Origin of the sequence: Clostridioides sp. ES-S-0048-02 (genome assembly GCF_020658495.1) — a bacterium.
Taxonomy (GTDB): Bacteria; Bacillota; Clostridia; order Peptostreptococcales; family Peptostreptococcaceae; genus Clostridioides.
Map to the genome: position 1 here is coordinate 115343 of NZ_JACVWH010000002.1, position 230686 is coordinate 346028.

At 28.6% G+C, this 230686-nt stretch carries 198 protein-coding genes, 3 pseudogenes, 1 CRISPR repeat array and 3 riboswitches (2 of these 205 cut by a window edge); of the genes and pseudogenes, 176 read left to right on the forward strand and 25 right to left on the reverse strand.

Annotation, left to right across the window (positions count from 1 at the left end):
* From IC173_RS03410 to IC173_RS03475, 15 genes and pseudogenes are all read left to right on the forward strand, one after another.
* Positions 1-887, forward strand: partial view of a beta-glucoside-specific PTS transporter subunit IIABC gene (locus IC173_RS03410; RefSeq protein WP_227855160.1) — the final stretch only. It extends 1042 nt beyond the left edge of the window; only the last 887 of its 1929 coding nucleotides appear in the window; its start codon lies beyond the left edge, outside the window; it ends in the stop codon at positions 885-887.
* A gap of 79 nt (positions 888-966) precedes the next feature.
* Complete coding sequence (locus IC173_RS03415) at positions 967-2394, forward strand: 6-phospho-beta-glucosidase (protein WP_227855161.1); 1428 nt, start codon at positions 967-969, stop codon at positions 2392-2394.
* A 645-nt stretch (positions 2395-3039) separates the two neighbouring features.
* Positions 3040-3930 (forward strand): ketose-bisphosphate aldolase, encoded by an 891-nt coding sequence (locus tag IC173_RS03420; RefSeq protein WP_227855162.1) that lies wholly within the window; start codon positions 3040-3042, stop codon positions 3928-3930.
* A gap of 24 nt (positions 3931-3954) precedes the next feature.
* A complete protein-coding gene (locus IC173_RS03425) occupies positions 3955-5850 on the forward strand; it encodes a fructose-specific PTS transporter subunit EIIC (RefSeq protein ID WP_227855163.1) in 1896 nt (631 codons plus the stop codon).
* 220 nt (positions 5851-6070) lie between these two features.
* Positions 6071-7978 carry a BglG family transcription antiterminator gene (locus IC173_RS03430; RefSeq protein ID WP_227855164.1) on the forward strand — a complete coding sequence of 636 codons (1908 nt, stop codon included), beginning with the start codon at positions 6071-6073 and terminating at the stop codon, positions 7976-7978.
* Positions 7968-8417, forward strand: coding sequence for a PTS sugar transporter subunit IIA (locus tag IC173_RS03435; protein ID WP_227824411.1), 450 nt, complete (start codon positions 7968-7970; stop codon positions 8415-8417). Before IC173_RS03430 ends, IC173_RS03435 begins: the two co-directional genes overlap by 11 nt.
* A 393-nt stretch (positions 8418-8810) precedes the next feature.
* Positions 8811-9587: a nitroreductase family protein gene (locus IC173_RS03440; protein WP_227433827.1), complete on the forward strand. Its 777-nt coding sequence runs from the start codon at positions 8811-8813 to the stop codon at positions 9585-9587.
* A 15-nt stretch (positions 9588-9602) separates the two neighbouring features.
* Positions 9603-9968, forward strand: a complete 366-nt coding sequence (locus IC173_RS03445; RefSeq protein ID WP_227433828.1) for an ArsR/SmtB family transcription factor — start codon at positions 9603-9605, stop codon at positions 9966-9968.
* Positions 9969-10128: 160 nt separating this feature from the next.
* Positions 10129-10311: pseudogene (locus tag IC173_RS20910) on the forward strand (helix-turn-helix transcriptional regulator); the annotation flags it as partial.
* A 27-nt stretch (positions 10312-10338) separates the two neighbouring features.
* A complete protein-coding gene (locus IC173_RS20915) occupies positions 10339-10554 on the forward strand; it encodes an AbrB/MazE/SpoVT family DNA-binding domain-containing protein (protein WP_413926638.1) in 216 nt (71 codons plus the stop codon).
* Between the two features lie 31 nt (positions 10555-10585).
* Complete coding sequence (locus IC173_RS03455) at positions 10586-11773, forward strand: macrolide family glycosyltransferase (RefSeq protein WP_227855165.1); 1188 nt, start codon at positions 10586-10588, stop codon at positions 11771-11773.
* A 210-nt stretch (positions 11774-11983) separates the two neighbouring features.
* Positions 11984-12388, forward strand: coding sequence for a DUF3139 domain-containing protein (locus IC173_RS03460; protein WP_227824408.1), 405 nt, complete (start codon positions 11984-11986; stop codon positions 12386-12388).
* A 684-nt stretch (positions 12389-13072) separates the two neighbouring features.
* Positions 13073-13588 carry a hypothetical protein gene (locus IC173_RS03465; RefSeq protein WP_227855166.1) on the forward strand — a complete coding sequence of 172 codons (516 nt, stop codon included), beginning with the start codon at positions 13073-13075 and terminating at the stop codon, positions 13586-13588.
* Between the two features lie 77 nt (positions 13589-13665).
* Positions 13666-14280, forward strand: a complete 615-nt coding sequence (locus IC173_RS03470; RefSeq protein WP_227855167.1) for a hypothetical protein — start codon at positions 13666-13668, stop codon at positions 14278-14280.
* 30 nt (positions 14281-14310) lie between these two features.
* Positions 14311-15690, forward strand: a complete 1380-nt coding sequence (locus IC173_RS03475; protein ID WP_227433833.1) for a M20 family metallopeptidase — start codon at positions 14311-14313, stop codon at positions 15688-15690.
* A gap of 261 nt (positions 15691-15951) precedes the next feature.
* Here the strand turns inward: IC173_RS03475 and IC173_RS03480 are convergent, their stop codons facing one another.
* Positions 15952-17277 (reverse strand): hypothetical protein, encoded by a 1326-nt coding sequence (locus IC173_RS03480; protein WP_227855168.1) that lies wholly within the window; start codon positions 17275-17277, stop codon positions 15952-15954.
* Between the two features lie 144 nt (positions 17278-17421).
* On the opposite strand from IC173_RS03480, the gene IC173_RS03485 reads away from it, so the two are divergent.
* From IC173_RS03485 to IC173_RS03585, 22 genes are all read left to right on the forward strand, one after another.
* The gene (locus IC173_RS03485; protein WP_227481944.1) at positions 17422-17559 is read left to right on the forward strand and encodes a hypothetical protein; all 138 of its coding nucleotides are present in this window, start codon (positions 17422-17424) and stop codon (positions 17557-17559) included.
* A 62-nt stretch (positions 17560-17621) separates the two neighbouring features.
* Positions 17622-17753 carry a hypothetical protein gene (locus tag IC173_RS20615; protein WP_255613126.1) on the forward strand — a complete coding sequence of 44 codons (132 nt, stop codon included), beginning with the start codon at positions 17622-17624 and terminating at the stop codon, positions 17751-17753.
* 90 nt (positions 17754-17843) lie between these two features.
* Complete coding sequence (locus IC173_RS03490; protein WP_227855251.1) at positions 17844-18068, forward strand: PTS transporter subunit EIIB; 225 nt, start codon at positions 17844-17846, stop codon at positions 18066-18068.
* A gap of 280 nt (positions 18069-18348) precedes the next feature.
* A complete protein-coding gene (locus IC173_RS03495) occupies positions 18349-19083 on the forward strand; it encodes an enolase N-terminal-like fold-containing protein (RefSeq protein ID WP_227855169.1) in 735 nt (244 codons plus the stop codon).
* Positions 19084-19087: 4 nt separating this feature from the next.
* Positions 19088-20098 (forward strand): FecCD family ABC transporter permease, encoded by a 1011-nt coding sequence (locus tag IC173_RS03500; RefSeq protein WP_413926636.1) that lies wholly within the window; start codon positions 19088-19090, stop codon positions 20096-20098.
* 1 nt (position 20099) lies between these two features.
* Positions 20100-20879 carry an ABC transporter ATP-binding protein gene (locus IC173_RS03505; RefSeq protein ID WP_227433848.1) on the forward strand — a complete coding sequence of 260 codons (780 nt, stop codon included), beginning with the start codon at positions 20100-20102 and terminating at the stop codon, positions 20877-20879.
* A gap of 19 nt (positions 20880-20898) precedes the next feature.
* The gene (locus IC173_RS03510) at positions 20899-21987 is read left to right on the forward strand and encodes an ABC transporter substrate-binding protein (RefSeq protein WP_227433849.1); all 1089 of its coding nucleotides are present in this window, start codon (positions 20899-20901) and stop codon (positions 21985-21987) included.
* A 118-nt stretch (positions 21988-22105) separates the two neighbouring features.
* Positions 22106-22801 (forward strand): GTP-binding protein, encoded by a 696-nt coding sequence (locus tag IC173_RS03515; RefSeq protein WP_227433850.1) that lies wholly within the window; start codon positions 22106-22108, stop codon positions 22799-22801.
* Positions 22791-23846: an ATP-binding cassette domain-containing protein gene (locus IC173_RS03520; protein ID WP_227481947.1), complete on the forward strand. Its 1056-nt coding sequence runs from the start codon at positions 22791-22793 to the stop codon at positions 23844-23846. Before IC173_RS03515 ends, IC173_RS03520 begins: the two co-directional genes overlap by 11 nt.
* Positions 23824-24597, forward strand: coding sequence for a Rossmann-like domain-containing protein (locus tag IC173_RS03525; protein ID WP_227835153.1), 774 nt, complete (start codon positions 23824-23826; stop codon positions 24595-24597). The genes IC173_RS03520 and IC173_RS03525 overlap by 23 nt, the downstream gene beginning before the upstream one ends.
* A 2-nt stretch (positions 24598-24599) precedes the next feature.
* Positions 24600-25298, forward strand: coding sequence for a methyltransferase (locus IC173_RS03530; protein ID WP_227855170.1), 699 nt, complete (start codon positions 24600-24602; stop codon positions 25296-25298).
* Positions 25299-25409: 111 nt separating this feature from the next.
* A riboswitch (cobalamin riboswitch) is annotated at positions 25410-25524 on the forward strand.
* Positions 25525-25685: 161 nt separating this feature from the next.
* On the forward strand, positions 25686-27266 hold the full coding sequence (locus IC173_RS03535; protein ID WP_227855171.1) for an ABC transporter substrate-binding protein: 1581 nt from the start codon (positions 25686-25688) through the stop codon (positions 27264-27266).
* Entirely contained in the window at positions 27266-28213 is a 948-nt protein-coding gene (locus tag IC173_RS20920; protein WP_227824403.1) for an ABC transporter permease, read from the forward strand. The genes IC173_RS03535 and IC173_RS20920 overlap by 1 nt, the downstream gene beginning before the upstream one ends.
* 1 nt (position 28214) lies before the next feature.
* Positions 28215-29051 (forward strand): ABC transporter permease, encoded by an 837-nt coding sequence (locus tag IC173_RS03545; RefSeq protein WP_227433856.1) that lies wholly within the window; start codon positions 28215-28217, stop codon positions 29049-29051.
* 14 nt (positions 29052-29065) lie between these two features.
* Complete coding sequence (locus tag IC173_RS03550) at positions 29066-30025, forward strand: ABC transporter ATP-binding protein (RefSeq protein ID WP_227835157.1); 960 nt, start codon at positions 29066-29068, stop codon at positions 30023-30025.
* Positions 30000-30764 (forward strand): ATP-binding cassette domain-containing protein, encoded by a 765-nt coding sequence (locus IC173_RS03555; RefSeq protein ID WP_227835619.1) that lies wholly within the window; start codon positions 30000-30002, stop codon positions 30762-30764. The genes IC173_RS03550 and IC173_RS03555 overlap by 26 nt, the downstream gene beginning before the upstream one ends.
* 107 nt (positions 30765-30871) lie before the next feature.
* A complete protein-coding gene (locus tag IC173_RS03560) occupies positions 30872-31693 on the forward strand; it encodes a class I SAM-dependent methyltransferase (protein ID WP_227855172.1) in 822 nt (273 codons plus the stop codon).
* Positions 31694-31812: 119 nt separating this feature from the next.
* A riboswitch (Lysine riboswitch) is annotated at positions 31813-31992 on the forward strand.
* A 148-nt stretch (positions 31993-32140) separates the two neighbouring features.
* A complete protein-coding gene (locus IC173_RS03565) occupies positions 32141-33532 on the forward strand; it encodes a YfcC family protein (RefSeq protein ID WP_227855173.1) in 1392 nt (463 codons plus the stop codon).
* Between the two features lie 13 nt (positions 33533-33545).
* Positions 33546-34733 (forward strand): M20 family metallopeptidase, encoded by a 1188-nt coding sequence (locus IC173_RS03570; protein WP_227481955.1) that lies wholly within the window; start codon positions 33546-33548, stop codon positions 34731-34733.
* A 276-nt stretch (positions 34734-35009) separates the two neighbouring features.
* Entirely contained in the window at positions 35010-37019 is a 2010-nt protein-coding gene (locus IC173_RS03575) for a sigma 54-interacting transcriptional regulator (protein ID WP_227855174.1), read from the forward strand.
* Positions 37020-37264: 245 nt separating this feature from the next.
* Complete coding sequence (locus tag IC173_RS03580; protein WP_255606356.1) at positions 37265-38017, forward strand: gamma-glutamyl-gamma-aminobutyrate hydrolase family protein; 753 nt, start codon at positions 37265-37267, stop codon at positions 38015-38017.
* A gap of 38 nt (positions 38018-38055) precedes the next feature.
* The gene (locus IC173_RS03585; protein ID WP_227835160.1) at positions 38056-39375 is read left to right on the forward strand and encodes an APC family permease; all 1320 of its coding nucleotides are present in this window, start codon (positions 38056-38058) and stop codon (positions 39373-39375) included.
* Positions 39376-39791: 416 nt separating this feature from the next.
* Here IC173_RS03585 and IC173_RS03590 read toward each other — a convergent pair whose 3' ends face one another.
* Positions 39792-40349: a class I SAM-dependent methyltransferase gene (locus IC173_RS03590; RefSeq protein WP_413927431.1), complete on the reverse strand. Its 558-nt coding sequence runs from the start codon at positions 40347-40349 to the stop codon at positions 39792-39794.
* Between the two features lie 179 nt (positions 40350-40528).
* Here IC173_RS03590 and IC173_RS03595 point away from each other — a divergent pair, with 179 nt between their 5' ends.
* The 5 genes from IC173_RS03595 (at position 40529) to gatY (ending at position 46601) form a co-directional block, all read left to right on the forward strand.
* On the forward strand, positions 40529-41677 hold the full coding sequence (locus IC173_RS03595; RefSeq protein WP_227855175.1) for a glycerate kinase: 1149 nt from the start codon (positions 40529-40531) through the stop codon (positions 41675-41677).
* A 337-nt stretch (positions 41678-42014) separates the two neighbouring features.
* Positions 42015-42767 (forward strand): MurR/RpiR family transcriptional regulator, encoded by a 753-nt coding sequence (locus tag IC173_RS03600; RefSeq protein WP_227433867.1) that lies wholly within the window; start codon positions 42015-42017, stop codon positions 42765-42767.
* A gap of 102 nt (positions 42768-42869) precedes the next feature.
* On the forward strand, positions 42870-43790 hold the full coding sequence (locus IC173_RS03605; RefSeq protein WP_227855176.1) for a 1-phosphofructokinase: 921 nt from the start codon (positions 42870-42872) through the stop codon (positions 43788-43790).
* Positions 43791-43792: 2 nt separating this feature from the next.
* Positions 43793-45709: a PTS fructose transporter subunit IIABC gene (locus IC173_RS03610; protein WP_227830948.1), complete on the forward strand. Its 1917-nt coding sequence runs from the start codon at positions 43793-43795 to the stop codon at positions 45707-45709.
* A gap of 19 nt (positions 45710-45728) precedes the next feature.
* Positions 45729-46601, forward strand: coding sequence for a tagatose-bisphosphate aldolase subunit GatY (gene gatY, locus IC173_RS03615; RefSeq protein WP_227855177.1), 873 nt, complete (start codon positions 45729-45731; stop codon positions 46599-46601).
* A 324-nt stretch (positions 46602-46925) separates the two neighbouring features.
* Here the strand turns inward: gatY and IC173_RS03620 are convergent, their stop codons facing one another.
* Positions 46926-47138 (reverse strand): hypothetical protein, encoded by a 213-nt coding sequence (locus tag IC173_RS03620; RefSeq protein WP_227855178.1) that lies wholly within the window; start codon positions 47136-47138, stop codon positions 46926-46928.
* 516 nt (positions 47139-47654) lie between these two features.
* On the opposite strand from IC173_RS03620, the gene IC173_RS03625 reads away from it, so the two are divergent.
* From IC173_RS03625 to IC173_RS03645, 5 genes are read left to right on the forward strand one after another with little or no spacing between them, the layout of a single operon-like run.
* Positions 47655-49739, forward strand: coding sequence for a TIM-barrel domain-containing protein (locus IC173_RS03625; RefSeq protein WP_255613276.1), 2085 nt, complete (start codon positions 47655-47657; stop codon positions 49737-49739).
* Positions 49739-50518 (forward strand): PTS sugar transporter subunit IIC, encoded by a 780-nt coding sequence (locus IC173_RS03630; protein WP_227855180.1) that lies wholly within the window; start codon positions 49739-49741, stop codon positions 50516-50518. The genes IC173_RS03625 and IC173_RS03630 overlap by 1 nt, the downstream gene beginning before the upstream one ends.
* Complete coding sequence (locus IC173_RS03635; RefSeq protein WP_227855181.1) at positions 50505-51320, forward strand: PTS system mannose/fructose/sorbose family transporter subunit IID; 816 nt, start codon at positions 50505-50507, stop codon at positions 51318-51320. Before IC173_RS03630 ends, IC173_RS03635 begins: the two co-directional genes overlap by 14 nt.
* Positions 51321-51339: 19 nt before the next feature.
* Positions 51340-51822 (forward strand): PTS sugar transporter subunit IIB, encoded by a 483-nt coding sequence (locus tag IC173_RS03640; RefSeq protein WP_227855182.1) that lies wholly within the window; start codon positions 51340-51342, stop codon positions 51820-51822.
* 20 nt (positions 51823-51842) lie between these two features.
* Positions 51843-52247 carry a PTS sugar transporter subunit IIA gene (locus IC173_RS03645; protein ID WP_227830945.1) on the forward strand — a complete coding sequence of 135 codons (405 nt, stop codon included), beginning with the start codon at positions 51843-51845 and terminating at the stop codon, positions 52245-52247.
* Between the two features lie 475 nt (positions 52248-52722).
* Here IC173_RS03645 and IC173_RS03650 read toward each other — a convergent pair whose 3' ends face one another.
* Positions 52723-53904 carry an ROK family transcriptional regulator gene (locus IC173_RS03650; RefSeq protein WP_227481969.1) on the reverse strand — a complete coding sequence of 394 codons (1182 nt, stop codon included), beginning with the start codon at positions 53902-53904 and terminating at the stop codon, positions 52723-52725.
* A gap of 206 nt (positions 53905-54110) precedes the next feature.
* On the opposite strand from IC173_RS03650, the gene xylB reads away from it, so the two are divergent.
* On the forward strand, positions 54111-55658 hold the full coding sequence (gene xylB / locus IC173_RS03655) for a xylulokinase (protein WP_413927174.1): 1548 nt from the start codon (positions 54111-54113) through the stop codon (positions 55656-55658).
* A 69-nt stretch (positions 55659-55727) separates the two neighbouring features.
* A complete protein-coding gene (gene xylA, locus IC173_RS03660) occupies positions 55728-57065 on the forward strand; it encodes a xylose isomerase (protein WP_227481971.1) in 1338 nt (445 codons plus the stop codon).
* Positions 57066-57241: 176 nt separating this feature from the next.
* Here xylA and IC173_RS03665 read toward each other — a convergent pair whose 3' ends face one another.
* The 3 genes from IC173_RS03665 to IC173_RS03675 all read right to left on the reverse strand — a co-directional run bounded on the left by IC173_RS03665 (position 57242) and on the right by IC173_RS03675 (position 60107).
* Complete coding sequence (locus IC173_RS03665; RefSeq protein ID WP_227481972.1) at positions 57242-58972, reverse strand: alkyl sulfatase dimerization domain-containing protein; 1731 nt, start codon at positions 58970-58972, stop codon at positions 57242-57244.
* Positions 58973-59058: 86 nt separating this feature from the next.
* Positions 59059-59319, reverse strand: a complete 261-nt coding sequence (locus IC173_RS03670) for a DUF1254 domain-containing protein (RefSeq protein ID WP_227433877.1) — start codon at positions 59317-59319, stop codon at positions 59059-59061.
* 14 nt (positions 59320-59333) lie between these two features.
* Positions 59334-60107: a sulfite exporter TauE/SafE family protein gene (locus IC173_RS03675; protein WP_227433878.1), complete on the reverse strand. Its 774-nt coding sequence runs from the start codon at positions 60105-60107 to the stop codon at positions 59334-59336.
* Between the two features lie 534 nt (positions 60108-60641).
* Between IC173_RS03675 and IC173_RS03680 the strand changes: the two genes are divergently transcribed.
* From IC173_RS03680 to IC173_RS03710, 7 genes are all read left to right on the forward strand, one after another.
* Complete coding sequence (locus IC173_RS03680) at positions 60642-61841, forward strand: S41 family peptidase (RefSeq protein ID WP_227433879.1); 1200 nt, start codon at positions 60642-60644, stop codon at positions 61839-61841.
* 330 nt (positions 61842-62171) lie between these two features.
* Positions 62172-62633 (forward strand): helix-turn-helix domain-containing protein, encoded by a 462-nt coding sequence (locus tag IC173_RS03685; protein ID WP_227433880.1) that lies wholly within the window; start codon positions 62172-62174, stop codon positions 62631-62633.
* Between the two features lie 20 nt (positions 62634-62653).
* A complete protein-coding gene (locus IC173_RS03690; protein ID WP_227433881.1) occupies positions 62654-63010 on the forward strand; it encodes a DUF4180 domain-containing protein in 357 nt (118 codons plus the stop codon).
* A 280-nt stretch (positions 63011-63290) separates the two neighbouring features.
* Complete coding sequence (locus IC173_RS03695) at positions 63291-64043, forward strand: ABC transporter ATP-binding protein (RefSeq protein ID WP_227433882.1); 753 nt, start codon at positions 63291-63293, stop codon at positions 64041-64043.
* A complete protein-coding gene (locus tag IC173_RS03700; protein ID WP_227433883.1) occupies positions 64044-65951 on the forward strand; it encodes an FtsX-like permease family protein in 1908 nt (635 codons plus the stop codon).
* A gap of 151 nt (positions 65952-66102) precedes the next feature.
* The gene (locus IC173_RS03705; RefSeq protein WP_227433884.1) at positions 66103-66777 is read left to right on the forward strand and encodes a response regulator transcription factor; all 675 of its coding nucleotides are present in this window, start codon (positions 66103-66105) and stop codon (positions 66775-66777) included.
* A complete protein-coding gene (locus IC173_RS03710; RefSeq protein ID WP_227433885.1) occupies positions 66777-67796 on the forward strand; it encodes a sensor histidine kinase in 1020 nt (339 codons plus the stop codon). Before IC173_RS03705 ends, IC173_RS03710 begins: the two co-directional genes overlap by 1 nt.
* A gap of 128 nt (positions 67797-67924) precedes the next feature.
* On the opposite strand, the gene IC173_RS03715 is transcribed toward IC173_RS03710, so the two are convergent.
* On the reverse strand, positions 67925-68899 hold the full coding sequence (locus tag IC173_RS03715; RefSeq protein WP_227433886.1) for an aromatic acid exporter family protein: 975 nt from the start codon (positions 68897-68899) through the stop codon (positions 67925-67927).
* Between the two features lie 655 nt (positions 68900-69554).
* Between IC173_RS03715 and pepI the strand changes: the two genes are divergently transcribed.
* From pepI to IC173_RS03745, 6 genes are all read left to right on the forward strand, one after another.
* Complete coding sequence (gene pepI, locus IC173_RS03720) at positions 69555-70436, forward strand: proline iminopeptidase (protein ID WP_227433887.1); 882 nt, start codon at positions 69555-69557, stop codon at positions 70434-70436.
* Between the two features lie 397 nt (positions 70437-70833).
* Positions 70834-71637 (forward strand): hypothetical protein, encoded by an 804-nt coding sequence (locus tag IC173_RS03725; protein WP_227433888.1) that lies wholly within the window; start codon positions 70834-70836, stop codon positions 71635-71637.
* Between the two features lie 12 nt (positions 71638-71649).
* Entirely contained in the window at positions 71650-72780 is a 1131-nt protein-coding gene (locus IC173_RS03730) for an AAA family ATPase (protein ID WP_227433889.1), read from the forward strand.
* A 3-nt stretch (positions 72781-72783) separates the two neighbouring features.
* The gene (locus IC173_RS03735) at positions 72784-74193 is read left to right on the forward strand and encodes a VWA-like domain-containing protein (protein WP_227433890.1); all 1410 of its coding nucleotides are present in this window, start codon (positions 72784-72786) and stop codon (positions 74191-74193) included.
* A gap of 232 nt (positions 74194-74425) precedes the next feature.
* Positions 74426-74923, forward strand: a complete 498-nt coding sequence (locus IC173_RS03740; RefSeq protein ID WP_227433891.1) for a CarD family transcriptional regulator — start codon at positions 74426-74428, stop codon at positions 74921-74923.
* 2405 nt (positions 74924-77328) lie between these two features.
* A complete protein-coding gene (locus IC173_RS03745; RefSeq protein WP_227433892.1) occupies positions 77329-78684 on the forward strand; it encodes a peptide MFS transporter in 1356 nt (451 codons plus the stop codon).
* 204 nt (positions 78685-78888) lie between these two features.
* Here IC173_RS03745 and IC173_RS03750 read toward each other — a convergent pair whose 3' ends face one another.
* Both IC173_RS03750 and IC173_RS03755 read right to left on the reverse strand, forming a co-directional pair.
* Positions 78889-79770: a PhzF family phenazine biosynthesis protein gene (locus tag IC173_RS03750; protein ID WP_227433893.1), complete on the reverse strand. Its 882-nt coding sequence runs from the start codon at positions 79768-79770 to the stop codon at positions 78889-78891.
* Positions 79763-80509: a helix-turn-helix domain-containing protein gene (locus tag IC173_RS03755; protein ID WP_227855183.1), complete on the reverse strand. Its 747-nt coding sequence runs from the start codon at positions 80507-80509 to the stop codon at positions 79763-79765. The genes IC173_RS03750 and IC173_RS03755 overlap by 8 nt, the downstream gene beginning before the upstream one ends.
* 369 nt (positions 80510-80878) lie before the next feature.
* On the opposite strand from IC173_RS03755, the gene trxA reads away from it, so the two are divergent.
* From trxA to IC173_RS03825, 15 genes are all read left to right on the forward strand, one after another.
* Positions 80879-81196 carry a thioredoxin gene (gene trxA / locus IC173_RS03760; protein ID WP_227433895.1) on the forward strand — a complete coding sequence of 106 codons (318 nt, stop codon included), beginning with the start codon at positions 80879-80881 and terminating at the stop codon, positions 81194-81196.
* Positions 81197-81325: 129 nt separating this feature from the next.
* A complete protein-coding gene (locus IC173_RS20630; protein ID WP_255606358.1) occupies positions 81326-81451 on the forward strand; it encodes a hypothetical protein in 126 nt (41 codons plus the stop codon).
* Positions 81452-82223: 772 nt separating this feature from the next.
* Complete coding sequence (locus tag IC173_RS03765) at positions 82224-82895, forward strand: response regulator transcription factor (RefSeq protein ID WP_227433896.1); 672 nt, start codon at positions 82224-82226, stop codon at positions 82893-82895.
* Positions 82883-83947 carry a sensor histidine kinase gene (locus IC173_RS03770; protein ID WP_227835174.1) on the forward strand — a complete coding sequence of 355 codons (1065 nt, stop codon included), beginning with the start codon at positions 82883-82885 and terminating at the stop codon, positions 83945-83947. The genes IC173_RS03765 and IC173_RS03770 overlap by 13 nt, the downstream gene beginning before the upstream one ends.
* A 57-nt stretch (positions 83948-84004) precedes the next feature.
* Positions 84005-85375: an FtsX-like permease family protein gene (locus IC173_RS03775; protein WP_227855184.1), complete on the forward strand. Its 1371-nt coding sequence runs from the start codon at positions 84005-84007 to the stop codon at positions 85373-85375.
* Between the two features lie 10 nt (positions 85376-85385).
* Positions 85386-86072 (forward strand): ATP-binding cassette domain-containing protein, encoded by a 687-nt coding sequence (locus IC173_RS03780; RefSeq protein WP_227845997.1) that lies wholly within the window; start codon positions 85386-85388, stop codon positions 86070-86072.
* 791 nt (positions 86073-86863) lie between these two features.
* The gene (locus IC173_RS03785) at positions 86864-87700 is read left to right on the forward strand and encodes a PRD domain-containing protein (RefSeq protein WP_227855185.1); all 837 of its coding nucleotides are present in this window, start codon (positions 86864-86866) and stop codon (positions 87698-87700) included.
* A gap of 490 nt (positions 87701-88190) precedes the next feature.
* On the forward strand, positions 88191-89711 hold the full coding sequence (locus tag IC173_RS03790; RefSeq protein ID WP_227855186.1) for a PTS transporter subunit EIIC: 1521 nt from the start codon (positions 88191-88193) through the stop codon (positions 89709-89711).
* Positions 89704-90885 (forward strand): MalY/PatB family protein, encoded by a 1182-nt coding sequence (locus IC173_RS03795; protein ID WP_227835177.1) that lies wholly within the window; start codon positions 89704-89706, stop codon positions 90883-90885. Before IC173_RS03790 ends, IC173_RS03795 begins: the two co-directional genes overlap by 8 nt.
* Before the next feature lie 19 nt (positions 90886-90904).
* Positions 90905-91504, forward strand: coding sequence for a KpsF/GutQ family sugar-phosphate isomerase (locus tag IC173_RS03800; RefSeq protein ID WP_227481991.1), 600 nt, complete (start codon positions 90905-90907; stop codon positions 91502-91504).
* A 23-nt stretch (positions 91505-91527) separates the two neighbouring features.
* On the forward strand, positions 91528-91998 hold the full coding sequence (locus IC173_RS03805) for a PTS glucose transporter subunit IIA (RefSeq protein ID WP_227433904.1): 471 nt from the start codon (positions 91528-91530) through the stop codon (positions 91996-91998).
* A gap of 341 nt (positions 91999-92339) precedes the next feature.
* Positions 92340-93086, forward strand: coding sequence for a DUF2087 domain-containing protein (locus tag IC173_RS03810; protein WP_227835178.1), 747 nt, complete (start codon positions 92340-92342; stop codon positions 93084-93086).
* A gap of 179 nt (positions 93087-93265) precedes the next feature.
* Positions 93266-93628 carry a hypothetical protein gene (locus IC173_RS03815; RefSeq protein WP_227855187.1) on the forward strand — a complete coding sequence of 121 codons (363 nt, stop codon included), beginning with the start codon at positions 93266-93268 and terminating at the stop codon, positions 93626-93628.
* 527 nt (positions 93629-94155) lie between these two features.
* Entirely contained in the window at positions 94156-95730 is a 1575-nt protein-coding gene (locus tag IC173_RS03820) for a ClC family H(+)/Cl(-) exchange transporter (protein ID WP_227851208.1), read from the forward strand.
* 125 nt (positions 95731-95855) lie between these two features.
* Positions 95856-96806 carry a DUF1848 domain-containing protein gene (locus IC173_RS03825; RefSeq protein WP_227851207.1) on the forward strand — a complete coding sequence of 317 codons (951 nt, stop codon included), beginning with the start codon at positions 95856-95858 and terminating at the stop codon, positions 96804-96806.
* A gap of 378 nt (positions 96807-97184) precedes the next feature.
* Here the strand turns inward: IC173_RS03825 and IC173_RS03830 are convergent, their stop codons facing one another.
* Entirely contained in the window at positions 97185-98039 is an 855-nt protein-coding gene (locus IC173_RS03830; protein WP_227433909.1) for a GRP family sugar transporter, read from the reverse strand.
* 165 nt (positions 98040-98204) lie between these two features.
* Between IC173_RS03830 and IC173_RS03835 the strand changes: the two genes are divergently transcribed.
* From IC173_RS03835 to IC173_RS03880, 10 genes are all read left to right on the forward strand, one after another.
* A complete protein-coding gene (locus IC173_RS03835) occupies positions 98205-100169 on the forward strand; it encodes a BglG family transcription antiterminator (protein ID WP_227855252.1) in 1965 nt (654 codons plus the stop codon).
* Positions 100169-100627 carry a PTS sugar transporter subunit IIA gene (locus tag IC173_RS03840; protein WP_227433910.1) on the forward strand — a complete coding sequence of 153 codons (459 nt, stop codon included), beginning with the start codon at positions 100169-100171 and terminating at the stop codon, positions 100625-100627. Before IC173_RS03835 ends, IC173_RS03840 begins: the two co-directional genes overlap by 1 nt.
* A 2-nt stretch (positions 100628-100629) precedes the next feature.
* Positions 100630-100950 (forward strand): PTS fructose transporter subunit IIB, encoded by a 321-nt coding sequence (locus IC173_RS03845; protein ID WP_227433911.1) that lies wholly within the window; start codon positions 100630-100632, stop codon positions 100948-100950.
* A gap of 15 nt (positions 100951-100965) precedes the next feature.
* A complete protein-coding gene (locus tag IC173_RS03850) occupies positions 100966-102066 on the forward strand; it encodes a PTS fructose transporter subunit IIC (protein WP_227433912.1) in 1101 nt (366 codons plus the stop codon).
* A gap of 131 nt (positions 102067-102197) precedes the next feature.
* Entirely contained in the window at positions 102198-104798 is a 2601-nt protein-coding gene (locus IC173_RS03855) for a glycoside hydrolase family 38 C-terminal domain-containing protein (protein ID WP_227855188.1), read from the forward strand.
* A gap of 441 nt (positions 104799-105239) precedes the next feature.
* Entirely contained in the window at positions 105240-105572 is a 333-nt protein-coding gene (locus tag IC173_RS03860) for a winged helix-turn-helix transcriptional regulator (protein WP_227433914.1), read from the forward strand.
* 124 nt (positions 105573-105696) lie between these two features.
* Positions 105697-106995, forward strand: a complete 1299-nt coding sequence (locus tag IC173_RS03865; RefSeq protein WP_227433915.1) for a cytochrome c biogenesis protein/redoxin — start codon at positions 105697-105699, stop codon at positions 106993-106995.
* A 93-nt stretch (positions 106996-107088) separates the two neighbouring features.
* Positions 107089-108471, forward strand: a complete 1383-nt coding sequence (locus IC173_RS03870) for an FAD-dependent oxidoreductase (protein ID WP_227482000.1) — start codon at positions 107089-107091, stop codon at positions 108469-108471.
* A gap of 235 nt (positions 108472-108706) precedes the next feature.
* Positions 108707-109420 (forward strand): DUF434 domain-containing protein, encoded by a 714-nt coding sequence (locus tag IC173_RS03875; RefSeq protein ID WP_227855189.1) that lies wholly within the window; start codon positions 108707-108709, stop codon positions 109418-109420.
* An 81-nt stretch (positions 109421-109501) separates the two neighbouring features.
* A complete protein-coding gene (locus tag IC173_RS03880; protein WP_227855190.1) occupies positions 109502-110371 on the forward strand; it encodes a L,D-transpeptidase family protein in 870 nt (289 codons plus the stop codon).
* A gap of 143 nt (positions 110372-110514) precedes the next feature.
* On the opposite strand, the gene IC173_RS03885 is transcribed toward IC173_RS03880, so the two are convergent.
* A complete protein-coding gene (locus IC173_RS03885; protein WP_227835652.1) occupies positions 110515-111660 on the reverse strand; it encodes an iron-containing alcohol dehydrogenase in 1146 nt (381 codons plus the stop codon).
* 263 nt (positions 111661-111923) lie between these two features.
* Positions 111924-112700, reverse strand: coding sequence for an IclR family transcriptional regulator (locus IC173_RS03890; RefSeq protein ID WP_227433920.1), 777 nt, complete (start codon positions 112698-112700; stop codon positions 111924-111926).
* A 568-nt stretch (positions 112701-113268) separates the two neighbouring features.
* Here IC173_RS03890 and IC173_RS03895 point away from each other — a divergent pair.
* The 8 genes from IC173_RS03895 (at position 113269) to IC173_RS03930 (ending at position 121804) form a co-directional block, all read left to right on the forward strand.
* The gene (locus IC173_RS03895; protein ID WP_227482003.1) at positions 113269-114243 is read left to right on the forward strand and encodes a 2-keto-3-deoxygluconate permease; all 975 of its coding nucleotides are present in this window, start codon (positions 113269-113271) and stop codon (positions 114241-114243) included.
* A gap of 77 nt (positions 114244-114320) precedes the next feature.
* On the forward strand, positions 114321-114626 hold the full coding sequence (locus IC173_RS03900) for a UxaA family hydrolase (protein ID WP_227433922.1): 306 nt from the start codon (positions 114321-114323) through the stop codon (positions 114624-114626).
* Between the two features lie 152 nt (positions 114627-114778).
* Complete coding sequence (locus IC173_RS03905) at positions 114779-115939, forward strand: UxaA family hydrolase (RefSeq protein ID WP_227835183.1); 1161 nt, start codon at positions 114779-114781, stop codon at positions 115937-115939.
* Between the two features lie 52 nt (positions 115940-115991).
* A complete protein-coding gene (locus IC173_RS03910; protein WP_227835184.1) occupies positions 115992-116894 on the forward strand; it encodes a fumarylacetoacetate hydrolase family protein in 903 nt (300 codons plus the stop codon).
* Positions 116895-116977: 83 nt separating this feature from the next.
* Complete coding sequence (locus IC173_RS03915; RefSeq protein WP_227830910.1) at positions 116978-117871, forward strand: dihydrodipicolinate synthase family protein; 894 nt, start codon at positions 116978-116980, stop codon at positions 117869-117871.
* 122 nt (positions 117872-117993) lie between these two features.
* Positions 117994-118174, forward strand: a riboswitch (cobalamin riboswitch).
* Positions 118175-118376: 202 nt separating this feature from the next.
* A complete protein-coding gene (locus tag IC173_RS03920; RefSeq protein ID WP_227855191.1) occupies positions 118377-119507 on the forward strand; it encodes an ABC transporter substrate-binding protein in 1131 nt (376 codons plus the stop codon).
* Positions 119508-119579: 72 nt separating this feature from the next.
* Positions 119580-120605, forward strand: a complete 1026-nt coding sequence (locus IC173_RS03925; RefSeq protein ID WP_227433927.1) for a FecCD family ABC transporter permease — start codon at positions 119580-119582, stop codon at positions 120603-120605.
* A 2-nt stretch (positions 120606-120607) separates the two neighbouring features.
* Positions 120608-121804 (forward strand): ABC transporter ATP-binding protein, encoded by a 1197-nt coding sequence (locus tag IC173_RS03930; RefSeq protein WP_227433928.1) that lies wholly within the window; start codon positions 120608-120610, stop codon positions 121802-121804.
* Positions 121805-121978: 174 nt separating this feature from the next.
* On the opposite strand, the gene IC173_RS03935 is transcribed toward IC173_RS03930, so the two are convergent.
* Positions 121979-122704 carry a pentapeptide repeat-containing protein gene (locus IC173_RS03935; protein WP_227855192.1) on the reverse strand — a complete coding sequence of 242 codons (726 nt, stop codon included), beginning with the start codon at positions 122702-122704 and terminating at the stop codon, positions 121979-121981.
* Positions 122705-123129: 425 nt separating this feature from the next.
* Between IC173_RS03935 and nrdE the strand changes: the two genes are divergently transcribed.
* From nrdE to IC173_RS20635, 25 genes are all read left to right on the forward strand, one after another.
* Positions 123130-125229, forward strand: coding sequence for a class 1b ribonucleoside-diphosphate reductase subunit alpha (gene nrdE, locus IC173_RS03940; RefSeq protein ID WP_227433930.1), 2100 nt, complete (start codon positions 123130-123132; stop codon positions 125227-125229).
* A gap of 12 nt (positions 125230-125241) precedes the next feature.
* Positions 125242-126213: a class 1b ribonucleoside-diphosphate reductase subunit beta gene (gene nrdF / locus IC173_RS03945; RefSeq protein WP_227433931.1), complete on the forward strand. Its 972-nt coding sequence runs from the start codon at positions 125242-125244 to the stop codon at positions 126211-126213.
* A gap of 84 nt (positions 126214-126297) precedes the next feature.
* The gene (locus IC173_RS03950; protein ID WP_227433932.1) at positions 126298-126924 is read left to right on the forward strand and encodes a GyrI-like domain-containing protein; all 627 of its coding nucleotides are present in this window, start codon (positions 126298-126300) and stop codon (positions 126922-126924) included.
* 63 nt (positions 126925-126987) lie between these two features.
* Positions 126988-127887 (forward strand): helix-turn-helix transcriptional regulator, encoded by a 900-nt coding sequence (locus tag IC173_RS03955; RefSeq protein WP_227433933.1) that lies wholly within the window; start codon positions 126988-126990, stop codon positions 127885-127887.
* Between the two features lie 341 nt (positions 127888-128228).
* Positions 128229-128858, forward strand: coding sequence for a hypothetical protein (locus tag IC173_RS03960; RefSeq protein WP_227433934.1), 630 nt, complete (start codon positions 128229-128231; stop codon positions 128856-128858).
* Entirely contained in the window at positions 128859-129641 is a 783-nt protein-coding gene (locus IC173_RS03965; RefSeq protein WP_227433935.1) for an ABC transporter permease, read from the forward strand.
* Positions 129634-130503, forward strand: coding sequence for an ABC transporter ATP-binding protein (locus IC173_RS03970; protein ID WP_227433936.1), 870 nt, complete (start codon positions 129634-129636; stop codon positions 130501-130503). The genes IC173_RS03965 and IC173_RS03970 overlap by 8 nt, the downstream gene beginning before the upstream one ends.
* 31 nt (positions 130504-130534) lie before the next feature.
* Positions 130535-131494 carry an NrtA/SsuA/CpmA family ABC transporter substrate-binding protein gene (locus IC173_RS03975; RefSeq protein WP_227433937.1) on the forward strand — a complete coding sequence of 320 codons (960 nt, stop codon included), beginning with the start codon at positions 130535-130537 and terminating at the stop codon, positions 131492-131494.
* 453 nt (positions 131495-131947) lie between these two features.
* Positions 131948-132640 carry a response regulator transcription factor gene (locus IC173_RS03980; RefSeq protein WP_227433938.1) on the forward strand — a complete coding sequence of 231 codons (693 nt, stop codon included), beginning with the start codon at positions 131948-131950 and terminating at the stop codon, positions 132638-132640.
* A gap of 9 nt (positions 132641-132649) precedes the next feature.
* On the forward strand, positions 132650-133642 hold the full coding sequence (locus IC173_RS03985) for a sensor histidine kinase (RefSeq protein WP_227433939.1): 993 nt from the start codon (positions 132650-132652) through the stop codon (positions 133640-133642).
* A gap of 266 nt (positions 133643-133908) precedes the next feature.
* Positions 133909-134760 carry an undecaprenyl-diphosphate phosphatase gene (locus tag IC173_RS03990; protein ID WP_227855193.1) on the forward strand — a complete coding sequence of 284 codons (852 nt, stop codon included), beginning with the start codon at positions 133909-133911 and terminating at the stop codon, positions 134758-134760.
* A gap of 103 nt (positions 134761-134863) precedes the next feature.
* Complete coding sequence (locus tag IC173_RS03995) at positions 134864-135610, forward strand: ABC transporter ATP-binding protein (protein ID WP_227433941.1); 747 nt, start codon at positions 134864-134866, stop codon at positions 135608-135610.
* Positions 135610-137526: an ABC transporter permease gene (locus tag IC173_RS04000; RefSeq protein ID WP_227855194.1), complete on the forward strand. Its 1917-nt coding sequence runs from the start codon at positions 135610-135612 to the stop codon at positions 137524-137526. The genes IC173_RS03995 and IC173_RS04000 overlap by 1 nt, the downstream gene beginning before the upstream one ends.
* Before the next feature lie 271 nt (positions 137527-137797).
* Positions 137798-138715 (forward strand): helix-turn-helix transcriptional regulator, encoded by a 918-nt coding sequence (locus tag IC173_RS04005; RefSeq protein WP_227855195.1) that lies wholly within the window; start codon positions 137798-137800, stop codon positions 138713-138715.
* Between the two features lie 78 nt (positions 138716-138793).
* Complete coding sequence (cas6, locus tag IC173_RS04010) at positions 138794-139531, forward strand: CRISPR-associated endoribonuclease Cas6 (protein WP_227433944.1); 738 nt, start codon at positions 138794-138796, stop codon at positions 139529-139531.
* A 5-nt stretch (positions 139532-139536) separates the two neighbouring features.
* Entirely contained in the window at positions 139537-141393 is a 1857-nt protein-coding gene (gene cas8a1, locus IC173_RS04015) for a type I-B CRISPR-associated protein Cas8b1/Cst1 (RefSeq protein ID WP_227433945.1), read from the forward strand.
* Between the two features lies 1 nt (position 141394).
* Positions 141395-142309 carry a type I-B CRISPR-associated protein Cas7/Cst2/DevR gene (cas7i, locus tag IC173_RS04020; RefSeq protein ID WP_227433946.1) on the forward strand — a complete coding sequence of 305 codons (915 nt, stop codon included), beginning with the start codon at positions 141395-141397 and terminating at the stop codon, positions 142307-142309.
* A 1-nt stretch (position 142310) separates the two neighbouring features.
* On the forward strand, positions 142311-143036 hold the full coding sequence (gene cas5b, locus IC173_RS04025) for a type I-B CRISPR-associated protein Cas5b (RefSeq protein ID WP_227433947.1): 726 nt from the start codon (positions 142311-142313) through the stop codon (positions 143034-143036).
* Positions 143023-145344, forward strand: a complete 2322-nt coding sequence (cas3, locus tag IC173_RS04030) for a CRISPR-associated helicase Cas3' (protein WP_227433948.1) — start codon at positions 143023-143025, stop codon at positions 145342-145344. Before cas5b ends, cas3 begins: the two co-directional genes overlap by 14 nt.
* A gap of 14 nt (positions 145345-145358) precedes the next feature.
* Positions 145359-145910 (forward strand): CRISPR-associated protein Cas4, encoded by a 552-nt coding sequence (cas4, locus tag IC173_RS04035; RefSeq protein ID WP_227433995.1) that lies wholly within the window; start codon positions 145359-145361, stop codon positions 145908-145910.
* Between the two features lie 2 nt (positions 145911-145912).
* Positions 145913-146893, forward strand: a complete 981-nt coding sequence (gene cas1b / locus IC173_RS04040) for a type I-B CRISPR-associated endonuclease Cas1b (RefSeq protein WP_227855196.1) — start codon at positions 145913-145915, stop codon at positions 146891-146893.
* A gap of 3 nt (positions 146894-146896) precedes the next feature.
* Positions 146897-147163: a CRISPR-associated endonuclease Cas2 gene (cas2, locus tag IC173_RS04045; RefSeq protein WP_227433950.1), complete on the forward strand. Its 267-nt coding sequence runs from the start codon at positions 146897-146899 to the stop codon at positions 147161-147163.
* Between the two features lie 183 nt (positions 147164-147346).
* Positions 147347-148684: a CRISPR direct-repeat array (repeat unit 29 nt; unit sequence GTTTTATATTAACTAAGTGGTATGTAAAG).
* Positions 148685-148748: 64 nt separating this feature from the next.
* Entirely contained in the window at positions 148749-149183 is a 435-nt protein-coding gene (locus tag IC173_RS04050) for an N-acetyltransferase (RefSeq protein ID WP_227433951.1), read from the forward strand.
* A gap of 287 nt (positions 149184-149470) precedes the next feature.
* Positions 149471-149680: a hypothetical protein gene (locus tag IC173_RS04055; RefSeq protein ID WP_227851189.1), complete on the forward strand. Its 210-nt coding sequence runs from the start codon at positions 149471-149473 to the stop codon at positions 149678-149680.
* A 211-nt stretch (positions 149681-149891) separates the two neighbouring features.
* A complete protein-coding gene (locus IC173_RS20635) occupies positions 149892-150020 on the forward strand; it encodes a hypothetical protein (protein ID WP_255613285.1) in 129 nt (42 codons plus the stop codon).
* 217 nt (positions 150021-150237) lie between these two features.
* Here the strand turns inward: IC173_RS20635 and IC173_RS04060 are convergent, their stop codons facing one another.
* Positions 150238-151017, reverse strand: coding sequence for a hypothetical protein (locus IC173_RS04060; RefSeq protein WP_227835195.1), 780 nt, complete (start codon positions 151015-151017; stop codon positions 150238-150240).
* Positions 151018-151311: 294 nt separating this feature from the next.
* Between IC173_RS04060 and IC173_RS04065 the strand changes: the two genes are divergently transcribed.
* The 22 genes from IC173_RS04065 to IC173_RS04170 all read left to right on the forward strand — a co-directional run bounded on the left by IC173_RS04065 (position 151312) and on the right by IC173_RS04170 (position 178204).
* Complete coding sequence (locus tag IC173_RS04065) at positions 151312-151857, forward strand: biotin transporter BioY (RefSeq protein ID WP_227433954.1); 546 nt, start codon at positions 151312-151314, stop codon at positions 151855-151857.
* Positions 151858-151876: 19 nt separating this feature from the next.
* The gene (locus tag IC173_RS04070) at positions 151877-153013 is read left to right on the forward strand and encodes a thiolase family protein (RefSeq protein ID WP_227482026.1); all 1137 of its coding nucleotides are present in this window, start codon (positions 151877-151879) and stop codon (positions 153011-153013) included.
* Between the two features lie 3 nt (positions 153014-153016).
* On the forward strand, positions 153017-154408 hold the full coding sequence (locus IC173_RS04075) for an AMP-binding protein (protein ID WP_227824357.1): 1392 nt from the start codon (positions 153017-153019) through the stop codon (positions 154406-154408).
* 69 nt (positions 154409-154477) lie between these two features.
* A complete protein-coding gene (gene dpsA / locus IC173_RS04080) occupies positions 154478-155353 on the forward strand; it encodes a dipicolinate synthase subunit DpsA (RefSeq protein WP_227482028.1) in 876 nt (291 codons plus the stop codon).
* Positions 155354-155355: 2 nt separating this feature from the next.
* On the forward strand, positions 155356-155946 hold the full coding sequence (locus tag IC173_RS04085; RefSeq protein ID WP_227433958.1) for a dipicolinate synthase subunit B: 591 nt from the start codon (positions 155356-155358) through the stop codon (positions 155944-155946).
* A 594-nt stretch (positions 155947-156540) separates the two neighbouring features.
* Positions 156541-159144 (forward strand): bifunctional acetaldehyde-CoA/alcohol dehydrogenase, encoded by a 2604-nt coding sequence (gene adhE, locus IC173_RS04090; protein WP_227482147.1) that lies wholly within the window; start codon positions 156541-156543, stop codon positions 159142-159144.
* Positions 159145-159415: 271 nt separating this feature from the next.
* Positions 159416-161635: an EAL domain-containing protein gene (locus tag IC173_RS04095; protein ID WP_227855197.1), complete on the forward strand. Its 2220-nt coding sequence runs from the start codon at positions 159416-159418 to the stop codon at positions 161633-161635.
* 243 nt (positions 161636-161878) lie between these two features.
* Entirely contained in the window at positions 161879-162541 is a 663-nt protein-coding gene (locus tag IC173_RS04100; protein ID WP_227433960.1) for a B3/4 domain-containing protein, read from the forward strand.
* A 377-nt stretch (positions 162542-162918) separates the two neighbouring features.
* Entirely contained in the window at positions 162919-164328 is a 1410-nt protein-coding gene (locus tag IC173_RS04105) for a L,D-transpeptidase family protein (protein ID WP_227433961.1), read from the forward strand.
* A gap of 84 nt (positions 164329-164412) precedes the next feature.
* Positions 164413-164688, forward strand: a complete 276-nt coding sequence (locus IC173_RS04110) for a Nif11-like leader peptide family natural product precursor (RefSeq protein ID WP_227482030.1) — start codon at positions 164413-164415, stop codon at positions 164686-164688.
* A gap of 639 nt (positions 164689-165327) precedes the next feature.
* Positions 165328-165639, forward strand: coding sequence for a hypothetical protein (locus tag IC173_RS04115; protein WP_227433997.1), 312 nt, complete (start codon positions 165328-165330; stop codon positions 165637-165639).
* Position 165640: 1 nt separating this feature from the next.
* Entirely contained in the window at positions 165641-167566 is a 1926-nt protein-coding gene (locus IC173_RS04120) for a V-type ATP synthase subunit I (protein WP_227433963.1), read from the forward strand.
* A gap of 2 nt (positions 167567-167568) precedes the next feature.
* Positions 167569-168060 carry a V-type ATP synthase subunit K gene (locus IC173_RS04125; protein ID WP_021385913.1) on the forward strand — a complete coding sequence of 164 codons (492 nt, stop codon included), beginning with the start codon at positions 167569-167571 and terminating at the stop codon, positions 168058-168060.
* A 51-nt stretch (positions 168061-168111) separates the two neighbouring features.
* Positions 168112-168675 carry a V-type ATP synthase subunit E gene (locus tag IC173_RS04130; protein WP_227433964.1) on the forward strand — a complete coding sequence of 188 codons (564 nt, stop codon included), beginning with the start codon at positions 168112-168114 and terminating at the stop codon, positions 168673-168675.
* Between the two features lie 16 nt (positions 168676-168691).
* The gene (locus tag IC173_RS04135) at positions 168692-169669 is read left to right on the forward strand and encodes a V-type ATP synthase subunit C (protein WP_227433965.1); all 978 of its coding nucleotides are present in this window, start codon (positions 168692-168694) and stop codon (positions 169667-169669) included.
* Positions 169662-169979, forward strand: coding sequence for a V-type ATP synthase subunit F (locus IC173_RS04140; protein ID WP_009893746.1), 318 nt, complete (start codon positions 169662-169664; stop codon positions 169977-169979). Before IC173_RS04135 ends, IC173_RS04140 begins: the two co-directional genes overlap by 8 nt.
* 115 nt (positions 169980-170094) lie before the next feature.
* Positions 170095-171873 (forward strand): V-type ATP synthase subunit A, encoded by a 1779-nt coding sequence (locus IC173_RS04145; RefSeq protein WP_227433967.1) that lies wholly within the window; start codon positions 170095-170097, stop codon positions 171871-171873.
* Entirely contained in the window at positions 171870-173243 is a 1374-nt protein-coding gene (locus IC173_RS04150; protein WP_227433968.1) for a V-type ATP synthase subunit B, read from the forward strand. The genes IC173_RS04145 and IC173_RS04150 overlap by 4 nt, the downstream gene beginning before the upstream one ends.
* Positions 173244-173248: 5 nt before the next feature.
* Positions 173249-173917: a V-type ATP synthase subunit D gene (locus IC173_RS04155; protein ID WP_227482033.1), complete on the forward strand. Its 669-nt coding sequence runs from the start codon at positions 173249-173251 to the stop codon at positions 173915-173917.
* A 420-nt stretch (positions 173918-174337) separates the two neighbouring features.
* Complete coding sequence (locus tag IC173_RS04160) at positions 174338-175387, forward strand: putative 2-aminoethylphosphonate ABC transporter substrate-binding protein (RefSeq protein WP_227433970.1); 1050 nt, start codon at positions 174338-174340, stop codon at positions 175385-175387.
* A 104-nt stretch (positions 175388-175491) separates the two neighbouring features.
* Positions 175492-176481: an ABC transporter ATP-binding protein gene (locus IC173_RS04165; protein WP_227433971.1), complete on the forward strand. Its 990-nt coding sequence runs from the start codon at positions 175492-175494 to the stop codon at positions 176479-176481.
* 4 nt (positions 176482-176485) lie between these two features.
* Positions 176486-178204, forward strand: coding sequence for a putative 2-aminoethylphosphonate ABC transporter permease subunit (locus IC173_RS04170; RefSeq protein ID WP_227855198.1), 1719 nt, complete (start codon positions 176486-176488; stop codon positions 178202-178204).
* Positions 178205-178300: 96 nt separating this feature from the next.
* Here the strand turns inward: IC173_RS04170 and IC173_RS04175 are convergent, their stop codons facing one another.
* Complete coding sequence (locus tag IC173_RS04175) at positions 178301-179452, reverse strand: GGDEF domain-containing protein (protein ID WP_227482035.1); 1152 nt, start codon at positions 179450-179452, stop codon at positions 178301-178303.
* Positions 179453-179671: 219 nt separating this feature from the next.
* Complete coding sequence (locus IC173_RS04180; protein ID WP_227855199.1) at positions 179672-181435, reverse strand: bifunctional homocysteine S-methyltransferase/methylenetetrahydrofolate reductase; 1764 nt, start codon at positions 181433-181435, stop codon at positions 179672-179674.
* Positions 181436-182031: 596 nt separating this feature from the next.
* Here IC173_RS04180 and IC173_RS04185 point away from each other — a divergent pair.
* The 7 genes and pseudogenes from IC173_RS04185 to IC173_RS04215 all read left to right on the forward strand — a co-directional run bounded on the left by IC173_RS04185 (position 182032) and on the right by IC173_RS04215 (position 187961).
* Positions 182032-183393, forward strand: a pseudogene (locus IC173_RS04185) (MATE family efflux transporter).
* A gap of 94 nt (positions 183394-183487) precedes the next feature.
* A complete protein-coding gene (locus tag IC173_RS04190; protein ID WP_227433976.1) occupies positions 183488-184192 on the forward strand; it encodes a GntR family transcriptional regulator in 705 nt (234 codons plus the stop codon).
* A 203-nt stretch (positions 184193-184395) separates the two neighbouring features.
* On the forward strand, positions 184396-184707 hold the full coding sequence (locus tag IC173_RS04195; RefSeq protein ID WP_227433977.1) for a PTS sugar transporter subunit IIB: 312 nt from the start codon (positions 184396-184398) through the stop codon (positions 184705-184707).
* Between the two features lie 21 nt (positions 184708-184728).
* Positions 184729-185493 carry a hypothetical protein gene (locus IC173_RS04200; protein ID WP_227855200.1) on the forward strand — a complete coding sequence of 255 codons (765 nt, stop codon included), beginning with the start codon at positions 184729-184731 and terminating at the stop codon, positions 185491-185493.
* 74 nt (positions 185494-185567) lie between these two features.
* A pseudogene (locus tag IC173_RS04205) lies at positions 185568-186878 on the forward strand (6-phospho-beta-glucosidase).
* A gap of 22 nt (positions 186879-186900) precedes the next feature.
* Positions 186901-187632 carry a chitin disaccharide deacetylase gene (gene chbG / locus IC173_RS04210; RefSeq protein WP_227482039.1) on the forward strand — a complete coding sequence of 244 codons (732 nt, stop codon included), beginning with the start codon at positions 186901-186903 and terminating at the stop codon, positions 187630-187632.
* Positions 187633-187643: 11 nt separating this feature from the next.
* Positions 187644-187961 carry a PTS lactose/cellobiose transporter subunit IIA gene (locus IC173_RS04215; RefSeq protein WP_227433981.1) on the forward strand — a complete coding sequence of 106 codons (318 nt, stop codon included), beginning with the start codon at positions 187644-187646 and terminating at the stop codon, positions 187959-187961.
* Positions 187962-188083: 122 nt separating this feature from the next.
* On the opposite strand, the gene IC173_RS04220 is transcribed toward IC173_RS04215, so the two are convergent.
* Complete coding sequence (locus IC173_RS04220) at positions 188084-188548, reverse strand: hypothetical protein (RefSeq protein ID WP_227433982.1); 465 nt, start codon at positions 188546-188548, stop codon at positions 188084-188086.
* 280 nt (positions 188549-188828) lie between these two features.
* On the opposite strand from IC173_RS04220, the gene IC173_RS04225 reads away from it, so the two are divergent.
* From IC173_RS04225 to IC173_RS04245, 5 genes are all read left to right on the forward strand, one after another.
* Positions 188829-189767: an ABC transporter substrate-binding protein gene (locus IC173_RS04225; RefSeq protein WP_227433983.1), complete on the forward strand. Its 939-nt coding sequence runs from the start codon at positions 188829-188831 to the stop codon at positions 189765-189767.
* 129 nt (positions 189768-189896) lie between these two features.
* On the forward strand, positions 189897-190910 hold the full coding sequence (locus tag IC173_RS04230; RefSeq protein WP_227433984.1) for a FecCD family ABC transporter permease: 1014 nt from the start codon (positions 189897-189899) through the stop codon (positions 190908-190910).
* 5 nt (positions 190911-190915) lie between these two features.
* Entirely contained in the window at positions 190916-191938 is a 1023-nt protein-coding gene (locus IC173_RS04235) for a FecCD family ABC transporter permease (RefSeq protein ID WP_227433985.1), read from the forward strand.
* A 14-nt stretch (positions 191939-191952) separates the two neighbouring features.
* Positions 191953-192735 carry an ABC transporter ATP-binding protein gene (locus tag IC173_RS04240; RefSeq protein WP_227855201.1) on the forward strand — a complete coding sequence of 261 codons (783 nt, stop codon included), beginning with the start codon at positions 191953-191955 and terminating at the stop codon, positions 192733-192735.
* Positions 192736-192746: 11 nt separating this feature from the next.
* Entirely contained in the window at positions 192747-194087 is a 1341-nt protein-coding gene (locus IC173_RS04245) for an MATE family efflux transporter (protein WP_227855202.1), read from the forward strand.
* A 62-nt stretch (positions 194088-194149) separates the two neighbouring features.
* Here the strand turns inward: IC173_RS04245 and IC173_RS20640 are convergent, their stop codons facing one another.
* The 7 genes from IC173_RS20640 to IC173_RS04280 form a co-directional block, all read right to left on the reverse strand.
* Positions 194150-194782 carry an EAL domain-containing protein gene (locus IC173_RS20640; protein ID WP_255613286.1) on the reverse strand — a complete coding sequence of 211 codons (633 nt, stop codon included), beginning with the start codon at positions 194780-194782 and terminating at the stop codon, positions 194150-194152.
* Positions 194751-196340: a diguanylate cyclase domain-containing protein gene (locus tag IC173_RS20645; protein ID WP_255613293.1), complete on the reverse strand. Its 1590-nt coding sequence runs from the start codon at positions 196338-196340 to the stop codon at positions 194751-194753. Before IC173_RS20645 ends, IC173_RS20640 begins: the two co-directional genes overlap by 32 nt.
* Positions 196341-196788: 448 nt before the next feature.
* Positions 196789-197952 (reverse strand): UxaA family hydrolase, encoded by a 1164-nt coding sequence (locus tag IC173_RS04260; RefSeq protein WP_227855203.1) that lies wholly within the window; start codon positions 197950-197952, stop codon positions 196789-196791.
* A 12-nt stretch (positions 197953-197964) separates the two neighbouring features.
* Positions 197965-198240, reverse strand: coding sequence for a UxaA family hydrolase (locus tag IC173_RS04265; RefSeq protein ID WP_009891186.1), 276 nt, complete (start codon positions 198238-198240; stop codon positions 197965-197967).
* A gap of 20 nt (positions 198241-198260) precedes the next feature.
* On the reverse strand, positions 198261-199217 hold the full coding sequence (locus IC173_RS04270) for a 2-keto-3-deoxygluconate permease (protein WP_413927539.1): 957 nt from the start codon (positions 199215-199217) through the stop codon (positions 198261-198263).
* 285 nt (positions 199218-199502) lie between these two features.
* Entirely contained in the window at positions 199503-201395 is a 1893-nt protein-coding gene (locus IC173_RS04275) for a sigma 54-interacting transcriptional regulator (RefSeq protein ID WP_227434335.1), read from the reverse strand.
* 198 nt (positions 201396-201593) lie between these two features.
* Complete coding sequence (locus IC173_RS04280; RefSeq protein ID WP_227855204.1) at positions 201594-202808, reverse strand: FAD-dependent oxidoreductase; 1215 nt, start codon at positions 202806-202808, stop codon at positions 201594-201596.
* A 231-nt stretch (positions 202809-203039) separates the two neighbouring features.
* Here IC173_RS04280 and IC173_RS04285 point away from each other — a divergent pair, with 231 nt between their 5' ends.
* The 22 genes from IC173_RS04285 to IC173_RS04390 all read left to right on the forward strand — a co-directional run.
* The gene (locus IC173_RS04285) at positions 203040-204422 is read left to right on the forward strand and encodes a TldD/PmbA family protein (protein ID WP_227434337.1); all 1383 of its coding nucleotides are present in this window, start codon (positions 203040-203042) and stop codon (positions 204420-204422) included.
* Between the two features lie 11 nt (positions 204423-204433).
* The gene (locus tag IC173_RS04290; RefSeq protein WP_227434338.1) at positions 204434-205783 is read left to right on the forward strand and encodes a TldD/PmbA family protein; all 1350 of its coding nucleotides are present in this window, start codon (positions 204434-204436) and stop codon (positions 205781-205783) included.
* 179 nt (positions 205784-205962) lie between these two features.
* Complete coding sequence (locus tag IC173_RS04295) at positions 205963-206496, forward strand: ferritin-like domain-containing protein (RefSeq protein ID WP_227855205.1); 534 nt, start codon at positions 205963-205965, stop codon at positions 206494-206496.
* 83 nt (positions 206497-206579) lie between these two features.
* Positions 206580-207389 carry an alpha/beta fold hydrolase gene (locus tag IC173_RS04300; protein WP_227434340.1) on the forward strand — a complete coding sequence of 270 codons (810 nt, stop codon included), beginning with the start codon at positions 206580-206582 and terminating at the stop codon, positions 207387-207389.
* A 197-nt stretch (positions 207390-207586) separates the two neighbouring features.
* A complete protein-coding gene (locus IC173_RS04305; protein WP_227434341.1) occupies positions 207587-209632 on the forward strand; it encodes a sigma-54 interaction domain-containing protein in 2046 nt (681 codons plus the stop codon).
* Between the two features lie 257 nt (positions 209633-209889).
* Entirely contained in the window at positions 209890-211089 is a 1200-nt protein-coding gene (locus tag IC173_RS04310; RefSeq protein WP_227482052.1) for a dipeptidase, read from the forward strand.
* Positions 211090-211139: 50 nt separating this feature from the next.
* Entirely contained in the window at positions 211140-211835 is a 696-nt protein-coding gene (locus tag IC173_RS04315; RefSeq protein WP_227855206.1) for a DUF5058 family protein, read from the forward strand.
* A 12-nt stretch (positions 211836-211847) separates the two neighbouring features.
* Positions 211848-212525 carry a hypothetical protein gene (locus IC173_RS04320; RefSeq protein ID WP_227434344.1) on the forward strand — a complete coding sequence of 226 codons (678 nt, stop codon included), beginning with the start codon at positions 211848-211850 and terminating at the stop codon, positions 212523-212525.
* Between the two features lie 86 nt (positions 212526-212611).
* Positions 212612-214213, forward strand: coding sequence for an N-acyl-D-amino-acid deacylase family protein (locus IC173_RS04325; RefSeq protein WP_227434345.1), 1602 nt, complete (start codon positions 212612-212614; stop codon positions 214211-214213).
* A gap of 1024 nt (positions 214214-215237) precedes the next feature.
* Positions 215238-216563 carry a uracil-xanthine permease family protein gene (locus IC173_RS04330; RefSeq protein ID WP_227434346.1) on the forward strand — a complete coding sequence of 442 codons (1326 nt, stop codon included), beginning with the start codon at positions 215238-215240 and terminating at the stop codon, positions 216561-216563.
* Positions 216564-216937: 374 nt separating this feature from the next.
* A complete protein-coding gene (locus tag IC173_RS04335) occupies positions 216938-217426 on the forward strand; it encodes a (2Fe-2S)-binding protein (protein ID WP_413927142.1) in 489 nt (162 codons plus the stop codon).
* Positions 217419-219671, forward strand: a complete 2253-nt coding sequence (locus IC173_RS04340; protein WP_227434347.1) for a molybdopterin cofactor-binding domain-containing protein — start codon at positions 217419-217421, stop codon at positions 219669-219671. The genes IC173_RS04335 and IC173_RS04340 overlap by 8 nt, the downstream gene beginning before the upstream one ends.
* 133 nt (positions 219672-219804) lie before the next feature.
* Positions 219805-220539, forward strand: a complete 735-nt coding sequence (locus tag IC173_RS04345) for an SDR family NAD(P)-dependent oxidoreductase (RefSeq protein ID WP_227434348.1) — start codon at positions 219805-219807, stop codon at positions 220537-220539.
* A 27-nt stretch (positions 220540-220566) separates the two neighbouring features.
* On the forward strand, positions 220567-221526 hold the full coding sequence (mch, locus tag IC173_RS04350; protein WP_227434349.1) for a methenyltetrahydromethanopterin cyclohydrolase: 960 nt from the start codon (positions 220567-220569) through the stop codon (positions 221524-221526).
* Positions 221527-221562: 36 nt separating this feature from the next.
* Complete coding sequence (locus IC173_RS04355; RefSeq protein ID WP_227434350.1) at positions 221563-222543, forward strand: thiamine pyrophosphate-dependent dehydrogenase E1 component subunit alpha; 981 nt, start codon at positions 221563-221565, stop codon at positions 222541-222543.
* Entirely contained in the window at positions 222543-223520 is a 978-nt protein-coding gene (locus tag IC173_RS04360; protein WP_227434351.1) for an alpha-ketoacid dehydrogenase subunit beta, read from the forward strand. Before IC173_RS04355 ends, IC173_RS04360 begins: the two co-directional genes overlap by 1 nt.
* Before the next feature lie 17 nt (positions 223521-223537).
* A complete protein-coding gene (locus IC173_RS04365) occupies positions 223538-224803 on the forward strand; it encodes a dihydrolipoamide acetyltransferase family protein (RefSeq protein WP_227434352.1) in 1266 nt (421 codons plus the stop codon).
* 138 nt (positions 224804-224941) lie between these two features.
* Positions 224942-226339, forward strand: coding sequence for an amidohydrolase (locus tag IC173_RS04370; protein ID WP_227434353.1), 1398 nt, complete (start codon positions 224942-224944; stop codon positions 226337-226339).
* Positions 226340-226367: 28 nt separating this feature from the next.
* A complete protein-coding gene (locus IC173_RS04375) occupies positions 226368-227375 on the forward strand; it encodes a dihydrofolate reductase family protein (protein ID WP_227434354.1) in 1008 nt (335 codons plus the stop codon).
* A 58-nt stretch (positions 227376-227433) separates the two neighbouring features.
* A complete protein-coding gene (lpdA, locus tag IC173_RS04380; RefSeq protein WP_227434355.1) occupies positions 227434-228834 on the forward strand; it encodes a dihydrolipoyl dehydrogenase in 1401 nt (466 codons plus the stop codon).
* 119 nt (positions 228835-228953) lie between these two features.
* Positions 228954-229301, forward strand: coding sequence for a TIGR03792 family protein (locus IC173_RS04385; RefSeq protein WP_227434356.1), 348 nt, complete (start codon positions 228954-228956; stop codon positions 229299-229301).
* Between the two features lie 163 nt (positions 229302-229464).
* On the forward strand, positions 229465-230686 hold the 5' portion of the coding sequence (locus IC173_RS04390; RefSeq protein ID WP_227434357.1) for a uracil-xanthine permease family protein. Its footprint extends 122 nt past the window's final position; only the first 1222 of its 1344 coding nucleotides appear in the window; it begins with the start codon at positions 229465-229467; the stop codon falls past the right edge of the window.

A 230686-nucleotide genomic window follows, 5' to 3' on the forward strand; every position in this document is an offset into this window, starting at 1 on the left:
TTGCAAGTTCAGCAGTTGTATTAGCTATATTCTTTAAGACTAAAGATAAGAAATTAAAAGAGATGGCAATACCAAACTTTATATCTGGTATATTTGGAGTTACAGAACCAGCAATTTATGGAATATTATTACCTTTAAAGAAACCATTTATAATAAGTTGTATTGCTAGTGGTATTGGAGGAGCTTTCTATGGATTCTTTAATCTTAGAAAGTTTATAACTGGAGGGATGGGAATATTCGAACTTCCAGCAATGATTGAACCAGATGGGGGAACGGGTAACTTAATAGTAGCTCTTTCTGGTATAGCTATATCAATGGTTGTAGCTTTTGTATTAACTATGGTGTTATATAAAGACAAGAAAGAGGAAGCAAAAGATAAGGGAAAAGAGGAAATAAAAGAAGAAACAAAAGAAGTTAAGTCTACTAAATTAGAAAAAGAAATAGTAGTAAGCCCTATAAAAGGTGAAGTATTAAATTTAAGTGATATAGAGGATGTGGCATTTGCATCTGGTGTACTAGGTCAAGGTGTAGCAATAATACCTAGTGATGGAAAGGTAGTTGCGCCAGTAGATGGAGTGGTTACAACTTTATTCCCAAGTTTACATGCTATAGGAATTCTCTCAGATGAAGGTGTTGAAGTGCTTATTCATATTGGATTAAATACTATTCAGTTAGAAGGAAGAGGTTTTGAGGCATGTATAAAGCAAGGTGATAGGATTACAAAAGGTCAAACTATATTAAACTTTGATATTGATGTAATAAAGAAATCGGGATATAGTGTTGTAACTCCAGTTGTTATTACAAATTCATCACAATTTTTAGATGTGGTAGAAACAAAAAGTAAAAATGCTGAATTAGAAGATAATCTGATTACAGTTATATTTTAGGAAGAGATTAAAGTATTAATAAAAGACTAAAGCATTAGCATAAGTTAATGCTTTAGTTGTAATTTTAGGAGGCTTAACTATGAGTTTTAAAAAAGATTTTTTATGGGGAGGAGCTACTGCAGCTAATCAATGTGAAGGTGGATATAATGAAGATGAAAGAGGTCTAGCAAATGTAGATGTATGTCCAACAGGAAAAGATAGAACAGCAGTTATTACAGGAAAATTAAAAATGTTTGATTTTGATGATGAGCATTATTATCCAGCTCAAACTGGTATTGATATGTACCATAATTATAAAGAAGATATAAAGTTATTTGGTGAAATGGGATTTAAAGTATATAGAATGAGTATTGCATGGAGTAGAATATTCCCAAAAGGTGACGAAGAAACACCAAATGAAAAGGGGCTTCAGTTTTATGAAAATATATTTAAAGAATGTAAAAAGTATAACATAGAGCCACTAGTTACTATTACACATTTTGATTGTCCAATGCATTTGATTGAAAAGTATGGTGCATGGCGTAATCGTAAAATGATAGGCTTTTATGAGAAACTATGTAATGTTATCTTTAGAAGATATAAAGGATTAGTGAAGTATTGGTTAACTTTTAATGAAATAAATATGATTTTACATGCTCCATTTATGGGTGCTGGTATTTGTTTTGAGGAAGGAGAAGATGTTGAAAAGATAAAATATCAGGCTGCTCACCATGAACTTGTAGCTAGTGCAGTTGCAACTAAAATAGCACATGAAGTTGATGCAAATAACTTAGTTGGATGTATGTTTGCGGCTGGAAGTGTATATCCTTATAGTTGCAATCCTAATGATGTATGGGAAGCTACGAAGTTAGATAGAGAAAATTATTTCTTTGTAGACGTGCAATCTAGAGGAAAATATCCTAATTATGCATTAAAATATATGGAACAAAAGGGTATTACACCAGAAATGGAGATTGGTGATATTGAATTATTGAATAAATATACAGTAGATTTTATTTCATTCTCATATTACAACAGCCGTTGTGTTAGAACTGATGAAAACTCAGATGATGTAGCTGAAGGAAATATATTTACATCTGCTAAAAATCCATATCTTTCATACAGCCAATGGGGATGGCCAATTGACCCACTAGGTCTAAGAATTACATTAAATCATGTATATGATAGATATGAAAAGCCATTATTTATTGTAGAAAACGGATTAGGTGCAAAAGATATAGCTGATGAAAATGGCTATGTAGAAGATGATTACAGAATTGATTATTTAAGAGAGCATATAAAAGCTATGTATGATGCAGTTTCTATAGATGGTGTAGATTTATTAGGTTATACTACATGGGGGGCTATTGATTTAGTAAGTGCTGGTACAGGTGAAATGGAAAAGCGTTATGGATTTATATATGTAGACAGAGATAATATTGGTAATGGAAGTTTGAGAAGAACGAAAAAGAAAAGTTTTGAATGGTATAAGAAAGTAATTGCTTCAAATGGTGAAGATTTAGATTAGGGAAGAAGAATATAAAACTAATGATATGTATGATTTTTTCTATTTTACCTACCATCAAAATTTAAGATAATTAAAAAAGAAATAATAAAAAATAATATATAAAAATCCAAAAAGGGAGTTGAACTTAAAGTTTGATTAGAAAAAATCAATTTTGAGACAACTTCTTTTTAATATTTTTGATACTAATATAGCATGCACTATGGTACGAGTATCTTTAAAATTAAATAGCTCACCAAACATAGTTTTATTTCTCAAATGATGACCATATACTATTACACTTTTACCATTTTAAAAATTATTTCTATAATCCATGAAGATACTACCTATTGTAGAGTTTAAATGAATACTTATAAAACAATCGCAATTACTGGAGTCTACTTTTGAGCTTATTGAGTATAGAGAATGGAATTTATCATCTAATGGAATAGTTCTTTTTAAAAGATTCTTTGCAATTAACCATGATATAGACTTCTAAAAATTATTTAGTGAAAAGGAACTCAGAGTGTATAATAAAAGTTCCTTTTTCAAAAGGAAAACTATTGTCATTTTCGAACTTTTATTATCCTGATATTATTTAAATATAACAACAACAAAATAAATCACAAACAAATCAAAACTAAAATTTAAAATATCAGGAGGTACAATATGTTAATAAATATGAAGGAAATGTTAAAAGTAGCACAAGAAAATCAATTTGCAGTACCAGCATTTAATATAGGGAGTGGGCAAATACTTAAAGCAGTAGTACAGAGTGCTAATGAAAAAAATGCACCAGTAATACTTGCAATACACCCAAATGAGTTAAGTTTCCTAGAAGATAGCTTTGTAGCTAGTTGTATAGAAGAAGCACATAAGAGTAAAGTACCTATGGTAATACATTTAGATCATGGGGCAAATAAAGAGCAAATATTAAGAGCGATAAAATGTGGATTTACATCAGTAATGATTGATGGCTCACATTTACCATATGAAGAAAATGTAGCGATATCTATGGCAGTAGTAGAAATTGCAAAAGGATTAAATGTATCTGTAGAAGGAGAACTTGGAACAATAGGAACAACTGGAACATCAGGAGAAGGTGGTTCTGATGAAATAATATATACAAATCCACAATTAGCTAGGGATTTTGTTGAAAAAACAGGTGTAGACACATTAGCCATTGCAATTGGTACAGCACATGGTATATATCCAAAAGGGTTTAAACCAGAGCTTAAATTAGATTTATTAAAAGAAATAAAAGAAGTAGTAGATATACCTTTAGTTCTTCATGGAGGATCATCAAATCCAGATGAAGAAATATCACAAGCAGTTAAACTAGGAGTTTGTAAAGTAAATATTTCAAGTGATGTTAAATCAGCGTATTATAAGAAGTGCAGAGAAGTATTAGAACAAAATCCAAGTTTATATGAACCAGATGCTATATATCCACAATGTATAGAAGCTGCAAGGGAAGTTATAGAATTTAAAATGAATTTATTCAATGACATAGATAAATTAAAATGCTTTTCACCAAAAGAAGAATCAGTGATTGGATAACAAATTAAAGGGAGGGGCGAATTTATGGTAGACAAAATATTACGTAGTGATTGTATTGTATTAGATAAACAATTACAAACTAAAAAAGATGTAATTGATTATATGGCAAATCATTTGTATCATGGAAATTATATAAATGATAAAGAAAAGTTTATAATTGATATTAATAAACGTGAAAAAGAATCACCAACTAACATGGGAAATTTAATAGCTATCCCTCATGCTAAGTCAAGTACAGTAAAGCGACCTGTAATGATGTATTTAAGAACAGATAAGGATATCACGGATAATGATAGTCAAAAACTTAGGTCATTTTTTATGATAGCAGTTCCAGAGTCAGGTTTAGACGAGCATCTTAAGATTATATCTAAACTAGCTACATATTTAATGGATGAAAATCTTATTAAGAACCTACTAAGTGCAGAAACTCCATATGAAATATTAGATATATTTAATTATAAAGCTGTAGAATCAGGAGATTCAAGTAATAATCAAAATAAAGGTCTTATAGTTGGAATAACAGGATGTCCAACAGGGATAGCTCATACTTTTATGGCAAAAAAAGCGTTAGAAGAAGCAGGTCAAGAACTTGGGTATGAAGTTAAAATAGAAACACATGGAGCCATAGGTGTAGAAAATAAGTTAACTAAAGAAGATATAAAAAGAGCTGAATACGTAATAATAGCTTGTGATAGAGAAGTTCAAACAAGTAGATTTATAGGAAAGAAAGTATTACAAAAGAAAGTAGCAGATGCTAAGAATGTTTCATTAGCTAAAAATTTAATTATAAATGCTGAAAATGGAATGGCTAAAGAAATTAAGCCAGGTGGAAAAACTTTAGAAGATTCAAAAGAAATACTTCAAGGGTCAGAGAAAAAAGGTATTTATAAGCACTTAATGAATGGTGTATCTGAAATGATTCCATTTGTAGTAATAGGTGGGATTGGTATAGCTATAGCATTTATGTTTGGTATATTTGCATCAGACCCAACTCATGAAACATACAATCCTATAGCTGGATTCTTTGGGCAACTTGGAGGCGATTCAGCATTTAAGTTATTCATACCAATACTTGCTGGTTTTATAGCTAAATCAATTGCAGGAAGACAAGGTTTTGCTCCTGCTATGATAGCTGGTTTTATGGCAGTTATTGGAGGTTCAGGATTCCTAGGGGGTATGGTAGCAGGATTTGCAACTGGATATATAGCTTTAGGAGTAATGAAGATAACAGAAAACTTACCAGATGTATTAAAAGGGGTAAATGCTGTACTGATATGTCCACTGCTGATTGCATTCACAAGTGGAGCTATAATGTTCTTCGTAGTTAATACACCAGCATCATGGTTAAATGAAGCTTTACAGTCCTGGTTACAAAGTATGTCTGGAACTAATAAAGTATTATTAGGTGCAATATTAGCAGGAATGATGGCATCAGATATGGGAGGACCTATTAATAAAACAGCTTCTGCATTTGGATTAGCTATGTTTTCTAGTAATGTATTTGAACCATCAGCAGCATTAATGGTGGGTGGAATGGTACCTCCATTAGCAATAGCATTAGCCATGTTAATATTTAAAAATAAGTTTACTAAAGAAGAAAGAAAGTCAGCACTACCAACTGCTATAATGGGAGCATCTTTTATAACGGAAGGAGCAATACCCTTTGCAGCTGCAGATCCGTTAAGAATGATTCCGGCAAACATAATTGGTTCTTGTATAGGTGGGGCAATATGTATGAGTTTAGATATAACCTTGATGGCACCACATGGAGGAATATTTGTAATACCATTTGCATGTAGTGCACCAGTTGCGTATATAGCTTGTATATTAGCTGGTACAGTAATAACAACTTTAATTATAGGAATAACAAAGCCTACTATAAAGAGTGGAAGTGGTGAAGTTGAAGTACTTGGTGCTTAAATTATAAATAAGAGTTAAAATAAGGATATTGGAAGTAGTTAGCAACCTCTCAATATCCTTATTTTTTATTTTAAAATTATATCCTATATTATATCGATTTTGTAAAGTGTATCATAAATTCTTTTATGATACAGAAGTATTTTAGTATTTTTACATAGTTATTAAATATGCTAAAATAGTAATTAATAGAAATATCAAAAAATGGGTAGGGGGCATAAGTATGCTTGCATCAAGGCAAATTGAATTTCTTAAATTGATATTAAATGAAAATGAATATAGACCTATAAAATACTTTAAAGATAAATTAAATGTATCAGATAAAACATTACAAAAAGATTTGAAGATGATTGAGATATACTTAGAAACTTTCGGTATAAAAATTGATATAAAAAGGGGTTGCGGAATATTAATAGAAGCGTCAGCAAAGAAAGATATAGACCTAATTAATAGTTTAAATATACAACCAAAGGGAAATAAGTCTTTATCAGTAGAGCAAAGAAGAATGGAAATTTTAAAATATCTATTATTAAATTCAAATAATATAACTTCAATAAATCAGTTATCGGATAAATATTATGTAAGTAAAACTTCTATAGTAAATGATTTTAAATATATAGAGGAATGGATAAAAGAATATAATTTAAAACTTAATAAAACCTTAGAGGGAACTAAAATTATAGGTAAAGAAGTAGATATAAGGAAATCGATTGCTAAGATGGTAGATGATTTATTAGATGAAAATTATGAACAGCACGATATATCTGAGTTAACCAGATTAGATTCTGCTACATTTAGTGCATTGATAAATTTATTTGATATTGATTCTATCATATTTGTAGAAACTATAATTACAGAATTAGAAGATAATTTAGGATATGTTATAAGTCAGCCCTACTATATAAATTTAATTACACATATACTTATATGCTTAAAGAGAGTTGAAGAAGGTAATCAAATAGATTTTCAGGAAGAAAAGGAAGTCTCTATATGTAATTTGGATGAGTTAGTATATCAAAAGGTCACTACACTTATAGGTAAAATAGAAAATAGATACAGAGTAAAAATAACTAAAGATGAAATTAAATATATATATATATATTTAGTATCATCTGGATTTAGTAGCGAAAGCAATAAGCGTTGCAATGATGAATCAGATATATTAAGTGATAGTGAAAAAATATCATCTATAATGATAGAGAATATGTCACAGTTTTTAAATATAAATCTTAAAGATGATGAACTACTGCAAAAAAGTCTGACATCTCATGTAAGACACATGTTAAACAGATTAAGATATGATATCCAAATAAAAAATCCATTATTAGAAGAGATACAAGAGCGATTTTCTGAGGTATTGGGGTTATGCATGATGACTATAAATATTATGACAGAGCATTATAATCTGAAGAATATTAGTATAGATGAAGTTTCGTATATTGCTACATATTTTCAAGCAGCTATAGAAAGGAATATGAGTAGTAAAAGAGTAATAGTCGTTTGTAATACAGGATATGGAACATCTCAGCTTCTTGCTGCTAGATTAAAAAGAGAATTTCCTGAATGGACTATAGTTGATATAATTCCCATGCATCAGTTGAATAAGCGAAATTTGGATGATGTAGATTTTGTAATATCTACTGTAAATTTAGATTTGAAAGAGAAATCACATATAGTTGTATCAGTACTATTAATGGAAAGTGATATTAATAATATAAAAAATGCTTTACTTAATAAACCTAGAAAAAGTATGGACTTAGATACAAACTTATTAGGAGTATATTTAAAAGATAATATATATTTTAATTTTGATGTAAGCCAGATGAGAAGTTTAATAGGTATGAATTTAAGCAGTAAATATGAATCTATTGCATTAGGAAAAGATTTAAATATATATATATGCAATCAAAGTAAAGTAAATAAGGGAATAATGAATATCAATAATATTAATAGAACGATTGATCTTTACTTAGAAACTAGTAATCATAGTTTTTTAAAACATATTCTGATTGAAGTATCAAATCTATATAGGCAAAAGAACTATATAAATTATATAATAGATTGCGAAAGAGAAGAGGATATTAAAATATTATTTGATAACAATGTACTGGAGAAAATGAATGGAAATTAGAGAAATATTAAGCGAAGAAAGTGTTATTTTAGACTTAAAATCAACTACAAAAGAAGGTATAATACAAGAATTAGTAGATAAATTATATGATAAAGGAAGTATAACTTCAAAAAGTAAGTTTATAAAGGCACTAAAGCATAGAGAGAAAATGGGCTCTACAAGTATAGGTTATCAAATGGCTATGCCACATGGAAAAACAAAGTATGTAAAGAAAGCATCTGTGGTAATAGGTAAATCTAGAGAAGGTGTAGATTGGCCAAGTATAGATGGCTTGCCTGTAAAATTAGTAATTATGTTTGCTATGCCACAATCTGAAGGTAAAGAAGATATAATGTTAATATCTAAAATAGCTTATATTTTAGGTGGTAAAGATATAAGTGAAAGGCTTTTAAGTGCACATACCAAAAAAGAAATAGTAGGTGTATTTTATGAAGCATAGATATTGTATAAACTATAAATTTGAATTTATTTTGGAATGAAAAATGTGTTATCATCGTTACCGATTCTAAACATGTGCCAAATTATTGATATGAGTTATTAGGATTAAACAAAGGAAAGTTATTAGTTGATAATAATGTAGCAGGATTCATGGAGAGATTTGCTAAAAAGGAAGAGAGGGTTTATTTTATAGTAAGAGATAAAAAAGACAAGCTTAAATTTCAAGCTTGTCTTTTTTATTATACAAAACCTATAATACTTTAAAATCTATGAAAAACTTGTGTAATAGAGGTATTAAAAATTTAATGGTAATCAAATTCTTTACCAATGAATATAAAAAACATCTTCGTGTTATAATAGTTTAAACTAATGAACGAAAGGTAGATGAATGTATATGAAATATCAACATATAATTGAAGTTAATAAAGACCTTTGTATTGGATGTGGACTTTGTAAAAATGATTGTCCAGTAAATAATATAATTATAGAAAATAAAAAATCAGTAATTAAAAAGCAAGATTGTCTAATGTGTGGACACTGTGCAGCAATCTGTCCCAAAGAAGCTATTACACTTACAGGGTTTGATGAACCACCAATAGAACTTACAAATAAGCCAAACTTAGACTCAGATGAATTACTAATGGCAATTAAATCTAGAAGAAGTATCCGGAAATTTAAAGATAAAGAAGTTTCTTCAGAAATTGTAAAGCAAATTATTGAAGCAGGTAGATACACACCTAGTGCTAAAAATTCACAAGATGTATCATATATTGTTTTAGACAATAAAAAAGCAATATATGAAAAGGAAGCAGTGAGATTTTTTAGAAAAATAAAACCTATTGCAAATATTGCTGTTAAATATTCAAAGGAAGTTGAGGTTGATGATAACTTTTTCTTCAAGCATGCTCCTATTGCAATAATGATAGTAACAAAAGATAAGATTAGTGGTTCACTTGCAGCATCTAATATGGCACTAATGGCAGAATCTTATGGTCTGGGGGTTTTATTTAGTGGATATTTTTCAGATGTAGCAAATAATTCACCAAAGTTAAAAAAACTTTTAGGTCTAAAACACAGGAATCATGTACTTATGACACTAGTGATTGGATATCCAGATGTTAAATATAGACGTACTGCACAAAAAGAACCAGCAAGTGTTAGATACTTATAAGGTATGGAGGAGTTTATGGAAAAAGAATGTCAGCAAAGAATACAAGAAATAACATCTAAATTTAAAGAATGTCGTAAAGCTATTTCTGCTATGGGAGATGAAACTAGACAGTTGATTTTAATAACACTCCTAGAAAGTGACTTCAATGGTATACGAGTAGGAGAAATTACAGAAAAAACACATCTTTCTCGTCCTGCTGTATCTCATCATCTTAAAATATTGAAAGAAGCAGAAATTGTTAATGTACGTAGAGAAGGAACTAGAAATTATTATTATCTTGATTCAAAAAAATCACAATGGAAATCACTAACAGAGCTAATAAATCTTATATTTGTTGGAATACAACATATTGGTGAAGATGATGTAAGAAAAGGTGAGTAAAGTAAATTGATTTAGCAAAAAGGGGTTGTCGCATGAATAAATTAAATTTGTTCTGTGATAGCTCTTTTTTATGTATAAAAATATATACATGAATGTTAAGATTAGTTGATAGAATTTAAGTAATAAATCTAATACTATAAACATAGGAGGTATGAAAAATATGATTAATACGAATTTGAAAAGACTAAGAAAAATTCACCAGTACACACAAGAAGAATTAGCTGAAAAACTTAATGTTTCTAGACAATCAGTAGCAAAATGGGAAAATGGAGAATCTACTCCTGATATAGATAGTTGTATTAAACTTGCAAAATTGTATAATGTCAGATTAGATGATTTAGTTAATCATTCTGAAGAAAAATCAGGGATTATAGTACCACCTACAGGAAAATTTTTCTTTGGAGCTGTCGTAGTTGGTGAACGTGGTCAGATTGTTATTCCAAAAGAAGCAAGGGATGTATTTAATATAAACTCAGGGGACAAATTATTGATACTAGGAGATGAAGAAAGAGGATTAGGAATTGTTCATCAACGTGATTTGATAAATTTTATAGGTCATATGGGGGTAATAAGTAAAGAAGAGTAATTTAAAAAAATTATAAAAGGATGGATAAAATATGGGCAAAATAGTATTTTTCAGTATTCCTGCATATGGTCACACCAATCCTACCGTTGAAGTAGTTCGTGAATTGGTAGATAGAAGGAATGAGGTATTGTACTATTCTTTTAATGAATTTAAAGATAAAATTGAAGGTGCTGGAGCAAAATTTATTTGTTGTGATAAATATCTTCCAGAATTACGTCCTGGAGATGAGAAAAAAATTGGTAAAGATTTTTCTGGGTTAATTGAGATGATAGTAGATACTACCATATCTTTAGATGAAAAAGTTTGTAGAGAACTTAAAGAATTTAATCCAGATTGTATTGTATCAGATTCACTAAGTTTTTGGGGAAAATTATTTGCACAAAAACTTAATATTCCATATATATGTTCTACAACAACTTTCGCGATTAATAAACATACAGCGAAGATGATGAAACAAAGCTTTATAGAAATTATATGTATGGTTTTTGGTATGAGACGTATTAATAAAAAAATAAAGCTTTTACGAAGAAAAGGATATGAGGTAAAAAACTTTATTTCTATAGTTTCTAATGATGATGATACGAATACTATTGTATATACATCAAAAGAATTTCAACCAATGGTAGAAACTTTTTCTAGTAAATATTCATTTGTAGGGCCATCAGTATCAAAGGTAATTATTGGACCCAAAGAGAGAAAGAAAAAGCTAATATATATTTCACTTGGTACAATTAATAATAAAAATATTAACTTTTATAAAAACTGTATAAATGCATTTGAAGATTATGAGGTTGATGTAATTATGTCTGTTGGTAGTGATACTGATATTAAAAGTTTAGGACATATACCAAATAATTTTGAAGTTAAAAATAGTGTCAAACAGACTACTGTACTTCAAGAAACTGATGTGTTTATTACTCATTGTGGGATGAATAGTGTTAATGAAAGTTTATATTATGGAGTACCTATGGTATTATTTCCACAACATTCGGAGCAGAGAATGGTAGCTAATAGAGTTACTTATTTGGGCGCAGGGTTCATGTTAAAAGAAAATAAATCAAAAGATATTAAAGATGCAGTATTTCAAGTTATGAATGATAATGAATACAAAGAAAATGCAACTAAACTATCAAAAAGTTTTTATAATGCAGGAGGTTCAAAAAAAGCAGCAGATGTGATATTACAGTTTATATGTGATAGTAGAGCAATTAAAATATAGTAAATTGGTTAAAATGGACAATACATACCACTTAATCAAAATACTGACAGTGGGGTCACTTAACCTACCAGTTGGGGCATATATATTGATACTAAATATGAGAGATGTTATATTTTAATAAAAAAATATAACATCTCTTTTTTAGTATATTATATCAAGTTTTTAACATTAGAACTGAAAAAAATTTAGATTGAAGTAGGGAGGATTAATATGAAAAAGTATAAAGTTATTTTAGGAGTATTAATTATAAGTATTATAAGTGTAACAGGGTTTGTTGTGTATAAAAACTACATTAAACCATGGAAGGAGGCTGAAATATATATTAACAAGTATATGGTAAAGCAAGATATTTCAAAAGATAATATAAAGAGTATTACAAGAGAAAAAGCAAAGAAAGCAAGCTACAAAGGAATACTATATAGAGTATATTACAAAGATGACCCTCAATATGAATATCAATATTTTTATAGTGATGATTATTATGCTCTATATGTAAATAAAGTAATGTTACAAATTTATGATATGGAAAATAATAATAAACTTTTAAAAAGCAATGAAGAATTAAAAGGTGTAAAGTATCCACCAATTTATCTTAAAGGCATGTTGGATAAATAGCTCATGATAAAATAGGAGTATTTTTATTGAAAAATAGATACATAACATTATATTCAATCTTAAAAAAGTATATTGTATAAAAAGTAATATATAGTAGGAATCTTCTAGAATAACTTCTGAATGATAATCATTTAAGTATAAAGTACATGGTGATATAAGAAGATTAAGAATAATTCTAAAACTATAAACTTGTAATTTATTGTCAGAATATATTGACAAAAGTAAAGTTTGAAATTATAATTTATATCAAGAATAGTTTGACAAAATAAAAACTAGTGACCTTATTTTAGTAAATTTATTTTTTTTTACTAATTTAAGAATAATTTAGGACTACTATAGACATATAGTTTATCATTTATTTAATATGACAAATAATTGTTATTGCTAGGAATACGATTTCTAAAGTCGCTAGATATAGTCTAACTTAAAGAGGGGAGGCATTAGCAAATACAAGTTTGCACCTAAAGAAGACTTAAAAGAAATAGTTAAAATAAGGTATCTCTTAACAATATTAATGGATATGTTATTAATTTATATTAGGTATTTTAGGAATAATTTGAGACGTATAAAATATCATCAAAAAATATCAAATTGTGCTATATGTAGTTGAGAATAACTACAGAATACACACTTTATAATTATTGTTTTATTGATAAAAATTATTATATTTAGGAGGAAACAACAATGGAAAATTTTTGGAATCCGCTTACTTGCTTTACTGTATGTGTAATGATTTATGCTTTTAGTGAGTTTTTATCTAAGAAAACAAAAGGTGCAATTTCAACATTGCTATTTGTATGTATTATATTTTTATTAGGCTTTTGGACAAATATTCTTCCAAAAGACGTTACAGGAGCATCAGGGATATTAGCTGCAATGAGTAACTTTGGTATAGCATTGTTAATAACCAACTTGGGAACGCTTATAAACCTTGAGGATTTATGCCATGAATGGAAAACAGTTGTAATTGCATTAGTAGGTATTGTAGGCATAGCGGTTGGTTGTTTCACAGTTGGTAGTATGTTATTTGGTAGAGAGTATGCTTTAATAGCAGCACCTCCAATAGCAGGCTCTACTGTTGCTGGTATTATTGTAACAACGGTTGCAGAAGCAGCAAATAGACCTGAACTTGCAGCATTTGTAATCCTAGTATTGTCATTTCAAAAATTCTTTGGTATTCCTATAACAACATATGCATAAATAAAGAATTAAAATTTAAAAGAGATAGGGGAGATTTCTTAAAGGATGTATCAAAGAGTAATTTTAAGCTTCCAAGTATGAGAATTTTTAAAGAAGAATCAAATAAGAAATCCTCCAATCTAGTATATCTTGCAAAACTTTCATTTGTTGCTATGATTGGGAACTTTGTAGGATTAGCTACTCTAATACCAGGATTTACTCCAGCAAATTATTATTTAAATCCAAATATAGCATGCTTGTTAGTAGGTTTAATTTTTACACGAATAGGATTTTTAGAAAAGGGAATTTTAGATAAATCTCAATCTAATGGAATTATAATGTTTGGATGTATGTTAATGTTACCTGGAGGACTTGCTAAGGTAACTCCAACAGCATTATTTGCAATGATTGTTCCAACTATAGGAATTCTAGTTGTAGGAGCTGTATTCATAATACTATTTACTGCAATTGTAGGAAAGTTATTAGGATACTCTCCAAGAATGTCAGCAGCAATTGGTGTAACTTGTATGCTTGCTTATCCAGCAACACAGATAATTTCTAATGAAGGTATTGATGCTATGGAAGGAACTGTAGAAGAGAAGCAAAGGGCAACAGATTATTTATTACCAAAAATGATTATAGGGGGATTTGTTACTGTAACTATTGCTTCAGTGGCATTTGCTAGTATAATAGGTCCACTTATATTTGGTTAATGTAAAATAGATTTATGGGAGGTAAAGTTAATGATAGGAAATATTTCTATAAATGAGATAGATGAAAAAAGACTCAAACTTGATGATTTAAGTAAGAAAATATGGAAAAATCCAGAGAAAGCATTTAAAGAATTCAAAGCATGTGAAAATACAGCAAATTTTCTAAGAAGTGAAGGATTTGATGTAGAAATAGGAGTAGGAGGCTTAACTACAGCTATTAAAGCTAGTTTTGGCTCAGGAAAACCAGTTATAGGTTTTATGGGAGAGTTTGATGCGTTACCTGGTTTAAACCAAAAAGTTTCAACAAAGCAAGAAGCATTTGAATTGGGAGGTTATGGTCATGGATGTGGACATAACTTATTATGTACTGCACATGTAGGAGCAGTAGTAGGACTTAAAAGAGAAATGATAGAAAACCATTTAAGTGGAACTATAGTATTTTATGCATGTCCAGGAGAAGAACAGTTAACAGGTAAAGGATTTATGGCTAGAGGTGGTGCATTTAAAGGATTAGACTTAGCTATAAATTTCCATCCAAATAAAATTAGTGAAGCTACAGTTGGCATATCAACAGCTGTTAACTCTGTAAAATTTCATTTTAAAGGAAAAACTGCACATGCTGGTTCAGACCCGCAAAATGGAAGAAGTGCTTTAGATGCTGTAGAACTTACTAATGTAGGAGCTAATTATTTGAGAGAACATGTTACCTCTGATGTAAGAATTCATTATACCATTACAGATGGAGGAGTAGCACCTAACATAGTTCCTGATAAAGCATCAGTATGGTATTATACAAGAGCTTTAAGTAGGGAAGCTGTGGAAAATACATATGAAAGACTTATAAAAGTAGCAAAAGGAGCTGCAATGATGACTGAGACTGAGGTTGAAGTAGAGTTTTTAGGAGGATGTTATAATACTCTAAATAATCATGTCTTAGCAAATCTTGTGTCAGAATGTATGGATAATATTAAACAAGAGCCTTGGACTCAAGATGAATTGGATTTTGCAGCTGAATTAGATAGACAAAGCCCACAACAATATAAGGCTATGATAAATAAATATAATTTACCAGAAGGAACTCATCTATATTATGGTGGAGGAAATGTTACGAACTTTAATAGCTATGGTTCTACTGATATTGGAGATGTAATGCATATAGTTCCTACAGCCTACTTTTTTACAGGATGTACAAACCTAGGGGCACCTGGGCATAGTTGGCAGTTTACATCTTGTGCAGGAAGTTCTATTGGAGAAAAAGGTATGATATATGCGGCAAAAATTATGGCTATGTTTGGAGCTAAGATACTGAATAATCCAGAAATAGCTAAAAAGGCAAAAGAAGAATTCGATAAATCTATGAATGGAAAAACATATAAGTGTCCTATTCCAGATGATATTCCAACTCCTTAAATGAGATATAAAGTTTAAAATATAAGAGTACAATTTTTATGCCAGCATTTTTTCATTATCAAAAGAACATAAAATTTTACTGTTTATTTGCTCATTGCGAAGTGAAATGGCTAGAAAATAATTTTAATAGGGAATAACATAAATTATTAATAAATATCACAAAAGGTATATCTTAAAAAACAAATATGGGATATACCTTTTAGAAAATCATATAACTTTATTTACTATTCAATGATAAAATATTTTTATGTACTCTAGATTTTAATGTTTGTTTTCTGATATAAATAATTTGTATACCCTCTCAGGTCTACCTTTTGTTGAGTTTTGTTTTTCGTATAATATAGTAGCATTTCCAGACTTTAGTAGACTACTTAAAAATCTATTGGCAGTTCTTACTGTTACATTTAAACAAGAAGATAATTCCTTAGGAGTAACTTCATCTTTTTGTAGAATTTCAATAACGGATATAATCTTTTGAATAGTAAGAGTAGACAATTTGGAATTTTTAGCAATTGTATTTATGTGTGGAGTTACTTTATTTGAAACAGTAAGTAATTTATCACATAGTAAAGGGCCTATTGTCTCATAACTTTCATTAACTAAGAAACTGTAGTTTAAAGGATTTATTTTAGATTCCTTATTAGCATTTATAGCATTAGACATGGCTTGTTTTATATTATTACCAATTCCATACCCAACACATACTTTAAGGTTTATACTATTTTCAATAGATTCTTTTATATAACATGTAGTGAAATTTTTAGTTAATGATTTAATGGTCTCACATTTAGTAAAAATCTTAAAAGAGCTAGTATCCTTTTCAATTATAAAATCAGTTAATTTATCTTTTTTTAGATTGTTTAATATTTTATAAATTTGGTCTATAGTATAATCATAATGGTTCATATCTTTAACTGTTATATATATTACACCAGGTTGGTTTACCTTCATTCTATGCAGATGAATGTCCTTTATTAATTCATTAAAAGTACTTTTCAATAAATTTATGTCAGGATATATGAAGTGAAAATTTACTCCTGCATCTTGTAACATAGGGACAATACTACTAAAACGAGTAGTAGAAAAATCAATTTTCCCTTCATTCCATAACTTAATATGTTTTTTTTCAATATTTTTTTCAAGCTCTGCTATATCAGATAAACTCATCTTAGAGGCATTTTCATTAATACTACACATTAAATCTCCAAATGTACCATTTGATAGATAATATGATATGTCTTTTGGATTATCTGCCCAATCCATTAGGTCAAAGTATGCTCTAGAAAAATCTAATGTATTGTATTTAAAAATAAGTTTTAGAAACATATCGTAATAACTTTGTAAATCAGTACCAAAATCAACTAAAGGTTTTTTTATAGTACCAACTTTTTTTGTAATAGCTTCCTTAGGTATAGGTCCACTGACTGCGAATCCATCAAACTTATCTTCGATTTCTAGATATAAATCTCCAACATGAGAAAAGTTTTTATAAATATATATTTCAATTTCTGCATTAATATTTAATTTTTTTATAGAATTAGCTACAAATTCTTTTAAAAATTCAGTTGTTATGATTGCTATTTTCATAGATTACTTCCTTTTCAATTATTATAGTTATTTATATAACTTTTACTTTTTCTATTCATGGCAAAACTATATTTCTTTGTACTATTATATATAATAATATCATGCTCAAATATTTATTGTCTAACTAATTATAATCTATACAAGATGAAGGATAAATTACAAGTACTTTCTGAATCAATGATGATTCCTATTATATTACTTGTTCTAGCAGGGATATTTATAGAATTAGGGTTAGCTTTTGCAAATATGGAAAATGTTTCTGATTTAAGGCTTGTGGATTAATACATGAAGACTTATTTATAAATATATTCATTAAAGTAATAAATGATTTAGGATTTATTGTAATGAGATACTTACCAATATTCTTTATAGTTACTTATGTAATATTCACATGTGCAATTAAGAAGTTTGATATAAAGACACCAGGAAGAAGCTCAGAAGAAGTTAAGCTTTACAGTAAGAAAGAGTATAGATAAAGACAAGATGTAGATAATTTTAAAGCAGTAAATAATTGTGCAGTAGAAGATACAGTAGAAGACAAAGATACAGAACTTGTACATTCTATAATAGAAGGTTTAGCAGGAAGTGACAATATAAAAAGTATTACGAACTGTGCAACTAGGTCTAGAGTAGAGCTAAACCCAATAGATGGATTCTATGAGGATGGTTTTTGGGTAAATGAGCTAGGTGCAAGTGGAGTTGTTAGGAAGAAAAATTCAGTTCAAGTTATATTTGGGCCAAGAGTTATTACAATAGCATCTAAAATTAAAGTTGTGTTAGGTGTAGATTGATGAGTATAAAGCCATGTAAATTAGATTAGTTTGCATGGCTTTTTTAGTTGCAAGAGTATTATAGTTATTTTGAATCTATGGAAAACTTGTGCATAATAGCCACATCTACTAAATAAACTTATGATTTCAAAATAGAACGGTTAAATTAAAAAATAATGAAGTGTAATACAATTAAACATGGTAAAACATAATGAAACATAACTAAAAATACAGAAAAATATAAAAAAATATAGCTAAATATAATAAAACATAATATAATTACTTTGAAGGGGGTGACAAAATGTGGGAGTTTTATAATAATTTAATAGATAAAATACCAGAAAACATAAGAGTAAAAGATTTTATTATAGGCTCAGAGTTTGCTATGGTAATAACAGATTATGGAGCAGGTATTAGTCATTTATTATCTGATAAAAGATTTCCTTTTGAAAACGATATAAAAATAAATATGTCTTTAAAAGATTTATGCAAGTCAATTAAATCTTGGAATTTTATAGAAGCTAGTTTAGGATTAGCAGCAATAAATTCTTATTATAATCAGAATATTTGCAATAAAACATTAAGCCTAGAGAAAATTAATCATCATTTCATTTCCATGATTGATGATTCATCAAAAAAAATAGCAGTAGTAGAGGGAAATCTTCAAAATAAAAATAAAATTAAATTTAGATATGATGTGGATTTTTTCAATAGAAAAATAGTAGAAGAGGATTACAACATATCAGCATATGGATATTTAGTAGAAAACTATGATAGTACATATTTAGGTGGAGACTTAATTATTAATAAACATTTAATAAAAATAGCAAATGATTCACTTAATAAAGAAAGCATAATTTGTGATATATCGACACCTATATCTTCAGATTTCAAAAAATTAGGCATAAAAAATATAGGTGGATTTGTTGTAGATGATATAGATAAATGTTTTAATTTAGTAAAAATAAGTGCACCTTATGAGGATATTGAAAAGACAGGTAACATAATGAAAATAGTAAAGACAAAAGGGGATTAAATAAGTGAACAAGAGTGCAAAAAGTAATAAATTAATTATGTTTTGTTTAGTTATAATATTGATTACATTGATATTAGTATCATTAGCACTTGGAAAATATCCAGTAGAACCACATCAAGTATTTGGAATTTTAGTTTCGAAAATATGTAATATAGATAAGTTTTGGACAGATAGCATGGAAACTATATTTTTAAATGTTAGATTACCAAGAATAGTACTTGCATGTTTAGTAGGTGGGGCATTGGCAGCTGCAGGAGCATCATATCAATATATTTTTTTAAATCCTATGGCATCACCAGATATACTAGGGGCATCATCAGGAGCAGCATTTGGAGCTGCTTTAGCATTATTTCTTTATAAAAGCGGTAGAGAGGTTACAGTTAGTGCATTCATCTTTAGTTTAATTACTGTAATTTTAGTCTATTTAATAAGTGAAAGAACAAAGGGAAGTAAAGTGTTAGGCTTAATTTTATCTGGTATTATGGTAAGTTCATTATTTTCTTCAGGTACATCTTTTATAAAACTTGTAGCAGACCCTAATGACCAGTTACCTGCAATTACATATTGGTTAATGGGAAGTTTATCAGGTGCTAAAATATCTGACATAAAATTTGCAATTATTCCTATGTTAATAGGTATAGTACCTCTAATACTTATTAGCTGGCAAATAAACATATTGACTGTAGGAGAAGATGAGGCAAGAACGATGGGGATAAATACAAAGTGTATAAGATTTATTACTATTATATGTGCTACACTTTTAACTTCTGCAAGCGTTGCTGTAAGTGGAATGATAGGTTGGGTTGGTCTTGTAATACCACATTTATCTAGAAGATTAGTTGGAAATAATTTTGTTTATTTATTGCCAACATCAGCTATGTTTGGAGCATCGTTTTTGTTGTTAGTTGATAATGTATCTAGAAATTTATGGACTAGTGAGATACCTATAGGTATATTAACATCGTTTATTGGTGTACCATTTTTCATATATCTGATTACGAAAAGAGGGGATTAATATGATTTTAGAAGTTAAAGATCTCAGTTATTTTTATAAAAATCAAAATGTACTTAATCAAATATCCTTTAATGTTGAAGGTAGTCAGTTACTATGTATATTAGGACCTAATGGTGCAGGGAAAAGTACTATGTTTAAGTGTATACTTCAGTTATTAAAAGGATATAAAGGTGAAATATTATTGGATGGAAAAAACTTGAAGGATTACAAAATTAAGAATCTAGCAAGAAAAATAGCTTATATCCCTCAGTCTCATAATCCTGTATTTAGTTATTCTGTTGTTGAAATGGTATTGATGGGAACAACATCACAAATTTCACCTATGTCTAAACCTACTAAAAAACAAATGGAAATAGTTGAAGAATCTTTAGACAAAATAGGAATTTCTTATTTAAAAGATAGGAATTTTATAAATTTAAGTGGAGGAGAAAGACAATTAGTACTTATTGCAAGAGCTTTAGCTCAAAATGCAAAGATACTTATTATGGACGAGCCAACCTCTGATTTAGATTATGGTAATCAAATTAGAGTATTAAATACAGTAAAAGAATTAACAAGGGATGGATATATAATAATTCAGTCAACACATAATCCAGACCAAGCCTTTTTGTATGCAGACAAGGTTTTAGCTTTATACAATCATGAAATATTAGCTTTTGGTGTGCCTAAGTACATAATTAATTCTGGCCTAATTAAAAAATTATATAACATAGATGTAGAATTAAACAGCTTATATGATGATAAAATTAGAGTCTGCATACCAAAAAGTGTAACTATATAATTTACTTAAGGGGGATAAAATGAAAAAGAAATTATTATCATTGTTATTGGTACTAACTTTAGTAATAACATCTTTAGTTGGATGTACATCGTCAAATGGTGATGCTAAAGAAAAAAAAGAGGATAAAAATGCATCTAAAACAATAATGTTTACTGATTCAGTAGGTAGAAAAGTTGAGATTCCAGCAAATATTGAAAAAATAGCACCTTCAGGAAGTTTAGCACAAATCGTACTATTTTCAGTAGCACCAGATAAGCTAGTTGGACTATCAGGAGATTGGACAGAGGATTCAAAAGACTATGTGGATAAAAAGTATACTAGTCTTCCTGTTTTTGGTCAATTTTATGGTAAGGGAGATTTAAATATGGAAGCCCTTGCAGCAGCAGGACCACAAGTAATTATCGATATAGGTGAGAAGAAAGGTAGCATGAAAGAAGATTTAGATTCTATACAAGAACAAACAGGTATACCAACTATATTTATAGAAGCTACAACTGCTAATATGTCAGAATGTTACACTAAGCTAGGAGAAATCTTAAATGTAGAAGATAATGCAAAAGTATTAGCTGATTACTGTAAAACTACTTATGATACAACTGTAGAAACGATGAAGAAAATAGGTGATAAGAATAAAGTAAACTTTGCTTATTGCGTAGGAGACACAGGAACAAATATAATCGCAGAAGGGTCTTTCCACTCTGAGATTATTAATATACTTGCAAATAATGTTGCAAAGCTCAATGACCCATCAAGTAAAGGCAATGGAAATGAAGTATCGTTAGAACAATTATATTTATGGAATCCAGATGTAATAGTGTTTGCACCACAGAGTATATATAGTAAAGTAGGAAGTCAAGCTGAATGGCAAAAAATAAGTGCTATATCTAGTGGTAAATACTATGAAGCACCAAGTACGCCATATAATTGGATGGGATTCCCTCCATCTGTAAATAGATATATGGGTATGATTTGGCTATCTGAAATACTTTATCCAGAGCATTTTAATTATGATTTAAAAGAAAAAACAAAAGAATTTTATAAGTTATTTTATCATGTTGATTTAAGTGATGAACAATATAGCAAATTAACTAAAAACGCTATTAAATAATATATAGATATAAAGTTACTAAATAATGTGTAGGCATAAAGTTATTAAATAATATATAGACATAAATTAAAAGAAAGTAGGATTTTACCTACTTTCTTTCGTAAAAAGGGGAATTGATATGAAACTAATTACAGTAGCAGGGCCACCATCATCCGGAAAAACATCTGTTATTCTTCATCTAATTAAAGCTATGGAGGCAGAAGAAAATAAGGTTGGAGTAGTAAAGTTTGACTGTCTTACATCTTTTGACCAGATTAGATATGAAGAGAATAATATACCTGTTCAAATTGGACTATCTGGTAAAATTTGTCCAGACCATTTTTTTATAAGTAATATTGAAGATGCACTTTATTGGTCTAAAAAATTAAACTTAGATATTTTAATTACTGAAAGTGCAGGGCTTTGTAATCGTTGCTCACCCTATATAAAAACTATACCAGCAGTTTGTGTAATAGATAATTTATCAGGGATAAATACACCTAGAAAAATAGGACCAATGCTAAAATATGCTGATATTGTTGTAATTACAAAAGGAGACATAGTATCACAAGCAGAAAGGGAGGTATTTTCCTTTAATGTACGTCAAGTAAACTCAAAAGCTAAGATAATATTTATAAATGGAATCACAGGACAAGGAGTATTTTTACTTAAGAAATATTTAAGTGATATAAAAGAAATAACCACGCTTAGGGAAAAACAATTACGTTTTACAACACCAGCATCAGTGTGTTCTTACTGTACTGGAGAGACTAGAATTGGAGAATCTTATCAAATGGGAATGATAAAGAAAATGGAGTTTGACTATGAAATATGATAATTATGAAAATTTACTAAACATGTCTATAAAAGAGATAAAAGAAAACTACTCTATGGCCTTTGATTTTTTCTTAAATTACAATCTAAGTAATGTAGATGATTCAATTACTTTTAATAATCTAATAGAATCTTTAGATGAGGAATTTTATATAACTTTTGGGATAGAAAAAGAAGAGTTATACATTAAATTGGTGGAGTTTTTAAAAGAATTTGGCCAAGATGAAAAGAGTTTAAATATAGAAAGCATTACTATTAATGGTGGGTACAATAAGCTAAAAGAAAAAGAAGCTATCTCATTGAAAATAAAGGCTGGAGAAATTATAAGTATTGTTGGACCTACAGGTTCAGGAAAAAGTAGACTGTTAGAGGATATTGAATGTTTAGCCCAGAGAGACACTCCTACTAACAGACAAATATTAATAAATGAAAGTATTCCAAGTGATGAAACTCGTTTTGTTATGGATGGAAAGCTAGTAGCTCAACTTTCACAAAATATGAATTTTGTAATGGATTTAACAGTAGAAGAATTTTTACAAATGCACTCTAAAAGTCGTTTTTGTAAAAATCAAGATGACATAGTAAAAAAATGCTTTTATTGTGCTAATAAACTAGCTGGAGAAAAATTTGAATTAACCACAAAGATAACCCAATTATCAGGAGGTCAATCAAGAGCTCTTATGATATCGGATACTGCATATATGAGTTCTTCACCAATAGTTTTAATTGATGAAATTGAAAATGCAGGTATAGATAGAAAGGAAGCTCTAAGACTATTATCTAAAAAGGAAAAAATAATTTTGATTTCAACACATGACCCTATATTAGCTTTAAACGCTAATAAAAGAATAGTTATTAAAAATGGTGGAATTTCAAAGGTAATATCTACAACAGATGAAGAAATAGAAAGTATTAAATACATAGAAAGCCTAGATAATATTTTACTAGATATTAGGCACAAGGTTAGAAAAGGTGAAGTCTTAAATAGAAAAGAAATAGAAAGTATTGTACAGGAGGAGGTAAATGACTTTGTGGGAACTTTATGATGATTTAATAGAAGGAATTCCTAAAGAGATAATAGTTGAAGATATAGCTGTTGGGCAACATAATATTTTAGTAAGAAGTAGTGTAGGTAGTGGTATAGGTTTTGTATATAGTGAAGATGGGCGCCCTCCAGAGTTTGTAAAATCTTTTAAAGGAAAATCTTTATATGAAATAGCTGGATGTATTAAGTCTTGGAATATCACAGAATCAGGAATTGGCTTGGCTGCAATAAATTCTTATTATAATTCTGTAAAAGTTTCAAAAGAAAATAATATAAAGTTAAATGAAAACAATTTTATAGAAGATAGAATTAATGACCCTTTTATTTCATACCAGAATATGATAAGGGGAAAAAAGGTAGCGGTTATAGGTCATTTTCACTATTTAGAACAACTATTTGCACCTGTTTGTGATTTATCCATAATAGAAAGTGAAGATATATATGGTGATTATCCAGAGACTTCAGCACCATATATCTTACCTGAACAGGACTTTGTAGTTATATCTTGTTACACATTAAGTACAAAAACTTTTCCTTGGTATTTAGAATTAAGCAAAAATGCTTATGTGGTATTGGTAGGTCCAGCAACTCCAATGGCACCTATATTATTTAAGTATGGAGTAAATGATTTATCAGGATTTGTAATTAAAGAACATGATAAAGTAATGAGCATAATAAGTGGAAATGAGAGAAACAGTATGTTTTACAGTACAGGTCAGAAAGTAAATTTAAAAGACGGTGGGGAAATTTAAATATGAGAATGAATTGGAATGATACTACAATAAAATGTTTTGTTGATGCAAGTGAATATACTGGTTTTCACAAGATATTAGCTAAAGAAATAATTCCGTACATCAAAGATAGCCAAACTTTTTGTGATGTAGGTTGTGGATTAGGTTTAATAGATATGTATTTAAGCAAAGAACTGAAAGATATAACTTGTATTGATATAAACCAAAATGCTATAAATTATTTAGAAAAATCAATAAAAGACAATAATATAAACAATATTAGGTGTATGGTAAAAGATTTTAAAGATATAAATACAAAATTTGATACTATACTAATTTCTTTTTTTTCATATGAGAATATAGAATTTTTTACTGGGCATTGTGATAGATTAATTGCAATTGTTAATGATAAGTCCAAAACTCATATTCCAGTATCTAAGAAAAGAATGGATGTGGTGGAAAGACATAGTTCAAAAAATTTAAAAGTATTATTAGATGAAAAGAAACTTAGATATGAATTAATACCATTAAGTCTTGAATTTGGACAGACATTTACTTGTGAAGATGACATAGTTAGGTATGCTAAGTCTTATGATGAAGGCGGAGAGTATGAAACTATATACAATCATATTATGAAAAATATAGTTAAGGGAGATAAAGTAGCTTATTACCTTCCATATGAAAAAAATATATCTGTTTTTATAATAGACTTTAATAGATAGATAATTGTAAATTTTAATTTTGCATATAGTGCTATATTTTGATTTAAGTTGACAATTTATATAAGATTGCATACAATTAAACTAAGAATTGAATAAACATATTTAAAGAGTAGGGAAGTTGGTGAAAATCCAACACGAACCCATCACTGTAAGCATGGATAAATTCTGCATAGCCAACAGATGTTATTTAGAAAGGCTGAGAAAATGAAATGTAAGTCAGATACCTACATTAAATATTAGTAAATAAATTTAGGGGGGAGCAACTAGATTTATTGTCTTGTATATGGAATTTAGAATTTAAAGTATACATATTAAAATGGGATGTTATAGCATTATTTGCTATAACTTTTTTTATGCTCATATTTCTAAATAAGGGGGAAATGTATTATGAGGAAGATTTCAAAAGGGAAGCTGAGTAGTATAATTTTAGCAATTATGCTGATGTTATCATTGATAACAGGGTGTAGTAAACCAGAGGAAAATAATGATGTTAGTAAGATGAATAATGAAAAGGAAGTAGTTTTAGCAGCAGCTAGAGATTTGGCACCAGGTGAACAAGATGCTTATTACACAAGTTCTATACTCTATGTTTGGGAACCGTTAATAGGGTTGGGTGATGATGGAAAACCAAAGGCAGAACTTGCAGAAAAATGGTCAAATTCAGGTGATTATAAAGAATGGACATTTACAATAAAGAAGGGTGTAAAATTCCATGATGGTGTAGATTTGAATGCAGATTCAGTAGTAAAAAATTTTGAACGTTATATGAATATGAAAACGAAATCTTCACCTTTTTATTCGTTTGATATAGAAAAGACATATCCTAATTTACAAAGTGTGGATAAAGTTTCTGACTATGAAGTTAAACTTACTTTCAGTAAACCAATATCAACTTTAATATACAACATGGCTAGATTTGGAAGTGCTATGTATAGTCCAGAGTGTTTTGATGTAAAAACGGGAGACTTTACTAAGTATGCACAAGGAACTGGTCCATTTAAGATAAAAGAACGAGAAAAAGAACAATTTGTTTTGTTAGAGAGAAATCAAGACTATTATGGAGATAAAAGTAAAGTTAAAAATGTAAGAGTAAATGTAATTAAAGATGCACAAACTCGTTACACAGCACTTAAATCAGAGGAAATTATGGGTGTTATGGATTTAGGGGCTATTACTCCAGAGTTAGCTAGTGAGCTAATAAAGGATGAAAACTTTGAGATTAAAACATCTCCATCAACAATAACTCAATTTGTATCTACAAACGGTACTAGGGCACCATTTAATAATGTTAAGATAAAAGAAGCACTAAGCTTGTTGGTGGATAGAGAAACTATAGTAAATAAATTTTATGGAGGATATGGAACTCCGACTATGAATATATTGAACCAAGGTTCACCTTTTGCTAAGGAAATTAAACCTGTTTATGATGCAGAAAAAGCAAAAAAAATTATAAAGAATGAGTTAAAAGTGGAAACAAAAGAGTTAGAGTTTATAATACCATCTTATGGTGTAGACCGTTATCCATACAAAACTGTAGCAGAGTATATACAATCTGTATTAAGTGAAGTTGGATTAAACTCTAAAATAACTATACTTGATGGTGCTGCTTTTAAGGAAGCACAAAAAACAGGAAATTATGACATAGCACTTCACACTCAAGGGCTTCCAAATGCAGAACCATTTTCTATATTTGATAGTTATATGAGAAGCACAGGGTCAAGTAATATAGCTTATTCATTGGGCTATAAAAATGAAAGAGCAGATGAATTAATAGGTCAATTAGAAAAAACAATGGATTTAGATAAAAGAAGTAAAATATATGATGAGCTTCAAGATATATCAGCAGAACACCCATCAGCTATACCATTATTTGAAGATGTTAACTTAATTGCCTATAATAAAAAAATAACTGGATACAAACCTACATTATATGGGACTACATTAGCAAATATGGAGTGGAGTAAGTAGTGAAAACACCATTTAAATATTTAATTAGAAGGATATTGATGACTATCCCTATTTTGATAGGAATAACTTTTCTAGGATTTATATTAGGGGTTATAGCACCTGGTGACCCAGCAGTTGAATATTTAAGCATGGATGGTATTTCTGCTCCTACAGATGAAGAAATAGAAAGAGTTAGAGAAGAGTTAGGGTTAAATGATAATATTATAGTTCAGTATATTAATTGGACTAAAAAAGCTATGACTGGAGATTTAGGACTTTCCTATATCAAAAAGACATCTATCACAGAAGAGATATTAAGAAGGTTACCAATAACCTTCTCTTTATCTTTAATGGCTATGTTTTTTGTTATAGTGTTATCTATACCATTAGCTATAATCATGGCTTTAAAAAAGGATTCAGCGATAGATAAGATTGGCACTTTTGTATCTTTACTTATGATATCTATTCCAGGGTTTTGGTTAGCTATTATTATGTTAAGTATATTTTGTGAGAATCTTAGATGGCTACCTACGAGTGGGTATGGTACGATTAAACATTTAATAATGCCTGGATTTGTTTTAGCAGCTGGGACTATAGGAACTGTAGCAAGGTTAAATAGAGCAACTTTAATAGAAAGTATAGGACAAAACTATATAACAGTGGCAAAAGCTAAGGGTCTGTCAAATAAAATAGTTATTTTTAAGTATGCTTTTTTAAATTCATTAATGCCCATTGTAACAGTTCTGGGAAACTATTTTGGTGCTATTTTAGGAGGCTCCACAGTGGTTGAGGTTATTTTTAGTATTCCAGGTATGGGAAGTTATGTAATACAAGGAATAATGAGTAGAGATTATCCAGTGGTACAAGGATATGTGCTATTTACAGGGATTATATTTATAGTGTTTAATTTAATTGTAGACATATGTTACCTATTTCTTAATCCTAAAATGAGGGTGGGAGGTAAATGAGATGGATAAATTTAAAGAAATGTTATTTATACATAAACTAGCTTTTTTAGTGCTAATAATTATGATACTTGTTGCAATATTTGCACCAGAGTTAGCTCCATATGACCCTAATAAAGTACAAATGGATGATAGATTAATGGGAATTTCTAGAGAACATATACTTGGTACAGATACTCTAGGCAGAGATATTCTAAGTAGGATATTATATGGAGCCAGAGTATCAATATCTTTAGCTTTTTTAGCAACCTTATTAACAATGCTATTTGGTAGTTTTGTGGGTATAATAGCAGGATATTGTGGTGGGATAGTAGATACGATAATACAGTCAATTGTAAATATATTTCAAGGTCTTCCAAGTCTTAGCTTTATGATTGCTCTTGCTGGAGTTCTTGGGCCAGGTATAAAAAGTTTATTAATTGCAATAGTATTCACTTCTTGGGCTGGTTTCTCAAGAATAGTTAGAGGAGAGGTATTAAAGGTAAAAGAAGAAAAATATGTTGAAGGTGCAAGAGCACTAGGGGCTAGTCATATTTATATAATTTTGCACTATATAATTCCAAATATATTTGCTCCTTTTATAGTACTATTTGCAATAAGGGTAGGAAAAAGTGTACTTTCTATGGCATCGTTAAGTTTTTTAGGTCTAGGAATACAACCCCCACAAGCAGATTGGGGTGTTATGATAAATGATGCTAAGACTCATTTTAGAAGCTATCCAAATCTATTATTAGCACCTGGGTTTAGTATATTATTATTGTGTTGCAGTATAAATTTAATTGGAGATGCACTAAGGGATATGTTTGATGAAAAAAGCAACACTTTAAGCCAATATCTTTAGAAGGAATAAAAACTATGAATAGAGATATAAGTATAAAAGATTTAAAAATTCATTTTAATACTAAGGAAGGAAAAGTAAGAGCTGTAGATGGAATATCTAGAACCTTTCAAAGTGGTAAAATTACAGGAATTATTGGAGAAACTGGAAGTGGAAAATCGGTACTAGGACTAGGGATTTTGAACCTTGTATCTAATAACTCAACTGTTTCAGGAAGTGTCTTATATGAAGAAAAAGATTTGCTAAAAATTAAAGAAAATGAAATTAGAGAAATCAGAGGGAAAAAAATAGCGTTAATACCCCAAAATCCATCAAGTTCTTTTAATCCAATATTGAAAATAGGAAGTCATATGAATGAACTTTTTTATTATCATGGAAAAGAAAAAAAGAATTCTTGTAAGAGTAAAAGTTTGGAGATATTAAAAAATTTTTTTTTCTCAAATAGTGAGTTGGTTTATAATTCGTATGGATTTCAGTTAAGTGGAGGTATGAGTCAAAGAGCATTAGCAGCTATAGGGACAGCACTAAAACCTAACTGGGTAATTGCAGATGAACCAACTAAAGGGTTGGATGCAATAATAAGAAAGCAAGTATATGAAGTATTTTATGATTTAAGAAGTAATATGGGCGTTAGCATGATACTTATAACTCATGATTTAATGCTAGCTAAAAAGCTTTGTGATGAAGTTGTAGTTATGTATGCAGGTAAAATCATAGAAGAGGGTACAAAAAATAGTATCTTTAATAATCCACTACATCCTTATACGAGAGGTTTAATTGATTCACAGCCAAATAAAAAATTAATACCCATTGAAGGGATAGCGCCAAGTCTAACAAACTTACCAAAAGGATGTAGATTTTCTCCGAGATGCAAGGTTGCAAAAAAAACATGTATTGATTATGAACCAAGACTATTTGATGTTAATGGTTCAAAAGTGAGGTGTTTTCTTTATGATAAGAGTTTGCAACCTTTATAAGGAGTTTAAAAGCGGAATAATCAATAAAAAGATAGTTAAGGCGGTAGATGATGTATCTTTTGAAATCAAAGAGGGAAAAACCTTAGGTCTTGTAGGAGAAAGTGGATGCGGAAAATCAACTTTATCAAGGCTTATTTTAAGACTTATTAAATGTGACAGAGGTAAAATTTATTTTAATGGTAGAGATATCAGTAATTATGATTTTTCTCAAATGAGGGATTTAAGAAAAGAGATGCAGATAATATTTCAACATCCAGATTCTGCCCTAAGCCCTAAAAAAACTATATATGGCAGCCTTGTGGAACCATTAAAAATTCATAAACTCTACGAAAAGAATAAAGCAAGAGAATACATAATGGAATATTTAAGTTTTGTTGGGCTTAGTGAGGAAATTTTAAATAGATATCCACATCAAGTAAGTGGAGGACAAATACAAAGAGTTGCTTTAGCTAGAGTGCTTTTATTAAATCCTAAATTTATGATATTAGATGAACCTACATCAATGCTAGATGTATCTGTGCAAGCTCAAGTTATACAGGTTTTGAAGAAAGCTCAAAAACAGTTTAATATAACCTATTTATTTATATCTCATGATATAGACTTAGTAAAAGAAGTTAGTGATGAGGTTGCAGTCATGTTAAATGGCAAGATAGTTGAAATTATAGATGCTAAGGAATTGTATAAAAGTGCAAAGCATGCTTATACCAAAGAGCTTGTTGAGAATTTCACTAATTTTTAAAATATAGTAATCAATTGTTTAATCAATCATTACATTAGTAAGAGTAGTTTTTTGAGTATAGAAAATTACAAATCTCGCCCTAATATTTTTAGAAAGGAAGAGTAATTATGTACTATAAAGATATAGATTTTGAGAAAAAATGGCATGAGTATGTTGAAAGTAAAGAAGGATATGCAAGAGAAAGAGCTTTTGATGATGAAGCGGAAAGAAAGTTTTTTAAAAAATTATCTCATAAATATGATGATAGACCAACGCTTTATGATTATTCAAAAGAAGTATTTAATTTTGTAGATAAGTTAATAGATGAAGGAAAAAATCTTATAGAAATTGGTGCAGGTACCGGAAAATTTACTATTCCACTTTCTAAGAAATGTAAAGGTATAATTGCTAATGATTTTTCAATAGATATGCTTAATGTGCTTGAAGGAAAGGCTAGGGAACATAATATAACTAATATAGATACAATACAAGGAAAATGGGAAGAGATTAATGTTGGGCATAGTGATTATATTTTATCTGTGAATTCTCTTTATCGAATTTGGGATATTAAAGATGCTTTGAGTAAGATGGATAAGCTAGCTAAAGAAAAAGTGATTATAGTGAGAACTATTCAAAAACCATTATTTAATGATTTGTATATGGATTTAGGTGATAAAGATAGAACTTGTCCAGATTATATATACATTCCAAATATACTACATTCTTTAAATATATGTGCAGATATAAAGTTTATTGATGTAGAAAATGAAATTGAATTCGATAGTGTAGAGGATATACTTTTTAAAATGGAAACAGAATTAAATAAAAAGATTAACTTTAGCGATATGTTGGATAAGTATATAGATAAGATAATAGAAAAAAGAGAAAACAAATATATTTTTAAACATAAAACTAAAGTTGTAATTATATACTGGAATAGTATAAGCTAGATTTGTTAATATTATGGAAGCATAGAAACTCTTCTGAAAATATTTACAATCTCGACATATTATGCTACAATTATTTAGAATAAATAAAATTTAATAAGAATTACCTCATCTAATAAAAAGATTGAGGTAGAGGTCGCATTTACTAAGATTAATATTGAAGAGGTCGGAAGCCAATGAAGCAATATAAAAGGAGTAAGTGCCGAAGTGCTAGTGTCCAAATCTAGTGCTGGGGCTGTATTTAATAAGTACAGTACTGTCATCAAAATTATCCCGAATTTTGATGGAGAGCTATCTTAACAAAGATAAAGGGAAGATGTAGGTATATTGTATTTAGCGCATTCAGCTCAACATGTATCCATGTTGAGCTTTTTTACATCTATATAAAATAGGATAGAAAAGGAAAGCAATAATAAAATATTTTAATTTTAAAAGTGGGGGAGATTAAAAATGAGCAGTTTAAAAAAGAAAAAGTTTACTATGCCACAGACACTTACTATAATATTTTTACTAATAGTAGTAATGGCAGTTCTTACTTGGATAGTACCAAGTGGAAATTTTGAAAGGGTAGATATAGATGGAAGGTCGGTTGTTGTAGCTGGAACTTATGAAAAAGCAGCATCAAATCCACAAGGAATTACTGATGTATTTACAGCACCTATAAATGGATTTATAGATGCAGCTGAAGTAGTTGGATTTGTTTTGATAGTTGGAGGAGCTTTTGGAATAGTTAACAAAACAGGAGCTATAGAAGCTGTTATAGCTCATACTGTAAATAAAATGAAAAGATTCCAATTCTTAATAATACCTATATCAATGATTCTATTTGGATTAGGTGGAACAACATTTGGAATGAGTGAAGAAACACTACCTTTTTATATGATATTTATTCCACTCATGACCAGTATGGGATATGATTCATTAACAGCAGTGGCTACAGTATTTATAGGAGCAACAGCTGGATTTGGAGCAGCTACTACTAATCCTTTCTCTGTAGGAATAGCACAAGCATTGTCACAAATAACACCAGGTTCTGGGATAGAGTTGAGAGTTGTTATGTTTATAATATATATGGCTATATCTATAGGATTTGTTATGATGTATGCCAATAAAGTTAAAAAAGACCCTAAGAAGTCTTTAGTACATGGTATATCATTGAATCAAGAATCAATGGTTAATACTGATACAAACATAAAAGAATTTACAAAAAGAGAAGCTATGGTAATAGCAATTTTCACAATAGGTATGGCAATTATGATATATGGAGTTTTAAAGCTAGGATGGTACATAACTGAAATTGCAATGATATTTACAGCTATAGGTATAATATCAGGAATAGCATCAGGGCTTAAACAAGATGACATAGTTAATTCATTTATAAGTGGAGCAGGAGATTTAATGACAGCAGGGCTATGTATAGCATTTGCACGTGGAATAGTAATAATAGCAGAAAATGGATTTATAATAGATACAATTTTAAATTCTGCCGCAAATTTATTAAATGGACTTCCAAAGACTATATTTATAAATTTAACTTTCTTAATAGAAGGTTTAATAGCATTTTTTATACCATCTGCATCAGGACTTGCATCACTTACAATACCTGTACTTGCTCCACTTGGAGATTTAGTAGATGTATCTAGACAAATGATAGTTACAGCTTATCAATTTGGTATAGGTGTAACTAACTTAATAACACCTACATCAGGTGTTTTAATGGGAGCACTAGCAGTAGCTAATATTCCTTGGTCAAAGTGGGTTAGATTTGTAATGCCTTTAATGGTAGTATTAACAATTACTGTAATGGTGTTTTTAACAATAGGATTATTTGTTGGATTCTAATAGGAGGTATATTATGATTGAAAGTATAAAGAAAAGAGCTTATGAGATAGAGAATGAACTGGGAAAAGAAATTGAAGAAGTATGTGATTTTATATTTAACAATCCAGAACTAGGAGAAGAAGAATATATATCATCAAAGTACTTGGTAGATAAAATGAAGGAATATGGATTTGATACAACTTATCCATACTGTAATATGGATACTGCTTTTAGAGCAGAACTAGGGGATAATGATGGTCCAACTATAGCATTTTTAGCTGAGTATGACGCATTGCCTGGATATGGGGAAAATAAAGAACCAGGTCATGCTTGTGGACATAACTGGATTGCTGCATCTACATTAGGAGCTTGTATAGTACTAAGTAAGTTAAAAGAAAATTTTAAAGGAAAAATTGTACTAATAGGAACACCAGCTGAAGAAACAACAGGAGGAAAGTGTGATTTAGTTAAGGCAGGAGCTTTTGATGATATTGATGTAAGTTATCAGATGCATATAGAAGCTTTTAATAACATAAACTGCAAGGCTTTGGCAATAGATTCAATAGAGTTTAGTTTTGAAGGGGTATCAGCACATGCAGCTAGCCATCCTCATATGGGTGTTAATGCATTAGATGCAGTACAACTTACTTTTGCAGGAATAAATGCACTAAGACAGCATGTAAAATCAGATGTTAGAATACATGGGATAGTTTCAAATGGAGGAGAAGCTCCAAACATAGTTCCAGAAAAAGCTGCCTGTGAATTTTTCGTAAGAGCTGCTGAAAGAAGTTATTTAGATGAAGTAACTAAAAAGGTTATAAACTGTGCAAAAGGTGCAGAGTTAATGACAGGTGCTAAACTTTCTTATAGATACTTTGAAAATTCTTTTGACAATATAATAAATAATAAGGTGCTTCAGAATATAACAAAGAATAATCTAATTGAGGCAGGTATAACAGATATATTAGAAGGAAAAGAAGGTCCAGTAGGTTCTACAGACATAGGAAACGTAAGCCAAGTTTGTCCTACTATGTATACGGAAATAGCTCTAGACATAAATCCAATGGTATATGTTCATGAAAAAGAGTTTCTAAATTATGCAAATTCTGAGGAAGCTTATGATAAACTTCACAAAGCAGTAAAGGCAATGGTAGGATGTGCATTAGAAATTTACCTAGAAGATGGGCTACTTGATGAGATTAAGAAAAATCATTTGAATTAATTTAAATTAAAAATAAGATAAAAAGGTATTACCAGAAAGTTGGTAATACCTTTTTATTTTTTGATAGGAGTCATGTTTTTGTAGATTCTATAGCTAAAGTTATATTATTTATCTAATCTTAATCATATAATAATATTTCTAGCTTAAGGTTAAATAAAAAATAAGAAATCTATCAATTTGGCATAACTTTTGCTTTATATAAGTTAAAAGATTTTGAACTATATTAGAACTATTAAAATTTTATATAATATAAACAAAAGAAAGGATAGATTTATAATGAAAACAATAGCAGTAGTAACTGATGGATTATCTAAATTAGAGTGTTTTTTAAATAAAAACCTAAAGCTGATATTTAAAGATAAAGTAATAATAAAAAACTATTATTTAAATAGAATAACAGAAGAAGAATCGATAAAAGATGACATAATATTAGTAATGATAGATGATAGAGTATTGAAAATAAAAAAATATGTAAAAGATGTCTCAAAGATAATAATTATAAATAGAACTATAAAGCAAAAGGATATATACAAGTTATTTTCATTACCAGAAGGAATAGATGTATTAGTAGTAAATGATAATAAGCACACTGTATTAGAAACAATATCTAATTTATACAATATAGGAATAAATCACTTAAATTTCATACCATATAATCCTAATGAAGAATATAGAAATATTAAGATAGCTGTAACACCAGGAGAAGCAGATTTAGTTCCAAAATATATTGAAGAAGTTATTGATTTAGGGCATAGGTATATTGATAGTTCAACATTTATTCAAATAATAGCAAAACTCAAACTGGATGATAAGGAAATTACTGAGAGGCTAATTAAGTATATAGATGAAGTGATTAGTTTATATTCAGGAATAAATACTAAATATAAAGAACTTACTATAAAAGCAGATGAATTGAATTCTATAATAAACTTATCAAACCTAGGTATGGCAATGATATCAGAGAAGAAAAATGTAATTATTTGTAATAATAGCTTGAGTGATATACTAGATATTAAAAATGATATTATAGGAAAAAATATAGATGAATTAGAGAATGAAAATATTAAAAAGATTTTTAGATTAAGTAAGGCACATGATGAAGTTATAAAGTTTAATAATAAATATTTAAATGTAAATAAGTATAATATAGAAAGTTTTGGAAGGGTGACTGGATATTATTTTTGTATTCAAGAAATAACTTACATAAGGAAATTGGAACAAAACCTATCAAAGAAGCTTAGAGAAAAGGGACAAGTTGCTAGGTATACCTTTGATGACATAAAAACAGTATCAGTAAAAATGGAAAGAACTAAAGAGCTAGGTATGAAAATAGCGGAATCTGATTATACAGTTCTTATAACTGGAGAAAGTGGAACAGGAAAAGAACTTATGGCTCAGTCTATTCATAATGCATCACCAAGGCATAGTCAGCCATTTATAGCGATAAACTGTGCAGCTATGCCAGAAAACCTACTTGAAAGTGAACTTTTTGGATATGAAGAAGGTGCTTTTACAGGTGCTTTAAGAGGAGGGAAAAAAGGTTTATTTGAGCAAGCTAATAATGGAACTATATTTTTAGATGAAATAGGAGACATGCCCATATATTTACAAAGCAAATTACTTAGAGTATTACAAGAAAATCAAGTCATGAGAGTTGGGGGGGAAAATGTAATAGACACTGATGTAAGAGTAATTGCAGCTACAAATAAAAATTTATTAGAAATGATAAAAAAAGATAGATTCAGAGCTGATTTATATTATAGGATAAATGTATTGCCTATAAACATACCACCTTTAAGAGAGAGAAAAGAAGATATAGAAGTTATGCTAAAGCATTTTATGAAAAGTAAGAGGGAAATTAGTCAAGATGTTAAAGACATTATTAATTCATATGAATGGCCAGGGAATATAAGAGAATTAAAAAATACAGCTATGTATATTAACATTATGAGTTCTGAACATGTTATTTTAATTAATGACTTACCTCATAATTTACTAAATATAACTGAAGACTATAGTAAAGAAATAAGTACATTAAAAGATAGAACATCTATAGAAAAAGTAAGATTAGTAATGGAATGCTTAAAAAATGCCAATAACCTTAATAAAAACATAGGTAGAAATGGTATTGTTAATTCAATAAATGAATTAGGTTATAGTATAACAGAAGGTGAGGTAAGGGGAATACTTAATATACTTAAAGAACTAGATTTGATAATATGTGAATCAGGTAGAAAGGGAAGTGAGTTAAATAGAAGAGGAAAAAATATATTAAATAGTATTTAATAGGTTAATAAAAAGGAAAGTATGAATGCCTATTTTGCCTATTAATTAGAATTAACACTATTCAAAAAGTCGAATTAAATAGGATTAAAATAAAATATAAATCAATAGAGTGATTTATATAACTGATTCCTTAGAAAAAGTATTTTAAAAATAAATTAGAATTTTTAAACAATTAAAATATTGGTATGCTACTTGCTCTTTAAGAGAGAAGTAGCATTTTTTATTGTTCATAAATAATTTAAGGGGTGAAGAAAGTGATTAAAAAGAAATATCCAGTAATAGGAATATCAGGAAACTTATTAATTGATGAAGGGGGGATGTTTCCTGGTTATGAAAGGGCTTATGTAAATAATGACTATATACAGTCAGTAGCTATGTGTAAAGCTATACCATATATTGTACCAATTGTATATGATGATGAGATTATAAAGGAACAAGTATCAAATATAGATGGACTTATACTATCAGGAGGACAAGATGTAAATCCTCTTATATGGAAGGAGGAACCTCATAATAAGCTAGGTGCAATATCACCTAAAAGAGATGTTTTTGATATGAAGTTATTAAAGTATGCTTTAGATATGAAAAAACCAGTGTTAGGTATATGTAGAGGTGAACAAATTATAAATGTAGCTGAGGGAGGGAGTTTATATCAAGATTTATCTTTAATTGAAGGAGCTTACATAAAACATAATCAGCAACATTTATCTAATATACCTACACATACAGCACAGATAAAAGAGGGTACAAAGTTGTATGAAATATTAGGAGAACAAGAAATCCTAGTTAATAGTTTCCATCATTTAGTTGTCAATAAGGTAGCTCCAGGATATATTGTTTCAGCTACTGCTAAAGATGGTTTAATTGAAGCTATAGAAAAGGATGGGAATGAGTTTGTAATAGGCATACAATGGCATCCAGAAATGATGACTAAGGATTGTGATAATATGAAAAAAATATTTATGGCGATAGTTAAAGAAGCATCTAAAGAAAAATAATTATAACTATATTTTAAGTTGAGTTTGGAGGAATAACAATGAAAAAAAGTGTTAAGTTAGGTTTCTGGAGTATTGTATTATTAGGGATTAATGCAATAATAGGGTCAGGTATATTTGGCTTACCTGGAGATGCATATACAAGTATAGGTCCAGCGAGTATCTTAGTATTAGTTTTTTGTATGTTTTTAGCTGTCTCTATTGCTTTATGTTTTGCTGAAGCAGGGAGTTGGTTTGATACTGATGGAGGGCCGTATCTTTATGCAAAAGAGGCCTTTGGAGATTTTATTGGGTTTGAAGTTGGATTTATGAAGTGGATAGTTAGTATGATTGCTTGGGCAACTATGGCAAACTTTTTTGCAGTCACACTATCATCTATATGGCCTCAAGCAGCAGAGCCACTTATTAAAAATATAATAATTGGTATATTAGTTGGAGGGCTTGGGCTTATAAATTTTATGGGAATGAAGCAATCTAAGCATTTAAACAATATAATGACTATAGGAAAATTATTACCAATAGTTTTATTTATAGCTGTAGGTTTATTTTTTATAAAAGGCTCTAATTTTACGCCATTTATAATAATACAAAAAGGTCAAAGTACATCATCAGCTTTTGTAGCAGTATCAATAACTTTATTTTATGCTTTTACGGGGTTTGAATCTTTAGCTGTTGCAGCAAAAGATATGGAAAATCCTAAGAAAAATGTACCTAAGGCATTAGTAATGGTAATGTTTGTAGTATCAGTAATATATATGCTTATATTGGGGATAAGTATAGGTGTATTGGGAGATGGATTAAGAGGGTCAGCGACTCCTGTTGCAGATGCTGCTATTAAAATGTTAGGTCCTATAGGTGGATATATAATTACAATAGGGACTATAGTATCTGTTGGAGGAATAAATATTGCATCATCTATATTTACACCAAGGTCTGCGGCTGCTTTGGTCGAGCAAGGATTAATGCCTAAGTCTATAAGAAAAACTAATAAAAATGGAGCTCCATATATAGCAATTATAGTTTCTGTTATAGGAACTTTATTAATAGCATGGTCAGGGTCATTTACAACACTATCTCAAATAAGTGTTGTATCTAGATTTATTCAATATATTCCTACCTGTCTAGCTGTATTAATATTAAGGAAGAAGTATGCTGGTAAAGACATAAACTTTAGGATACCTGGAGGAGTGATTATACCAATATTTGCAGTAGCTATAAGTATAGTATTATTGATAAAAGCAGGTATTGATGAACCAATGAAGATAGTTTGGGGACTAGGTGGTATGGTAATTGTAGTTCCTATATATTTCTATATGACTAATGTATATTCAAAAAAATATAATGATATTGAAGTCAAGTAATTCTTATAATTATTAGAGAATAAAATTATAAAGATTGTAATAAATTTTCTATCTATAAATTGGATGTATAAATATAATCGTGTGTAGTTTTTGGAATTTTATCTCTAGTATTGAAATTCACAAAGGGCTATATTTATAGATATTTTATAAGGATTCTTTTAAATTTATGATAAGCGGTATAGCATTTTGGTGTTATACCGCTTTTTGTATAAATAGTTTTATTTTTTTACTGCTCTAGTTGCGTAAAATGATGGAATATTAAATTCATGAAGATTACCAGAACCATTTGTATCTTGATAAATATCTGTTAAAATAAATCCTGCTTGTAGTTGTCCACCTATTTGTTCTTCAATTGTATGAGAAAATTGAATTCTCCAATCATTTTGGATTGATTCATCATATATATTTTTATTTTTTTAAGGATTAAATGGAAGCCTATATTGGAATTCTGTTCCTTCTTCATTAAATACAAAATTGATGCCATTATCAAGTCCAGATAAAAGTATACCACCTTTTTTTAGTATACGATAACACTCTTTCCAAATTGGTAATACATCTTCTACATAACAATTAGAAACTGGATGAAATATTAAGTCAAAACTTTCATCTTTAAAAGGTAGTGGCTTTGCCATGTCAGCTTGTACAAGTTCAATAGAATACTTTTCCCTTTCTGCAACCTTTTTTTCACTTAATAATTGTGAAGTTGAATAATCTAAAACTGTACATTGAGCTCCCAATGCAGTGAAAATTGGCATTTGTTGTCCGCCTCCAGACGCTAATCCTAGTATTTTTGTATTTTTCATATCACAAAACCAATTTTTCGGAACGGGTTTAGTGGGTGTCAGTACAACGGACCAATCTCCAGCTTTGGCTCGTTCAAAAACTTCATGACTGATAGGTTGTCCCCATTCCCAGCCTTCTTTATTCCATTTATCAAAGGTCTTTGAGTTTATTTCTGTATATTTAGATTCCATAGTTTTATCCTCCTAAATTACGATTTGACAACTTGCTAATTATGATAAAGTATAGCATATTTCTAGTAAGAGCTGGATGTAAACAAGAAACTGTATGTACAAAGAAAGGAGTAGAGTATAAAATAGAATGTAAATTAAAACTTATAAATTTTTATTTTTAAAATAAGGAGTAGATAAATATGAAAATATTAATTTCTATAGATTCTTTGAAAGGCAGTTTATCTTCAATTGAGGCAGCAAATGCAATAAAAAAGGGGATATTAAAAGTTGAAAAAGATGCAAAAGTAAAGATATTGCCACTTGCAGATGGTGGGGAAGGAACAGTAGACGCTTTAGTACAAGGTATGAATGGTGAAAAAGAAACTATAGAAGTCACTGGACCAATAATTACAAAAGTAAATGCGACATATGGATTATTAAAAAGTACAAATACAGCAATAATAGAAATGGCTCAAGCATCAGGATTAACATTAGTTCCAACTGAACTTAGAAATCCTTTAAACACCACAACTTACGGTGTTGGAGAAATAATAAAAGAAGCAATAAATAAAGGCTATAGAAATTTTATAGTTGGAATAGGTGGAAGTGCTACTAATGATGCTGGGGTAGGTATGCTTCAAGCTTTAGGATTTGAGTTTTATGATGAAAACAACAACTTAGTAGGGTTAGGTGGAAAAGTTTTAAATGAAATAAGACATATAAAAATAGATAATAGGTTAAAAGAATTAGATAAATGTAGCTTTAAAATAGCTTGTGATGTGAATAATCCACTGTTTGGTAAAAATGGAGCAGCGTACATATATGGACCTCAAAAAGGTGCAACACCAAAAATAATTGAAGAGTTAGATAATGGCCTTAGAAATTTTGCTAAGATAGTTAAAAGTGATTTAGATAAAGACATAGCCAATATAGAAGGTACTGGAGCAGCAGGTGGATTAGGTTTTGCATTTTTAGCGTTTTTAAATTCAAAATTAGAATCTGGAGTAAAAATAATATTAGAAGAAATTAAAATAGAGAACGAGTTAAAATGTGCAGACTTTGTAATAACTGGAGAAGGTAAATTGGATAATCAAACAGCTATGGGCAAAGCACCAATAGGAGTTGCAAAGATGGCTAAAAAATATGGGGCAAAAGTAATAGGTTTGGCTGGAGCAACGACAGAAGATGCAGTTAAGTGTAATGAAGAAGGGATAGATGCTTATTTTTCTATAGTAAATAGGGCTATGACCATAGAAGAAGCAATGGATAAGGAAACGGTAAGTAATAATATGACTGCCACAACAGTACAAATATTTAATCTTATAAAGGTATTAAAAAGTACTAAATAAAAAGACTGACATAGCTAGGGTTTGATATTGAAATAAGTCCTTTAGAGGATATATTAATCCATATTGAAAATAATTTTAAATATTCATAATAAGCTACTTGCAGGCTAAAAAATTTGTAATTACTCAATCTTAGTGATTAAGTAATTACTTTTTTATTGCAAAATAACATAGTAATTACAGAATAAATTAAAGTACAAAATTATAATATTATAAATTTATACTTATAGACATTGACTAAATCATGATTGTGTATAAAAATAAGTAGTTAAGAGGAAATATATTATTATATTACTTGATAAATTTAGACAAAAAACTTATATACAAGGAGAGAAAAAATATGATAATTGAGCTAAACAAAAGTAATTCTGAAAATCTAACAAAAACGGAACTTGAAATAATTAAATTTATAAATCAAAATGAGTCAATATTATCAGAATTGTCCATAGTAGAGATTGCTCATGAAACATATTCGTCTCCAGCAACTGTTTCAAGAGCAATTAGAAAATGTGGCCTAAATGGATTTAATGAACTTAGATACAGGTTGACAGTAAAAGATGAAAATAATGATATACACAATATGGGGGATATAATAAACAAGTCTTTTATAGAAGCACAACGAGTTATAGAACAAATATCCTTAACTACACTAATTAATATAATAAAAACTATAAATGAATCTAGTAAGATATACGTCTTAGCAAGAGGTCTTACTGAATATGTAGCAAAAGAGTTTAGCCTTAAGTTACAATTACTTGATTTTAATGTGTTTTTTATAAATGACCCTAATATAATGAAAATAAAATCTAAATCAATGAAAGAAGATGAACTTATAATCATATTTTCGTTGAATGGAAACACTAAAGAACTTGTAGAATCAGCACAAAATGCCAATTTAAGTGGAGCCAAAGTTATAACATGTTGTTGTAGTGAAAATGCAAAACTTATAAACTATTCTGATTTATATATTGTAGGATATAAACATTATCATATCTCAATCTCTGAGTATGAAGTGTCATCTAGGTTACCATTGTACATTATATCTAGGATAATTATAGATTATATGGTCAAATATAATAATTCTGAAAATTAAATTGAAAAAGTCTATGAAAATCTATTTTCTTTTTATGAAAAGATTTTCATAGACTTTTTTATTATAATGAAAACATACACAGCAGAAGCAAGGGGGAAGACAATGATATATACATTAACCACGAATCCAGCAATAGATATGAACATATCTACTAACGGTATAAAAAGTAAATTAGTAAATCGTACATCAAATGCTACATATTCTCCTAATGGAAAAGGTTTAAATGTGACATTTGTACTAGGTCATTATGGTGTAGAGTCCAAGATATTAGGTTTTTTTGGAGGATTCTCAGGAAAATATATAGTTGAAGAAAGTGAAAAGAAAGGGTTTGATGTACTACCTACCTGGGTAGAAGATACAACTCGTATAAATATATTTTTAAATGATGGAAATGATGAGTTTAAATTTGTAAACTCTGGGTCATATGTAAATGCAAAGCAAAAGCTAGAAATGATAGAGAAGATAGAGTCATTAGAAGATATAAATTACTTGTCAATAAGTGGAAGTTTACCACCTGGTATTGATGATAATTACTATGAAGATATATTTGAGATTTGTAAAAATAAAAATATAAAAACAATACTTGATATAAGTTCACCGAAATTAAAGGAGTTATTAGAATATAATCCATACTTGATAAAACCAAATGATGAAGAAATCAAAGATATATTTGGAATTATTGTAAGAGATGAAGAGGACATTAAGGATGTGCTTAAGTTACTACATTTGAAAGGAGCTCAAAATATATTACTAACTTTAGGAGAAAAAGGTTCTTATTTTTACAATGGAGAAGCAATTTATTATGCTAGTGCTCAACCAGTTACAGTTGTTAGCTCTGCATGTGCTGGTGATTCTGCATTAGCTGCATTTTTAAGTATATGGTTGGAAAATCCAGAAGATATTGAAGAAGCATTGAAAAGGTCTGCTGCAACGGGTGCAAGTGTGGCTGAAAGTAATGGTATCGGTAGTTTGGCGAATGTAGAAGAGTACATAAAAAATATAAAAGTCAGAAAGGTGGTATAAAAATGGGGAGAAAGATAATCCTTGGGGTAACAGGTTGTCCAACTGGAATTGCACATACATTTATGGCAGAAGAAGCATTAAAAAAATCAGCTAAAGAATTAGGATGTGATATAAAAGTTGAAACAAATGGAGCCATAGGAGTAGAGAATAAATTAACAGCAAAAGATATCGAAATGGCAGATGCAATAATAGTTGCTTGTGATAAAAACGTTGATATGGATAGATTTAATGGAAAACCAGTAATAGAGGTGCCTGTAAAAGAAGGTATACACAAAGCTAGTGAGCTTATACAAAAGTGTATTGATGGTAAAGTAGCAGTTAGAAAGGGAAATACATCAAGTAGCAAATTTACAGAAGAAGGGAATTTATCGTTTGGTCAAAAACTATATAAAGACTTAATGAATGGAGTATCTCATATGCTACCTTTAGTAGTAGCAGGCGGAGTGCTAACTGCTATATCATTTTTGTGGGGGATTTACTCATTTGACCCAAATTCAGAACAGTATAATCAGATAGCAGCTACATTAAAATCTGTTGGTGGATATTCTATGAATTTGATGGTTCCTGTATTAGCGGCGTTTATAGCTCAATCTGTATCAGGTAGACCTGGTATGTTGGCAGGGCTTGTTGGAGGAATGATATCGTTTGACACAGGTTCAGGGTTCTTAGGTGGAATTATATCGGGATTTTTGGCAGGTTATGCAGTTAAATTATTTGTGTACTTATTGAGAAAATTACCAAGACAGTTAGAAGGACTTAAATCTATTTTTATAATTCCTATAGTCAGTGTGGGTGTTGTTGGTATATCTATGTTGTTACTTGGGGGACCATGTTCAGCTCTTAACAATGCTATGATGAATTTCCTTTCAGGGTTACAGAACTCAAGTCCTATAATCCTAGGATTAGTAATAGGATGTATGTCAGCATTTGATATGGGAGGTCCAGTAAATAAAGCAGCATATGTGACTGGAACTATGCTTCTAGGTCAAGGAAACTACTTATTTATGGCAGGTGTATCTGCAGCTTGTATAACACCACCATTAGTAATAGCTATAGCATCTACTTTATTTAAAAATAGATTTACAGAAGAAGATAGAGCGGCAGGATTAATTAATTATATACTAGGTAGTACTCATATAACAGAAGGAGCGATACCTTTCGCGGCAAAGAATCCACTGAAAGTGTTGCCAGTACTTATGATTGGGTCATCAATATCAGCGATTTTAACTTACATAATGAAAATAGAAGTACCAGCTCCACATGGAGGATTTTTAGTCTTAGGACTAGTAAATAAGCCGCTTTTATGGGTAGGATGTATACTTGCAGGTTCATTAGTAGGAGCAATACTTTATATGATAGTTACACCTAAGGTAGTAAATAACAATAATACTACAGAAAATACAGATGAAATTAAAAATGAATATAAAAAGGAAATTACAAAATCGGAAAACGTATCTAATAAAGTCTCTTTGTATAACGAAGAAACAGTAGTTTTAGATGTTAAAGGAAAAAGTAAAACAGATGTAATTGATGAAATGGTTGAAATACTTGATAAATCAGGTGTTCTTTTAGATAAAAATAAATTTAAAGAAGAAATTCATAAGAGAGAAGAAATATCATCTACAGGTTTTGGTATGGGCATAGCGATACCACACGCAAAAACAGATGCAGTAAAAGTACCACGAGTAGCAGTTGGTGTATCAAAAGAAGGGTTTGATTTTGAATCAGAGGATGGAAGCCCAGTACATCTTATATTTATGATAGCAGCTACAGACAATGGTGATAATTTACATTTAAAGACATTGTCTCAACTATCTGCAAAACTAATGGACGAAGAATTTTTAAATGAGTTAATAAATAGTAAGACAAGCATAGAAATAGTATCAAAATTAAATAATGAAGAAATTAAATCATTATAAATATATAGGAGGATGAATTATGGCATTAGTGACAACTAAACAAATATTATTAGATGCACAAGAAGGGCATTATGCAGTAGGAGCATTTAATGTTGAAAATATGGAGATGGTTATGGCAGTAATAGAAGCTGCTGAAGAACTTAAATCACCTGTAATACTACAGACAACACCTTCAACAATAAAGTATGCAGGATTGGATTATTATTTAGCAAATGTAAAGGTTGCATCAGAGAAGGCAAGTATTCCTGTTGCTATGCACTTAGACCATGGTTCAAGTTTTGGGCTAGCAATGCAGGCACTTAGAGTTGGATATACTTCTATTATGATTGATGGTTCTCATGAAAGTTACGAAGATAATATATCAGTATCTAAAGCTGTTGTAGATGCATGTACACCTTCAGATATACCTGTTGAAGCTGAATTAGGTAAAGTTGGAGGTAAGGAAGACGATTTAGATGGTGGTGATGGTGGAGCATATACAGACCCACTAGAAGCAAAAGAATTTGTAGAAAGAACAGGGGTATCATCTTTAGCAGTAGCAATAGGTACGGCACATGGGTTATATAAGGGAGAGCCAAAGCTTGATTTAGATAGATTGTCTGAAATTAGAGAGGTTGTATCAGTTCCATTAGTATTACATGGTGGGTCAGGGATACCAGATGAGATTATTAAAGAATCTATAAAAAGAGGGATTTGCAAGGTTAATTATGCAACAGAGTTAAGGATTGCTTATAGTAATGGGGTTAAGGATGTGCTTAATTCTGACCCAGAGGTAATTGACCCTAAGAAATATGGTAAAAAAGGTCTAGATTCGGTTAAAGAATTTGTTAAGAGTAGAATGGAAGTTTGTGGATGTGTAGGAAAAGTAGTAGGGGCAGTGGAGTACTGTTAATAAAATCTAATTATAAATATATAAAATAAAGTAAGAGGTTTATAATAAACCTCTTACTTTATTTTATATATTTAAGAGAATAAATGAGCAGTTTGGAGGGATAGGTATGGTAATTAGAAATAAATAAAAATACAACCACTTAATACAGATTTAGAATCTAAATTTATATTAAGAGATTGTATTTAATTAAATTAATACAAATATTGCATAATTGAATCATTAATATTAAAATTAATGAAAAATGAAGTAGAAAATATTGTTATACAAATATATGTATATAAATTTATCATAATATTTAATAAATTAGATATGATATACAACTTATTAAGAAGAACTAGATGTACTTCTATTATATTGAGATATAAAACCTTTAGGCATTTTACTTATAAAATACACAACCATAATAAAAGATAAAGGCTTGTCTACTATATTGCTAAGGATTCTTGGAAAGAATGCAGCAGTAAATATCTTATGACCAGACTGAACTAAAAAACCGACCAATAAATCAGCACCACTTCCACTTAAACCACCAAACAATAAAAAATAAAAGTTAATGAAAATAAATTTATAATAATAATAGATATTCCATTATCAAGATTTTAAATACTATAAATAATATGGAGTCTCTAAAATAAACTTTAAGTATATAGGAAGTATTTATTATTTGTATGGTTTTTAATTTATTAGAATTATAGGGAAGACATATATTATAAATTTGAATATTAAGATTTTTTTGAGGGATAGTAGACAAACTATTCCTTATTTTTATAACTAAGAATAAGTGTTATATATGACAGCGAGGATAACGATGGATTTGTTTATTTGTGAGTATTAGGTTATACAAAACCTATTATATATAACTAAATTGGAAAATTCTATCAAATTTTGGAAAACGATTGACAAAGAGAGCCAAATAAAGTATATTATTAGTAAGTTAGTTTAATGTACAAATAAATTGTATGCAAAGCTTAATATATAAAATTAAGATATTAGACTGAGTTATTTAATTTTAAAGTACATCAAAATGGAAGATTAAATTATCGATTTAGGAGGATGGCTGTGGTAAGAATATTTGAAGATTATATTGAAAAAAGATTTGACAATGAACTACTGCGAATAGAAGCATGGGGAAAAAATTCTTTACGTATTAGGTCATTTGTCGACCAAAATTTTATTGATGAAAATTATGCTCTTAATGAAAAACCTAAGTTGAATAAAGAAGATATTAAAATTGACAAGAGTGAAGATGGTAGTGTAAGTATTAAAAATGGAAAAGTAAAGGCTATCTTAGACCATAGAGATAGAATTACTTTTTATAACGATAAAAATGAAATATTGTTAAAGGAATTTATTAGATTAAGAGCTGTAAAACATGATGATGGTGGAGAAGATGTAGGAACCATTGAAATTACCAAAGACTTTAACTCCACACTTAAATTGAAATCAAGAGAATATCGACCAAGTTGTAGTGGGGAATTTGAAGTAACTACTAGATTTGAGTCTAAACCTTGTGAAAAGGTTTTTGGGATGGGACAATACCAACATGAATTTCTAGATTTAAAGAATACCGTTTTGGAGTTAGCCCAAAGAAATTCTCAAATATCAGTTCCTTATTATATTTCTAGCTTAAGTTATGGATTTTTATGGAATAATCCAGGGATTGGAAGAGTATCTTTTGCAAAGAACATAACAGAGTGGAAGATGTTTTCTACAAACTTTATAGATTATTGGATTACTTGTGGAGAAAGCCCAAAAGAGTTAAGTAAAAATTACTCTCAAGTTACAGGAACTGTACCTATGATGCCTGAAAACCTATTAGGGCTATGGCAAAGTAAATTAAGATATAGAACTTCAGAGGAAGTTTTGGATGTTGTGAAAGAATACTCAAAAAGAGGCATTAAACTTTCGTCAATTGCAATCGACTATTTTCATTGGCCTAAGCAAGGTGAATATAAATTTGACTTAGATTATTGGAAAAATCCTAAGGAGTTGGTTGAAAAACTGAAAGAAGAGTATTCAGTAGAGCCAATAGTATCTGTATGGCCTACAGTTCAAAGTGATGCAGAAAACTACAATGATTATTTAGAAAATGGTTATTTGGTTAATGTTAATCGTGGTGTTAGAATGACAATGCAAATCCAAGGGAATACAGTCTTTGTAGATATGACAAACAAAAACGCAAGGGAATATGTTTGGGATAGAATAGATAAAAATTATAAGCAACTAGGAATTAATTATTATTGGTTAGATGTAGCTGAACCTGGATATTCTGTTTATGATTTTGATAATTATAGATATAAAAAAGGAAATGTTTTAAGCTGTGGAAATATATATCCTATCGATTATTTAAAAATGATTTATGATGGTTTATATGATAATAAAGAGTCTGTTGTAACTCTTGTAAGAGGAGCTTGGGCAGGAGCTCAAAAGTATGGGGCTTTAGTATGGTCTGGAGACATTGATTCCAGTTTTGAGGCTTTTAACAATCAAGTAAATACAGGGCTAAATATGGGACTAGCAGGTATACCTTGGTGGACTACAGATATTGGAGGTTTCCATGGAGGAAATCCTAACGACCCAGAGTTTAGAGAGCTTATGGTGAGATGGTTCCAATATGCTACTTTTTCACCAATTTTGAGAATGCATGGAGATAGGCTACCTCACAGTAAGCCATTATCAAATAAAGGTGGAGGTTCAATGGTTACTGGAGCTCCTAATGAGATATGGTCTTATGGTGAAGAGGTTGAAAGAATTCTTACAAGGTTTATAAAAATTAGAGAAAGTTTAAAAAGTTATTTAAAAAAATTAATGAAAGAAGCTCATGAAGATGGAACACCAGTTATGAGAACTCTATTTTATGAATTTCCTGAAGATGATAAAACTTGGGAGATTGATAATACATATATGTTTGGAGATGAAATTTTGGTTGCTCCAATAATGAATTATAAAGATAGAAGTAGAAAAGTATATTTGCCAAAAGGATACATGTGGGAAAATATATTTAGTGGAATTAGTTATGAAGGTGGAGAAGTTTATGAACTAGAATGTCCACTTGAAGAAATTCCTATTTTCTTAAAGCAAAATTCTAAGCATAATTTTGAAGAACTAAAAAATATTTTGAGAGAGGTGAAATCATAATGGAGCCACAATTATGGCAATTATTATTAATCGTAATGTATGGATTTTTTATAAACTATGAAAAAAATTCAACAATGTTTGGTACATATCAACCAGTAACAGCAGGTTTTATTACTGGTCTTATCCTAGGTGATATAAATACAGGATTATATATTGGAGGTACATTACAATTACTATCATTAGGGATTAGTAATTTTGGTGGAGCATCAATTCCTGATTATCAAACAGCAAGTATAGTAGCTACATTTATAACTATTACAACTAGTCAAGAAGCATCTGTAGGAATCTCTATAGGTATTCCAGTTGCTTTGCTGATGGTACAATTGGATGTTCTTAGAAATACAATTGGTATATGGCTAGTTCATAAAGCAGAAGATGGAGCTAAAAAAGGAAATTATAAAAATATAACATATATGCAAATGTTAGGAGTATTATTAACAGCAGCTACAACAGGTATTCCAGTTGCTTTAGCTGTAATATTTGGACCTTCTTTGGTTGATACTATTTTAAAATATACGCCTGAATGGTTAACAGGTGGTTTAACAGTAGCTGGTGGATTACTTCCAGCAGTAGGAATAGGATTACTACTTAGATATCTTCCTGCCAAAGAGTATTTTAGTTATTTAGTGATTGGATTTGTTTTAGCAGTCTATATGAAAGTACCATTATTGGGTGTGGCTTTAATCGGAGGAGCAATCGCACTTATAATTTATAAAAAGAATGTGGAAAATCAAGCACAACAATATACTGTAGTAGGAGGTATGGATGAAGATGAGTGATAATGTGTCATTAAATAAATCAAATGAAAAAGTTAAAAGAAGTGTTTTATGGCGTTGGTTTTTTACTAGTTCTGTTTCTTCAAATTATGAGAAGATGCAAGCTTTAGCATATTGCTATGCAGTATTACCATTTTTAAAAACAGTATATAAAGATAAGCCAGAAAAACTTCAAAATGCTGTATTAAATCATTTACAATTTTTTAATACTAATCCATGGGTTGCTCCTTATATTTTGGGTATTAATGTAGCCATGGAGGAATTATCAAATGAAGATACTGAAGAGGCTGTTACTTCAATTAAAACAGGATTGATGGGGCCAGTAGCAGGTCTAGGAGATAGCTTGTTTGTTGTTATACCATGGACAATTTTTGGAGCTATAGCAGCTAATATGGCATTAGATGGAAGTCCTTTTGGAATCTTATTATGGGTTATAGTAAGTGTAGCATTGAAACTATTAAGTATCCCACTGTTTAATGCTGGTTATACATCAGGGACTAAGCTGATATCTTCAATTGAAAAAAGTTTAAAAATCTTAACTGAGAGTACATCTATTTTAGGACTAATGGTTGTAGGTGCCTTAATACCTTCTGTAGTAAAAGCTAATGTTGCTCTGAACTTTCAACAAGGTGACTTTACAATGAAAGGTCAAGAAATATTAGACCAAATTATGCCTGGTTTAATTCCTGCAATTTTAGTTGTTATTGTTTATTGGGCTCTTAAAAAAAATATAAAACCAATATACTTAATTTTGGGTGTAATGGTTGTTTCAATAATTCTATATGCATTAGGTATTTTAAAATAAGGAAAGGGTGATATTAGATATGGAAATGAAGGGAATTAAAAATATTCGTATAGATGACCGTTTAATCCATGGTCAAGTTGCAACTATGTGGAGTAATAAATTAAGTGTTACAAGATTAATGGTAGTAAATGATGCAGTAGCTAATAATTCTGTGCAAAAACAAGTCTTAAGAATGGCTACACCTGCAGGAATAGCATCGTCTATAATTACAGAAGAAACTGCTATAAAAAATATTACTGCTGGGAAGTATGAAGGACAAAATGTATTATTAATTGTCAAGTCTCCTGTTGACCTTATTCCATTTGTGGAGGCAGGATTAAAAATACATAGTATAAATGTAGGAAATATGTCAAGTAGAAAAGATACAACAGTATTAAAACCTAATATCAGTGTTACAGAAGAAGAGAAGGAAGCATTTAGAAAACTCCTAGATGAAGGAATTGAAATTACAACTATAATGACACCTGATGACAAAAAAACTTATCTTGTAGATATTTTATAAAATTAGAGAGGTGTATTAAAGTGAATAGTATTATTTTGATGAGTCATGGAAATATGGCTGAAGAAGTTTTGAATTCTGCAAAAATGATAATAGGGGATACTATAGATTATCCTACTGTAAATATGAAACAGGATGATGGAATTGAAGGAACAATAAAAAAACTAAAAAAAGCTTTAGAAGTATATAAAGAAAGTTCAGAAATAACTATAATGGTGGATTTAATTGGTGGAACGCCATGTAATGCTGCTTTATTAGAGGCCAGTATTGATAGTAGAATTAAAATCATTTCAGGGTTAAATTTAGGTATGGTTATTGAATCAGCTTTTTCAGATGCAAAAGAATTAGCAGTAAAGTTAGAGAAGATAGGTAAAGACAATATTTCTATAGTTGAACCTATAATGAGTTTATTATCTGATGATGAATAGAAACTTTATATTAATATCTAATTAATGTACAACTTCTGAGAAAGAGAATATAAATAATCTTGTGTAAACTCCAGAATAAATTTAATTTTAGAATTTATACTTTAAAGGGGTTATGGCTGTGTAGTCATAACCCTTATTTAAGATTATTACCATCTTTATAAAAATAGCATCTATATAAAGCTATTCTTAATTTTTTTGACTTTAATAATGACTGTAACTAATATTTCATTAAGATGAATATTTAATCGATTTAATACTTTAGGTCAGGTTCTAAAACTTTGAATTCACTTATATATAATACTGGAAGTTATTAAATAAAGTGATTTATGAAGTGATTCATCTGTTGTAAATGTCGATTTAGATGTAGTTACCTTTTTCAGTGTTCCATTACAATTATAGTATAAGTAATGGGCTTGAATTCGTTTAGGTATTAAAAAATGTAACTAGCTTTTTAAGCTAGTTTTTAGATTACTCATTATAGTGTAGTTATTTTATCATTTATTTCGTTCATCAAAGTTAAATTTTGTATATTTAAAAAGCTCTTGATATTTACAGCAGAACCACCATATAGAGATGCCTCAGACCCTAATGATGAAATTTCTATATTTATACCTTTGTTAAAAGAACTAACTAACATATCTTTTGTAATCTGTAATATCTCAGGTATATCTCTAATTATTTGGCTATTTAAATAGATTATCTCAGGAGCATAGGTTGCAATAGCATTATTTATAGCTATTGATAAGTAACTGCAAAAATCCTTAATAACTTTTTTAGCATTTTGATTATTTGCATAGTATAGCTGTTTTACCATATTAGAATCCATCTTAGGGATATTTTCTAAAGAAGAAAGTTGCTCAAATACTTTTTTCTCTGAACAATATTGTTCTAAACATCCAAGGTTTCCACAAGGACAGGGTTTACCATTAGGCATGATAATAGTATGGCCAATTTCGCCGCTCATACCATTTCTACCATTATATAATTTATTGTTTATTATAATGCCTGAACCAAATCCACTGTGAATACTAAGACTAAGTAGTGAACTATGTATCGTTGAGAAAGTACTCTCAGCTAAAGCTGTTAAATTTGCCTCATTTTCTATATGAATAGGGAAGTCGTATTTTTCACTAAGGATACTATATAAATCAATCTCATTAAGATTATAATATGGAGTAAACAGTATTTTATTTTCACAAGTAATTCCATGTATAGCCAGAGTGAATCCTATTACATTATAAGGAGTATCTATTTTGGATATATTATAACTATTTATCACTTCATCTATTAGTTGTATGACATTATCTTTATTTATCTGTATATCTGTCAAATTCTTTGACTTTATAATAGTTCCATCTAAATAAGATAGAGAAGAGAATATATAGTCATATCCAATATCCATACTTAAAGAAATCCCTGCACATTTATTAAATACTAAAAGTATGGGTTTTCTTCCACCGCTATGAGTGCTATTTCCAATTCCTATTTCATGGACTAGAGATTCATCAATAAGTTTTTTGGTAATAGCAGATATAGTTGCTTTGTTTAATCCTATGGTAGAGGCGATACTCGCTCTAGAAATAGGACCATTTTTTATAATTTGTTCAAGTACCAATCTTTCATTCATTTCTCGAATAGTGTATTTATCAGTAACCAATTTGATATTCCTCCTTAAAATAATATTGTAATACTTTTTAGTTAAAAATAAAAGGTTATTTTGCATTGACAAAGATAATTAAATATTTTATTATTAGTTCATAAGTTAGTTTAATATACTAACAAAAATAAAGCAAGTAAAATATATCTAAACATAAAAAAATTGGAATAGGAAAACGATAATTATAAGTACTATCTCAAGGAGGGATTAAATTGGAGTATGTATTAGGTGTAGATATTGGTACATCAGGTACGAAAACTGTCTTATTTGATAAACTAGGAAATACTATAGAAAGCTGTACATATGAATATCCTCTTATACAAGAGAAATCAGGCTGGGCAGAACAGGATGCTAATGACTGGTGGAAAGCTGTAGTAGAATCTATAAGACATGTAATTCAAAGTTCAAATATAAGTAGTGAATATATAAAAGGAATTGGATTATCAGGACAGATGCATGGTCTAGTTATGCTAGATAAAGAAGGTAATACATTAAGAAACTCCATAATATGGTGTGACCAACGTACAATAAAAGAATGTGAAGAGATAACTGACTTAGTGGGAAAAGAAAGATTAATTGAAATAACTGCTAATCCAGCACTTACAGGCTTTACAGCATCAAAAATATTATGGGTTAGAAATAACGAACCTGATATTTACAAAAATACTAATAAAATACTTCTTCCAAAAGATTATATAAGATACAAGTTGACAGGAAAGTATGCTACAGAAGTATCAGATGCAAGTGGTATGCAGTTACTTGATATAAGTAAAAGAAATTGGAGTGATGAAGTACTTGAAAAGTTAAATATCGATAAAAACCTTTTAGGTAAAGTTTATGAATCTCAAGAAATAACAGGGTATGTGACTAAAGAGGTAGCAGACTTAACAGGGCTTAAAGAAGGAACAATAGTTGTAGGTGGAGCTGGAGACCAAGCAGCAGGAGCTATAGGAAATGGAATAGTTGAAGAAGGGGTAGTTTCATCTACTATTGGCACATCAGGGGTGGTATTTGCATATACAAAAGAACCTAAAGTTGATAAAGAAGGTAGAGTTCATACTTTCTGTCACGCAGTACCAAATACATGGCATGTTATGGGCGTTACTCAAGGGGCAGGATTATCATTAAAATGGTTTAAGGATAATTTCTGCCAAAGAGAAATAGAAATTTCAAAATCTTTAGAGAAAGATGTATATGAAATTATAAATGGGCAAGTAAGTCAGGTATCATCAGGATGTAATGGATTACTTTACTTACCATATATGATGGGAGAGAGGACTCCTCATCTTGACCCTTATGCTAGAGGAGTGTTCTTTGGATTATCTCCAATGCACTCTAAAAAAGAAATGGCAAGAGCAATTATGGAGGGTGTTTCATACAGTTTAAAAGATTGTATGGATATAATACAAAGCCTTAATATAGACGTTAATGAAGTAAGAGCCTCTGGAGGAGGAGGTAAAAGTAAAGTCTGGAGACAGATGCAGGCAGATATGTTTAATCAAGATGTATATACTATAAACTCAAGTGAAGGTCCAGCATTGGGAGTTGCAATTCTTGCACTAGTAGGGTCAGGAATATATGAAAATATACAACAAGCTTGCAATGTCATAATAAAAACTTCAACTAAGTTAGAACCAATAAATGAAAATGTGGACATGTACAAGAGATATCACAAATTGTATAAAAAATTATACAAGTCTTTAAAAGATGATTTTAAGATGTTAGATGAAGCAGTTAATTTTAAAGATAAATAATTAAAACAGGTTTAAACTAATAAAAAATATTACATACATCATATGTGTAAAACATTGGGAGGATATAAAATGAGTGAAATATTTAAAGGAATAGGACAAGTAAAATTTGAAGGAATAAATTCTGAAAATGAGTTAGCATTTAGATACTACAATCCTGAACAAGTAGTAGGAGATAAGACTATGAAAGAGCACTTAAGGTTTGCAATGAGTTACTGGCATACTTTATGTGGAGAAAGTAATGACCCATTTGGAGTAGGTACAGTAGATAGACCTTGGAATAACATGACAAATCCAATGGAAATAGCAAAGTTTAAAGTTGATGCAGGATTTGAATTTATGACTAAGATGGGAATTGAGTATTTCTGTTTCCATGATAGAGATATAGCTCCAGAAGGAAAAGATTTAGCTGAAACAAATAAAATATTAGATGAAATAGTTGAGTACATAAAACTTAAAATGAAAGAGACAGGTATAAAATTGTTATGGGGAACTGCTAATATGTTTGGTAATCCAAGATTTGTTCATGGGGCATCTACAACTTGTAATGCTGATGTTTACGCTTATGCAGCGGCTCAAGTGAAAAAGGCTATGGAAGTTACTAAGTATTTAGGTGGAGAAAACTTTGTATTCTGGGGTGGAAGAGAAGGTTATGAAACTTTACTTAATACTAATACAGAACTTGAAATGGATAACTTTGCAAGATTTCTAAAAATGGCTGTAGATTATGCTAAAGAAATTGGATTTACTGGACAATTCTTAATAGAACCTAAGCCAAAGGAGCCTACTAAACATCAATATGACTTTGATACTGCTACAGTTTTAGGATTCTTAAGAAAGTACAACTTAGATAAATACTTCAAAATGAATATAGAAGCAAACCATGCAACACTTGCAGGTCATACTTTCCAACATGAGTTAAATATAGCTAGAATAAACAATGTTTTAGGAAGTGTTGATGCAAATCAAGGAGATTTATTATTAGGATGGGATACAGACCAATTCCCAACAAATATATATGATGCAACACTTGCAATGTATGAAGTGTTAAAGCAAGGTGGAATAGCACCAGGTGGATTTAACTTTGACTCTAAAGTAAGAAGAGCATCTTTTGAAGTAGAAGATTTATTTTTAGCTTATATTGCAGGAATGGATACATTTGCAAAAGGATTATTAATAGCTCATAAATTATTAGAGGATGAAGTATTTGAAAACTTTACTAAAGATAGATATGTAAGTTTTAGTGAAGGTATAGGTAAAGACATAGTAGAAGGTAAGGTTGGATTTAAGGAATTAGAAACTTATGCACTACAAATGTCAACTATAAAGAATAAGTCTGGAAGACAAGAAATGTTAGAAAACATACTTAATAGGTATATATATGAAGTTGATACAATTTGCAACAAGTAGTTGTATAGTTATGAATCTTAACTGATTAAATAAAAACTAGGGAGTATTCTCTAGCTTTTATTTTAAAGTGGAAGACTAAAGATGCAAAGTAAGAGGCCAAAGATACTAAAAAATTAATTTAAATTACAACAAAGCGCCTATATTTGAATAATAAATCCAAAATAGGCACTTTAAAATTATTGTAACCAGAATGGCATATCTACAAATGGAGTAAATTCATCAAATAAGTCCAAATAATCTTGGGCTTTTTGTGGTTCATTACATTTTGCTAGACCATTTTCAATAGTTTCAATAATGTTAACTTCTTTTGTTATTAGCTTTGCCCATATTTCTTTGGAAGCATCAATTGAAATATCAGCTTCTATATCACTATCTTGACCATGTATTTCAATAATTCCTCTACGTAACTCTAAATTAAATACTTCATTAGTATCAGTTACACATGCTAGTAGTGTTATATGAACAGCAGAACTTTTAGGACCATTTAGCTTAACTTTGAAAGATTCAAACATAGCTTTGGATGTTAGACCTATAAATGAATTTGAAAAAGGAGGGAATCCTGCATTGGCTCCACCTTGTTTTACTATCTGTTCAAAAGTTCCATCTAATGCCATTGCACTAGTTAGATACCAATTACGCCAAGTGGCATTCTCTGTTTGATATCCAAGCATACGAACAGCAGATGCCTTAAGGCTTCTAGCTTCCATATCGTTATTATTTATACGGATAGGATAGTTTAATATTTCTGCAGCCCATTCATAATCTTTGTCATCGATAGCCTTTTTAGCTTCAGTTAATATTACTTCACGACCACCCATAATTTTTATATATTTTTTAGCTGCATCTTTAGGATAAATAGGATTTAATTTACTTGCTTCACCATTAAACCAGCCTATATATTGGTCATAAACACCTTTAATGCCTTGTTTAAAAGTTCCATAAAATTCACCTAAACGTTCTCTTTGAAATAGATGCGGGGGAAGTTGTCCTAATTCATTTATTGCATAATCAGGAGTATATCCCATATTTATAAGTCTAACTGTTTGGTCATGAGTATACTGTATAGCATCTCTATAGTCTGTTAGAAGAGAAGTACATTCATCTTTACCATGTAGTGGTCTCATATGAGTTCCAACTAAATAATGTGGTTGATAATTACGAATTTTATCAATTCCTGCATACCATTTCTTAGCATCGCGAACAGTACCTCTAACAGTATATATGTTAGGAAATATTTCGCCTTGAACAGCATCTCCAACAAACATTATCTTTTCTTTAGGTAAAAATACACATACAGCATCTTCAGTTTCAGCCTCACAGTGGAATAACTCTAAATCAACACCTGATATAGTAATTTTCAATCCATTTTCAACAGATACAAATGTGTTTGGTGTAATAAATTTATTAGAACCTTTAGATAAAACAGGTCCACAACCTAAGTTAACATAGCCATGTTCTCCTTTGGGAAGTATAGAACCATACATCCAAACAGCTCTTCCCATTCTAATATCTAGTAGTTCCCCACTAGCTTGAGAGAAATGTTTTATAAATGTTTCATCGACAATAACTAAAACTTCTTTATTTTGGCTTTGTTCTTGACTTACACAGACACTCATACCGCCCCAATGGTCACCATGATTATGAGAAACTATGACTGCTTTGACTGGTTTATCAGTGATTTTACGAAAGCCCTTCATTATTTCTTCCATCATTTCTATAGTTTCAGCTGGGTCTATGATTATAATGCCATCAGTTCCTTCAATCATAACTGGATAAGATAATCCAAATCCAACAGCACTATATACATTTTCACCTGTTTTATAAATTTTTTGTTCCATTGTTTTAGAATGTTCTGTCAATCTAGGATTAACAAACTTCGATTTTTCAGTATAAGCGAAATTACTCATAGACATAACTCCTTTTAAATATTAAAAATTTTATTAGTTTACTCTAGTAACAACAGGAGGTAACCATTTACCACAAATAGCATCTATCAAGTGTTAGGTACTTCTATTATTACAGGTTCTTTACGTAAGTCAAGCCAAGCTGTTGAGTATGTAGTATCATTGTTTGGTGCTGGTATAAACGATGTTTGTGGTGATGCTACAGTGGCAGTATGAGCAAATTCATTAAAATTTGTTAATTTAGTTTGGGGATTCATAATCTGTGTATATAGCAATTCATACATACCTACTATTGGATATCCATATATATAAGTATTTTTAACTATTTTAAGTAAATCATTCTTATTCATTGAGAATTCCTCCTTTAAAATAACCTTACTATGTTCCATGAACATGTTATTATTACAAACAACATAACAGCATTATAAGCAATGATTAATTTTGCCTTACTTATTTTTTTATTAATAGCAGTACCTAACAACCCACCTAAAACTGCAGCAAGTATTATGCATAATAACATTGATATATCAAGACCTAAAGGAATAGAGTTTGAAATTAATAGAGTTATTATTTTTGAAGCTTGAGAGAATAGTATCAGTATTATTGAGTTAACAGATGCGTTCTTTAAATCCATCGAGAAAAACAACGTCAGGGCTGTTATGTTTATAGGACCACCACCTATTCCTAAAAAAGATGAAATCATTCCTAAAGTATATCCAAGTAAAATTATAAATATACGATTCTTTATATGGAATTGTTTTTTATTAGGTAGATTTATGTATATTAATATAGATATTAATAAAGTAAAAAGAAGTCCATTCTGAATTATTTTTACAAGTTTATCTTTGTTAATAAATTCAACTATAAATTCAAATATTTCAGTACCAATTAAACCTCCTAAAATTGCTCCACTTCCAAGCAATATAGTTGTTGGTTTTTCAAATTTAGTTTTATATCTAATATGTTTAATAACAGCTGAACAAGACATAGTAAATACAGCACAAGTTGATAAAAAACTTATAACTGAAGCATCTAGTGTAGTTACTGCATCTAGAACTGGTTTTATAATAATTCCTCCACCAAGTCCAGAAATTGCTCCTACAATAGATGCAATAAATCCTACGATGAAAAATATCATATGTGTTTCTCCTATCCTAAAGTTTTATGCTAATTTTATTAATAGTAAGTATGCCCTAAAACAGTAAAATAATTTATTTTTAATAAGGGTTAAATTTGAAATAATTCATATATTTTTACAAATACTATTATCTATAATGAAATATAAAACTATGTAATATTAATAGTAGAAAATAAAAAAGGATTATATAAAAAATAATTGACTTGTTAAAAGAAAATATAGAAAATTCTATATCAAATAAGATTACAGTATGTATGGTTGCAGTTAAAAATTAATTATAATATTTATGATAGTTTTGTAAAATAATATATGTACTTAGATATAAAAGAAAATTATTTAAATAGTAATTTTACTTTAGAGTAGCCATATTCAAGTATATTTATATATTTAGAGGCTTTTTATAGAATCATAAGAAGACGAATTTTAAGTATATTTGTGGAAATATAAATTATAATAAAATATAAGTATTAGTGTAGAATAGTTATAATAATATAGGCTATTAAAATATAAACTTGGAGAGTTGATGAAAATTGTATGAAAAAGAAAATATTGTTTTTAGGAATTATTTGTATATCTATAATTTTACTAAGTAATAATACTTATTCCCAAAAGAAGCAACTATCTGAGGAAGAAAAGATAGATGACTTTAAATATGTATATAATGTTATAAAAACAGGGTATCCTTACTTGGATGTAAATAAGAGACTTAATCATATTGACTGGTTAGAAAATAAGGACAAATATATAAAAAGAATTAAAAATACTGAAAGTGATGAAGAGTTTATAGAAGAAGTATCCTCTATATTATCAGAATTAAACAATAAACATACTGAGTTAATAGATAATAAAAACAGATATGAACTTTTTAAAAAATCATACTCTAATAATAATTGGTATGACTTTCTTAATGACAAAAAAGTTGTAGATAGATATAATTCTATAAATACTAAAATAAAAATACCAAATGATATTTTTGTAAAAAAAGAACTGATTTTAGAAGATATAATTAAAGGTAAGGTTGGATACATGTATTTACCATCAATGTCACCACAAAATGGGTCAATGGATAAGGATTTAAAAATGATAGGAGATTATGTTAATACTTTAGAAAAATATCAAACTCTAATTATTGATATAAGAGGAAATTCAGGCGGAAGTGATAGGTATTGGAAAGGAATTGTATCTAAACTTATAAAAAATGATATAAAAATAGATGGTTATAGACTCTATAGAAATAATAATAAAATAGTTAAAAAATACACCAATGCAAGAAATATAAAGTTAGAGCCTATAGAAAACCTACCAGTAGGTGTAAAGAAAAATGCACCAAAGGAAACTTTAAAAAATTTTAGTGATTTTGAAAAAACTTCTTATACCATAAATACTAATAATGATTTGGAATTTAAAGGTAATATATACTTACTTGTAGATGAAAAAGTATATTCATCATCAGAGTCGTTTTCTATGTTTTGTAAAGAGACTAAGTTTGCAACTTTAGTAGGAGAAACTACTGGAGGTGATGGTGGAGGAATAGACCCTGTGTTGTTTGAGTTAAAAAATAGTGGTTTAATAGTTAGAATGTCAAGTTGTATGTATTTAAACAAAGACGGAATATGCGATGAAGAATTTAAAACTATTCCTGAGTTTAAAGTAAAAGACTGTAAAAGAACAACAAATTTTAAAGATGATAACAGTATAAAAAAGGTATTAAAGCTTGAAAATATCAATTATTAAATAACAATTAAATGTTGCTGGATATTATTTTAGAGATTTATCTTTAGCATTAAAAATTATAGAAAAATTGTAAAAAAGTAACTCAAAATGATTTTAAATGATTTTGAGTTACTTTTTTATGTAAGTTTTGAAGTTTTTTATAAGATTTATTTGTCCTTTTAGAATTTGATTGGAACCTCTATACAAAGATTATAATAATTTCAATAGAGCATTAAAAAGCAATAAAATATAATAAATAGCAATAAAATACAAAATAAATTTGACTTTTTGATATTCTTAAACTAATATATTATTATTATTATTATTATCAAATGAAAGGTAAGTGTAGTTATGGAGGAAAAGTTTTATACAATAGACCAAGTTGCGAATATTTTAGAAATGCATCATAAAACAATAAGAAAGTTTATAAAAGATGGGAAATTAAAAGCTAATAAACTCGGTAAGCAGTGGAGAGTATCACAAGAGGATTTAAATAGTTTTATGGATGTAAAGAGTGAAAATGAAGATAAGGGTATAGAATTTAGGTTAAATGCATCTGAAAACTTAGCGAGCATCCCAAAAGTTAATGTATCTACAGTAGTTGAGATAAATAATATATCTAATAATGAATATTCACGTTTATCAAATTTGCTTTTGGCACTTACAAATAATCCAACTTCAATATCAAGTGGTTCTACCATTAATTTGAAGTATGCCGAAAATGAAAATAGGCTTAGGGTTATGTTATGGGGAGATATAAAGTTTATTGAGGAAATGTTAAGCTCTATATCTTTATTAATAGAAAATATTTAAAGTAGAAATGAGGAACTAAAATGAATTACGATATAAGAGAACAAAAGGATAAAAAATATATTTTTGTAGATAGTAAATTTAGTAATGAAGAAGAAATCATGGATATTATATCACTGTGTATGGAACATGGTACAGATTATTTGATGTTTAGTAAGAATTCACTTACAGATAATTTTTTTAATTTAAAGACAGGTTTGGCAGGTATTACAATACAAAAATTTATAAATTATAGGATACAAGTTGCTGCAATTGTTGATGATAAAAATAGGATAAATAAAAGATTTTCAGAACTAATGTTAGAGTTAAATAAATCAAATAATTTTAGACTATTTGATAATTTTGAGGATGCTAAAAATTATATTTTAAATCTAAAATGACGGAGATTAATAAAATAAATAATATAAGTAAGGCATTTAGAAGTATTGAATATAAAAATAAAATACATATATATGATGATTATTTAATAAGTAAATGATATTTTCAGAATTAAGAAATTAATATAAATACAAACTTAAGAAACATATTTATTAATAACCTTTCTATGTTACAAAAGTGTAATACTGGTAGATAAAATGTAATATTTACATAAGGATTTAACCGTACAAAACCTTTAAAATAAAGATATACTAAGAAATGAACAAGTGGAGGTTATTAATTATGAAAGAAATATTAAAAATAAAGAATATATCAAAAGATTATGGTATAAAAGGATTTAAAACAAATGTATTAAAAAGTATATCTCTCACAGTTAACGAAGGTGATTTTATAGCAATAATGGGTCCATCAGGTGCAGGAAAAACAACATTACTTAATCTAATGTCTACACTTGACAAACAAACCTCAGGAGAAATAATACTCGATGGAATTAACATATCTAAAGTAAAAAATAATGAACTATCAAAATTAAGAAGAGAGAAGATAGGATTTATATTTCAAGACTATAACTTATTAGATAATATGACACTCATGAATAATATAGCACTTCCTCTGGCATTAGGGAAAAAGAAAAGTAAAGAAATTGAAGGTAAGGTATTTTCGATAGCCAAAAAATTTGGATTAGAAAATCATTTAGATAAATATCCATATCAATTATCAGGAGGTCAAAAACAAAGAGGTGCAGCAGCGAGGTCACTAATTACAAATCCAGCAGTAGTATTTGCTGATGAGCCAACAGGTGCTTTAGATTCTAAATCAGCTTATGAACTTTTAAACTCATTAGAAAGAATAAATAAAGAGAATAATGCTACTATTATAATGATTACACATGACCCTCTAACAGCAAGTTATTCAAATGAAGTATATATGATAAATGATGGAACTATAAAGTGTAAATTAAACAAAGGAAGTAGTAGAAAAGAATTTTATGGAAAAATTATGGATATGTTGGCCTCTATGGGAGGTGAAATGTAAGTGAGTGTACTTGGAATTGCTTATAATAATTTTAAAAGTAATATAAGAACTTATCTGGCATTTTTTATATCTATGGTCTTTTCAGTAGTTGTACTGACTAATTTTGAACTACTAAGATATGGTGATGCCATAAATGTATTGCAAGGGGAAAATCAGAAATTCACATTATCAGTGTTAATATCTGTAATAATAATATTGTCAGTATTTTTATTTTTCTTTATATGGTATGCGACAAATATATTCTTTAAAAATAGGTCAAAAGAAATAGGGATACTATCTTTTATGGGGTTGGATTTATATACTATAGGAAAAATATATTTTGTAGAAAATATGCTTATAGGAATAAGCTCTTGTATCACAGGAATACTTATAGGGATAATAACATCTAGATTTTTCCAGGTAGTAATAATAAAATTATCAGGATTTGATATAAATGTATCCAATGGGTTTAGTATCAAAGCTATAATGTATGCCAGTTTGATATTTATTTCTATATTTATGATAATGACTATAAAAGGTTTTGTAACAATATGTAGAAGTAGTGTAATAAACCTAATTAACACATCTAAGAAACAAGACAAAATACCAAAAGTAGGTATAGGATTATACATATTAGCCATAATATCAATTTTAGTATTAGGATATGGTTATTATCTTTCTATGGATATACGCTCTGGAAACATAGCTAGTGTAATACCAGTTATAGTGATAATAATAATAGGTACTTATGGTTTATTTAAATCAGTTATGCCTGTTGTATTTCATATGATAATGAAAAATAAAAAGGTATTATTCAATGGAAATAATATAATAGCAATAAACAATATAAATTATAGATTAAATAAAAACTATAAAACTTACTCTATAATAGCTATAATTATAACGACTACAATATCAACCCTTGGTGCATCAGTTGCCATAAAACATATGCAACAAAATGCTCAAGAACAGAGGAATGTATATACTGTTAGTATAGTTTCAACAGATAAAAATGAAGTAGATAGAACACAAATAGAAGATATAATAAAAGATACTAATAGTATAAGATATTCAGTAAATCCAGAACTAATAGCTTTAGAAAATCCAGATAGCAAAGATGATTATGATAAATTAAATATAATAATGAAATACAGTGATTTTTACAATATTCTCAAAGTAAATGGAAATGAGAAGGAATTAAAAGAGTATGGCGAAAAATTAGTTGAAGGAAATAATGTAATGCAGTTAAAAAGTCCTCAAACGATATTAACATTAGCTAAAAAAGAAACTAATGTGAACATTGATGGACAAGTATATAATATTACAAAAGGGGAAATAAAAGTACCAGTATTGGGAACAGGGATTAATGACAGCATTATAGTAGTAAATGATAACATCTACTCTAAGTTAAAAGACAAAGGAGAACAAATATATTTTTATGGAGCGAAAGTATCTGAGGAAGAAAATAGCCAAAAGATGTTCGATAATATTGAAAAAAATTTAAGTATGAAAAGTGGCTACATGAGAAATGGATATAAAGCTCAAAACGAAAGTCAATGGATGAAATTTGCATATGTAGTGCTTGTATTTTTATTTTTAGTATTTACGCTTGTGGCTGGAAGCATAATATACATGAAAATATATAGTGATGCTTATGAAGATAGAGATAAATATAAAACTTTATTGAAGATAGGAACTACAGAAAAAGAAATAAATAAAGCTGTCTTTAAAGAAGTAGCTATATTTTACACTTTACCAATGTTAAGTGCAACAATATCAAGTTACTTTGCATTAAGACTAGCAGGCAGTTTACTAATGGCTGATTTATTTAGTATATATATATTAAGCTTAGTAATATGCTTAATAATCTTCATAATATATGGAGCAGTATCTATTAATAAGTTTAAGAAGGTAATATACGAAAATTAATCAATAAATTTGTTAAAACAAAGAGACTCTTACAATAAGAGTCTCTTATTAATTAGGTTTAAGCCGTTTGACTAATAAATGTATACAAAATATAATATGATAGAGATAATTTATATTATAATAAAATATTAAAATAATGGAGATTGCATAAATGTATAAAATTTTATTAATAGAAGATGATATTGATTTATCAAAAGAAATTGCTTTGGCGTTAGAACGATGGGGATTTAAAGTAGAAGTAATTGATAATTTTGAACTGATTTTAGAAGAATTTATAGATAAAAAACCAGATGTAGTACTTTTGGATGTTAATTTACCACTGTATAATGGATTTTACTGGTGCGAGAAAATAAGGGGTGTTTCAAATGTTCCAATAATATTCCTTTCATCAAGAGATTCTGATATGGATTTAATAATGGGAATAAATAATGGAGGAGATGATTATATTACAAAACCATTTTCTATAGATATCTTAGTTACCAAAATAAATGGGATAATAAGAAGAGCTTATAATTATAGCGACTCTAATAGTATTCTATACTACAAAGATTTAATGTTTGATGTAGGAAAAGGAATTATAAAACACAAGTACAAGGAAAAAGATATAGAATTGACTAAAAACGAAATAAAAATTTTAAACTTATTATTAAAAAATAAAAATAAAGTTGTATCAAGAGAAAGTCTTATGATGACTTTATGGGATAATGATGAATTTGTTACAGATAATGCTCTTACTGTAAATATAAATAGATTGAGAAGTAAGGTTAAAGAGTTAGGTGTTGATGATTTTATAAAAACTAAAAAGGGAATAGGATATATAATATAATGATAGTAAAATATTTAAAAGACAGATTCAAGTATATTGTGCTTTTTTTTATTATCATTAGTATAATAAATATTTACTTATTTGCTATAAATATATTTGAGAATCAATATGCAGAGTTAATATACTTAGATTTTCTAGCTTTACTCATAATAATAGTATTTTTTATTGTAGATTATATAAACTTTAAAAATAGCTATAAAGATTTATGTAAGTGTCTAGAAAATAATGATGATATAGACAACTACTTGATTAGTGGACAATCCTTTGAAGCAAATATCATGAGAGATATTATTGGAAATTTGAAATCAAAGAATAATGATGATACAAAAAATTACAAACAATCTCTAAAAGAATTAGATGAATACATAGCTAAATGGGTTCATGAAATAAAGATTCCAATATCATCTTTGAGTATAATTACAGATAGATTAAATAATATAGAAGATAGTATAGATATTAAGAATCAAATTGCAAAAATAAACTTTTTAGTAAATTCTATTTTATATAGTAGTAGAAGTAATAGTATGTTTGAGGACATATTTATGAATAAAGTTAATTTAGAAAAATTAATAAAATCCTCTATAAAGAATAACTCGTTTTTACTCATAAAAAACAATATTGAAGTTAGTTTAAACAACTTAAATTATACTGTTTACACTGATTCTAAATGTATAGCCTATATTTTAGACCAAATTATTAATAATGCTATAAAATACTCAAAAGAAGTTGGTAAAATTGAATTTAATGCAAAGCCATTAGAAAACGGAGTAGTGTTATCTATAAAGGATTATGGTATAGGTATAAATGAAGAGGATATATGTAGAGTTTTTAATAGAGGATTTACAGGAACAAATGGAAGAAATAGATTGTATAAATCTACTGGAATGGGATTATACTTTGCAAAAAAGATGATAGATAACTTAGGTCATAAGATTGATGTATACTCAGAAAATGGTGTTTATACAATTTTTAATATTCATTTTTATAATATATCTGATTATTTAAATCTAAATAATTAAATTAATAGATTGAGTGTATCCACTTTAAATCTAAAAAATATAGTAGTATTTTACTGTAGAATATAATTTGAAATAGTATTACGAATCAAAAAGCAGGGAGATTATCTACCTGTTTTTGATTCATAATACTATTTATAAAAATTATTATCTCTGAGAACTTGAGCACGTATACGGTTAATTAAAAACTGTTTTAATTTAGTTAAGCAGAAAAATAAAATAGCTCTATTTTCAAATTCTGTTCTATCAACAGGTAGAGGTTGATTTTGCATACTAAGCATTAACCTGCCCAATTCTTCAAGAAGAAGATTCCCTGTTTCGGCTTCAAATTCAGTATAACCTATCTTATGTATGAAAGCAGATAGAATATGAGCTTGTGGTGGAGTAGAGTCTAGTTGAGATACATAACTATACAAGTCTTCTAAGATATCCCGTTGGCTTTTTATAATATCCATATGCTCTAAGAAAAATTTAGTATCACTTAATAAAGTATTATTAATATTATCATAAGTTTCAGAAATGCTACTATCAATAAGTGAATTTAAGGTATATAAATCTCTACTGAACCTATTTTCTTTTTTAGGATTTACAATAATATCGGCAATATCTATAAGCACAATACTCACTTCTTCTTGTAACTTTTTTTGTACTTCATAGATTTTATGTATATTTGTTGGAATATACATATTTATTATGACACCTATTCCAGTACCTATTGCAAATATTCCAGCTTCATTTAAAATCCATTTAATAGATGTTTCTCCTTGTAGGAAGTAATGGGATGCAATTACTACACACATGGCAATAACATCTTGAATTTTTAATAAAAAACAAAGTGGTATAATTATGAATATAAATATTGAAAATGAAGTCAAATTATATCCTAAAATATTAAAACATAAATAGGAAAAAATAGTACATAAGAGAAAACCATAAACCTTTCCAATAGAACCCTTAAGCGTTTCTTTTTTAGTGTCCTTTACTGTAAGTAGTACTATAACTCCAGCGACCATAGAGTATTCTAATTTTAACAGCCAAGCAATAGATATAGCAAGAGAGCATCCAAGAGATAATTTTATTACTTTAAGTGAATTAATATTATTCAAATATAAACCTCCTGTAAACAAATATAATAAAGATAATTTTAACATAAAACTAATAGGGTTTGAAATGTAATTAATTATACTTAATTATTTTATTGCCCTATTTAGCTAAATACAATCAATATATTTTTATTTTATGAAAGTTTTTTGTATATATTATTTGCCAGTGTAAAATCACATACATTTGATTGAGTTAAAAATATTAACAAGAATGATGTAATAATTGTTGCTTTTGATGATTTGCTAATAATACCAATAAATAGCGCTATAAAGCTCATACTGACAAGTACAACTGACTTTAAAATATGATTATGTGATTATAAGTATAATATGTTTATAAGAATATTAGAAATGCAAGAAAACTGGTATACATCATGATGATATTTTTTTTATTTCATATCATAATAACAAATAAAAATAGTTGTAGCAAATGAAAATAGTCAAAAATGTATATACTATTATTAATAAAAAATAAAATTATATAATTAATATGATTTTATAATTTGTTTTGTATGGTGATTTTTAACTTTTATGTTATACTATTTATAAAAGTAAGTATAAAGATAAAAATACATAATTAAATATGTATGAGAAGTTTTAAATAGCCTTATTAATGAACTTAATTATTGTTCATAATGACAAATTGGAGGAGATAAACATGAAAATTACTGAAGGATACATGCCTTTTGAAGGTTTTAAAACCTATTACCGTATAGTGGGAGAAGCTACAGAAGGAAAGAAACCATTAGTACTACTTCACGGAGGTCCAGGTTCTACACATAACTATTTTGAAGTATTGGACAAGATAGCTGAAAGTGGAAGACAAGTTATAATGTATGACCAAATTGGTTGTGGTAATTCATTTGTAGAAGGGCATCCTGAGTTATTTAATGCAGACACTTGGATAAAAGAACTTATCGAACTAAGAAAACATCTAGGGCTTGATGAAATACATCTATTAGGTCAGTCTTGGGGAGGTATGCAGGCTATTTGGTATGCTATTGAATATAAACCAAAGGGTATCAAGTCGTACATTCTTTCATCTACTCTTTCTTCTGCAAAACTTTGGGAAAAAGAACAAAAAAGAAGAATATCATATATGAGTGAAGCTGACCAAAAAGCGTTACTTGATGCAGTAAATACTGGAGATTACTCTAGTAAAGAATATAATGATGCATTAGAAAAGTTTATGGAGATGTATTGTGCAGGGGAAGTAACTGAAGATTCTCCTGAATGTTTAAGAAGACCTAAAAAGTCTGGTTCTGAAGCATATATTGTAGGATGGGGATATAATGAATTTTCTCCTACAGGTACTCTTTCTGGATATGAGTTTACAGATAGATTACATGAAATAAAGGAACCTTGTTTAGTAACTAGTGGAGCGATAGATTTGTGTTCACCATATATTGCAAAGACTATGTATGATAGGATACCTAATAGTAAATGGGAACTATTTGAATATTCAAGACATATGCCATTTGTTGAAGAAAATGATAAATATATAGAAGTTCTAACTAAATGGTTAAATGAAAATGATTAAGCTTATATAAATTTATAAAAGAGATTAAACTGATTGTTTAATCTCTTTTTTTATTATTTTATTATAAATTAGAGTATTTTTTATATATGATAAATTTTGAATAAGAATAATATGAACAATTGTAAAAAGTTTAAAAGTGTTTAAAGAGAAAAAAAGTCTTAAAACCTCAATAAATCATACAAATTATTAAAAAACTACTATAATTAACATATAATAATAGAATTTAAAAACACTTAGTTTTATGAGATTTTAGAAATTTTTTTTAAAATTGGTATAATTATTCTGTTTAAACTTGCTTAAAAAGTATATTTATTATAATAAGAAACAATTATATAAATAGGAATAGATTATTATATTAATATATAAATAAAAATAACTATAGAAGGAAAGGCATATTATGGAAAAGTCAAAAGTTATTGAAATGATAAAAAATAATCCTAATATTATAGCAACTATAAATAATCCAACTGATGAGATGAAACTATTAGCTATCAAAGAAAATGGACTTGTACTAGAATATATAAATAATCCAACTAGAGAGATGCAAGAATTAGCAATTGATAACAATATTAGAGCAATTAAATTTATAAATGACCCAACAGAAGATATGATGATAAAAGCAGTAAATGATGGATGGAGTATATTAGACTATATAAAAAATCCAACTGATAAAGTGATTAAATTAGCTATAAATCAAGCAGGGTGGGCTATTAAATATTCTAAAAATCCAAGTGAAGAGTTACAATTATTAGCAGTAAGAAAAAATTATGATTCGATAAAGTTTATAAAACAACCTTATGAAAGTGTACAAGAAGAAGCAGTAAAAATAAGTTATGATGCATTAAGATATATAGATTTTCCTAGTTATAATACAGAACTTATAGCTATTAAGAATAATGAGGCAGCTATTAACTTTATAACTAATTTAGATAAGAATAAAATATTAGAATTCCTAAAAGTAAATATTTTAGTGATTAAGTATATTGTAAAGAAAGTGTCTAAAGAGGAATTAGAAGAAGTATTAAAAGAAGTACTATCAAAAGAAGATGTTGAAGAAAAGTATATTAGAGATTTTTTAAATTGTAATATTATAGATAGAAACAGTGACTATATAGCAATAGACAAAATGATGTTTATTTACAAATATGGAAGTAAAACAGCAAAAAAAATAGCTGTAGACGAAAAATTGAAAATTATGTAGGAGAGAGAAAAAATGAATTTTATAGATACATTAAAAAGCGTTGACTTAATATTATCCACTGGAGAAGTACCTCTAATAGTTGGTGAAAGTGGGATAGGAAAAACAGCTCTAGCAAAAAAACTTGCTAAAGACAATAATTGGAGTTTGATTGTAATTGATGGAAATCTACTTAAAGAGGGTGAAATAGGAGGTCTTCCAACTATAGAATCTTATGTAGGAATTAATTCTAATGGATATAAGACAGAAAAGAAAACTACAGTATATGCTGTTCATAATAAATTAAGAGAAATTGATGAAGAAATATCTAAAGGAAAAACAGTTCTTTTATTTATAGATGAGATAAATCGTTGTGAGCATACTGTACAACAAGAACTTATGAATCTAATTTTAAATAGAGAGATTAATGGATATAAGTTACATGATGATGTAAAGATTTTAGCAGCAATGAATCCATCAAGTAAATATGGTTCAGATTTCGATTATCAAGTTGTAGATATGGATTCAGCTCAAGAAAATAGATTTGTTTGGTTAAATATGGAGAGTGACCATACACAATGGTTGAAATGGGCAATAGATGAAGGAATTGAAAAAAAGATTATAGAGTTTATTTCAACTTTTCCAGAATATCTGCATAAAACAAATGAAGATGATGTAAGAGCAACTCCGAGAAGTTATGAGAGAGTTTCTAAAATTTATAAAGTTTATAAGGACAAAAATAAAGAAATTCCTAGATCAGTATTTCTAAATGTTATAAAGGGGAATGTAGGTAAGGTTATAGCAGAAGAGTTTATAAGTTTTATTGAATCAGATTCTAGTCCATTGATATCTTATGAAGATGTTTTTTTAGGTGATACTATTGATGAACATCTTGTAGAAAGAGTAAAAAATGAAAGTCATACAAGACTTTATTTATCAGCGATAAATATTCTAAAAAACTTAGAATTAAATATGAAAAATGATGAGTATGAATCAAAATATTATATTGATAGATTTATTGAGTTCTTAAAAATATATCCTATAGATTTAATGATAGGAATTATGAAGGATATTAGAAATAGCTATATTGAAGTGTATAAAAAAGCTATAGAAAATGAAGAGTTTGTAAAATCTTACTTTGAGTCATATCGTTTAATAAGGGGATAATATATGGAAAATTATTTTGATAAGCAGGCAAAAGAACTCTATATTAAAGCTAGTGAAATTATAAATACTCATTCTATGTTAAAGGCAAATCGTGCTAATGAGAAATTTGAGGTAGATATACCAAAAGATTTTAAAGATGAATTTTTTAGTCTTGTAGATAAAGTTAGCTTAAGCCTTATGGAAGAAAAAGATAATTTTTATGGCTATTTTTTGTTTCAGATGTCAAGAGAGATAAGATTTGATATAAGTAGTCCTACAGGTGTGAATTTTAAAGGAGCTAAATACGTCATATACTTTAATCCAATAATTTTTTTAACTCTCAATATAGAACAGATGGAAAGTACAATAAAGCATGAAATTTATCATATAGTATCTATGCATTTGGTAAGAGCAAAAGAATTAAAAGGAAAGTATAGTACATTAGCCATTAATATGGCAATGGATATAGTAGTAAATAAATATTTGAATAATTTACCACCATATGCTACTACTTTAGAATGGGTAAATCTAAAATACTCTCTAAAGCTAGAGCCATATGAACCTTTTGAGTATTATGTAGAAAAGATTCAAACTGAATTAGATTTGTTAGAAGAAGATGAAGATGGTGAAGAAGATGATAGCGACAAGTATGGAACTATAGAAACTGATTATAGACCAGAAAAAACTCATGATATATGGGAAGAATCCGATGATATAGATGAAAGAACTCTTAGAGAATTTACAGAGAAATTTATTGATAGTTCTCAAAAAGGTAAAATTCCAACACACTTAGAAAACATGATAGCAGCTCTTAAAAATAGTAAAGGCGAATTACCATGGAATTTATATCTTAGTAGGTTAATGGGAACTGTTGAAAACAATAAAAAGAAGACTATAACAAGGAGAAATAGAAGACAGCCTAATCGATTAGATTTAAGAGGAGAACTTAGAAGTCATAAAGCAGAAATAGCCGTTGCTATTGATATAAGTGGAAGTATTAGTGATGAAGAATTTAAACAAGCAATTAAAGAAGTTCTTAATATAGTTAAAAATTATAATCATGAAATTACTATTATAGAGTGTGACAGTGAAATTAGACGTGTATATAAAGCAAAAACTATAAAAGATATAAAAGATAGAGTTAAAATAGGTGGAGGCACAAAATTTACTCCAGTTTTCGAATATGCTAATAATAAAAAGATTAACTTATTAGTTTACTTTACTGATGGTAAAGGTGAAAATAAGCTACAAGTAATACCTAGAGGTTATAAAGTTTTATGGGTTATTTCTGGAAATGGAGATAAACTTTCACTGAGAGAGCATTATGGAGCAGTTAAAAAACTTAGTAAAGTTGAAACAAAAGATGATATATTAGAGATAAACGATATTAGAAATGATGGATACTCAATGAATAGTCAAGCACCAATTTTATAAATATTATAATGGGTATGATTGTTATGATTTGTTCGATTGTTATGGTTTACTTACTATCCAAATTAATGAAAAATACATTGATTAATAGTCAATGTATTTTTTATTATTTAAACAATAAAAGTTTTACTTAGCTTAAACTCTCAAAATATGGTACAATTAGTATATAGTAGATAGTTTTGATGATGTAAATTCAGTTGTCAAAACTATTTTTTGTTAAGGATGGTGAGGTTTTGTGTTTAAGATTGATGATTATATAATGTACGGAATGACAGGTGTTTGTAAAGTTTTGGACATAACAAACGAAAAAATTACAAATGGTGTACAAAAAGAATATTATGTATTAAGTCCCCTTTATTCTAATAATACAATAATAAAAATACCTGTTGATAATAAGAAAGTTCCAATGAGAAAGATACTTTCTGAAGTTACTGTGGCTTCGCTAATAAATGATATACCTAATATGGATACATCATGGATAGATAATGAAAAAATGAGAAGTGAGCAATTTAAAGTGATGCTTAGAAGTGGTAAGTGTGAAGAGTTACTTAAATTAATAAGAAGTATATACTGTAATAAAGAACATATAAAATCTCTTGGTAAAAAATCACATCAAGCAGACGATAATATGATGAAAGAAGCAGAAAGATTATTAAATGAAGAGTTTGCAACTGTTTTGAATATTTCTCCTGATGAAGTTACTTCATATATATCAAGTCATATACCGCAATAAAGTATTTTTTATATTATCTCCTACTTAAAAAGTATAGCATAGTTAAAACTATAAAGAAAAAGAAAATAATATTTAAATATAATTTTACAATAAGTATTTATGAATATTTTATTGCTATTTTTAATTATTTCAGAATATTATTTATTCGCATTGTTTTACTAAAAATTGAATATATAATATTATAGGAATTGTTAAAATGATGTTTATAATATACAATTCTTAAAAAATTAAATTATTATTGAAAATACTTTTTAATCAAGGGGATGATTGAATGGTAAGTTTAATAAGCATGTTGAAAATCTGAAGTAAAATTAATAATATTATAAGAGTATTATCATTTAAAATATATGACAATATAAAATATATTCTAGTGTTAATTGATAAGGTGACTACTATATTAAATAGAAGTCATCTTATTTAATTTTACCTACATCGTAAAAATTTATATTTTATTAAAGTAAAATAGGCTCATTTAAGTTACACATAGTTTTAATTTCTATGTAAAAAATCTTATTTTTAGCTTCATATAAACAAACTTTTAACTTAAATTTATCCAGATTATTATTTTTATATTATTGCTAGAATTAAGTATATTACGAAGATGTTTTTAAATATTAACATTAAATTATTTGGAATTATACTAATATAAACATAAGCTATATTTATTATAAATACTACAATTTAGCTATTTATTTAAGAAATAATTATTTTTTATAAATGAAAACATAGATTAGATAAATGCTTCTAGCTTAGAAGAGTACATTATAAATATAATCGACAAAATAAGACTAAATATATCTTTATAATTTGAATTGATATATTTGCTGTATATTTATAGTGTAACTTGAAAAATTATAGATATACAAAATTTAGAGTATTTCTAAAATAGTAATATATAATAATTACTATAGTTTGTTTTTAATCAAACTTTTTTATTTTAATTAAGTAAATATTAAGTTAACAGATAAAAAATGATGGATTTTAAAGAATTTAAATTTATTAAAAAAGTATTTACTACTTTTGTTGTATTTATTTAACAATTTCATTGATTGTGTATTTAGAATAATTATGATTAGGTGTAAATTTAGAATTTATAAGTTTAAGAAATAAAGTTATATCTTAAAGGTGAAGTATCTCTACTATTCTAAAAATTAATGAAATTTATTAAATTAATCAAAAAAATAACAATCGTTTAAAAGTTAAAAATAGTTAATTAAAATTGATTAGAATATCCTTTTTTTTAATTTTATCATTGATAATATTTCTTAAATAATAAATGTTCTTTGGTGGAGTATAGTCTAAATAATATAAGTTTCATATCAAAAACCTATCCAATAAATAATATGAATACATAGAACAACAAAATTTCATATCTAAAAAACTATTTTGAGGCTTAGTTTAACTTATATTTCCAGACAAAAAAATTATATAATATACTTGACAAGTATAATTTGATTTATTCTAATTATTTACTGTCGATTATTCGATTTTTTTCTTATTTTTTTGTTGCATATAAGTATGTGTTTATGGTACGATTTACATGGTGAAATAAATAAAGGGAGGTGAAAAATAAATATTCGTGAAAAAGTTTTCAAATTGAGGTATTTTATGGTTAATAAATTATAATAGTATCACCTCAATTAATAATGTCAAAGCGAATATCTAGGTAATCACTTTAAAACAACAGTTTTTATATTTAGGTTCACAGAATTCATGTGTATGTTTAATAAGAAATAAATTTAATCTGTGAAGAGATAGTAGTTTATTTATTTAAGTTGACAAGTAATTGAATGAAGTATTTAGAAATTTTTCAAAAAAATAAAGACAGTATTTATTTGTATAAATACATGTTGCTTTATTCAAAACTCCTTTAAAAAGGCAATAGTAAGGTGATTACACCGTTTGCCATAAAAGGAGGAATTTAGTTTGTAAAATACTATCAAGTAAAAAAATAAGAATTGCATATAGTAAAGAGTTTCACATTTAATTAGTAGTAGTTAAATTAGAAAAAATTACTAGAGTGATGAATTTAGAAGTTAGATATAAAATTATCCATTGTGTTATGGCAATATTGTATTTAAGCTAAATAATAATTAATGAACTAATAATTTATAGTTTGGTTTTTTGTGGTGTCAATTTATAAAGATAACAGGTTATAAATATACCTGAAAATAATGAATTTATATAATTTAAATTTATAGCTATATTATTTTGAATTTATTGACAATAAAGATGTTAATCTTTATTCCATGAAAACATCTAGATTCTACAAATAAAAACGCAATTATCTTAATAATTATTACGAATTGTTTTACAAAACAATATCACCATATCTTTCATTGAAAGAAAGAGTCTGGATAAAACGTAGAAAATATAAAAATACAATTAAGAAAGGATTTAAACTTATGAGCACAACAGTAAATAAAAAGGGTAAATTCCCTATAGGATTTTATATCTGTGCAACAACTTTCTCGTTTGAAAGAGCAGCATATTATTCTGCAAAGTTTTTAATTTATATATTCCTTACAACAGCAATTGTTAAAGGTGGTCTTGGAATAGATAAAGGACAAGCAGCTATAATGCAAGCTAACCTTGTTGCATTCACATATCTTGCGCCAATAATTGGAGGATATATATCAGATAGATGGATAGGAGCTAGGTATACTATACCTATAGGTATGCTTATCATGGGGATAGGATACTATCTTGGTTCTATTGCAACTACAGCTTCTATGGTAAATGCAATGATAATTCTAGTTTCAATTGGTACTGCATTCTTTAAAGGAAATGTATCAGCAGTAAATGGACAACTTTTTGATAATCAAGAAGAACTTGATACAGCATTCTCAGTACAATATTCTTTTGTTAATATAGGTTCTTTCATCGGAACAACAGCAGTAGGTATACTTTATGCTAATACATTCATGAAAAATGGAGTATATGGTTTCTCTCAATGTTTCTTCATAGCAGCTGTTCTTTGTGTAATTGGTGCAATATGGTTCACATATGGATGGAGATTCCTTGGAAATGCAGGAAAAAGACCTTTTAAAGAAGGTGTGGTAGCTGAGAAAGTTGAAGAAAAAGATAATGCTCCTCTTACAAGTATGGATAAGAAGAGAATTTGGGCTATTATACTTATTTCATTCTTCTCTGTAATTTTCTGGTTATTCTGGTACCTAACTTATCTTGCAGTTTATGATTATGGTGCAGCGTTTGTAAACATGACTATTGGAGGATTTGACATTCCTTTAGCTTGGTTTGACTCATTAAATGCACTTGTATGTATTGTACTAGGACCAGTTCTTGGAGCATTATGGTTTAAACTTGCCAGTAGACCACAAGGTGATATAAGTTTATTTAAAAAGACAGGTCTTGGATTAATATTCTTAGGTCTTGCATTCTTAATGCTTGTTGGAGCAGAGCTTACAAGAGGTGTTGGAGCTCCTGAAACTGTTAAAGCTAGTATAATATGGATAATTATGTTTGGTATACTTCTAAGTTTTGGAGAAATGTTATTCTCACCACTTGGGAACTCTTTCGTAAGTAAGTATGCTCCTAAAAAACTTCTAGGTGTTCTTATGGGAGTTTGGACATTTGCTACTTTTATAGCTGGTCAAGGATATGGATATATATATGCATTTACTCTTAAATTTGATATGATTAAAGTATATACTATAATTCCAGTGATACTATTTGTTGCAGCTATATTATTATTCTTATTTGACAAGACATTAAGTAAACTTGTTGAGGAAGATAACTAATCAATAAATAACTATTATACTAATGAGATTAATTTAGTATGGTTATATTGTATTAGATTGATATAAAGCTAATTGTTAATAATCATAAAGTGTTACTTTTTAACACGATATATGGTGAAATAAGTTTGTTAAATAAAATATATAAATAAAAATACTAGTCAATTAAGACTAGTATTTTTATTTATTGTTAAATCAGATAAAGAATTAATACACAATTTCTCCACTTAAAATAGTATAGGCGCTTCCTCCAATTTTTACAGAAGTGATATCATTGTTTTCTTTACATATATTTACATATACCTTTCCAGGTCTATTTATGAAGTTTCCTTCTTCACCAATAAAGTCAGTTTTATCTAAAATATTGTGTTGTACTATATAAGATGATACACAAGCATTGCCAGTTCCACATACAGGGTCTTCTGTGACTCCAACATATGGAGCTATAGATCTTAAATGATAGTCACAATTTTTATCTATAGTTTCTATACAAAATGGAGTTATTCCAATTAGATTATTATCAGCACTAAATTCTTTTATTTTATTTAAGTCTGGAGAAATATTTTCTAAATCATCTAGAGACTTTAATCCAAAAACAAGCCACCAAATTCCTGTATTTACTTTCATAATTGGATATTCAAGAAGTCTATCTTCTTTTACACCTATCATTTGTGCAATCTCTTTTTTATAGCTATTTAGATTTTCGAATTTAGGAGGATTTTGTTCCATCATAAATATGTTTTCATTATCTATTTCCTTAAGTTCTACAGATAGTACACCAGCTTTTGTCTCTTGATAAAAGATATTCTTATTAGTATTAAGTTTTCCTTCTTCTAAAAGAGCATGGAATGTTCCTATTGTAGCATGACCACACAAGTCAACTTCTAAGCCAGGTGTGAAAAATTGAACCTTGAAATCTGCTACATCAGATTCTGAAACAAATGCAGTCTCTGATAAATTCATTTCCTTTGCTATATTCTGTTTGATTTCGTCAGAAATATTGGATGCATCAGTGACTACACCAGCAGGATTTCCTCCAAAAGGTATTGTTGTAAATGCATCAACTTGTTTGATTTTAACTTTATTCATCTTTAAGACCCCCTTTTATTTTTTGTGAAATATAAATTTCATGTTGTATGTATTGATTTCCAATATATAAAATATTAGAATTTTTTGTCCAAATTGAAATAGCTTCATTACCTTCAGATAAATTTCCTGTTAATATTTCAGACTCATCTACAATTAAAAGAATACCTTTATAAAGTTTTTTGTTTTTAAGTGTAGTTTCATTACCTCCATGGATATGAATATTGCTTAGACCTTCTATCTTTTTATCTTCCAAAAGTAGTATTTCAACATTAACATTTTTTTTAGAAGCAGTTAAAAGCTCATCTTTTAGGTCAAGAATTTCTTCATGAGAACAAGAAATTATAATTTCTTGTTTGGCGTTATTTATCATTTCGATTGCTTTTTTTAATATATTTTTAGAGCTTTTTATGTTTAAAACATATTCTATACTTTTTCCTTTATTTAATACCTGTAAGTTGTTTTCTAGTTTGTCCATAGAATTATTGAATTCTTCTTTTTTACTTTTTAGTAATTCATTAGGGTTTATAGGTACATATTTTATAGGATCAGTTTCAATATTGATAATTATATTATTGTTAAGTAATTTTGTTATATTTTCGTAGACTTTTGATTGTGGTACACCTGATAATTTACTTATTTCATAACCAGTTAGAGGGTTTTCCTTTAGTAATGATATGTAGATTTGTGATTCATATTTGGTAAATCCTATGTTTTGTAGTTCGTTAACTATAGTATCCATATATAAACTCCTTTAACAAAAGTATAATAACTACCTTAGTAGGTACTAATATTATTTTATAATGTATATATATAATTGTCAATCATACAAAGCAAAAAATTAAGTTATAAATTAGAAAAGTTTTTTAGTGTATTTTTGAAATGAAGCTCAAATTTAGTTAACATATATATAAAGTTTACAGATTTCTATAATTACTACATAAGTAACTATTGAATTTGCATAAATAAGTTTAATTAATGTTTGATTATGATGATAATCTTAAGAGTGTTAAAAATAGATGGTTACAAAAAAGTGACTAATTGAACTAGTACATAAGTCGTAGTATATTAATATCAAGAAAACAATAAAATAATAAAGGAGATATATATTATGGCAAAAATAATAAATAACAATGAATTTATAAATGAAGTAAATAACAAAGAAGGATTAGTAGTGGTGGATTTCTTTGCTACATGGTGTGGACCTTGTAAAATGTTATCACCAGTATACGAGGCTTTAGGAAACGAAATGTCTGAAAAAGCAAATTTCTTAAAAGTAGATATAGACCAAAGTATGGAATTAGCCCAAAAGTTTGAAGTTTCTACAGTACCAACTGTAATAATATTCAAAGATGGTAAACCTATAGATAGATTAATAGGGTTTATACCTAAAGATAATTTGAAAAATAAAATTGAATCATATATATAACTAATTTCGATTATTTATAAGATTTATTTATGTAGTTACAAATAAGTGCCTAATTGTCAGTGATATTGGCTATTGATATTATATTTATATAAAAGAAAAAAGAAAGGTTACTAGAAAATAGGTGAGATTATGAGATACGACATTGCAATAATAGGAAGCGGACCAGCAGGACAAGGTCAAACTGCTGTATCTAGTGCAATTTCACATTTAGATAAACAGAAAATAAAAAAATCTGTACTTGTTGATACTTATTAAGTAAAAGTAAATAGTAGTACTAGTGGTTATAACTATAAGTTTATATTTATAATATAGTTAATAAATTTTTACATATATTTGAAATTATTATAAGTATTTATTATTGTTTTATACAATATTAAAAGAAGTATTTAAAGTTAATAAAATAGAAATTACAGATATTATTTATTTAATACACTCCTAACACCAAAAGAAGTTATTTCAAAATAAAGATTTGACTACAGAAAAAAGTGGACTTTATCAGATGAGTCCACTTTTTTTGTAAAGTGTTGAATAGTCTATATGTAAATAAAAAAGGGTATCTCATTTATAATTTAAGAATATTGTAAGACATCCCCTTTTTAAGTGTGCAATAAAATTGTCTTTTTAGCTATTACTTATCTATTACTAAAAAGGAATAAAAAAATTTTATTTAAAAGCCAAATTTTTAATAGCATATAAATAATTCTCTTTCGTATTTTTAAATTTAATAAACTCAAGTTTTAGTTATGAGCTTGTTTAATATAGGTTATGTTCTTGTAAAGAATTTTGTTAATTAATTCTTATTAATCTATATTTTGGAATTATTAAATATGATGAACAAGTTAATAGTTATATTGGTAGAGATATTAAATAGAATATTAATTAAGCATAAATTTGACAAGTATGAATATTTGAATAATAATAAGGTTAGATTTTATATAAGAATTAAATAATTATAATATAATTAACATTCAATAAACATTAATTATATATAATGATTAAGTTGATATTTTATTTAGGAGATGATTATATGAGAGTATTAATAATAGAAGATAATAAAGAGCTTTCTTATAATATGAAGATAGGGCTGGAAAATGAAGGATTAGTAGTAGATATAGCAAATTGCGGATTAGATGGAGAAGAGAAAGCATTTATAAATGACTATGATGCTATATTATTAGATTTAAATTTACCAGATAGAGATGGAATAGAGATATTAGAATTTTTTAGAAGTAATAATCTAAATACTCCTATAATAATTGTAACAGCAAGAGATGGAGTAAATGAATTGGCAAAAGGTCTTGATTTGGGAGCTGATGATTATATAGTAAAGCCATTTCAAATTATAGAATTGAGAGCTAGGATACAAGCAGTTATAAGAAGATTTTATGGTAGGACAAATTCAAATATAGAGGCAGGTCCTCTTACAATAAGTCCATCATCTAGAAAAGTGTATGTGTATAACAAAGAAGTAAACTTAGGAACTAAAGAATTTGATATAGCAGAATATATTGCAAGTAGATATCCAGATATTGTATCAAGTATAGATATATCAGAACATGTTTATGATGAATACTTTGACCCATTATCATCTGTATTAAGGGTGCATATAGCTAGATTAAAAAAGAAATTAAGAGAAGTTGCAGGAAAAGAGATAATAATAACTACTAGAGGGATAGGATATTCTATATGCAAGGATTAAAAGATAAAAAAACTATAGTTTTAATTTTATATTCTGTTATAGTCTTTATAATTTTTACAGTAGGTTTGAAATATATTATAAATATATCTAATACAAGTAAAGAATTAATAGCTAATGATTCAAATTCATATTATGGAACGAATATAGATAATACTTATAACACTATGGAAGATAAGACTTTAGATAAAAGATTAAGTTTTGATTATAATATTGTACTTAATAGTAACTTTAATATAATTATAATGTTATTTTTTGCCTTTACAGTAACCTCTAACTTTATCCTTTTATCAATATTGAATAGACTAGAGTTTAAAGAAAGAATGGAGATATTAAATAATATAAATAATATAGAAGATGAAGACGAAGTGTTGAGTATAGACCCTATTATGTCTAAAGTATATAAAGATTTAAAAGATAAATTTGATTCTCATATTGAAGATTATAAAAGATTAAATTCATATTTATCTCATGAACAAAAAAATGCCATAGCAATACTTAGAACAAGCTTAGAATTAAGCGGAAATGAAGAACTATTGAATACTCTCAATAAAGTTGCAAATAATGTAGAAGATGTACTTGCAATAAGTGATACAAAAAATAATGAAGATATGTATGAAGTTGACATAGCTTTAATATGTGCACAAGTATGTGACCACTATTCTAAAGTATATGCTAATTTAAGTTTTGATTTTGATGAAGATGAAAATATGAGTATCTATGGGAAAGAAAAGTGGATTTATAGAGGTGTATCCAATCTTTTAGACAATGCAATAAAATATGGTGAAGGTAAAGATATATGTGTAAATGTGAAAAATCAAAAAGGTAGTGTTATTGTATCAGTAAGAGATAATGGCATTGGAATGAGCAAACAGAGTATGAAAAAAATATTTTATGATAGATATAGAATAAATGAATTAAATAAAGATGGATATGGTATAGGTCTTAGTTTAGTAAAACATGTATGTAACTTATGTAATGGATTTATATGGGTAGAAAGTGAAGAAGGTAAAGGGTCAATTTTTTATTTAGTATTTAAAGAATATAAAGAATAAATTAAGATAGATATAATAACTCTAAGACACTATTGAATTGGTAAGAGGAGATGTGAAGTGTATATTTTAAATAATGCAATCAAAAACTTACTTAGAAATAAATTGCGTAATTCATTTAGTACAGTTGTTATATTATTGATGGTCTTAGCAATATTAATTTCCTCAATAATAAATTCAAACGTTAATGTGATAAAGGCGAATTATGAGAAAAAATTTGAATCAGAAGTTCAAATTAAGCTTGATGCTAAAAAGATTGTTCAAAGTGATTCAGGAGAATCTCTAATAAAATATAGTAACTTGAGTGTAAATGATTATTTAAATTTTGCAAAGTCAAAATATGTAAAAAAAGTATCTTTTATTGGAAATATCACAGCACACTTTGATAATAAAAAATATAATTCTAATGATGACAGACAAATCTTATATGATGATATGAGGGCTGAAAATTGCGGGATTATGGGATATACAGAAAAGAATGAAAGTCTTAAGCACTATAATCTGGAAAAGGTAAAAGGGCGATTATTTCAAAAAGATAATGAATGTATGGTAAGCGAAGAATTTATTGATATTAATAAGTTGAAAATTGGAGACACGATATCTCTATTAAGTGATTATAGTACTAATACAAAACTGAATTTAAAAATAGTAGGAACATATAAGAAAAAAGATAATAAGAATGTTAACGATATAGAAATAGCTCAAGATGAAAGTATATATGATAATATATTAACTACGTATAATACTTTAGTAGAATTTGAAAAGAAGATTGAATCAGAAAATTCAATAATTTATACAAATGCTAGGTTTTTATTGATAGACTCTAATAGTAGAAAAGATTTTGAGAAAGAGGTAAGAGATAAAGGTCTAAGTGACATTTATAAAGTTACTATAGATGAGTTTGCGTACAGTAAATTAATAACTCCAATGCAACATTTGTCTAATATAGCTTTTACAGTTACGCTTGGAATATTAATATTAGGTTCGATATTATTGATGATAAATTCTATAATATTAATAAAAAAAATAAAGTATTACATTAGTGTGTTAATATTAACTGGAATGCCTAAATTTAAGATAGTTCAGAGTTTCATATGTGAAAGTATTATGATAACTTTAGTATGCCTTATACTTGGAGGAGGAATTGTAAGTATATCAGCTTCAAAACTATCAAATTATGTTTTTGAATATCAAAATCAATATAATGTAATACATAATGTTGATTTACTGAATAATAGAGAATATAAAAATATAGATATAAATAGTGATGATATCAAACAAGAAATAAAAAGTTTAAGAGATAAATTGATTCCAAATCTGATATTTAAGATAATTATTGTAGCGATAATATTGATATTATTAACTAGCATAGTGGCCATATATAGTACAATTGTATATAAACCAATACAGATAATTTATGATAGAAATTAGGTGATGTAGATTGGTAATACTAGAACTGATAGATGTTAATTACAAGTATGAGGGAAGTAATAAATATGTATTAAAAGATGTAAGTGCCAAATTTGAAACTGGAAAAATGTATGTTGTTATAGGAAAGCATCAGGCAGGAAAGAGTACTTTGTTATCTATAATATCAGGTCTTGATGATTACACTGATGGAAGTATTATTTATAAGGGTAAGGATTTAAGAAATATAAATAAGGATATGTATAGAAATAAAGATATAGGAGTCATATTTAAAGATTATAACTTATTAAATAATGAAACTATTTTGGAGAATATGTTTTTACCAATGAGAATTAGTGAAAATAAGAAAAAGAATAAGAGGGAAATAGCATGTAAAATTCTACAAAAGGTAGGAATTGATAGAGAAAAAGTACTGGATAGAGTAGAAAACTTATCTTATTATGATAAACAAAAAGTGTGTATTGCTAAGTCATTATCTAATAATCCTGACTTAATAGTATGTGATGATATTATAGAAAGCACGGATGATAAAAGTGAAGAAAGTCTAATAAATGTGTTTTACAATTTGGCACATAAAGATAATAAATGTGTGATAATAGCAACAAGTTCAGAGGAAGTTGCTTTATTTGCGGATGAGATATGGGGAATAAATAATGGAAAATTAATGTTTATAAAAAGTAAAGAAAAGAATATGGATTAAACTTTAAAGAAGTTGTTTCAGTTTAGATTGAAATTATATGAAAAATATTTAAATTACACGAAAATGAGCTACAGTTGGGGGGAACTGTAGCTCATTCTATTTTGGGGGAGATAGGTTGAACTTATTGGTTATCCGTATCATATTTTTAGTATAGTCACTTATTTTAGATTATATACATTTTTTTATAAATTTTACATAAAATGTTAAATGTTATAATTGCTTAGATATTATTAGAAGTGATAAAGTTATAATTAGAGAAAATTAATGAAAAAATGTATTATAAATAATTGGAAAATATTATATAAGGTATTAAAATATTAATGTATTTACAGCAATTTAGGAAAAAATACGAAATCTATTCATAAATACAAAATAAAAATATAATTTAAAAAATATTTGATAAAAATTTCATATAAAGAATATTTTATATTAATCTCATTTTAGGTATATCTATTAAAAAAAAACTTATAATACAATATAATTTAAATTTCAATAAATACTTAATAAATGCGCATTTAGATACTTGAAAATACTGGAAAATATATGGTGTAATAAAAAATCTTGAATAACTTTAAAGAATTGAATATATATAATAAATATTTAAATATATTTAAATAAAAAAATACAAAAAACGACAATTATATAGTGCACAATTAAAATATTTTGCAATTGTAGTATTATAGGGGAAAATGCAAAATATATGCGAAAGTGAAATTTTAAATATTGACATTAAATTAAATATAATATACTATGTAAGTGTGATGAAACATTTTTTTCAGAGGGGATTTATAGTGAATATAAAAAAAGTATTTAATAACAATGTAGTAGTAAGCTCCCTAGAAGATGGCACAGAAATAATTGTAACTGGTGCTGGAGTTGGATTCAAGAAAAAAGTAGGAGATTTGATAGATGAAAGTTTGATTTCTAAGAAATATTTTGTTCAAGATAATCAAAAAGACAAATACAATCAAATACTTAATAAAACCTCAATTGAATATTTTAAAATTTCAGAAGAAATTATAGAAAAAGCTAATGAAGTTTTAAATACTCAAGTAAATGATTCAATAATATTGGCTTTAACTAGTCACATAGAATTCGCTGTCCAAAGAGAAAAACAGGGTATAAAATTACCAAACCTGATACTTAATGAAACAAAACAACTTTATAGAGAAGAATTTGAATTTGGATTATGGGCAATTGATGAAATTGAAAAAAAGATAGGTATAAAGTTGCCTGAAGATGAAGCAGGGTATATTGCTATTCATATAATCAATGGATTAGAAAATTCTCAAAAAGATGAAGGTATTAATATACTAGAGTTTTCAAAACAAGTTGTTCAGATAATAGAAGAAGTACATGGATTTAAATTAGATGTAAACTCACTGAATTACTCTAGGCTTATAACTCACTTAAAGTTTTTCGTTCAAAGAATTTTAAGAAAAGAAACTTACAAAGATAGTGATGTTGAAGATATGTATAAACTAGTAAATAAAAACTATAATAAACCTAAAGTATGTACTGAAGAAATTGTAGCATTGGTATTAGACAGATTTGAATATAAAATTAGTAAAGAAGAAGAATTATATCTAATGATTCATATAAATAAAATAACAAACAGTGGTTGTTAGGATTGTAACTGATAAAGCAGGCAAAACCTAAGTCATTGAACTTAATTTTAGTTAAGTTTTTTGATTTAGGCTTTTTTATTGAATACAGACAGTGACTTTTAGGATTGTAACTGGTTAAGCAGGCAAAACCTAAATCATTGAACTTAATTATTAGATTAAGTTTTTTGATTTAGGTTTTTTTATTAAATAAACACAATGGCTTTTAGGATTGTAACTGATTGAGCAGGCAAAACCTAAATCATTGAACTTAGTTATTAGATTAAGTTTTTTGATTTAGGCTTTTTTATTAAATACAAACAGTGACTTTTAGGGTTGTAACTGGTTGAGCAGGCAAAACCTAAATCATTGAACTTAGTTATTGGATTAAGTTTTTTGATTTAGGTTTTTCTATAAATTAGATTATGTTTTTTATATAAAAATAGGAGGGTGAAAATATGAAAAAAATAAGTTAGGTCTATGGAATTTCTTCCAAATGTTAGGAAAAACGTTTATGTTCCCAATAGCATTACTTAGTGTTTCTGGTATGATGCTAGGTCTTGGGGCTGGTTTTACAGATCCTAAGATGATTGCAATGGTTCCATTTCTAGGAAATGAATATGTTAATATGATTTTAAATTTCATGTTAACAATAGGATTATTTGCATTTAATAACTTGGGAGCATTATTTGCAATGGCAATTCCATTAGGATTATTAAAAAAAGAAAAAGAGTTTGGTGCATTTTCAGGTTTAGTAGGATTTATAGCAATGCATATAGGTACAAATTTTTATTTAACAAGAGCTGATTTATTAGTAGCAGCAGACCAGATGTCAACTAATGGTCAAGCCATGATTATGGGTATACAAACATATAACACAAGTGTTTTAGGTGGTATTATAGCAGGTTTAATTGTTTATGCAATGTATGATAAAGTTAGTAATTTGAAAATACCAGAATCACTAGGATTCTATAGTGGACCAAGATTAGTTCCAATTGTTAGTTTAATAGTTATGAGTATTGTGGGATTATTAATACCTATTGTTTGGCCACCATTTTTCAATGCGTTCCAAAGTTTAGGAAGATGGATTTCTTCAGCAGGGCCATTAGGATATTTCTCATATGCAGTAGCTGAAAGGGTTACAATACCATTTGGATTAAACCACCTTGTAACATCTGTATTCCGTTTTACACCAATAGGTGGAACTGCTGTTATTGATGGAGAAACATACTTTGGAACATTGAATATGTTTATGGCATATGTGGAGAATAATCAGATTATACCTCTTGATTTAGCTGGTAAAATGGAGCAAGGTAAATTAATGATTCAATATGGTTTGGCTGGAGCTGCATTAGCTATATATCGTACAGCAAAACCAGAAAATAGAAAAGCACTTAAAGGACTTTTAATATCAGGAGTGTTGACAGTTATTATAGGTGGAATAAGTGAACCAATAGAGTTTTTATTCTTATTTATCTCACCAGCATTATTTGCTTTCCATACATTTATGAATGGTTTAGCAAACATGGTACTTCCATACTTAGGTGTATTGATGGGATTCACAGGAGATTTAATAGCATTTATAAGTTTTGGAGTCTTGAGAGGAACAGCTACAGGATGGCCAATAGCAGTATTAGTAGCAGCTTTATACTTTGCAATATATTACTTTGTATTTAAATGGGCAATTCTTAAATTTAATATAAAAACTCCAGGACGTGAAGATAAAGAAATAAAAGTTTCTGAAGGAAATGGTTCAGATTTTAAAAATCTATCTACATACAAAGGTCAGCAAATGATAGCAGCGCTAGGAGGGAAATCTAACATACTATCATTAGACAATTGTGTAACTAGATTACGTTTAAAATTACAAGATGTATCACTAATAAATGAAGATGCAATTAAAGAAGCTGGTGGTATAGCAGTTGTTAAATTAGATGAACACACAATTCAAGTAATTATAGGTACTCAAGTGTATTCTTTAAGAAAGCAAATGGATAAGGCGATGGAAGGTCATTTGGAGGAATGTAATGATTAACTTTGATAAAAAAGTAAACCGATTGGGTACATATTGTACCCAATGGGATTATGTAGAAGATAGATTTGGAAAAAAAGGATTACTTCCTTTTACAATATCAGATATGGATTTGGAATTTCCAAATGAGATAACAGAAGTATTGAAAGAAAGATTAAATCATAGAGTATTAGGATATAGCAGATGGAAGCACGATGATTTTAAAGATTCTATCAGAAATTGGTACTCTAAGAGATTTAATTGCAGTATTGATAGCAATTGGATATATTACAGTCCAAGTGTAATGTATTCAATTAGTAAACTCATTGAAATTTTTAGTGATGAAGGAGATGGAGTATTACTAAACACTCCTGCATACAATGCTTTTTATGAAGTAATAGGAAATAACAATCGCAATATTATAAAATCTCCTCTTACAAATAAGAATGGATTTTACTCTATTGATTTTGATGATTTTGAGAAAAAATGTAAAGATTCTAAGATATTTATTTTATGCAATCCTCATAACCCAACAGGTAGGGTGTGGAGTGAATTAGAGCTTATTAAGATGGTAAGGATTTGTAAGGAAAATAATGTAAAAATAATATCAGATGATATACATATGGATATTGTATATGATAGTAAAATGACACCTGTTTTAAATGTGGCAGACAATTATTTGGAGTCTATATTTATTTGTACATCAGCATCTAAGTCTTTTAATATACCAGCATTGACTGGGTCATATGTAATTATACCTAATGAAGAGATAAGAACTAAGTTTGAAAATATAACTAGATATCGTGATTTTGTAAATTCACCAGCTATACTAGCTATTTTGGGAACAATGACTTGTTATAATGACTGTGAATATTGGCTAGATGAGTTACTGAAATACATTAAAGAGAATCTTCAATATACAATTAACTATATAGAAGATAATTTAAAGCCATTAAAATTGGTTATGCCAGAAGGGTGTTACTTTGCTTGGATTGATTTCTCGGAACTTAAAATAAGTAGTGAAAAATTCCAAAATCTATTAATAGATATTGGTGAAGTTGCTATTATGGGAGGCAAGGTATATGGAGAAGAAAGTGAGTTTTATTTGAGGTTAAATGTGGCATGTTCAAGAGAAAAACTTGAAGATGGTTTAAATAGAATTAAAAAAACTATAGATTATATTGCAAAAAATATTTAATATAGAAGGGGAGATGATTATGAACTATTTAAAAACAATGGTTGATGTTATGACTACTGAAATGAATGCTATAAAGTGTTTAATAGATGAAGCAGGTATTGAATATGAAAATATAGTTAATGAAATTGCAAATTGTAAAGGTAAAGTGATTTTTATGGGTGTAGGTAAGTCTGCACATATAGGTAAAAAATTGGCAGCTACATTTGCAAGTACTGGTACACCAAGTTTTTTTGTACATGCAACAGAGGCAGTACATGGAGATTTAGGAATGATTGAAAGTCGAGATATTACAATTTTAATCTCAAATAGTGGTAATTCTATGGAAGTTGTAAATTGTATAAAATATGTTAAGGCAATAGGTTCTAAAACAATTGCTTTTACCTCAAATAGAAATTCAGTATTGGCAAAGGAGTGCGATTATGCTTTAATATATCCTGCAAAGGGTGAAGCTGACCACTTAAATTTAGCACCAACAACATCATCTACGATTACTTTGGTTTTAGGAGATTCTATTGCATGTGCATTATCTAAAAACAGTAATTTTGACTCAGCTGATTTTTATAAATATCATCCAGGAGGAAGTTTAGGTGAAAAACTAAAGGCAGCTAATAATGGTTAAAAGTAAAAAGGAGAGTATATTTTATGTTTAAAATGTTTAAGAAAAAATCAATAAAATCACCAATATCAGGAAAGGTAATAGAGTTATCTAAAATACCAGATGCTGTATTTTCTCAAAAACTTATGGGCGAAGGTGTAGCTATAGATTCTACAGGTGATATTGTTTATGCTCCATCTAATGGTAAGGTGGCAGTTTTAGCAGAAACTAAACATGCACTTGTTATAGAATTAGAAAATGGAATGGAACTTCTTATTCATGTTGGTTTAGATACTGTAAACTTAAAAGGTGAAGGATTTGAAGCATTAGTAAGTGTAGGAGACCAAGTAAAAGAGGGGACACCAATGTTAAAAATTGACCGTTCATTAATTGAATCAAATGGTATCTCACTTATTACTCCAGTTACAATAACTAATCATTCGGAGTACAATATGAATACATATAATGTAGGTAATAATGTAGAGGGTGGAAAAGATACTGTAATTGAGTTTAAATAAAAAGTATAAAATAAAAGATTACTGTCTATAAACTTATGTTGTACAATGTAAATTTAATATAAATATGTTAGATAAAAAGGGACTTACTTGCTTTTAAATTGAGTAGTTCCTTTTATTTTTTGTAATTAGTTTTATACTCTTCTCTTTATATAAGAATAGCTAATTATAAATAATAATTGTTCAAATAGAGATTTAAATATATTGTTTTGAGATACATTATAATTTAAACGTTGTATAATATATGAACTTCATAAACTTAAAATAGAAATGTTGACAATAATAATAAACTTTAGTAATATATGTTTATTGAAATAATAAACCATATACTGGAGGTGAATAATATGAAGATTGAAAATCTTTCTATTAAAGATATCAAAAAAGGTTATGTATTCAATGCAGATTTAAATTGTTATAGTTGCATTATTTGTGGAAAAACGTATGAAGTAGGAGAAATATACAGAGTTGGTGATAGATTTTTTGAAGCATCAAGAGCTATTGAATTGCATACAGAATTAAAACATGGTAACTATTTGGAACAATTGGTCAATAATGATTCAAAGTACAATACATTAACAGATAATCAAAAACAATTATTTAAATTATTTATTAGTGATTTATCAGATAAAGAAATTGCAAAAGAGCTTGGTGTATCTACTTCTACAATACGTCATCAAAAATTTATGTTTAGAGAAAAAGCAAAACAAGCTAAGCTATACTTGGCTTTATATGAATCTGTATTTGAAGATAAATCTAATAGAGATAGTATTATAATACCAATCCACGAACATGCCAAAATGGTAGATGAGAGATACGTAGTAACTGAAGAAGAAAGAAAACACATTTTAGAAACATCATTTGAAAGTATGAATCCTCTAAAATTAAAAGCTTTTTCATCAAAAGAAAAGAAAAAAGTTGTTATTTTGTCTAAAATTTTAGAACAATTTGACCAAGGAAAGCAATATTCAGAAAAAGAAGTTAATCAAATTTTAGAGTCTATATATTATGATTTTGCAACGATTAGAAGATATTTAATTGAATATGGTTTTATGAGTAGAAATAAAGAATGTACAAAGTATTGGTTAACATAATAAAAAGCCAGAACCTATCAGTATATAAAGCTATTTCTTGCTTGATTAGCTGTGAAAGGAGTTAAAAATGAATGATGAGTTGAAATCTATTTTGTATAGGATTATCAAAGAAGTTTATTAAAGATATATATAATAATTTACCTACAGACAGAGATGAGTTTTTGGAAAAAGAGGAAAAGGTGGAAAAACTAGCTGATTGGATTTCTGAATATCTTCAAAAAAAAGGTTATAGTGCTTATGCTCAATCAGAAAAAAATAATATAGAACACAGATACATTGAAAGAGGATATATTGACCCTAAGATGCAATCAGGTATTAGCCCTTTACCACATAAGACAATAGCGAATATTAGTGGTATTGGATTCATGGGGAAAAATAATTTATTTATCACTGAGGAATTTGGATGTGCTTTTAGCATGTGTACAGTACTTACGGATGCACCAATTTCTGTTGAAAAGCATCCTTTGATTGCTTCAAAATGTGGTGATTGCAGTGTTTGTGTAGAAAAATGCCCTGCAAAAGCTATACATGGAAATGCTTGAACTTTTCAAGGGGGAAGAGAGTCTATAATCGATATTTCTAAATGTTTTTGTGTTTTAAAATGTATGGTAAATTGCCAATGGTCATTGAAATATGCAAATCAAAAACTATAATCTAGATATAAGATAGATATTTTTATTGTATTTTAGCTTTCTTAAAAAAATAAGCTTATAGGGTGCTTGATAATTGCACCCTTTTTAATATTATTAAATATAATAATTTAGACTGATGTTAATGATAGTCTGAATTAGGATTAATATTATCATGTTTTTTATCAAAGTCAAGAATAAAGTAAAAATAAAATAATATGTCCTTCTTTATTTTTCTAAAAATGTATTGTATTATTGATTCAGTGGTAAATACGATGAAATTAAGTTGGATAACAATAATTATTCAGTATTTACATTACATTATAAGTTGGTTATGTGTATCAAACATAGAAGAAAAGTAACATATGATTTTGTGTGAAATGAACTAAAAAATATATTTATTCATATTACACCGAATTATGGAGTGGAGGAGAAAGATTATGAAAAAAGATACATCTCATGTAATTAAGCGGGCCGAGCGATTTCAGGTCATTTTGATTGGAGAAGGGCTTCTTGTAGGCGCTATAGCTGGTTTGATTGTACTTTTATATAGGATACTTTTGGGGCAGGCTGGTATCTGGCTTAACCAAATATTAAATTTTGCAAAAGGTTCAACTGTGAAAACAGCAGTTTGGTTTGCAGTGCTTGCACTGCTTGCGTGGATTGTATCAAGGCTAGTAAATTGGGAGCCAATGATTTCAGGTAGTGGTATTCCTCAGCTAGAAGGAGAGATGACAGGGAAAATCAAGCAAGTATGGTGGCGTGTGTTGCCAGCCAAATTTGTTGGAGGATTCTTATCGCTTATGGGTGGTCTTGCCTTGGGAAGAGAAGGACCTTCTATACAGCTTGGTGCTATGGCAGGAAAGGGTATTTCCAGAGCTCTTGATAGAGGAAAGACAGAGGAAAAGTTCTTGCTTACTTGTGGGGCAAGTGCAGGATTATCAGCAGCCTTTCATGCACCACTGGCAGGCGTCATGTTTTCACTGGAAGAAATACATAAAAACTTTTCAGTGTCTGTTTTGATTTCTGTGATGACAGCATCTCTAACAGCGGACTATATATCAGCTAATTTTCTAGGAATGGAATCAGTGTTCCAGTTTGATATTGGAAATGTGTTACCACAGAGTTATTATTGGTTGATACTGATTTTAGGTGTTGTGCTTGGCGTTATGGGGGCATTTTATAATTGGTTTACCTTATTTGTTCAGTCTTTATATAAAAAGATTCCCCAAATAGGTACATTTGGAAAAATATTGATTCCATTTTTTATGGCTGGTATTTTGGGTCTTTTGATGCCTGAGGTGCTTGGAAGTGGGCATAATCTGGTGGAAGCACTAACAAGCCATGAATATTTGTTGGGAATGGTAGTTTTGATTTTTGTCATCCGTTTTGTATTTTCGGCTGTTAGTTTTGGGTCTGGTGCGCCAGGAGGAATCTTCTTCCCGCTACTTGTTTTAGGAGCCTTTATTGGGGGAATGTTCGGAATGGTAGGTGTACAGTTTTTTGGAATGAACTTAGACTATGTCAATAATTTTATACTTCTGGCTATGGCAGGGTATTTTACTGCCATTGTACGTGCGCCTTTGACTGGAATTATATTGATTTTTGAAATGACAGGTTCTGTCAGCCAGATGCTTTCCCTATCCGTTATTTCAATTGTGGCGTATATTGTGGCTACACTTCTGAAATCTAAGCCGATTTATGAAAGTCTTCTGGAGAGATTACTTGAGAAAAATGGAGAACCTGTTCATAGAGAGAGGGGAGAGAAAATACTAGATCAGTTTTCCATTATGTTTGGTTCTCCTGTTGCTAACAAAGCAATTCAGGATATTCAATGGCCAGAAAATTGTCTTTTGGTAGCCATTCAAAGAGGAGGAGAAGAAATTATTCCAAAAGGAAAAACAATTCTTAAGGCAAGTGATATAATTGTTACCATGACAGATGAGAGAGACAGTAGTGTTGTGTATGATAAAATGGAAAAACTTTGCAAAGAAAATACATCATATATTGTCTAGGGATAATAAGCTATAAAAAAGATGTTTTCTGTGTGAATGAAAACTAGTAAATAATGTGTGTGTAGAATGTGGTCTGGACAATTCTAAGAGTGATATCAGCTATACTTTTAGATGGAGGTTAAATTATGATAGTAAGTGTAAGTAGAAGAACTGATATACCTGCTTTTTATAGTAAGTGGTTTTTTAACAGACTTAAAGAGGGTTTTGTGTATGTTGTTAATCCGATGAATCCAAAACAAGTAAGTAAGATAGAGTTAAATCCACATACTGTTGATTGCTTTATATTTTGGACAAAAGATGCAACTCCAATGATATGTGATTTGAACAAATTAAAAGACTACAAATATTATTTTCACTATACTATAACTCCATATGGTAAAGATGTAGAAACACGAATTTTAGATAAAAAGAAGATAATAGAGTCATTTAAAGAATTGTCTAGAAGCATAGGAAAAGAAAGAGTAATTTTGAGATATGACCCAATTTTTCTAAATGAAAAGTATAACTTAGATTATCATATAAAAGCATTTGAGAGATTATGTAGTCAACTTAATGGATTTACAGAAAAATGTATAATAAGTTTTATAGATTTATACAAGAAAACAAAAGTTAATACAAAGTCATTACATATAAAACCTATACAAATTAAAGAAATAGAAATATTGTCGAAGGAACTTTTTAGAATATCTAATAAGTATAATATAACACTTGAAATATGTTGTGATGAATATAATTTAAGTAAGTTTGGCATTGGAAAAAGTAAATGTATTGATGATAAGTTAATATCAAAGATTATAGGTAGTGAAGTGAAAGTCAAAAAGGATGATACACAAAGGGATATTTGTGGATGTGTTAAGAGTATTGATATAGGGCAGTACAATACTTGTAGACATTATTGTTTATATTGTTATGCTAATTTTAATTATACACGAGTAGAAGAAAATTGTAGACTATATAATGAAGAAAATAGAGTACTTGTAGGTGCTATAAGAGAAGATGCAAAAATAACTGTTAGAAATATGAAGACTATTAAAATAGATAAAAACAATAATAATCAGATTAGTATATTTGATTAAAAGTAAATATAAAATGGTTACTATTTTAATATGTTGAAAAAATATATAAAAAAGTAAATGTAAAATAAACACTATTTTAATGTGTTAAAAAAATATAAAATTGTAATAATAGAACAAGTATAAATAGATGTTTTCTATAAGATAATAATTACTATAAAATGTATGGGGTTATGACAATGCTCTAGAGAGAAGCAATTCAGTAATTGTACTGTTTAGCTTCTCTCTTTTAATATTTATTACTATTTATGGTCTTATTAAGATTCATTCATAAGTGATAAATTAGTGGCAATATAGACTCTTAATTATAGCTAAATCAGTGATAAACACAGTATTTTAGAGGATAATCAATTTTTCATTTTAATTTATATAAATAAATATCTATTTTATTGTGCTTAACATAAAAACACCAAACATGATTAATATTATTCCAAGAAAAATAGCAAGCCACTCTCTTTTATTTTTCTTTTCTTTAAAGAAGATAATTCCTCCTAAAGTAGCTACTATAACACAACTCTGAGAAATAGAAAAACTTATCGTAACTCCCAAAGTATTGGTTGTAATAAACATACCTAAATTTGCTATTGACCACAATACTCCAGTAATTAGATTAAATAAAACATTTTCCTTATGTAAAGTCTCTCTAGAAAAATACTTAACAATAATTGATGCAGTTATTAACATCCCAACAGATTGAGGCAATATAATTCTATATCCTTCAATTGAAAATATTTGATTGGCTACAACATATAATGCTAAAAACAAGGATGATAATAATGTAACTCCAATACATTTCAACATATTGCTATTAGTAGATTTTTTTGTTTGATAATTTGTGAGAAGTATACCTATTATTATACATAAGATTGATAAGGTGCCAATCAAAAACATTTTAGAACTAGTCCATTCATTAAATAAGATTACAGCTAGTAAAGTTGTAAAAGTTAATTGTGAACCATTTGAAATTGGCATTACTTTAGATACACTAGCAATTTGAATTGCTTTAAACTGCATTAACTGACCTAAACTCCAAAATATCCCAGAAATCATACTCACACAAAATGAAAAAAATGTAATCTCAGGATGCATAACCAAAGTTATTATAGTGGAAAATATAAACGCACTTATAGAGGTACCTAAAAGTTGTTCGTAGGGAGAACTTTTTTTGAGGTTTGCAGCTATGGGCATTAATCCCCACCCTATTACAGGAAGTAATGCAATAATTATTGTCAGCATTAAATTATTTCCTTTCATATTAAATTTAGACAGTTTTTAATTTATCATCTAAAATTAAAGTATTCAATACATAAAAATTACCGTATTTAATCAGGAAATATTAGTAGTTTTGTAGAAAAACATTTTCCATTAAAATAAAAACAAAGGGAAGGAGTAAGTTTGAAAATGTTAACTGATATGATTCAAAATCGTGAAATTAGAATAATAAAGTTTTTATTAAAAGAAGGTCATACAACTGTTAAAGCAATAGCAGAAGATTTAGATGTTTCAGAAAAAACAGTTTCAAAATCTCTCAAAGAAGTAGAAATAGTACTTAAAAAGATAGGTCTTTCTTTAGTGAGAAAACCTAAAATAGGTGTTTATATTGAAGGAGATTTAAGAAAAATACTTCCTTACCTAGATAATAAAGGAAGTCAAATTCCTACAACAAGAGAGGAGAGAGTTATATATATATACTCAATTTTGTTAAAAAGTAATGATTATATTACTATACAACAACTTTCTGAAGAATTATATATAAGTCGAGGAACAATTGAAAGAGATTTAGCTGAGGTTGAAAAATTACTAAAAAGTGAAGGAGTTTCTATATATAAGAAACCTAGTAAAGGAATTAAATTGAATATAAGTGAAAGAGACAAAAGACAGCTTACTGCTAAGTTTATACATAAATTTTGGAGTAGAAATTGGTATATTAAGCAAGAACAAGAAAGTTTTTATCAAGCTTTTGAAAAGATACAAGCAGATGTGAATGGTATCTTTTTTGAGGATGATTTATCTATCATTATTGAGATTCTTAGAACTTTTAGTGAGGAAAGAAAATTTGAGTTTTCTGATTATGAATTTCAATCACTGGTTATTCATTTAGCTATAGCAGTAGAAAGAATTAGAAAAGGTGAATATATAGAAGAAAATTTATATACTAATAAGATAGAAAATAATCAAATGCCAAATACAAATTATCTAGCAAAGCAACTAGAAGAAAAATTTTCAATATTATTGCCAAATTCTGAAATTGGATATATAAATCTGCACTTAGTAGCTGCTGACCAGCATAGAAACACTACTGAACTAAAAAGTAATTCAAGTAAACCTTATGAAGCGAATACAAACAATATCTCAAATCTTCGAGAAATTATCAAAAATACATTGTATAAGACAGCCTATGATAAAGATTTAATTGATGGATTAACTACACATATACATTCGTCGATAAATAGATTGACATATGGTCTTAGTATCAAAAACCCATATGTAAATACAATTAAGCAAAACTTTTCTCTATCATTTGAACAAGCTTTAAACTTGAAAAAAGTAATTGAATTTATATATGATATTCGAATAAATGATGACGAATGTGCTTATATAGCACTACATTTTGAAGCTTTTAGAGAAAGAATGAAAGAACTACCACAAAGCATTAGGGTAATTCTAGTATGTAGTACAGGGTTGGGTTCTTCTAGGTTATTATCTGCAAGGTTAAAAAAATACTTCCCTATGGTAAAGATTGAAAAGATACTTTCTGTCCAAGAATTAGTATCTAGTAAAATTGATGCAGATTTAGTAATCAGTACTATTTATTTAGAATTAGAAACTATTCCAACTATAGTAGTTAGCCCTATTTTAAATGAAAATGATATAAGAACTTTAGAGAAAAACATACAAAATGTTCCAAGAACTACTTCTGGAAAATCTAAATCTTTTAAAAAGTTAATATTTGAGGAAAATATTTTGTTAAATATTGAGGCATCAGATTATGAAGATGTAATTAGATGTATAACAGATAACTTAATAAAAAGAGGTTATGCGAAAGAAGGTATAGCTGAAAGTGCAATTGAAAGAGAAAATTTATCTTACACATCTTTTCAATATATAGCTACACCTCATGCTAATCCTAGTTATATTAAAAAATCTAATATATCTGTTGCAACTTTAAAAAATCCTATTATATGGGGAAATGAAAATGTAGAAGTTGTTTTCTTTATTTCATTAGAAAATGACAAAAATTTGGAACTTGATGAAATATATGAAGTTTTTTATGACTTCATTGACAATAAAAAAAATATAAATAACATATTAAGTGCAACTTCACCAAAAGAAGTGTACGATTTGCTAATGGAGGAGAATATATAGTGAAAATATCAGATGTATTGAAGGAAGAGCAGATTGTTTTTAATCTTGATGCAACTACCAAGGAAGAAACAATAAAAAAATTAAGTAGTATATTTGTTGAAAATGGGATTGTGGATAATGAAGAAGAATATGTTAAGTCTGTTTTAGAAAGAGAAGAACATGCAACTACAGGTATTGGGAATGGTATTGCTATTCCTCATGGGAAAAGTGATGCTGTTAAGAAATCTTCTATAATATTTGCAAAATCTAAAAATAAAATTGAATGGGAAGCCTTAGATGAAAAACCAGTAGATAGCATTTTCTTGTTAGCTATAAGTAACATTGATAAAGACAGTAACCACCTTGTCTTATTGTCTAAATTGGCAACTAAGTTAATGGATGATGACAATGTGGACGCATTAAAATTAGCTGATTCAGCACAAGAAGTAATTAAAATATTTAATGAGGGAGAAATGTAGATATGAAAAGAAAAATTATAGCAGTAACAGCATGTGCAACAGGGGTTGCACATACATATATGGCAGCACAAGCATTAAAGAAGGCTTCAAAAAAAATGGGTCATCTTATAAAAGTTGAAACACAAGGAGCAACTGGAATTGACAATGAATTAACTGAAAAAGATGCGCAAATTGCAGAAGTAGTAATATTTGCTGTAGATACTAAAGTTAGAAATGCTGAACGTTTTGAAGGCAAAGAAATATTAGAAGTACCAGTTAATGCACCTATAAAAGATGCAGAAAAGGTAATCAATGATGCACTAAAGTTAATTGACACTAAATAAATGGAGGGAAATATAATGTTAAAAAAGATAGTCTCTGAGTTAAAAAAGCATGTTTTAACAGGAATCTCATATATGATTCCATTAGTAATTGCAGGTGCTATGATAATGGCAATATCTCGTGTAGGGGGTTCTTTATATAATATACCAGATATATGGGACGTTAAATATGCAGAAAGTGCTAGTAGTATTGTTAGATTATTACATGATTTAGATGGTTTTGGAGGCACTGCTTTAGGATTAATGTTTCCTGTAATTGCAGCCTTTATAGGATTTTCTATAGCTGATAAATTAGCTATAGTACCAGGACTTGTTGGAGGTATGATTGCTAAGGATATCGGAGCAGGTTTTTTAGGAGCTTTAGCAGTTGGTTTAATCGCAGGATATACATGTTTATTTATTAAAAATAATGTTAAATTACCAAAGTCAGCAGCTTCAATAGTACCAATATTTATAGTACCAGTATTTGGAACGTTAATAACTGTTATATTAATTAATTATGTCATAGGCATTCCTTTTGCAACATTAAATACTGGCTTAGAAAATTGGTTAAATGGATTATCAGGTACAAATCAGATATTGATGGCAGCTATTATTGGAGCAATGATGGCAGTTGACCTAGGTGGGCCAGTTAATAAAGCAGCTTTGACAACATCACTTGCATTATTAACAAGTGGGATTTACGCGCCTAATACAGCAGCAATGGTAGGAATTGTTATACCACCACTAGGCTTAGGTCTTGCTACTATATTAGCAAAACAAAAATATAATAAGCAGCTGCGTGAAGCTGGTAAATCATCTCTTATAATGGGGTTGATTGGAGTTAGTGAAGGAGCAATTCCTTTTGCAGTAGAATCTCCGTTAAAAGTAATACCATCATGTGTAATTGGTACAGCAATTGCCTCAGCTATGGCAGTTGGATTAGGTTCAGTGAATGCAACTCCAATTAGTGGATTTTATGGATGGTTTACAGTAGAAAACTGGCCAATGTATGTATTATCAATTGCAGTAGGAACAGTAATTGTAGCAGGTTTAGTTATAATATTACGTGGAAATCCAGTTATCGAAGATGATGAATTTGAAGATGATGAATTTGATGAAGCAGAATGGGAATCTTAAAATTCAATAAAAATTTAAGAAAAGTAATAATTTAGGTTTAATATAAATTTTATAGTTAGTATAAGTTTTGAGTATTGTTGAGTCTTGATTACAGCCTAAAAATATTAAAATGAAGAAATAGAGGAGCATAAATGATAAAAGCACATATTGTTAATCATACACACTGGGACAGAGAGTGGTATTTTACTTCTGGAGATGCATTAGTACTTAGTGAGCAATTATTTACAGATATAATTGATGAGTTAGAGCGTAATCCAGATGTAAGTTTTGTACTTGATGGACAACTTTCTATTTTGGATGATTATACACAAGTACATAAAGAAAAAATAGAAAGTATTAAAAAATTAATAGAAGAAAAAAGATTATATATAGGACCATGGTTTACACAAACAGATGCATTCTTCGCTAGAGGGGAATCTATTTTAAGAAATTTAATGATTGGAATATTTGAAAGTAAAAAGTATGGTGAGTACATGAAAATCGGGTATTTACCAGATACCTTTGGTTTTAATGCACAGATGCCTATTTTATTAAGACATGTAGGGATTGATAATATTTTTTTTTGGAGGGGTATCCACTTAGGAAAGCAAGTTCAATCACCGTATTTTAAATGGAAAAGTTTAAATGGAGAAAAGTATATATATGCTGTAAATATGCCACATGGATATGGAACTGGTATGCTTTTAGAACCTTCACCAAAGTATGTCAATGGACGATTAGACCCCGCTATTGATTTTATTAAATCATATAGTGATGTAGAAGAGGTATTAATACCTTCAGGAAATGACCAATTAAATATAATAGGTGATTTTAAAAATAAAGTTGAAGAGATTAATAATATTGGAAAGTATTCTTATATAACAAGTTCATATCAAGACTTTTTGAAATATGTAAAATCTATAGAATCATTAGAAAGCTACAGAGGTGAATTTAGAGAACCAGTGCTTGCAAGAATACATAAATCAATTGGTTCTAGTAGAATGGATATAAAATTAGCATGTGATAAACTTGAAAATAAATTAATTAAGAGAATAGAGCCATTACTAGTAATTGCTAAAAAGAGTGGAATAGAAATAAGCAATCAATTATTAATAAACACATGGAAAAAGCTTTTAGAGGGGCAAGCTCATGATAGTTTGGCTGGTTGTGTAACTGATACTGTAACAGATGATATTCTTCACCGTATAAGAGAAGCTAATGAAATCTGTGATAGTATTGAAAACACTATTGTAAAGAAAATTTCAGAAGGGCTTAAGTTATCTCAAAATGATGTATTAGTGTTTAATTCAGAAGCTAAAAGATTTAATGGATATAAAGAAATACAAGTAGTGAGTGATAGTAAAAATATTTGTTTTAAAGAAAATTTAGATGCTACTATAATTGAAGAAACTTACATACAACCAAGAGAAAATGTATTGGAAGAGACACCTGCTGGTAATATATTTATTGAAGAACCAGGTTATTATATACTAAAAGTAAGAATAAATATACAACTTCCTGCACTTGGTTATAAAGTTATTAGTTTTGAAACAAGTAATAAAGAGATGTTGTCACTTAGTGAGTCTAATGATACCTTTATATCTAACGATAAATACAAGGTAATATATAAAGATGGAAGCTTGGATTTACAACTTAAAGATGGAACTTATATATCAAACTTTTTAACTTTAAAAGATAGCGGAAATGCAGGAGATACTTATGATTTCTCACCATTACAAGATGATGACGAGATAGAACTTTTGTTTAATAGTGTTTCGACAAAAAGAACATTAGGATATGAAAAGATAGTAGTTGAAGGTACAACTTTACTACCACTTACATTGGAAGATAGAAAAGATAAAAATCTCAATGGAAAATTAAATGTAAGAGCTAGCATTATTTTATCAAAAGATAATCCATTTATAGAGGTAAAACTTCATGTCAACAATACAATATGTAATCATAGATTACGTGTTCATGTAAAAACGAATATAAATGATAATAAAAATATAGCATCATTACCATTTGGATATATAACAAGAGAAAATGGGGTTTTAAGTAATTGGGAAAATACTTATAGTGAAATGCCTATAGATTTGGAACCTTTAGAAAGTAATATTACGCTTACTAATGAGAAGAGAAGTTGTACTGTCTTTACTAGAGGAATAAAGGAGTATCAACATGTCAATGATGAAATAGCACTGACTTTACTTGCTACTACAGATGAATTAGGAAAACCTGATTTATTATATAGACCAGGACGTGCTTCTGGAGATACCACTAAAAAGGGACATATCAGAATTAAAACTGAAAAGGCACAAATACTTAGAGAAGTAGAGTTTTCATTTGCAATATATATGAGTTCTAAATCTTTTGATGAATCAGAAGTTGCAAGTTTAACTCATAACTATTTGCAAGAATCTATAAATTATCAATTACAGGATTATAACTTCTTTTTATATCGTATAGATAATAAGATTCAAAGGTCAATTGTTGAAAAATCTGTGAACAGAGAGTTAGAGATAATATCTTTACCAGAAAATTATCTTGTATCAGCATGTTATCTTTCTTACTATGATAAAGAGAAGTTTGTAATAAGGTTAGAAAATCCAACAAGTGAGAAGTTGATATTAGATGAGAAAATATTTAAAGATAGAAACGGGAAAGTTATAAATGCAATAGAAGAATTAGAGGAACAACAAATATATGAAATAGCACCTTTTGAAGTTATTTCAATATTATTAGATTTATAAGTGTAAAAGTAAGTTTATCATTTAATAATCTGGCAGATAAATATCTGTCAGATTTTTTAATTTGTATAATTTTGGGTAGATATCAAGGTATGGGTTTGATGTTGTATATAGAAATTATTAAAACAGGATAAAGAACTTAGATAAAGAATTATTATATAAGAGCTAAATTTATTTAATATAGTTAACTTTAATTTTATGTAGTTATAAATATTTTATGTAGTTATAAATATTTTATGTAGTTATAAATATGTAGTTACAAAAAAGTACCCAATTGTGATGCATTTATAAAACTGATATAGTAATTATATGAAACCTCAGAAATATTTTAAAACTAAAATATATATTAACAACCTTAAACTAGTAAATCTCAACACATTTGTAACATTTATAAATTAAATAAAAGCATGTCTTAATAATTAATAAAAAGAAAGAGGAGATAAAATGTATAATATAGATGATATGATATATGACTGTCCAGTAGAGGCATTATCAAGCATATTAGGTAAAAAATGGGTAGCTATAATAATATGGGAGTTACAAAAAGATAAAAAAAGATTTGGAGAATTACAAAGAGCCATTCCAGAATGTAGTAAGAAAATGTTGACTCAACAATTAGATTTTTTAATTGAGCAAGGAATTATAATCAACAATAAAAAATCAATTAATAATATTGTAGAATCAACATATTTTTTAAGTGAGTCAGGGGTACTATTACTTCCTGTTATGGAAAAGATGATTATGTGGAGCAATAATAATTTAAATTGCGATAAGTAAGCTTTTAAATTACTTTTGAATTTACAGTGACTTAATTAGGCTATCGTGAGAATAAAAGTAAAAGCAATAAAAGGACATAATTTTTTATTGTAATAATGTAAATAGAATGAGGAGGAGCTTTAATTTGCAAAATATAAATTTATTTGTGGTATTTATAGAAGGGATATTATCGTTTTTTTCGCCATGTATATTACCAATACTACCTATTTATCTAAGTATACTGTCAAATAGTAGTGTGGAAAATTTAAAAGAAGGAAAAACTAATTTTATAAAAAGTTCTCTATTTAAAAATACTATCTTATTTACTCTAGGAATTTCAACAACCTTTTTTATATTAGGTTCATCAGTAAGAGTATTGAGTATGTTTTTTAATGAGAATAAAGACTTAATAATGTTTATAGGTGGAATTATAATTATTATCATGGGATTGTTTTATATGGGAATAATTAAGTCTTCAATACTAAATAGAGAAAAAAGATTAAATGTAAAGTTTAAAGAAATGAGAGCAATAACAGCATATTTACTTGGATTTACATTTAGTTTTGGGTGGACACCTTGTATTGGGCCAATATTAGCATCTGTATTAGTAATGGTTTCTAGTTCAACTAATCATTTGAATGCAAATCTTTTAATAGTAGTATATACCATTGGATTTATTTTGCCATTTATAATTACAGCTATGTTCTATAGTAAGTTGTTTAAGACTATAGATAAAATAAAATCTAATATGGAAATTATTAAAAAGATAGGTGGAGCTATACTTATAATATCAGGAATATTAATGATGATAAATGGGTTTGAAAGTGTGAGCAAGCATTTTAATGTTCCACAAAAAAATAAAGTTGAAAATAATCAAAGTGTGAATCAAGAAGATAATAAACAAGGAAATTCTAATGGCAATACACAAGAAGAGTCTGGTAACAGAGATAATAAAAAAGAATCTAATAATGAAAATAGTGATAACGGCTCTAATGATGAAGAGAGAATAAAATCTATTGATTTTACTTTAACTGACCAATATGGTAAAACACATAAATTAAGTGATTATGAAGGTAAGGTTGTGTTTTTAAATTTCTGGGCTACATGGTGTCCTCCATGTAAAGAGGAAATGCCTCATATAGAGCAGTTGTACAAGGATTATAAGAAAAATAATGAAGATGTAGTAATTTTAGGTGTAGCATCACCTAATTTAGGTAGAGAAGGTTCAAGAGAACATGTAATTAACTTTTTAAAAGATGAAGGCTATACTTTTCCCGTTGCACTTGATGAAGATGGAGAATTAGCATATCAATATGGAATTAATGCTTTTCCAACTACATTTATAATTGATAAAGAAGGATATGTAACACAGTACATTCCAGGAGCAATGAATAAAGAGACTATGATGTCTTTCATTGAAAATCAAAAAAATAAAAAGTATTAATATAGAAGGTTACAAAAAAGTACCTAATTGTACCACCTAGAAAATCTTGTTATAGTAAGAGTATAAATAACGAAGGAAAGGGTTGAAATTTATATGAAAAAAACATTTGATGCAATAATAATAGGATTTGGAAAAGGTGGAAAGACATTAGCAGGAGATTTAGCTAATAGAGGATTAAAGGTAGCTTTAGTAGAAAAGTCAAATAAAATGTATGGAGGAACATGTATAAATGTAGCATGTATCCCAACTAAAAGCTTAGAAAATTCAGCAAACAATGTAAAAAATATAAACTCTTGGAATGATGCACAAATCGAATATGCAAAAGCTATAGAAAAAAAAGAAACTTTGGTTACAAAGCTTAGAGAAGCTAACTATAATAAATTAAATTCAAATGATAATGTAACTATATTTACAGGAATGGCGACTTTTATTGATGAAAATACAGTAGAAGTAAAAACTGAAAATGAAGTTTATGAATTAGTATCAGAGAAGATATTTATCAATACTGGCTCAAAATCATTTATACCTAATATAAAAGGTATTGAAAACAATAAGATAGTATATAATAGTGAATCTCTTATGAATTTAAGAACCTTACCTAAAAAAATGACAATTATAGGTGCTGGGTTTATAGGTTTAGAATTTGCAGGCATCTATAGTTCCTTTGGAACAGAAGTTACAATATTAAATTCAAATAATGGGATTTTACCAAATGAAGATATTGAAGATTCAGAAGAAATAATAAAATTACTTGAAAAGAGAAATGTAAAAATTATAAATAATGCAAAGGTAAAAGAGATTAAGGAAGTTTCTAATTTAGCTACAGTAGAATATGATATAAATAGTGAATTAAAGGAAATAACAAGTGATATAATACTTGTTGCTACAGGTAGAAAAGCAAATACTGAAGGTTTAGGACTTGAAAATGCAGGCATAGAGTTAAATGAAAGAGGATTTATTAAAGTATCAGATAACCTTAAGACTAATAAAAAACACATATGGGCTATAGGAGATATAAATGGAGGTCCTCAATTTACTTATATATCACTAGATGACTATCGTATAATAATCAATCAATTATTTGGAAATAAGACTAGAACGACTAGTAATAGAAAAAATATACCAAATGCTATATTCATAAGTCCAGCATTTTCAAGAGTTGGTCTTAATGTTAAACAAGCAAAGGAAAAAGGATATGATGTATTAGTAGCAAAGATGCCAGTTGAGGCAATTCCAAGGGCTAAACAAATTGGAAAGACAGATGGATTTATAAAAATCGTAATAGATAAAAATTCCAATAAGATACTTGGTGCTAGCATGATATGTGAAGATTCTAGTGAGATTATACATTTAATTCAGTTAGCCGTAGATTTAGAAGTAGAATATACATATTTAAGAGACCGTGTTTATGCACATCCAACTATGACAGAGGCTCTTAATGATGTTTTATCTCCTAATATGATAAAGGAAGTATAGAATAAGTGTAATATATAAATAAAGCCTAAAATTATCATTATAAATAAATTTTAAAGAAAGGATACTATGAGAATTTACTAATAGTATCCTTTCTTTACATTATAAAGTATAAATATAGTAAAAAAGTAATTATTTTGTATTTAAGAGAGTATTAAAAGGTATAATCTAAATATTGAATAATATAAATGGATAAGATAATATTAGCAAACTTCATATTAAGGCGGTGAAATACTCTATGAATAAAATATCTAAAAGAGGCTTTGATGAGAGTGATAAACGATGGTTTTCAAGTAAAGAACTTGTAAGACTTGTAAAGGCTCAAGAAGAAATAGAGTGGTTAATAAATAGAGATTATAAAATAGACCCAGTTGTAACTTTTGTGGGAGATAGATATCAGTTTTCAATAAGACAAAGAGATGCACTAAAGAGAGCAGTATGTACTGATGAAAAAAATAGAATAAGACAATCAAAGATACTTTCCTTAGATAAAATAAATGAAGGAATTATATACATAGATGGTTTTAATTTGATAATAGCTCTAGAAGTAGCATTATCTGGAGGAACTCTAGTCATAGGTAGAGATGGAAATATAAGAGATTTAGCAGGTCTTAGAGGAACATATAAAATTATAGATAAAACAGAAGAAGTTTTAAATCTAATAGGAAAGTTTTTTAATAAATATAAAGCTACAAAAATTAAATTTTACTTAGATGCACCAGTTTCTAATTCTGGAAATCTAAGATATAAGATATTAGAACATGCCAAGGTATGGAAAATTGAAACAGAAGTAGAGCTAGTAAAAAATGCAGATGTTATATTAGAAAAACTTGATAGAGTAGTTAGCAGTGATGCTGTTATAGTTGATAAATGTATAAGTTATTTTAATGTAGCTAGAAGTATAATTGAAGAATATATTAAAGATTGTAATATTGTAAATTTAAATGGATAATAACCTTTAATTATACAGAGTAAGTTTAAAAATAGAAGAACGAATATATATCGAATTTCATAAAGTATTGTAAAAAGACATATGAGAGTATGGGTATGTGTGAAGCTATTTAAAATAAACATTAAAAAATACAGAGCACCTATATATAAATATGCTTTAGTAAATGTAAATTTGAGGTCTGCGAAATCTACAAGTTCAAGTATTATAACTGTAATACCTCAAGGTTCTAAATTAGAGGTTCTAGATGAAGAAGATGATTGGATTAAAGTAATCTACAATTTTCAAGAAGGGTATGTATACAGAGATTTAATATCAGTAAGTGAATATGCTTGGAGTAATTTAAATTTAAGAGAAGATAAGTCTACAACTTCTACTATAATTACAGTAATTCCTGAAAAGTCTAGAGTCGAAGTTCTACAGGTAGAAGGGGACTGGAGTAAAGTTATATATGATGATAAAACAGGTTATGTTTTTAATTATTTCTTGTCAAGTGATGGAAATAAACCTAATGAATTAGATTATAAGTATTTTTACACTGATATGACTAAATTTGTTAATGAAAATAATATTAAAAGTACTAGTGACTATCTAATTACCACAGACCTTAAAAATAAATACACTTATATTTTTAAGAAAGATAATGGTGGTTGGGGGCAATTATATAAATGGGAATGTACTATAGGTAAACCTGAAACTCCAACTATAACAGGTATTTTTTATATAAGTGGGAGAAAACCTTCTTTTGGAACAGATGAGTATTCAGTTAAGTACGCTACTAGAATTAAAGGTGGGTATTATTATCATTCTGTGTTATATAATTCAACAGGAAGTTATATAATAGATGCTAGGCTTGGTGAAGCTCTTAGCCATGGATGTATAAGACTAAGTACAGAAAATGCTAAGTGGATATATGACAATATACCCGACACAACAACAGTTATAATTCATTAAAAATACTATTTATTAATTTTAAAGAGTTTGAAATTAAATTAAAAATATGGATTTAGATAATAAGAGAGTGTCTATAATCAAATAAAAATATTTTGAGACACTCCCTTATAAATATACATAATTAATTTATAAGTGTGATTATATTAAGAGATTTTCTTAAATAATTCTATAATTTTATCCTTATCAAAGAAAACAGGATTGGCTCCAGCACAAGCATCTTTCATAGAATTTTCAGCAAGCAACTCAAAATTAGGATTATCAACACCAACATCTTTTAAAGATTTTGGAATTCCTACCTCTTCTGAAAGAGCTTTTATTTTATTTATTACAAAATCAACACATTCCTTATCTGATTTGTCATGTATATTCATTCCAATAATCTCAGCTATTGGACGGAATTTAGAAGGTGCAGATTTAGCATTTTCTTCTTCAACTATTGGTAGCAACATAGCATTACATACTCCATGAGGTAAATCATATAAACCTCCTAATTGATGAGCCATAGCATGTACATTTCCAAGACCTGCATTGCTAAAAGCAATTCCATTTAGAAAACAAGCATAACACATTTGTTCTCTAGCATCTATATCATTACCATCTTTAACAGCTCTAGGAAGATATTCAAATATCTGCTTTATAGAATATAGCGCAGTTGAATCTGTAACATCATAAGCACCATTAGCCACTACAGCTTCTATAGCATGAGTCAGTGCATCCATACCAGTAGCTGCTGTCAAATTAGCTGGCTTACTAATCATTAATTCTGGGTCATTAACTGTCATTGTAGCTAGTGCATTTGTATCAACCATTATCATTTTTACGTGCCTATCTTCATCCGTTATGACATAATTTATTGTAACTTCAGCTGATGTACCAGCAGTAGTAGTTATAGCAACTATAGGAAGACATTTTTTAGAAGTTTTATTTACACCTTCATAATCTCTAATGTCACCACCATTGGTAGCCAATATGGAAATAGCTTTACCACAATCTTGTGGAGAACCACCACCTATAGTTATAACGAAGTCGCAATTTTCTGATTTTAATATTTCAAGTCCATTATTGACATTAGTCACAGTTGGATTTGGTTTAACTTCATCATAAATAGCAAAGTTCACACCTATTTGAGACAACATATCTGTTACTTTTTTTACAGTACCATTTGAAGTTAGAAATTTATCGCTAACGATAAATGCTTTTTTAGTGCCTAAGGATTTAATTGAGTCTTTAGATTCAATAAGACACCCTTTTCCAAGTAAGTTTATTGGTGGTACATAATAGATACTCATAGTTAAAATCTCCTTTTTTGAATTAATTTTTATGTATAATATACATACCTACAATAGTCTTATACTAATTCACATATTAGATATTGGTTTTTGAGGTTAAAATATATATTGTGAGTTTTTATATAAGAACTAAGTTCGTAATTACGATTATGATTAGAATTTAACATAGTATTTTTATCATGTCAATAAAAATATTAAAAATAAAAAAGAGCATAAAAAAACAAAGTTGCTGTAATTAAGTCAGCAACTTTGTTTTTATCAATCTAATTTATTATAATATCTTCATTACGTTCTTCCATCATAGATTGAATATTTTTTTGTGCATTTAGAAGTAATTTTTTTATCAGTTCTATTTTTTCTTCACTAGACCTAAAAAGTGGAAGTGTTACGCTAACAGCGGCCCTTATACATCCGTTTTTTCTTATTGGTACAGCAAGGCATTTTAGGTATTCCATTGATTCTTCACATTCTGAAGCTATTTGAGTTTCACGAACTTCAAGAAGCTGGTCATATAAAATATCAAAGTCAGTAATTGATTTTTTTGTAAATCCTTTTAATCCGTCTGGATATAAATTTATTAGTTTTTCCTTATCAAAATCACATAAAAGTGCTTTACCAAGACCTGTACAATTAGCAGGTATCTTTTTACCAACATAAGAAATAAGTCTAATTGGCTCTGGAGAGTCAACTTTTCCAATATAAAGAACTTCGTTATTGTCGAGTATACCAAGTTGACAAGTTTCAGAACAAGAATTAACTATATTAGTCATTTCATCAATTATGTAGTTAAAAATAGTTCTTTTTTCAAAAAACGAAGACCCCAATGTGTAAGAACGTATACCTATGGAATATTTAGACGTATTTTTATCAATAGTAATGTATTTTCTAGCATTAAGTGTATGAACTATAGGAAAGATACTACTTTTTGGAGCATTGATAGCATCTGCTATTTCTGTAAGAGTATATCCATTCTCAGATTCAGCTAATGCTTCTAAAATATCTAATATCCTAGCTGTTGGGCGATGATTATCTGAAGTCATAAATTTCCCCCTATCTTTGTTAATTTAAAGTGTTAGAATATGTTGATTTTAGCATACTGTGTGATAATTTACAATGTAGAAATAAAATATATGACAGTATGTGCAAATAAGCTTTAATTATAAATATTTATAGATGATTTTTTTGATGAAAATTCATACTAAAAACTTGAAATAATTTCCAAAATATACCTGAGAAAGTGAACTGTATTTAGCTATATAATTTAAGATAAGACAATAATAATCGTATTTTATATGAAAATATCGAAATATTGTGAATTTAGATTATATAAATTGGGATATATAGATGTGAAATGAGAAAAATTACTTTTTATATTTTGCATATAATGAAGATAATTGCTAACTATTGCTATATTATCAGATAATTTGAAAAAATTTTGACAAAAATTTATTTTTTTTATTGACTCATAATTGGGAAAATGCTATCATTAATTCAAAGATTCGTAAATAAAAACTTAGTTCTTAAATACGAACCGAAACGGCCGTTAAAATTAAAGCTAAAAAATTTAATACAAGTAATTAAATATCATGTTTTAGGAGGAGTAACTTTATGATAATGGATTTTATTAAAAAAATTCCTGCAGGTATGATGATAGTCCCAATGTTTATAGCAGCTTTCATTAATACATTTTGCCCAGATATTGTACAAATAGGTTCATTTACAACAGCAGTATTCTCAAGTGTTGGCTCTGCAACTATAATAGGGGTTCAACTAGTATGTCTTGGAACTCAGCTTCAATTTAAAGAAATGCCAAAAGTATTAAAAAGAGGAGGAATACTTCTTGGTTCTAAATTTGCTATAGGTGCTTTAATAGGCATACTTATAGGAAAATTATTTGGAATGGATGGAGTATTAGGTCTTACAACTTTGGCAGTTATAAGTGCAGTTACAAATAGTAATGGTAGTATATATCTTTCATTAATGACTTCATATGGAGATGAAACAGATTGTGCAACTATGAGTTTACTTACTTTGAATGATGGTCCATTTTTTACATTGATAGCTCTTGGGACTTCAGGACTTGCAAATGTTCCATTAATGTCATTATTAGCTGCAATCGTACCAATACTTGTTGGTATGATAATAGGTAATTTTGACAAAAAGATGAAAGAATTTTTAGAACCAGGATGTAATTTATTAGTACCCTTTGTAGGTTTTGCACTTGGAAGTAGCATAAATCTTGCAAGTATATTAAAAGGAGGACTATCTGGAGTATTACTTGGATTAATATCTGTGTTTGTAGGAGGTATATTTATAGTATTCTGTGATAGATTTATAGGTAAACGTCCAGGGTATGCAGGATGGGCTGTAGCTACAACTGCAGGGAATGCAATTGCTGTTCCTGCTGCTGTTGCATTAGTTGACCCAACATGGCAACCATATGTTGCAACAGCTACAACTCAAGTAGCAGCTGCAGTAGTTGTTACTGCAATATTAGTTCCTCTTATAACTAGCTGGTGGGCGAAGAAATATGGATGTCCTAAATTCCCAAAACAAAAAGATGATGGGACAATAGTAGCCTGATGAATACAGATATATAATTGCTAAGATGATTTTGTATATTAATAAAACTATATTATTTATAAAGGAGAATAAAGATAATGATAAATGCAGTGATAATTGATGAAAAAGATAATGTTGCAGTGGCTATTGAGGCAATATCTAAGAATAGTGAAATTAATTTTAAATTAAAAGATAAAACGATAAAGACAATAACAGCTTTAGATGATATAACTATTTATCATAAATTGGCTATAAAGGATATGGCTGAGGGAGATAAAGTTACTAAATATGGAGAACACATAGGAGAAGCTAATCAAGAAATAAAAATTGGTCAACATGTACATATTCACAATGTTAAAAGTGTTAGAGAAGATTTAGATAAACAAATTGTATCGAACATATAAAGTAACATTTATAATTCAATAAAAGTCATATTTAGTATTAAATGATTAAATAAGTAGGATTATAGTTATCTAATTAGCAATAAGAATAAAATTTATAGTACAAGAAAATCAAATAAAGTATGATAAATAGACTATTTTAGGAGGAAATCAATATGAAATTTTATGGATATAAAAGACCAGATGGAAGAGTTGGCATAAGAAATCACATATTAATATTACCTACAAGTGTGTGTGCATCAGATACAACGAGAATTATAGCCTCACAAGTTCAAGGAGCTGTTACTTTTAATAATCAAAATGGCTGTTCTCAAGTAAGTTCAGACCAACAATTAACTATGGATGTTATGGCTGGATATGCAGCAAATCCTAATGTATATGGTGTGATAGTTGTGTCTTTAGGTTGTGAAAATTGTCAAAATGACTTGGTAGTTGATGCAATAAAAGAGAGAACAAATAAACCAATAAAGACTCTTGTAATACAAGAAGAACATGGAACTTTAAAAACTATAGAAAAAGCTGTTCGTTGTGCTAGAGAAATGGCACAAGAAGCTTCTATACTTAGAAAAGAAGAATTCCCAATATCTGAACTTATATTAGGGACTGAATGTGGTGGGTCTGACCCAACAAGTGGGCTAGCTGCTAATCCGCTAATAGGAGAATTAAGTGATAGACTTGTTGATTTAGGGTCTACTTCAATTTTAAGTGAAACTACTGAATTTATAGGAGCAGAACATATATTAGCTAGAAGAGCAGTAAATGAAGAAGTAAAAGAAAAAATACTACATATAGTACATAGATATGAAAATTCATTAAAATTAGTTGGAGAAGAAGTTAGAGAAGGAAATCCATCTCCTGGAAATATAGCTGGTGGACTTACAAGTTTGGAAGAAAAATCACTAGGCTGTATACACAAAGGTGGGCACAGAGTAATAAGTGAAGTATATGATTATGCAAAGCAAATTGATAAGAAGGGTCTTGTAATAATGGATACACCAGGAAATGATGCCTCATCTGTTGCGGGTATGGTTGCAGGAGGCGCTCAAGTAGTAGTATTTAGTACAGGGAGAGGGACTCCATCAGGAAATCCAATAGCTCCAGTAATAAAAATAACTGGAAATAAAATAACTTTTGCAAATATGGAAGATAATATGGATTTTGATGCTAGTCCAGTTATATATGGACCACAGACAATGGAAGAATTGACAGATGATTTATTAAATCTAGTTGTAGATGTAGCAAATGGTAAGCAATCAAAAGCAGAATCACTTGGATATACTGAAATGGCAATAGCTAGAGTATGTAATTATGTATAAAATATAAGACTTAAAAAAGTATGCACTTAGAATTTTACTAAAGGGTGATAGTATGAAGTTTGTTAGTTTTAGTAGTATAGAAGATACATCTAAAAAGGTAGGAATTCTCTCAAAGGATGAATTGTTTGTTATTGATGTCAATTCCATAAGTCTTAGTAAATTTTTTATAGATGTAAATGATTTAATTCAAGGTATATCTCAGGATGATATTATTAAGTTAAAAAATATTATAAGTGAAGAATCATTTAATAACTATAATGTTTTTAAAAAAGAGGAGTGCACTATACATGTTCCTATAGAAAAGCCAATACACGATATTTTATGTGTAGGAGTAAACTATAAAGAACATCTTGAAGAAACTCAAACTCATTTTGATAGTAGCTTTGAAGAACCTGAGAAAACAGTCTATTTTACAAAACGTGTGACAAAGGCGATAGGTCCAGAAGATGAGATAGATGCTCACTTTGATATAAATAATCAGTTGGATTATGAGGTTGAACTTGGAGTAGTAATAGGTAAAACAGGTGTTAATATAGAAAAAGAAGATGTAGAAGATTATATCTTTGGTTACACTGTGATAAATGATATTTCTGCTAGAAAGTTGCAAAAAGAACATGTTCAATGGTTTAGGGGAAAGGGATTAGATACATTTACATCTTTAGGGCCATGTATCTTACATAAAAGTGCAGTTTCTTTTCCAGTAAAACTTAATGTATATAGTAGAGTAAATGATGAAGAAAGACAAAATTCTAATACAGAGTTATTCATATCAGATATCTCAGATATAATTTCAGAACTTTCAAAAGGGATGACTTTAGAGGCAGGGGATATTATAGCAACTGGAACACCCTCTGGAGTAGGGATGGGCTTTTCTCCTCCTCTATATATGAATAGTGGAGATGTAATTGAATGTGAGATTGAAAGTATTGGAATATTGAAAAATTATGTTAAGTAAATGTTTTATTATATATAATCTTAAAACATAGGCTATAAGCATATTAAATGAACATATCAAAATAAATTTTAGGAGTTTAAATTATGAAAGCAGAATTTTTGACACCAGTTGTTACAATATTTGATGAAGACGGAAATTTAGATAGAGAAGGAAACAAAAAAGTATATGATTACCTTATAGATGGGGGAGTAGATGGTCTAGTTATAATGGGAAGTACTGGAGAGTTCTTTAATATGTCTATGGATATGCAAAAAGAACTTATAGATTTAGTGGTTAATCATGTCGATAAGAGGGTTAAAGTGTTTATAGGTACAAGTCGTATGTGTGCAGATGAGTCTATAGAACTTTCAAATTATGCACATAATAGTGGAGCAGATGGAGTTATGATAATAAGTCCTTATTATTTCTCGCTTGATGATGATAGTATTGAACTTTTTTATAGTAAGATAGCTGAGAACACAGATGCTGAAATATACCTATATAATTATCCAGATAGAACTGGTTATGATTTAAGTCCAGAACTTACATTAAAGCTTGCAAGAAAGCATGAAAACATAGTTGGATATAAAGATACAGTAACTTTAATGGGACATACTAGAGATTTAATAAATACTATGAAAACAGAGTTCCCAAACTTTAAGATATACAGTGGATATGATGAAAATTTTATACACAACTTAATGTCTGGAGGAGCAGGATGTATAGGAGGATTATCAAATCTAATTCCAGAAGTATGTTCTAAATGGGCTGAAGCTTATAATAATAAGGATATGGATAAAGTTATCGAAATTCAAAAATATATTAATAAAGCAATGGATTTTTATTTAATAACAAATCCATTTATACCAGCAATGAAGAAAGCTATGAATATTAGAGGATTAGAAATAAGTGACTACGTAACTGCTCCATTTATAAAACCAGATGAAAATCAAGTATGTAAAATTAAAACTTTGATGGATGAATTAAATATAAACTAAGAAGATAAAGAGGGTTTTAGATTGATTTTTATAGTCATTTTAAGCCCTCTTTTTGAGTGGATATATTAAATCAACCTTGCAAAGTAATTAACAATAAACTACAATTATCTTAATGAAAAATTAAATGTAAATAATACTAGGGTACTATTTTAGTTTAATAGGGAAAGTGATGTAAATTCACTACAGCCCCCGCTACTGTATACGGATACAAAATCAAATCCACTGAGATTCATAATAATTTTGGGAAGGTTGATGGAGGACAGGCCGTGAGTCAGGAGACCTGCCCAGTATTACATAAATACAATTTAGGGTGGAGATTGTAGTTTATAATAAAATGAGATATCAATTCATTTTTTATAAAATTGATATAGAAGCTTCTCCTTTCTAATTTAGGAGAGGTTTTTTATTTTGCTAAAAAGCTATATTTATAAAATTAATTTTAGTAAAATATTTTTTTAAAATATGTGTAGCCACTCATAAAAAATAAAATAATGGAGTGAAAGTGATGAAATTCAAGTCAAATGTTTTAAAGCAGTTTTTTTTAGTTGTAATGGTAATTTTTTTGGCAGGAGGTATTGTAGGTTGTAGCAAAAAAGACAAAACTAATGAACAAGTTAGTAATGGGAAAAAATTAGAATTAAAATATGCAAGTGGATTTAGTGTTGAGAATTTAGAAGATGGAATTAAAAAGGTTGTTGATGGAGATAATAGAGAACTAATTTTGATTCCTAAAAAGATAAAAATACCTGAAAAATACAAGAATGCAAATATAGTTAGAACACCTGTGGATAATGTATTGATAGCATCTACAACACAAGCTTGTTCTTTAAGGACAATAGGTGAGTTAGATAGTATAAAAGCAGTAACAACAGAAGAACAATATTGGACTATCAAAGAAATTAAAAATTTAATGAAGGATGGGAAGATACATTATGTTGGTTCAAATTTAGCACCAGATTATGAAAAAATAGTAGACTTAAATCCTGACTTGACTATAGTGAGTAGTGGTTTATCAGAAGCGGATACAAAATTTATAGATAAATTAGAAGAATTGGGACTTAACTATGTTGTAGATAATGAATATAAGGAACAAAATCCATTTGGAAGAATGGAGTGGACAAGCTTGATAGCTGCATTTTATGATAAAGAGGATATAGCTACTAGTGAATTAGATAAAACAGTACAAAAAATAGAAGAGGTTAGTAAAAAAATAAAAAACAAAAGTAAACCTAAAGTTGTATGGGCATCTGTATATGAAGGGAATGCTTATATAGCACCTAAAAATTCATATGTAGATAATATGATAAACATGGCAGGTGGAATAAATGCTTGTGCTTCAATCGATTCAAATGAAGGGCGAGTAAGTATTGAGCAATTACATGAAGTGGCAAAAGATGCAGATATATTTGTATATTCATCAAGTTCAGATTATGCACCAAACTTAGAGTCTATAAAATCTAGTGCACCAGTGTTATCTGATTTAGATGTTGTCAAAAATGGAAATTTATGGGTGTTTGCTCCGGATTATTATCAATCAGTGGATAAGACAGATGAATTAATAGTGGATTTAGTTGAAATATTTCATCCAGGTACTACAGGTGAAAAGATTAAGCATTATATAAATTATGATAAATAATAAATAAGATTAAATTAACAAGAAAACTTTATAAATTTGAGTTAATCTAGTTTTATTAAGAGGAGTATATAGATGGACTTTACCAATAAAAACAGAATTAAAAAGACTACTATATTTATAACCTTAATTGTAGGTATAATACTTACTTTTTTGATATGTGTAGCATTTGGTTCTGTAAAAATCGAATTTAAAGAAATAATAGATGTTGTATTAAGAGGAATGGATAGTACAGAACACTATAAAATAATTTATAATATAAGGATTCCTAGAGTCCTTGCAACTATGGTGGGAGGTGCATGTTTAGCAGTATCTGGTATTTTACTACAGATATTTTTTAAAAACCCAATAGTTGAACCATATATATTAGGGGTGTCTTCAGGAGCGACTTTATCAGTAGCACTTATGATTTTAGGAGGATATACATTAGGATTTGAAAGTATAAATTCAATGAGTATATTTATAGCAGCATTTGTAGGAGCTTTAATTGTAATGTCTATAGTTATTCTATTTGCCAGCAAAGTAAAAAATATAACAACACTTTTGGTGATAGGAATTATGACTGGCTATGTATGTAGTGGAATTACAAATATATTACAATCATTTGCAAATAATGAAAAATTGAAGGAATTTACTATGTGGTCTATGGGTAGTTTTTCCGGATTTACATGGGAAAAAGTAGAAATACTTATGATAGTTGGGATATTAGGTCTTTTGATGACTATATTCATAATAAAACCTCTAAATGCTTTTTTACTAGGAGAAGAATATGCAAAGAGTATTGGTGTAAATATAAAATTTTTTAGATTTTTGGTAGTATTTATATCTAGTATACTAGCGGCAATAGTATCAGCATTTGCAGGTCCTATAGGATTTATTGGTCTTGCAGTACCACAAATCTCAAAATTGATATTTAAAACATCAGACAATAGAGTATTGATACCAGTAGTAATTCTTTTAGGAAGTATAGTTACAGCTCTTTGTGATTTAGTATCCAGAGTAATTTTGTCACCAATAGAATTACCAATAAGTGCAATAACTTCATTATTAGGTGCTCCAATTGTAATAATGTTATTGATGAAAAGGAAGGATAGGGCTTAGACATGTTGAAAACTAACAATTTAAGTGTTGGATATGATAAAAAAGTGGTTGTAAGTGATATAAACATAGAGGTGAAAAAAGGAGAAATATTATGTCTTTTGGGAAGCAATGGAGCTGGGAAAACTACTATATTAAGGTCTCTATCTAAACTTATAACACCGATAAAAGGTGAAATATATTTAAACGATATGGATATAAGGCATATATCCAGAAAGACATTGTCTAAAATGATGGCTTTAGTACTTACAAATAGATTATTAGGAGATTTAATGACTGTACAAGATGTAGTTAATATGGGGAGATATCCTTATACAGGATTTTTTGGAAATCTCTCTAAAAAAGATTTAATGATGGTGGATGATTCATTAAAATCTGTAAATGCCCTTCATTTAAAAAAAAGATATTTTGATGAACTTAGTGATGGTGAAAAACAAAAAGTCTTGGTTGCAAGAGCATTAGTTCAAGAGCCAGAAATAATCATATTAGATGAACCTACAACCCATTTAGATATAAAGCATAGATTGGAACTTATGAACATACTAAAAAAATTAAGTAAGGAAAAATCAATATCAGTAATACTTTCATTACATGAAATAGATATAGCACTAAAAAGTTGTGATAAGGTTGCTCTTGTAAAAAATAACAAAGTTATAGCTTATGGTCAGCCAGAAGATATGGTAGACGAAAATATGATAAATTCACTCTATGAATTAGAGGATAAAAATTTTAATAGTTTATTAGGTGCAGTAGAAATTAGCAATAAATCAAAAAATGAAGTTTTTATAATTGGTGGAGGCGGTAAAGCAACACCAATCTACAGAGCTTTTACTAAAAGAGGCATAGGTATATATTCTGGCATAATACATGAAAATGATATTGATTATGAAATTGGTAGGACTATGGGCATAAAGTTGTTTACAGAAAAGCCATTTGAGTCAATAAGTGATGAAAGTTTCGATTTGGCTATTAGAAATTTAAATAATTCTAAGATTATAATAGACACAGGATTTAGCGTAGGAGAAACTAATAAAAGAAATATAGATATTATAAAAGAGGCTTTAAAAATAAATAAAAAAGTTTATTCATTTAGAAATAAAAGTGAGAGTAATAAGTATTATAAGAGTCTGAGTAATAATATAGAATATGTAGATAAAGTTTCTAAAATGGTGGATAGTATTGATATAAATAATTTACTGTAAATTGTAATTTATGGCATATTTAGAAATGATAAAATATATAAAAGAGTATCATAAGGAGATTTTTAAAGTGCATTTTTTAAATCTCTAGATACTCTTTTTGAGAAAATATTTATTTAGTAATACATTTTTTTACTGTGTATTTTCAATTACACACTTCAATAAAAAAATAATACTTTATAGATAACCAATAGCTTCTTCTCTAGTTAAAAAAAAGTGAATTCCTGTAGTTGATTCTTTCCATCTATTTTCATGAAAATTTTCAGCTACCACCATTTCTCCTACTCTATATATAAAATTTTCATCAGCATATGCACGAGCAGTTTTAAAAGATTCTTTGCCATCTATACTTGTAATCGACAGTACTTTTGCTTTATCACATCTACAAGCATTTGATGTAGCAGATACTCTTTTTGCGTCACTTGGTATTAATAATTGTACCATTCTAAAATTAAAACATTTTTTATAGCCTATAAACGCTCCTGTTTCAGGACAGTATAATTTAAAAAAACGAGTACTTTCATCTGATATTACTCCATACAATGTAGCATATTCTAAATTAGAATTTTCTAGATTAGTACCTCTAATATCTGAGTTAGATAAATTACAAAATCTAAAATTTGCACCACTTAAGTCTGTATTTTTTAATATAGAATTTTTTAATGAACAATCTGAAAAATAAGAATTCTTAAAGCTAGAGTTTTCTAAATCTGCATTTTCTAAATTTAAATTGATAAGGTCAGACCAGGAAAAGTCAATATTACTTAAATAATATCCTCTTAAATCCATATTTTCTAATCTTACTTCTTTTAAATCAGCTCTTTCTCCATCGTTATTATTTTTAAGCCATAAATAATGTTTCTCAAGTGTTTTTTCTAATTCTTGTTTAGAAATAGTTTTCATTAAAATCACCTTCACAAATTTATTTTTATATATTTAGTAGCAAAATAGTCATATATTTAATTATATAACAATGAATAAAAAACTTCTAAATAATATATAAAATATTAAATATATTATTGAAGATTTATTATCTCTAGTAACATATAAACACTGGGTAAACATTTTTATGGTTTTATTTAAAGAATAAAATAATATCAGTAATACAATAATAAAAGTTTAGATATAAAAAAATTTGTGTATATACTATATGTAGTATATAATAGATAAAGCACTAACTATATGTAGTGCTTTTGTTTTTGAAAAATACTTATTATGCCCTATAATTATAGGTTGTTTTTGGAATTTACGCTGATAAATATTAAAAGAAATAATAAGTAAATTAAATGAAATTATAGCACAAGATTATGTTAAAAGGACGGTAAATAATGAATTGGATAGAGCTTAACAATCAAGTGATAATTAAAAATGAACAAGGGAAATATCAACTGGAAAAGGATAAGGAAGCCCTAAGTAGTTACATAGAAGAATTTATAAATCCAAAGTTAAAGAAATTTAATAATCTAGAAGAAAGATTGAAGTATCTAATGGATGAAGGTTATTATTTAGAAGAAGTAATACATAAATATAGCATGGATTTTATTAAAAAGATATACAAACTTATTGAGGAACATAAATTTAAGTTTCAATCATATATGAGTGCAAATAAATTTTATCAAAATTATGCATTAAAAAGTAATGATGGAAAAGAGATATTAGAAACATATAATGAAAAAGTATTAATTGTAGCTTTAACATTAGGAAATGGTGATGAGAGTCTAGCTTTAAACTTGGCAGACAAAATAGTAAAACAAGAATTTCAACCAGCTACACCTACATTTTTAAATGCTGGAAGAAAGAGAGCAGGAGAAATGGTATCATGTTTTTTACTATCTGTAGAAGATAGCACAGAAGGTATTTCATATGCGATATCTTCATCAAATCATTTATCAAAAATAGGTGGAGGAGTTGCGTTAAACTTATCTAAGCTTAGAGCATCAGGTGAATCTATTAAAGATATAGAAGGTGCAGCTGGAGGTGTTGTTGGAGTAGCTAAAATGTTGGAACAATCATTCAGCTATTTTAATCAGATGGGAGCTAGACAAGGTTCTGGTGCAGTTTATCTCACAGTATTTCATCCTGATTTTGAATTATTGATGGATACTAAAAAGATAAATGCTGATGAAAAAATAAGACTTGCTACATTATCGCTGGGAGCTATTATACCTGATAAATTTATGGAGTTAGCAGAAAAAAATGAAGTAGCTTATGCATTGTATCCTCATACTGTGTATAAAAAGTATGGAGTTTACCTTGATGAGATAGAAATGAGTGAGTGGTATGATAGATTAGTTAATGATGAAGATATAAGAAAAAAAGAAATAAATCCTAGACAAATGTTGACTAAAATAGCACAAATGCAACAAGAAAGTGGATATCCATATGTAGTGTATATAGATACAGCCAATAGGGAACATACATTGAAAGAGGTTGGTATGGTAAAAATGTCTAACTTGTGTTGTGAAATCTTCCAGTATCAAACATCTTCAGAAATAGAAGGCTATGGTGGAGAAAATAAATGGGGTCAAGATATAAGTTGTAATCTTGGTTCTTTAAATATAGCAAATGTTATGGACAATAAAACTATAGAAAGCACAGTTGAGACATCAATAAGAGCATTGACATTTGTAGCGGACAAAACAAACATAAAGCCAGTACCAACTGTAAATAATAGTAATAGCAAATCTCATTCTATAGGATTGGGAGCTATGAATTTGCATGGATACTTAGTAAGAGAAAATATTTTATATACTTCAGAGGATGCTGTAGAGTTTTCTGATGTATTTTTTGCAATGATTAGATATTATTCAATTAAAGCATCTATGAAAATAGCTATAGAAAAAAATCAAACTTTTGAAGGGTTTGAAAAATCAGAATATGCTAAGGGAAGAAAAAGCAAGGTATTATCAAAATACTATGAACAATCTTATCTACCTAAGCTAGAAAAGGTAAAAGCATTATTTGAAGGTATTTATATACCAACAAAAGAAGATTGGACAAAATTATTGGATGAGGTCAAAGAAAAAGGTATATATAATGCATATTTAATGGCAGTAGCCCCAACTCAAAGCATTAGTTATGTCCAAAATGCAACATCAAGTATAATGCCAATTACTGAGCCAGTAGAAGTAAGAACATATGGAGATTCAACTACAATATATCCAATGCCATTTTTAACTAATGAAAATATGTTGTATTATCAATCAGCATATAGAATGGATATGAGGAAAGTTATAGATTTAGTATCAACAGTTCAACAACATGTTGACCAAGGAATATCAACAACATTGTTTGTTACAGATGAAAAGACAACTAGAGATATAGCTAGACATTACATATATGCATATAAAAAAGGTCTTAAAAGTTTATATTACACAAGAACAAAGATGACAAGAGATACTCATGAGTGTCTAGTATGTTCAGTATAGGGAGAGAAATATATGACATTTAAATTACATAAAACACATGATGCAGTTAATTGGAATAAAGAAGAAGATGGATTCACACAGGCTTTTTGGGAACAAAATGTAAAACAATTTTGGCTTCCTGAAGAAATATCTGTCTCTAAAGATATTAAGGTATGGAATGAATTAGATGATAATGAAAAAGACTTATATAAAAAAGTGTTAGGTGGACTGACATTATTGGATACAAAGCAAGGGAATAATGGAATTCCATCAATGATGGGTTTAACAGATAATCTTCAAAGAAAAGCAGTTTTATCTTTTATGGGTACTATGGAAGAAATACATGCAAAAAGTTATTCTTCCATATTTATGACTTTGCTTTCTAACTCCGAGATAGATGATTTATTTGAATGGATAGAAACAGAGCCAACATTACAACGAAAGGCTGATTTAGTTCTAGCTCAATATGAAAATACTACAAACCAAAAGAATTTATATTTATCAATGGTTACAAGTGTGTTTTTGGAGAGTTTCTTGTTTTATTCAGGATTCTTTTATCCATTGTATCTGTCTGGTCAAGGAAAAATGGTGGCTAGTGGAGAAATAATATCACTTATTCTTAGAGATGAATCTTTACATGGTAAATACATAGGGCTTCTTGCACAAGAGATATACAATTCATTTAATAATACTGATAAGAAAAAATTAGAAGATAAGATGTATTCTATACTTGCTAGTCTTATGGAAAATGAGATAGAGTATACAAATGTAATATATAAAGATAGTGGACTTGAAGAAGAGGTTGTAGATTTTTTGAAATACAATGCAAATAGAGCTTTAGAAAATTTAGGATTTGAAAGACTTTATAATGTAAATGCTATCAATCCAATTGTGTTAAATGGACTTAGTACTGAAACTAAAACACATGATTTCTTTTCAACTAAAGGTAATGGATATCAAAAAGGGGTCTATGAAGAGTTAGAAGATGAAGATTTTATAATATAATTTATTTTATAAAATGTGACACGCTGATGTCACCTTTAGCATGATAATATCAATGTATAAAATGTATATACGGAGGTATTTTTTATGAAATATGAATGGAGAAAAAAAGATAAAGAGTTATATTTACCTAAGAAGAATCCTGTGATAGTTGAAGTACCAGAGCAGAAATTTATCATGTTAAAAGGCAGTGGAGACCCAAATACTAAAGAATTTACTGAAGCAATAGGAGTACTTTACTCTTTGGCATATGCAATAAAAACTATGACCAAAAAGGGAATTGTACCAGAAGGGTATTTTGATTATACTGTTTTTCCTTTAGAAGGTATATGGGATAAGGGAGAAAAAAGCAAATGCTCAGATATACTTATTAAAGAAGATTTGATTTATACTATAATGATACGTCAGCCAGATTTTGTTACACAAGACCTGTTAAATAAAGCTATTGATATATTAAAAAAGAAGAAACCACATAATCTTCTTGAAAAAGTTAGATTTGGGTCTATTAATGAAGGTCTATGTGTTCAAATGCTTCATATAGGCTCATATGATGATGAACCAGAAAGCTTTGACATTATGAGAGAATTTTGTAAAAAAAATAAGCTTCTAAGAAAATCTTATATACATCGTGAAATTTATATAAGTGATGCTAGAAAAGTATCTCCTGAGTCATTGAAAACTGTTTTGCGTTTTGAAGTAGAGAGGGAAATGTAAGCATTATATTATGATATTAGATTGCTTTATTTTTATACTATAATAAAGTAATGAGGTGATTATATGAAAAGTAATAGATTATTTGAAATTATTTATATCCTGTTAGATAAGAAAAGAGTAACTGCAACGGAGTTAGCTGAACACTTTGAAGTATCTAGGCGAACTATTTGTAGAGATATTGAAATATTGTCATCTTCTGGTATTCCAATTTATACTGATAAAGGTAGAAATGGTGGTATAGGTATTTTAGATAATTTTACTTTTGATAAATCTATTTTATCTGAGCAAGAGCAGAAAGAAATTCTAGCATCACTAGAGGGTTTAAATATGCTTAAATATCCAGATATGAATTCTACATTAGCAAAACTTAGAGCCTTGTTTTGTAAATCAGATTTAAATTGGATAACTGTTGATTTTTCTCATTGGTGTAGTAATAATGTAGAAAAAGATAAATTTATAAAGATAAAATCAGCTATATTAGATTGTAATATTATAACTTTTGAGTATATAAGTACTTATGGAAAGATAACTAAACGTTGTGTAGAGCCACTTATGCTTTGGTTTAAAGAAAAGTCATGGTATATTAAAGCTTATTGTCGTCAAAAAAATGATTATAGAATTTTTAAGGTCGTAAGGATGAAGAATATCTGTATTTGTGAGCAGACATTTATACGAAGCATACCAATTGAAGTGGGAGAGATAAAAGAAGATAAGAATAAAAATATTATTTTAAAATTGAAAATTTCTAAAGATATAGCATATAGAGTTTATGATGAATTTGATATTGATAATATATTATACGATAACGATGGAAATTTTATTGTAAATGTACAGTATCCTCAAAATGATTGGATTTATGGATATGTGCTCTCTTTTGGAAATCACATTGAAGTATTAGAACCCATAGATGTTAGAGATAAGATTTTACAGATTGTTGATGATATTAAAATAAAATATTTATAATTATTGTAAAAAGTGAAGTATTAATTAGACTTCACTTTTTTAGTTTACTGGTAAAACCCAGTTTGATTTTTGTATAATATGTATATTTTTACATGTGTAACATTGACATCAAATTATCGAAACTAATTATATATTTGTCATTATAAGTAGATTAATAGTAAAATGTATATCTTATTGTTAAAATAAATTGAATGTATTATTTTAATATTGTAAGTAAAAAAGTGAAAAATTGTAAATAAACATTATTTTTTAAAGAAAAAATTAATATATTGACAAAAATAAAGTACTCATTTAAACTAATAGTTGAGAATAATATTCAATATTAAATAATAGGAGGAGCTATGAATAAATATCTTCTAATAAATCCAGTAGCAGAAAAAATGTATGAGGAAAAGTTTAATACTATTAAAGAAACTTTGATAAAAAAAGGGTACATAATGGTTGAATGTGAGGCACAATTAGAATATGTAAAGAATCAGTACAAAGAATATGCAAAAAAGACTGAAAACACGATATTAGATTGTAGATGTCCAGAAAGCATAAATCTTTTAAAAAGAAATAATTTGATAGATGGTTTTGAAGTTCCTATGATAGAACCAATATTAGTAAGGACTTGTAGAGTTTTATACGAAAAATATATTAAGAGTAAAGAGGATATGTTAATAGTAACCTGTCCATGTATACAATTAAGAGATTTTGCTAGTGAAAAATTTAAGGATAAAGATAATGCTCTATTTTATACATGGAAGGAATTTGCTGAAAAAGAAGGTATAAAATCACTTGGAAAAATAGATGAATCTCCAATTCCATTAGGGTATTTTAAGGATTCTTTTGAAAAAGTTCTTGAAGTGTCAAGCGAAGATGAAATATTAAGTAAAATACAAGAAATTAAAAATGGCTCTGAGGATAAGTATGATATAGTAGAAATGTTTTATTGTAAAGATGGATGTAATAATGGAGATGGTTTGTAAATGGGCAATAAAATTAATGATAAACTTTTAAGGTTAATAAAAAGTGTTTTGATATTTTTTATAATTCTTGTATTGTGGAAAATTACAAATTATCTTGGTATTTGGAGTGAATATATATTACCACCACCTGAAAAAGTGTATAGTACATTTTTAAATATGATAAATGATGGTTCAATATTTGTTAATGTATATGCAAGTATGAAAAGAGTTTTGATAGGGTTTGTAATAAGTACAATTATAGGTGTTCCTTTAGGTATATTCTTTGGAATTTATGGTAAAGTTTATGAGTACCTTAAATCATTAATAAATTTTTTGAGAAATACACCACCACTTGCTTTAATACCAATGCTTATATTGTGGTTTGGTATAGGTGAAGAATCAAAAATAATAATTATAATTTTGGCATCTTTTTTCCCAATCTTTACAAGTACATTGAAGGGGATTAGAAATTGTGATTCAAAGTTAATTGAAGTAGGTAGAGTATTTGAATTGTCAAAGCTTCAGATAATATTTAGAATAATTATTCCTAATGCAATTCTCGATATTGCTGTTGGTCTAAAGTTAGCACTTGGATATAGTTTTAGAGCAATTATAGGAGCTGAGCTTGTAGCTGCTTCGTCTGGTCTTGGATACTTAATATCTGATGGAAAAGAAATGTCTAGGACAGATGTTGTTATTGTAGGAATAATTGTAATTGGACTTCTAGGAATAATTACAGACTATATATTTTCAATTATTGTAAAAAAGGTAAGTAAGGGAAAGATGGTGGAAGCATATGAGTAATACAGTATGTAATTCTGGGTATATAATCAGAAATCTATCTAAAAGTTATAAAGTTGATAATGAAGAACATGTAGTGCTTAGTGATATTTCTTTAGATATAGACAGAAGTCATATAACTGTAATTTTAGGTGAAAGTGGATGTGGGAAGACTACTTTACTTAGGGCAATTGCATCACTTGAAGATATAAATAGTGGTGATATTAGGTTTGTAAAAGATAATAAAGAGTATAAACCTAATGTTGGTTTTGTATTTCAAGAAAGTAGATTGATGCCTTGGCTAAATGTGAGCGAAAACATAGCTTTTCACAATCAACAAAAAAGTAATCTTTTAAATAAAATATTCAATAAATTAAATCCCTCAAAAAGTACCATTAATAAAGATAGGCGTGATAATAATATTTATTTAAATGAGAAGAACAAAGTAAGTGAATCAAATAAGCAAGACAGTATTGATATAGAAAAATATCTTAAAATGATGAACTTACAGAAGTTTAAAAATTCTTATCCAAATGAGCTTTCAGGAGGTATGGCACAGAGAGTAAGTATAGCTAGAGCACTTTCTTTTAATCCAGATATGTTGTTTATGGACGAGCCTTTTTCAGCACTAGATTATTTTACAAGGATTGATATGCAAAATGAAGTTGTAAGAATACATAAGTCAACCAATAAAGGTGTAATATTTGTAACTCATGATATTGATGAAGCATTAAAGATAGGCAAGAAAATAGTTGTTTTTACAAATGAAAGAAAAATAGAAGAATTTAATATAGAGGATGATTATAATAGAGATTTAACTTCAAATTACTATATTAAATTAAAAAAAGATATTTTAATGACAATGAAATCAAATAAAGGCATTTAAAGAAATTAATAATATTTTAAGGAGTAAAAATATGAAATTAAAAAAACTATTGATAGGTATAACAATATTGACACTTGCGACAGCATCTTTAGCTGGATGTGCAAAAAAGAATGATAGTGAAAATCTTTCAGAAATAAATTTAACTTATGTAAAATCACCACTAAATGTACCTTCTATAATTCAAAAACAGGATGATTTATTTGGGAAAGAATTTAAAAAGGATAATATAAAAGTTAATTTTCATGAAATTACTACAGGACCAGAGCAAACACAGGCTTTAGCTGCTGGAGAAATAGACTTTTTACATGCATTAGGTGGTACATCAGCTTTGATAGCTGCATCTAATGGAGTGGAATTAAAGATACTAAACACTTATAGTAGGTCACCAAAAGGATTTATGATTTTAACAAATAATGATTCAATAAAATCAGCAGCAGATTTAGAAGGTAAGAAAGTAGCAGGACCAAAAGGGACTATATTACATCAAGTATTAATTGCAGCACTTGATAAAGAAGGATTAAGTATGGATGATGTAGAGTTTGTTAACATGGGTATTCCAGAAGCATCAGCAGCTCTTTCTGATGGTAGTGTTGATGCTGCATTGATTGCTGGACCAGCAGCTCTTAAAGCCATGAAGTCTGGAAGTAAACTTGTAGCAAATGGTGAAGGTTTAGTAGATGGCATAATAGTAACTGCTGTTAGTACGGATTTTGCTGAAAAACATCCAGAGGTAGTTGAAAGATTTATGAAAGTTGAAAAAGAAACTTTAGAATATGTAGATAATAACTTTGATGAAGCTATGGAAAAGGTAGCAAAAGAAGTTGGTTTAAGCGTTGAAGAAACTAAAGAATTATATGCTTGGTATGATTTTAGTTTAGATATAACAGACAAAGATATATCTTCTCTTGAGGAGACACAAGATTTCTTAATAAAAAATGGATTACAAGAGAAAAAAGTAAACATAAAAGAATTAATATATAATGCTAAGTAGTAGTGATAATAGTGTTAAAAGTTTAAGTTACCTTATTTAAGGTAACTTTTTCTATTCTATTGATAAAAATATATGCTAATGGTATGTTTATATAGCGAAGAGATATGTTTTAATTTTAAATTATTAGAGTGTTTTTAAAGATATAATATATTTATTTACAGATAGAAGAAGATATTTTTATAGTATTTTATATAAGGTATTTTATAATACAATTATATTAATAAAGTTAACAATAATATTTTATTATATATAGATACAAAGATATCATGCTTAATATAGATAGTATACAGGTATAAATATTACCAATAATTGTTAATAAATATTAATATACTGTATTTTGAAATTTAATAAATTGATAGATATCTGAGTAGGTATCTATACTATACATAAAGCCATATGTGAAAGTTATATGAATATATGGTAAATAAGAAAACTAAAATATGGAGGAATTATATGAGTCATAAAATATATATTGTAGAAGATGATATATCAATAAGTACATTACTTAAAGATTATATAGAGAAATATGGATTTGAAGTAATGGTTGAAGAAAACTTTGATAATATAATTACTACATTTGCAAATTTCAAGCCAGACTTAGTGCTTTTAGATGTAAATTTACCAAAATTTGATGGATTCTATTGGTGTAGATGTATTAGACAACAGTCAAACATTCCTATAATTTTTGTATCAGCTAGAGATAGTAATTTAGACCAGATTAGAGCTTTAGAAAGTGGAGCAGATGACTATATAACAAAGCCTTTTTATTATGATGTAGTAATGGCAAAGATAAAAAGTCAGATAAGAAGGGTATATGGTGAATATTCGCCTAAAATAGATGAGAGAATATTAGAACTAGATGGACTAAAATTTTATCCAGAAAGATTAGAGATAGAGTTAGAGGATAAGACTTTGGTTATCACCAAAAAAGAAGGAATATTACTTGAGTGTCTTATAAAAAAATACCCTAAAGTAGTAAGTAGAGATTATCTATTAGAAAAGATATGGGATGATATTGAGTTTGTAGAGGAAAATACTCTAAATGTAAATGTTAGCAGAATAAGAAAAAGATTTGAGGAGTTAGGTATAAATGATGCTGTTCAAACTGTACGAGGAGTAGGATATAAATTAAATAAAAATTGGTAAGGAGAAAATATGAAATTATTATTTAAAGATTGTAAAGGCTATATTTTTATATATTATTTAGGAATATCTATGACAATTATTTATTGTAGTCTTATGAAATTTATTAATGTAGAAGAAGCTTTGTATATCTTATTGTTTAGTACTTTTATATTATTATGTTTTTTGGTATATAAATATTATAAAAACAGAGAAGTATATACTATATTTACAAAAGGTATAAACTCCTTAGATGAATCCTTTTTATATTTAGGGAACTCTTTTTTCGGAGAAAACATATCAGTTATTTTAAAACAACAACATAGATTATATCAATCAATGATTCAAGAACATAAAAAAATACATAGTGAACACTTAACTTTTATCAACCAATGGATTCATCAAATGAAAACTCCAATATCAGTTATAAGTCTTCAACTTCAGGAATATGAAGGTGAAGAAGTTACTGAAAATATAAAAAAAGAGATAGATAGACTTAATAAAGGCTTAAACATGGCCATGTATTTCGCAAGAGTGGATGAATTTCAGAAAGATTTTGTGGTTGAAAAAGCTAATTTGAATGATATCATAGTAGATACTATAAATGAGGAAAAGAGATTATTCATAAAGAATGGTATAATTCCTAAAATACATATAGATAAATCTATTTATATTTATACAGATATAAAATGGATGAAATTTATAATAAATCAGTTAATTACAAATGGAGTTAAATATTCCAAAGATTACAGTAAAGATTTAATTATAAAATCTGAAGAAAATAATAAGTCTATAATTTTAAGTATAATAGACAAAGGGGTTGGAATTGTATCTAAAGATATAAAAAGAGTATTTGACCCATTTTTTACAGGAGAAAATGGACGTAAATTTGGAGAATCCACAGGTATGGGACTCTATTTAGTAAAAAAAGTATGTGACAACTTAGGTCATATGGTCAATATAAAATCAGAAGTTGGGAAAGGAACTGAAGTTTCAATAATATTCAGTAAAGATAATATAAACTAATAAGAGGCTATTTTAAGATGGATTAATATTGTATTTATAATTTAAATATCTTGTTAAAATTAATATGTCCATATATTTTAATGAGATTTATAATTATACAATCTAATTTTAAAATAGTTTATTTTTTGCAAACATTACATAGATGTAATGTTTGTGTAATGTTTGTAGATAGTGAAACTTTCTAATGTCAATTAAAATTAGTATAAGAAATGACATAAGAAAAGAAATTTTAAGAAGATTATATAGTAGGGAAAGGGTGTTTATCAATGAGTTTGGATATCATTTTTATATTAAAATCAATCATAATAGCTATAGTGGAGGGACTTACAGAATTTATTCCAGTATCATCTACAGGTCATATGATTTTGGTGGGAAGTTTGATAGATTTTAAAGGTCAATTTGCTGAAATGTTTGAAGTTGTAATACAACTTGGAGCTATCCTAGCAGTAGTAGTACTTTATTGGAAAAAAATAAAGAATAGTGTTATAGAGTTTTTTAAATTTATATTTACTGGAGGAAAGGAAGGAAAAACTGGATTTAAGTTTGGAATAAATGTTATTGTAGGTTGCATACCATTTGGAATTGTGGGAGTTATATTTTATGATAACATAAAAGCATTGTTTAATTTACAATCTGTAATTGTAGGGTTTATAGTTGGAGGAATTTTATTATTAGTTGTAGAAACTCTATTCAGAAAAAAGAAGCACTCAACAGATAATATAGATAAAATTACTCCAGTACAAGCTTTGAAGATTGGTGTATTACAAGTTTTATCTGCGTGGCCGGGAATGTCAAGAAGTGCATCCACTATTATGGGTGGATGGATAGCAGGGCTTAATTCTCCTACAGCAGCGGAATTTTCTTTTTTCTTAGCTATACCAGCAATGGTAGCTTCTTCAGGACTAGATTTATTTGAATTTGATTATTCAATAATGACACCAACTTTATGGATTGCTTTAATTGTTGGGTTTATAGTAGCTTTTCTTGTGTCTATAGTAGTTATGGAAAAGTTCGTAAATTTTTTAAAGAAAAAACCAATGAGAGTATTTGCTGTATATAGAATAGTGGCAGGTATAGTACTTGCTGTATTAGCTTTTACTAACATAATTAGTATATAAACTAAAATAAATTCAGTATTTATATAAAATTTCTTTAATTAATATGAGTAGTATTTAATATATACTGCATGTCATTTTATAACTTATAAAGGAGCTATAAATAATGAAAACTTTAATTGTGAGTAATTTGAGCAAGGTATATGGTAAAAAAATGATTTTTAATGCATTAAACAATATAAGTTTTAGTATAGATGATGGAGAATTTGTAGGAATTATGGGACCATCTGGAAGTGGAAAGACCACTCTTTTAAATATGATTTCTACTATAGATAAGCCAACTACAGGAAAAATAGAATTAAAAGGTAAAAATCCATTATCACTAAAAGGTGAAGAACTTGCATTATTTAGACGAAGAGAGTTGGGGTTTGTATTTCAAGATTTTAATCTATTGGATACTTTAACTATTGGCGAAAATATAGTATTGCCATTGACATTGGATAAGGTAAGTGTAAAAGAGCAAGATGAAAAGCTAAATGAAGTATCTAAAATTTTAGGTATAGAAGACTTATTAAATAAAAGAACTTTTGAAGTGTCTGGCGGTCAAGCTCAGAGAACTGCTATTGCTAGGGCCTTAATCAATAAACCATCAATACTTTTGGCAGATGAGCCAACAGGTAATTTAGATTCAAAGTCATCAAAGACTGTAATGGAACTATTTCAAAAGATAAATAAAGACAATAAAGTCACTACTATGATGGTAACTCATGACCCATTAGCAGCAAGCTATTGTAATCGTATTTTATTTATAAAGGATGGAGCTATCTACAATGAAATATATAAGGAAAATAGTAGAGAACAATTTTATCAAGAAGTAATGGATGTGCTTACATTATTGGGAGGAGATAATTAATGAACATAAAACAATTTGCCATTAATAATATTTCAAGAAATATTAAAGCATATCTAGGATATTTAACAAGTATTGTTATATCCTCGTCACTACTTTTTTCTTTTATTATGTTTACAGGTCATCCAGATTTAGATATATCTCAATTTCCTGACTATTTAAAAGAAGGGCTTAAGATGAGTAAAATAATTGCATATTTGTTTTTATTCTTCTTTGTATTTTATTCAGTGAGTGTTTTTCTTAAAAGTAGATATAAAGAGTTTGGAATACTCTATATTACAGGTATATCAAAACGACAAGTAATGAAATTGGTTCTTATAGAAAATATAGTAATAAATATAGTATCTTCTGTAATTGGAATAATAGTAGGTTTAATTTTTTCAAAGGTATTTTTAGTAGTTATGTCTACCTTTTTAGAATTATCACCTCTAAACTTTTATATACCATTAAATGCAATGTTTTCCACTTTAATTTATTTTATGGTTTTAGCTATATTAACATCTATATTTACTTCTTTTATAATTAAAGAAAATCAAGTATTGAGGTTACTTAAAGGTACAAAAACTCCAAAACCAGAGCCTAAAACATCACTAATACTTGCTATATTAAGTATTTGCCTGTTTGTAATAGCATATTATAGTGCTGTTACATCAACTGACCAGTATACAACTTATTTACGATTAGTTCCAGTTACATCTCTTACTATAGTAGCAACTTATTTATTCTTTTCTCAATTTAGTGTGTACTTTATAAAAAAATTGAAGATGAAGAAAAGTTTTTATAGAGGAAATACAAATATGCTTTGGATTTCAAATTTAATTTATAAGGTAAAGGATAATGCTAGGATATTCTTTTTGATAACTATAACTTCTGCAGTGGCATTCACTGCTATAGGTACAGTTTACTCATTTTGGAAAGATGTAAAACGTCAAATTAATTTAATATACCCTAACACAATATATTATTCAACAATGACTCTGCATAATGACACTAATAAACCTGATAGTAAAGAGAAAGATAAGGAAAGAATGAGTTTTATAGAAAGTAAGTTAAAAAAAGAAGGTATAGATTATGAAAGAGTTAATGGTGAGTTTAAAACTGTATTTCCTAAGAAAAGTGATTTTAATGTAAGAATAATTAAAGAATCCAAGTACTTAGAAATTACGAAGAGTATAGGGGTTAAGCCTATAAATTTTGAAGATAATGAATGTATATCATTATTTTCATCAGGACTACCTGGTAATAAAAAGGTAAAAGAAAATGTCATTATAGGGAATATAAGCTTAAGAGTGGCAAAACAGGTAGAAGAATGTGTTATGCCAGCATATTATAAAAATATGTATGTGGTAAAGGATAATTTTTATGATAGTATAAAATCAAAATTTATAGTAGATAGATTCTCAGCATTTGAGGTAAAAGGTTCAAGTGAAACTATAGATGTATGTAAACAATTCGAAGATAAATTTGATAATGAGTCTGGAATGCAACCATATTTGTTTTTCTCCAAAGAATTAATGATAGAAACTGGTAAACTAACATATTCTACATTTATGTTTTTAGCAATATTTATAGGTTTAATTTTCTTTGTTACTACAAGCAGTTTCTTATATAATAAGTTTTATATGGATTGTCAAGTTGACAAGAAAAAGTATGAACAGTTAAATAAATTGGGGATGACATATAAGGAGATTAAGAGAGCTTCAACCATTGAGATTGGGATTGTGTTTTTGTTACCTTATGTAGTAGCTGTTATACATTCGGTATTTGCACTTACTGCACTGAAAAATTCATTTGATATAGAGGTTGCGTCATCTGCGATTTTAGTAATGGGAAGCTTGTTTATAGTTCAAATAGTGTATTTCTTACTTGTAAGAAATAATTATTTAAAAGAGATAAGATTAAATTTAGTCAATTTTTAATGGATATAATTAACTAATAACAAAAAGGTTTAAAATTAATTAATATTACTGAAATTATAAATGTTTATTTTTTCAGTAATATTTTTTATTGTATTAATTATTAAGATTCTATACGAATATGACATAATAAATGTCAAAATTATAAAAATATTCTACTTATATAAAGTATAAAGAGGTTATATGCACATATCTGTAGAAATAAATAATATAAAATATTAATTAATGTTATTAGGGGGTGTTATTTATTAGTAAATTAGCTAATGCATTGAGAATGATGATATTAATTCAAAGTAGAGGTAAAATGAAATGTAAAGAGTTAGCAGAAGAGTTGGAAGTAAGTGAAAGGCAAATAAAAAGTTACAAAGAATATTTGGAACAAGCAGGCATATTTGTAAACTCAACACCTGGAATTTATGGTGGTTATGAAATAGATAAATGTAATAGCCTTTCATACATTAGATTATTAGATAATGAAGTTTCAATTCTAGATATGATAAATTCACAACTAAAGTATAATAATGATATTTATAAAAATGAATTTAATAATATTGTAGACAAAATAAAAGCAGTATTAAATACAGGGGAAAAAAGCGATACATATATGGATTATTTCACAATACAAGCAAAATGTAATTGTGATTATGGATTTGAAAAAAAGAAATGCAATGAAATAACTAGAGCATATACAACAAAACGTAAAATTAAGATAAAATATTATTCTTTGAATTCTGGAAATAGTGAAAGAGTTGTACATCCATATGGTTTGTTTAACTATAAATCAGATACTTATATGGTAGCTTTTTGTGAAAAAAGACTTAAGTTTATAGATTTTAAATTATGTAGAATTAAAGATTATATTGTTTTAGACGAAAAATATATTGTAGATAGAAATTTCAATTGGAACGAATATAGTAAGAATAGTATAGGTATTTACAAAGGAGAAGAAATTAATATAGCTATAAAAATTAAGCAACCATTTGCAACAATTATAAGGGAAAAGGTATGGGTTAATAATCAACAAATTAGTGATGTTGATGAAGAATCTATATTGTTTAAAGCTAAAATGAGAGGTTATGAGGAAATAAAAAGCTGGATTTTAAGTATGGGAGCTTATGTTGAAGTCATAGAACCTGAGAGACTGAAGAATGATATCTTATCTGAAATTGAAAAATTGAGAAAACTTTACTAATTTTTTTAATTAGTTTTATATTAAGACAGGTATAGTTCACGGTCTAGTGTTAATATAGTAGTTGAGAGAGGTGATATTATGAAAATGAAAATTGAATTTAGTACAGATTGTATACCAATATCTTATAATTCACTCTTCATGAGTATTATAAAAGAGGCAATAAGGAAGTCTAGTGAATATTATTATAAAGACATGTACTATTATAACGAAAAGCATAATAAAAAAACTAAGAATTTCACATTTTCAGTTTATATAAAAAAATATAGTATTGAAGGTGAGCATTTTATTATCAAAGATAAAGTAATATTGAATGTAAGTACTCCAGATTTAGAACTAGGTTTCCATATATATAATGGATTAATAACTTCTAAAAAATGTTTATATAAAGACTATGAACTTACAAGGATTAGAATAGATTTATCAAGAGAAAAGAAGATAACAGAAGATATGGTATTATTCAATGCTCTATCTCCAATCTGCATAAAATCTAAAGAAGGAAAATTTTTGGATATAAGTGATGATAGATATATAGAAGAGTTAAACTATATAACTAATGAAGTTGTCAAAAACTATAGGGGAGAAGGATTAAAAAGAAAGTTAGAGTTTGAAAATATAGCTCTTAAAAAGGTAGTAGTTAAAGAGAGTTTAAGAGAGTTTAAAAAAATAACAGGTAAGGAATATCAATATGTTAATGGCTACAAAGGTAAGTTTATATTGAAAGGTGATATTGACGATTTAAATCTTATCTACAGTTTAGGAGTGGGATTTAGGCGAGCTCAAGGATTTGGGGATGTAGATATTTTAGAATGGAGGTGATATAAATGAAGCTAAGAGTTTATAGGGGTGACTGGTTCTTTAATATGGGAATAGTTGGATTTCTAAATATACTAAAAAAATCAGGTACTGAAAAACAAATATTTATTAAGGAAGATTATATCGAATTTGATAGTTCGTTTCTTGAAAACTTTCATGAGTATTATTTTAATTACTTCATGGATGAATATGATGTATCAAAAAGGATTAGGAAGAGTGTCGATTACAGTATAAATTTTATTAAATCTAAGCCTGATAAAATCAAAGATGGAATTAAGAAAATTAAAGATAATATAAAGCAACAAAATGATAAGGTTAAAAAATTTGATGAAGATAACTCTAACTTGATAAAAGAAAAGCTAGATATTATGTCTAAGATAAAAAGTTATGATGAATTTGATTTATTAAAAACTTTAATTGATGAGATTATGGATATATTTAAAATGAAATCAATAAATGATAGACTTACAGCTAATCTTTATAAATATGTAGTTCAAGATAATTATTTTGGACAAGTTAGTTTTTTTAATGTTGCTAAGGCTAAGTTAGATTTATATGGATTAAAAAAGGTAATGTTTAATGATTATTTAAGACAAATTATATATTTTGGGGAGTTAGAGGATTTATTAGAAGAGAATAACTATGATAAGTTAAAAAACTATTTGAATGATAGATTAGATAGTATAGCTAAAGATGTAAGTGAAAAAAAAGTTAGTAAGTCTAGTATAAATACTATAGAAAAAATTATGAAGGAAATAAATAAAAACTTTATAAAGAAAAATAAAAGTATAGAAGATATAAAACAGTATATGGATAGTTTAGAAGTATGTGAAATGTGTGGTTCCTACAAAGGCATATTAGATGAGTATTCAGAAAGTAATTTTGCTCCACTTGGAGTAAGTACCAATAATTCTAGAAATATGTTTTGGAATCAGGAGTATACATCATCAATATGTGATGTTTGTAAACTTATATTGTTTTGTACTCCAGCAGGGTCTACTTATACAAGAAAAAATTATTTATCCAATGAAGATAATGAGTTTTATTTATTTGTTAACATGGATACTTCAATAAATGAGCTTTTTGAGAGAAATAATGAGTTAAAATTACAGAAAAGTGAGATATCGGATTCCAAAGATGAAAACTTTTTTAATAAATTTATAAAAAGTATAGTAGAAGAAAATAAATTAAAAAGTGAATGGCAACTTAGGAATATTCTTTTTGTAGAATTTAAAGCAAGTATAGATGCTAAAAAGTGTAAAATAAATTACTTTAATATTCCTACATATTTAGTAAAAATATTTACAAGTGGGAAGGCAAGTAAAAAAATACAAGGCATATATGATTATAAGCTTAAATCAAATGTATTAGATTTACTTTTAAAAAATAGGGACTTGAAGCATTTAATTAATAATATTTTAAGAGAAAAAGTTAAAAATGATATGGAAGGTAGTAATAAATCAAATATATCAGGAACAGATTGCTTTAGACTAGTTGAATTAAGAACAATAGTAAATAACTATAAGAGGGGAGTGTATAAAATGGATTATAAAAAGTTAAAAAAAGTTTATGAATCAGGTTGTGAAATACATGATTACTATATTGATAAAAATGCTAAAAATAAAATAGAAGGAATAACATACAAGCTTTTAAATTTGATTAAGGTTGGTAATAAGAATGATTTTTTTCAAACAGTTTTAAGAATTTTTTCACCAAGTGAAAAAACTCCACCAGAAGAATTTTTACAGATGCTTAGTGAAGATGATTTAGATTTTGAAGCTATAGGATACGCATTTATAATGGGATTAATGTCAGAAAAATGTGATAGAAAAAATATAAAAGTAGATAATAAGGAGGAAAAATAATATGAAAAGAGGATTAACTTTTACTGTAATAACGCAAGCTCAAAGCTTAAACTATGGTGAAGGAATAACCAATATATCTGAATTAAAAAAACTAAGTAGAGGAGATGGAAATATCTATACATTTGCATCTCGTCAATGTCTAAGATATGATATAGTCAGATTAGCAGCAGAGTTATTTAATTGGAATTTACAGGTTGTAGATAAAGGAAAAGGTACAGTTCAGTTTAAAGATAATATAAGTATAAAAGAATCAGAAGAAATGGACCTATTTGGATATATGAAAACAAATAAAAAAGATGAAAAAGATAAAAAAGGAGGTTCAGTGACTAGAGAAGCTACTATAAGATTGAGTAATGCAATTTCTCTTGAGCCATATAGAAGCGATATGGACTTTTTAAATAATAAAGGGTTGGCAGATAGAATAGGAGAACACCCTAATCTTGCCAACATAGAACAACATTTGAGTTATTATACATATACAGTGACTATAGATTTATCTAAAATAGGTAAGGATGGAGATATAGAACTTGATAATAAAGAGAAATGTAAGAGAGTAGTAGAATTTTTAGAAATAATAAAAATATTGAATAGAAATATTAGAGGTAGACAAGAAAATTTATCTCCTCTATTTGTAGTAGGAGGAGTATATGAAATAGCAAATCCATTTTTCTTAGGTAGAATTAAATTAAAAGGAGATAAAAATGGATTTAAAGTAAATAAGCAATCTATAGAAGAAGTAGTTCGAGGTACTTTTTTAGGAAAGGGTCTAAAAGAGTTTACCTATGTGGGTATGGTAGATGGAGCATTTACAAATAAAGAAGAGTTTAAAGAGTTATTTGAAGATAATTTTTTAAGTGTAGATAAATTTTTTGGGCAACTAGTTAAAGAAGTAAAGGACTATTATGAGGTGAATTAATATGAAGGTTTTGAAATTAGATTTATTTCAAGAAACTGCATGCTATAAAAAACCATTTGCTATGAAGATTACAGAGACTTATCCACTGCCACCATATTCTACAGTAAATGGATTAATTCACAAAATATTAAATGCTACAGAGTATATACCATTTAATATAAGTGTACAAGGAACATATGAAAGTATATTTAATAATTATCAGACAACATATTTTTATAAAAAGGATAGTGTTACGTCTATGCCAATGAACAGTCATATGTTATTGAATGTAAATTTGATAATTCATATAGGTGGAGATTTTGAATTATTAAAAAATTTATATGATAGTTTATTAAATTGTGGTGAGCATTTATCATTAGGTAGAAAAGAGGATTTAGTAAGAATTAATGATATTAGATTTGTAGAAGTTAATAAATTTGAAGTAGATGAGGACATACAGTTAGATGATTATGAAAATTATAGGTTATCAAAATATAATATAAGAATGCCTATATATATACCAAAGTCAAGTTTACAAGATGAATATATAGAGGGCATAAGTTACAGGCTTAATAATTACTATGATAATAATGCTAAGGAAGATAAAAAAAGAGTTTGGAATAAGGTAGATAGTTATTATGTTGATGATGGAATTCCTATATCAGTTGGAGATATATTATTAGATAATGAAGGAGATTTGTTATATTTTAATAATATAAATTGGGAGGAAGAGTATGTTATATGCTAAATCTAATCCAGTGGAAACGCTGAGAGAACACACTGATGAGCTTTTAAAACAAATGAACATGTTAAGAGAATACTATGGAACAAATATAAATAGTATAAATTTTCTCAAGAAAGATAAGTTTTGGCAATTACTTGATTTTGTTATAGAATTTCATGATATTGGAAAAGCATTTTCTCCATTTCAAAAACTAATAAGAAGTAGAATGTATATTGAAACAAATGAATCTAAAATAGTAACTCATTTAGAAAATAATATAGGTCATAATTATCTTTCTCCTGCATTTATTGATTATAGTTGTATAGACAGGTCAAAAGATAGAGAATTGAGAGCAGTATTAAATCAAGTTATTGTATATCATCATGAAAGAGATACATTTATAGATAAAGATTTTAGAAATTTAATACAAAAAATATTAGATGAAGATTTAATAAATAAAGTTTATGAGTTACAACATGAATTTAAAGTTAGATATCCAATAAGAACAGAACAATTAAGTAAAGCGTATCTACAGAGTGTAATAAAAAGAATAGATAAAAATCACAAATACTATCATTTATATATTATGTTAAAAGGTATTCTTCACAGGCTAGACCATAGTGCTTCTGCTCATGAAGTTGTGGAATGCAATAGTGTTATAAATATAGGAGAACACACAGAGAATTATTTAATGAAAGAATTTGGTAGTTTAAGAGAAGCTCAATCATTTACTAAATCTAATAGAGATAAAAATATAATATTGATAGCCTCTACAGGTATAGGGAAAACAGAAACCGCTTTAATTTGGATAGATAAAGATAAGGCATTTTTTACACTACCACTAAGGGTAAGTATAAATGCTTTATTTGATAGGACTAAAAATATAGCTGGATTAGAAAAGTCAAATGATACATTCTTAGGATTGTTACATTCAACAGCAATAGATTATCTGGAAGAAAGTAATCAGGAAGATTCAAATGAGATTGTAGATTTAGCAAAGCTATTATCTTGCAAGTTGACATTTTCTACAATAGACCAAATATTTAAATTTCCTTTTTTATATAGAGGGTATGAAAAAGTATACTCAACATTAGCATATTCAAAAGTAGTAATAGATGAGATACAAGCATATTCACCAGAAATAGCAGCTGTATTGGTAAAAGGTATAGAGATGATACATAAGATAGGTGGAAAATTTATGATAATGACAGCTACCATGCCAACTATATATATAGACGAACTAAGAAAAAGAGGTGTAATGGATAGTAATATAGCTAAATCAACATACAATACAAAAAAAATAAGACATTGTATAGCTATTGTAAAAAATTCAATAGATGAAAATTTAGAAAAAATAATACAAAGTGGAATGAATAAAAAAGTTTTAGTAATAGTAAATACGGTTAAAAGCGCTGTAGAAAAATATGAATCAATAGAAGAGATAGTTAAGTCAAAAGGAATAGATATTAATGTGAATCTTCTACATTCTATGTATATACAAGAAGATAGAGCAAAGTTAGAAAAATATATAAAAGAATTTGCAAGTAGTAATAGTAAAGGAATTTGGATTACAACACAATTAGTAGAAGCATCCCTTGACATTGATTTTGATGAGCTTCATACAGAGAATTCAACACTTGATAGTCTATTTCAACGATTTGGGAGATGTTATAGAAGCCGTGAGTATAAAGAAAATAGCCCAAATATATTTATATATACAGAAAAAGCTACAGGAATAGGCAGTATTTATGATAAGGATATTGTAGAAAAAGGACTTGAGTTATTGAAAGCTTCTATAAAGAACAAAGAGTTTTTTAAGATAACAGAAGATGATAAAGTAGAAATGGTTGATAAACTATATTCTAAAGAAAGTTTAGAAAAAACTGATTTTCAAGAAAAATTTAATCGTGCTTTAAATATATTAGATACTATAACACCCTATAGCTTAGGGTCTGATGAGGCACAAAGTATACTTAGAAATATTGAAGCATATACAGTAATCCCAGAGGATATATATAATAAAATTGAAGAAACTTTAATAAAAGATTATAAAGATTTGGGGCAAGAACTTACAGAGGCATATAGTAATGAAGACAGACAATTAATACATGAAATAAAATCTAAGAGAAAAAAAGTTAGAAGAGAAATAGTTAAAAAAAGTGTAAATATACCAAAATATAAAGCTAAGCAAAATATAGTGGACATAGATGTAAAAGGTCTGGAAGATTTAAAGATACTTTTATATAAATATGATATACATGAAAATGAACATACAAAACAGATATTTGGTAAAGGTGTGCTTATAGATAAGGAAATAGACCAAATTATTTGATTTTTATATTAACAATGTGGCTAAAATTTACTAAAGAAGGTGAGTTTGTGCCAATAGATTTAGAAGTATTAAAAGTTCAAGGTGTAAAGATAAATTATTATTATGTATGTAAAAGAAAACTATGGTTATTCTCTAAAGGAATAACTATGGAACAAAATAGTAATAGGGTATTATCTGGAAAGATAGTACATGAAGATTCATATAAAAGAATGAAAAATAAAGAAGTGCTGATTGATGATATTTTAAAACTAGATATATTAAAGGATGAGTATCTAAAAGAAGTGAAAATAAGTTCAAAGATGAAAGAAGCAGATGAAATGCAGTTATACTATTACTTATACTATTTAAAGAATAGTATGGGTATAGAGAAAAAAGGAACTATAAATTACGTTAAGGAAAAGAAGCAAGAAGAATTGATATTGACAGAGGAAAAAGAAAGAATTATTGAAAACACACTTATAAATATAAATGAAATAAATATGAAGTTATCTCCTCCAAAAATTGAAAAGAAATCTTATTGTACAAAATGTGCTTATTATGAATTTTGTTTTGTAAAGGAGGAGTAACAATGTATAGAGATTATTATATTATAAGTAATGGTAATATAAAAAGAAAAGAAAATACAATTTACTATTATAATTTGGAAGGTGAGAAAAAAATATTACCAGTAGAACAAGTTGATGATATTCATATATATGGCGAAGTTGATTTAAACACAAAACTGATAAATTATATAAGTCAATATGGGGTTATGCTTCATTTCTATAATTACTATGGATATTATTCAGGTACATATTACCCAAGGAAGAAAAATGTATCAGGATTCAGTTTAGTATGTCAATCAGCCTGTTATTTAGATAAAAATGAAAGACTATATTTAGCAAAATCCTTTGTGGAAAGTGCGTCATACCATATTTTAAGAAATATGAGGTATTACAAAGTTGATGAAAGCTTAATTGATACTATAAAAGATGAACTAAATAGTTTGAATGATGTCAAAGAAATATCAGAACTTATGGGTAAAGAAGGTAGAATAAGAAAAACATACTATAAATCATTTAATCAAATATTGAAAGATGATTTTGAGTTTTATAAAAGAGAAAAAAGACCTCCCAAAGACCCAGTAAATGCTCTTATGTCTTTTGGAAATAGCATAATGTATACGAATGTTTTAAGTGAGATATATAAGACACAACTTGACCCTACAATAAGCTTTTTACACGAACCATCAACAAAGAGATTTTCTTTAAGCTTAGACATTGCAGAAATTTTCAAGCCTATTATAATTGATACAATAATTTTTAGCTTGATTAATAACAAAAGAATTAATAAGAGTGATTTTGAATATCAGGACAAAATTTGTTATTTAAGTGAAAAAGGAAAGAAGAAATTTTTACAAGAATTTGAAAATAAGATGCAAACAACTATAAAACATAGAAATCTTAATAGAAAAGTTTCATATAGAATGTTTATAAGGTTAGAATATTATAAATTGATTAAACATTTTATCAATGATGAAAAGTATAAAGTTTTAAAGGCATGGTGGTAGAGAATGTTTGTTATTGTTACTTATGATGTTGTTGAACCTAAATCACTAAACAGGATTAGAAAAATACTCAGAAAATATTTGACTTGGACACAGAATTCTGTTTTTGAAGGAGATATTACTGATGGAAAGTTACATAAATGTATTTCTGAAATAGAAAAGGTTATTGATAATAGTGAAGATTCTATTTATGTTTATGAGATAAAAAATCCTAATTCAATTAAAAAGAAATGTTATGGTATTGATAAGTATTCTGATGAAATGTTTATATAGGTTTGCAGTGAGCGAAATTTATGCTAAAATAGGGTTTAACAGTTGGAATATAAGGCATTGAGAGTGTGTGATAATTATTCTCAATTGCACTACTGTTCGCTCACTGCAAAATTTGATATTTTTATTTAATTGTAATTGCTTGAGTATAGTATTTTCAATGTACTCAATTAGACCTATTTTGGGGTTTTATATTAACTAAGTGGTATGTAAAGTTCAAATTCTCACTTATATATTTATCTACATCAATTAGTTTTATATTAACTAAGTGGTATGTAAAGAGTCCTGTCCCACCTAATGAAAGAATAAGAATTTATAGTTTTATATTAACTAAGTGGTATGTAAAGCAACTACTTTTGAACTACTTTGTGATTTGTACCAACGGTTTTATATTAACTAAGTGGTATGTAAAGGTAGAAAGAAATAACATGTATTCTTATAGGACTAGAGTTTTATATTAACTAAGTGGTATGTAAAGTCAGAAATAGCAAATATGATGTTTAATAACGGAAGGTTTTATATTAACTAAGTGGTATGTAAAGAAGAAAATAGAGGATTTAATAGTGTTAAAATTGTGAGTTTTATATTAACTAAGTGGTATGTAAAGAAACGTAAATTTTAAGGATAGTTACTTTATCACTTAGTTTTATATTAACTAAGTGGTATGTAAAGAGATTATAAGGGGATGATATATGTGGAAGAATTGGAGTTTTATATTAACTAAGTGGTATGTAAAGATATAGATGTAGAAGAGGCATTAGAACATATTCAAGAAAGTTTTATATTAACTAAGTGGTATGTAAAGTGATTTTTTTCTCTTCATCTTTTATAATTTATGTATAGTTTTATATTAACTAAGTGGTATGTAAAGTGATTTTTTTCTCTTCATCTTTTATAATTTATGTATGTTTTATATTAACTAAGTGGTATGTAAAGTTAATATCACTCAACGCACGTGTACTTTCTTCTTGTGTTTTATATTAACTAAGTGGTATGTAAAGTGTATAGAGTGTAGATATTCAAGCAAATGTTTTGGAGGTTTTATATTAACTAAGTGGTATGTAAAGAATTACTTGTTTTTCATAAAAGTTTAAATCCTCTAAGTTTTATATTAACTAAGTGGTATGTAAAGAAGGATTATTTTAATTATATAGTTTTTTTAGATGAGTTTTATATTAACTAAGTGGTATGTAAAGGTGAAATTATCTTATAATTTGTTCCTGTGTTATTAAGTTTTATATTAACTAAGTGGTATATAAAGTTAAGTCCCCCGAGACCTTTTTCCACACCTGCGGTATGTTTTATATTAACTAAGTGGTATGTAAAGATTTTTGAAGTTAAACTTTCTGAATCTTATTCTAAAGTTTTATATTAACTAAGTGGTATGTAAAGAGGTTCTCCAGGGTCGCCTTTATCTCCTTTAGTTCCAGGTTTTATATTAACTAAGTGGTATGTAAAGTGGATTGGAAAGTAGAAGAAGTTTCAAAGCTATTAGGTTTTATATTAACTAAATAATATCTAAATAAAACATACATATTCTATAAATAATAATAAGAAAGCAATAAAAAAATGAGGTGAAATAAAATTTATGATAAGAAAATCAAATAACAAAGATATAGAAAAAATAATGGAAATATGGGAAGAAAGTACAATCAAAGCACATGATTTTATAAATAAAGATTATTGGAAAAATAACTACAATACTGTCAAAAACGAATATATGCCTATATCTGAAACTTTTGTATATGATGACGAAGAAGAAATAAAAGGATTTATAAGTATTATAGACAATGAATTTATAGGAGCATTGTTTATAAGTACAAATTATCAAAACTTAGGAATAGGAAGTAAACTTTTAGACTATGCACTTAAAGAATATAAAAATCTAAGTTTAGCAGTATATAAAGATAATAAAAAGGCAGTTGTATTTTATAGCAAAAAAGGTTTTAATATAGTAAAAGAACAAATAAATGAAGATTCAGGATTTAAAGAATATATAATGGAATATAGTAAACAACTTTAGTATATTCACATTAGAATAGTAATAAAAGAATTTATTACTCGAATAGATGTATTTTTATAATAGTAAACTTTAAAATCATGAATTATATATGCTTGTAATTTAATCAATATTACAAAATATATAACTATGGGAGGATAAAATAATGAATAAAAGAGCATTTATGTATTATTTTAGAATAAGAGGATAGTGCACAAATTGTGGCTATTTTACAAAAACCTATAACATAATTTTATATAAGATAGAAAAATATACCTTATATAAGTAGCCATAATTTCGTGCTGTTTAAATTGAATAGTAATACTAAAACTATTTATGATAAAGAATTATTTGAATCAAGACATGAAATATATAATTCTAAAGTATATGATAATTTAATAGAAGAAACAAAGTATGTAATGCATAACCACATTTTAGATGCTGGATGTGGAGAAGGATATTTCTTAAATAAATTATATGAAGATAAAAATATTAAATATAATTTCTCCTGCAAATTATAAGGAATTTACAAGGGCTTTAAATGATGATGGAATAATAGTAAAGATTGTCCAATAATCAAATTATTTAAAAGAAATAAGGAAAAGTATACAGGCAAATATAAAGAATAATGATTATAATAATAAAAACATTGTAGCTGGATTTAAAAAACACCTTGATGTAATTTATGAAAATAGAATCAATTATAAAACTGATATCAATATATTAAATTTAATGAACTTAGTTAAAATGACTCCTTTAACATCAACATCAGATGAAGAAGAGATTTTAAGGTTGATAGAGTCAGGGATATCTAATATAACAATTGATTTAAGAGTTATGGTCGGTACATTAAAGAGATAGAAAATAAAATTTGTCCAAAATTAATAAAAATTATATTACTAAAAATTGCTATGAAATTAGTTTAATAATATCTAATTTCATAGCAATTTTAATTACTATTAAAGTGTCTGTGCAAAAAGCATTTAAATTATATCTCCAAATATGTCCACAAAAATTTCTATAATAATATTTAATAACATAGTATTCTTATTTGAAATTATTTTTAAAATATAAAATATTAAAGCTTAAAATATTCTCGTTGAGAAGAATCTATTTCAGAACCACAATTGCTACAACAATAAGACGTTGAAACATACCCAAATTCTTCAGTATTCTCATTAAACTCCATTTTTTTCTTTGCAATAATTCCTACTTTAGTTAAGCTAGAGCCACAATTATCACAGTTTTGAATTTTACAAATACTATACAATTTGTCAGTAGTTACATTCTCTATTAATTTATCACAATTACAACATTTAATAGAAGAAATCTCATTAGATACTTCAATCGGTTCAGCATCTTGAAAAGAAAATTTATATGTTATATCATTTGACACTCTATAGCCTGTATCAAAAATATTTGTATTACAATTTGGACACATATATTTTGGAATATATACATCTTTTTTTTCAAAAGTGTCCTTTTCAGTATTGCGATTTGAATCATCTAAAGAGGAGTTTTCACCTATGGTATATTTTTTATTTAAGTTTAAAAGGTAATTGTAAATCTTTTTATCTTTCTTTTGTTTTGCTGTGTATAAAAAATGACTCATTATATCTGGATAGTCTTTATTTTTTGATGGCATATTTAAATCTATATAATTGTTTTCAATTGCAAAAGATAGTATATTGTAATAATCATATTTTACTGCAAAAAATAATAACATTTCATCAAAAACTTTATCTACTATCTTATCAGAAATACTTATCCAAAAATCTGGGGATTCTAGATAAACTTTTTTACTAAGTTCATCTAGTTCTTTATCTATGTTGTTTAATTGATTTTCATTAGTTTTCATATTGTCACTTCCTTGTTAATTTATTATATGAAATAAAATCTCATATAAAATATATCATATTATAATTTACAAGTATAGGGCAAATAGATTTGTTTATAAGTAAAATTTTATAAATAACCATTAAAACATAAAGGATTAGAAGCAAGTTTACTTATAAGTTGAATGTAAACCTATACAATATTTTAGGTTGACAAAAAAACAGCTTTCTTTTATACTAAAACAAAGCTTTAATAGAAGATTTGTATATGTACATATAAACTAAATTGAATAAGACATATGAAGGGAATTATGAAAATGAAAAATAATAGAGTAAATATTCAAGATTTAACTAAAATGTCAATATGTGTAGCATTATTATGTATATCATCATACATATATATACCATTACCATTTACACCAGCAGGAGTAACAGCACAAACAATAATGATAAATCTAATAGCTTTAATATTAACACCAAGACAAGCATTTAGTACAGTTGGTGTATACATAATGATAGGTTTAATTGGAATACCTGTATTTGGAGGAGGAGCATCTGGAATTGGTAAATTACTAAGTCCAACAGGTGGTTTTTATTTTGGATTTTTATTTGCAGCACTAATTATTAGCTTATTAAAAGGTAAAAATAATGATATTAAGAGATATATACCAATAACAATTTTTGTTGGTATGCCTATTATATATTTTATGGGAACAGTATTTATGTGTTACTTTAATCAAATGACGGTAGAAGCAGCACTTTTTGCAGCTGTTGTACCATTTTTAATTGGAGATACAATAAAAGCAATTATTGCATCTTTTTTAGGTGTTAAATTAAATAACGTACTAAAAAGAAATCTATGATGAAGAGAGGATATAATGTATGGAAGATGTTTTTATACTAGGAGGATTAAGAAGTCATATTGGTCTAAAAAATGGAATTTTTCAATGTGTTCAACCAGAATTACTAGGAGCAAAGGTTTTAAAACACCTAATTGAAAAGTATGAGATTGATAAGATTGATGAGATTATATGTGGAAATGCAGTTGGTACAGGAGGAAATATCACAAGATTAATGACTTTAACAGCGGGAATAGAAAGTGAAGTTCCTGCTTTTACTGTAGATATGCAATGTGCTTCTGCTATGATGAGCTTAGATATAGCATTTTCAAAGATTAAATCTGGGCAATGCGATTTAATTATTGCAGGAGGTTTTGAGAGTAGTTCTCTACAACCAATGCGTACATATCATAAAAACGATAGGAGATATAATATTAATAATCCAAGCTATGCAGTTGCTCAATTTTCTCCAGATAATAATAGTGAGAATAGTATGCTTGAAGGTGCAGAAAGAGTGGCAAAGTTATATAAAATTGAGAAAGCAGAATTAGATTATTGGGTGAAAGAAAGTCATAGAAGAGCAAAAAACACAAGAGAAGAAAAATTTCTTGAAGATATTATATTTCCTATAGATAGCAATACATATGATGAAGGTATACGTGATAAAATGAGCCAAAGATTATTAGATAGGATACCTTCAATTTTAGGAAAGGGAAGTATTACAAATGCAGCAAATGCATGTCTTATTAATGATGGGGCTTCATTTCTTATTCTGTGTTCTAAAAAATATTTAGAGAATACAAAAAAGAATCCAAAGGCTAAAGTTATCAATTCTTGTACAATAGGAACAGAGCCACAATTAAGTCCAACATCTGCTATAAAAGCTATGGAGAGGCTTTTGGATATAGAAAAGCTTAACTATATGGACATATCTGCTATTGAATTTAATGAAGCATTTGCAGTTATAGATGTTTTATTTCAAAGAAAATATCCAGAATTAATTGATAGATATAATATATTTGGAGGGGCTTTAGCATATGGTCATCCATATGGTGCTTCTGGTGCAATTATTGCGTTACATCTTTTAAAAGCACTTGAAAAGACTAATGGGAAGTATGGAATTTGCTCTATAGCAGCTGCTGGAGGATTGGGTTCTGCTTTATTGATTGAAAGGGTGTAGATTATGAATTACTATGAACTTTTAAAAGTAAAAAGAAACAACTATAAAGATAAAGATTTTTTGATTATAGATGGAGAAAAGTATACTTATGACAATATATTAAGAGATAGTGAGGAGATTGGGAGACAGATTTCTATAGGTGAAAATATTCCTGTTTTAATTTATTCTAAAAATATAAAGTTCCAATTAGTAAGTTTTTTAGGTGTTAACTATTCAAATAATGTTCCTATCATTTGTCATTATAATCTTTCTAAAATAGTATTAAGTGATATTTTAATAAAGAATAATATTTCAATTGTTATATCAGATGAGAATATAGATATAAATTATTTATCTAATGGTAGTTGCAATAGAATATTAAAGGTAGCTAATTCTTCTACAGAACATTATAGTATAAATGTATATCAATATAATAATATTTTAAACTATTTAGATAAAGAGATTTGTATGGGAGCTTTATCTTCAGGCTCTACAAATGTACCAAAAGTATTATATAGAACATATGAAAGCTGGGCTGGATTTTTTCCTATACAAAATGAAATTTTCCATATTTCTGAGGACTCTATTTTATTTATCAATGGAACACTTAGTTTTACAGGAAATCTAAATTCTATAATGTCAGCACTATATGAAGGTGGTAGTGTTGTAATAAATTCAGGTTTAAATTGTAAAACATGGATAAATGTAATAAAACAATATAATATAACTAATATATATCTTATACCTACAAAGCTTCAGTTACTGGTTAAATATTTAAGTGAGATAATAGTTAAAGTTAGAAGTGTTTTTACAGGTTCTCAATTGTTGTTTGAGGATACAGCAATAAAAATAAAAAAATATATGCCAGATTCTGAAATCATTTTATATTATGGAGCAAGTGAATTAAACTACATTACATATTTGTGTTATGATGAATTGATTGAGAAACCACTAAGTGTAGGTAAACCATTTCCAAAAATAGATGTATATATTAAGGATGGAATAATTTTTGTAAATACCAAATATGCAGTATATAATGCATCAGAGCCTTATTCTGTCAATGACATTGGATATTTTGATGATGATGGATATTTGATATTTGAAGGAAGAAGTGATGATGTTGTAAACATTGGTGGATTTAAAGTCAGTTCTATCAAACTTGAAAATATAGTAAAAAGAATTCCTCAAGTTGAAGATGCAGTTGCATTACCTTATTTAGATACTATAAGGGGAAGTCAAATTGCATTATTTGTAACAACCATAGGTAAGATTACAAAAAAGGATTTATTGATTAAGATTAGAAATTATTTAATTAGAAATGAAATTCCAAGAAAAATTATTTTTTTAGATTCATTACCATATACATCTTCTGAAAAGATAGATAGATTGGCACTATTAGAAATGTTAGAAGTATAATATTTAATAATTTTAGTGAACCAATATATTGATAAAAACATATTGTATATAGTAAAGGAGGCTTACAATATGTCAAATCAATACGATATAACTGTTATAGGCGGAGACCTGCGACAAGTGTACATGGTAAAAAAACTAATTAATAAAGGATATTCTGTAGTTATATATGGAATAGCAAATGAAATTATAAATGGAATCGCTGGAAAAGCAACTTCACTAGCTGAAGCACTATCCAAAAGTTCCATTATTTTATGTCCAATTCCATTTACAAAAAATCAATTTAGTATTGAAAATACTGATGGTTGTCTCGATGCTACTATTGATAACTTGTTAATTAACTTATCTCCTAATCAAATACTATTTGGAGGAAACATACCAACTAAAGTTTACAAATTTTGTGAGCAACACTCTATTCAGGTTTATGATTTTATGAAGATGAATGATGTTGCTATTTTAAATGCAGTTGCTACAGCTGAAGGAGCTATAGCAGAAGCGATTAAAAGAAGTCTAATCAATATGCACCAAAGTAACTGTCTAGTACTAGGCTTTGGAAGGTGTGCACAAATACTTGCTAAAAAATTATATGCTTTAGATGCAAATGTATGTGTTGGAGCAAGAAATAATGATGCAAGGAGTACGGCTAATGCATTTGGGTATTCTAGTATTTCTTTAAATCAACTTGATGAAAATCTTTTAAAGTTTGATTATATTTTTAATACCATACCAGAATGTATTTTAACAAAAGAAAAATTAGAAAAAGTATCAAGAGAAGTAACTATTATAGATATAGCTTCTTCTCCTGGTGGATTAGATTATTCTGTTACACAAAATTTAGGTATTAATGCAAATCTTTGTCTTGGGCTTCCTGGTAAATACTCACCAAAGACATCTGGTGAAATTCTTGTTAACGCTATAGAAAATATTATAAATGAAAGAAGGGATTAGAGATGAGACTTGAAGGACTTACAATTGGAGTAGGATTTACTGGTTCGTTTTGTACTTATGATAAAATATTTATAGAGTTAGAGAATTTGGTAAAAGCAGGAGCAAATGTACACACTATATTTTCAGATGTATCACAAAATATAGATTGTAGATTTGGAAATTCTGAGGAATTTATGAAAAAAGCATATGAACTGACAGGAAATAAACCTATTGTTACAATTGAAGAAGCAGAACCATTTGGACCTAAAGGAATTGCTGATATTATAATAATAGCCCCTTGTACTGGAAATACTGCTGCTAAGCTAGCAAATGGCATTACAGACTCTCCAGTATTGATGGCAGCAAAAGGTCATCTTCGCAATGATAAACCACTTGTAGTATCAATATCAACTAATGATGCTCTAAGTTTTAATTTCAAAAACATTGGAACTCTTCTTAACTCTAAAAACATATATTTTGTACCTTTTGGTCAAGATAATTGTAATGCAAAGCCTAATTCTATGATTGCACATACAGAGTTAATAATTCCAACAATAGAGCTTGCTCTTGATAATAAACAGTTACAACCTGTTATAAAAAGTCCACATCAATAGATTAATGATGTAATCTGATATACATGTATATTTAGTAATATTAACAAAGTCCAGCAATCTTATTTGCTGGACTTTAACTTGTAATATATTAAGTATATTTTATTTCACAGTATATAAAAATTATCAGTGTGTATATCTCTAATTATAATACATATTATAACTGTTTGCATATCTCAGAGTATTTAATTTACTCTTTAAGTCTTTATTTTCTTCTTAATGTATTTTTTTCTTTATAACTTTTATACAATACTATACTTGAAAAAAATCTTTTAATTTTTTCATTAAAAAATGAAAATACAAGTGTTAAAATAATAACGTTATCCTTAAGTATTGAGATGAATTTATTCACAATTTATATAAAAAATAAAGTAATATATAGTTAATCTATATATTTGTAAAGCATATTATTATTAATATAAATAATATAATACTAAACAAAAAATAAAATGTTAAAAAAATAACTTGAAAATGCAAAGATAACATGCTATACTGTTAATAAATTAACAGAAAAAGAAGATTATACTATTCTAGGAGGGCATTGAAATGGCTAATAAAGAACAGACTATAATAGAAAATAAAAGGGGAGAAGAAGTTATGGCAGATAATGCATGCGTTGTAAATAATGTTGAAAATTTAGTTAAAAAATTAGCAAAAATTAGAGAAGCTCAAAGAATCTTTGCTACATACACTCAAGAGCAAGTAGATAAGATTTTTTTAGCAGCATCTTTAGCAGCTAATAAGCAAAGAGTTCCTCTAGCTATAATGGCACAAAAAGAAACTGGTATGGGAATTGCTGAGGATAAAGTTATAAAGAATCACTATGCATCAGAATATATATACAATGCATATAAAGAAACTAAAACTTGTGGTGTTATAGAGAGAGATGAAGCCTTTGGTATGACTAAAATAGCTGAGCCAATAGGAGTTGTTGCAGCAGTTATACCTACAACTAATCCAACTTCTACTGCTATATTTAAATCACTTTTAGCTCTAAAAACTAGAAATGGAATAATATTTTCTCCACATCCAAGAGCAAAAAATTCTACTATAGAGGCAGCAAAGGTAGTTCTTGAAGCTGCTGTTCTGGCTGGAGCTCCTGAAGGTATAATCGGATGGATTGATGAGCCATCTTTGGAATTAACTACGACTGTTATGAAGGAAGTTGACTTAACTCTTGCTACAGGAGGCCCTGGAATGGTTAAATCGGCATATTCATCTGGAAAACCAGCTATAGGAGTCGGTGCAGGTAATACACCAGCAATAATTGATGATAGCGCAGATATAAAAACTGCTGTAAATTCAATTCTTGTATCTAAGACATTCGATAATGGTATGATATGTGCTTCTGAACAATCAGTTATAGTATTGGAAAATATATATAATGAAGTTAAAAAAGAATTTAAAGATCGTGGTGCTTACTTATTAAATAAAGAAGAAACAGAAAAATTAAGAAATGTAATTTTAGTAAATGGGGGATTAAACTCTAAAATCGTTGGTCAAACAGCTTGCACAATAGCAACATTAGCAGGTTTTGAAGTTCCAGTTGATGCTAAAGTTTTAATAGGTGAGGTTGATTCAGTTGAAATAGAAGAAGCTTTTGCTCATGAAAAACTTTCACCAGTACTTGCAATGTATAAAGCAAACAACTTTGATAATGCAGTTAGTAAAGCAGAAAAATTGGTAGAAGATGGAGGGTTTGGTCATACATCTTCATTATATATTGATGATGTAAATCAGAGAGAAAAGCTTGATAAATTTACTAAAGCTATGAAAACTTGTAGAATTTTAATTAATACTCCTTCTTCTCAAGGTGGTATAGGTGATTTATATAATTTTAAACTAGCTCCTTCTCTTACTTTAGGATGTGGTTCTTGGGGAGGAAATTCAGTATCTGAAAATGTAGGAGTTAAGCACTTACTTAATATTAAGACAGTAGCTGAGAGGAGAGAAAATATGCTTTGGTTTAGAGCACCAGAAAAAGTTTATTTTAAAAAAGGTTGTTTAGGAGTGGCGTTAAAAGAACTTAAAGATGTAATGAATAAAAAGAGAGCTTTTATTGTAACAGATACATTCCTTTACAATAATGGATATACTAAGACAGTTACTGACCTATTAGATGAAATGAACATCAAGCACACTACTTTCTTTGAAGTTGAACCAGACCCAACTTTAGAATGTGCTAAGATAGGTGCTAAAGCTATGAGAGAGTTTAATCCAGATGTAATAATATCTATAGGTGGAGGAAGTGCAATGGATGCAGGTAAGATAATGTGGACATTATATGAGCATCCAGAAGTAGATTTCCAAGACCTAGCAATGAGATTTATGGATATAAGAAAAAGAGTGTATACGTTCCCTAAAATGGGTGAAAAAGCTAGTTTTGTAGCTATACCAACATCAGCAGGTACTGGTTCAGAAGTAACTCCATTTGCAGTTATAACTGACCAAGATACAGGTGTTAAATATCCATTAGCTGATTATGAGTTGATGCCAAATATGGCTATAGTTGATGCGGATATGATGATGAATATGCCAAAAGGATTAACTTCTGCTTCTGGTATTGATGCTTTGACTCATGCATTAGAAGCATATGTATCTATGCTTGCAACTGACTATACAAATGGTCTAGCTTTACAAGCTATTAAGAGCATATTTGAATATCTTCCACGTGCATACGATAATGGAGCAAAAGACTCAGAAGCAAGAGAAAAAATGGCAAATGCTTCTACAATGGCAGGAATGGCTTTTGCAAATGCATTTTTAGGTGTTTGTCACTCTATGGCTCACAAGTTAGGTGCTTTCCATCATGTACCACATGGTGTTGCAAATGCTCTTTTAATAACAGATGTTATGAAATTTAATTCTTCTAATGCACCAAAGAAAATGGGAGCTTTCTCTCAATATAAGTATCCAGAGGCATTAAAGAGATACGCTGAAATAGCTTCATTCTTGGGATTAAAAGGAAATTCTGATGAAGAAAAATTCCAAAGTTTATTGATAGCTATTGAAGATTTAAAGAGTAAAGTTGGTATTCCTAAAACTATAAAAGAATTTGGTGTTGAGGAATCTAAATTTATAGATTCACTAGATGAAATGGTGATTCAAGCCTTTGATGACCAATGTACAGGTGCGAATCCAAGATATCCTCTTATGAATGAAATAAAAGAAATGTATTTAAATTCATATTATGGAAAATAAATTTACTATAAAACTTACTATAAAATAAATAAACTAAAATCCTGTATACATTAGATATATAATATCATTGTATATGGGATTTTTCATTTAAAAAAACATAAATAGTTTTGAAACTTTAATTCAAAATTCAATTAAATAATGTTATTATAATAATTAGAATGAATCTATATGTAATATTTGGGTATATTTGTATGTAAGATAAGTAATAAATTTGTATTAATAAAGATATAAATAGGGATATAAAGTGTTGACTAATTAAGGGAGGGGTAAGATGACTAAAAGAAATAAAAGTGTTACATTAATTATAATTCTTTTAATGGCATCATTATTTCTGATATTAGGATATCTATATATAGAAGATACAAGAAAACTTCTTATATCAGAGGCAGAAGTACATATAAAAGAAGTTGCGATACAAGGTTCTCAGTTAGCACAAAGACAAATTGAAAAAGATTTAGATATTTTAAATATTTTTTCAAGTTATTATACTTCAAATCCTAACATGTCTAATGAAGAAAAAATAAAAAAGCTTTTAGATGAAATGGAAAACCAAAAATTTTATACTATGGCAATTGTTGATATAAATGGGAATGCAGAAAATACTAAGGGTAATAAGTTTTCTGTTAAGGATAGAGAATTCTTCAAAAATTCAATTAATGGTAAAAAGTATGTTTCAAGCCCATATATTGATGAAGTAAATAAGTCTGTAAAAAAGATTACTATCTCAGTACCAATATTAAATAATGATAAAGTAGTTGGAGTTTTGTATTGTACTTATGATGTCAATACTCTAATGAAACTTATAAATGTATCTTTTTATGAAAATAATAGTATATCTTATGTTGTAAAAAATAATGGGACAGTTATACTTCATCCTCAACAAGATAGATTATCAAGAAATATTTATGAATTGTTAAAGCAGGATAATGATATTAAAGATGTAAATCAATTAAAAAAACAATTAGAAGAAAATAAAACAGGTGCTGCAATCTTAAATATGTCAGGAGAAAGACGATACCTAGGATATGCTACTATGGATAATGGAAAGAAAAAAGATAATTATATAAAGGATTGGAACTTGATTTTTTCAATTCCAGAAAATGTTATATTCCGTAATTCTGAGCAAATTATTAAGAGAGCTGTATATGCAGTATTATTGATTATATTTGTGTTTATTGCAATTATTTTCTATATAATGTACATAAAAAAATCTAATGAAAAAGAAATATTAAGTTTAGCATATGAAGATAGAGTTACACATATAGGAAATCAAAATAAATTTTATAGAGAATGTAGTAAGTATCTTTTAAATAAACCATCTTTAAATTATATTATAGTATATTTTGATATTGATAATTTTAAAATGATTAATGATACTTTTGGATATGAATTTGGTGATAATCTATTAATTACTATAGCAAGTGCTTTAAAAGAGGAACTAACAGAAGGTGAAATATATGCACGGCTTTCAAGTGACTATTTTGCTATTTTTTGTGAATATAAAAATGGAAGAAATAAAATTATAAAAAAAATTGATAGTATACGAAGTAATATTGAAAATAATCTAAATACAGTATTTGAAATTTCTCTTTGTGTGGGTATTTACTTCGTAGAAGAAGGAGAAGTAGATGCTCAAAAGGCTGTAAATAAAGCTAATATGGCAAGGTCTGTTGCCAAAGGTAAAAATATAAACTATGTTATTTATAATGAAGATGTTAGAAATAAGCTTAGTGAGGAATCTATAATTTTAGATGATATAAAGACAGCATTAGTAAAGAATCAATTTGAAGTTTATTATCAACCTAAGTTTTCACTTGTAAATGGTGAGATGATAGGAAGTGAAGCACTGATAAGATGGAATCATCCTGAACATGGGTTTATAAGTCCAGCTATATTTATTCCAATAGCAGAAAAAAGTCAATTGATTTTAAAAATAGGTAGATTTGTATTTGAAAGAGTTTGTAGCGATTTATCTAAATGGGAAAAACAAGGGAAAAAATTAGTACCAGTTTCAGTAAACCTATCTAGAGTTGAGTTATATCAACCAGATATTGTAAAATTTATCAATAGTACTATCCAAACATATAACATACATTCAAATTTAATTGAATTAGAGATAACAGAAACTGTAGTTATTAATGAATTAAATATACTAAAAAGTGTTTTAAATGAATTAAGGAAGCATGGATTTTCAATTTCTATGGATGATTTTGGAACAGGTTATTCTTCTATTAGTTGTCTAAGGGACATGCCAATTGATGTATTAAAATTAGATAAGTCTTTTCTTAATGGTATTGAAAATGATGAGAAAAGTCGTAATATAGCAAAGTCTATAGTATCTCTAGCAAAATCATTAGATTTAATTGTAATTATAGAAGGCGTTGAGAGTAAGAAACAGGCTGAGTTAATGAAGCAATTTGGATGTGATTTAGTTCAGGGGTTTTATTTTGCAAGACCAATGCCAGTTCAAAATTTTATGAAATTACTTTAAAAATAAAATTTATTTTTTCATATAAAACACTATTATATATGCTTGGATTTAATAAATGCTTGCTAGATAATTAGTGTTTTTATTTTGTAAGATTCAGATATGAGGAAAGTAATTATCTTTTATAAAAATCTGTTAAAAATAAATTATTTTGGATATAAATATGTTATTAACAAAAGAATAGTACTATAATGTATAGATGATAAAAAACTTAAATAAAAATTTAATGATAGGAGTTGTTTGAGTATGATAGATATAAGCATTGATAAAAAACTTAAGGACAAATGGCCTGATGCAAAATTAGGATGTATCCAAGCAAAAGTAGTAGTAAATAAAAGCTCAGAAAAGTTAATAAATGGGATAAATGAGTTTTGTGATATTTTGAATCAAAAGCTAGAAATTGAAGATATTACGAAATTGGATAAGATTAAAGATGCAAGAGATGCATATAAAGAACTTGGTAAAAATCCAAGTAGATATAGAACGTCTTCAGAAGCATTAGTTAGAAGAATTGTTCAAGGTAAGGGTCTATATACAATAAATAATATAGTTGAAATAAATAATCTAATATCTATAAAATCATTATATCCAGTTGGTACATATAATGTAAGTAAACTACATCCACCAATATGTTTTACTGTAGGTGATGAAGGCGAGCAGTATAAAGGTATTGGAAAAGAGTTGATAAATATAGAAAATCTACCTATATTATCTGATTCATTAGGTAAATTTGGAAGCCCAACTAGTGATTCCGAGAGAGCTATGATAACAACAGATGCAATTGAAATACTAATTTGTATATTTTCATTTAGTTCGGAATCAGATATTGAAGAGTACTTTGGATACGCTAAGGATTTACTTAAAGAGTATGCAGATGGAAAGGATATAGAAACTAAAATAATTAAATAATAATTATATAAAATGTATATAACAACGTTATGTTAAGTTGGAGACTAATATATAAGAATGAATCAAAAAAGGAAACTAACAAGATATTAGTTTCTTTTTTTGGAAATAGTAGTTTAATGTAACAAAAATAGACAGATAGCCACACTGATGCTTAAAAGTATGGTAATATATTATTATAGCAGAGGTTATATTTAAGGGATTTTGAAAGGGGGAATTGACAATAATCATTTTATCTGAAATATAAATTGATATCATGTAAATAACTCTATCTTCAAAAATATAAATTAATAATATAATAGTTTGGGTATATAGAAGAAATAAGGTTTTTTAAAACTAGTAAAGTACATAGGTAATTATAATGAAGAAAGGATTTAGTTATGATTGAAGGAAAAGAGGCAAAACAAGAAAGTGGGCAAAAAAATCTAAAAGTTAAGATAGCTATAGTAGTAGGTGTTTTGATTGTAGCTTATATAGGGATGGCAATCTTTTTTAGAAATCATTTTTACTTTGGTACAACTATTAATGGTGTGAAAGCTTCAGGAAAGACAGTTGAACAAGTAAATGATTTATTAACATCAAGTACTAATTCTTATACTTTAAGTCTAGAGGAAAGAAACAATAAAAAAGAACAAATAAAAGCAAAAGATATAGATTTAAAGTTTACACCAGATGATAAGGTTCAAAAAATAAAAGATAGCCAAAGTGCGTTTGGATGGATTGGTGGAATATTTAAATCTAAAGAGTATAATAATATGGTAACTCTTTCATATGATAAAGATTTACTAGAAAAAGGGTTTAATGCTTTATCTTGTTTTGATAGTAAAAATGTTGTAGAGCCTAAAAGTGCATACCCTAAGTATGATAGCAGTAAAAATGCTTATGTTATAGTACCAGAAGTACTTGGAAACAAAGTAAAAAAAGATGATTTTTATAAATTAGTAAAAAAATCAATTAATTCTGGTGTTACTTCTGTTTCTTTAGAGGAGAGTAAATTATATGAAGTTCCAAACAATACAAAGGATTCAGAAAAGTTAAAAGAGGCTATTAAGACATTAGATAAATATGTCAGTGTAGTTGTTACATATGATTTTAGTGACCGTAAGGAAACTTTAGATGGCTCTGAGATTAATAAGTGGTTAAAGGTAGACTCAGAAAAAAATTATGACATAACTTTCGATAATGATGTGATGGTAGAGTATACAAGAGGATTAAGCAAAAAATATAGTACTTTTGGAGATTCAAGACCATTTAAAACTGCAACTGGCAAAGAGATTACTATTTCAGGTGGAATTTATGGATGGCTGATAGATAAAAAGAAAGAAGCAGAAGCTTTAGTTGATGTTGTAAAAGCTGGAAAAAATGTTACAAGAGAACCTATCTACATACAAAAAGCTGTATCTCGTAATAAAGATGATATTGGTAATACATATGTTGAGATTAGTCTTTCTGACCAACACATGTGGTTCTTTAAGAATGGAGAAATGCTTGTATCAACAGATGTTGTAACAGGCGATTTAGGTAGAGGATTTGCTACCCCATCAGGGATATATCCTCTTAACTATAAAGCTAGAAATGTTTCTTTAACTGGTCAAGGCTATAGTTCACCTGTAAGTTATTGGCTTCCATTTAATGGAAATATAGGAATTCATGATGCTACTTGGAGAGGTTCTTTTGGTGGAGGTATATATAGATCTTCAGGTTCACATGGATGTGTAAACACACCTTTTTCTAAGGCAAAGAAAATATATGAAAATATAGAACCAGGTACACCAATTATTTTATACTAGTAAAAATATTGTTTATAACGATTAAGTGAAGTCATCTTAGTTTTTTTAGATGGCTTCTTTTTTATATAGAAAGGAATGTATATAATGAATGAAAAATTAATTAAAATTTTAGATGAAGCAAAGAACGATTCAGAGTTTAAGAAAGAGATTATGGAAACAAGAAAACAACGTGATGTTATGGATTCATTTTGTAAAGTAGTTACATCTAGAGGATATGATATAACGATAGGTGAACTTTTTTCTATAGGAGAAGAATATACATCCAATCTTTTAAAAAGCGTAAATGGAGGAGCTGCATATCCTATTGAAGATTGGAGTGATTGGTTCGAGGATTTTTTCATCATGTTGGCGAATATATAATATATAAACTAATTAGTGGTATTACTTATTTAAAGTTAAGATAATGATTGAGGGACTAAAGTATTTAAAAATAAGTGTAAATTTTATCAATCTTAAAAAAGGATTAACTTATATCTAATAAATTTAGAAAAAATTAAACTAAAATAAGCTGACAAAAATCGATATGAGCTGATGATTTATAAAAGTTAGATGAAAAAATATAAGATATTTCTAAAAATTCAAAAAAAACAATAAGTTTTATCATTCTATGTGTTGAAAAAAAAGATAAAAATAATTTATATGGAATAAATAAAATTATATGTAAAAAAAAATTGAAATAAAAATTGAAAATGTCGATAAACCGTTAATTTCAAAACAAAATAACGCTATTGACAAACCATATTGCTTTAAATTATAATTATTGAAAATAATGATATTTAAAAATCATACTCATGTCATAGTCTAAAAGTAAGTCAAAAAAGAATGTAAGTCTAAGCAAGTACTACTCTAAAATATGTTTTATTAAAAAATAAATGTTGAAAAAAATTAATTATTATATAAAAATGCTGTTTATACTTTAACAATGAGGTAGTAATCTAATTAGAATAAAAAACTCTAATTAGTTATATACATAGTAAAAAGGTAAGAGAGGTGATTTGGATGGCTTTTGAAATAATAAAAAGCATTGTTGAGGCAGAGCAGACAGCAGACAGTATTAAAGTAAAAGCTGTTACTGATGCAGAGTCTATCAGAGCTGATGCTGTAAACGAATGTGAAAGCATCTTGACTGATGTAAAAAAGCAAGCAAAGCTTATGGAAGAAACTCTTGTTGAGAAGGCAGTCACCGACAGTAAAGCAGAGGTTGATAAAATCTTGGCAGATGCTAAAAGTGAATGTCTGAAAATTGAAAAAACTGCGACAGAAAGACGAAGTAAGGCAATCGAAGCGGTTATTGGAAAGGTAGTGAGATAATATGGCAATAGTTAATATGAACAAGATATCTATTGTTGGCTTAGAAGCTCAAAAAAGCCAAATTTTAAAGCTACTTATGAACCGTGGATTTGTTCAGATTGATGATAGTGCCTTTCTTACTGAAATGGATGAGTTAAAAAATCATCTTACAAAAGATGGTGAGGAGTCAGAGGTTATAATGCTAGAACAGAAGATGGCACATGTGAATCAAGCGATTGACATTGTTTCTTCACTAGTGAAACAAAAGAAAGCTATGTTTGCACCAAAAAGAGAATTTAACAAAATTGACAGTGAAAAAGAAGATGAAATTTATGCTGAAGTTTTGGAGTTAAATAATCTAAATAAAGAGATAGGTACAATAAGGAGTAACATAAATTTATTAAATAATAATAAAAGTATGTTAGAGCCATGGGTAAACTTTGATGTTCCTTTTGAAAAGATGGAAACTAAGTATACAAAAACTATTCTAGGAACTATACCCACAAATGCAAATATTGATGCTTTAAGAGTTAGACTAGAGGATGAAGTGCCAGAAAGTGTTCTTGGAATTATTGATTCTGACAAGTTAATGAACTATGTTTATTTAATTACTTTAAAAGAAACTTTTGATAATGCTACAGAAGTTCTTAAAGAATTTAATTTTGCAATAGTTACATTACCAAGTGAGGAAGGGACACCATCACAAGCTATCAAGAAATACAATGAAATGATAATTAGACAGGAAAACGTTTCTAAAAATAAGACAGAAGAAATCAAAAATCATGGAAATAATATACACATGCTTGAAAATCTATATGACTTTTACACTATAGAAAGAGACCAGAAAAAGATTATAGAGAGACTTGTAAAAACAAAAACAACATTCTGTCTTAATGGTTGGTTACCAAGTAAAAGTGCAAGCGACCTAATTAGTGAAATCACAGAAAAGTTTGATTGTTGTGTTCAAACAGAGGAAGGAAACAAAGAAGAAGGTTTCCCGATTCTACTTGAAAACAATAAACTTGTAACACCTTTTGAAAGTGTAACAAACATGTACAGTTGTCCAAGCACAAAAGATATTGACCCAAATACAATTATGACTTTTTTCTATGTTGTATTCTTTGGAATGATGCTAAGTGATGCTGCATATGGGATAATAATTGCCCTAGCTTGTGGATTTATTGTATACAAATCAAAAATGAAAAAGGGTGAAGGAAATTTAATTAAACTTATTGGTATTTGTGGAGTTTCAACTACTATATGGGGTCTTATATTCGGGGGTATTTTGGGGGATTTAGTTCCTATAAAAGCTTTAATTAATCCTTTAGAGGATGTTATGGTACTTATGGGGATGTCATTACTGTTCGGTATTATCCATATATATGTAGGTTTGGGAATTAAAGCATATACATTAATAAGAGATGGAAAGGTAATAGATGCAATTTTTGATATAGGGTTTTGGTATTTATGTATAACAGGGGTATGTCTACTTATAATACCTTTTGTTGCAGGAGATATTGGCGTATTTTCTGAAGTAGGAAAATATTTAGCAATTATAGGTGCTATAGGTCTTATCCTTACTCAAGGAAGAAGCTTTAAAGGTGTTCCTGTTAAGCTTTTTAAAGGATTTTCAAGTCTTTATGGTATAACAAGTTATTTTGCTGATATATTATCTTATACAAGAATTATGGCTCTTTGTCTAACAACAGGAGTTATAGGGCAGGTTATCAATCTTTTAGGGGCTATAGCTGGTCCAATATTTGCAGTTGTAATTGGTGTTGTAGGACACACAATAAACCTTCTTATAAATGCACTAGGTGCATATGTTCATACAAGTAGGTTACAGTATGTAGAATTTTTCAATAAGTTTTATGAAGGCGGAGGAGTTCCTTTTGTTCCGTTTAAGTATAAAACAAAATATACAAGCATTAATAAAAAGGAGATGTAAATATGGAATTTTTAAACGCGTTAGGAAATGGTCAATTTTTGGCAATATCAGGAGCTGCTATAGCAGCGTTATTTGCAGGTATGGGTTCTGCTAAAGGTACTTCAATAGCAGGTCAAGCCGCAGCAGGTGTTGTAACAGAAGACCCTAGTAAATTCGGTCAACTTCTAGTTTTACAACTTCTTCCTGGTACACAAGGTCTATATGGATTTATCATAGCTTTCCTTATTTTATCAAAAGCAGGAATTATTGGTGGAGATGCGATACCAACATCAGCTCAAGGTTTACAACTTCTTATGGCAGGACTTCCAATTGGTCTAGTTGGCTTAGTATCAGGTATTGCACAAGGTAAGGCAGCAGCAGCAGGGGTTGGAATAGTTGCTAAAAGACCTGAAGAACTTGGTAAAGCTATAACATTTGCAGCGATAGTTGAAACATATGCTCTTTTAGGACTACTTGTTTCTTTCTTAGCTTACAATGGAATTGCAGTTGGTTAATTATAGAATATAATTCATAAGTAAAAAAAATGAAAAGGAGGAAGCACTCCTATGGGTAATGAACAAAAAATGATTGACAGAATTATAGCTGATGCCAAACAAGAGGCACAAGAAATATTGGATAAAGCTAAAAGTGAAGCAGATTTAAAGATAAGTTCAGCTAATGAAAAAGCTGAAAAGGAAATGGCTTCCTATACAAAGCTTGCAGAGGCAGAAGCAGAGAAAGCAGCTTCTAAGGAAATATCAGGAGCTTATATGGAGGCTAAGAAACAAATATTATCAAAGAAACAACAGATTTTAGAAGCAGTAATTTTAGAAGCTAAAAATAAACTTCTAAATCTTAAAGATAGTGAATATGAACAAATTATATTAAATATGATTGAAAAAGCGAATTGTACAGATGGATCTGAGATAGTATTATCTAAAAAAGATAGAAAAACATTAAAAGATGTATTATCTAAAAAAGGCATTAAAGTATCTGATGAAACTAGAGATATTACTGGAGGTTTCATAGTTAAAAAAGGTGACATTGAGTATAATTATTCGTTTGAAGCTATAATTGCAGTAGAGCATGAAGATATTGAGCAAATTGCAGCAGAAATTTTGTTTAATTAAGGAGGGGGGTTAAAAGATGGCAGAAGAAAAAACTTATCCCTATGCCGTGGCACGAATAAGAGTGCTTGAAAAACAGCTTCTTAACAGACAAATGTTTATTCAAATGGCAGAAGCTAAAAGCCCTGAAGACTCTTTAAGAATTATAGCAGAAGCGGGTTATACGGATTCGTCAAATAATAATGTTCACAATTTTGAGAATGTTTTGACTCAAGAATTATCTAAAACATATGAAATTCTTAAAGGTCTAGCCCCTGAAGAAAAATTTGTTGATGTATTCCTTTATAAAAATGATTATCATAACTTAAAAGTTTTGATTAAAGAAGAAATTTCTGGTGTAGATGGTGAAAAGTACTTAATTGATGGAGGTACAATTTCACTTGCGAAGCTTAAAGAATCTTTAGCAAATCGTAGTTTTAGTGATTTACCTAAGATAATGGCAGGAGCAATAATAGATGCATTTGATATTTATAGTAAAACACAAAATGGTCAGATGGTTGATATTGTTTTAGATAAAGCAACTTTTTCAAGTATGAAAGAGACAGCTACAGAAAGTCAAAATAAATTTGTAATAGATTATGTTATGAAAGTTTGTGATTTAACAAATCTAAAGAGTTTTATAAGAGTTAAAAACATGAAGAAAGATTTTGATATGTTTATGAATGTGTTTGTTTCAGGTGGCTCACTTGATAAAGAAAAATTCTTAGAAGCTTTTTCTTCAGACACTCCAGCATCATGTTTTAAATCTACTTCTTACTCTGATGTCTGTAAAAATGGCATGGATAGTGGATTTACTGTCTTTGAAAAACTTTGTGATGATTATCTTATGGAATATGTTAGAGATGCAAAATTTAAACCTCTTACACTAGAACCGCTAATTGCATATTTATATGCTAAAGAATCAGAAATAAAAACAATTAGGATTATTATGACTAGTAAGCTTAATAATATAGACGCAGATACTATAAAAGAAAGGCTAAGGGATGCTTATGTATAAGGTAGGAGTAGTTGGAGATAAAGATAGCATCATGGGATTTTTAGCTCTTGGAATAGATATCTTCCCAGCCTATGATAGTGACGAAATTAAAAAAAGTATACATAAGTTGGTTGAAGATGAATATGCGATAATTTATATTACAGAACAGGCGTCATTGCTTGCAAAAGAATCAATAGCAAAATACAAAGACTATCAACTTCCTGCTATTATAGTTATTCCAGGTATTGGAGGAAGTATGGGATTAGGTATGAATGAAGTAAGAGAATCTAGTAAACGTGCTATAGGTGCAGATATATTATTTAAAGAATAGATGCAAATTGAATAAGAGACAATCTCAAATTTTGTTAATGCTAAAAAATGTATTGATAAAATATAGGAGGGAATATTTAAATTTTGATAAAGTATATGATTGCAGGTGAGAGAATATGAAAACAGGCACAATTGTAAAGGTGTCAGGACCGCTTGTTGTAGCGGAGGGCATGAGAGATGCGAATATGTTTGACGTCGTAAGAGTTTCTGATAAACATCTTATAGGCGAGATTATTGAAATGCATGGAGATAAGGCTTCTATACAGGTTTATGAGGAAACTTCTGGTCTAGGACCAGGAGAAGAAGTGGTTTCTCTTGGAATGCCTATGAGTGTTGAACTTGGGCCAGGTCTTATTTCAACTATTTATGATGGTATTCAACGTCCACTTGAAAAAATGTATGAAATTTCAGGTACTAATATAACTAAAGGTGTTGAAGTATCTTCACTTGATAGAACAATTAAATGGGAATTCAAACCTAAAAAATCTGCTGGTGATAAAGTCGTAGCAGGAGATATAATTGGGGTAGTTCAAGAAACTGCTGTAGTGGAATGTAAGATTATGGTTCCTTATGGCGTAAAAGGTACTATAAAAGAAATATATTCTGGAGAATTTACTGTTGAGGATACAGTTTGTGTTATCACAGACGAAAAAGGTAATGATATAGCTGTAACTATGATGCAAAAATGGCCAGTTAGAAAAGAAAGACCATATAGGGAAAAGAAAACACCAGATTCACTTCTTGTTACAGGTCAAAGAGTTATAGATACATTTTTCCCAATTACAAAAGGTGGGGTAGCAGCTATTCCAGGACCTTTTGGAAGTGGAAAAACTGTTACACAGCATCAGCTTGCTAAATGGGCAGATGCAGATATAGTTGTATATATAGGATGTGGAGAACGTGGAAATGAAATGACAGATGTTCTTCTTGAATTCCCTGAACTAAAAGACCCGAGAACAGGTGAGTCACTTATGCAAAGAACAGTACTTATAGCTAATACATCAGATATGCCAGTTGCTGCGCGTGAGGCCTCTATATACACTGGTATTACAATAGCTGAATATTTTAGAGATATGGGATACAGTGTTGCACTTATGGCAGATTCTACATCAAGATGGGCAGAGGCTCTTAGAGAGATGAGTGGTCGTTTGGAAGAGATGCCAGGTGAAGAAGGTTACCCAGCGTATTTAGGTTCGCGTCTTGCTCAATTCTATGAGAGAGCAGGAAAAGTAAACTGTCTAGGTATGGATGATAGAGAAGGAACTCTTACAGCAATTGGTGCTGTTTCTCCTCCTGGTGGTGATACATCAGAACCTGTTAGCCAAGCAACACTTCGTATAGTAAAAGTATTCTGGGGACTTGATGCTTCATTAGCATATAAACGTCACTTCCCAGCAATTAACTGGTTAACAAGTTATTCACTTTATCAGGAGAAAGTTGATGTATGGGCAGATAAAAATGTAAATGATAATTTCTCAGCTCAAAGAGCTCAAGCTATGAAACTTTTGCAAGTTGAATCTGAGCTTCAAGAGATAGTTCAATTGGTTGGTGTTGACTCACTTTCAGATGGAGATAGATTGATACTAGAAGTCACTCGTTCTATAAGAGAGGACTTCCTTCATCAAAACTCTTTCCATGAAGTTGATACTTATACATCACTTCACAAACAGTATAGAATGATGGGGCTTATTCTAAAATTCTATAAGTCAGCACAAGATGCTATTAAGCAAAATGTTACTATAAATGATATTATCAAGCTTTCAGTTCTTGAAAAGATTGGTCGTGCTAAGTATGTAGAAGAAGATAAACTAGATGCTGCTTACGATGCAATTGAAGATGAAATAGACAACGAGCTTGCTGACCTTATTAAGAAGAGGGGGGCTGAAGAACTATGATAAAGGAATATAAGTCAATACAAGAGGTAGCTGGTCCTCTTATGTTAATAAACGGCGTAGAAGGTGTAAAATTTGATGAACTTGGAGAAATTGAGCTTTCAAGTGGAGAAATTCGTCGTTGTAAAGTTCTAGAAGTAAATGAAGATACTGCACTTGTTCAACTTTTTGAAAGTTCAACAGGTATAAACCTTGCTGAAAGTAAAGTACGTTTTTTAGGAAAGAGTCTTGATTTTGGAGTTTCACCAGACATATTAGGTCGTGTTTTTAGTGGGATGGGTAAACCTATTGATGGTGGACCAGAAATTATACCAGATAAAAGACTTGATATAAATGGTGCACCTATAAATCCAGCAGCACGTGATTATCCAGCTGAGTTTATACAGACTGGTGTTTCTGCTATAGACGGGCTTAATACCTTGGTTAGAGGGCAAAAACTTCCTATATTCTCAGGTTCTGGTTTGCCACATGCTAATCTTGCAGTTCAAATTGCAAGACAGGCAAAAGTTCGTGGAACTGACTCTAAGTTTGCCGTTGTATTTGCAGCTGTTGGTATAACTTTTGAAGATGCAGATTTCTTCATAAGTGATTTTAAAGCAACAGGAGCAATTGACCGTTCTGTGGTATTTGTAAACCTTGCAAATGACCCAGCAGTAGAGCGTGTATCTACACCTAGAATGGCACTTACAGCAGCAGAATACCTTGCTTTTGAGCAAGATATGCATGTACTTGTTATAATAACAGATATTACAAACTATGCAGAAGCATTACGTGAAGTTTCCGCAGCCAAAAAAGAAGTTCCAGGACGTCGTGGATATCCAGGTTATCTTTATACTGACCTTGCTACAATGTATGAAAGAGCAGGAAAAATGAAAGGACATGAAGGGTCTATAACAATGATTCCAATACTTACAATGCCTGAGGATGATAAAACACATCCAATTCCTGACCTTACAGGATACATTACAGAAGGACAAATTATACTTAACCGTGAACTTTATAAAAAAGATATACAACCTCCTATAGATGTTTTACCATCACTTTCTCGTCTTAAAGATAAGGGGATTGGTAAAGGTAAGACTCGTGAGGACCACGCAGATACAATGAACCAGCTTTTTGCAGCATATTCAAGAGGTAAAGATGCAAAAGAACTTATGGCAATATTGGGTGAATCTGCACTTTCTGAAATTGATTTAATGTATGCAAAATTTGCAGATGAATTTGAGAAAGAATACGTTTCACAAGGATTTAGAACTGACAGAACTATTGAGCAAACATTAGAAATTGGATGGAAGCTTCTTAGTATGTTACCAAAAAGTGAACTTAAACGTATTCGTGATGAATATTTTGAAAAATATATGCCTAAGGAGTGATATCTGTGGCTAGATTAAATATAAATCCAACACGTATGGAAATGACTAGACTTAAGAAACTCCTTAAAACTGCGACAAGAGGTCATAAGCTTCTTAAAGATAAGCTTGATGAACTTATGAAACAATTTCTTGAAATTGTAAGAGAAAATAAGCGATTACGTGAAGAAGCAGAAAATGCTCTCGATGCTGCTTATAAAAATTTTATAATTGCAAGGGCAGTTATGAGTCAGGAGTATCTAGGTTCAGCACTTATGATGCCAAAACAATCTGTTTCTGTAGGTGTTTCTACAAGAAACATAATGAGTGTTGATGTTCCTGTGTTTGACTTTAAAACTGAAAACAATCAAAGTGATATTTATCCTTATGGTCTTGCTTTTACATCAGGTGAATTAGATTCTGCTATGGAAGCATTTTCAGATGCAATGGAACCACTTTTAAGACTTGCAGAAAGTGAAAAAAGTGCACAGCTTCTTGCACAAGAGATAGAAAAGACACGTAGACGTGTTAATGCTCTTGAAAATGTAATGATACCAAATTACATTGAAACTATTAAGTATATTGCTATGAAGCTTGAAGAAAATGAGAGAGCAAGTACTACTAGACTTATGAAGGTTAAGGATATGGTGCTTAAAAAAGCACTTGAAGAAAAAAAGAAAAATGATTTGGTTGGATAATTAAATACTTATAAAAATAAGCCTAACATCCTAGTTTATAGGAGTTAGGCTTTTTAGTGCAAGTAAGCACATATTAGGAATTGGCGGTATCAATTAATTACCTATTAATCTCTCAATATTCATTTCAATACTCCAGATGTAAAAGTTATGTATATTCTACCTTGTATATAAAAAAGCTCAAATAAAATCATACTCATATGGGTAAAAGGGTGTTTTTTATAAGAATTTTTATGAAGATATAATGGTCTATATGCCTAGAACTTTGTAAAAAAATAATAAATTTAACAAAAATTTCTAAAAATTAACGAACTGTTAATTTACACTTAACTTCGTATTAACAAATTAGGTGTATTATATAAACATAAGCAAAAACAATAAAAAACAATTAAAAAAAGACAAAAACACAAAAAGGGGGAAGATATGAAAGAATTTATATTTACTTGTCTGTGTATTGTAGTAATTGCATTTATGACAAGTTGCATATCAACAACACCACAAACTACTCAAGGAAAAGGAAATAATAAACTTACAATATATGCAGCATTAGAAGAAGAGCAAATAGCTTACTATATGGAAGGATTTAGAGAAGAGTATCCTAATATTGATGTAGAAATAGTTATGGATTCTCATGGTGTAATAGCTTCAAAATTATTAGCAGAAAAGGATAATCCACAAGCAGATGTTATATGGGGATTATCAGCAATGAATATGATAGAACTAAAAGAAGATGGGGCACTTGAAGCATATAAGCCTAAAAATTATGACAAGGTAGATAAGAGATTTAAGGATACTGGAAAAGATGTATCATGGGTAGGTATGAGTGTACCAGAGACAGCAATAGTAGTTAATTACAAAGAACTTGAAAAATTAGGCCTAGATGTTCCAAAAGGATATAATGATTTAATAAAACCAGAGTACAAAGGTCTTATAACAATGCCAAATCCAGCATCATCTGGTACAGGTTATCTTACAGTATCAGGACTTATTCAAATGATGGGTGAAAAAGAAGCTTATAATTACATGGATAAACTACATAAGAATATAGCTACATATACACATTCAGGTTCGAAACCTGCAAAACTAGCTGGTTCAGGAGAATACCCAATAGGCATTACACTTGGATATAGAGCTACACAGCAATTGTCTAGTGGAGAACCTATAGAAGTAGTATTTCCAAAAGAAGGTTCAGGTTGGGATTTAGAAGCAAATGCTTTGGTTAAGAAAGATAATATAAAAAAAGAAGCAAAATTGTTTTTAGATTGGGCAATAAGTGATTCAGCTATGGACAGATATGCACATGAAGTAGCAGTGACTTCTATAAAGACAGATAATCCTGTACCAAAAGGTTACTCTAAACGTCCATTAGAACAGCTGATTAAAGAAGTTGATTTAAACTCTGCATCAAAAAATAGAAGTGCAGTGTTAAAAACTTGGGAATCAAAGTATGGTTCAAAATCTGAAAGTAAGTAAAAGTTAAATGGATTTTTTAATAGAAATAGAGAAAAGAAATTTATAAGAAAAATTAAAATATAAAATTAGAAAAACAAATATAATTGTATAAGGGGAGATTAGATATGAGTTACTTAAAAATAAATAATGTGTTCAAGAGTTATGACCAAAAAAGAGTGTTAAACAATATTAGTTTAGATATTGAAGAAGGTGAGTTTCTATGTTTACTTGGACCTAGTGGATGTGGAAAAACTACATTACTTAGAATAATAGCAGGGCTTGAAGATGTAAATAGTGGAGCTATAATTCTTCAAGATAAAGATATAACAGAGTTAGAGCCATCAAAGAGAGGTTTTGGGATAGTATTTCAATCATATGCATTATTTCCAAATATGACAGCATATAATAATATAGCTTTTCCGCTTAAAGAAAGAAAGGTACCAAAAGAAAAGATAGATAAGAAGGTTAGAGAAGTGCTTGAAACAGTTGGATTGAGTAATGAAGCTCATAAGTATCCTAAAGCATTGTCAGGAGGTCAACAGCAGAGAATTGCAATAGCAAGAGCATTAGCACTTGAGCCAAAGTTTTTACTTTTAGATGAGCCAATGTCTGCACTTGATGCAAAAGTTAGACACAAACTTAGAATGGATATTAAAAAACTACAGAAAGAATTAAATATAACAACAATAATGGTAACACATGACCAGGAAGAAGCTATAACTATGGCAGACAAAATTGCAATCTTAAATGGTGGTGACATAATGCAAATAGGGACTCCAGAAGAAATATATCAAAATCCTCAAAACCTATTTACAGCTCAATTTATAGGAGATACAAACTGTTTTGATAGAGGAGATTCTATATTAACTGTAAGACCAGAATATGTTCAAATAGAAAAGTCAACAAAAGAAAATTGTCATGGAACAATATCTAATATAGAATTTAGAGGGAATCTATTGAGAGTGGAAATAAAAGATAAATTAAATGAAAATTTTATAATAAGTGATGTTTCTATAAAAGAATGGGTTAATTTAAATTTAGTAGAGGGTGACTTTGTAAGTGTAAGTATAGATGAAAAATACTATTTAAAGTATCCAAAAGTTAAAGGAGCATAAATATATGAATAATAATGCTATAAGTTCTAAAAGTTTAAATATTAAATCTAAAATAAATTTAGATATAAAAAAATGTATGCTTACAGTATTAGTTATGTCTTTGGTAATATTTTTATTGGCGCCCATAATCTATCTGTTTGTACAAGCATTTTTAGATAAAGATGGAGTTTTTGTTGGATTACAAAATTTTAAAGAGTATTTAGCTTCTGAAGCACTGTTAAATTCTCTGAAAAATACAATATTTGTATCTGTTATATCAACTGTAATATCTTTAACTCTCGCACTAGTGTATGCATATGCACTAACAAGAACAAAGATTAAGTTTAAAGGACTTCTTAAATCTATAGCGATGTTTCCTATGTTTGCCCCTACAATGATGCATGCTATAGGTTTGGTATATTTATTTGGAAATCAAGGGGTAGTGACTAATTTACTTGGAATAAATATTCCGATATATGGTTCAATTGGAATAGTATTAGCACAAATTATATATGTATTTCCTCAATCATTTCAGATACTTTATATATCACTAAATTCAACTGATTATAGATTATATGAAGCTAGCAATGCTATGGGAATAAGCAAGATAAGAGAGTTTTTAAGTATAACGATACCTAGCATTAAGTACTCTTTAATAAGTTCAGCATTTGTATCATTCACATTGTGCTTTACAGACTTTGGGGCTCCAAAAGTTATTGGAGGAGATTTCAATGTATTATCAATAGATGTATACAAGCAAATTATAGGGCAGCAAAATATGCCTATGGGAGCAACTGTATCAATATTACTTTTGATACCTGCAATAATATCTTTTATAGTAACTAAAAAAATCGAAAAAAATCAAAATTCATATATAAATTCAAAATCAATCCCATATAAGGTTAAATTTAATAAGTTAAGAGACAGTATATTTGGAGTCATTGTAGGAATTATTGCATTTGGAATAATAGCTGTAATGTTGACTGTAATCTTATCTTCACTAATATCTGTTTGGCCATATGATTTAAGACTCACACTTGAACACTTTTCTATGAAAAGTAGTATTGATGGAATTAAGCCATTTATAAATTCAATAGAAATGTCATTCCTGACAGCTATTCTTGGGACAAGTTTTGTTTTCTTATTTGCATATCTAAACGAAAAAACAGAAAAAGCTCCATATTTAAAATCATTTGGATATTTTTTAAGTACATTGCCTATGGCATTACCAGGGTTAGTGTTAGGTATAGCTTATGTACTATTCTTTAATAAATTAGAGTTTAATCTAATGGATACAATATACATTAAGAACTTGTTTAATGGATTGTATGGAACATTATTTATTATGGTTATATGCAATGTGGTACATTTTTTCTCAGTAGCTTTTATAACTGCAACTACAGCTATTAAGAAAGTGGACAAAGAATTAGACATGGTGGCAAAATCAATGGGAATAAATAGTGCATCAATTCTTAAGAATGTAACAATACCACTTTGTTTGCCAGCAGTTTTAGAAAACTTTATGTATTTTTTCTTAAATTCTATGGTAACAATATCAGCACTAGTATTTATATATACAGCAAGTTCAAAGGTAGCAGCTATATCAATTGTACAGTTAGATGATAAGGGAAGTACAGCACAAGCAGCAGCACTAGCTGTATTGATATTAATTACAAATGTACTAGTTAAGGTAATACATGAATTTATAAAAAATCGTTTGGAAAAAAGAGCAAATTTTAACTAAAGAAGTTATTGTATAAAAATACACATATTAAAGAAGTCTATTCTTATAATTTATTGTTTATAGAATAGACTTTTTTATATAAATTTAAAATAAATATTAATCGTTTTTATTAATTTTTCTTTTGTTACAATACATTTCAGAATCTGCACGATGGTATGTATCAAATAAAGAGTTGTCTAAGTTTTCATCGAAAACTGCATATCCAATAGACATGGATAAATTTAATTCATTAGTAGCGTTTTCTTCAATTATTTTTAAATTAATCTTATTGACAATACTATCTATTTCTTCATGATAAGAATCTTTTAAAATAATTATATACTCATCTCCACCAACACGATAAACTATATGTTTTTTATTTATTACATCTTGTATAATTTTACTTGCATTTTTAATGTATAAATCTCCTGTTTGATGGCCAAATTTATCATTGATTTTTTTAAGACCATCTAAATCTATTGACATTATAGAAATTGGTTGTTTAAGATTTGAATTGTTTAAGTTATTCATATCTATTTCAAAAGCGTTTCTATTTTTTAATCCTGTTAGATAATCAGTATTGGCAAAATCAGTATATGTAGGATTAGATATACGTTTAAACAGGATTACTGCTACTAATGCTGATATTAAACAGGTTAATAAAGCTATAAAAGGAGTAACTATACTTATAAATCTAAAAGTATTGTATTGATGTTTTGCTTCAAATTCAATTCCCATTACTCCAACGACTTTACCAACATCATTATGGATGGGAAAGTACGATATAAATATATGTCCCCAAGATGTTTTTTTTATTTTTTTAGGTAGCAATATATTATTATCTAGTGCTTTGTTAAGGTCACCCCAAATCTCTTTTTCTATCAAATCACCAGCATTTCTAAAATCGCTTCTAGATGAATCTAAACCATCAACAACATATACTAATGAGCCATCTTTTGTTTTTTTTGCAGTGTATAAGTACATAACTCCAGTAGTATTCTTTACAGATTCCAATAGCACTTTAGCACTTTTATAAGACTCTTTTGAGTGGTCTTTTTCAGAATTAATTTCAATAAAGGTATCTTTATCAAGATTTTTTTCTACATACTTATATATATGTCTTGACCTCTCACTTAAAGTATAAATCATATCATTATAAGTGAGTGCATAATTAAAAAAATAAACACATGAAGAAGAAATTATTACAATAATTGCAGTAAGTATTGAAACTTGCATATCAACTCTATTGAATTTTTTATTTATTTCCATATCCCAAATTTTTTGTAAAAAAATATTTCACAAAATCTCCCCATAATTAATGTATATCTATAAATATTACCATAATATACATCTATATTATCAAAATCATCTAAAAATTACAATCTATAATTTAGCTTAAAAGATTCAAATACAAGGCTTTTTAAAATTACACTATACTTTAATAAATAAACATTATAATATCTTAATAGTATTTATATTATAATTATTTTATTTATTAATACCTGCTAATATATCACATACTATGTCAATTCTTTTAAATGGTGTAATAATATAATAACCATCTACATAAGGTTCAATTTCTTTTGCTATTTGAGTTGATATATTGATAGCAAGTTTAGTAGATTGTTCTTTTGAAGCATCTTTGTACATGTCTATAATGTCTTGTGAAACAGTAATTCCTGAAATTTCATTATTCATAAAACAAGCATTTTTGTAACTTACTACAGGTATAATTCCACCTAGTATCTTTGCAGGAAGTATTTCCTTAGCTTTTTTTAAGTTTAATAAAGCTTGCTCTGTTAAAACTGGTTGAGTTAAAAACATAGTAACCCCATTTTCTATTTTAATCTTAGCGTGCTTAAGTTGAGAATCAAAGTTTGTTGCATTTATATTTAAAGCTCCAAATATATTAAATGGAGTATTAAATGTATCTTTATTTAAAGTTTTTATGTAATTTGCTAGTATAGAAGAGTTAAAACTGAACATGGCCTTTATTTCATCTCTTTCAGCAGAAGGTATAGGGTCTCCAGTTACTACTAACACGTTGTTTATGTTTTCAATATTTAATCCTAAAAGAAGAGCTTTTGTAGCATTAATATTTCTATCTCTACATGTCATATGTGGAATAGGAGTGATGTCTAACTTTCTCTTTATTTTACAAGCTAATAAACTACTATCAACTCTTGCTCTTGCTATAGGGCAGTCAGCAATTGTTATTGCATCAACTCCGTAGTTTTTTAGTTTTTCAGCACTATTCATAAAAAATTCAATATCTGTATCAATAGGAGGGTCTAATTCAACTGCTATAATTTTTTTACCTCCATCAATCTTTTCTAAGAGCTCGTTTTTTGCTACAGATTTAATTTTTTCTTTTGGAGAAATATCATTTTTTATGGTAACATTGCCCTTGTATAAAGAATTTATTATTTCAACAGTTTTTTTGATAAATTCAGGTGTTGTACCACAGCATCCACCTAGTATCTGAACTCCTTGATTTAATATTTCTAGCATCTGTTCTGAAAAATAGTCTGAGTTATCTTCAAAAAATGTACGATTATTGATAATAGTTGGATAGCCTGCATTAGGCATAATAGAAACTATATTGTCATTAATATCAAGTGTCTTTATAAAATGTAATAAATGGTGTGGGCCAGAGATACAATTAAATCCTAATGCATCAATATTTTTGTCCTTGGAAATAGATTTAAAGATGTTAGTTCCACTTTTTCCAAGTCTAGTAAAGCCCTCTGGATTAACTGCAAATTCTGTTAAGATAAATGCATTTGGTTGTTTTTCTTTTATATAACTTGAGATTTCTGGTAAATATTCATCACTACTAAATGTTTCAAATAGAAAATTAGTTGCTCCAATTTCTAAAAATACATCTACTATTTTCTTATAGTCAGGTAACAAATTTCTATCATTTAGAGCAGGTATTGGACCAATATCAGCAAATATAAATACATCTGTATTTCTTGTTGCCTCTAATGCAATTTCATACCCACTTTTTATAATATCTTTGACAGTTTTAAAATCACACTCTAGAAGTGTTTCATTTGCTGCAAAAGTATTTGTCTTAATAGCCATACATCCAGCTTTTATATATTCCTCGTGGATAGACAATATTGTAGATGCATCATTTATATTGGCTATTTCACAATTGAAAGGACTATTTTTTAGTTTGGAATAGTATGTACCCATTGCACCATCAAAAACTAAAACAGAGTCTTTGATATATTCATTTATGTTCATTGCTTCACCTCATACGAATTTAAAATATTTTAAGTATTAGTATATCAACCCCAAAAAAACTTGTCAATCTTTGGAAAATATAGTGGAATATATTGGCCTATATAACAAGTTTGTTGGTGATTTTGATATATTTACTTAATGGTATTAAAATAAGAACCATAGTGGTGAGATAGTGATATAATTATATCTATTGCTGAAAATCAATGATAAACATTACCATATTTTATTATAGTTAACACAATTTGAAACTACATAGACAGGTAATATATATTAAATAATCTAAAAATGCTATATTATAAGTAAATTCTTGTAAATGGGGTATATTGTACAGAGTAGAATTTGTATTAATGACTGGGAAGAATAATATAGATATTCAAGGTGTTAAATGTACTGTTATAGAGAAATAATATATGGTAGATTAGAAAAGTAGAAGCTAAAAATCATTTTAAATTAGTAACTTTATTTCAACTTATTGAGTTTAAATATAATAAATTTATTTATGATGGTAAATTTACTTAAATAAACATAGTAGTTGATTTAAGTGTACAATTAAAGGGCTTTTTAATTTTATAATTATAATATAAAAGAGGTGGAAAATGAAAAATAGACTTGATTTAACAGAAGGAAGGATTACTGAAAAGTTACTTAAACTATCACTCCCAATAATGGGGACTTCATTTATACAAATGGGATATAACATGATAGACATGATATGGGTTGGTAAAGCTGGAAGTAAAGCAGTAGCTGCAGTTGGGACAGCGGGATTTTTTCCATGGCTTGCAATGGCATTTATTATGATTTCAAAAGTAGGTGGTGAAGTAAAGGTAGCACAAAGTATAGGAGAAAATAATATAAGCACTACTAAATCATATATAAAATAAGCAGTAGAAATAAACCTTATGTTGGCAATAATATATACTATGGTTTTGATAGTACTCAATAAACAACTAATAGGTTTTTTCAGATTGGGAGATTTAGAAGTTATATCTATGTCCAGACAATATTTAATAATAGTAGCTTTAGGTATGGTATTTTATTTTATCAATCCAGTATTTACTGCAATTTTCAATGGACTTGGGAATAGTAGAACACCTTTTTGCATCAATACAATAGGGCTAATAACTAATATTATACTTGACCCTGTTCTAATTTTTGGATGGGGACCTGCTCCAAAACTTGGAGTTGCAGGAGCTGCTATTGCTACTGTATTTGCACAAATAGTAGTTACTACATGTTTTCTATATATAATACTTAAGAGTAAAGAGGAGTATTTTAAGATAAAAATCTTCAGAAAAATAGAACTTAAATACTATAAAGTGTTATATAAGTTAGGTTTTCCTGTAGCTATACAAAGTGGAATGTTTACAATATTTTCAATGTTGCTTGGTGTAATAGTGGCTTCATGGGGGCCTGTTGCAGTTGCAGTGCAAAAAGTAGGGTCACAAATAGAAGCAATATCATGGATGACTGCTGAAGGATTAGCTGTTGCATTAGGAAGCTTTGTTGGACAAAATTATGGAGCCAAAAAGTATTCTAGAATAAATAAAGGATGTAAAATAGCTATAATTGTATCTTCTATACTTGGAATAATGACAACCTTAGTATTGATATTTGCAGGTGGAAGTATTTTTTCTGTTTTTATAGATGAAAGTGAAGCAATAGAAAAAGGAGCTATGTATCTTAAAATATTAGGATACTCTCAGTTTTTTATGTGTCTAGAAATAATAACAACAGGAGCTTTTAAAGGATTAGGTAGAACCTATATACCTTCTATAATAGTTACTGTATTGACTGGTGCAAGAGTACCATTAGCTTACTTTATATCTAGACCAGAAATATTAGGATTAAATGGTGTTTGGTGGAGTATAACAATATCAAGTATATTAAAGGGAATATTAATGATAAGTTTATTTATATATCTGCTTAAACTTGGGAAATTATATAAGGTGTCTAAATAAAATTTAATTTATATTAAATGTATAGACATTTTGTTTGTTTGTATATAAAATTAACTTATCATATAAAAGTTCGAATTGATTAGGAGTGAATTAAATGAAAGAACCAATTTATAAAGTTATAGAAAATCATGTAAGAGAATTAATAAATTCAGATAGTTTGAAAGAAGGGGATTTAATCCCATCTGAAAAGCAATTAAGTGAAGAATTTAATGTGACTAGAATGACTGTAAGGTCAGCATTAAATAATTTAGTTAAGGAAGGTTATATAACTAGGCAAAGAGGTGTAGGAAGTATAGTACTCGCAAATAAAATATACGATAATATATCTTCTGTAAGTGGATTTACTAAGGAGATGGAAAGTAAAGGCTATAAAGTATCTAATATATTGGTATCTCTTGAAATAGTTCAAGCAGATGAAGAATTATCAAGTAAATTGAATATTAGCTTAGGAGAAAATGTATGGGAGATAAAAAGAGTAAGATTGGCAGATGAAACGAGGGTTTCATATATGATTACATATATGCCAGTTAAGTTATTTCCAAATTTAAATAAAATTCATTGTGAAAATTCACTTTATAATTTTGTGGAAGAAGTATGTGGATATAAAATAGCTATGTCAGAGAGAGAAGTACAAGCTGTAATATCAAATGAGGAATGTATGACTAATTTAGAAATTGAAGAACCAGAAGCACTTTTATATATAAATCAAGTTTGTAAGTTGCAAAATAGTGAGGTTTTTGAATACTCACACACATATCATCATGGATATACTTTAACTTTAAGTGCTGTTGTCGAATAAAAATTAAGAAAAAATGAAAAAGTTTTCTTGAAATGTATATACATTTGATATATAATAATATCAAGAAATAAATGTATATACATTTAAAAATAAAATATATACATTAAAATAAAAATTAATAAATAAGGACACTTTAAATGTATAGTTTAAAGATATTGTGACTTAAAAAGATACTTAATAAATTCTAATTTGGAGGTAAGAAAATGATAAAAATAATGTTAGCTTGTTCAGCAGGAATGTCAACTAGTTTATTGGTTACAAAAATGGAGAATGCCGCGAAGGAAAACGGTATAGAAGCAAAAATATGGGCTATATCAGAAGTGAACTTAAAAAATGAAATAGAAAATTGTGATGTCTTACTTTTAGGACCTCAAGTTAGATATGTATTAGGAAAAGCAACTGAAATGGCAAAACCATATAATATTCCAGTAGAAGTTATAAATATGATGGATTATGGAAGATGTAATGGGAAAGCTGTCCTAGATAGAGCAGTGGAGTTAAATAATTCAAAATAAAGTTGTACTGGAGGATGTAAAATGGAAAAATTCATGTCATTTATGGATAAATATATAGTGCCTGTAGCTGCAAAGGTAGGAGCTCAAAGGCACTTAGTAGCAGTAAGGGATGCATTTATAGCAATGATACCTATAACTATGGTAGGTGCATTGGGAACATTGATAAACAACTTGCCATTAGAAGCATATAAAAATCTGATGGCAAGTATATTTGGAGAAAATTGGACTATGTTTGGAGGAGACCTTTGGTGGGGAGCTATAGGTACGATGGCAGTATTTTTAGTAATAGGTGTTGCCTATTTCCTAGCAAAGTCTTATGAAAGTGATGGATTACAAGCTGGGCTTATAGCACTATCTATCTTTTTTATAATGGCTCCACAAATTGGTAAGATAGTTCCAGAAGGTGGTACTAGCGCAGTTGAAGGATGGGGAATGATACAACAGACTTACTTAGGAACAGCAGCAATATTTAACATAGGAGAACCATTAATATTTGGGCTTCCAATAGTTTTAAATCCTATTTTTATGATTCCATTTGTACTTGCACCAGTAGTATGTAGTGCTGTATCATATTTAGCAATAGATTTTGGATTAGTAGCACCAGTAATTTTACCTAAAATACCTTGGGTAACACCTCCTATATTAGGTGGGGCAATGGCTACAGGTGATTGGACTGGAGGAGCTTTAGCACTATTTAATTTAATATTGTCAATATTAATATATATTCCGTTTGTTATAGCATCTGAAAAAATGGAAGCTAAAAAATTAACAAAAATTGACAACTAGGTAATTTTATTCGGCAATAAATAGATAAAGTTTTATAATATATACTAAATTATAAGTAAGGATGGTATAATGAGATGAAAAATGGGCTAAAAATAGTTACAATTGGAGGAGGTTCAAGTTATACTCCTGAACTTGTAGAAGGTTTTATAAATAGATATAAGGAGCTACCTGTAAAGGAGTTATGGCTTGTAGATATAGAAGATGGAAAAGAAAAACTAGAGATAGTAGGAAATCTAGCTAAAAGAATGGTAAAAAAAGCTGGAATAGATATGAAAATAAATCTTACTTTAGATAGAAGAGAAGCTTTAAAAGACGCAGATTTTGTAACAACACAACTCAGAGTAGGTCTTTTAGATGCAAGAATTAAAGATGAAACTATTCCTTTATCTCATGGAGTTATGGGACAGGAAACTAATGGTGCAGGTGGGTTGTTTAAAGCTCTTCGTACAATACCAGTTATATTTGATATAATAAAAGATGTGGAAGAATTATGTCCAAATGCATGGATGGTGAACTTTACAAATCCAACAGGAATAATAACAGAAGCTGTATTCAAATACACTAACTTTAAAAAATATATAGGTCTATGCAATGTACCAATTCATTTAAAAAATGATGTAGCTAAACTATTCAATGTAGAAAGTGATAGAATAAGTATGGATTTTGCAGGTCTTAATCATATGGTTTATGGTCTTAATGTAGCTTTAGACGGAGAAGATGTTACAAAAGAAGCAATAGATAAATTTGTTAAAGCAGATATAAGTATGCAAAATATAAAGGCAATTGATTTTAATGCTGATTTTATAAAATCTTTAGGTGCTATACCTTGCCCATATCATAGATATTATTATAAAACTAAAGAAATGCTTGAAGATGAGTTAATAGAGTTTAAAGAGGGAAAAGCTAGAGGTTAAGTGGTTAAAGAATTAGAAGAACAATTATTTGAACTATATAAAGATGAAAAGCTAGATATAAAACCACCTCAACTTGAAAAAAGAGGAGGAGCTTATTATAGTGATGCTGCTTGTAATCTAATAAGTTCTATCTACAATGATAAAAAAGACATCCAAGTAGTTAATACATTAAATAATGGGGCTATAAGAGACTTTAAAGATGAGCAGGCGGTAGAAGTAAGTAGTGTAATAACAAAAAATGGACCAAGACCATTAAGTATAGGCTATTTACCAGATTCTGTACATGGGTTAGTAAGTCAAATTAAGTCATTTGAAGTTTTAGCAGCCAAAGCAGCTGTATATGGAGATTATGAATCTGCTTTATTGGCACTTTGTATAAATCCATTGATTCCATCGGATGATTTGGCAAAAACTATATTAGATGAAATGTTAGAAGCTCATAAAGATTATCTTCCTAGATTTAATAGATAGTTTATAGAAAGTAGGTTATGGTATGACTAAAATTATAATAAATGCAGATGACTTTGGATATTGCGAAGCTGTGAATTATGGTATAATATCAGCTCATAATAATGGAATAGTTAAGTCCACATCTATGATGGCAAATATGCCTGGTGTAGAACATGGAGTAAAGCTACTTAAAGAAAATAGAGATTTAAATTGTGGAGTTCATATGACTTTAAGTTGTGGTAGACCATTATTGTCTAACTTAAAAACTATTGTTGATAAAGAAGGTTTTTTTATTAGAAGAATTACAGACGAAATTATTAAAAAAATGGATTATGATGAGATTTATGAAGAACTTTGTGCTCAAATAGAGAGAGTAAAAGGACTTGGAATAGACATATCTCATTTAGATAGTCATCATCATATTCATACTTTAGTAAATTTAAAACCAGTAATAGAGAAAATTGTAAATAAGTATAATCTTCCAATAAGAGGAGGTTTTGAATACGATTTAGAGTATTCAAAAATAGTTCCATTAATAGATAGCTTTTATAAAGAAAATGTGAGTGAAGAGTATTTTACAAAAAATATAGAAGAAATAATGAAGTATGATGTAGTGGATATTATGTCTCACCCAGCTTTTTTAGACGATTATATTTTAAATTCTACATCTTATGCAATTGATAGAACAAAAGAGCATAAAATACTTACATCTAAAAAAGTCAAAGAGTTTTTGAGAGAAAATGGATTAGTCATATCAAGCTATAGAGATATTTAGGAGGTATACAGATGGATGAGAAGATGATAGAAATATCTTTTGGAATAATTGGATTTGCAGGCGATGCAAAAGGTCTAGCTTTTGAAGCTATAAAAGAAGCAAAGAACGGAAATATAGATGAAGCTAGAGAGTGTATTGAAAAGTCAAAAGAGTCAATTCATAAAGCACATAAGTTCCAAACAGAGTTAATACAAAATGAAGCTAGTGGTAATAAAACGGAAATGAGTGTTATATTAGTTCATGCACAAGACCATTTAATGACATCTATGAACTTTCAACAACTAGCAGAAGAATTTGTAGATTTGTATGAAAGATTGGAAAGCAAGTAGTCTAATTTAACTATTATGAAAGAGTGTTTTTAATAATTTCTATAATTATTAAAAACACTCTTTTTTATTAAAATATGTTAAAAAGTTATAACTTAGCAATTTATTATTCTTTTATTAATGTTCTAAAATTTAGATTTCTCGTAATTGTAAGGTATACTAGTACCTACAACTACATCTTCAATTTTTTCAATAATAAGCCAATCATCCATATTTCCTTGATGGTCGAAATCAAGAGGTGTTATTTCTTGAACATTTTCAAATTCAGCTAAGCATAAGCATTTTTTATGCCAACGAACTTTTTGCTTATCAGATAAATTTAGTTTTGGTTGATTTTCATCTAGAACTTTGCAAATTTCGTCTTCTGTTAATTTAATATAGTTGTCTACTTTTTTAACAGTAGCTTTTGCAGAAATTCTTGAAGTTCCTTTTTCCATAAAATAAAGTAACTCTCCTTGAAATACTCTGCTATGTGGTATTTTTCTACCAGCAGCACCTCTAATTACCATTGTCTTCGTTCCAGCTAAAATTTTATCTAATACCTTTTCTCCTTTTTTACCTGCATTATCACAATATACTAAATGTACCACGCTTTAAATCCTCCTTACTAAATTACTATTCTGTATCTTGCATTTTATCATTGTTTAACTGAAAAGTCATTCTATTTATTATATTTACATAAAGAACAGATATAAAATTTATTGTTCAATGAAAGAAAACCTTATCTATAGTATATTTAATTAAGATTAATTAGGAATTTTTATCCTTTTGCAAAATAATATTGACTAAAACTAGAAAAATGCTATAATAAATATGTGCTTATGATAATCAATATCATATAAGTATAATAAACAAGTAGGAGAAATAATCATGAAAAAAATAAAATCATTAGCAATATTTATATCTATTATAACTACGTTAGTACTTGTTACGGCATGTTCAGATAGTAACACAGATAATAAAGAAAAATCAGATACAAGAGTTGTACAATCTGTTAAGGGAGAGGTGAAGATACCATCAAATCCTAAAAAAATAGTTGATATATCAGGAAGTAGTGAGGAATTGTTAATAGCTGGTCATAAACCTATTGCAACGGCAAATGTAGACTCATATGAAACTGATAAATTGCCAAGTTACATAAGAGAAGAACTTAAAGATGTAAAGATAGTAGGTCACTCTATGATGGATACTATGGATATGGAAGCTATATTAGAAGCAAATCCAGATTTAATAATAATGAGTCAAAGACAAGAAAAAATCTATGACCAATTAAAAGAAATAGCTCCTGTAGTCATGATGAAAGATTATGCAAATGACTGGAGAAGTAAGTTAACTGATGTTTCAAAAATATTTGATAAAGAAGACGAAGCTAAGGATTGGTTACAAAAGTATGATGAAAAAGCTACAAAACTAGGTAAAGAAGTTGTAGAAAAAAATGGAGAAAAAACTTATTTACCAGTATTAGCAAGTTCGGGACAATTTATGGTGTTTAGTGATGGAGGAATTGGAACTTTAATTAATGATGATATGAAATTAGCTAGACCTAAAAATATGCCAAAGCAAGATGGAATAACATTGCCAATGGTAAGTATGGAGGGTCTTACAGATATAGATGCAGACCATATAATTGTGATAGCTACAGAATCAGATAAAAAAGATTTAGAAAATAGTGCTATATGGGCTCAAATGAGAGCAGTAAAAGATGGAAACGTAACAATACTTGATGCAGCTCCATTTTTCAGCCAATCATATAATCCAATTGGAAAAGAGTTGTTATTAGAATCAGTTAAAAATGAATTAACAAAGTAATTCTTAACTTATTAGGTGTGAGATAATGATGTTCATTTTTCACACCTATTTTTAATAAGTTTAAAATCATAAAATACTTAATAAATATATTACTGCACTAGAATTAAAAGGGAAAAGGAGGTAGGATAATTGACTACACTTAGTAAAAAAAATCTGACTTATTCGTTGATATTAATAAGTATAGTTGCACTTGTATTTGGAATTGTATTATCCATAACTATTGGGGCTAAAGATATGAATCTATCGACTGTTATAAGTAGTTTAATAAATATGGAAGATGGAATAAATATGAGAATAGTGAAGGATGTTAGACTTCCAAGGGCAATAGCAGCAGCACTTGTTGGAGGATTTTTAGCAGTTTCAGGTGCTATAATGCAAGGAATAACAAGAAATCCTATAGCTGAACCTTCTGTTATAGGAATTACACAGGGAGCTACATTTGCTATTGCAATATCATTAGTACTTCAACAAAAATTTCCTAAACTTATACATGGGAACTTTAGTGTAATGATATTTGCATTTATTGGAGCAAGTATAAGTGGTTTATTTATATATTTTGTAAGTTCAAAATCAAGAGGAAGAGTTAATAATGTAAAATTAGCTCTTGCAGGGGTAGCTCTTGGTACATTGTTAATTTCTTTGGCCTCTGCAATATCTATGTACTTTAATCTATCTCAGCAATTAAGTTTTTGGATATCAGGAGGACTTGTAGGCGTAACGTGGGAAGGTATAAAGCTATTATTTATAGTTGGAGGTATTGGATTTATCCTATCTATGATTATGGCCCCAAGAATAACTATCCTAAGTCTTGGAGAAGAAGTGGCAATAGGGTTAGGGCAAAAAACTGACATTGTTAGATTTATATGTATAGTATTAGTAATATTAATGACTGGAGCATCTGTTTCAGTATCAGGTAATATTATTTTTATAGGTCTTATAGTTCCTCAGATAGCTAAAGGAATAGTAGGCTCAGATTATAAGTATATAATACCAAGTTCTTTGGTTCTAGGAGCTGTGCTACTTGTATATACGGATATATTAAGTAGAATGATAAATCCTCCATATGAGACTCCAGTGGGCTCTATAACAGCTCTTATAGGAGTTCCAATATTTATATATCTTGTTAGAAAGGGGAATAAATAGGTGCTATGAAAAATATTATAAAAACAAATTCTAAAACTTTACTTGTTATTTCAATTTTAATGGTACTTATTTTTATTGCTTTTCTAGTTAGTTTAAATTTAGGTTCATTTTCTATAGAACCAATGGATGTCATAAAGACTTTTATAGGACAAGGTCAACGTAATCATGAAATTGCAATATTTAAACTGAGATTGCCAAGGATAATAATAGCTTTATTGGTTGGTTCAGCATTATCAACAGCAGGTGTAATACTTCAAGGAGTTACAAAGAATGATTTGGCTGACTCTGGAATTTTGGGTATAAATTCAGGAGCAGCATTATTTGTAGTAGTTTATATATATCTTATGAATGGTAATGTTTATGAAGGTATGAGTAATCTCACTGTATTTACAATGCCAGTTGTTGCACTTGTAGGAGCTTTGTTTGGAGCATTTTTGATATATTCTCTTGCATGGAAAGGTGGAATAAATTCATCAAGGTTACTACTGATTGGTATAGGTGTAAATATAGCTTTTACTTCAATTTTGACGATATTTCAATTGAAATTTACAACACAAGAATTTAATAGAGTTATGGTATGGACATCAGGTAGCATTTGGGGAACTAGTTGGAAATATGTAATAGCTGTACTCCCATTTATAGTGATTTTTATGGGAATAACTATATATAAGGCTAAGTATATTGATGTCTTGAACTTAGGTGATGAAGTGTCTACAAGTCTTGGTGTAGATGTGGAGAAGCAAAGAAGAAGACTCATAATATATGCAGTAATTTTATCTGGTGTATCAACATCAGTAGCAGGTAGTATTTCGTTTTTAGGTTTAATAGCACCACACATAGGAAGAAAGATAATAGGTCCGAGACATAAAAGACTAATACCAGTATCAGCACTGATAGGTACATTATTACTTTTGGTGGCAGATACTATATCTAGAAATCTTCTTGCTCCTATAGAAATACCAGTAGGTATAGTTGTATCCATAATAGGAGTACCATACTTTATTTATTTAATGTTGTCAAATGATTAGGAAAGGGTGTTACTATGAATTGTATAAATACTAAAAATCTAAATGTATCATATGGAAATACAGATATTATAAAAGATTTAAATTTAAATATACCAAAAGGAAAAATAACTACTATAATAGGGGCTAATGGTTGTGGAAAGTCTACAATACTTAAAACAATAGGGAGAATTATTAGCCCTATAAATGGAAGTATATATATAAATGGAGAAGATATATATAAGAAAAAATCTAAGGAGATAGCGAAAAGTATGGCTGTACTTCCACAAAGCCCTCAAGCTCCTAGCGGGCTTACTGTTTCAGAGCTAATTTCATATGGAAGATTCCCTCATAAAAGTGGATTTGGAAATTCTAGTAGAGAAGACAGAGATATTGTAAATTGGAGCTTAGAAGTTACTGGAATTTCAGAATTTAAGGATAGAAATATGGAAGATTTGTCAGGCGGACAAAGACAAAGAGCATGGATAGCTATGGCTTTGGCACAAGAGACTGATATACTTTTGTTAGATGAGCCTACAACATATTTAGATTTAGCTCATCAATTAGAAATACTAAAATTATTAGAGGAATTAAACAAAAAACAAGGAAGAACTATTGTCATGGTAATACATGAACTTAATAACGCAGCACGATTTGCTGACCACATGATAGGTATTAAGAAAGGTAAGATAGTTTGTCAAGGCAATGCATACGATGTTATGACAAAAGACAATCTGAAGGAGTTGTTTAATATCGATGCAGAAATAGCTACAGACCCAAGGACAAATAAACCAATTTGTATAACTTATGACATGGTATAAATGGTGACAACATGGAAAATCAAGAAGCATTAAGACATGAAAAAATATGGATTTTATTATTTAGATACTCAATACCTGCAATAATAGCTATGATGGTAACATCGCTTTACAATGTAGTAGATAGAGCCTTTATTGGTTCTATGGAAGGAGTTGGGTCTATAGCTATTACAGGACTTGGTGTAACTATGCCAGTGTTTACACTGATAATAGCTTTTGGAATGTTAGTATCAGTAGGTGCTAGTACAAGCTTGTCTATAAAGCTAGGAGAAAGAAATAAAAAAGAAGCAGAAAAAATATTGGGTAATGCCCTTACACTATCTATAATTATTTCTATAATTATAACTGTATTAGGATTAGTTTTTTTAGAAGACATACTTTTTCTTTTGGGAGCAAGCAAAGATTCAATATCTTATGCAAAAGACTATATGAGTGTTATATTGGTTGGAACTCCATTTAATCTAATTGCATTTTCTTTAAATAATGCAATTAGAGCAGAGGGAAATCCTAAGTTAGCAGCTAGAACAATGATAGTAGGTTGTATACTAAATTTGATATTAGACCCAATATTCATATTTGTGTTTAACTTAGGTATAAAAGGAGCAGCTATAGCAACTGTACTCTGCCAAGTAGTGGTGTTTACTTGGGTAGCACATTATTTTATAAGAGGAAAATCTAATTTAAAATTAAAAAAATACAATTTAAAATTAGATACAAATATAATAAAAAAAATATTTGCAATAGGTATGACACCATTTGCAATGGAAGTAGCTATAAGTATAACTCATGTATTTACTAATAACTCTCTAAAGGCTTATGGTGGAGATTTAGCTATTGGAGCTATGACAGCTCTTACATCTATTTTATTGATGTTTATGATGCCAGTATTTGGTCTAAATCAAGGTATGCAAACTATAATATCATATAATTATGGAGCAAAGCAATTTGAACGTGCAAAGAAAACCTTAATATTGTCTATCATAGTATCTATAGTTATATTATCTTTTGGATTTTTAGTAGTGCAGGTATACCCTGAAGTATTTGTTGGCATATTCAATAAAGATTCAAATCTAATGGAAATAGCTGTAAGAGGTATAAATATAAATTTAATCACCTTACCTATAATGGGGATTTCTATTGTTGGGCCTGTGTATTTTCAATGTGTGAGTAAAGTTAAACATTCTATGTTTTTGACTCTTTTGAGACAGTTTATCTTATTTATACCATTAATTATTGTACTTCCAATTCGATTTAATTTAGATGGAGTTTGGTTAGCACAGCCAATTGCAGATTTTATTGCTATGATAATTGTATTATTGTTCTTAAGACGAGAATTTAAGATGAATCAAGCATAAAATGTTGAAAAATAAAAAGTCCTGTCTCAAAATGATTAAAATCATTTTATAGAGACAGGATATTATTTTACAGCATCGTTTGTATTGACTTCATCTAGTGTTTTTCCAAAAGTCATTTTTTCAAATATTTCTTGAGGTATAGGTTTAGAAAAAACATATCCTTGTATCATATCACAATTAATTTTCTTTAGATATTCCATCTGTAAGATTGTTTCAACACCCTCTGATACACTATTCATATTTAATTTTTTTGCTAGCTCAACTACAGATTCTATTACATAATTTTCAGATACATTATCTGCGTTGGGAGAACTAAAAAATGCTCGGTCAAGTTTTAGAGTATCAACTTTTATTTCTTTTAGCATGTTAAGTGAAGAATATCCACTTCCAAAATCATCTAGTGAACATTGAAAACCTTCCTCATGGATTTGGTCTATTACATTGAGTAACATTTGTAAGTTATCAAAGATGAGTGTCTCAGTTAATTCGATTTCCAAAAGTTTAGCAGGGACATCGTATTTATCACGAATTGTTTTGTATTTTTCTAAAAAATCTTTATTATTTAAATGAGCACGTGAAAAATTAACTGAAATAGGTATTGGAGTTTCCCCATTATCTATCCATTTTCGTATCATGGCACATGATTTTTCAAACACATAATGGTCAAGTTTGATGATGAAGCCATTTTTTTTCAAAAAAAGGAATAAAATCATTTGGTGGAATAAGACCTCTATCTGGGTCTTGCCATCGCACTAATGCTTCTGCACCTACAATATTATTGTTTTTAAGATCTACTTTAGGTTGGAGATAGACTACAAATTCATTATTATCTAATGCTTCTTCCATTCTATTTTCCATTTCTTTTTCTTTAAGCATTCTCAAACGTTCTAAATCACTATAAAATACACATGTGTAAAGTGGATGAGTTACAGTATTTCCTTTAATGTTTTTTCGTGCTACATTTGCACGGTCTTGAATTGATACTAGTGGTATATTTGGGTCATCAATTTTATAGACACCTATGGAAAGAGCTATAAAATATTTACATTCTTTATCTTTGTTAAAACTGTTAATATCATTTGTAATATTTTCTATGTACTTAAGAATTTCTTTTTGTGAAATAGTTTTAATAAGAATATTAAACTGGTCATTAGAAACTCTACAAAGTAATTCTTCTCGTTCCAAATAATTAGCAATTACATCATGTATATATTTTAATGTTTTATCTCCAGCATCACTACCAAAAGAATCATTAATAAGTTTGAATTTATTAATATTTATAGATACTAATGAATAGGTTCCTGCTGAAGTTGATTCTATGATTGCTTTAGCTTCCATATCAAAACGTGCCTTACTATAGCCTTTAGTTACAGGGTCTACATAGGCGATTTTTATAAGTTGCTCTCTATTTTTGCGATTTATAAATATAATCAACATGATAAGTAATAAAAATAATATAATAATTAAAATGTTGATAAAGACTGCTTTTTTTAGAAGTAAATCAAACTGTGCATTTGCTACCTTTACTGGAACAATTGAAAGTAGATATAGGTTTTCCTCTTCCAGAGGAACATAGTGCATAGCTTTATAAATACCATCATCCAATGTAAAGTACATAGAACCTTTTTTGTTCTCTTTTAAATTTGTCTTCATTTCTCTAAGAGTATCTTTACCAGTATAGCTTCCATGTTTTTTAATTGTGTCAAAAAAGTTTACAACATTTTTTGGTGCGTTTTTGTTGTCTGAACTTACAATGAAATTTCCATTTTTGTCAATGATTTGAGAAAATCCTTCACCCCCAAAACTCTCCACGCTTAGTAACGTTCTCATAGTATCAAGAGTATTCCAAGCAGTAATAGCTCCAGTTATTTTATCATCTTTATAAAGTGGTACAGAATATAAAATTCCATATATACCAGATTGAGATTTGATTGGAGTAATTGTCTCTTCACCTTGAAGAGCTTTTCTATAAAAATACTGCCCTCTAACATTACCTGTACTTTCATCAGTGCCTATAAAATTCCCACTAGAATCAGCAACACCTAACCAATCAAACTTCAGTAATTTTGATTTTTTAGATAAATATTCAGTGACATTTTTATTGTTATCACTAAACTGAAAGTAAGTATCTCCTATAGAGTATAATATTTTAAATATACTTTTACATTTTTCATTAATTGTAGTGGAGACACTCTCTGAGATTTCTGTAAGATACCGCTCTGTTTCACGATGAGTTACTTTACGCAGTGTCATAACAAAAGAAACACAAACTAAGGACACAATTATAAGGAGTGTTAGTAATAAGGTAATTATTATTTTTTTATTTTGTACGCTTTTAGTATACATTTTTTATGTTCCATCCTCCATCCTTTATTGGCTTACAAAGAAGACTCCTCTCAGACATATTATACCAAATATTTCTATCTGTGAAGGTACTAAATTTTATCTTTACGTCTATTCTTATGTAAATTATTTTAAAAAGTAGAGAAGCTATTCTTATAATTTATACTGGAATTTAATTAAATAATATTGTTATGAATTAGAATATTTTATAAATAAAAAAAGAACTGTTTTCAAAATTATTTTAACTATTTTGATACAGTCCTTTTTGAGGTTGAAAAAACATTTATAAAAGATTTTTAATTTATAGTATATGTATAAATATTGAATTCATAAAACAATACCTTATATTTATTACAAACTAGAAAGTAGATGCAATTCTGTAAATACCAAATTCTCTATGGCCAAGGCTTTCAGCTTTAGTGTGTTTACCATTACATACTTCCACTATTTCATCGAATATTTCCTTACCTATATCTTTAATTTTAGCGCCCTCTGTTATAATTCTACCTGCATTTATATCGATATTATCTATCATTTTATTGTATGTATCACTGTTTCCAGTAATTTTAATAACTGGCGAAATTGGGCTTCCTGTTGGAGTACCTCTACCAGTTGAGAAGATTACAATCTGTGCACCACCTGCCAACATACCAGTGATAGAATCTATATCTTGACCTGGAGTATCCATAAAATATAAACCTTTTTTATCTGAAGGTAAAATCTCAGCATATTCAAGAGCACCCTTGAATGGTTTGTTCCCTGCTTTATACATACAGCCAAGTGATTTTTCTTCAATTGTTGATAATCCACCAGCTTTATTACCTGGAGTAGGTTGACCACTACGTAAATCTTCTCCCATAGTAATTGCTCTTTTTTCTACATCATTTACAAATTTAAGAAATTTTTCTTTCATGTTTTCATCTTCAAAGCGAGTAGCCAATAAATGTTCTGCACCAATTACTTCTGTAGTCTCACTTAATATACTACTGCCACCCTCATCTATAAGAAGATTTGATGCAATTCCTATTGAAGGGTTTGATGCAATTCCACTTGTTGGGTCAGAGCCACCACATTCAAGTGCCAATGTAATTTCGCTTATATCAAATTCAACTCTTACTTCTTTTGATATTTCACGAGCCATCTGACTTGCTATTTCAGCACCTTTAGCTATTGCTTTTAGTGTTCCACCACATTCTTGTATAACAACATAGTCGACTTTTTTTCCTGTTGTAGATATTTCAGATGCTAAATCTTTTGCTTGAATACCATCACATCCAAGTCCAACTACTAAAACAGCAGCTACATTAGGATTTTTACCAAATCCTATCAATGTTTTTTCTGTAAGCTCTATATCAGAGCCAATTTGACAACATCCATGTTGGTGTGGGATAGCTATTGCTCCAGGAACAAGTGCTGCAACTCTTGTAGCGGTCTCACTTGAACAGACAGATGTTGGAATAACTAAAATATGATTACGAATACCATATTGTCCATTTTCTCTTAAATAACCCATTAATTTCATTTTTATTACCTCCTATTTTTTATCTCCGCGACCACGCGTACTTTCAATATTATGTACATGAACATAGTCACCAGTTTTTATGTCAACTGTTGCAATTCCTATAATCTCTCCATATTTATAAACAACATCACCCTTTTTCACATCTTCTGTAGCCATTTTATGAAAAACAGGAATATTATCATTTACTATATAAGATTTTCCATCAATTGAAACTTTTTCACCTTTAACTAAAGGTCTAACACATGTAACTAGATTGTCTTTTTCATTTGCATGAATAATTGCATTCATATTTTTACCTCCTAAAAATATTAGTTTACTTCTATGTTTTTATTTGTTTTAAAAATAGCTTTTTTTCTTTTTTCTCTTTTATCCAAATAGGAGACGAGCATTGGACAGCATATTGCTGTAACAATGATAGCTGCAGCAACTTGTACTGTTGAAACAGCCGCGATTGTAGCAAGTGTAGGGTCAATAGCGGCTAAAGCTTCAGGAGTACCAGCCGCATTACCTGCTGTCGTACCAGTAGCTGCACCTACTGCTGGATGTTCTGCACGTATAAGTTTCATTACAAAATATCCACCCATACCTGTTATTAGAGTTACAGCAAGACCTAGTATAACTCCAGGGAATCCAGCAGTTATAATTTGGTTAAAGTTTAATGCAGCTCCTAAAGGAAAAGCAAAGAAAGGTATTAACAATGTTGTACCAGGTGCAAGAAATTCTCGTATATCTTCATCGAGATTACCAAGTATAAATCCAAGTAATATTGGTATGAGTGCTGCAAATAAAGCTACTATAGGCACATTTGCAAGTCCAGTTACTCCAAAAGCAAGCATCGTAAAAAATGGACCATCATTTAGAGATAAGATAGATATCGCACCAACATCTGTAGAATCTCCATATTCACCAGCAAGAGCAGCAAAGAGACCTCCATTTGAATTAGTCATAGTAGCAACTATAGCAAGAGGTGTAATACCAATTATGCCTTTAGGCCCAATGAATTTACTAACAATAATACCTAGTACTGCACCAATTACAAATTTTGTTGCCGTGAGTACTATGCCCTTAGTCAAAGGTTTGCCTGCTTGTCTTATGTTGATTTGAGCGCCATTACATAGACAAAATAGAGCAAGTATACTCATTGCACCAGTTTTAAATAAGGAAGTTGTAAATCCTCCAATTTCAAGAGCCTGTGGACATACTGTATTAAATAGTGCTCCCAATAGCAGGGGACAGACCATAAGTCCTCCTGGTATCTTTTTCACCGATTTTAAGATATGCATCTAGTATCACTCCTTTTAATTTTTATATAAGTATTTAAAAGCAATTACTATGCCAATATAGGTGTTATATAGTTTTTATTTTTATAAGTATTTTTAATATTCGTATAAAATACTGTAGATTGCTTAGATTAAAAAAATTATATGGAAAAATGTAGCGAAAAAAATAATCTATTTATTATGTAGTAGAATTTTAAATAGAAATAAAGAAACGTTTTATGTATTAAAATTAAACATAAAACGTTTCGATATATTATATATGTATTATTTTTAAACATCACTTTCAATTTCTTTTAACTTTCTCCATAGGGTGGAGCGAGTGATTTTTAGTATTTCACAAGTTTTTGTAGTGTTTCTATTATTTTCATTATAGACTTTATAGATATATTTCTTTTCTAGTGTTTTTAAGTCTAAGTTATTACATTTAAAATCAGCCTTATCTGTATCATTTATAGTATTTGCATATTCACTATTGTATTTTTCTGATAAAATTGAATCAAATGATTCTATAATAACAGCTCTCTCGATTATTCCTTCTAATTCTCTTATATTTCCTTCATATTCTTTTTCAAGAAGAGCTTGTCTGATATTTGGAGTGATAATTAAAGGTATCTTATTGTATTTAGCTGAATATTTTTTTATGAAAAATTCTGATAATTTTATGATGTCTTCTTTTCTCTCCTTGAGTGAAGGAAGATACAATGTTAATATATTTATTCTAAAGTAAAGGTCTCGTCTAAATAAACCGTCACGCATCATATCTTTTAAGTCTTTATTTGAAGCACAAATTATTTTTACATCTATGGGAATAACTTTATCACCACCAATTCTCATAACTTGCTTTTCTTGCAAGACTCTTAATAATCTTCCTTGAAGTTCAATTGGAATTTCACTTATTTCATCGAGAAAGATTGTTCCTTCATGTGCCAATTCAAATACACCTGTTTTTCCTTTTTTTCTTGCTCCTGTGAATGAGCCCTCCTCATATCCAAAGAACTCACTTTCTATTAAAGATGGAGGTATTGCAGCACAGTTTACAGCAACAAAAGGAGCATTTTTACGTTTGCTATAATTATGAATACTTTGACAAAATAACTCTTTACCAACACCAGATTCCCCTGTAATAATCATTGGAGTATCATAGCAAGCATATTTTTTTGCAACTTCTATACAGTCTTTTGTTTTTTCACTTGCATAGATTATATCATCAAATGTGTATTTAGCAGATAGACCTTTGTTTAATAGACTTCTTCTTATTGTATGTTCAAATGAACTTATTTCCTTACTGTCTTGAAATGTAGAAACTGCTCCTTGAATTTGACCATCAACGATAATTGGAACTCTATTTGTAATGATTTTTGTACTTCCTATATTCTGTATTTCACCAATTTGTGGTTCCATGGTTTCAACTACTTGAGGTAAAACTGTGTTTGGAATAACATCTATAACATTATGATAAAGTGCATTTTCTTTTTTTATACCAAATATTTTTTCAGCACTCTTATTAAATAATGTGATTTTAAAATTTTTATCAACTGTTATTATTCCATCATGTACAAAATCTGTCATAGCTTCTATCTGTAATCTTCTTTTTTGCTCATCTTTAGTTGCGTCGAGTATTTGTTCAGCTTGTTGAATGGCTCTAAGTATGTTTTCTTCTCTAGATTCAATTAATATTCCCTTACAATTAAGTCTTTCAACAATATGTGCAACAGTAGTATCACCTATATATGTATTGATGCCTTTTTTTCTATATTTTTCTATAGCATCATAAATTTCTTCTTCCTTTTCAATTTCAATCATCGTTATTTTCTTATTCAATATTTCTTCTATAATATCAAAGCCATATATAACATTATTAAATCCAATTATCCCAAATGGTTCATTTGAATTTTTAACTTCCTTATAGCTTTCTATAATATCATAAGCATCTACCTTAATCTCAACTATAGGTATGTTATATGTTTCTTTTAACATATTGTAAGTTCCACCTCTACTTATGATAATTCTAGTACCATGGTTAATACTTTTTTCGGCAAGTGGTATTCCTTCTTTTAAATTACCAAATACAACATCAATGTTTGTATACTTATATTTTTTTACTATGTGAATCGATTTTTCATAGGTTCCTTTAGTAGGAGCAATAACAAGTATTTCTTTCATAATAATTCCTCCATATTTCATCAAATAAACTTAAAGATTATTATCATAACTAAATTTTATCAGTGATATTTTAATATTTTACTTTATATTTAATTCTAAATAAAGTATTTTTAAATAAATTATTATAAAAGACTGCCTAAAAATAAGATTTTAGAATTCTAAAGTTTTTTAGTACAGTCTTTTAATATATAATAACATCTATTTGTCAAATCTATTTACCTTAAATAATCTCATATTTTTATCTTCTTCTCCAAGGTATAGCTTACTAAGCATTATACCTCCTAATATTGCAAAAAGTATTCCATTAGCTCCATAGCCTAAACAGTACCATAAGTTATGGTTTTTGTTATCAGGTCCAATAAAACCTAAGTTATCTAAAGTAGAAGCAAAGCAACCACAATACTTGTACTCAATTTGTATATCTTTTATATCCTTAAACATGCCCTTTAGCCTTTGTTCTAAAATATCATATTTTTTATTTGCTAAAGCCTCATCTTCTATATCACTAAAGTCTACATCTTCGCCACCTATAATCAATCTATTATCTTTAGTGGTTCTTAGATAATTATATGGGTCACAATTGTCTCTAATCAGAATATTGTCTTTCCAAGAATCAATATCTTTAAGTGGTTTTGTAGCTATATTAAAGGTATTAGATTTAGTTGCAAAATTTCTATTTGTAAATAAACTTGTATTATATCCTGTAGCCACAATTAGTTTTTTGCCATAAACTTTATAACCATAAGACACTTCAGCTGTTACTTTATCATTTGAAAAGTCTATTTTTTTTACTTCTGTATTTTCATATACTTCAAGACCTTTTTTTAGACTTACATCAATGAGATGCTGACTATATTTATATGGGTCTAGTTCTCGTCCACCATTTTTTGCTATCAATCCTGACTTTAAATCAAAACTAAAAGGATTTGTAGATTCATCAATATACTCAACATCAAATCCATTTTCTTTTCTTAAATCATATTCTTCTTTTATAGCTTTTATTTCAAGTTTATTGGCAGTGTAAAGTAAAGTATCTCTTTTTGCATAATCACACTTATTTCCATGCAATTCTATAAATTTATCTAACTCTTCAAGTGCTGATACACAAAGATTATAAGCTTTTAAGGCATCAGTTAGAGTCATTACTTCTGTCAAATCTATCAAATTGTCATCCAATTCATACTGTAAAAGTGATGTGGTTACACTAGTACTTCCATGCGCAATCCTTCCTTTTTCAAGGATAACTGATTTTATATTATTTTTAGCTAAATAGTATGCACAAATACATCCTGTTACGCCGCCTCCAACGATTATAACGTCTGTATCAATATCATCAGTAAGGTATGGAAATTGTCTTGGAATTTTATTTATACTGGTAAAAATAGGTTTACCTTTTACATATTCTTGATTCATATATTTCACTCCTAAAATTTATTATGTATGAGTGTATTATTTTCTATAGTAAATAATATTATACATTTTAATTTCTTATATAAATGGGTATGTATAAATAAAAATGTGATAACATTTTAGTGTAAAACATATGTATAATATATTCATAAGCAATTTGGTATATAATGATGATTAACAAGTAAAAAAGATTGAATAAAAGTTAAATAAAAATTTAAAATAGGAGGTAAATTTATGCTTTCAAAAGATATTGCTTCAAAGGTATTAGAAAAGTGTCTAGTTACTGGAGGAGATTTTGCTGAGATTTTTGAAGAAGACACTATAAATAATTCTATTGGCTTAATAGATAATAAAGTAGAAAATGCAATAGGTGGAAGAACCTATGGTATAGGAATAAGAATATTTAAAGGGTTAAAGAGTATATATGCTTATACAAGTGACAATTCATTAAATAGTTTGTTGGATGTAGCGTATAAAGCTGCTGTTGCATTAGGTAAATTGGAAGATGGAAAAAGTGTAATATTAAATGACAGTATTAAAATAAATAACATACATAATATAAAAATTTATCCAAATTCAATAGGTAATAGAGATAAAGTAAATGTTATGAAGGTTGCATATAAGAGTGCAAAAGAATTTAGTAGTGATATATCTCAAGTAAGTGTTAGCTATTCAGATAAAGACCAAAAAATATTAATTGCAAACACTGAAGGTATATATGTTGAAGATAGAAGAATAAGAACCAGACTGGGAATAAGTTCAATTGCATCTAAAGGTAATGAAAATCAAACTGGATTTGAAGGACCTGGAGGTTGTAAAGGATTTGAAATATTTGAAGATATAGACCCAGAATACTATGCAAAAGAATCAGCTAGAGTAGCACATACTATGTTGCATGCTAAAAATTGTCCAGCAGGTAATATGATGGTAGCAATAGATAATGGCTTTGGTGGAGTAATATTTCATGAAGCTTGTGGACATTCTTTAGAAGCTACATCAGTTGCAAAGGGAAACTCCGTATTTGCAGATAAATTAGGTCAGCAAATTGCATCTACGAAGATTACAGCTATAGATGATGGTACAATACCAAATTACTGGGGCTCTATGAATATAGATGATGAGGGAAATCCAGCTCAAAAAAATATACTGATTGAAAATGGGATTTTGAAGTCTTATATGATAGACAAACTTAATGGTAGACGAATGGGAATGAATCCTACAGGAAGTTCTCGTAGACAGAGTTATAAATTTGCTCCTACTTCGAGAATGACTAATACTTATATTGCTGCTGGAGAAGATAAACCAGAAGATATTATAAAGTCAATATCAGATGGACTTTATGCTAAAAAAATGGGTGGTGGGTCTGTAAATCCTGTAACAGGAGAGTTTAATTTTGCAGTTTCAGAAGGTTACTTGATAAAAAATGGAGAAATACAAGAGCCAGTTAGAGGTGCTAGTTTAATTGGAAAAGGTAGCGATGTACTTATGAATATAGATATGGTTGGTGATAACTTAAAACAAGCTCAGGGTATGTGTGGTTCATCATCAGGAAGTATACCAACTAATGTAGGTCAGCCTATGATAAGGGTAAAAGAAATTACTGTAGGTGGAAGATAGGAGGGATAATTATGGAACTTAAAAGTTTTAAGGATATATTATTTAAAAAAGCTCTAAGTGAAGGATTTGAAGAGTGTGAAGTGTATTATTCCACAGGGGAAAATTTAAGTATAAATATATATGAAGGAGAAGTTGAGAAATACAATCTTGATAAGTCTTTTGGTTTATCTTTTAGAGGTAAGGTAAATGGAAAGGTAGGTTATTCTTATACAGAAATTTTAGATGATAAAGCTGTTGATATGTTGATAAAAAATGTAAAAGATGGGGTAAGAGCTATCGAAAATGAAGATGTACAATTTATATATGAAGGCGATAAGCACTATAATGATGTAAAGACTTATTCTAAAGAGTTAGAAAATTTAGAAGCAGATAAGTTGATTGATTTAGCTCTAGAAATGGAAAGAGAGACTAAAGCTTATTCAGATAAGGTAGTAAATTTATCTAGATGCACTATATCTTATTCTGTATCAAGTAATGGTATATATAATACTAAAGGTCTTGATTTAAGTAATAAAACTAATATGCTTATAGGGTTTGTAGTTCCTATCATAGAAGACAATGGACAAAAGTATGATGGAGTGGGATATAATATAGCAAATTCTATTGAAGAAATAAAGCCTTGTGAGATAGCAAAGCTTGGAGTTGAAAATGCTTTATCTAAAATAGGTGGAAAGAGTATACCATCAGGCAAATATAAAACTATATTGTTTAATGAAGCAATGGTATCTTTACTTAGTACATTTTCTGGAATATTTAATGCTGATTCAGCCCAAAAAGGATTATCTTTGTTGAAAGATAGAGAGGGAGATATGATAGCATCTCCTATAGTTACAATAGTTGATGACCCACTTTTAGAAAATGGTATGGCATCTACTCCTTTCGATGATGAGGGAGTAGCTACATTTAAAAAAGAAGTTGTTTCAAATGGAAAGCTTATAACTTTACTTCATAACTTAAAGACAGCCAATAAGGCAAATATAAAGACTACAGGAAATGGAATAAAATCTTCATATTCATCACCTATAAGCATATATCCCACTAATTTTTATATAGAGAAAGGAGATAAATCTCTAGATGAAATTATGAAGGATATAGGTGAAGGATTGATGGTTACTAGTTTTGCAGGTCTTCATTCAGGGGCAAATTCAGTAACAGGAGATTTTTCTTTAGCAGCTAAAGGTTTTTATATTAAAGATGGTAAAAAAGCATTTCCAGTAGAGCAAATTACAGTAGCTGGTAATTACTTCGATTTATTAAAAGATATTGAAGTTATAGGAGACGATTTAGAATTTCCAATGAGTAGTATAGGTTCACCTTCAGTTGTTATTAAAGAGTTATCAGTAGCAGGAAAAGATGAATAGATACAGAAAATAATTGCACAAATATAAAGGTAAATATAAATCCATGTTAATTTTTATTAGCATGGATTTTTTATTAATTTAAGTTATTTATTAAAGCCTAACTATCCTAATAAAGTTATATGTCAAAGCTTTGATGAATACAATTAATATCATATGCTAATTTTAAAGGAGGATGTATTATGAGTGATGCACATTACAATATGCACAAGAGAAAGGGCTACTCAAGTGATGAGCCGTATCCAGAAATAAAAGTTTTAGGGCCGAATAAGTATTATGCAGAGCTATTAATGGATGATTATTCTGGTGTAGCGAGTGAATTTACAAGTGTAACCCAGTACTTATACCATGACTTTGATTTAGATGAAAATTATAGAGAACTGAGTGAAATGTGGATAAATATATCTATAACAGAAATGTTACATATGGAGATATTAGCAAAGACTATAAGATTATTGGGTGGAAATCCTATATATAGAGGTTCGACAAGTTCTTGTGGTGCATATTGGAATGGTGGTTTTGTATTTTATGGAGATTCTATTTGTAGTAGATTAAAATCGGATTTAAATTTAGAGTATGTGGCTATTGAGAATTATTACAAGGATATAAGTATTATTGAAGACCCTTATATAAAAGCTATATTAAATAGAATAATTTTAGATGAAAAGGTCCATGTAGGTTTGTTTAAAAAAGCAATAGAAAAGTATTGCAGATAAACTCGAAAGTTTATTTATTCATCATTTTATTCATATATATAAAATGACTATCATACATTTTCTTGAAGGGAGTTGCTATTGATATGTATTATGTATATGTAAATGATATAAATATAGCAGTTTATGATTTAAATCCGAGTGCTAAAAAAACAGTACTTTTTATACATGGCTGGCCATTAGGACATAAGATATTTGAATATCAAACAAATATATTACCAAAACTCGGATATAGAACCGTTTCAATTGATTTAAGAGGGTTTGGTAAGTCTGCTGCAACATCAGGAGGGTATAATTATAGTCAATTAGCAGATGATATTTATAAGGTGGTACATGCCATTGGATTAAGGGATTTTACCCTTGTTGGTTTTTCAATGGGAGGAGCAATTGTACTTAGATATATGAGTCTGTTTCATGGCTATGGAGTATCAAAATTAGCATTACTTGCTGCTGCTGCACCATCGTTTGTACAAAGACCTCCAGAGTTTCCATATGGTATGACACGTGAGGATGTTAATAAACTGATAGCTCAGGCATGTACTGATAGACCAGAAATGGTAAGTAATTTTGGAGAAAAAGTATTTGCATCGAATCCATCAGAAAGCTTTAGAAGGTGGTTTAACGACATTGGTTTTAGTGCATCAGGTATTGGAACTATTGGAACAGCTGTATCTTTAAGAGATGAAAAATTGTTTAATGATTTAAAATGTGTAAGAGTGCCTACTGGTATATTTCATGGGAAATTAGACCAAGTATGCCCATATGAATTTGCAGTTTTTATGAATGAAAAAATAGAGGATTCAACTTTATATACTTTTGAGTATAGCGGTCATGCAATATTCTATGATGAACTTAAACTATTTAATCAAGAATTCTTGCAGTTTTTAGAGGAATAGAAATATCTTATTAATAATTAAAAATATGGTGATATTATATAAAATGGTATAGATTAAATTCTATACCATTTTATTTTTGAGTAGAAAATATTACCAAATAGTATAAAATATGATTTTTAAGATTTAAAATTTTTTTAAAAAGTGCTACAATAGACCAAATTATTAGTTTCTATATTAACTAAACAGGAGGTGATGGTATGAAAAAACATAATATTTTATTTGTATCAACTGATGACAAAATAAATATAGATATCTCAAAACAATTAGAAAATATATTTGGAGAATTTTGTAATATAGATAATTTAGTCTATATGGATAGCATAAATATTGAACTATTAAAGTATGAACTTATAGTGTGTTCAGATAATGAGATAAAAGAGCATATACACAATAATATCGATAAAAATATACCTATTGTAATAGTACATCGTACAATAAATATTGAAAATATAAACCAGATAATAAGTATAGAAAATGATTCTGAAGTTATGGTTATAGATGATTATAAAGAGTCAGCAGATGAAACAGCCAAGATAATTAGAAAATTAGGATTAATTCATATTAATTTAATACCATATTATCCAGGATGTGATAAGTCTAAATGTGAGATTGGAATTATTACAGGAAGTAGAAATAGAGTACCACAGAACTTAAAGCAAATAATAGATATAGGTGCTAAAATAATAGATATAAATACAGTTATAGAAATCTTTACAAAACTTAATATATCTATAGATAAATTACATATTATCAAAGAAAAATATAATGAAGACACAGTAAGTGGATATAGATACTATACAACTATGAATAAAACTATGAAGAGTTTTTTGGAGATTATCGATGAAGGGATTGCTTCTATTGATAAATTAGGGAAGTTTATATATTGCAATAAAGTATTTTCTAATCTAGTTGGAGTAGACCAAAATCAGATTATATCTAATAATTTTATGGATTTATTTAGTGATAAAATTATCAAAAAAATATTTTTTCAAGAGGATGAAGTCAGTGATGAAGTAGTAAGCCTAAATAACAAAAAACTCATAATTAATAAAGTAAATGTGTATGAAAATAATGAGCGAATAAAAAGTATTATAAGCATTAAAGATATAAGTGCAATTCAGATGCTTGAGGATAAGATTCAAAATAAATTTCATACAAAGGGATTTGTATCAAAGTACACATTTGAGAATGTTGTAGGTGAGACTAAAATAATAAAAGAAAAAATTAATATCGCAAGAAAGATAGCATCTACAGATTTTTCTGTGTTGATACTTGGAGAAAATGGAACAGGAAAGGAAATATTTGCTCAGGCAATACATAATGAATCTCTAAGAAAAGACAAGCCATTTGTTGCAGTTAATCTATCTTCTTTGTCAGATACACTTATTGAAAGTGAGCTTTTTGGCTATGAAGAAGGAAGTTTCACAGGTGCGATAAAAGGCGGAAAAATAGGGATATTTGAAAGAGCGCATACAGGAACAATTTTTTTAGATGAGATAGGTGATATATCTCTAGAGGTACAGCAAAGATTGTTGAGAGTCTTACAAGAAAAAGAAGTTATGAGAATGGGTGGAAGTAAAATTATACCAGTAGATGTTAGGATTATAGCTGCTACAAATAAGGATTTAAAGAAAAAAATTAAAGAAGGTTCTTTTAGGGAAGATTTGTATTATAGGATTAATGTATTACATATAGAAATACCAAGGCTTAGAGAGCGTAAGGAAGATATACCTCTTATAAGTAAGTATTTTTTGGATGAAATAAATAGTAATAAATGTTTTACAGAAAAATCAATGCAAGTATTAAAATTGTATGAGTGGCCAGGTAATGTAAGGGAGCTTAAGAATTTGATTTATTATATTGACACTATAGTGGAGGAAGATAGAGTAGACTATGAGCATTTGCCGGAACAATTTAAATTTGAAAATAACAATACTTTAGTTAATGAAAACTTTGATTCAATTATATTGGATTTCAAACAATCAAATTTCTTTAATGAAAGTATTTGTATATTGATGAGTATAGAAACTTGGAATAATAAAAATATATCATTAGGAAGAAATAAATTACAAGAAATCTTAAAAGAAAAAAGTATGACATTAAGTGTAGACCAAATTAGAAAAAGAATAGATAAATTAAAAAATCATGGATTGCTGTCATCTGGAGTAAAAAAACAAGGGAGTTTTATAACTGATGAAGGAAAGAATTTTATATCATATATAAAATTTAAGGGGGAAATATAGGGGTATATAAATGTAAAATCCCCTAAAAACTCCCTATAATAATCTTAAATAATTAAAATTATTTTAAATATTGAGATAATTTTAAAAATATTAAATTAAAAATAAAAAATATTATTTCTAATAAACAGTAGTAAATCATCACTTTACTACTGTTTTTATTTTTGAAAGATTTAGTATGCAATTAAAATTTATATTTTGGCATATCAATTGCTACATAGTGAAAATATAAAAAACTGTAGAATTTGGAGGATATTGTTATGAAGTCAGCTTATAAAGGCTATGAAGCTTATAGTTATTTAGAAAAGGGAAAAGATATCTCATCTATTGAGATGTGTAAAGGAGATAAGAGAGTAAAAGAATACCTTATCGAGTTAGATGATATTCAAGAAGCTAAGGTTAAAAATATAGTGGATGACAAAATATTTATATCACTACATGAACATCCAGTTTTATTTCCAGAACACTTAGAAAGAGATATATTTGAATACAATAGAGAGGGTAAACAAAGATGTGCTTATGAAGCATTATCAAGAGGATATTACGATGCTATATTTGATAATTTAATGGATGGTGTATGTACAATAACATCAAGCTCAGGATGGAAGTGGGATGATATATTAATAGATTTAGGTATGAGATTATGTGACTTAGCACACCAAGATTTTGTTATAAAGTGTGAAAAAGTAGAAGATATATACAGAGCAAAAAAAGAAGGAAAAGTGGCCTTGATACCTACTTTAGAAGGAGCTGCACCAATAGAAAATGAACTTGATAGAATAGATATTTTGTATGGATTTGGCATAAGGTTAATGGGTATAACATATAGTGAATCTAATGCATTGGGTTCAGGATTGAAAGAAGAAAAAGATGGTGGACTTACGAATTTTGGTAGAAAAGCTGTTGAAAGAATGAATAAGATTGGAATGGCAATAGATTGCTCTCATGTTGGAGTTCAAACGACACTTGATGTTATAGAACACAGTAAGGACCCAATAATATTGAGTCATGTTGGGGCAAGAAGTCTGTGGAACACAAAGAGATTAACGCCAGATGAAGTACTAATAGCATGTGCGAAAAAGGGTGGGGTTATAGGTGTAGAAGCAGCACCACATACTACAATAACTGAAAAAAACAAAGAACATTCAATAGAGTCATTTATGGAACATTTTGAGTATATTAAAAATCTAGTAGGGATAGACCATGTGGCTTTTGGACCAGATACAGTATACGGTGACCATGTTAAATTACATTCAGTGTTAGCTGCTAAATTTGATATTAAAAAAATAACTGGGACAAAGGAGCATCCTAAAGTAGAGTATGTAAAAGGTCTTGAAAATCCAACTGAAACTTCAAAAAATATTGTCAGATATTTAGTAAAACATGGATATAGTGATGAGGAAATAGAAAAGGTGTTGGGTGGAAACATACTTAGAGTATTGAATAAGGTTTGGAAATAAGGCTTAAATGTTTTAATAAAATTTGAGGATTTATAGGGAGGTTTTTTGCAATGGATTATTTAAAATTAGCCAATCATCCACTTTTGTGGATAGCAAGTACAGTAGCTGTATCAATAGTAGTAGTACAATCTCTTGTATTTGCTATAAAATCTTGTAAAGTTGGGAAGACGATGGGAATAACTGATAAGCAAATAAAATCAGCTATTAAGAGTAGTGCTATTTCAGCTATAGGCCCATCAATGACTATATTTGCTGGGATGGTTTCACTTATAGTAACTATGGGTGGACCTATAGCATGGATGAGATTATCATTTATAGGTTCTGTAATTTTTGAATCTATGTCAGCTAGGTTTGGAACAGATGCGTTAGGGATAACTTTGGGTTCTCCTGAGATGACAAAAGTAGCATTTACAAATGCAGTTTGGACTATGATATTAGGTTCTTTAGGGTGGATAATATTTACATTATTGTTTGGGCATAAGTTAGATAAAATAACGAATGTTATTTCTAGTGGTAAGAAATCATTTATACCAATAATATCTGTAGGAGCAATGTTAGGTTCATTTGCATACCTAAATGCTGATAGAGTGTTGCGTTTTGACAATGGAACAATTGCATGTATAAGTGGAATGATAATAATGGTAATACTTTGTATGATTGAAAAAAAGAAAAATATAAAATGGCTGAGAGAGTGGGGTCTTACAATATCAATGTTTAGTGGGATGATAATAGGTTCAATAATATAAGGGGGGAGTTTTATGAGTAAAGTAAAATCTATATACAATGAAGAGTACTTACCTTTTATGATAAGGTATGGTAGATTGACATTATCTTTAGGTATTATAGAAGCATTAGTTCCTGGAATAATTTTAAGTTTTGGATTTGGTCTTATGCCTCCAATATCAGCATTATTAGCAAGTACAATGGCAATAGTTAGTATGAGCGCACCAAACTACATAATAGAGCCAGTTTCTTATTCACCAATTTTAGGGATACCAGGAACTTATATGAGTTTTCTTTCTGGAAATATATCTAATATGAGACTGCCATGTTCAATAGCAGCTCAAAAAGCAGCAGAAGTTGAATCTGGAACAGAAGAAGGTTCAATAATATCTACTATAGGAATAGCTGTATCTATTCTAGTAAATATAAGTATTTTGACTTTTGGAGTAATTTTAGGAGGAAGTGTGTTGTCTAAAATACCACCTGAAGTAGTAGAAAAATTGAATTTAATCTTACCAGCTCTATTTGGGTCAGTGTTTGGACAAGTTTTTTTACAAGATAAAAAACTAGGATTAGTAGCAATTGTAATAGCTGTATTGACTATTATATTATCAAAGCAAGGTATAATACCACAATCTTTAGTAGTTCTTATATGTGTATTTGGTACTATATTGATTGCAAGAATTATGCATAAAGATAAACTTAGAGACTAGTAAAATTAAAGAAGTAAAAAGTTTAAAATATAAAGAATTATAGTAAAGGCTACTGCAATAAAATTATATTTTAAGAGGTGAATAATGTGGCATATGATTTAGTTTTAAAAAATGGATTTATAGTAGATGGTACTGGAGAAAATGGTTTTTATGGAGATATAGCTATAAAAAATAATTTAATAGTAAGAATAGATTCTGAGATAAATGATGATACAAATAAAATGATAGATTGTCATAAAAAAGTTGTAACACCTGGATTTATTGACCCTCATGTTCATGAAGAAATAGTAGCAATACTAGATGGTAAATTTGAAAAATTCCTAAAACAAGGTGTTACAACAACTATAAATGGTAATTGTGGTCACTCTATAACACCATATTCTTCTGAAAATATATATGAATATATGTATAAAAATGGTCTATTACTTGAAGAAGAAAAAAAGTATCTTATAGATAAAAATAAGCATTGGGATAGTTTTATAGAATATTGTGACCTTATATCTAAGAGTGGAATAGCTATTAATATGGGATTTTTATTGGGTCATGGGACTATAAGATGGAGTGTTATGGGAGGGTCTAAAGATAGACCTCCTACAAAAAAAGAAAAAAATGAAATTACAGATATAATAAATGATGGCATGAAAAGTGGTGCTTTTGGAATATCTACTGGATTGGCATATATACCAAGTAAGTATGCTGATATTGATGAACTTGTTGATATTGCAAAGTTAATTAAGGAACATGATGGTATATATACATCCCATATTAGAGATTACATAGGAAGATATAATGCAGTAAAAGAAACTATAGAGGTAGGTCAAAAAAGTGGTGCTAGAGTTCAAGTATCACATTTAAGTCCAGTTGAAATAGAAGCCTTTGATGAGATATTAAAAGCTAGATACAATGGTGTTGATATAATGGTTGATACAGTACCAAGAAGTTCTGGACATTGTATGAAGAAAAAAAGAGTACTTCAATTTATTATGGCAATATCATCTAGTTTGTTTGAATTAGGTATGGATGGAGTTATGGATGCTCTTAGTAATGAAGAAGGAAGAGCTTTGATATTAAAAGAGGCATTTATACTTGGAGATAGAGGAAGTATAATACTTCTAAATACCAATGATATTGATATGGAAAAGAAATCAATACGTGAAATAGCTATGCAAAAAGGTATAGATGAGAATAAGTTATTACTAGATTTACTTTTATATGGAGATGAAGAACTTATATTTTGTCTAGGAGGAATGTACAGGGGAGATTTTCCTGATAAATTACATGATAAAAAGATAATAAATAATCCATTTGTTATGGTTGGTTCAGATTGTTTGTTTAGTGTAGGTGGAGATATGTCATGGTTTGAGCTTCAAAGAAGAGGGGCATTTCCAATTTTCTTTGATATGTATAAAAAATCAGGTGTAAGATTGGAAGAAGTAGTAAGAAGGGTAACTTCATTACCAGCTAACCAGTTTAAAATAAAGGATAGAGGTATACTTAAAGAGGGTAAAATAGCTGATATAGCGGTTATTGATATGGAAAACTACGGCTATCCTAGGTCTGAAGAGATTGACTTCTCAAATCCACAGTTATTAGCCAAAGGTGTTGAATATGTAATTGTAAATGGAAAAATTGCATTAGAAGAAGGTAAAGTTACTAAAAATCCATGTGGTGAAGTATTAAAAAGATAGATTATTAAAAAGATAGATTATTAAAAAGATAAAGTATTAAAAAATAATAGAAATTTAGAAATTAAATAAATAGCTAGTAAGAAAAAACGAAGTTTGAATATTATTTAAATAAAAATCACTCTTCGTTTTTTCTCGTAATAGTAATAGATATTAATTTATAGCAATAATAAAAAGCATGAGTAATAAGAAATGTACAAAAAATAATTTACTTTTATAATAAAAAATTAAGATTTTTATTTATTGAAATATGTAGAAAAATTGGGAAAATAAATGGTTATAATTTTGAAAAATAAATTTTTTGTAAGTATGTAAAGATAAACTTTTTATGAAAAAATGTTAAAAAAATATCTAATAGAAGAGAATTTAAATATCAGAGAATGAGAAAATAATAAAAAATAATTATTTTTTTTATATATATTAAAATAATATTGTATTATAAAATGTATATACTATGTCTGATTTAATTAAATAAACAATAAAATATTTATATTTATCCAATAATTAAAATTTTTATGATTATTATATATATCTTTATTTATTATATTTACTGAAATAGTGTTATATGGCTAAAATAAGAAGTTGTATATATTTTATAGAAATAAATATTAAACTGAATTTCGATAATAAAATAACAAAAATTTGAAAATTAAAGTATTTTAATACTGATTTTATTCTACAAATTGATTATTATTTTTACTTTAATAATTCTAAATAAAACTAAAATTAAATTGTCAGAATAATCTTGACAGTATAAAATCGTGACTGTATAATACAATTAAAAATCGGATTAATTACCTAGCTTACAAAAAATAAAAATGATGCTAAAAGCAAACGTTTTATTTTTTTAGTAACTAATCCTCCGCCATTCCTTAAATTAGAGCTTTTCTAATTTCAAAATGTATTACTAAAACTTCATAATGTAACTGTGCAATATTTATTAGGCTCTAACTTTTAAGGTTACTAATAATTTATTACATAGCTCCATACATTTGGCGGCAATGGCGGGAGCGATAAGGGGTAAGATATGGAAAATTACAAGTATGGATTTAATGACAAGCCAAAACTTCTAACAGCAATACCGCTTAGTATGCAACATGTTTTTTCTGCTTTTGCAGGTACTATGTCAGGTGCTATTTTAGTAGCTGTGGGCATGGGTCTCTCACTAAGTGAGACTGCATTTTTGATTCAATGTTCGATGTTGATTGCAGGAGTGAGCACCATACTGCAATCTATGGGAATTGGACCAATAGGGTCACGGTTGCCAATTGTTACTGGTGGAAGTTTCACCTTTGTAGCACCATTAATTGCCTTAAGTACAAATAATGATGTTGGTATTGCTGGAGCTTTTGGAGCAGTACTTGTAGGAAGTCTAGTTTTAACTTTAGTAGGACCTCTTGCAGTAAAATATTTACATAAATATTTTACACCTACTGTTACAGGAAGTGTTGTTTTGGCAGTAGGGTTATCACTTATGAGTTCTTCATTTGACTACGCAGTATCTTTTGATGCTCATGGACCTAATGTAGTTGCTAATTTTTCTTTAGCTATATTCACATTATTATTAACACTCATTTTAAATCAATTTGGAAAAGGTTTTCTAAAAGTAGCATCCATAATAATTTCAATAGTAATAGGGTATGTAGTAGCAATAATATTTGGTATGGTTGACTTTTCTAGTATGGCACAAGCAAATTGGTTTGCAATGCCAAAACCTATATACTGGGGATTGGAGTTCAACTTGGGAGCTATTATAACCATATGTACAATTCATATTGTTACAGTTATGGAAATAATAGGAGATACGACAGGTGTTGTCAGTTCTGTTGAAAACCGTCTACCTACACAAAAAGAATTGATGAGAGCTGTGAGAGCAGATGGAGTTGGAAGTTGTTTTGCAGCTTTGTTTAATGGGCTTCCAGTTATATCAGGTAGTCCAAACATAGGAATAATTTGTATGACAGGAGTTGCAAGTAGGTACATAGTAGCACTTGGAGGAGTAATGTTAGGCGTATTAGCATTTTTCCCAAAGTTTGCCCAGATATTAGCTTTAACACCAGACCCAGTTATTGGAGGAACATTAGTTATGATGTTTGGAACAATTGCATCATCAGGTATTAAGGTTATTGGAATGGGAAAGATGACAAATCGTAATATAACAATTTTAGCAGTCTCATTGGGCATTGGTATGGGTGGTTATTTTAATCAAGCTGCATTAGCATTTTTACCAAGCATTGTAGTCACTTTAATGACTGGTATATCTGGAACAGCTTTATTATCTTTAATACTAAATATTGTATTGCCTAAGGAAAAAGAAGATGTAGTGGAAAGTAAAGTAAGTTGTAAAGCTTAGAGAATGTAATTCTAAAGGATATCCAAGAAGGAGCGCCTTGCTTCTATTTTTTTTACCAAAAATAGAATTGAACTTTGAAGGAAACCTAATAGCTTGCATTTGAGCAGAATATAATCTGAAAGGATATCCAAGAAGGAGCGCCTTGCTTCTATTTTTTTTACCCAAAAACCTTAAAAAACTAAATAATCAAAAGATATGATACTCATTTTAATAAAAGTATAATCTGAAAGGATATCCAGGAGGAGCGCCTTGCCCCTCCTTTTTTAACAGTAATTATGGATTTTACTTGTCAAAGGAGAGTAAATAACTTGGATAAATTAATCAAAGATTAAATTTCATAGAAAATATTAAAATTTAAATTATGTGGGGAGAAGGTGGAGATTATAGATGTTATTGAACTTGATATAAATGGCAGATTGAGAAAGGTGAGTATAAAAAAAAGCTGGACTTTACTTTATGTTTTAAGAGAAGTGTTTAATTTAACTGGAAGTAAGTGTGGATGTAGTACTGGTGATTGTGGAGCTTGTAAAATAATTTTAGATGGAGAAGCAGTTAATTCATGTCTGATTCTAGCAAGAAACGCAGTTGGGAAAAAGATATTGACAATTGAAGGGTTGTCAGATGGAATCAATATACATCCAATTCAACAAGCATTTATTGATTGTGGAGCTGTTCAATGTGGATATTGCACTCCAGGGATGATAATGTCGGCAAAAGCCTTACTAGACAAAAATCCAAATCCTTCTGAGGAAGATGTTAGAAAGTCTATAGATAACAATCTTTGCAGATGTACAGGATATGTAAAAATTGTTGAGGCTATACTTTTATCAGCAAAAAGGATGGGGGGTATAACCTGTGAGTAATAAATTTAAAATTATTGGTGAGAGAGTCCCAATAAGAGATGCTGTACTTAAAGCTACTGGCCAACTTAAATATACTGCGGATATGAAAATTCCAAATATGCTTTATGCTAAGGTTTTATTCAGCCCTATAGCGCATGCAAAAATTAAAAAAATAGACACATCAAAAGCTGAAAAATTAGAAGGTGTAAAAGCCATAGCCACTTATAAAAACTCACCTCAAAAAGCCTTTAATAGTGCCATGAGATTTTATGAACATGAGTTGCCAGAGGTTGAACATATCTTTGATGATACTGTTCGTTTTGTTGGTGATAAAGTTGCAGCTGTTGCAGCTGAAGATTTACAAACTGCTGAAAAAGCATTGAAGCTTATTGAGGTTGAATACGAAGAATTACCATCAGTATTTAATCCAGAAGAAGCAATACAAGAGGGTGCATATCCAATCCATAAAGGTGGAAACAAGCTTGCAGTAAGTGTACAACAGTGTGGAAATATTGAAGAAGCTATGAAAAAAGCTGATTATATTTTTGAAGATAAGTATACACTTCCAGCTATACATCATGGTGCAATAGAAACTCATGTGGCTATTGTAGATTATGATTACAATGGAAAACTTACTGTTTATAGTCCTAATCAAAATACTTTTGGCTTTAGGATAATCTTATCTAAGTTATTTGAAGTACCAATGAATAAAGTTAGACTAGTAAGTCCAGCTATTGGAGGAGCTTTTGGAGGTAAATTAGAGATTACAATTGAGCCAATTGTAGCATTATTAGCAAAACTATCAGGTAGGCCAGTTAAACTAGAACTTAACAGGAGAGAAACTATTGCTTCAACAAGAACTAGACATGGTGCAGTTGTATATCTAAAAACAGGTGTTATGAAAGATGGTCGAATTGTAGCACAAGATATGAAAGTTCTAACAAATACAGGAGCATATGCATCAAGTGCTTTAAATGTAATTGGAGCAATGAGTCATAAAGTATTTAAATCATATAAGATTGAAAATATGAGATATACAGGAATACCAGTGTATACAAACACACCAATTGCAGGAGCAATGAGAGGATATGGTTCTCCACAAGCTTTTTTTGCACAACAATCCCAACTAAATAAAATTGCAAAAAAACTAAATATGGATATTTTAGATTTACAGCTTAAGAACTTAGTTGAACCAGATGGAATAGACCAACGATTTAAAAGTCCTCATGGTAATCCAAGACCAATAGACTGTATAAAAAAAGGTGCTGAAATGTTTGACTGGAAAAAACAAATAAGACAGCAAAATGAATCAAATGGTAGGTTTTTAATTGGTGTAGGTATGGCAGTTGGTTCACATGGAAATGGATGCTTTGGGGCACATAGAGATATAACAGCTTTAATGTTGAAAATGAATGAAGATGGTTCAGCTGTATTATATACAGGTACTCATGATATGGGAAATGCATCTGTAAGTGTGCAGGTACAAATTATATCTGAAGTACTTGGAATAAGCCAGGAAAAAATAGAATGTATACAGGCAGATACAGAAGCATCACCATGGAATTTAGGAGATTACGCAAGTAGAGGAGTTTTTGTATCCGGAAATGCAGCTTTAAAAGTAGCAAACTCAGTAAAAAAAGAGCTTTTAAAAGAAGCATCCCAACTCTTAAAAGAGGATGAAGAATATATAGAATTTAAGGACGATAGAGTTTATTCTATCAAAAATAACAACAAACAAGCCACTTTATGCGATGTCATGATACATGCTCAAAGGGTAAGTTTAAGAGAGATTATAGGAGCTGAAACTTTTGCATCTCAAACTGGAGCAAGTTCATATGGTGTACATTTTGCTAAAGTTGAGGTTGATACTAAACTGGCAAGTGTAAGAGTTTTAGAATATGTTGCAGTACATGATGTGGGTAAAGCTTTGAACCCAATGTCTGTAGAAGGTCAGATTGAAGGAGCAATTCAAATGGGAATAGGATATGCGTTAACTGAAGCGCTTGAGTTTGATAATAGAGGAAGAATAAAAGCTAATTCATTTCGCTCGTATCATATGATAAAGGCTAGTGAAATGCCACAAATAAAAGTTGGAATGATAGAATGTGGAGAACCTGGAGGTCCATTTGGAGCTAAGAGTATAGGTGAATGTTCTGTTGTACCATCAGCACCAGCAGTAGCAAATGCAGTAGCAAATGCGTTAAACTGTGATTTTTATAGTTTGCCATTAAAGAAAAATATTTTAATGGATAATATAAATATTTAATGTTGTTTTATACAAAAGAAATTAGTTATACAAAGTAAAAAGATATTTATTTAAAATACTTTAGATATTGTAATGTAAGATATTTTTCTAAATATAAGTTTGAATTATAAGAATGTAGAGGATGTGATGGATTGTGAATTTAAGATTTAAAGATAAGGTTGTTGTGATAACAGGAGGAGGGCAAGGATTAGGAGCAGGATTTGCTTTAGATTTTGCTATTGAAGGAGCAACAGTAGTCTTAATTGGTAGAACTAAAAGTAAATTGGATAATGTTGCAGAAAGAATCATTAAATCTGGTGGTAAAGCCTTTGTTTCAGTTTGTGATGTAAGCAAACCAGAAGAAGTAGAAGTTTGTTTTAGTGAAGTAATAGATAAATTTGAGCGTGTAGATGTATTGATTAATAATGTAGCTCTCCATAAATCAGCTCCAGTAGTTGATACTACAATTGAAGATTGGGATGCTCAGATAAAGACTAATTTAAGTGGAACTTTTTATTGTACTAAGGCTGTTCTTAGAACAATGATTGATAAAAAGTATGGAAAAATAATAAATATTAGTTCTACAGCAGCAAAACATTTTTTTCCGGGTTTTGGGGCATATGCTGCTTCTAAAGGTGGGATGGTAAGTTTTACTCAAACTTTATCAGAAGAAGTAAAAGAGTATGGAATCAATGTAAATGCAATATATTTAGGTATGACTAATACTGAATATACAAGAAAAAGATTTGACTATGATGATGCAGTTACGATACCACTTGAAGAAATGTTGCAAGTGGAAGAAGTATCAAAAGTTGTAACTTTCTTAGCATCTGATGAAGCAAGTCCAATAATGGGAGCTGCAATTGATGTATGTGGGAAGAAGGCATAAATAAAATATATATTGAGAGGTATAAAGATGATAAGTTTAAACAAGAAAGCTATGGTGGTAGTAAGAGAGATACTGGAAGATGCAGAAGCATTAGGGTGTGAAGTTGTTAAGATGGATTGTGGAGCAACTATAATTGATATGGGATTAAATTGTAGTGGAAGCTGGAAAGCAGGTGTTTTATTTACTAGGGCTTCTATAGGCGACCTAGGAACAGTATCATTAGGAGATTTTAAATTAAATGATGAATATTCTTTCTCAGCAGTTGAAGTATTTATAGATAAACCATTGATTGCATGTATGGGTTCACAGATTGCTGGATGGAAACTTGGAGAAGGTGAATTTGCAACTATTGGGTCAGGACCAGCAAGAGCTTTAGCAAGAGTTAAATCAGACTGGTATTTTGAAATGACTCCATATAAAGACACTTATCATGAGGCAGTCCTATGTATCCAAGATATAAAATATCCTAATGATGAAACGGTCTTAGAGGTTGCAAATGCTTGTAAAGTAAAACCAGAAGACACATATATATTAATTTCACCAAGTACATGTATTGTAGCATCAATGCAAGTGTCAGCAAGAATTATTGAGCAAGTATGCCATAAGATGTTTGAAAAAAACTTTGATGCAGGTCAAATTGTACTTGCTAGAGGAAAAGCACCAATCGCACCTGTATTAAAAGATGAACTTAAGACTATGGGAAGAATAAATGATGCATTGATTTATGGTAGTGAAACTGAGTTTTGGGTGGATTCGACTGATACTGCTATTGCAAAAACTATACACCAGTTGGCAGGGAAAACTTCGTCTCCAAATTATGGAGAGTTGTTTGAAGATGTATTTGAGAAGGCAGGAAGAGACTTTTTCTATGTAGACCATGATGTACACTCAATAGGCAAAATACAGATACATAATATAAATACTGGGAAATCATTTTCGGCAGGAGAAATAAATTACTCAGTACTTGAAAAAAGTTTCTTAAAATAAACAACTTAAAAATTTATTGATTCAGGGGGAGATAAGATGGCATTAGGTAAGTTAAGATTAGAAAAATTATACCGTGACATGGTTATGATTCGCAGATTTGAAGAAGTAATAGAAGTATATGCTGCCAATGGAACAATACCAGGATTTGTTCATTTAAGTATAGGGCAAGAAGCTTGTCAAGCAGGCATAGTTGATGCACTTAGAAAAACAGATTATAAATTTCCAGACCATAGAGGTCATGGAACTATAGCACTTTGTGGTACTGACCCAAAACTTGTAATGGCAGAAATTTTTGCTAAGGCTACAGGAATAAATGGTGGTAGAGGCGGTTCAATGCATATAAATGATATTGAATGTAGAAATATGGGGTTTAATGGAATACAGGGTTCAACTATGGTAACTTGTCTTGGTACAGCTTTTGCATCTGTGTATAAAGAAACAGATGATGTTACAGCAGTATTTCTAGGAGATGGAACTTTAGGAGAAGGAACTTGCCACGAAAGTCTTAATATGGCAGCAACATGGAAACTTCCTATAATATATTGCCTACTTAATAATCAATATGCTATATCTACACACTATACAGATTCACATCCTCAAAAAGAATTAAAAACTTGGGGAGAGGGGTATGAGATTCCAAGTTATAGGGTAGATGGAAATGATGTAGAAGCAGTAATTGAGATAGTGGAAATAGCAGCAGATAGGGCAAGAAAAGGTGAAGGACCAACTTTAATAGAATTTCTCACTTATCGCTGGCAAGGTCATTTTGCAGGAGACCCAGCAGCATATAGACCTGAAGAAGAAGTTAAGTATTGGAAAGATAGAGACCCAATCAAGTTAACTAGAAAGATACTTATTGAAAGAGAAGGTATGTCAGATGAATCACTTAAGCAAATAGAAGAAGAAATAGAGGCTGATGTTCAAGAAATGCTGAGATTCTCATTGGAGAGTCCATCACCAGATATTAAAGATGCAGTTACACACACATATGTTGATAGAGAGGTGGAGATAAGATAATGGGAAGAAAACTTTCATATGGAATGGCAATAAATGAAGCACTTCATCAAGCTATGGAAAATGATGATAGAGTTTTTATACTAGGTGAAGATGTAGCTAAAATGGGTGGAGATTTTGGGATTACTAAAGGAATAATGGCTAAGTGGCCAAATAGAATAAAAGATACAGCTTTATCAGAATCAGCTATATTGGGATTATCAAATGGTGCAGCACTTTGTGGACTAAGACCAGTTCCAGAGATAATGTTTGCAGATTTTTTGGGAGTTTGTTTTGACCAACTTGTAAATAATGCAGCAAAATTAAATTTTATGTTCCAAGGAAAAGCACATTGCCCAATTACTGTTCGTGCTGTACAGGGAGGTGGTATACGCTGTGCATATCATCATTCAGTTTGTGCAGAGTCATGGTTTATGAATACACCTGGGCTTGTAGTAGTTTCACCAACAACACCTTATGAAGCTAAAGGGATGTTGCTTTCAGCTATAAAAAACGATAATCCTGTATTATTTTTAGAACATAAAATGCTATACAATGTTAAAGGAGAAGTGCCAGTTGAGCCATATGAAATTCCTCTATATGAAGCTGAGATTGAAAAAACTGGAAGTGATATTACTATAGTAGCTACTCAAATGATGTTAGGGTTAGCACATAAAGCAGCAAGTCAACTTGAAAAAGAAGGGATTAGTGTAGAGATAATCGACCTTAGAACTGTATTTCCTTATGATAAAAAAACTATAGTAGAGTCAGTTGCGAAAACTAGTCGATTGGTTATTGCTCAAGAAGGTCCAAGAGTTGGAGGATGGGCTGCTGAAATATCTGCAATGATAAATGAAGATGTATTTGAGTATCTAAGTGCACCAATAAAAAGAGTTACATCAATTGATGCTCCAGTAGCATATGCACCAGTTTTAGAGGATTTTGTTCTACCAAAATTAGAAAATCTAATTAAGGCTTGTAAGGAAGTTATGCAATATTAGTTAGGGGAGGATAAACAATGATTACAGAGGTTAAGATGCCGAAGTTTGGTCTTTCTATGGAGGAAGGAACAATTGGCACATGGTTGATTGAAGAAGGAAGTGTAGTAAATAAGGGTGATGAAATTTTAGAAGTTGAAACTGACAAGATTACTAATACTGTTGAAGCACCAGAAAGTGGGGTATTGAGAAAAAAATTTTTTGAAGAGGGCGATATTGCTAATTGTGGAGAACTAATTTGTATAATTGCAGAAGCCAATGAAGATATTAGTGGATTTAATTTGATAGATAAAACTGATAATGAAAAAGAGGTAGATATTTTAAGTTTAGAAAATGCAACTAAGAAAAAAGATTTAAATATAGACAAAAAAATAACTCCGAGAGCTAAAAAAATAGCTGAGGAAAAAGGAATTAACTATTCAAATATAGAGGGTACAGGAATACATGGTTCAATAACAATTGATGATTTGAAAAATTTCATGAACAATAATCCAGTAGAAGAAGTTATGGAAGTCAATCAAAATAAAGTAGTAGAAAAAGAAGTACGGCAAGAAGTTACCAATATTTCTCAAGTTAATAACATTAAGGTAAATATAGGAGAAAATGATTTGGTAACTAAGATGACACCAATGCAAAATGTAATAGCAAAAAAAATGCATGAGAGTTTATTGACAACAGCTCAAACTACAATTGCCACTGAATTAGAAATTACTAACTTATCAAAAGTATATAAAGGATTGAAAGAAAAGTATAAAAAAGTAGGAGTTAAATTAAGTTATACAGCTCTTATAATAAAGGCTGTAGCTGAAGCACTTGAAAATCATCCTAAACTTAGAACACAAATAGTTGATGAAAATCATTTTAAAGTAAGTAGCGAAATTAATATAGGTGTAGCTGTAGACATTCCAAATGGCTTGGTGGTACCTATAATAAAAAATGCAAATTTAAAAGATTTAAAAACAATATGTATTGAACTAAGTGATTTAAGTGATAGAGCTAAAAATAACAAGTTAAATTCTGATGAAATGAGTAATGGAACTATTACTATAACTAACTTAGGGATGTTTGGAATAACATACTTTACCCCAGTATTAAATACACCAGAAAGTGCAATTTTAGGTATTGGAAGTATAATAGAAAAAGTTCTTGTAAAAGATGGTGCATTTTACGCTGGTTCAACAATGAATATGAGTTTAACTCATGACCATAGAGTAGTAGACGGAGCTCCTGGAGCACGTTTTCTTCAAGAAGTCACACAAAATCTTTTAGATTTTAGATGGATGTAATTCAGCCAGATTTAAAGTGATTTTATAGTATACCAGTAATCTGACAGATAGTTTGTTATGCGTTTCTCGAAAGATTTTTTCTCTCCAAACTATCTGTCAAAATTAAGATATAGCAAAAAATTATATGGAGGTTACTACATGAGAAAAGTAGATTTGATAATTAAAAACGCTTATCTAATTTCAATGAATAATGAGAGGAAAATACTAAATGATGCTTGTATAATAATTGAAAAGAACAAGATAATTGATATAGGAAAGACGAATTTACTAGAAAAATACATCTCTGAAAAAATTATAGATGCTAGAGGGAAATTTGTTTTACCTGGATTTATAAGTACTCATTCTCATCTATTTCAGACTTTGCTAAAGGGATTAGGAAGAGATAAATTATTGTTAGACTGGCTTGATAGCTCTGTTAGAAGAGCTATACATAAAATAGATGAAGAATGTTGCTATTATGCAGCTTTAACAGGATGTATAGAAGCAATTAGAACAGGTACAACTACTATACTTGACTATATGTACTGTCATGGAAAAGAAGGTCTTGATGATAGTATAATTCAAGCATTTGAAGACTTAGGAATAAGAGGAATACTTGGTAGAGGATTTACAGATACAAGCAAATTCCCAAAAGAATTTGGTTGTACCTATCATGATACAGAACAAAAGTTTTTTGATGATGTCAGAAGATTAGATAAAAAATATAGAGACCACTCGAGAATAAGTTTAGCATTAGCTCCTGGTATTATATGGGATAACACAGAAGAAGGATACAAAGAAATGAGAAATATAGCCAATGAGCTTCATATTCCAATAACTATGCATTTACTTGAGACTAAGGACGATGATAAATACTGTTTAGAAGATAGAGGTATGAAGACTGTGCCATATCTTGAAAAAGTAGGAATTTTAGGGCCTGACTTTATTGCAGTCCACTGCATACAAATGTCAGATGAAGACATAGAGTTATTTAAAAAATATGATGTTAAAATATCTCATAATCCAGTATCTAATATGGTTCTAGCAGCAGGAGTAGCACCAATTCCAAAGCTTATTGAAAATGGATTGACTATAAGTTTAGCTTGTGATGGCTCAGCGAGTAATGATACTCAAAATATGTTAGAAGTAATGAAAATGACTACATTATTACAAAAAGTTACTCATAGAGATGCAAAGCTTTTACCTTCGTCAAGTGTACTGGAAATGGCAACACTTGGAGGAGCAAAATCCATAAATAAATTAGACTGCTTAGGGTCAATAGAGATAGGAAAAAATGCTGATATTATAATTTATAATCCATATAAAAGTGCAATTTCTATACCAGTTCACGACCCAATTAGTTCATTAATATATTCATCTACTCCAAATAATATAGAAACTTCTATTATAGATGGAAAAGTAGTTATGGATAAGAATCAAATAGTTAATATAGATGAAGAAAAAGTAATCTATAAAACTCAAAAAATATCAAGTAAGTTAATAGAGGATGTTGGTCTAGGAAATATGCAATGGGGAAAAAGAATTTATGGATTATAAAAAATAATTGAGAGAAGGTGGTCAAAGTATGAATAAGCTTGAGTTTTTCAATATACCAAAACATAACTTAAAAATAAATGTATTAAATAGAAATGAAAAGATATTAGACAATCTAAAAGAAGAATCTAATGAAAATATCTGTATACCAGATGCTTTAGAGTATTATACAGAGTTGTTTTTTCCAAAATCAAAAGATAAAAGACCATATATATTTTCATCTATGGTGCTTTCATCTGATGGAAAAATGGCATATGAAGACAATAAAGCAGGCCCTTTAATTGGAAAAAATAATTTTGTTGATCCAGATGGAGCCTTGGCAGATTTTTGGGTTTTAAATGTTCTAAGAGCATATTCAGATGCTGTAATTATAGGGGCTAGAACGTTGCAAAATGAACCTGGGATAACATGTCATGTATTTGATGAAAGTTTGACACAGCAAAGAAAAGACTATTTAAATAAAAAATATCAGCCATGTGGAGTAGTAGTTTCTTTTGATGCTAGAGATATTCCATTTGACCATTATACATTTAGAGTTGATAAGAGTCAGGAATATAAAATGGTTATAGCCACATCTCCAAATGGTTGGGATTATATAAAAGAAAATTCTCCTTTAAAACACATATGTATAGGGAGTTTTAATTCAATTAAGGATGTTGATGATTATAAATTTGAAGAATTATACAAAGATTTTGATGTTTGTCCTGTAATTGTTACTGGTAAAGATAGTACTCCAGACTCTAAGATATTACTTTATGTACTTAAAAGTCTAGGGATAGAAAAAATGTGTATCGAATCTCCTTCATACTGTACTCACCTAATTGAAAATGAATTATTAGACGAATATTTTATGAATTATTCCATGGTATTTGTTGGTGGGAAAATGACTCCAGGCTGTACAACAGCTTATAGCCATTTAGAACATCCACATTCGGAACTATTGATAGTAGGAATGCATAGAAATAATTTTATTTTTACACGTCAGAAACTTTGTTATGGTATTAAAAATAAAGTAGATTTAACAAGCTATAAATATTGATACTAAAATTTTAATTATAGATATTAATATCTATAACTTAAAAGGAGGAAAAATAAATATGAACGCTGATTTAATCGTAATTGGTGGTGGTCCAGGTGGGTATGTTGCAGCGATTCGAGGAGCTCAACTGGGGTTAAAAGTTATAATTGTAGAAAAGAATGAATTTGGAGGTACTTGTCTAAATACAGGTTGTATTCCTACAAAGACACTATTTAAAGATGCACAGGTTTTAAATTATTTTAATTATGCTGAAGAATATGGGATAAAAGTTGATGAATATAAATTAGACTTGGAAAAAGTTCAGAAAAGAAAGAAACATATAGTTAAGACCTTAACTAGTGGTGTAAAAGGATTATTAAAAGCAAATAAAGTGACTGTAGAAAAGGGAGAAGCAAAGTTAATAAGTAAGGATTCTGTAGAGATAAAATTAGAAGATGGCTCAAAGAAGATAATTAAAGGAAAAAATATTTTAATTGCATCTGGTTCAAAATCTTCTAAGCCTCCTATTAAAGGGATTGATTTGGAGGGAGTAATAACAAGTAAAGAAGCTTTAGAAATAACTAAGTTGCCTCAGAAATTAGTAATAATTGGAGGTGGAGTTATAGGAATTGAGTTTGCAGGAATTTTAAATGAATTTGGTTCAGATGTAACTATAGTTGAGTTCTTGAATAATATAATTCCTATGGTTGATAATGAGGTATCTAGTAGGTTAACTAAACTACTTAATAAAAGGGGGATTAAAATACTACTTTCATCAAAAGTAGAAGAAATATCTAAGAGTGATAAAGAACTAGTAGTAGATATAAATCAGAATGGAGAAAAAACAAAGATTGCTTGTAATAATGTACTTGTATCTACAGGAAGAGAGTTAGATGTAGATGGACTAAATCTAGATAATTTAGGCATCAAATATGATAAAAAGGGAATAAAAGTCGATGAAAATTACTGCACATCTGTACCAGGTATTTATGCAATTGGAGATGTAATTGGAGGAATAATGCTTGCACATGTTGCATCTGAAGAAGGCAAAGTAGTTGTTGAACGAATTGTAGGGGAAAAAACAAGTGTAGATTATGACTTAGTACCAAATTCCATTTTTACTTTTCCAGAGGTATCTACAGTTGGATTGTCTGAAGAAGAAGCCAAAAATAAAAACTTAGACTATGTCGTTGGTAAATTTCAGTTTTCTGGTAATGGAAAAGCTCTTACAATGAATGATTCAGATGGTATGGTTAAGGTAATTGCTTCAAAAGATAAGACTACAATATATGGGGTTCATATCATAGGGCCTAATGCTAGTGATTTAATTCATGAAGCTGTAATTGCAATGAAAGCAATGTTGACAGTTGAAGAAGTTGCAAGTACTATGCATGGACATCCAACCTTATCAGAAGCTTTTGCAGAAGCTACTATGGGAATAGTAGGTAAAGCAATACATGTACCTCCTGCTAGAAGGTAGTCTTGCAAGAAGTAAAAATGAAGAGTGGTTATATGCAAGAATATTATGTTAAAAGTACTTAAATGTAAAAAGCATTTAAATAAAAAAGTAGTCAAATATTAAAGAGGGAAGTATATAATATGAAATTAAAATCATTTGAAAGACCTTTATTTATTGAAGAGCTAACTTTTAGGATAGATACTAAATTAATAGAAAAGTACTTACAATTAGATTATGAGATTTGGATTAAAGGTCTAGAATTATTAGAAGGATTTGCTGGTTCTGAGATATGGATTAGTGAAAGTAATCCAGGAGAAATAACATCAATAATATATTGGACAGATTACAAGTACTATAAAAATATTGATAAAGATTGGCTAAATGATAGAAAGAAAAGAATGTCTGAATTAATGGGAGAAGGAAATTTAGAGTTTGTAAGAGCAGAGCATGATGTCAATAAAAAGTATAAACTTAGAGAATATAAATAATAAGATTAAGTGCACTAAACAACTATACATAAATAATATTTTAGTTAAAATAAATATCATTTAAGTTAAGAATTAACTAGATTAAGATGTGTATAGCTCAAAATTAATTGTTAATAAATTCATGGTCGTAAAGAAAAATAAAATTTATGGGAGGATTTATTTTATGAAAGAGCACGATACATCAAAATTTCATCTAGAGGGGAAACCGCCTTTTAAGGAAGCTTTACCTTTAGGATTACAGCATTTTGTTTCAATGATAGCTGGTAATATGGTTCCAGCTATGCTTATATCGAATATAGTAGGGCTTGATAAACAGATGTCAACTATGCTTATGCAAGGTGCTATGTTGGTAGCTGGAATAGCAACTTTACTACAATTGTACTCAATACCACTATTTAAAGGGCATAGGCTTGGTTCAAAGCTTCCTGTAATAATGGGAACAAATTATGTGTTTTTAGGTGCATGTCTTTCAGTAGCTGGAAAATATGGGCTTAAAGCTCTTTTTGGAGCTCAAATTGGAGGGGCAATAGTAGTGTTTTTTATAGCCTTTGGAATTAAGAAGATAAGACATTTATTTACTCCAATTATAGCAGGTACAATGATTGCCTGTATGGGTATTAGTCTATTTCCAACCGCTGTAAAAAATTTAGCTGGGGGAGAAGGCTCAGCCACATTTGGAGAACCTATAAATTTCGCAATAGGACTTATAGTTGTTGTAGTCATAATTTTGCTTATGAAATTTGGCAAGGGTTTGGTTCAAGATGCTGCAATTTTAATAGGTATAATATTTGGTTATTTAGTATCACTTGCATTTGGATTGGTTGATTTTTCTGCAATTCAAGGGACATCAATACTTTCTTTTCCAAAGCCATTGGCATTTGGTCTAGAATTTAGACTTGATTTAATATTAATGTTTGCCATTTTATTTATGGTAGCTATAGCTGATATGATGGGAGCAGCAACAATTGCTACAATGGGAGCTATGAATAGAGAGGTTACAGATAAAGAATTAGAGTCTGCTACAATGGGAAATGCATTAACATCTATAATTGCATCTGTATTTAGTTCAATACCAACAGGAGTATTTGGTCAAAATGCTGCAATCGTAGCTATAAATAAAGTTACTAGTAGATTTGTATTGTCAATTACAGGAGTAGTATTAATTTTAGTTGGATTTTCGCCATTATTGGGTGCAATAATAACTACTATACCTTCATGCATAATAGGAGGGGTCGCTTTAATCGTATTTTCATCAATTGCTATGGCTGGTTATGATATGATAAGTCAATGTGGATTTACGTCAGATAACAATCTTATAGCAGGAGTTTCAATTACCTTAAGTATAGGTATAACTTCAGTTCCTCAGACTTTAGAAAAGTTTCCAG

Bases quoted from the DNA above. Each gene is read 5' to 3' on its own strand.
- cas4 (WP_227433995.1), top strand. From the start codon at position 145,359: ATGTGGCTAAAATTTACTAAAGAAGGTGAGTTTGTGCCAATAGATTTA.
- IC173_RS03955 (WP_227433933.1), top strand. From the start codon at position 126,988: ATGAAAAGTAATAGATTATTTGAAATTATTTATATCCTGTTAGATAAG.
- IC173_RS03855 (WP_227855188.1), top strand. From the start codon at position 102,198: ATGATAAAAGCACATATTGTTAATCATACACACTGGGACAGAGAGTGG.
- IC173_RS04075 (WP_227824357.1), top strand. From the start codon at position 153,017: ATGAATTACTATGAACTTTTAAAAGTAAAAAGAAACAACTATAAAGAT.
- IC173_RS04195 (WP_227433977.1), top strand. From the start codon at position 184,396: ATGATAAAAATAATGTTAGCTTGTTCAGCAGGAATGTCAACTAGTTTA.
- IC173_RS03880 (WP_227855190.1), top strand. From the start codon at position 109,502: ATGAGAGTATGGGTATGTGTGAAGCTATTTAAAATAAACATTAAAAAA.
- IC173_RS03545 (WP_227433856.1), top strand. From the start codon at position 28,215: ATGGATAAATTTAAAGAAATGTTATTTATACATAAACTAGCTTTTTTA.
- IC173_RS04240 (WP_227855201.1), top strand. From the start codon at position 191,953: ATGAATTGTATAAATACTAAAAATCTAAATGTATCATATGGAAATACA.
- IC173_RS04260 (WP_227855203.1), bottom strand. From the start codon at position 197,952: ATGAAATTAATGGGTTATTTAAGAGAAAATGGACAATATGGTATTCGT.
- IC173_RS03905 (WP_227835183.1), top strand. From the start codon at position 114,779: ATGAAATTTTATGGATATAAAAGACCAGATGGAAGAGTTGGCATAAGA.
- IC173_RS04320 (WP_227434344.1), top strand. From the start codon at position 211,848: ATGAGTAAAGTAAAATCTATATACAATGAAGAGTACTTACCTTTTATG.
- IC173_RS04385 (WP_227434356.1), top strand. From the start codon at position 228,954: ATGAAATTAAAATCATTTGAAAGACCTTTATTTATTGAAGAGCTAACT.
- IC173_RS04180 (WP_227855199.1), bottom strand. From the start codon at position 181,435: ATGAACATAAATGAATATATCAAAGACTCTGTTTTAGTTTTTGATGGT.
- IC173_RS03790 (WP_227855186.1), top strand. From the start codon at position 88,191: ATGTTCCCAATAGCATTACTTAGTGTTTCTGGTATGATGCTAGGTCTT.
- cas1b (WP_227855196.1), top strand. From the start codon at position 145,913: ATGTATAGAGATTATTATATTATAAGTAATGGTAATATAAAAAGAAAA.
- IC173_RS03845 (WP_227433911.1), top strand. From the start codon at position 100,630: ATGAAAAGAAAAATTATAGCAGTAACAGCATGTGCAACAGGGGTTGCA.
- IC173_RS03460 (WP_227824408.1), top strand. From the start codon at position 11,984: ATGAAAAAGTATAAAGTTATTTTAGGAGTATTAATTATAAGTATTATA.
- IC173_RS03470 (WP_227855167.1), top strand. From the start codon at position 13,666: ATGAGAATTTTTAAAGAAGAATCAAATAAGAAATCCTCCAATCTAGTA.
- IC173_RS03970 (WP_227433936.1), top strand. From the start codon at position 129,634: ATGAGTAATACAGTATGTAATTCTGGGTATATAATCAGAAATCTATCT.
- IC173_RS03935 (WP_227855192.1), bottom strand. From the start codon at position 122,704: ATGAAAACTATTTCTAAACAAGAATTAGAAAAAACACTTGAGAAACAT.
- trxA (WP_227433895.1), top strand. From the start codon at position 80,879: ATGGCAAAAATAATAAATAACAATGAATTTATAAATGAAGTAAATAAC.
- IC173_RS03575 (WP_227855174.1), top strand. From the start codon at position 35,010: ATGAAAACAATAGCAGTAGTAACTGATGGATTATCTAAATTAGAGTGT.
- cas7i (WP_227433946.1), top strand. From the start codon at position 141,395: ATGAAAAGAGGATTAACTTTTACTGTAATAACGCAAGCTCAAAGCTTA.
- IC173_RS03550 (WP_227835157.1), top strand. From the start codon at position 29,066: ATGAATAGAGATATAAGTATAAAAGATTTAAAAATTCATTTTAATACT.
- IC173_RS03835 (WP_227855252.1), top strand. From the start codon at position 98,205: ATGTTAACTGATATGATTCAAAATCGTGAAATTAGAATAATAAAGTTT.
- IC173_RS03980 (WP_227433938.1), top strand. From the start codon at position 131,948: ATGAGTCATAAAATATATATTGTAGAAGATGATATATCAATAAGTACA.
- IC173_RS03725 (WP_227433888.1), top strand. From the start codon at position 70,834: ATGGAAAAGTCAAAAGTTATTGAAATGATAAAAAATAATCCTAATATT.
- IC173_RS03765 (WP_227433896.1), top strand. From the start codon at position 82,224: ATGAGAGTATTAATAATAGAAGATAATAAAGAGCTTTCTTATAATATG.
- IC173_RS04165 (WP_227433971.1), top strand. From the start codon at position 175,492: ATGAGTTACTTAAAAATAAATAATGTGTTCAAGAGTTATGACCAAAAA.
- IC173_RS03800 (WP_227481991.1), top strand. From the start codon at position 90,905: ATGAACTATTTAAAAACAATGGTTGATGTTATGACTACTGAAATGAAT.
- IC173_RS04135 (WP_227433965.1), top strand. From the start codon at position 168,692: ATGGCAGAAGAAAAAACTTATCCCTATGCCGTGGCACGAATAAGAGTG.
- xylA (WP_227481971.1), top strand. From the start codon at position 55,728: ATGAGTGAAATATTTAAAGGAATAGGACAAGTAAAATTTGAAGGAATA.
- IC173_RS03710 (WP_227433885.1), top strand. From the start codon at position 66,777: ATGATAGTAAAATATTTAAAAGACAGATTCAAGTATATTGTGCTTTTT.
- IC173_RS03415 (WP_227855161.1), top strand. From the start codon at position 967: ATGAGTTTTAAAAAAGATTTTTTATGGGGAGGAGCTACTGCAGCTAAT.
- IC173_RS03525 (WP_227835153.1), top strand. From the start codon at position 23,824: ATGACTTTGTGGGAACTTTATGATGATTTAATAGAAGGAATTCCTAAA.
- IC173_RS03425 (WP_227855163.1), top strand. From the start codon at position 3,955: ATGGTAGACAAAATATTACGTAGTGATTGTATTGTATTAGATAAACAA.
- IC173_RS04145 (WP_227433967.1), top strand. From the start codon at position 170,095: ATGAAAACAGGCACAATTGTAAAGGTGTCAGGACCGCTTGTTGTAGCG.
- IC173_RS03770 (WP_227835174.1), top strand. From the start codon at position 82,883: ATGCAAGGATTAAAAGATAAAAAAACTATAGTTTTAATTTTATATTCT.
- cas5b (WP_227433947.1), top strand. From the start codon at position 142,311: ATGAAGGTTTTGAAATTAGATTTATTTCAAGAAACTGCATGCTATAAA.
- cas8a1 (WP_227433945.1), top strand. From the start codon at position 139,537: ATGAAGCTAAGAGTTTATAGGGGTGACTGGTTCTTTAATATGGGAATA.
- IC173_RS03990 (WP_227855193.1), top strand. From the start codon at position 133,909: ATGAGTTTGGATATCATTTTTATATTAAAATCAATCATAATAGCTATA.
- IC173_RS03870 (WP_227482000.1), top strand. From the start codon at position 107,089: ATGAAAAAAACATTTGATGCAATAATAATAGGATTTGGAAAAGGTGGA.
- IC173_RS03960 (WP_227433934.1), top strand. From the start codon at position 128,229: ATGAATAAATATCTTCTAATAAATCCAGTAGCAGAAAAAATGTATGAG.
- IC173_RS03950 (WP_227433932.1), top strand. From the start codon at position 126,298: ATGAAATATGAATGGAGAAAAAAAGATAAAGAGTTATATTTACCTAAG.
- IC173_RS03465 (WP_227855166.1), top strand. From the start codon at position 13,073: ATGGAAAATTTTTGGAATCCGCTTACTTGCTTTACTGTATGTGTAATG.
- IC173_RS04245 (WP_227855202.1), top strand. From the start codon at position 192,747: ATGGAAAATCAAGAAGCATTAAGACATGAAAAAATATGGATTTTATTA.
- IC173_RS03695 (WP_227433882.1), top strand. From the start codon at position 63,291: ATGAAAGAAATATTAAAAATAAAGAATATATCAAAAGATTATGGTATA.
- cas6 (WP_227433944.1), top strand. From the start codon at position 138,794: ATGAAAATGAAAATTGAATTTAGTACAGATTGTATACCAATATCTTAT.
- IC173_RS03670 (WP_227433877.1), bottom strand. From the start codon at position 59,319: ATGAATAAGAATGATTTACTTAAAATAGTTAAAAATACTTATATATAT.
- nrdF (WP_227433931.1), top strand. From the start codon at position 125,242: ATGACATTTAAATTACATAAAACACATGATGCAGTTAATTGGAATAAA.
- IC173_RS03675 (WP_227433878.1), bottom strand. From the start codon at position 60,107: ATGATATTTTTCATCGTAGGATTTATTGCATCTATTGTAGGAGCAATT.
- IC173_RS04095 (WP_227855197.1), top strand. From the start codon at position 159,416: ATGACTAAAAGAAATAAAAGTGTTACATTAATTATAATTCTTTTAATG.
- pepI (WP_227433887.1), top strand. From the start codon at position 69,555: ATGAAAATTACTGAAGGATACATGCCTTTTGAAGGTTTTAAAACCTAT.
- IC173_RS03455 (WP_227855165.1), top strand. From the start codon at position 10,586: ATGGGCAAAATAGTATTTTTCAGTATTCCTGCATATGGTCACACCAAT.
- IC173_RS04150 (WP_227433968.1), top strand. From the start codon at position 171,870: ATGATAAAGGAATATAAGTCAATACAAGAGGTAGCTGGTCCTCTTATG.
- IC173_RS04265 (WP_009891186.1), bottom strand. From the start codon at position 198,240: ATGAATGCAATTATTCATGCAAATGAAAAAGACAATCTAGTTACATGT.
- IC173_RS03875 (WP_227855189.1), top strand. From the start codon at position 108,707: ATGAATAAAATATCTAAAAGAGGCTTTGATGAGAGTGATAAACGATGG.
- IC173_RS03985 (WP_227433939.1), top strand. From the start codon at position 132,650: ATGAAATTATTATTTAAAGATTGTAAAGGCTATATTTTTATATATTAT.
- IC173_RS04105 (WP_227433961.1), top strand. From the start codon at position 162,919: ATGATTGAAGGAAAAGAGGCAAAACAAGAAAGTGGGCAAAAAAATCTA.
- IC173_RS03475 (WP_227433833.1), top strand. From the start codon at position 14,311: ATGATAGGAAATATTTCTATAAATGAGATAGATGAAAAAAGACTCAAA.
- IC173_RS03430 (WP_227855164.1), top strand. From the start codon at position 6,071: ATGCTTGCATCAAGGCAAATTGAATTTCTTAAATTGATATTAAATGAA.
- IC173_RS03555 (WP_227835619.1), top strand. From the start codon at position 30,000: ATGATAAGAGTTTGCAACCTTTATAAGGAGTTTAAAAGCGGAATAATC.
- IC173_RS03915 (WP_227830910.1), top strand. From the start codon at position 116,978: ATGAAAGCAGAATTTTTGACACCAGTTGTTACAATATTTGATGAAGAC.
- IC173_RS03860 (WP_227433914.1), top strand. From the start codon at position 105,240: ATGTATAATATAGATGATATGATATATGACTGTCCAGTAGAGGCATTA.
- IC173_RS04290 (WP_227434338.1), top strand. From the start codon at position 204,434: ATGGAACTTAAAAGTTTTAAGGATATATTATTTAAAAAAGCTCTAAGT.
- IC173_RS03665 (WP_227481972.1), bottom strand. From the start codon at position 58,972: ATGAGTAATTTCGCTTATACTGAAAAATCGAAGTTTGTTAATCCTAGA.
- IC173_RS04050 (WP_227433951.1), top strand. From the start codon at position 148,749: ATGATAAGAAAATCAAATAACAAAGATATAGAAAAAATAATGGAAATA.
- IC173_RS03635 (WP_227855181.1), top strand. From the start codon at position 50,505: ATGAAGATGAGTGATAATGTGTCATTAAATAAATCAAATGAAAAAGTT.
- IC173_RS03520 (WP_227481947.1), top strand. From the start codon at position 22,791: ATGAAATATGATAATTATGAAAATTTACTAAACATGTCTATAAAAGAG.
- IC173_RS04130 (WP_227433964.1), top strand. From the start codon at position 168,112: ATGGGTAATGAACAAAAAATGATTGACAGAATTATAGCTGATGCCAAA.
- IC173_RS03825 (WP_227851207.1), top strand. From the start codon at position 95,856: ATGATAGTAAGTGTAAGTAGAAGAACTGATATACCTGCTTTTTATAGT.
- IC173_RS03895 (WP_227482003.1), top strand. From the start codon at position 113,269: ATGATAATGGATTTTATTAAAAAAATTCCTGCAGGTATGATGATAGTC.
- IC173_RS04100 (WP_227433960.1), top strand. From the start codon at position 161,879: ATGATAGATATAAGCATTGATAAAAAACTTAAGGACAAATGGCCTGAT.
- IC173_RS03750 (WP_227433893.1), bottom strand. From the start codon at position 79,770: ATGAATAAAGTTAAAATCAAACAAGTTGATGCATTTACAACAATACCT.
- IC173_RS03510 (WP_227433849.1), top strand. From the start codon at position 20,899: ATGAAAAAGAAATTATTATCATTGTTATTGGTACTAACTTTAGTAATA.
- IC173_RS04355 (WP_227434350.1), top strand. From the start codon at position 221,563: ATGGCATTAGGTAAGTTAAGATTAGAAAAATTATACCGTGACATGGTT.
- IC173_RS03995 (WP_227433941.1), top strand. From the start codon at position 134,864: ATGAAAACTTTAATTGTGAGTAATTTGAGCAAGGTATATGGTAAAAAA.
- lpdA (WP_227434355.1), top strand. From the start codon at position 227,434: ATGAACGCTGATTTAATCGTAATTGGTGGTGGTCCAGGTGGGTATGTT.
- IC173_RS03640 (WP_227855182.1), top strand. From the start codon at position 51,340: ATGGAAATGAAGGGAATTAAAAATATTCGTATAGATGACCGTTTAATC.
- cas3 (WP_227433948.1), top strand. From the start codon at position 143,023: ATGTTATATGCTAAATCTAATCCAGTGGAAACGCTGAGAGAACACACT.
- IC173_RS03515 (WP_227433850.1), top strand. From the start codon at position 22,106: ATGAAACTAATTACAGTAGCAGGGCCACCATCATCCGGAAAAACATCT.
- cas2 (WP_227433950.1), top strand. From the start codon at position 146,897: ATGTTTGTTATTGTTACTTATGATGTTGTTGAACCTAAATCACTAAAC.
- IC173_RS04285 (WP_227434337.1), top strand. From the start codon at position 203,040: ATGCTTTCAAAAGATATTGCTTCAAAGGTATTAGAAAAGTGTCTAGTT.
- IC173_RS20615 (WP_255613126.1), top strand. From the start codon at position 17,622: ATGAGATACTTACCAATATTCTTTATAGTTACTTATGTAATATTCACA.
- IC173_RS04065 (WP_227433954.1), top strand. From the start codon at position 151,312: ATGAAAAATAATAGAGTAAATATTCAAGATTTAACTAAAATGTCAATA.
- IC173_RS20630 (WP_255606358.1), top strand. From the start codon at position 81,326: ATGAGATACGACATTGCAATAATAGGAAGCGGACCAGCAGGACAAGGT.
- IC173_RS03610 (WP_227830948.1), top strand. From the start codon at position 43,793: ATGGGGAGAAAGATAATCCTTGGGGTAACAGGTTGTCCAACTGGAATT.
- IC173_RS20645 (WP_255613293.1), bottom strand. From the start codon at position 196,340: ATGACACTGCGTAAAGTAACTCATCGTGAAACAGAGCGGTATCTTACA.
- IC173_RS04140 (WP_009893746.1), top strand. From the start codon at position 169,662: ATGTATAAGGTAGGAGTAGTTGGAGATAAAGATAGCATCATGGGATTT.
- IC173_RS03535 (WP_227855171.1), top strand. From the start codon at position 25,686: ATGAGGAAGATTTCAAAAGGGAAGCTGAGTAGTATAATTTTAGCAATT.
- IC173_RS04060 (WP_227835195.1), bottom strand. From the start codon at position 151,017: ATGAAAACTAATGAAAATCAATTAAACAACATAGATAAAGAACTAGAT.
- mch (WP_227434349.1), top strand. From the start codon at position 220,567: ATGATAAGTTTAAACAAGAAAGCTATGGTGGTAGTAAGAGAGATACTG.
- IC173_RS03975 (WP_227433937.1), top strand. From the start codon at position 130,535: ATGAAATTAAAAAAACTATTGATAGGTATAACAATATTGACACTTGCG.
- IC173_RS04235 (WP_227433985.1), top strand. From the start codon at position 190,916: ATGAAAAATATTATAAAAACAAATTCTAAAACTTTACTTGTTATTTCA.
- IC173_RS04215 (WP_227433981.1), top strand. From the start codon at position 187,644: ATGGATGAGAAGATGATAGAAATATCTTTTGGAATAATTGGATTTGCA.
- IC173_RS03530 (WP_227855170.1), top strand. From the start codon at position 24,600: ATGAGAATGAATTGGAATGATACTACAATAAAATGTTTTGTTGATGCA.
- IC173_RS03445 (WP_227433828.1), top strand. From the start codon at position 9,603: ATGGAAAAAGAATGTCAGCAAAGAATACAAGAAATAACATCTAAATTT.
- IC173_RS04360 (WP_227434351.1), top strand. From the start codon at position 222,543: ATGGGAAGAAAACTTTCATATGGAATGGCAATAAATGAAGCACTTCAT.
- IC173_RS03900 (WP_227433922.1), top strand. From the start codon at position 114,321: ATGATAAATGCAGTGATAATTGATGAAAAAGATAATGTTGCAGTGGCT.
- IC173_RS04280 (WP_227855204.1), bottom strand. From the start codon at position 202,808: ATGAATCAAGAATATGTAAAAGGTAAACCTATTTTTACCAGTATAAAT.
- IC173_RS04160 (WP_227433970.1), top strand. From the start codon at position 174,338: ATGAAAGAATTTATATTTACTTGTCTGTGTATTGTAGTAATTGCATTT.
- IC173_RS03570 (WP_227481955.1), top strand. From the start codon at position 33,546: ATGATTGAAAGTATAAAGAAAAGAGCTTATGAGATAGAGAATGAACTG.
- IC173_RS04200 (WP_227855200.1), top strand. From the start codon at position 184,729: ATGGAAAAATTCATGTCATTTATGGATAAATATATAGTGCCTGTAGCT.
- IC173_RS04120 (WP_227433963.1), top strand. From the start codon at position 165,641: ATGGCAATAGTTAATATGAACAAGATATCTATTGTTGGCTTAGAAGCT.
- IC173_RS03440 (WP_227433827.1), top strand. From the start codon at position 8,811: ATGAAATATCAACATATAATTGAAGTTAATAAAGACCTTTGTATTGGA.
- IC173_RS03910 (WP_227835184.1), top strand. From the start codon at position 115,992: ATGAAGTTTGTTAGTTTTAGTAGTATAGAAGATACATCTAAAAAGGTA.
- IC173_RS04085 (WP_227433958.1), top strand. From the start codon at position 155,356: ATGAGACTTGAAGGACTTACAATTGGAGTAGGATTTACTGGTTCGTTT.
- IC173_RS04295 (WP_227855205.1), top strand. From the start codon at position 205,963: ATGAGTGATGCACATTACAATATGCACAAGAGAAAGGGCTACTCAAGT.
- IC173_RS03680 (WP_227433879.1), top strand. From the start codon at position 60,642: ATGAAAAAGAAAATATTGTTTTTAGGAATTATTTGTATATCTATAATT.
- IC173_RS03505 (WP_227433848.1), top strand. From the start codon at position 20,100: ATGATTTTAGAAGTTAAAGATCTCAGTTATTTTTATAAAAATCAAAAT.
- IC173_RS03485 (WP_227481944.1), top strand. From the start codon at position 17,422: ATGAAGGATAAATTACAAGTACTTTCTGAATCAATGATGATTCCTATT.
- IC173_RS03435 (WP_227824411.1), top strand. From the start codon at position 7,968: ATGGAAATTAGAGAAATATTAAGCGAAGAAAGTGTTATTTTAGACTTA.
- IC173_RS04110 (WP_227482030.1), top strand. From the start codon at position 164,413: ATGAATGAAAAATTAATTAAAATTTTAGATGAAGCAAAGAACGATTCA.
- IC173_RS04315 (WP_227855206.1), top strand. From the start codon at position 211,140: ATGGATTATTTAAAATTAGCCAATCATCCACTTTTGTGGATAGCAAGT.
- IC173_RS04300 (WP_227434340.1), top strand. From the start codon at position 206,580: ATGTATTATGTATATGTAAATGATATAAATATAGCAGTTTATGATTTA.
- IC173_RS03420 (WP_227855162.1), top strand. From the start codon at position 3,040: ATGTTAATAAATATGAAGGAAATGTTAAAAGTAGCACAAGAAAATCAA.
- IC173_RS04370 (WP_227434353.1), top strand. From the start codon at position 224,942: ATGAGAAAAGTAGATTTGATAATTAAAAACGCTTATCTAATTTCAATG.
- IC173_RS03685 (WP_227433880.1), top strand. From the start codon at position 62,172: ATGGAGGAAAAGTTTTATACAATAGACCAAGTTGCGAATATTTTAGAA.
- gatY (WP_227855177.1), top strand. From the start codon at position 45,729: ATGGCATTAGTGACAACTAAACAAATATTATTAGATGCACAAGAAGGG.
- IC173_RS03885 (WP_227835652.1), bottom strand. From the start codon at position 111,660: ATGAGTATCTATTATGTACCACCAATAAACTTACTTGGAAAAGGGTGT.
- IC173_RS03735 (WP_227433890.1), top strand. From the start codon at position 72,784: ATGGAAAATTATTTTGATAAGCAGGCAAAAGAACTCTATATTAAAGCT.
- IC173_RS03625 (WP_255613276.1), top strand. From the start codon at position 47,655: ATGGCTGTGGTAAGAATATTTGAAGATTATATTGAAAAAAGATTTGAC.
- IC173_RS04275 (WP_227434335.1), bottom strand. From the start codon at position 201,395: ATGAAAGAAATACTTGTTATTGCTCCTACTAAAGGAACCTATGAAAAA.
- IC173_RS03795 (WP_227835177.1), top strand. From the start codon at position 89,704: ATGATTAACTTTGATAAAAAAGTAAACCGATTGGGTACATATTGTACC.
- nrdE (WP_227433930.1), top strand. From the start codon at position 123,130: ATGAATTGGATAGAGCTTAACAATCAAGTGATAATTAAAAATGAACAA.
- IC173_RS04005 (WP_227855195.1), top strand. From the start codon at position 137,798: ATGATGATATTAATTCAAAGTAGAGGTAAAATGAAATGTAAAGAGTTA.
- IC173_RS03920 (WP_227855191.1), top strand. From the start codon at position 118,377: ATGAAATTCAAGTCAAATGTTTTAAAGCAGTTTTTTTTAGTTGTAATG.
- IC173_RS04170 (WP_227855198.1), top strand. From the start codon at position 176,486: ATGAATAATAATGCTATAAGTTCTAAAAGTTTAAATATTAAATCTAAA.
- adhE (WP_227482147.1), top strand. From the start codon at position 156,541: ATGGCAGATAATGCATGCGTTGTAAATAATGTTGAAAATTTAGTTAAA.
- IC173_RS04305 (WP_227434341.1), top strand. From the start codon at position 207,587: ATGAAAAAACATAATATTTTATTTGTATCAACTGATGACAAAATAAAT.
- IC173_RS03830 (WP_227433909.1), bottom strand. From the start codon at position 98,039: ATGCTGACAATAATTATTGCATTACTTCCTGTAATAGGGTGGGGATTA.
- IC173_RS03690 (WP_227433881.1), top strand. From the start codon at position 62,654: ATGAATTACGATATAAGAGAACAAAAGGATAAAAAATATATTTTTGTA.
- IC173_RS03745 (WP_227433892.1), top strand. From the start codon at position 77,329: ATGAGCACAACAGTAAATAAAAAGGGTAAATTCCCTATAGGATTTTAT.
- IC173_RS03850 (WP_227433912.1), top strand. From the start codon at position 100,966: ATGTTAAAAAAGATAGTCTCTGAGTTAAAAAAGCATGTTTTAACAGGA.
- IC173_RS04070 (WP_227482026.1), top strand. From the start codon at position 151,877: ATGGAAGATGTTTTTATACTAGGAGGATTAAGAAGTCATATTGGTCTA.
- IC173_RS03755 (WP_227855183.1), bottom strand. From the start codon at position 80,509: ATGGATACTATAGTTAACGAACTACAAAACATAGGATTTACCAAATAT.
- IC173_RS04115 (WP_227433997.1), top strand. From the start codon at position 165,328: ATGGCTTTTGAAATAATAAAAAGCATTGTTGAGGCAGAGCAGACAGCA.
- IC173_RS04365 (WP_227434352.1), top strand. From the start codon at position 223,538: ATGATTACAGAGGTTAAGATGCCGAAGTTTGGTCTTTCTATGGAGGAA.
- IC173_RS04000 (WP_227855194.1), top strand. From the start codon at position 135,610: ATGAACATAAAACAATTTGCCATTAATAATATTTCAAGAAATATTAAA.
- IC173_RS04175 (WP_227482035.1), bottom strand. From the start codon at position 179,452: ATGGAAATAAATAAAAAATTCAATAGAGTTGATATGCAAGTTTCAATA.
- IC173_RS03810 (WP_227835178.1), top strand. From the start codon at position 92,340: ATGAAGATTGAAAATCTTTCTATTAAAGATATCAAAAAAGGTTATGTA.
- IC173_RS04125 (WP_021385913.1), top strand. From the start codon at position 167,569: ATGGAATTTTTAAACGCGTTAGGAAATGGTCAATTTTTGGCAATATCA.
- IC173_RS03560 (WP_227855172.1), top strand. From the start codon at position 30,872: ATGTACTATAAAGATATAGATTTTGAGAAAAAATGGCATGAGTATGTT.
- IC173_RS03805 (WP_227433904.1), top strand. From the start codon at position 91,528: ATGTTTAAAATGTTTAAGAAAAAATCAATAAAATCACCAATATCAGGA.
- IC173_RS03585 (WP_227835160.1), top strand. From the start codon at position 38,056: ATGAAAAAAAGTGTTAAGTTAGGTTTCTGGAGTATTGTATTATTAGGG.
- IC173_RS03480 (WP_227855168.1), bottom strand. From the start codon at position 17,277: ATGAAAATAGCAATCATAACAACTGAATTTTTAAAAGAATTTGTAGCT.
- IC173_RS03590 (WP_413927431.1), bottom strand. From the start codon at position 40,349: ATGGAATCTAAATATACAGAAATAAACTCAAAGACCTTTGATAAATGG.
- IC173_RS03925 (WP_227433927.1), top strand. From the start codon at position 119,580: ATGGACTTTACCAATAAAAACAGAATTAAAAAGACTACTATATTTATA.
- IC173_RS04190 (WP_227433976.1), top strand. From the start codon at position 183,488: ATGAAAGAACCAATTTATAAAGTTATAGAAAATCATGTAAGAGAATTA.
- IC173_RS04375 (WP_227434354.1), top strand. From the start codon at position 226,368: ATGAATAAGCTTGAGTTTTTCAATATACCAAAACATAACTTAAAAATA.
- IC173_RS04310 (WP_227482052.1), top strand. From the start codon at position 209,890: ATGAAGTCAGCTTATAAAGGCTATGAAGCTTATAGTTATTTAGAAAAG.
- IC173_RS20635 (WP_255613285.1), top strand. From the start codon at position 149,892: ATGAACTTAGTTAAAATGACTCCTTTAACATCAACATCAGATGAAGAA.
- IC173_RS03495 (WP_227855169.1), top strand. From the start codon at position 18,349: ATGTGGGAGTTTTATAATAATTTAATAGATAAAATACCAGAAAACATA.
- IC173_RS04225 (WP_227433983.1), top strand. From the start codon at position 188,829: ATGAAAAAAATAAAATCATTAGCAATATTTATATCTATTATAACTACG.
- IC173_RS03965 (WP_227433935.1), top strand. From the start codon at position 128,859: ATGGGCAATAAAATTAATGATAAACTTTTAAGGTTAATAAAAAGTGTT.
- dpsA (WP_227482028.1), top strand. From the start codon at position 154,478: ATGTCAAATCAATACGATATAACTGTTATAGGCGGAGACCTGCGACAA.
- IC173_RS03705 (WP_227433884.1), top strand. From the start codon at position 66,103: ATGTATAAAATTTTATTAATAGAAGATGATATTGATTTATCAAAAGAA.
- IC173_RS03630 (WP_227855180.1), top strand. From the start codon at position 49,739: ATGGAGCCACAATTATGGCAATTATTATTAATCGTAATGTATGGATTT.
- IC173_RS03605 (WP_227855176.1), top strand. From the start codon at position 42,870: ATGATATATACATTAACCACGAATCCAGCAATAGATATGAACATATCT.
- IC173_RS03890 (WP_227433920.1), bottom strand. From the start codon at position 112,700: ATGACTTCAGATAATCATCGCCCAACAGCTAGGATATTAGATATTTTA.
- IC173_RS03930 (WP_227433928.1), top strand. From the start codon at position 120,608: ATGTTGAAAACTAACAATTTAAGTGTTGGATATGATAAAAAAGTGGTT.
- IC173_RS03565 (WP_227855173.1), top strand. From the start codon at position 32,141: ATGAGCAGTTTAAAAAAGAAAAAGTTTACTATGCCACAGACACTTACT.
- IC173_RS03600 (WP_227433867.1), top strand. From the start codon at position 42,015: ATGATAATTGAGCTAAACAAAAGTAATTCTGAAAATCTAACAAAAACG.
- IC173_RS03730 (WP_227433889.1), top strand. From the start codon at position 71,650: ATGAATTTTATAGATACATTAAAAAGCGTTGACTTAATATTATCCACT.
- IC173_RS03820 (WP_227851208.1), top strand. From the start codon at position 94,156: ATGAAAAAAGATACATCTCATGTAATTAAGCGGGCCGAGCGATTTCAG.
- IC173_RS04330 (WP_227434346.1), top strand. From the start codon at position 215,238: ATGGAAAATTACAAGTATGGATTTAATGACAAGCCAAAACTTCTAACA.
- IC173_RS03595 (WP_227855175.1), top strand. From the start codon at position 40,529: ATGAAAATATTAATTTCTATAGATTCTTTGAAAGGCAGTTTATCTTCA.
- chbG (WP_227482039.1), top strand. From the start codon at position 186,901: ATGACTAAAATTATAATAAATGCAGATGACTTTGGATATTGCGAAGCT.